Raw genomic sequence first — 230,686 nt, 5'->3', positions numbered from 1 at the left:
TTTGCAGTTTTCGCAGCCAACCGGCCCATAGATCTTGAAGGTGCCGATCTTGTCTTCAGGAAAGCCCTCGCGCAGCAACGCCTCGCGCGGCACGTCGACTTCCTTCTTGCAGGTACTGCAAAGTTTGCGCGCCAGGCGCTGGGCGATGATCAGGTTGACCGAGGTGGCGATGTTGAACGCCGGCACGCCCATGTTGCGCAGGCGCGTCAGGGTTTCCGCCGCGCTGTTGGTGTGCAGGGTCGACATCACCATGTGCCCGGTCTGCGCGGCCTTGATCGCAATCTCGGCCGTTTCAAGGTCACGGATCTCACCGACCATGATGATGTCCGGGTCCTGACGCAAGAAGGCGCGCAGTGCTTGAGAGAAATCCATGCCCTGCTTGGGATTGACGTTGACCTGGTTGATGCCTTCCAGGTTGATCTCGACCGGGTCCTCGGCCGTAGAGATGTTGACGTCGACGGTATTGAGGATGTTGAGGCCGGTATAGAGCGATACGGTCTTGCCCGAACCAGTCGGGCCCGTTACCAGAATCATGCCCTGCGGTTGGCGCAGCGCATTCATATACAGCTCTTTTTGCGATTCCTCGTAGCCCAGCGCATCGATGCCCATTTGCGCACTGGTCGGGTCAAGGATACGCATCACGATCTTTTCGCCCCACAACGTGGGCAGCGTGTTCACACGAAAATCGATGGCTTTGGTCTTGGACAGCTTCATTTTGATTCGACCATCCTGCGGCTTACGCCGCTCGGAGATGTCGAGGCCAGCCATTACTTTCAGGCGTGCTGAAATACGAGGCGCGAGCTGAATAGGCGGGCGCGCGACCTCGTGGAGGATCCCGTCAGTACGGAGCCGGACGCGATACGCCTTTTCATACGGCTCGAAGTGCAAGTCGGACGAGCCGCCACGAATGGCGTCGAGCAGCATCTTGTTAACGAAGCGAACAACCGGTGCGTCGTCCGCAGCATCACCCGTATCGTCATTGGAGGCATCGTCCGATACGGTTTGAACATCGATACCATCGAGGTCCACATCACCTAAGTCGTCCAGCCCCGTCGTCGCGCTTTCGAAAAACTTTTCAATGGCGTTACCGAGCTTGTCGTCCTCGACCAAGATCGCCTCGGTCGTCAGGCCAGTGCTGAACTGGATATCCGTTACCGCCTGATGATTCGTCGGGTCGGATACCGCAACGAACAGCTTGTGGCCACGCTTGATGAGCGGCAGCACCCGATGCTGACGGGCCAGCTTTTCGGACACTACCTCCTTCAGCTGGGCTTCCTTGTCCAGCGCATTGAGGTCCATGTAGGCCACACCGAACTGGTCAGCCGCCAGCTCCGCCACGGCGCGCCCGCTGGCAAGCTTGTTCTGCACCACATAGGTCACCAGCGACAGCTTGTTCCGCACCGCCTGCTGGTGTGCTTGCTGAGCCGTCCGGTCATCGAGCAGGCCGGCCAACACCATTTGTTTAGCCAGGCCGGAGAGGGCAACGTTATCGGTCATGGGCGAGGATTCGTCTGGATTAATGCCCGCCTTATAGCGCAGATAGCCAGGCGTGCCAAACCGCAGCCACCGGGGTGACGCTTTTTGTCAGAAGCGTGCGAAGCGAGGCAGCGTGTGTGGTTCGCATTGTGCCGCAATGCCGCGAAAACAGGGGCGTTTAGAAGTTGGCACGCTGGCTGCTTAGTCCCTTGCAGGCTGAACGCCTTAACATCTCAAGGAGAAGCACATGAAAGCTCAGATGCAGAAAGGTTTTACTTTGATTGAATTGATGATCGTTGTGGCGATTATCGGAATTTTGGCGGCGGTGGCGCTGCCGGCATACCAAGATTACACAGTACGCGCTCGCGTCTCCGAATGTGTAGGGTTAATGGCAGGCGCAAAAACGACCGTTATGGAAAATGCTTCCAACGGAACTGCTTTTGCTTCTGGATTCACCGCAAACACCGCCACCCAAAATTGCGGAGTCACTGCTATCGCTAACGACGGCGTGATTTCCGTTACATCCACAGCTCGCGCAGGTAACGTAGCCCTAACAATGACTCCCGCACCGGCATTGGTAGCTGGCACGCCGCCGGCAGCAGCCGTACAGTGGACCTGCCGCGCTCCTGCTGCAAACCACAACGTAGTTCCGGCAGAATGCCGTAACGCACCGGCTGGTGGTTAACCCGGTAAGGCGGATCAATTCGTAAGATGGATTAGCGAAGCGTAATCCGTCACCCACAAATATCGACCCGCCATTGCAACCCAAACGCCTCGCCTCCGTGCGGGGCGTTTTGCTATTTGGATATGGCATCGCCAGAGGCGCCTCCGTCGGTGACCGCGATACGGGCCGCGTCCGCCCGGCCAAACACCTCGATCACCCGACCCTCCGGAACGTCGGAATACGCCTTCGGCTATTCCAACCTACATTCGCTTGGCACCGGGCCGGTACGGCGTATCGCTTCCCGTAGGATGGAATCGCCAGAGGCGCCTCCGTCGGTGACCGCGAAACGGGCCACGTCGTCCGGCCAAACACCTCGATCACCCGACCCTCCCGAACGTCGGAATACGCCTTCGGCTATTCCAACCTACATTCGCTTGTCACCGGACCGGTACGGCATATCGTTTTCCGTAGGATGGCATCGCCAGAGGCGCCTCCGTCGTGACCGCGAAACGGGCCGCGCCCGCCCGATCAAACACCTCGATCACCCGACCCTCCGGAACGTCGGAATACGCCTTCGGCTATTCCAACCTACATTCGCTTGTCACCGGACCGGTACGGCATATCGTTTTCCGTAGGATGGAATCGCCAGAGGCGCTTCCGTCGATGACCGCGAAACGGGCCGCGTCCGCCCGGCCAAACACCTCGATCACCCGGCCCTCCGGAACGTCGGAATACGCCTTCGGCTATTCCAACCTACATTCGCTTGGCACCGGATCGGTACGGCGTATCGCTTTTCGTAGGATGGAATCGCCAGAGGCGCCTCCGTCGGTGACCGCGAAACGGGCCGCGCCCGCCCGGCCAACCACCTCGATCACCCGACCCTCCGGAACGTCGGAATACGCCTTCGGCTATTCCAACCTACATTCGCTTGGCACCGGATCGGTACGGCGTATCGCTTTTCGTAGGATGGAATCGCCAGAGGCGCTTCCGTCGATGACCGCGAAACGGGCCGCGTCCGCCCAGTCAAACACCTCGATCACCCGCCCCCCCGGAACGTTGGAATACGCCTTCGGCTATTCCAACCTACATTCGCTTGGCACCGGGCCGGTACGGCGGATCGCTTTTCGTCGGATGGAATCGCCGGAGGCGCTTCCGTCGGTGACCGCGAAACGGGTCGCGTCCGCTCGGCCAAACGCGGTAAGGCGGATCAATTCGTAAGATGGATTAGCGAAGCGTAATCCGTCATTCATCGCGAACCTACTGTATCCGCCATTGCAACCCAAACGCCTCGCCTCCGTGCGGGGCGTTTTGCTATTTGGATATGGCATCGCCAGAGGCGCTTCCATCGGTTACCGCGAAACGGGCCGCGTCCGCTCGACCAAACACCTCGATCACCCGCCCCCCCGGAACGTTGGAATACGCCTTCGGCTATTCCAACCTACATTCGCTTGGCACCGGGCCGGTACGGCGGATCGCTTTTCGTCGGATGGAATCGCCGGAGGCGCTTCCGTCGGTGACCGCGAAACGGGCCGCGTCCGCTCGACCAAACACTTCGATCACCCGACCCTCCGGAACGTCGGAATACGCCTTCGGCTATTCCAACCTACATTCGCTTGGCACCGGATCGGTACGGCGTATCGCTTTTCGTAGGATGGAATCGCCGGAGGCGCTTCCGTCGGTGACCGCGAAACGGGCCGCGTCCGCCCGGCCAAACCCGGTAAGGCGGATCAATTCGTAAGATGGATTAGCGAAGCGTAATCCGTCATCCAACGAACCCACTCCACCGTTGCAAACAAAACGCCTTGCCTTCGTGCGAGGCGTTTTGCTGTTTGGGGGATGACCACGGCGGCGGATCGCCTTTCATCCGGTGGGTCGCCAGACACGCTTCCGTCGGTTACCGCGCGCGGGCACAGTGATCAATCAAACACCGCACCCGCACGCATTCACGCGAACGTCGGATTACGCCTTTGGCTAATCCAACCTACGTTGCTTGACTGCGCCGAATGACGGACACCACGGGACGGAGAATCGCTTCGTAGGATGGAATCGCCGGAGGCGCTTCCGTCGTTTACCGCGAACCGGCCATATCGGTTGCCCCACCACCGCACCCGCACGCACCCACACAAACGTAGGATTACGCCTTCGGCTAATCCAACCTTCATCGTCTGCGCATCGGTTTGTGTGCCGGCTTGTCGTTTATCACGAATAGGCCGCACCAACCGCGATTGGTGCCGCCTACACTTCCAGCAATTGCAACGCTGGAGGCAAGGATGCCTAACTACCGTCGCGCCCTCGTCCCGGGGGCGAGCTGGTTTTTCACTGTGAATCTGCTGGAGCGACGCGGCAACGATTTGCTGGTGCGGCATATCGATCTGTTTCGGGCGTCGGTCCGGCGGGTACACCGGCTCCATCCGTTTACCATCGACGCCTGGGTTGTGCTCCCCGAGCACATGCATTGTGTTTGGACGCTACCGCCAGGTGACGCGGACTACGCTCTGCGGTGGCGGCTGATCAAAACGTTCTTCAGCCGCGCCTTGCCTCCTGGCGAATATCGATCGGCGGTGCGCCTGCAACGAGGTGAGCGCGGTATCTGGCAACGTCGCTATTGGGAGCACATGATCCGCAATGAAAGCGACTTCCGCCGGCATGTCGATTACGTTCACGTCAATCCACTCAAGCACGGCCTGGTTCGGCGCGTATGCGACTGGCCCTATTCGAGCTTTCACCGTGATGTGCGTGCGGGACTTTATCCAGTTGACTGGGCGGGCGATCCGTCGCTTCTCGTCCCTGGCGCGGTGCGTGGGCATCGTGACATGTAGCCTCTGTCGGATTACGCCTTCGGCTAATCCAACCTACGTCGTGTGTGCCGCACGGCATCGGCTGTGTGCGGCTTTCGAAGGATGGAATCGCCAGAGGCGCTTGCGTCGTTTACCGAGCATGGGCGCATCGAATCGACCAGACACCGTACCCGCACGCAAGCACGCACGCATCCACGCGACCGTCGGATTACGCCTTCGGCTAATCCAACCTACGTTGCTTAGCTGCGCGGAATGACGGGCAATGCAGCCCAAACAAAAACGCCCTGCATTAGCAGGGCGTTTTCGCGTCAACGAAGGCTCGCTTAGATAGCGCCGCGCTTACGCAGCAAATCAATCACCTGCTTGGCACCCTCTTCCACGCTCAGCGACTCGGTGTCGATGACGAGATCGGCATTGCCCGGGATGTCGTACGGGAAGGACTCGCCCGGGATATTGTCGCTACCGGCAGCGTAAAGCCCCTGCGGGTCGCGCTGTTGGCACGCCTGCGGTGACGCCTGTACGTAGACGGTGACGACCCGATCAGCGCCGATCAGCGCCTTGGCCTGTTCACGGCCCTCGGCATCTGGAGCAACGAACGCAGCCAGGGTGATCAGACCGGCCTCGTTGAACTGGCGCGCCACATGCGCGGCGCGGCGCCAATTTTCGGTGCGACCAGCGCGGTCCTGCGGCAGGCCCTTGTTCAGGTCATGACGCAGGTTCTGCCCGTCCAGCACATAGACCGCGCGCCCCATGTCGAAGAGCTTGCGCTCGACCGCGTAGGCCAGCGTGCTCTTGCCCGCACCCGAAAGACCGGTAAACAGTACGGTCGCGGGCTGCTGGCCAAAACGCGTCGCGCGCTCGTCGGTCGATACGTGCGCGAGCGCGCCATGATGGCCGGACGTACCGTGCGACAAGGGATCGGCGATGATCATACCGGCGCCGACGGTGCCATTGGTCAGGCGATCGATGATGATGAAGGCGCCAGTGGTGCGGTTCTGCGCGTAGCCGTCGAGCGCAATCGGCGCATCAAGGCTGACCTTTACCCGCCCGATCTCGTTGAGCTGCAGGCTGCTGGCCGGGCCATGCTCCAGGGTGTTCACATCCACGCGGTGCGTGATGCTGGCGATGGAACCGGGGACGTAGCTGGTGGCGCGCTTGATGTCATATTTCTTGCCAGGCAGCATCGGCTCCTCGGCCATCCACACCAGCACGGCATCGAACGCGTCGGCGATGCGCGGCTGGTTGTCGGCGTGGACCAGCATGTCACCGCGCGACACATCGATCTCGTCTTCGAGGGTCAGCGTGATGGCTTCGCCCGGGGTCGCCTGCTCCAGCTCGCCGTCAAATGTGACGATGGATTTGACGGTGCTGCGCTTGCCGGACGGCAATACCAACACCTCGTCGCCCTTGCGCACGATGCCGCTGGCCAGTGTGCCAGCGAAACCACGGAAGTTGAGGTTGGGGCGGTTGACGTACTGCACCGGGAAGCGCAGGTCCTCGAAGTTGCGATCGCCAGCGATCTCGACGCTTTCCAAAATCTCCATTAGCGACTGCCCTTCGTACCAAGGCGCACGCTCGGAACGGTTGACCACGTTGTCGCCCTTGAGCGCCGACATCGGCACGAAGTGCAAGGACGTCGGTTGCAGCTCGATACGCTCGGCAAAGGCCAGGTAGTCGGCCTTGATCTTCTCGAAGACCTGCTGGTCGAAGTCCATCAGGTCCATCTTGTTGATGGCGACAACGATGTGTTTGATGCCCAGGAGCGAAGTGATGAAGCTGTGGCGCTTGGTCTGCGTCTGCACGCCGTAGCGCGCGTCGACGAGGATGATTGCCAGGTCGCAGGTCGAGGCACCGGTGGCCATGTTGCGCGTGTACTGCTCATGGCCAGGGGTATCGGCGATGATGAACTTGCGCTTGGCCGTGGAGAAATAACGGTAGGCCACGTCGATGGTGATGCCCTGCTCGCGCTCGGCCTGGAGGCCATCGACCAGCAGCGCCAGGTCGACGTCATCGCCCGTGGTGCCGGATTTTTTCGAGTCGCGCGTGATCGCCTCGAGGTGATCCTCGTAGATCATCTTGGAGTCGTGCAGCAAACGCCCGATCAGGGTGCTCTTGCCGTCGTCGACGTTGCCGCAGGTGAGAAACCGCAGGAGTTCTTTGCGCTCGTGCTGCGCCAGGTACGCGAGGATGTCCTGGCCGATCAAATCTGACTGATGAGACATGGTGCGTAATCCTTAGAAGTAACCCTGGCGTTTCTTTTCTTCCATCGACCCGGTGGCATCGTGGTCGATGACGCGGCCCTGGCGTTCGGAGGTGCGGGTCAGGAGCATCTCCTGGATGATTTCCGGCAAGGTCGTCGCGGTGGATTCAACGGCGCCCGTCAGCGGGTAGCAGCCCAGGGTGCGGAAGCGAACCATACGCTTCTCGATACGCGCCTTTTCCTCGTCGCTGAGGTGCTCGAGGATGCGTTCGTCGTCGATCATGATCAGGGTGCCGTTTTTCTCGATGACTTCGCGCTCGGCGGCGAAGTACAGCGGCACGATCGGGATCTGTTCCAGATAGATGTATTGCCAGATGTCCAGCTCGGTCCAGTTCGACAGTGGGAAGACGCGGATCGACTCGCCCTTCTTCACGTTGCCGTTGTAGACGTTCCACAGCTCCGGGCGCTGGTTCTTCGGATCCCAGCGGTGCTTGCTGTCGCGGAACGAGTAGACGCGCTCTTTGGCTCGCGATTTCTCTTCGTCACGCCGCGCACCGCCGAAGGCCGCATCAAAACCGTGCTTGTCCAGCGCCTGCTTGAGCCCCTCGGTTTTCATGATGTCGGTGTGCTTGGCACTGCCGTGGGTGAACGGGTTGATGTTCTGCGCCACGCCATCGGGATTGATGTGCGTGATCAGGTCCAGGTCCATTTCCGTGACCATCTTTTCGCGGAAGCGGTACATCTCCTGGAACTTCCAGCGCGTATCGACGTGCATCACCGGGAACGGCAGGCGGCCTGGAAAGAACGCCTTGCGCGCCAGATGCAGCATCACGGCCGAGTCCTTGCCGATGGAATAGAGCATCACCGGGTTGTCGAATTCGGCGGCCACCTCACGGATGATGTGGATGCTTTCCGCCTCCAGCTGTTTCAGATGCGTCAGTTTGTCGACCATGGCTACTCACGTATAGGCAGATGGACGGCCGGCAGGCCGGAACGAGGGCGCCACTTTATCACGGCGATAAATTCTAATCAGGCCGCCGGTTAGATCGAAATGCTCTAGGTTTATGCCGCGCCAAAATGGTCGCGAGACCGTGAGCGTCGGCGTATCGGCCAGTGATCACGCAGGGTTCGGGCAGTCAATGAACCGGTGCTCGATGCCGAATTGCCGCGCCAGATGCTCCCCAAGCGCTTGGACGCCATAGCGCTCCGTTGCATGATGGCCCGCAGCGAAGAAACTGATGCCCGTCTCACGCGCGACATGCACCGTCTGCTCGGACACCTCCCCAGTCAAGTACGCATCGGCGCCTGCTGCGACAGCCTGTTCGATGTAACCCTGAGCGCCACCGGTGCACCAGGCGATGCGCTGAATAGGAGCCGTGCCCGCGACCGTTAGCGGCTCACGCCCCAGCTCGCGCTGTATCCGCGCCGCCAATTCAGACGGGAGAAGCGGCTCTGGGAGCGAGCCGACCAGCCCCACCGAGCGCGGATTGTCAGGTTCGAGCGGCCCCTCCTCCAGCAACCCGAGCACACGCGCCAGCTGCACGTTGTTACCGACCTCGGGATGGACGTCTAGCGGCAGATGGTAGGCCAGCAGGCTGATGTCGTTGAGCAGCAACGTCCTGAGCCTCCGTTGCTTCATGCCCAGCACACGTGGATCTTCGTTCTTCCAGAAGTAGCCGTGGTGGACCAATACAACGTCCGCGCCGGCTTCGACGGCTGCATCCAGCAGCGCCTGGCTCGCAGTAACGCCGCTGACGATACGGCTCACCTCGGCGCGGCCCTCGACCTGCAGCCCATTGGGGCAGTAATCGGCAATCTTGCCCGCGTTCAGATAACGATCGGCGTACGCCACCAAAGTCGACAGTGCAACGGCCATCAAGCCTCTCCCAGTTCGATTGACGTGCGAACCTGGGTCGCTCTGCAACGGGGCGAACTAAGCCGTGCGGATGAATACCCAGAATCACATGGACTAAGCTGCATTTCCTCGTCAGCTTCGTATAATGCCGCCACCTTAAAGGGCACCCCTGCCCCGAGCAACCTGTCCGGATTTTCAATCGCGATGATCAATGCCCTGCGTTTTATCGGCTGGCCGTTGCTGGTGGGCTTGCTGCTGGCCCTGCTGATCATTCAGCGCTACCCCCATCTGGTCGGCATGACCGCCGAACCCGAATACACCTTGCAACAGACGTTACCAGCCGGCGCCCCGCGGCAAGGTCCTTATTCCTATGCGAGCGCCGTGAGTGGTGCGGCCCCGGCCGTAGCCAACCTATACACCACCAAGGTAATCGACAGCTCCGCGCAACAGCCGATGCTCAAGGATGATCCGCTGTTCCAGCGCTTCTTTGGCGACAGCCTGCCGCGCCAGCGCCGGATGGAGTCGAGCCTGGGCTCGGCGGTGATCATGAGCCCCGAAGGCTATCTGCTGACCAACTACCACGTGACGGCCAATGCCGAGCAGATCGTCGTGGCGTTGCGTGACGGCCGCGAAACCCTTGCCAGGGTCATCGGTAGCGACCCCGAGACCGATCTCGCCGTGCTCAAGATCGACCTGGCCAATCTGCCCGCCATCACGCTTGGCCATTCGGACAGCATTCGCATCGGCGACGTCACCCTGGCGATTGGGAACCCGTTCGGCGTTGGCCAGACCGTCACTATGGGGATCATCAGTGCCACCGGCCGCAACCAGCTTGGGCTGAATACCTATGAAGACTTCATCCAGACCGACGCGGCGATCAACCGCGGCAACTCAGGCGGCGCGTTGGTCGACACCGCCGGCCACTTGATCGGCATCAACACCGCGATCATTTCGGAGTCGGGCGGCTCGCAGGGCATCGGCTTTGCGATCCCGGTGAAGCTGGCCATGGAGGTGATGAAGTCGATCATCGAGCACGGCCAGGTCATCCGCGGCTGGCTGGGCGTCGAGGTCCAATCGCTGACCCAAGAGCTGGCAGAGTCCTTCGGTCAGGCCGGGCGCCCCGGAATCGTCGTCGCCGGGGTGTATCGCGACGGGCCCGCCGAGCGCGCGGGCCTGCAACCCGGCGACCTGATTCTCAGCATTGATGGAGAGCAGGCGCTGGACGGTCGCACATCGATGAACCAGGTCGCGCGGGCGCGGCCCGGTGATCGCATCGATATCGACATCCTACGTAACGGTAAGCCGCTCACGCTCACGGCCGAGGTGGGCATGCGTCCACTGGTCGAAAAGAGCCCCCAGCAATAAAAGGCCACGAGGCGAACGACGCCGCCGCGCAAGGGCGGCGCCGCTGCGTGACGATCAGCCGATGAGCTGACCCAGCGCGTCGAGCAACGCCTGGTTCTGCTCAGGCGTGCCGATTGTGATGCGCAAGAACTGATCGATCCGCGCCGCCTTGAAGTGACGAACAATAATGCCCTGCTCGCGCAGACGTGCCGCGACCAGAGACGCATCGTGCGCTGGATGACGGGCAAAAATAAAGTTCGTGGCCGATGGCAGCACCTCGAAACCCAGCGCTTTCATCGACGCGGTCACCGCTTCGCGACTGTCGATAACCTGCCGGCGCGTCTGCTCGAAATGGTCGCGATCTTCGAACGCCGCTGCGGCTCCGGCGATGGCGACACGATCGAGCGGATAAGAGTTAAAGCTGTTCTTGATGCGCTCCAGAGCCTCGATCAGGTCCGGATGCCCAACCGCCAGCCCGACCCGCAAACCGGCCAGCGAGCGTGACTTTGATAGGGTCTGGGTGACCAGCAGATTAGGATAACGATCGACCAGCGCGATGGCCGAGTCGCCACCGAAATCGATATAGGCTTCATCGACCAGCACCACCGAATCGGGGCTGCCCGTCAACAACTGCTCAATGGCCGTGAGCCCGAGCAGGCAGCCGGTCGGTGCGTTCGGGTTGGGGAAAATGATTCCACCGTTGGGCCGTGCATAATCGGCCACGTCGATGTTGAAACCGTCGTCGAGCGGTATCGCCTGGTACTCGATGCCGTAGAGTCCGCAATACACCGGGTAGAAGCTGTAGCTGATGTCCGGGAAAAGCAGTGGTTCACGGTGTTGGAACAGGCCGTGGAACGCATGGGCGAGCACCTCGTCCGAACCGTTACCAACGAACACCTGCTCGGGTCGCACGCCGTAGTAGTCCGCCACGGCCCGCTTGAGCCGCTCGCCGTTGGGGTCTGGATACAGGCGCAGGCTATCGCCCAACTCTGCGTGCATCGCCGCCACCGCCTTCGGCGAAGGGCCATATGGGTTCTCATTGGTGTTGAGCTTGACCAGCTTGCTCAGCTTGGGCTGTTCGCCGGGAACATAGGGGACCAGGTCCTTGACGAAAGGGCTCCAGAACTTGCTCATGCCCTTCTCTCCTCGAATTCGTTGGGGGTCTAGGTGGTGCGGAAGCCGGCGTGCTGGCGATGGCTTTGAGCGCGAATCGCCAGGCAGCTGCTCCTACTGGATCACGGCTTGATCCGGTACTCGGCGCTGCGCGCGTGCGCCGTCAGCGACTCGCCGCGGGCAAGCACGGAGGCGATCTTGCCGAGTTCGGAGGCGCCATCAGCCGAGCAATGGATGATCGAGGAACGCTTCTGGAAGTCGTACACACCGAGCGGCGATGAGAAGCGCGCCGTGCCGGACGTCGGCAAGACGTGGTTCGGGCCGGCACAGTAATCGCCCAGCGCCTCGGCGGTGTAACGCCCCATGAAGATCGCACCAGCGTGGCGGATGTGCGGCAGCCACTGTTCAGGCTCGGCGACCGACAACTCCAGGTGTTCCGGCGCGATACGGTTGGCGACTTCGATCGCCTGCTTCATGTCGGCGACCTGAATCAGCGCGCCGCGACCCTGCATCGACGCACGTGCGATGTCAGCGCGCTCCAGCGTTGGCAGCAGCCGCGCAATGCTTTCGGCGACGCGATCGAGGAAGGCGGCGTCGGGGCTGACAAGGATCGACTGGGCGTCTTCGTCGTGCTCGGCTTGGGAGAACAGGTCCATTGCGATCCAGTCAGGATCCGTCTGGCCGTCGCAGACCACGAGGATTTCGGACGGACCGGCAATCATGTCGATGCCAACCTTGCCGAACACGTGGCGCTTGGCGGTCGCCACGTAGATGTTGCCGGGGCCGACAATCTTGTCCACCGGTGGCACGCTCTCCGTGCCGTAGGCCAACGCAGCGACGGCTTGGGCGCCACCGATGGTGAAGACTCGATCGACACCTGCGATACATGCCGCCGCCAGCACGAGCTCGTTGATTTCGCCGCGGGGCGTCGGCACCACCATCACCACCTCCGGTACGCCCGCTACCTTGGCGGGGATGGCGTTCATCAGTACCGATGATGGGTAGGACGCCTTGCCGCCCGGCACGTAGAGGCCGGCGCGGTCGAGCGGAGTCACCTGCTGGCCAAGCACCGTGCCGTCGGCCTCGGTGTATCGCCAGGAGTCTTGCTTCTGACGTTCGTGATAGGTACGAACCCGCTCGGCAGCCGCTTCAAGCGCCTGGCGCTGGGCCGGAGTGATGCGCTCAAGTGCAGCTTCGAGGCGCGCTCGAGGCAGGATGAGGTCAGCCATCGAGGCGACTTGCAACCCGTCGAATCGCTGCGTCAATTCGACCAGCGCGGCGTCGCCGCGCGCGCGCACGGCAGCGATGATGTCCAGTACCCGCTGATTGACGCCCTCGTCGGACACGCTTTCCCAGCTCAGCAGATGATCCAAGTGTCGAGCGAAATCGGGATCAGCGGCGTTGAGTCGGCGAAGGTCGAGGGAAGCGGTCATAACGGGCCTCATGAGGGATGCGTCTTGCAGTTGTCCAGGCGCCGTAGAGTAACAAGCCAACCGCGCCGGCACCCGGGAATTTCGCTATGGCGCGGATAGTGACGGTCCGGCTGACCGCGGCGCTTAGCCGCGCTGATCGACCGCGCGCTGCAAGGTGTCGATCAAGGCCTGGATACGCGCGTGCTGCATCTTCATCGACGCCTTGTTGACCACCAGGCGCGAGCTGATCGGCGCGATCAACTCCTGCGGCTCCAGGCCATTGGCACGTAGCGTATTGCCGGTATCGACCACGTCGATGATCTTGTCCGCGAGGCCCACCAGCGGGGCCAGTTCCATCGAGCCGTAGAGCTTGATGATGTCTACCTGGCGGCCCTGTTCGGCGTAATAACGCTTGGCGACGTTGACGAACTTGGTTGCCACACGTAGCCGGCCCTTTGGCTCCGGTACGCCGACCTTGCCAGCGGTCATCAGCTTGCAGTTGGCGATTTTCAGGTCCAGCGGCTCGTAGAGCCCCTGGCCGCCGAACTCCATGAGCACGTCCTTGCCGGCGACGCCAAGGTCGGCTGCGCCCTGCTCGACGTAGGTTGGGACGTCGGTTGCCCGCACGATCAACAGGCGTACGTCGGCCTGGGTCGTCGGGATGATGAGCTTGCGGCTTTTCTCGGGATTTTCGGTCGGCTCGATACCAGCCGCCGCCAGCAGCGGGAGCGTGTCGTCGAGGATGCGGCCTTTGGACAGGGCGATGGTAAGCATGGGCAGAGCGTTTCCTTGAACCTGATGGAGGCCGGCCAAAGTAGCCGGCGAGCCGGCGTCCTGCCTGGCAGGCGCCGGCGGGCTTCAGCGATCCGTCAGCCGGGAACGCGGCGAATCTTCGCCCCCAACAGCTGCAGTTTTTCCTCGATGCACTCGTAGCCGCGGTCGATGTGGTAGATGCGATCGATCAGCGTATCGCCTTCGGCCACCAGACCGGCGATCACGAGGCTCGCCGAGGCGCGCAGGTCGGTCGCCATCACTGGTGCACCCTTGAGCGTCGGTACGCCCGTGACGATCGCCGTATTGCCTTCGACAAGAATCTGCGCGCCCATGCGGTTCATTTCATAGACGTGCATGAAGCGGTTCTCGAACACCGTCTCGATGACGGTTCCGGTACCCTCGGCCACGGCATTCAGCGAAATGAACTGTGCCTGCATGTCGGTAGGGAACGCCGGATATGGCGCGGTGCGAATGTTGACGGCCTTGGGGCGGTTGCCCTTCATGTCCAGCTCGATCCAGTTGCTGCCGGTATCGATATGAGCACCGGCTTCCTCGAGTTTGTGCAGCACCGCTTCGAGCAGCGTGGCGTCGGTATCTTTCAACCGTACACGCCCGCCGGTCGCAGCTGCAGCGACGAGGTAGGTGCCGGTTTCGATGCGGTCGGGCATGACGCTGAAACGGCCGCCACCCAGACGTTTGACGCCCTCGATGACAATGGTGTCGGTGCCGGCGCCGGTGATCTTCGCGCCCATCGCGTTGAGGAAGTTGGCCAGGTCGACCACTTCCGGCTCACGCGCCGCGTTTTCCAACACCGAACGGCCATTGGCCAGGGCCGCCGCCATCATGATGTTCTCGGTACCGGTCACGCTGACGATATCGAAGAAGAAATGCGCGCCGCGAAGCCCGCCGGCTGGTGCCTTTGCCTTGATGTAGCCGCCTTCGACGTCGATTTGCGCGCCCATCGCCTCGAGGCCCCGAATATGCAAGTCGACGGGACGCGAACCGATCGCACAACCACCAGGCAGCGCCACTTCGGCTTCACCAAAACGCGCGACCATCGGACCGAGCACGAGAATCGACGCGCGCATGGTCTTGACCAGCTCGTAAGGCGCAACGAGCGTCTTGATGCTGCTGGCATCGACCTCGACAGCCAGTTTCTCGTCGATGACAGGCTGCACACCCATGCGGCCGAACAGTTCAATCATCGTGGTGATGTCGTGCAGGTGCGGCAGGTTGCAGACGGTGACAGGCGTATCGGCAAGCAGCGTCGCTGCAAGGATCGGCAGCGCAGAGTTCTTCGCGCCGGAGATACGAATCTCGCCGTCGAGGCGGGCGCCGCCGGTAATGATCAGTTTATCCATGGAAATTCCCGTAGCCCGCAGGCTCGAAGCCCACTCGGAGAAGGGCGCGAACAGACGAGGCGCGCCGCTTGAAATCAGTCTTCACGATCGGAGCCAGGCCCGATCAGTTGCGCCCGGCCCAATCGGCCTGGCTGAAGAACTTCATGGTGACGGCGTGGATGCTGCCGTCTGCGATCCATGGGTTCAGATGGGTGTAGATCTTCTGCTGGCGCTTGACCGGCCCAAGGGCGGCCAACTCGTCGCTGATGATGTTCAACTGGAAGTTGCAGCCTTCGCCTTCAACTTCCACCTGAGCGCCTGGAAGCTTCTCTTCCAGGAATTTCTTAACTTCTGCAGCCTGCATGTTCTACCTCGATCGGCGCCGGACGCGCGCGGCCGGCCATCATACAAAAAACCCCAATAGCTGCGAACCCCGCGGCCTCGCAAGCTGACGAAGCTCGCTCAATCGAGCGTTTCGACCTCGCGGTCGCGCTTTGGCCGGTGACGGTCTTCAGCGACCACCGAGGGAAAACGCGAGGAGGCGTAGCGCACCACGAGGATCGCCAGTGCCAGCAACAGGATCGCACCGGAAATGTAGACCACGCCCATGTCCGGTCGATGGTGGTGCGAGACATCCGAGATCAGCAGCCGGGTCAGCGCGGTGATCGCCACGTAAATAAGGAAGCGGACCGGCATGTGGTTGGTCTTGAAATAGATGCCAACCATGGCACCGAGCTCTAGATAGATGAACAGCAGCAGAATGTCATCGACGCTGATGCTGCCCTTCTCGATCATGCCGAGGAAGGCGACGAGCCCCGCCCACGCCGTCACCGCACCGATGGCGAACAATGACAAGTAGTGAAAGGTCTCGACGAACAGATTACCCAGCGACTCCGCCGCCTTGTGCACTTTCGTCCGTGTCGCTTCCGCCCAACGCAAGATCATCTACGCACTCCCTACGCGTGTTCCTGTAGCGACAGGACTTCCATCAGGCCCGACACCCGGGCGATATCACGCATGTCCTCGGGCATGCCAACGATGACAGCCTCACGGCCAGCCCGCCTGGCGTCGCGAGTGAAGGCCAGCAGCAGGGACAGGCCCACGCTGCTGGATTTTTCGACGCCGGAGCAATCGATCGTCAGCCGCTGCTTATCCCCACTGCCGATCAGGGCGCGCCCTTCACTGCGCAGCGCCGGGCCAGTCTGGTAGTCGAGCACGCCGAAGAGCCTGAGGCTTCCGTCGCCACCTTGCTCGACTCTGGTTTCACTCATCGCCGGCCGCCTTCTGGCCCGCGGCGGTGTCCTTGGCATTCGCCACGACCTGCGCCCAGCCATTGATTGTCTTGTCCAGGTCGCCGCCGTTCTTCTGCATGGCATCGGCGAATTGATCCCGGAACAGCTTGCCGATGTTGATCCCGTTGATGATGACGTTACGTACCAGCCAGTCACCGTCCTGATTGACCATGGTGTAGGAAACCGGATAGATCTCGCCCTGACGCCCGGTCACTTCCATGCCGACACTGGTGCGCTCGGCGTCCTGTTTTCCACTAGCCGGCAGCACGCGAATCTGCTGGTTGTCGTACTCCAGCAAAGCGTTTCCGTAGAACTGCATCAGGCTGCGTTTGAAGTTTTCCTCGAAACGCTTCATCTGTTCCGGTGAAGCGTTACGCGAGTAGCGCACGGTCATGATGCTGCGGGAGATACCCTCGGCATCCACGACAGGGCCGAGTATCTCGTTCAGCGATTCATAGAATGCATTCGGGTCCTGGCGATACTGCTCCTTGTTGGCCTTCAGATCCGCCAGCAGACGATCGGTGGACGACTGGATGACCTCGTGGGCGCTCGGCGCCGCCTGGGCCGAAAGCGGCAGGATGAGCGCGAGCAGGATCAACAGACCACGACGCAAGGCGATAGACATGGAGTAACTCCTCATTCTTTATTTACCGAATTGAGCAGGAATTTGCCGATCAGGTCTTCCAGCACGAGAGAGGATTGAGTGTCGCGAATGGTATCGCCATCACCCAGCGTCTCCTCATCCCCACCAACGCTGATGCCGACATACTTCTCGCCCAGCAGCCCGGCCGTCAGGATCGACGCCGTCGAGTCGGCAGGCAGGATGTTCACATCCTCCTGGATCTCCAGCGTGACACGTCCGGTATAACTCTCGCGATCAAGGTCGATCGCGGTCACCTTGCCGATAGTCACACCAGCCATGGTTACCTTGGATCGGACACTCAGACCGGCAATATTGTCGAAATAGGCATACAACTTATAGGTGTCGGCACCGGCTGCATTGAGGCCACTGACGCGCAGCGACAACAGTAGCAAAGCCAGGATGCCCGCCAGCAGGAACAGGCCAACACCGATTTCCAGGGTGCGGATGCGCATCAAAAGTCTCCAAACATCAACGCGGTCAGAATAAAGTCGAGGCCAAGCACCGCGAGGGAGGCATAGACCACGGTACGGGTCGTGGCGCGGCTGATGCCTTCGGACGTCGGCTCGCAGTCATAGCCCTGGAACACCGCGATCCAGGTTACGACAAGGGCGAACACCAGGCTTTTGATCACGCCGTTGAGCACATCGGAGCTGAAGGTCACGCTGTTCTGCATGTTCGCCCAGAACGACCCCTCGTAAACCCCGAGCCAGTCCACCGCAACCATCGCGCCACCCCAGATGCCGACGACGTTGAAAATCAGCGTCAGCAACGGCAGCGAAATGAAGCCGGCCCACAACCGCGGCGCAATGATGTACTTCAGCGGATCGACGCCGATCACCTCCAGGCTGGACAGCTGCTCGGTGGATTTCATGTTGCCGATCTCGGCGGCCAGCGCCGAACCAGCTCGGCCCGCGAAGAGCAGCGCGGTGACTACAGGGCCCAGCTCGCGCAGCAAGGTCAGCGCGACCATCTGTCCGACTGCCTGCTCGGAGCCATAGCTGCTCAGAATGCTGTAGCCCTGCAGCGCCAGGACCATGCCGATGAAGATGCCGGACACCACGACGATGGCCAGCGACAGCACGCCCACCGAATACAGCTGGCGCACCAGCAGGGAGAAACGATTGTCCAGCCCGCTCGGACCGAACAGCGCATGGAACAGGAACAGCGTCGCACGCCCCTGGGCCGCGACCACGTTCAGGCCGGCCTCGCCCAGCAGCCGGACTCGTTCGATCAATGAACGCCTACGCATCGGAACCTCGCAGCAGATCGTCCGCATAAGCCGGCGCGGGGAAATGAAACGGTACCGGGCCATCTGCCGTACCGCGCATGAATTGCTGGATACGCGGATTGTCCGAGCGCCGCAGCGCGTCGGGTGTTCCCTGAGCGAGTACCTGGCCCTCCCCGACCACATAGATGTAGTCAGCGATGCTTGCCGTTTCGGCAAGGTCATGCGAAACCACGATACTCGTGATGCCGAGGGCATCGTTGAGCAGCCGGATCAACTGGACCAGCACACCCATGGCGATAGGGTCCTGGCCGGCGAACGGCTCGTCGTACATAAGGATCTGCGGATCCAGCGCGATCGCCCTGGCCAGCGCCACGCGGCGCTTCATGCCGCCGGACAACTCGTCAGGCATGAGGTCGATGGCGCCACGCAGGCCGACGGCCTGAAGCTTCATCAGCACGATGTCGCGGATCATCTCTTCAGGCAGCTTGGTGTGCACGCGCAGGGGAAACGCGACGTTCTCGAACACGTCCAGATCAGTGAACAGCGCACCACTTTGGAACAGCACGCCCATCTGCTTGCGCATGTCGAACAGTTCGCGCCGGGACAGCGTCGGCAGGTTGGTGCCTGCGACCCAGACCTCACCCCGATCGGGTTTCAATTGTGCGGCGATCAGACGCAACAGCGTCGTCTTACCGCAGCCGGACGGGCCCATAATGGCCGTCACCTTGCCTCGCGGTATGACGATATCAATGTCACGGAAAATGCTTCGCTCGCCGCGCGTGAAGGTGACGCCCTTCAGCTCGACAGCGTTAGCGTTGGCGACGCTCATCGGTTCTCCTTGGATACAGCCTGCGAGTCAGACGCTCCCAGGCATTCCGGGGATACTTCGCGCGACCGTTTTTCGGCGGCGAACTATAGCACCGCGCCAGGGCCATCCACAGCGTGCGACTGTGTCCGGGCGTGAATCACGTCGCTCGTTCAGCGCCCGTTCAGCCTCCGCAGCGGACACATCAAGCAGACATACGCACTCAGGTTTTTCGATGAGCGACCAGGTGAATGTCGCTATAATCCCGCGCTTTAGCCTAGGTGACGATGCACAGATGAACCAGAGCAGCCATTTGATCGAGACGGCTCAGCGCACCATTCGCATGGAAATCGATGCGGTTGAGCAGCTTAAAGGCCGCATCGGCGCTGAATTCGTCAAGGCTTGCGAACTCATCCTGCAATGCAAGGGCCGGGTCGTAGTGGTCGGCATGGGCAAGTCCGGGCATATCGGCAACAAGATCGCGGCGACCCTGGCGAGCACTGGCACCACCGCGTTCTTCGTTCATCCCGCCGAAGCCAGCCATGGCGACATGGGCATGATCACGCGCGACGACGTGGTGCTGGCCCTCTCCAATTCGGGCAGCACCAGTGAGATCGTGACCTTGCTGCCGTTGATCAAGCGCCTCGGCATCACTTTGATCAGCATGACCGGCAACCCCGAGTCGGTACTGGCCAAAGCGGCTCAGGTCAACCTGGACGCCAGCGTCGCCATCGAGGCCTGCCCGCTCAACCTGGCCCCCACCTCTTCCACCACGGCGAGCCTCGTGCTGGGCGACGCCCTGGCGATCGCGCTGCTCGAGGCGCGTGGTTTCACCGCCGAAGACTTCGCGTTTTCCCACCCCGGGGGTGCATTGGGCCGCCGCCTGCTGCTGAAAGTCGAACACGTGATGCATTCCGGTGAGCGACTGCCTCGCGTGAATCGCGGCACCTCGCTGCGCGAAGCCCTGCTCGAGATGACCCGCAAAGGCCTCGGCATGACGGTCATCGTCGAGAAGGACGGGACCCTCGCCGGAATCTTCACGGATGGCGATCTGCGCCGAACCCTGGACAAAAGCGTTGACGTTCGCGAGGCCATCATCGACCAGGTCATGACGGTCCATGGCAAGACCGCAAACGCCGATATGCTCGCAGCCGAAGCGCTAAAGATCATGGAGGACAACAAGATCAACGCACTGGTCGTGGTCGACGATAGCGACCGTCCCGTCGGCGCACTGAACATGCACGATCTGCTGCGCGCGGGGGTGATGTGAGATGAACGACTTGTTACAACGTGCTCGCGGCGTACGCCTGGCGATCTTCGATGTCGACGGCGTGCTGACGGACGGCAAGCTCTACTTCCTGGTGGACGGCAGCGAGTTCAAGACCTTCAATACGCTCGACGGGCATGGCATCAAAATGCTGATCAACTCTGGCGTACGCGCCGCGATCATCAGCGGCCGCAAGACACCCGTCGTTGAACGTCGTGCGCAGAACCTCGGCATCCAGCATCTCTATCAGGGGCGCGAAGACAAGCTGGTCGTGCTCGACGAGTTGCTCGGCGAACTCGGCCTGGACTATGCCGAAGTCGCCTACCTGGGCGACGACTTGCCGGACTTGCCAGTGATTCGCCGAGTCGGGCTGGGCATGGCGGTCGCGAGCGCCGACGCGTTTGTGCGCGAGCATGCCCACGGCGTCACCGGCGCCCGAGGTGGCGAAGGCGCCGCGCGCGAATTCTGCGAGCTGATCATGCGCGCCCAGGGCACCCTCGAGGCAGCCCAGGCTGCCTATTTGTAGAGGTGACCATGCTGAGCAAGATTCGCCTGCCTGCCGTCCTGTTGCTGATCGCCCTATCGTTGGGCGCCATCGGCTACTGGAATATCCGCCCCGAGAGTTTCATGGAGACGCCAGCCGCCGTTACAGCGCCGGAGTCTCCCATCGATTTCTACGTGATCAACTCGCGCACCGTGCAATACCAGCCCGACGGCAAGCGCAACTACGAACTGGTCGCCGAGAAGGTCGAGCACGTCAAGGCTAGCGACGTCAGCCTGCTTACCCGGCCGGACCTCAAGTCCTACCGCGGCACCGACCTGCCCTGGCACGTCACCAGCGAGCGCGGCGAAGTCGGGCCGCAGGGCGAGGAAGTCGAGCTGATCGACAACGTGCGTATCGAGCGAACCGATGCCAAAGGCCGCCCCACCATCGTGACCAGCAGCCGGATGACCGTGCTGCCGGAGAAGGATTATGCCGAGACCCGGCAACCCGTTAGAATCGTCGCCGCGAACGGCGTGACCACCGCCACGGGCATGAAAGCGTACATGAACGAAGGCAGGATGCTCCTGCTATCCAACGTAAGAGGCCAGCATGAGCTGCGTTAAGACTCTCCCCTTCTTGCTCGGTCTGAGCATTCTTCTGCTCGGTGCCAATGCCCATGCGCTGCCCGAGGATCGCAACCAGCCGATCCGCGTCCAGGCCGACACGGCTGAACTGGATGATCGCCAAGGCGTCGCGGTGTACCGCGGCGATGTGGTCATCACCCAAGGCACCATGAAGATAACTGGCGACACCGTTACCATCACCCAGAACGCAAACGGTGACGTGGAGGTCTTCACGTCCATCGGCAAGCCGGCCTATTACGAGCAGAAGCCCGCCGTCGACAAGGAGATCGTCAAGGCGTACGGCCTGACCATCCAGTATTTCGCGGCAAACGAGCGCATCGTGCTCATCGACCAAGCCAAAGTGGTCCAGGAAGGCAATACCTTCGAAGGCGAGAAAATCGTTTACGACACCCAGCGCCAAATCGTGAACGCCGGGCGCGCCACCAATGCGGATGTCACGACCCCGCGCCCACGGGTCGATATGGTCATCCAGCCGCGCAAGCGCGACCAGCCGGCAACGGAGCAGAGCGAGTAATGGCAACCCTCAAGGCCCAGCACCTCGCTAAGAGCTACAAGAGCCGCCAGGTCGTTCGTGATGTCAGCCTGTCCATCGAAAGCGGCCAGATCGTTGGCTTGCTAGGCCCGAACGGCGCGGGCAAGACGACCTGTTTCTACATGATCGTTGGCCTGGTCAGGGCCGACCAGGGACGAGTCCTCATCGACGATAACGACGTGACGCACCTGCCAATGCACGGCCGGGCACGCGCTGGCATTGGGTATCTGCCGCAGGAGGCCTCGATCTTTCGCAAGCTCTCGGTCGCCGACAACATCATGGCCATCCTCGAGACCCGCAAAGACCTCGATCGCAGTGGGCGCCAACAGGCGCTGGAAGGGCTGCTGCAGGAGTTTCACATCAGCCATATCCGCGACAGCCTGGGCATGAGTCTGTCGGGCGGGGAGCGACGCCGGGTCGAGATCGCACGTGCGCTGGCCACCGCGCCCAAGTTCATCCTGCTCGATGAGCCGTTTGCCGGCGTCGACCCCATATCGGTCGGCGATATCAAGCAGATCATCCATCACCTGAAGGCCAAGGGTATCGGCGTGCTCATCACCGACCACAACGTGCGCGAGACGCTGGATATCTGCGAGACAGCCTATATCGTCAACGATGGCCAGCTGATCGCTGAAGGCGACGCGCAAACCATCCTGGCCAACCAACTCGTCAAGGAAGTGTACTTGGGCCACGAATTCAGGCTCTGACCGGCTTTTTTTTCAGGAGACGTCGCGCCCAAGGGCTAGGCAAAGGCTTCGCCAGCAGGCATATAATTTGCTTCCTCTGGCGCCCAAGCCGCCAACAGTCGGAACAGGCGCGGTTGCGCCGGCAAACAAGGTTCGAAGTCCTCTGCCATGAAACCATCGCTAGTCCTGAAGATGGGCCAGCAGCTGACGATGACACCGCAGCTGCAACAGGCCATACGGTTGCTCCAGTTATCCACGCTCGATCTCCAGCAGGAGATTCAGGAAGCGCTGGATTCCAACCCCATGCTGGAACGCGAAGAGGATGGGGATGATTTCGAGGGCTCGGACGTAATGGCCGAGTCGATCGAGACCCAGACGGACAATGCTTCGACGCCCGAACCGAACGGCGCGGACAGCCGTTATGAAGAAACCGTCAGCACCGCCGAACACGCCGATGAAGGCGATTGGGGCGACCGCATCCCTGACGAATTGCCCGTCGACACCGCTTGGGAAGACATCTACCAGACCAGCGCCAGCAACCTGCCGAGCAGCGATGACGACGACTGGGACTTCACCACCCGCACGTCCGCTGGTGAGAGCTTGCAGAGCCACCTGCTCTGGCAGTTGAACCTTGCGCCCATGAGCGACACCGACCGGCTCATTGCCGCCACCCTGATCGACTGCATCAACCCGCAGGGCTACCTCGAGGAAACGCTCGAAGAAGTCCTGGAGTCGTTCGATCCAGAACTGGAAATCGAGCTCGACGAAATCGAAGTGGTGCTGCGCCGCATCCAGCAGTTCGAGCCCGCCGGGATTGGCGCCCGGGACCTGCGCGAATGCCTGCTTCTGCAGCTGCGCCAGCTGCCTGAGCGCACGCCCTGGCTGACCGAGGCAGTACGCCTGGTGAGCGATCACCTGGATATCCTTGGCAACCGCGACTACGCGCTGCTCATGCGCCGCATGAAGCTCAAGGAGGACGAGCTACGCCAGGTCGTCGACTTGATCCAGACGCTTAATCCGCGCCCCGGTTCGCAGATCGAGGCGAGCGAACCCGAGTACGTCGTGCCGGACGTCATCGTACGCAAGCACAACGACCGCTGGCTGGTCGAACTCAATCAGGAAGCGATGCCTCGTCTGCGAGTCAACGCGCAGTATGCCGGCTTCGTCAAACGCGCCGACTCCAGCGCCGACAACACCTTCATGCGCAACCAGTTGCAAGAGGCGCGCTGGTTCATCAAGAGCCTGCTCAGCCGCAACGAGACGCTGATGAAGGTTGCCACGCAGATTGTCGAACACCAGCGCGGCTTCCTCGACCATGGCGACGAGGCGATGAAGCCGCTGGTCCTGCATGACATCGCCGAAGCGGTGGGCATGCACGAGTCGACGATTTCCCGCGTGACCACTCAGAAATTCATGCATACCCCACGCGGCATCTACGAGCTCAAGTACTTTTTCTCCAGCCACGTCAGCACCGCGGAAGGCGGCGAATGCTCGTCCACCGCGATCCGCGCGATCATCAAGAAGCTGGTCGCCGCGGAAAACCCGAAAAAGCCGTTGAGCGACAGTAAGATCGCTGGTTTACTGGAAGAGCAGGGCATCCAGGTAGCACGCCGTACCGTCGCAAAATACCGTGAGTCACTGGGTATCGCGCCGTCCAGCGAGCGCAAGCGGTTACTGTAGATACCGGGTGATCCGGCCGAATCTCTTACGCTGGCGAACCTCTGGTCCGCCAATCCGCACGTGGCAAAAGGAGATGCAGTATGCAAGTCACTATCACTGGCCTTCACCTTGAAGTTACCGAGCCCCTGCGTGACTACCTCGAGGAAAAGTTCGAACGGCTGGAACGGCATTTCGACCGCATCATCAACGTTCAAGTGATCCTTCAGGTCGAGAAGCTCAAGCAGAAGGCCGAAGCCACCCTTCATGTCGCCGGACGCGAAGTTGTTGCCAACGCCGAGCACGAAGACATGTACGCCGCCATTGACCTGCTTGCCGACAAGCTCGACCGCCAGCTCATCAAGCACAAAGAAAAACAGCTCGACCACAGCCAGGGTGCCCTAGCCCGCTAGCCCATCATGATCCGACTCGAAAATATCCTGACCCCCGCACGTTCCTTGGTGAACGTGCCGGGCGGCAGCAAGAAACGCGTCCTGGAGCAAATCGCCAAGGTGATTGCCCGGGATCTCCCCGACCTCGACCCGCAAGCCATCTTCGAAAGCTTCGTCGCCCGCGAGAAGCTCGGCTCCACCGGATTCGGCAACGGCATCGCCATCCCGCACTGTCGCATGACCGGCTGCACCTCGCCCTTAAGCGCGGTGCTGCACCTGGGCGCACCGGTGGATTTCGATGCGATCGACGGCGCACCGGTTGACCTGCTGTTCGTCCTGCTCGTACCCGAAGCAGCGACAGATGAACACTTGGAGCTACTGCGCCAGATCGCCAGCATGCTTGACCGCGACGACGTCCGCGAGCGCCTGCGCAGCGCCTCGACGTCCGAATCGCTCTACCAGACGGTGGTTGACATCCAGAGCGGCCAATAACGCCGGAGCTGCGCATGCAGGCCAGCGAGAAGTGAGGAACGAGACGTGCCCAAGACCTGCCACCGCTCGCGACACCGACGCCGTTCGGCCCAGGCCGTGCACCAAAGACCCCGCCGGAAGAACGCGCCATGCGCCTGATCATCGTCAGTGGCCGCTCCGGCTCCGGCAAAAGCACGGCGCTCGACGTGCTCGAAGACAACGGTTTCTACTGCATCGATAATCTGCCGGCGGGGCTGCTTCCCGAACTGGCAGAGCGCGCCTTCCTGCACACGGAATTACTGCAACCCCAGGTCGCCGTCTCCATTGACGCTCGCAATCTGCCGAGCCAGCTCAAGCGCTTTCCCGAGCTGCTCGTCGAGGCAAGAGCCCGACACATCCAGTGCGACGTGCTCTACCTGGACGCAGCTGATGAAACGTTGCTCAAACGCTTTTCTGAAACACGCCGCCGTCATCCGTTGACCACCGAGCGACGCTCGCTGGCCGAGGCCATTCGCGACGAAGAAAAGCTGCTCGCCCCGATCATCGACCATGCCGATCTCAAGATCGACACGACGCACCTGAATCTCTACCAGCTGCGCGACACGCTGAAACTGCGCCTACTGAACAAACCTGAGCCGGGGACCGCATTTCTTTTCGAATCCTTTGGATTCAAGCGCGGCATGCCCGTCGATGCCGACGTCGTGTTCGATGTTCGCTGCCTGCCAAATCCTTATTGGAAGGCCGAGCTGCGCGACTATTCCGGACTCGACCAACCCGTGATCGACTACCTCGCGCAGCAGGCCGACGTGGAGGAGATGTTTCAGGATATCCATGCTTATCTCAGCAAATGGCTGCCCCGCTTCGCTGCCAGCAATCGCGCCTATGTCACGGTCGCGATCGGCTGCACCGGCGGGCATCACCGCTCGGTGTATCTGGCTGAGCGACTGTGTCAGGCGCTGCGCGAGCCTCTGAAAAACGTCCAGGTCCGCCATCGCGACCTGGTCTAGGAAGAACCATGCCAGTCTGCGATATCACCATCGTCAACAAACTCGGGCTACATGCCCGGGCCGCCGCCAAGTTCGTCGGGGTCGCCAACCAATTCCCCTGCGACATCCGTATCGGCCGCTGCCCCGACACCGTGGTCGACGGCAAGAGCATCATGGCTGTGATGATGCTGGCGGCGAGCAAGGGCACCACGCTGCACATGCGCACCGAGGGCGACCAGGAACACGAGGCGATGGACGCACTGGTCGCGCTGATCGAAGACTACTTCGAGGAAGGCGAATAGCAGCACCGGAGCTCGTAGCCAGACCGTGGCGTTGCTGCGGCTTGGTCAACGTCCAATTGCCGCTGCACGCCAGAGCATGCAGGGTTTGCCCTCTGGCGTGTCACGCCACCCAAATCGCTTGGTTCGATTAGCTTCCCGCGACCTTCATCCGTTCGATCAGCACCGAACCTGTGTGGATACTGCTTCGGGTTTCGATGTCACGACCCACGGCGACGATCTGCCGGAACATGTCGCGCAAATTGCCGGCGATGGTGACTTCCTGCACTGGGAATTGAATCTCGCCGTTCTCGACCCAGTAGCCACCCGCGCCGCGGGAGTAGTCGCCCGTCACCAGATTCAAACCCTGCCCCATCAGCTCTGTCACTAGCAGGCCGCGGCCCATACGCCGAATCAGTGCTGCCTGATCATCATCGCCGTGAGTCACGAACAGATTGTGCACCCCTCCCGCATTCGCCGTGCTGGGCAGGCCCAGCTTGCGACCCGAATAGGTGCTGAGGACATAGAAAACAAGCTGGCCCTTGTCCACGAACGGCTTGGCATAGGTCGCCAAGCCGTCGCCGTCGTAGCCCGCACTCGCCAGCCCGCGCAACAGATGCGGCCGCTCGTCGAGGCTCAGCCACTCGGGGAACAACGTCTGGCCCAATGCATCCTCCAGATAGGAGGCCTTGCGATAGAGGTTGCCGCCGGAAATAGCGGACAGGAAATGGCCAAACAGCCCGGTCGCCAGCTCCGCAGAGAACAGCACGGGCACATCGCAGGTCGGCACCGGTCGCGCGCCCAGACGCCGCACGGCACGCTCCGCCGCCCGCCGGCCGATGGAGTCAGCCGAGGCCAGCTCGCTGGCGACGCGATTGACGTCATAGTGATAGTCACGCTGCATTTGCCCGTCGGCCTCGGCGATCATCACGCAGCTGAGGCTATGGCGGCTGCTGCAATAGCCGCCGACGAAGCCATTGCTGTTGCCATAGCCGCGGATGCTGCGATGCGTACTCAAGCTGGTGCCGTCGGCGTTATGGATGCGTGGGTCCGTGGCGAACGCTGCAGCCTCGCAAGTGAGCGCCAGCTCGACGGCCTCGTCTGGCGCGATCTGCCAGGGGTGATAGAGGTCCAGGTCCGGCAGGTCGCGGGCCATGCGCTCGGCGTCGGCAAGGCCTGCAAAGCTGTCTTCGGAGGCGTGCCGGGCGATCGCCAGGGCGGCCGAAACGGTCTCCCGAATGGCTGCCTCGCCGCTGCCAGTGGTGCTGGCCGAGCCCTTGCGCTGGCCCAGGTACAGGGTGATGCCGAAGCCCTGGTCACGGTTGAACTCGACGGTCTCGACCTCGCGCTGGCGAACGGTCGTCGACAAGCCCTGCTCCATCGATACCGAGACCTCACACGCCGTGGCGCCCTGCGCCCGAGCCTCATCGAGGATGCGCTGAACCCGCTCGCGCAACGCCGGCAGTGCCTCCGGGCCAATCCCCTCAACGTCTGTCATAACACACTCCAAAACCCTGATACATGGATGTCGCAGCCGCCGCGACCCGCCTGCCACGGGCGGCTGGGGCTGCTGTTATCATGGCGGCATTTCCCATTGGATGCGCCCCATGTCTGATATTTCCGACCTCGACGATTTCGAGGAAAAAAGCAAAAGCCAGGTCAAGCGCGAGATGCACGCGCTGCAGGAGTTGGGTGAGCGCCTGACCGCGCTCAAACCGGATGTGCTTGACCGCCTGCCGTTGACGGATGCGCTGCGCAAGGCGCTCGACGATGCGCCGAAGCACAAGGCCCATATCGCGCGCAAACGTCACCTGCAGTACATCGGCAAGCTCATGCGTGACCAGGACGTCGACGCCATCATGGCGCTGGTCGACCAGCTCGACGCCTCGACCCGGCAGTACAACGAGCGTTTCCATGCCCTGGAGCGCTGGCGCGACCGTTTGATCGCCGGCAATGATGAAACGCTCGAGGCGTTCGTCGCGGAGTACCCCGAAACCGACCGCCAGCATCTGCGCGGGCTGGTGCGTCATGCCCAGCACGAGGCCGCTCGCAACAAACCGCCAGCGGCGAGCCGAAAAATATTCAAGTACATACGCGGGCTGGACGAAACGCAGCGCGGGTTGCGCTAAGCCTGACGCACGGCGCGGCAACAAAACCACGCGCCGGCGGCCGTCAGGCGCCCGTACCCCCTACGGTAATTCCGTCGATCTTGAGCGTCGGCTGGCCGACGCCAACCGGCACCGACTGGCCGTCCTTGCCACAAGTCCCGACCCCGCTGTCCAGGGCCAGGTCGTTGCCGACCATCGATACCTTGTTCATCACATCCGGGCCGTTGCCAATCAACGTGGCGCCTTTGACCGGCGCTGTGATCCGCCCATCCTCAATGAGGTAGGCCTCGCTCGTCGAAAATACGAACTTGCCACTGGTGATGTCCACCTGCCCGCCGCCGAGGTTGGCGCAATAGATGCCCTTCTTCACCGAGCGGATGATTTCTTCGGGGTCGCTCTCGCCAGCCAGCATGTAAGTGTTGGTCATACGCGGCATCGGCAAGTGCGCATAGGATTCGCGCCGCCCATTGCCCGTCGGTGCTACGCCCATCAGTCGTGCGTTGAGCTTGTCTTGCATGTACCCCTTGAGGATGCCGTTTTCGATCAGCGTGGTGCATTGGGTCGGCGTGCCCTCGTCATCGACGCTGAGGGAACCGCGGCGGTCGGCCAGGGTGCCGTCGTCGACGATGGTGCAGAGCGTCGACGCCACTTGCTGACCCATGCGCCCGCTGTAGGCCGAACTGCCCTTGCGGTTGAAGTCGCCCTCCAGCCCATGGCCAACCGCTTCGTGAAGCAGCACGCCTGACCAGCCGGAACCCAGCACCACGGGCAGCGTGCCCGCCGGAGCCGCCACCGCCTCGAGGTTGACCAGCGCCTGGCGCAGGGCCTCGCGTGCGTAACCCATGGCGCGATCTTCCTGAAGGAAGTGATCGTACCCGGTGCGGCCGCCGCCACCCTGGCCGCCGCGCTCGCGCCGGCCGTTCTGCTCGACGATGACACTGACGTTGAAGCGCACCAAAGGGCGAATGTCGGCCGCCAAGGCACCGTCCAGGCCGGCCACTAGCACGTGATCCCAGACGCCAGCCAGGCTGACCGTCACCTGTTTGATCCGTGGGTCGAGCGCGCGCGTGGCGACATCGATGCGCTTAAGGAGCTCGACCTTTTCTGCACGCCCCATGCCGTCGAGCGGGTTGTCCTGGCCATAGAGCGGCGCGAAGGAAGCCCTCGAAAGCACGCCGACCCGCGCCTGCTGGCCGCTACGGGCGATGGACCGGGCAGCCTCGGCAGCCTGGCGCAGCGCATCGGCATTGATGGCGTTGCTGTAGGCGAAGCCCGTCTTCTCACCGGATAACGCGCGCACACCGACGCCCTGTTCGATGTGAAAGCCGCCCTCCTTGACGATGCCATCCTCCAGCACCCAGGACTCGGTCACCTGATCCTGAAAATACAGATCCGCCGCGTCTATACCCGGCCCGGCGAGTTCGCCGAGCAGCCCCGGCAGGTCGTCGAGCCCCAACCCACCAGGGGTTAGCAGGCGTTCGGTAACGGGCAACAGCAATTCACTCATATCTACTCCAATGTGCCAGAAGCCATGCAGGGGGCGCGGAAGCGGCGGTGCTCCATCAGCGGCATACGCCGGCGGGCCGCATGCTGGGCCGAGACGTCGCGCGCGGCAACCAACGCGGCCTCGCCCGTGTCACGCTGAGCGATGACCTGCCCCCAATGGTTCACGATAGCCGAATGACCATGGGTCAGACGACCGCCGGGGTGTTCGCCACCCTGTGCTGCGGCCAGCATATAGCATTGCGTCTCGATGGCTCGCGCTCGAATCAACATGTCCCAGTGCGCCCGACCGGTGACCGAGGTGAACGCCGAGGGTGCGCTGATCAGCTCCGCGCCGGCCAACCGCAACGCGGTGTAGAGCTCTGGAAAGCGCAAGTCGTAGCAGACCGTCATGCCCAGCCGGCCGAAAGGGGTGTCTGCCACCACAATGCTCTCACCCGCCGCGTAGTGGTCGGACTCGCGATAGCAGCCTCGCGCGTCGTTCACTTCGGCATCGAACAGATGCAGCTTGTCATAGCGCGCCACGCGCTGGCCGAGGGCATCGACCAGCAGCGAGCAGGCGCGAACCTTGCCCTGCGGTTGGTCGTCGGGCGGTAGGGGCAGCGTACCGGCGACGAGCCAGATACCGAGCTCGGATGCCGTCTTGGCCAGCCAAGGCAAAATTGGGCCACACCCCAGCGCCTCGTCCCGCCCAACCCGGGCGGGATCGGGGTGGCCCATCGCGGCGAAGTTTTCCGGTAGCACGGCCAGCCGCGCCCCGGCGACCGCGGCCTGCTCCAGCAAGCGGCGCGCCGTGGCGAGGTTGCTAAGGATGTCGGCCTGGCTGGCCATCTGGATCACGGCGAAGGTCATTGGGCACCAGGTTTTAACGTCAACGGCCGGTCAGTTGGGGTTCTCGAAGGGCCGGTCGAAGGAGATATCCGGCGACTGCCAAGGCCCTTCGACGCGATACTGCACGGTGGCAAAGCGAGCCACCTTGTCGCCGAGCAGCTTGTCCGCCACGAACAGCGCGCCACCGATGGCAGGGGCACCGACGATCAGCGCCGCCAGTGGCAGGTTATTGCTCACCGGCAGCGTAACCAGCAGTTTCGCATCGATGCGGTCATTGGCCATGTCCAGCTGCCCTTGCAATTCCAGGTTGCTGGATGGACCGGTGACCTTGAGCGGCTCGCGCGTGGTGAACAGCCCGTCCGTGGCCATCAGGTCGGCGGTGATCGTGTCGTAGCTGAGGCCTTTACTGAAAAGATCGGAGAAATCCAGGCGCAAGCGCCGGCCAATCGAATCGAAATTGAGCAAGCCGAACACCCGCAGTGCCTGCGCACTGCCGTCGACCTCGCGCAATTGCCCCTTGCGCAGCTTGCCCTTCATCTCGCCAGACAGCCGCCCGAATCCGAAAAACGCTGGCGAGCCCGGCCAGGTGCCATCGACGGAGGCGGTAAAGGACTCGCTGGTGGTCGATGGCGCGAAGCCCCATGCCCGGAGCACATCGGCTAGGTTGCCCCCTTCCAGCGTTCCCCGATACCAGCTCCGCTGGCCCGCCCAACCGCCCTGTCCGGACAGCGTGATACCACGAAGCCCTAGGCTCAGGTCGCTGAACGCCACGCCCCCTTCGGCCGGCCGCATTTTCAGCGACCAGGGGCCTAACACGGCATCACCCTGGTAAACCTGGTCGATGGCGATGTCCACCGGTGGCAGGCCGCTCGGATCCACGCCCGCGAGCGGGTCGCGCAGCGGTGACTCCGCCGCGGCGGGATCGGCGGCGGGGAAGCGCAGATGCGACAGGTCAAGCTGGATCGGCTCGCTGCTGGCATCCGCCACACGTACCTCACCCGCAATGGTTTCGCTGCCCAGCCCCAGGGACCAACCTGCCGCGAGTCGCTTCAAATCGATTTCGAGCGCCGCGATCTGTGTGCCGAAGCCCTTGAAGTGGCCAATATCGAGCTGCACGCGTCGCAGCAGCGAGGCGGCGCCCTCGTCCTCCTCGGCCCTGCCGAAGGCGTCGCGCAGCGCCATCCACTGATCGGCGTCGACGCGCTCCAGCCTGCCTCGCACCGCCAGCCCGGGCTCGCTGACCTGGTTCGCCGCACCGCCCCCTAACACCAACTCTCCGCCGCCCTCGAGCAACCGCCCCGTAGGCCCGCTGAATGCCAGCGCCGCCAGATCACCATGCTTGAGGCTCACACGCTGGGTGTCGCCGCCAAGCGACAGGCGCAGCGTGGTGCCCCGTCTCTCTTCCTTCGTTTTGGCAAAGGGCGCCGGCAGGTCAAGCTGCGTGCCGAGCAACGACGAATCCAGTTGCAACCGGTTGTCAGAACCTCCGAGCGACAAGGCCAGTTGCACCGGAATGTCTCCACTGACGGGCAGCGGTCGCACGATCCCTTGCCAGTCCAGGAGCGATTGCACGGCAACGCGGGCGGTCGCCTGGATACGTGTCGCCGGGCTACCGGACGCTCCGGTGGCGCTCGCCGAGCCGGTCCAAGGCGCCCCCAGGGCGCGGGCCTTAATGTCTGTGCCACTGAGGCCTCGCTCGGTGTCGTAGCGGAAGCTTCCGCCGACGCTGTCGAACTGCAGGTCCGCCTGATCGATATAGAGCGAAGCATCCCGCGTGCTGAAATCGACCTTCGCTTTGGGCGGTGTACCCTGGGCAAGCGGTATATCCAGCTGAAGACCGGCAGTCAGCGGGCCGTCACCCGTCCAGCCGCCGAACAACTCGGCGGTGCCGATCGGCGCCTCCTGCAACAGGGTCAGGGCATCCCGAACGCTGCCGTCCACCATGCCGTGGATAGCCAGCCGCGGGGTGCCGCCATCGGACCGGTGCGGAATCTCGGCGAGCGCGTCATGCACGCGACTGTCCAGCATGCGCCCTTCCGCCAGGCGCACCCGCACGCCACTGTCCTCGATGAGCACCTCGCCACGCGCGTCTCGAAGCAGCGGCCAGCCCGGCTGGAACGCCAATTCGGCGTCACGCACCTTGAAGTACAGACCGAGGCTGCGCGCTTCTTCGGGTGCGCCCCGGCTGATCGAGCCCTGATACTCGAAGTAACCTTGCTCGACGGTACCGCCGCGGATGGCTGTTTGCAGCCACTCGGCGAGCGGCGCGCTGAGCGCAGGCGACCGCGTCGGCAGGTATTTGGAGGTAAAAGCCGCATCGCCGTCCCGCATACCGACGCGCAGGTCCATATAGTCGTCGAGCGCCGGGTCGCGCATCAGCCGGATCAGGAAATCGCCGGCGATCTGCCCTTCCTCGCCCTCGACCTGCAAATAGGGCGCGGCCAACGTGAAGGCCCGCTCGTCGAGCGTCCAGCGCAGGCTGCCCCGGCTACTCCGGTAGCGCCAGGGCTCGCCGAACAGCTGAGCCAGGTGCAGGCTGAAATCACGGTTGTCGAAGCGCAACTCACCACCGCCCAGATCACCTTGCACCAGCCCACTCACATTACGCACCGATGGAATCCAGTGGTAATCGGCGATACCCACCGCGTCGAGGTTGCCTGCGAAGCTCAGGCGCTTGTCCCCGGTTTCTCCAGGCCGATAGTCGAGCTGCACATTGCGTAAGGTGCCTTCGGGCGCAAGCGCCTCGAGATAGGTCCCGACCGCTTCCGGAAGAGGGGCGAGGTTTTGCACAAGCGAGGCCAACGGCGCTAACGGAATGTGGTCGACAGAGACCCGCCAGTCGTCACCATCATGGTGAAGCAGCGCCCGGGTTTCGCGCCAACGGCTATCACCCAGGTCGAACGCCAGGCCGTCGACCTGCAACTGGTAGCCCTGGGGCTGGCGGTCAAGGTAGGCATTAACAGCCAGATCCTCGATTCGCAGGGGGTCGTGCTCGGCACGCGCAAGCTCTGCGGCTGGCACGTTCAGGCGCGCCACCGCCCGAGAGACCCCCTGATCGCGCCAGTCGAGCCAGAGTTCGCCACCGCCTTGCAAATGCTCGACGTGCACGCCAGCCAGGCCTGCCGGCAGCCAGGCGGCCCAGTCACTTTGCGGCAGGCTGACATAGAGGCTCGCCCGCGCCTCACGCCAGTGCGCCGGCGCAACCTCAGCATCCGCCCGCAGCGCCAGCGGCTGACCGTCGGGCAAGAGCAGGCGCCCGCCTAGACTGAATTCGTCGCCACGGCTACGCAGTTCGAGGTCGGTATAGCTCAGGGTCAGCGGTGCGGCATCCTGAGCCTGGACGGTAACCTGGCTGTCGAGCAGCGACAGCCTGCGAATCGTCTGCAGTTCGGCCAGGATCCGGTCCGGCGCCATGCCCTGATCACCTTCGCGGGCAGGCATGCCAACCAGGCGCCAACCATCGTCCGCTTCCACCAGGCTCAAGTGAACCCCAACGAAGGTCACCGAAGCCAGCTGCAGCCGGCGAGACCACAGGCTATCGGCGAGGTCGGGCACGACCGCCAGCGAATCCAGCCGGACAGCCCCCTCGCCTTCTCCGAGCTGCACTTCATGCGCGACCAGCCGGGGGGCGAAGCCTTCCCAGCGCCCTTCCAGGCGCCCGAGCGTCACGGGAGTGCCCAACAACGCCTGCGCCTTGCTCTCGGCTTCCGCCCGATACTCGGCGACCAGGGGCACCAGTTGCCGACCCAGGCTGACATAGAGCGCAGCCAGGATCATGCCGACCGCAGCGAGCCACAGGCAGCGCCGCGACAGCGCGAGCAACAGGACGGGGAGCCGGCTCATGCGAATGCGCTCCGATCATCCGGGCCGAGATGGCCTGGCGTGCATCTATTCAGAGCAGCACCACGTCGTACTGTTCCTGCGAATACATCGTCTCGACCTGGAATTTGATCGAGCGGCCGATGAAACTTTCCAGGTCCGCCACGTTGCCGGACTCTTCGTCCAGCAGCCGGTCGATCACCTTCTGGTTGGCCAGCACGCGGTACCCTTCGGCCTGGTAGGCACGTGCCTCGCGCAGAATCTCGCGGAAGATTTCGTAGCACACCGTTTCTGGCGTCTTCAATTTGCCGCGCCCGTGGCAGCACATACAGGGTTCGCAGAGGACCTGCTCGAGGCTTTCGCGGGTGCGCTTGCGCGTCATCTGCACCAGCCCGAGCTCGGTAATGCCGATGATATTGGTCTTGGCATGATCGCGTTCGAGCTGCTTCTCCAACGTGCGCAGGACTTGTCGGCGATGCTCTTCGTCCTCCATGTCGATGAAGTCGATGATGATGATGCCGCCGAGGTTGCGCAGCCGAAGTTGCCGCGCGATGGCGGTCGCCGATTCGAGGTTGGTCTTGAAGATGGTTTCTTCTAGGGTGCGATGGCCGACGAACGCGCCGGTGTTGACGTCGATGGTCGTCATCGCTTCCGCCGGGTCGATGACCAGGTAGCCGCCTGACTTCAGCATGACCTTGCGTTCGAGGGCTTTCTGGATCTCGTCCTCGACGCTGTACAGGTCGAAGATTGGACGCTCGCCAGGATAGTGTTCGAGGCGATCGCCCAGTTCAGGCATCAGCTCGGCGACGAACTGCCGGACCTTCTGGAAATTTTCACGCGAGTCGATGCGGATCTTCTCGATGCGCGGGTTGACCAGATCACGCAGCGTTCGCATCGCCAGTGTCAGGTCTTCGTAGATGACCGACGGCGAGGCGGCGGTCTTCATCTGGCCGTCAATCTGCTCCCAAAGCCGGCGCAGGTACCGGATATCCATCAGGATCTCGTCACTGCCGGCCCCCTCGGCTGCCGTGCGCAGGATAAAGCCGCCGGCCTCCTTGATACCCTCGGTCGCGATGCACTCCATCACCACCTGTTTAAGCCGCTCACGCTCGGCTTCGTCTTCGATTCGCAAAGAGATCCCGACATGACTGGTGCGAGGCATGTAGACGAGGTAGCGCGAGGGTATCGACAACTGGGTGGTCAGGCGCGCGCCCTTGGTGCCGATCGGATCCTTGGTCACCTGCACCACCAACGCCTGCCCCTCGTGAACCAACGCACTGATCGGCTCGACAGCGTTGCCTTCGCGGGAGGAAATCTCCGAGGCATGGATGAACGCAGCGCGCTCTAAACCGATGTCGACAAACGCCGCCTGCATGCCAGGCAACACCCTGACGACCTTGCCTTTGTAGATGTTGCCGACGATGCCGCGGCGCTGCGTGCGCTCGACGTGGACTTCCTGCAGGACGCCGTTTTCGACCACCGCCACCCGCGACTCCATGGGCGTGATGTTCATCAGGATTTCTTCGCTCATTGTTGTTCTCAGCCGATGGCGATGGTCTGGAGCAGCCGAAGCTGACGATATGGGCCCGATTCTAACGGCATACGCGTGCGCACCACACGCTCTAGGCTGAGCTTTTAGTCCAGTACGGCAGGCCGTGCGCCTCGAGCAGCTGCGCCGTTTCACACAACGGCAACCCGACCACGGCGGAATAACTTCCCCGCAGCCCGCTGACGAAAATCGCACCGAGCCCCTGGATTGCGTAGCCGCCCGCCTTGTCCTGCGGCTCGCCGCTGGCCCAGTAGTCCTCGGCCTCGGCCGGCGCGATCGGGCGGAAGCTGACATCACTCGCCACCAGCCGCAGGTCGCAGCGGCTCCCACTGGCCAGCGCCACAGCGGTCAGTACCCGGTGTTCTCGCCCGGAGAGTGTGGCAAGCATCTCCAGCGCATCGGCACGGTCGATCGGCTTGCCAAGGATGCGGTCATCAAGCACTACCGTGGTATCGGCGCCGAGAACGACGGCTTCCGGGTCGTCGAGTGCGGCGAACCCGGCCAGCGCCTTTTCGCGCGCCAGCCGCTGTACGTACTGTTCAGGATGCTCATCGGGATATGGAGTCTCGTCGATGGCGACGGAGACCCGCGAAAAGCGGGCGCCGATCTGGGTCAGCAATTCACGGCGTCGGGGCGACGCGGAGGCGAGAAACAATGCGGGCATGCCTGGTCCTTCAAGAGGGCGGTCGGCGCAGGTTCGCATATCGCGAGGCGCCTCGAAAGCGCTGCTGGCCCGCCCACGAGACGCCCGATCAGTAGACGTTATAGCGGCGACGCGCCCACTGCAGCGCAACGAAGACCCACGGCCACAGCAGCGCGCTGACCGGAACGGGGACGAGAAACAGCAACGTCGGCGGACGATTGCCGGTGAGGGTGTTGAGCCACAGATGAACCAGCTGCCCGAGCCCGAGGATCACCAACAGCACCAAGCTCTGCTGCAACAGCGGGAACATCCGCAGCCGCTGGTTGAGGCTGAGCACCAGGAAGGTGACCAACAGCAGCGGCAATCCGTTCTGCCCGAGCAGCGTGCCGGCCAGCACGTCGAGCATGAGACCGAAGATGAAAGCTGCAGCCATGCCTCCGCGATGCGGAAGGGTGATAGCCCAATAGGCAATGAACATGCCCAGCCAAAGGGGGCGTGCCAGCTCGGTGTTGACCGGCATGGGTGCGACGCTGAGCAGCAGCGCGACGAGTAGCGAAAGCCAAATGACCCAACCGTTGTTCAGGCGCCCGCTGATCACTGTTGGCCCTCAGCAGGCGCTGCGGGCTGGGCCGTTCCTGGTGTCGCAGGCGCCTCGGATGCCTCGTCGGCTTGATCGGCAGGCGCATCTTCAGCATCGGGCGCGACCTGCGCGGCAGCCTCGCGATCGGCTGAGACCTGCGCTTCGGCCGCGGCGTTGGCGCGCTCTTCCGGCGTACGGGAATCACTGAACACCAGCAGTAGATAGCGGCTGCGGTTGAGCATCGCCGTCGGCGTGGCGCGGACGATGGAGAAGGGTTGCCCAGAGCCCCGGACCACCTCGGTGACCTGTGCAACCGGATAACCGCTGGGAAAGCGCTGCCCCAGGCCGGAGCTGACCAAAAGGTCGCCTTCCTTGATATCCGCAGTTTCCGCGACGTGGCGCAGTTCCAGATAGTCCGGACTGCCCGTACCGATAGCGATGGCGCGCAGGCCGTTGCGGTTGACCTGCACCGGGATACTGTGGGTGACGTCGGTGATGAGCAGGACGCGCGCGGCATAGGGCATCACCTCGACGACCTGCCCCATCAGCCCGCTGGCATCGAGCACTGGCTGGCCAACGAAGACGCCGTCACGCTCGCCTTTGTCGATCAGGATGCGGTGGGTGAAGGGGTTGGGATCGAGCCCGATGAGCTCAGCGACCAATACCTTGTCGTCGACCAGGGCCGCTGAGTTGAGCAGCTCGCGCAGCCGCACGTTCTGTTCAGTCAAGGCCGCGAGCTTCTGCAGCCGGCGTTGCATGAGCAGGGCCTCGGCCTTGAGCTTCTCGTTCTCCGCGGCAAGGCTAGTGCTGGTGCTCAGCTGCTCGGTGGCGCGCTGCCAAGTGCGCACCGGCAGGTCGGCCAGCCAGTAGAAAGGCGTCAGCACCATCCCCATCTGGCTGCGCAATGGCTTCAATGTGTCGAAGCGGGCATCCACCACCATCAGCGCGACACACAGCACGGCCAGCACCAGCAGGCGCACGCCGAGAAGAGGTCCTTTGGCAAATAGCGGTTTGATCGGCGAGTCCTCGCAACTGCAGGCTGCAAACTGAACGCGACAGGCCGGACGCGAGGTCCGGCCCTGTTTGGGCTTGTCGTGCGGCGGGCCATCGCGAACCGGCTGAAGAACTACAGTTCAAGCGCCTCGCTCGACGCACGCGCGACAGCCCGAGCGTTGGCGGATCACTCGGTGGAGAGCAGGTCCATGGCGTGACGGTCCATCATTTCCAGCGCTCGACCGCCGCCGCGTGCCACGCAGGTCAGCGGCTCCTCGGCGACAATGACTGGCAGGCCGGTTTCCTGGGCCAGCAGCTTGTCCAGGTCGCGCAGCAGCGCGCCACCGCCGGTCAGCACTAGGCCGCGCTCAGCGATATCGGATGCCAGTTCCGGCGGAGACTGCTCCAGCGCACTCTTGACCGCCTGAACGATGGTCGCCAGCGACTCCTGCAGCGCCTCGAGCACCTCGTTGGAGTTGAGCGTGAAGCTGCGCGGTACGCCCTCGGCGAGGTTGCGGCCACGCACGTCGACTTCGCGCACATCGGTACCCGGGAAGGCGGTGCCGATTTCCTGCTTGATGCGCTCGGCGGTGGATTCGCCGATCAGGCTGCCGTAATTGCGGCGAACATAGGTGACGATGGATTCATCGAAGCGATCACCGCCAACGCGCACGGATTCGGCATAGACGACGCCATTGAGCGAAATCAGGGCGATTTCGGTTGTACCACCGCCGATGTCGACAACCATCGACCCGCGTGCTTCGTCCACCGGCAAACCGGCACCGATGGCGGCCGCCATGGGCTCTTCGATCAGGAAGACTTCGCGGGCACCGGCACCCAACGCCGACTCGCGGATGGCGCGACGCTCGACCTGGGTGGATTTGCACGGCACGCAGATCAGCACGCGCGGGCTGGGCTGCAGGAAGCTGTTTTCGTGAACCTTGTTGATGAAGTACTGCAGCATCTTTTCGCAGACGCTGAAGTCCGCGATCACACCGTCTTTCATCGGGCGGATCGCATTGATGTTGCCTGGGGTACGCCCGAGCATGCGCTTGGCGTCGGTCCCCACGGCGACAACGCTCTTCTGGTTGCCGTGGGAACGAATGGCCACCACGGACGGCTCGTTCAGAACGATGCCGCGGTCGCGCACATAAATGAGGGTATTGGCAGTGCCCAGGTCGATCGACAAATCGCTGGAAAACATGCCACGCAGTTTCTTGAACATGGGAAAAGGGCCCTGGGGCAAACGCGTGGGGAAAAAAGTGCCGCAAACTCTAACAATGGCGGGAAGCAAGGGCAAGGCGAGAGTCCAGGCGGGACGGGCCAGACGTGAGCTATTGCTCGAAAAATAGCCAGGCCCGGAAAATGTCCGCGGCGACCGTGCAAGCCGCAGCCGCGCTACCGACTCGACCGGCAGCCATGTAAGATTGTCGGCTTTTCCGGGCCTGCGCGCCCACCGCTGCCGAACGCCCTGCCGCCCGATCGTTGGCTCTGCCCGACGGAAGGCGCCCAGGATTCGCTTCCCGCTGGAGATTCCCGATGGCGCTTGAACGCTCCGAGGTGGAAAAGATCGCTCACTTGGCCCGCCTGGGCCTTGATGAAGCCGACCTACCCCGCACCACCGAGACCCTGAACACCATCCTCGGCCTCATCGACCGCATGCAGGCCGTCGACACCACCGGCATCGAGCCATTGGCCCACCCGCTGGAAACCAGCCAGCGCTTGCGCGCCGATGTGGTCACCGAAGGCAACCAGCGCGACGCCTACCAGGCCATCGCACCGGCCGTCGAAGAAGGTCTATACCTGGTTCCGCGGGTGATCGAATGAAGGACGCCCACATGCACCAACTGACCCTTGCCGGCATTGCCCGGGCGCTGGCTGGCAAACAGTTCTCCGCCGAGGAACTCACCCGCTCGCTGCTGGCCCGAATCGAGCAGCTCGATCCCGAGCTGAATAGCTTCATCACTGTTACCGAAGAGCAAGCCATCGCCCAGGCGCGGGCTGCCGATGCGCGCCGCGCCAATGGCGAGACCGGCGCCCTGCTCGGTGCGCCAATCGGTCACAAGGACCTGTTCTGCACCAAGGGCGTTCGCACCAGCTGCGGCTCGCGCATGCTCGACGCCTTCACCTCACCGTACGACGCGACGGTCGTCGAACGTCTCGCCAATGCCGGTGCGGTCTCGCTCGGCAAGCTCAACATGGACGAGTTCGCTATGGGTTCGGCCAACGAGTCGAGCCACTATGGCGCGGTGAAGAACCCCTGGGATCGCAGCCTCGTGCCCGGCGGCTCGTCCGGCGGCTCCGCTGCTGCCGTCGCCGCTCGTTTGCTACCGGCCGCCACGGGTAGCGACACCGGCGGGTCAATCCGCCAGCCCGCCGCGCTCACCAACCTCACCGGCCTTAAGCCGACCTACGGGCGCGTGTCGCGCTGGGGCATGATTGCCTACGCCTCCAGCCTGGATCAGGGCGGCCCACTGGCGCGCACTGCCGAGGATTGCGCACTGATGCTCTCGGCCATGGCCGGCTTTGATTCGAAGGACTCGACCAGCGTCGACCAACCCGTTGACGATTACCTCGCCGCGCTCAGCCAACCGCTCGCCGGCCTGCGCATCGGCCTGCCGCGCGAATATTTCACCCCTGGCCTCGACACCCGCATCGCCGACGCGGTGACAGCTGTTGTCGAAGAGTTGAAGAAGCTCGGCGCGACGGTCAAGGACATCAGCCTGCCTAACATGCAGCACGCGATTCCTTCCTATTATGTGATCGCACCGGCGGAAGCCAGCTCCAACCTGTCGCGCTTCGACGGCGTGCGCTTCGGCTATCGCTGCGAAAACCCGGCCGACCTCACCGACCTGTACAAGCGCTCACGCGCAGAAGGCTTCGGCGACGAGGTCAAGCGCCGCATCATGGTCGGCACGTATGCGCTGTCGGCCGGCTACTACGATGCCTATTACCTGAAAGCGCAAAAGATTCGTCGGCTGGTGAAGAACGACTTCGTCAGCGCCTTCGACGAGGTTGACGTCATCCTTGGTCCAACCACGCCGAACCTCGCCTGGAAGCTCGGCGAGAAAAACGCCGACCCGGTGGCTGCCTACCTTGAAGACATCTACACCATCACGGCCAACCTCGCCGGCATTCCCGGCCTGTCGATGCCGGCCGGCTTCATCGATGGCCTACCGGTGGGCGTGCAGTTACTGGCGCCCTACTTCCAGGAAAGCCGCCTGCTCAACGTCGCTCACCAGTACCAGCAGGTGACCGAGTGGCATCAACAAGCACCGAGCGGATTCTGAGGACGAACACATGCAATGGGAAACCGTGATCGGGCTGGAAATCCACGCACAGCTCGCGACTCAATCGAAGATCTTCTCCGGCAGCGCCACCACCTTCGGCGCCGAGCCCAACACCCAGGCCAGCCTGGTTGACCTCGGCATGCCCGGCACCCTGCCGGTGCTCAATGCCGAAGCGGTGCGTATGGCCTGCAAGTTCGGCCTGGCGATCGATGCAGAGATCGCGCCGAAGAACGTCTTCGCACGCAAGAACTACTTCTACCCGGACCTTCCCAAGGGCTACCAGACGAGCCAGATGGATCACCCCATCGTCGGCAAGGGCCATCTGGACATCACCCTGGAAGACGGCACCACGCGGCGTATCGGCATCACCCGTGCGCACCTGGAAGAAGACGCTGGCAAGAGCCTGCACGAAGACTTCCACGGCATGAGCGGCATCGACCTGAACCGCGCCGGCACGCCGCTGCTGGAGATCGTCTCCGAGCCGGACATCCGTAGCGCCAAGGAAGCGGTTGCCTACGTCAAGGCGATCCACGCGCTGGTGCGTTATCTCGGCATCTGCGACGGCAACATGGCCGAAGGCTCGCTGCGTTGCGACTGCAACGTCTCGGTGCGCCCAAAAGGCCAAGCCGCATTCGGCACGCGCGCCGAGATCAAGAACGTCAACTCCTTCCGCTTCATCGAAAAGGCCATCAACCACGAGGTGCAGCGCCAGATCGAACTGATCGAGGATGGCGGCAAGGTGGTGCAGGAAACCCGCCTATACGACCCGAACAAGGACGAGACGCGCTCGATGCGCAGCAAGGAAGAAGCCAATGACTACCGCTACTTCCCCTGCCCCGACCTGCTGCCGGTGGTGATCGAGCAGAGCTTCCTCGACGAGGTACGCGCCAGCCTGCCGGAGCTGCCCGTGCAGAAGCGCGAACGCTTCGAACGTGAGTTCGGCCTCTCCGCCTATGACGCCAGCGTGCTGTCAGCCAGCCGCGAGATGGCCGACTACTTCGAGCAGGTCAACGCCAGCTGCGGTGACGCCAAGCTTGCCGCCAACTGGGTGATGGGCGAACTGTCCAGCTTGCTCAATAAAGAAGGCCTCGACATCGCCGAATCGCCGGTCTCTGCCGAGCAACTGGGCGGCATGATCCTGCGCATCAAGGACAACACCATCAGCGGCAAGATCGCCAAGATGGTGTTCGAAGCCCTGGCCGCCGGCGAAGGCGCCAGTGCCGACGAGGTGATCGAGAAGAAGGGGCTCAAGCAGGTCACCGACACCGGTGCCATCGAGAAGATGCTTGACGAGGTGCTGGCCGCCAACGCCGAACAGGTCGAACAGTACCGCGCCAGCGACGAAGCCAAGCGCGGCAAGATGTTCGGCTTCTTCGTCGGCCAGGCAATGAAGGCGTCCAAGGGCAAGGCCAACCCGGCCCAGGTCAACCAGTTGCTCAAGAGCAAGCTCGACGGTTGATCGCTCTGCCAGCCGTTCCCGGGCGCCAATGATCGGCCACCGGGAACGGTTGCCGGGCTCCGGGCTCAAAACTGGCGACCCTTTAGCCAACGAGCCGGCCTGACCCGTTCAGGAAGGAAGTGAGCCATGCGAAACCGACTGTGGATCATCCCGCTGTTGCTGGTGCTCGTCACCGGCTGCATGGAATCGCCGGACGCAGACGCCACCGAAAGCAGCGTGACCCAACAAGGCAAGGCGTCCTATTACGCGCGCAGCTTCCATGGCGAGGAAACGGCCAGCGGCGAGACGTTCAACCAGAATGAACTGGTCGCGGCACACAAGACGCTGCCCTTCGACACACGGGTGCAGGTCACCAACTTGGAGAACGGCAAGCAAGTGACGGTGCGCATCAACGATCGCGGCCCGTACAAGCCCGGGCGCATCATCGACCTGTCCCGCGTCGCCGCGAACCGCATTGACCTCTTGGAAGACGGCGTAGCGCCGGTGAAGATCGAGACGCTGGACTGACATACCCTAAGGAGCCCCGATGACACTGATGACCCTCGCCTACCTGGTCGCCGGATTGGTGTTGTTGGTGGCTGGTGCCGAAGCCTTGGTGCGCGGGGCATCTCGATTGGCGGCGCGGTTTGGCGTGTCGCCGCTGATCATCGGCCTGACGGTCGTCGCCTTCGGCACCAGCGCGCCGGAAACTGCTGTCAGCATCCAGGCCTCTCTGGAAGGCAGCGGCGACATTGCGGTCGGCAATGTTATCGGCAGCAATATCGCCAATATTCTGCTGATTCTCGGCCTCTCGGCCCTGGTCGCGCCGCTATTGGTGTCCCGCCAACTGGTGCGGCTGGACGTACCAGTGATGATCGGTGCCGGCGTGCTGACCTTCTTGCTTGCCTGGAACGGCAGCGTCAGCCGGCTGGACGGGCTGGTGCTGCTTGGCTTCCTGCTGCTGTACACGGGGTTTCTGATCATCGCGAGCAAGCGTGACCGTGCGCTCGCTGCAACCAATGAGACACCGGACCTGGCAACTGCCGAAACCGATGGCCGCCGCTTTGCCTGGGCCCTGCAGCTATTGATGGTTCTGCTGGGTTTGGCACTGCTAGTGCTGGGCTCGAACCTACTCATCGAGGGGGCCGTGGCACTGGCACGTGCCCTGGGCCTGTCGGAACTGGTGATCGGCCTAACCGTGATCGCGGTCGGCACCTCCATGCCGGAGCTCGCCACCTCGCTGCTCGCCGTCTACCGTGGCGAGCGCGACATCGCCGTCGGTAACGTAGTCGGCAGCTGCATCTTCAACCTCTTGCTGGTGCTGGGCGCGGGTGCGCTGGTGTCGGCCGACGGGCTGTCCATTTCGCCCAACGCGCTGGCGTTCGACCTGCCCGTGATGCTCGCAGTGTTCATCGCCTGCCTGCCGATCTTCTTCTCCGGCTACCGCATCAATCGCTGGGAGGGCCTGCTGTTCTTCGGCTACTACGGTGCGTACACCCTGTATCTGGTGATGTTCTCCACGGGCCTGCCGGCGATCAGTCTGCTGCGCCATGCAATGACTTGGTACGTATTGCCCTTGACCGCCATCACGCTTTTCGTGATCTTTCTGCGCGCCTGGAAGTACCAGCGCTGAGCCGTTTACCCTTCGGAGTGTGTCCTTGTGACCCTAATGACGTTCGTCTATTTGATAGCCGGCCTGGTATTGCTCGTGGCCGGCGCGGAAGTGCTGGTGCGTGGTGCGGCGAAGCTGGCCGCCCAGTTTGGCATCCCACCGCTGGTCATCGGTTTGACCGTGGTCGCCTTCGGCACCAGCGCCCCGGAAACCGCAGTCAGCGTGCAGGCTGCGCTCAATGGCAGCGGCGATATCGCCATCGGTAACGTGCTGGGCAGCAACATTGCCAACGTCCTGCTGATCCTGGGCATGACCGCCCTGGTTGCGCCGCTGGTGGTGTCGCGCCAGCTGATTCGCTTGGACGTGCCGCTGATGATTGGCGCCAGCCTGGTCACCTATGCGCTGGCCTGGGACGGCGCACTGAGCCGCCTCGACGGCGCTCTGCTGTTTGCCGGCGTGCTCGGCTACACCGCGTTTCTGATCGTTAGCAGCCGCCGCGCCGCCGCGGCGGGCGCTGATGCGGATGACGAGTTCGCCAAGGAGTACGGCATGGATGACAAACCCAAGCCGCACGCCGCGTTGATCAACACCGCACTGGTGATCGTCGGGCTGGCGCTGCTGGTGGGTGGCTCGCACTTTCTCGTCGAAGGCGCCGTGTCCCTGGCTCGTGCGCTGGGCCTGTCCGAACTGGTCATCGGCCTGACAGTGATTGCGGTCGGCACCTCGCTGCCGGAGCTCGCGACTTCGATCCTGGCAGCCATTCGCGGCGAACGGGACATCGCGGTCGGCAACATTGTCGGCAGCAACATTTTTAACCTGCTCTGCGTGCTGGGCCTGGCCTCGCTGGTCTCGCCGCAGGCCATCGGCGTGGCGGCCAATGCGCTGGCGTTCGACTTCCCGGTGATGATCGCGGTAGCAGTGGCCTGCCTGCCCATCTTCTTTACTGGCTACGCCATCAATCGCTGGGAAGGCCTGCTGTTCCTCGCGTATTACGTGGCGTACACGGTCTACTTGGTGATGATCAGCACCGGCCGACCCTCGGCCGATGCCTTTGGCGACGCCATGATTGCCTACGCGCTACCGCTGACGGCTGTCACGCTGGCGATCATTGCCGCCCGCTCGTGGAAAGCCCAGCGCCACTGAGCCTGATCAAATCCAGGCCAGCCAGTGCAGCACGAAGAGCCCGGCGTTGATGGTCAGCGCCGCGCTCAGCGTGGTGATCACGATGATGGTCGCCGCCAGCTGATGGTTGGAATTGACGGCACGCGCCATGACGAAGCTCGACGCGGCCGTGGGACAACCAAAATACAGGAACAGGATACCCAGCTCCGCGCCGCGAAAGCCGCATAGCCAGGCCCCGACCGTCGCCACCAGCGGAAACCAGACCATCTTCATCAGGCTCGAGCTCATCGCCAGCCCGCTGCTCTCGCGCAGAACGGACATCGTCAGCGTGCCGCCAATGCAGATCAGCGCCAGCGGCAATGTCAGTTGGGCGAAATACTCACCAGAGGTCATCAGCCATTCCGGCAGCGGGACCTGCCAATAGGCGAACGGAATGGCCGAGGTCACCCCGATCACCAGCGGATTGCGCAGGATGCTGCGGATGATTTCGCCAGGATCAGCCCGGCCGTCCGGGCTGTAGATCGCCAGCACCACCGCTGACAGGCTGTTGTAGAGCAGGATCACCACACCGGCGAGCACACCGCCGAGCGACAGACCGTAATCACCGTACAGGCTGGTCGCCAGTGCCAGCCCCACCACCCCGTTGTTGCCCCGAAACGCACCCTGCACGTAGACGCCCCGCTCCGCCCAGGGGCAGCGCCAGATCGCCCAGGCCCACGCCAGCAGGAACCCCGCCACCGTTGCCAGGATGTAGTAAGCCAACAGTTTGGGCTGCAGCGCCGCGTCCAGGTCGGCCTTGATGACCGAGAGAAACAGCAGCGTCGGCATCGTCGCCTTGAACACCAGCGTGGAAGCGGTATGGATGAAGGTGCCATCGATCCAGCGCAAGCGGACCAGGAGGACGCCAATGAACAGCATGACGAAGACCGGAGCGGTGACGCTCAGGGTCTGCAGAACCAGGGGGAGCATGAGGAAACCACTGAGTAGATAGGCGAAGCGCGGTACCCAAAGTCTTCCCGCCTACCGACGGCACGTCAACACGCGTCACGCCTCCATCGCAATGAAGGACGCACGGGAAGCTGCAGACTGTTGTAAGCAGCTCCCGACGTAAGCCTTGGATCCGCTAGCGTCTGACCGGACGCTTCTGCAGTTTGCGTTGCAGGGTGCGTCGGTGCATGCCGAGCGCCCGGGCGGTCGCGGAGATGTTGCCGTCATGCTCGGCCAGCACGCGCTGGATGTGCTCCCATTGCAGGCGGTCAACGGACATTGGGTTTTCAGGCACCAGGCTATCCAGGTCGGCGTGCTTGGAAAGCAGCGCTGCAAGCACGTCGTCGGCATCGGCCGGCTTGCACAGGTAATTACAGGCACCGCGCTTGATGGCCTCGACAGCAGTCGCGATGCTGGAATAACCGGTGAGGATCAACACCTTCATTTCCGGATCCAGTTCGAGCAGCTTGGGCAGCAGCACGAGACCGGAATCCCCTTCCATCTTCAGGTCCAGCACGGCGTAGTCCGGCAGGTCCTGCTTCGCCATTTCCAGACCTTCTTCGGCCGAGCCGGCGATACTGACATGCAGGCCCCGACGACTCATGGCCCGCGCCATGACGCGGGTAAACGTCGGGTCGTCATCGACCAGCAGCAGATGGGGCTGATCTTCGCCTTCGTGCTGCAATTCTTCGGTCATGTCCGCACTCCTCGCATTGTGGTCACCTCTGGGATCAGGCCCTGACCGAGCCATGCGGCAAGCGCAGCTCGGTCAGGGTCCCGCCATCCTCGTGATTGTAGAGCTTCACCGTACCGCCGGCACGCGTCACGCTGGCCTGGCTGAGGAACAGCCCGAGCCCGAACCCCTTGCCCTTGGTGGTGATGAACGGCCGGCCGATCTGTTCGGCGATGGCCAGGGGAACGCCAGCACCATGGTCGCGAATGGTCAGCTTGATCCATTGCGCGTCCCAATCCAGGCGAATATCCAGGTTGTCCGGGCTGGCATCGGTGGCATTGTTCAACAAGTTCAGCAGCGACTGGCCGAGATCGGCCGGTGGCATCAGCCGGGGCGGCGACCCCTTGCCCAGGCACTGAAAGCGGAAGGTAGCCTCCGGGTGCATCAGGTGCCAGCGCTGCAGCACCGATTCGACCCATTCGCGAGCCGTCTGCTCGACGATGGCCTGGCGTCGGTCGGCCTCGGCCGCACGTACCAATTGACGGAGACTGTCCTTGCACAGCTGGACCTGCGACTGCAGCAGCGCCAGGTCCTCGCTCAACTGCGACGGCTCCTTGTAGTCCTGCCGCAGCTCCTTGAGCAGCACGCTCATGGTCGCCAGCGGCGTGCCCAGTTCATGCGCGGCGCCGGCCGCCTGGGTGGCCACGGCGAGCAGCTGCTGGTCACGCATGCTCTCTTCGCGACGCTGGGACTGAAACTCCTCCTGCCGCCGCAACTGCTCGGCCATCCGCGCGACGAAGAACGTGATCAGCGCGGCCGCGAGCGCAAAGCTCAGCCACATGCCGTAGACAAGCATGGTGGTGCGCTCGACCGGCGGGGCGATGATCGGGTCGTACCAGACCAGCATCAGGGTATAGCCCGCCAGGGCGAGGCCCGACAGAACCACCGAATACAGCCACGGCAACGTCGCCGCGGCGATCGTCAGCGGTACCAGGTAATAGGACACGAAGGGGTTGGTCGAGCCGCCGGAGTAATACAGCAATGCACTGTGGATCAGCAGGTCCGCGCCGAGCTGCACGGCATATTCCAGATGAGTCACCGGCCAAGGGCCACGCAGACGCAACGCGGTGGCCAGGCAGATGCTCGCCGATACGACCAGCGTGATGCCAAGGTTCAGCCACGGCAGCGCAACCATCTGGGTCGCATAAGCGATACCGACCGCCCCGGCCTGGGCGGCGAGCACGACGATACGAATCAGCGTAAGCAGACGAAGGTTCTGGCGACTGGCCGACAGTAGCTGGACGGTAGGGTACATGGGCGCTCCAAAGGTGCGGCGAGTATAACCAAGCGTCCGTGACGGCTGCCTCTGTGCGGCAACGCGACGCACGGAAAAATGCGCACCCGCCGTGGAAAGGATAAAGTCTTCCGCGCCGCATTCCGGTGCCCATGAATACAGGAGCTTTCATGTCTGTCTCGATTCCCCGCAGCCTTGCGCTGCTGGCGTGCGTCGCCTGCCTGCCGGCGGTTGCCGACGAGCCGCGCTACAACCAGATTTCGCTGCGTGCAGAAGCCAGTAGCGAGGTCGCCCAGGACCGCATGCACGTCACGCTCTACACCGAGTCCCAGCACGAGGATCCGGCGCAGCTGGCCGCAAGGACCACCGAAGCGATGAACAAGGCGCTGCAACAGGCACGCCAGGCCAAGAACGTGAAGGTCAGCCAGGGCAGCCGCAGCAGCTATCCGGTGTATGAAGAAAAAGGCCAGCAGATCACCGCCTGGCGCGAACGCGCCGAGCTGCGTCTGGAAAGCACCGACTTCGCCAGCCTGTCGAAGCTGACCGCCACGCTGATGCAGGATCTGAACATGGGCGGCATGTACTTCAGCATCTCCGACCCGATCCGCCAGCAGAACGAAGATGCATTGCTGAAGGATGCCGTTACCGCCTTTCGTGCGCGCGCCCAACTGGCCGCTGAAGCCTTGGGCGGCCGCGACTACAAGATCGTCAGCCTCAACCTGAACAGTGGCGGCGGCTACCAGCCAGAAATGCGCAGCGTCGCGATGAAACAAATGGACGCCATGCCGACCCCGGACGTCGAAGCGGGCACCCGGCAGATCACCATGAGCGCCGACGGGGTCATCGAAGTCCAGATGCCTTGATCCACCTTGGCCGCCGGCTCGGCAATGACGCCGCGGCGGCCATCTCTCCCGCTTGATAGACGTCGCGTTAATGCGAATGTATGTCTTCTGTAAATTCTTAGCATCTTGGCCGGCTCGCCTTTTAGAATCGCCGCCTCTCCTCCGCTAAGTGAACCTCATGCGACTCTGGCTCGGCACGCTCCGCCAATGGCACTGGATCAGCTCTGCCCTATGCCTCGTGGGCATGCTGCTGTTCGCGGTGACCGGGTTCACCCTCAACCATGCCGCCCAGATCGAGGCCCGTCCGAGCGTGATCGAGCGGCAAGCCCAACTACCCGAGCCACTGCAACGGGAGTTGCAGACCCGCCCGCCCCAGGCCGGGCTACCCGAGGAGCTCCAAGGTTGGATCGAAGCCACGCTGGAGATAGACCTTCGTGAACGTGAAGCGGAGTGGAGCGACGGCGAACTCTACGTCGCCCTGCCCCGCCCCGGTGGTGACGCCTGGCTCAGTCTGACCCTGGAAACGGGGGAACTGCTCTACGAATCCACCGACCGTGGCTGGATCTCCTACCTCAACGACCTGCACAAGGGCCGCAACACCGGCACCGCCTGGAGCTGGTTCATCGACCTGTTCGCAGCCACCTGCTTAGTGTTCAGCCTCACAGGCCTTCTGCTGCTCCAACGCCATGCAACGGGCCGACCCATAACATGGCCCGTCGTGGGCGCTGGCCTGGTTATCCCGGTACTGCTCGCCCTGCTCTTCATTCATTAAGGATCCGCCATGCGTAAACCCCTGCTGCTATCGCTCACCTTGCTCAGCTCGCCACTGATGGCGGCGGATCTTCAGGTCACCGTCGAGATCCCGCGGCTGCAGGTCGCCGAATACCATCGCCCTTACGTCGCGATCTGGTTGGAGACGCCCGATCAAAGCCATGTCGCCGACCTTGCCGTCTGGTACGACGTGAAGATGAAGGACAAGGAAGGCGAGAAGTGGCTGAAGGACTTGCGCCAGTGGTGGCGCCGCAGCGGCCGCAGCCTTGAGCTGCCGGTCGATGGGGTCAGCGCGGCCACGCGCGCCGTCGGTAAGCACAGCATCCGCTTCGATGACAAACAAGCGCCGCTCAAGGACCTGACGCCGGGCGACTACCGCCTGGTCGTCGAAGCCGCACGGGAAGTCGGCGGCCGCGAATTGCTGCGCGTTCCATTCACCTGGCCGGTAACGACTGCACAAACGCACGAGGCTCAGGGCGAAAGCGAACTGGGCGCCCTCTCACTGACCCTCACCCCCTGACTCACGCCCAAGCGAGGTAGCTCACGATGAAACCCAAAATCAAATGGACCGTACTGGCACTGGCCATCTGCCTGCCGCTCTCAGCCCAGGCCCACCGCGCCTGGATGTTACCGTCGGCCACAGTGCTGTCCGGCGAAGACCCCTGGGTTACCGTCGATGCGGCAGTGTCCAACGACCTGTTCTACTTCGAACACTTCCCGATGCGCCTGAAGGGCATCGGCGACGACAGCGCGCCGGCTGGCGGCCGTCCGGGCATGCCACCGCGCCCGACACCCGAGCTGCTGGTACTGGCCCCGGACGGCAGCCAGGCGCAGGCTGAAAATGGCAGCCGCGGGCGCTACCGCAGCACCTTCGACGTGCACCTGACGCAGAAGGGGACCTACAAGCTTGCGGTAGTCAACGATGGACTCTTCGCCAGCTGGAAAGCCGGCGGCGAAACCCGTCGCTGGATGGGCACCGCCGAACAGTTCGCCAAAGACGTACCCGCCGATGCCGAGGCGCTGAAAGTCAGTCAGAACAGTAATCGCATGGAAGTGTTCGTCACGTCCGGCAACCCGACCAAGACGGTCCTCGACCCCACGGGCAACGGGCTTGAGCTCTCGCCAGTCACGCACCCCAACGACCTGTTCGCCGGCGAGGCCGCCGAGTTCGTCTTCCTGCTCGATGGCAAGCCCGCCGACGGCGTGGAGATCAGCGTCATCCCCGGCGGCAACCGCTATCGCGACGAACTTGGGGAGATCAAGGCGAAGACGGACGCGCGAGGCAAGGCCAGCATCACCTGGCCAGAGGCCGGCATGTATTGGCTGGAAGCCGAATTGAAGACCGACAAAGGCGTCACAAAGCCCGCCACCGAGCGCCGCGCCAGCTACAGCGCGACGCTTGAAGTCCTGCCGCAGTAAGCCTTCGCGGCCGGGTTTCCGCCTGGCCGCCACCGGCTCCTGACGAGGCGGCCTAGCCGTCGCCTCACGCCCACAGGCCAACCGCAGAAGCGCCTCATCCGGAGACAATGCCTTTGGCCTGCAACCGACTTTTGCACCTGGCACCCTTGCTGGCTTGCCTGCTGCTCGCGGCGGCGCTGCTGTGGTGGCAACCGCCGCGGATGGTCTCAGCGGCGCTGGTCGTCACGGCCTACCTGGCTGTGTGCTCATACCTTTGGTGCCGCCACCGTCTGCAGGCCTCACCGGCCGTACCGATCAGCCAGGACAAACTACTCATCGGCTACGCCAGCCAGGCCGGCCAGGCCCAGGCAATCGCCGAGCGCAGCGCAAGCCAGCTGCATGCGGCTGGGCTAACCGTCGACGTCCGCCCCCTTAACGCTATCGACTTGCCCGCGCTAACACCGCAGCGACGGGCCCTGTTTGTCCTCAGCACCTATGGTGAGGGCGAGGCGCCAGATAACGCGGCACGTTTCGAACGGCGCCTGCTGCACGACGCAGCCGATCTGTCACAGCTGGAGTTCGCCATACTGGCGCTGGGTGACCGCCAGTACACCCATTTCTGCGGTTTCGCCCGGCGTGTCGAGGCGCACCTGCAACGCCTTGGCGCCCAACCGCTGTTCGATCGCCTGGACGCTGACCGCTCAGACCCAGGCGTGCTCCGCCACTGGCAGCACCAGCTTTCACACCTCAGTGGCCAAGGCGACTACATCGACTGGGAGCCAGCGGCTTATGACACCTGGATTCTGCATAGCCGCACGCTGCTCAACCCAGGGAGCCAGGGCGCCCCGGTGTATGAGTTGCGGTTGCGTCCACACCCGTCATCCGCCCACTGGCAGGCAGGCGACATCGCCGAGATCGGCCCGCGCCATTCCAAAACTGGCGTAGCCGAGTGGCTCGAGCGGTACGGCATAGCCCCGACGCTATCCGTCAAAGGCACCATGACCGCTGCAACCGCCCTCGCCTCTCGACGCCTGCCTGAAGGGCCCATGGCAACCCTGGATGCGGCGGCACTGCTTGCCCTGCCACAGTTGCCCCATCGCGAATACTCGATCGCATCGGTCCCAGCCGAGGGCTGCGTTCAGCTGCTGGTGCGCGAAACCCGGCACCCGGACGGCGCTTTAGGCCTCGGGTCCGGCTGGCTCTGCCATCACGTGTCGGTCGGTGAAACCGTAGACCTACGCATCCGATCGAACCCAAGCTTCCATGGCCCGACCACGAGCACTCCGATGATTCTGATCGGCAATGGCACCGGCCTGGCCGGCCTGCGCGCGCACCTGCGCGAGCGCGCCGCGTCGGGTTCACGCAACTGGCTGCTGTATGGCGAGCGCAACGCCGCACATGACTTTCTGCTCGAGGCCGAACTCAAAAGCTGGCGCGCTACCGGTCACCTGGAGCGGCTGGACCTGGCGTTTTCCCGCGACCAGACGGAGAAGATTTACGTCCAGCACCTGCTACGCGATGCGGCAGACGAGGTGCGTCAATGGATGAAAGGCGGAGCCGCCATCTACGTGTGCGGAAGTCTGGAAGGGATGGGCCGAGACGTGCAGCAAATCCTGGTCGGCATACTTGGCGAAGCGCAGCTGCACGCACTGACAGAACAAGGCCGCTATCGACGCGACCTGTATTGATCGAAGCACAACGCAACCTACCCGCATCAGGCGCAGCGCCTTACAGGCATGGAGGAGCGAACGTCCTCGCCTGCCAAGCGCCACCTCTGTCCTCGGCGCACCACTCTCTCAGCTACCCAAACAGAAACGCCGCGAGGATCGCGGCGTTCTGCAGGCTACAGCCCGAAGGCTTATAGGTAGTAGGCTTTCAGCGGCGGGAAGCCGTTGAATTCCACCGCACTGTAGCTGGTGGTGTAGGCGCCGGTTGAGAACCAGTACAGGCGATCACCGCTCGACAGGTTCAGCGGCAGGCCGTACTTGTAATGCTCGTACATGATGTCGGCGCTGTCGCAGGTTGGGCCGGCGATGACCACTTCTTCCATCTCGCCCTTCTTCTCGGTCCAGATCGGGAACTTGATGGATTCGTCCATGGTTTCGATCAGGCCGCTGAACTTGCCCACGTCGGTAAATACCCAGCGCTCGACCGCCGTGCGCGACTTGCGCGACACCAGCACCACTTCGGACACCAGCACACCGGCGTTGGCGATCAGCGAGCGGCCCGGCTCGAGGATGATTTCCGGCAACTCGTCGCCGAAGTCATCCTTCAGGAATCGGATGATTTCGTCGGCATAGGTGGTCAGATCGTTGGTCTTGGCGATGTAGTTCGCCGGGAAGCCACCGCCCATGTTGATCATCTTCAGGACGATGCCGTCTTCTTCTTTCAGGCGCTCGAAGATCACCTTCACCTTGGCGATGGCGGCGTCCCACACGTCGATGTCGCGCTGCTGCGAGCCAACATGGAAGGACACGCCGTAGGGCTCCAGGCCGAGCTGCTTGGCGAGAATCAACAGATCCAGCGCCATGTCGGTCTGGCAGCCGAACTTGCGCGACAGCGGCCAATCGGCGGTATTGGAACCTTCGGTGAGAATCCGTACGTAAACTTTCGAGCCAGGCGCGGCCTTGGCGATGTTGCGCAGGTCCGCTTCCGAGTCGGTGGCGAACATACGCACGCCCTTGTCGTAGAAATAGCGGATGTCGCGGGATTTCTTGATGGTGTTGCCGTAGCTGATGCGCTCCGGCCCGACGCCGGTAGCCATGACCTTATCCAGCTCGTAGATCGAGGCGATATCGAAGTTCGAGCCCTTGTCGCGCAGCAGCTCGGTGATTTCGGTGGCCGGGTTGGCCTTTACCGCGTAGTAGATCTTGGCGAACGGGAAGTTGCTGACCAGCTGGTCGTAGGAATCGCTGATGATCTTCGTGTCGATGACGACAAAGGGGGTTTCGCGTTCATCGGCGAAGTTCTTCATCTTCTGGAAGGTTTCGCGCGGATAGTAGTCTTCGATCTTGATCGACATGCAAGGCTCCAGTTGGCGGAACGGAAGAGTGAGCAGGGGGCGGCGCGAGGCCTCGAACGTCTGACAGTTTCCCCATTTTGGTTCGCCTACTTCCCAAGGCATGTCGCCGAGCATCACCGGTCCCGGTGAACCCGCTGGGCGGGTGCAGAACCGGCAACCTCTCGTCGTCAGTACTTGAGCCGGATGGATCGTTTCCAGCATGGACGTTCGGGCGCGAACTTTAGAACCACCGCTGTTCGAGATCAACGAAAAATCCGTATCGCTCCCTGTTTTCCCTCAGGCGAACCTGACCTATTCAAACCGACCGGCATGACGGCCTGACGTTCCCCGCCGGCGACCGAACGCGTCCGCCTGACCTGTTCTTTCGGGAGGCTAGCACAGCGATCCGCCGCTCGCCGTGCAGCGTCTTTAGCCGGCAAGCTGCTCGGCGGGCGACACGATGCTGGTCTTGCCGCGCGAGCGCCCGGAGCTCAGGTAATCGGCGATCGACTCCTGCGTCACCTCGCCGAGAAAGTCATTCTCCGCGCTGAGCACGGGCAGCCAGGCGCGGTTGAACTGGTACATGCGTGACAGCAGGATGCGTAGGTGTTCATCGAACGCGGCGGTCGCTGCGAACGGATGAACGAAGCCCTCTACCGTGCCGCCCTGCCCGCGCAGCTCGCGGCGGCGTACGTAGCCGAGCGCCTTGTTGCCCGCGTCGGTGACCACCAGATGCCGACGGTCGTGCTCCTCCATCAGCTCCAGCGCTTCACTGACAGGCGTCTGCGGGCGGATCGAGGGAGCGTTGTCGGCCGCGTCTTCGGCGCGAATCAACAGCAGGCGCTTGAGGGTTGCGTCCTGGCCGACGAAGCTGGCGATGAACTCATCCTTGGGGTGTGCCAGCAGCGTGTCGGGATGATCGAACTGCACCAGCTTGCCCGCACGGAATACGGCGATGCGATCGCCCAGCTTGATGGCCTCATCGATGTCATGGCTGACCATGATCACCGTCTTGTTTAGGGCGCGTTGCATCTGAAAAAACTCGTTCTGGATGGCATCGCGGTTAATCGGATCGACCGCACCGAAGGGTTCGTCCATCAACAGCAAGGGCGCGTCGGCAGCGAGCGCTCGGATAACGCCGATGCGCTGCTGCTGGCCGCCGGAAAGTTCGCGCGGGTAGCGTTTGAGGTATTGCTTCGGGTCGAGCTGCACCATGCTCATCAGCTCCATCGCGCGCTCGTGGCACTTCTTCTTGTCCCAACCGAGCAGCTTGGGCACCACCGTGATGTTCTCCTCGACGGTCATGTTCGGAAACAAGCCGATCTGCTGGATCACGTAACCGATGTTGCGTCGCAGGGCCACTTCATCCAGCCCGGTGGTGTCTTCACCGTTGATCAGCACGCGTCCCGAGGTGGGTTGGATCAGCCGATTGATCATCTTCAGCGTGGTGCTCTTGCCGCAGCCGGAGGGGCCCAGAAACACGCAGATTTCGCCTTCGTTGACGGTCAGGCTGATGGCATCCACGGCGGTGACGTCCTTGCCGTCTTTCTGCTTGAAGGTCTTGGTCAGCTTGTCGAGTTCGATCATGTCCGTTCCTCAGCGCTCAGGAGCGCAGCCCCTTGGGCGTCAGTGTTCGTTGCAGCCACTGCAGCAGCAGGTCCGCGATGATCGCCAGGATGCTGACGATAATGGCGCCGACGATCAGCTGGGCCATGTCGCTGCGGCTGATGGCGGTAAGAATCAGCTCGCCAAGCCCGCCGGCACCGATCACGGCGGCAATGGTCATCACGCCGATGTTCATCACGACGGCGGTGCGCACGCCGGCAAGAATCACCGGCACGGCCAGCGGAATGTCGACCATGCGTAGGCGCTGCCAGAACGTCATCCCGATGCCCTTGCCTGCCTCGCGGATGCCCGGCTCGACATTGGTCAGCGCCAGGTAGGTGTTGCGCAGGATTGGCAGCAATGAATAGAGAAACGCTGCCGTGACCGCCGGCAGCGGCCCCAGGCCCTGCCCGATCTTCGCGTAGAGCGGCATCATCAGGCCGAACAGGGCAATCGAGGGAATCGTCAGTACCACCGTGGCGGCGCCCTGCAACGGTCCGGACAGCCACGGAAAACGCGTCATTGCCACCCCGAGCGGCACGCCGGCAACGATGGCCAGACCCACTGCGACGCTCACCAGGGCGATGTGCTGAAGCGTCAGCGCGCCGACCTGCCCCCAGTCCATATACGAAAATGTCGATAACCAGTCCATGCGGGCCTCAGATCAGATCGTGCTGGCGCAAGAAGTCAGCCGCCACGTTGGCAGGCGTCTCATGGCCGATGTCTACGCGGGCGTTGAGCGTGCGCATGGTGTCGTCGTCCAGCAACCGGGCCAGGGGCGCCAGCAGCTCGGCCAGCTCGGGGTTGGCGTCCAGCACATCGCGGCGCACCACGGGTGCGGCGGTGTAGTCAGGAAAATACTGGCGGTCGTCCTCCAGCAGGACGAGGTCGAACTCGTCGAGTCGCCCGTCGGTGGTATAGACAAGGCCAGCGTAGACCTGCGCATTGCGCAACGCGGTATAGACCAGCCCTGGGTCCATTTGCCGAACCTCGTTGCGCGTGAGCTGGAGGTCGTAAAGCTCGACCATCGGTGCCAGCCCATCGGGGCGGTTGGCGAACTCGATATCGAAGGCGATCAAGTGCGGCTCATCGGTCGCATTGACCACACGGGCCAGGTCGCTGATCGTCGCAACCCCGTCGCGCTCGGCAATCTCTCGCGGCACGGCCAGCGCATAGGTATTGCTGAAGCGCGAGGGTTCGAGCCAGACCAGCCCCTTGGCGCCGTCCAGCTCACGGACACGTGCGAGCGACTCGTCCGGTGGCAACACCTCGGTCTGCTTGTTGTAGGCGAACAGCGAGGTGCCGGTGTATTCCCAGTTCAGGTCCAGCTCGCCGTTTTCCTGCGCGCTGCGCGCCACCGTGCTGCCGAGCCCAGCCACCACCCGCGTGCGGTAGCCTTTACTCTGCAGGTACTTGGCCGTCATATGCGCGAGAATGCGCTGCTCGGAAAATACCTTGGCGCCGATGCGAATCAGCGGCTTTTCCTGGGCGACCGCCAGCGCGCTCAGGCTGCCGAGCAGCAGCGCCATCAGGATCGAGACCCATCGGTTCATGCTTTCTCCTCAGCGGGCCAGCCCGCGCTCCAGCCAGGTTCGGCTCGCCAGCGTCACCGCACCGTCCAGCAGCAGCGCGAGAATCGCCGTGGTGCCGGCACCCAGCAGCAAGAGTTCCTGATTGTTCAGGGCGATGGCCGGGAAGATCAGGCTGCCAAGGCTGTTGGCGCCGATCAGGAACGCCAGCGGCGCGGTGCCCACGTTCAGTGCCAGCGCGACCCTCACCCCGCCGACGATGATCGGCACCGCATTGGGCAGCTCGACACGCAGCAGGACCTGACGCGGCCGCATGCCGATACCGGTTGCCGCCTCCTTCAGCGCACCCGGCACGTTTTTCAGCCCCTCGTAGGTGTTACGCACGATGGGCAGCAACGAGGCGACGAACAGGGCGAAAATCGCCGGCCCGTTGCCGATGCCTGCCACGCCGAGCGCGATCGCCAGCACCGCCAGGGGTGGAATGGTGTTGCCAATGTTGAAGACCTGCATGAAGCGCTCGGCGCTGCTCGCCATGAACGGCCGGCTAAGCAGCACGCCGGCCGGGACGCCGATCAACAACGCCAGCAGCATCGAGGCACCGACAAGGTACAGGTGCGCCTGTAGATAGAAGATCAGGTCGCCACGCGATGCGCGTAGCGTGTCCATGCCAATACCGCGAACCAGCAGCACCAGCACCAGCGCCGCTGCGATCGCAATGGCCAGGGCTTTCGCCCAGGATTTCGTCATGTCGGGTTCCCGTCGAGCTAGACGTGATGAACGTGGGCAACGCCAACGCGGCCCCTTCGGTTCTCCGACGCCATCAGTTCGCCAGAGGTTCAATGCCGCGTCCCGATCCGCTCGGCCTCCCGGCCGATACGCCAAGCCAGGCCAATACCTTTGCTTTATAATCGCCGGCTTTTTCTGACACGTTTTCCTACCGGGACCGCCATGACCACCCAGGCCGCCGAAGTCGCGAAGCGCCGCACCTTCGCCATCATTTCCCACCCCGACGCGGGCAAGACCACCATCACCGAAAAGCTCCTGCTGATGGGCAAGGCGATTGCCGTGGCCGGCACCGTGAAGTCGCGTAAATCCGACCGCCACGCGACCTCCGACTGGATGGAAATGGAAAAGCAGCGCGGCATCTCCATCACCACCTCGGTGATGCAGTTCCCCTACCGCGAGCACATGATCAACCTGCTCGACACCCCCGGCCACGAAGACTTCTCGGAAGACACCTACCGCACCCTGACCGCGGTGGATTCGGCCTTGATGGTCCTCGACGGCGGTAAGGGCGTCGAGCCACGCACCATCGCCCTGATGGACGTTTGCCGCCTGCGCGACACGCCCATCGTCAGCTTCATCAACAAGCTCGACCGCGACATTCGCGACCCCATCGAGCTGCTCGACGAGATCGAGGCGGTCCTCAAGATCAAGGCCGCGCCCATCACCTGGCCGATCGGCTGCTACCGCGATTTCAAGGGTGTGTATCACCTCAAGGACGATTACATCATCGTCTACACGCCGGGCCACGGCCATGAGCGCACCGACGTCAAGATCATCCAGAAGCTCGACTCCGACGAAGCGCGCAAGCACATCGGCGACGAGTACGACCGCTTCGTCGAACAGCTGGAGCTGGTTCAGGGCGCCTGCCATGAGTTCGACCAGGACGAATTCATCAAGGGCCAGCTGACCCCGGTGTTCTTCGGCACCGCGCTGGGCAACTTCGGTGTCGACCATGTGCTCGATGCCGTGGTCGACTGGGCGCCGCGCCCGCTGCCGCGTGAAGCCAACGAGCGGGTCGTCGAGCCGACCGAAGACAAGTTCACCGGCTTCGTCTTCAAGATCCAGGCGAACATGGACCCCAAGCACCGCGACCGCATCGCCTTCATGCGCATCTGCTCGGGCAAGTACGAAAAAGGCATGAAGCTGCGCCACGCGCGCATCGGCAAGGACATCCGCATCGCCGACGCCCTGACCTTCTTCTCCAGCGAGCGTGAACAGCTGGAGGAAGCCTGGGCCGGCGACATCATCGGCCTGCACAACCACGGCACCATCCAGATCGGCGACACCTTCACCGAAGGCGAAAACCTCGGCTTCACCGGCATCCCGCACTTCGCGCCGGAACTGTTCCGCCGCGTGCGCCTGAAGGACCCGCTGAAGTCCAAGCAGCTCCGCCAAGGCCTACAGGAACTGGCAGAGGAAGGCGCGACCCAGGTGTTCTTCCCCGAGCGCAACAACGACATCATCCTCGGCGCGGTCGGCGTGCTGCAGTTCGACGTCGTCGCCAGTCGGCTGAAGGAGGAATACAAGGTCGAGTGCGCCTACGAGGCGATCAATGTCTGGTCGGCCCGCTGGATCGAGTGTGATAACGAGAAGAAGCTCAAGGAATTCAGCGACAAGGCCTACGAGAACCTGGCGGTCGATGGTGGCGGCCACCTGACCTATCTGGCGCCGACGCGGGTAAACCTGAGCCTGATGGAAGAGCGCTGGCCGGATGTGAAATTCAGGGCGACGCGGGAGCATCATTGATCTGCGGAGCTGCTTTGTAGGGGCCGGCATCATGCAAGTGCGCTGATCGCCAGCAAGCTGGCTCCTACGAAAAGCCAGCACCGCGCCCCGTAGGAGCCAGCTTGCTGGCGATCCGTGCTACACCGCCGAGCTAAAAGTCGTTGATCCACACGGAGGTGGATATCCCGAGCCAATTCAACCACCGCGGCCACGCATTGCGTCGCGGCAGGCATTCCGAGACGGGTCAGGTTTATCTGGTAACTGCTGTCACAGAGCGACGGAAAGCCGTCTTCAACGACCCGCCGCTGGCCCGAGCGCTGGTGACGGAAATGCGCGCCATACACGACGAGAGACACGTTAACTCGCTGGCCTGGGCCGTCATGCCAGACCATGTGCACTGGCTCATCGAACTGGGCTCAATGCCCCTGCCGGCGGTAATCCAACGCCTCAAGTCTCGCAGCGCAATAGCGATCAATCGCATTACAGGCGAATCGGGTGCACGGGTCTGGCAACGAGGTTTCCACGATCATGCCTTGCGCCAGGAAGACGACCTGCTCGCTACGGCTCGGTATATCGTCGCCAATCCGCTGCGGGCTGGGTTGGTAAACCGCATCGGCGACTATCCGTGGTGGGATGCGGTTTGGCTGTGAGCCGCTGCGTGGTACAGCCCTTGATCGCCAGCAAGCTGGCTCCTACGAAAAGCAAAGACGGCAGCACCGACTTTGTAGGAGCCAGCTTGCTGGCGATCCCTCAACGTCCCGTACAGCCGAGACGTCGAGGATGCTCAGCGTCTAAAGCGCCACTACCGGCCCAAATCCACCCCAATCACCAGCGGATCATGGTCCGACGCCCGATACGGCTCGGCGCTGTACAGCATGCTCTGCTGCCGCGGCGTCTTGAACTCAAGGTTGTAATCCAGCACGCGCGGCTCATCGGCGTTGATATGCCACTCGCTGGCACCCTTCACCTGCGCTGCGAGGCTGGCGCTGGCCAGGCCGTGGTCGAGGTAGCCGGACTGTCCGGAGAATACATAGGAGTAGGCATCCGGGCCGACAAAGCGCGCCAGCAGGTCGGTGTAGCCCGCCGCGCGAATCACGTTGATCGGGTCTTCCTTCGCGTAGGCGTTGAGGTCGCCAATGATCAGGCGGTCCGGATCGTAGGATTGCGTCGGGTCACGCCCCAGCCAATCGACCAGCGCCTGAGCGGCGCGCACGCGGGTCAGGTTGCAGTTGCCCTGCCCGTCGCCCATGTCATTGTCGCCGAGGTCGTCGCAGCTCGATCCCTTGGATTTGAGATGGTTGACCGCCACGGTCAGGCGCTCGCCGGTGCGGCGCTCACGGAAGGTCTGGGCCAGTGCAGGCCGATTTCGGGTGTCGTTGAAGCGTGGGTCGACCGAGCCGTCCAGCACAGCGGCATTTTTATGCGGGGTGACCATATCCTTACGGTAGATCAAACCGACGGCGATCTCATCGGTGCCTAGGCGATTGCGCCGGGGGTCGATGAAGGCGTAGCGATCACCATCAGACGAGGCAGCGTTGAGGGCCGCAACCAGATCGGCGATGGCGCTGTGCTCCCCGTAACCGTCATTCTCGATTTCCATGAGCCCGATGATGTGAGCGTCCGCCCCCAGGATCGCGGCGATGATCTTGTCGCGCTGGCGGTTGAATTCGGTCAGCGAATCGGCGCCGCGCGAGGTCGGGAAGCCCGCGCCGCGGCCGTCGCCGTTGAAGTAGTTGAGCACGTTGAAACTGGCGACCCGCAGGCGCCCTTCGATCGGTTCAGGCGCTGCGGGCCTGGGGTTCTTCGCGACGAATCGCGGCGCCTGCGTGGGCTGCACGCGGTAGCTGCCGGCCAAATAGTGCAGCACGCCACGCACATCGCCCACTTCGTCACCCACGCGTAGCGTGCGATAGGCGTCGAGCTCCGGCGACGGGTAACGGATCGGATCCGGGTTTTGACCACTGCGACCGTCGTCCAGCACGATTCGGTTGAGGTCGTTCTGCGCTTGCAGCTGACGCGCCGGTTCGCCAGGCGAGACCTTGTTGGTCGGGATCCAAAGCCGCCCGCCCGAGGACAGCACCATCTCGCCGTACCGTCCGAGGTCATACACCTCGCTGACGGTGAGGCGTTGAGCGAAGCGCACCTGCATGCCTTCGTAACGCTCCAGCGCATCCGCCGAGGCCAGGGGCAGGCTGATCTGCGCCACGCCGGGTAAAGGCTGGGACTTGGCCAATACCGTGGTCTGCGGCGACGTAATCTCGGTGAGGCCATTGAATTCAGCCACCAGGCCGCGCACCTGCACCCGATCGCCAACCTGCACCTCGACACCGTTGCCGGCACCGTAGATGTACAAGCCCTCGGAGGTCAGCGGGTCGCTGTCGGTCTCGCCGTCCGGCGTCTGGATGAAGAAGCCGCCCAGCTCGCCCTCGGCCTGGAAGCTGGCCACCACGATGCCCTCGACGGTAACCGACTGGTTGACCAGCGGGCTGCTGTCGCCACTGCCCTGCACCTCGGCGATCGCACGCCGGCCGGCATCGCCGCCGCCGGGCTCGCCTTCGCCGCTTTGGCCGAGATGAGCGAAGGTATTGATGGCATAGCCCTGCCACTCGGCCGCCGGGTCGAAGGCATCGCTCGGGTCGCGATCGCCGGTGGTGACGGAGGCCCGGCGCGTCAGGGTGCGGTCGGCCGTCTGCGTCTGCCCAGAGCCCCAGGCGCTACCCGGATCCACACCCACCTGACCGATGCTGTCGAGCACGTCACCGCCAGGCCCGCGCAATACGATCGCGTCGTCGCCGTTGTACCAGCTGCCGCTGCCGCGCTGAGTCGCCAGCGCGAGCAACGCAGGGTCACCGCTTTCATGCGCGACGACATGTACCGCTCCCGGCGCGACTACGCCGCTCAACGGGATGCTGCGGCCGCTGCTGGTCGAGCCGTTGAAGTAGAAGTCGACCCGATAGCCATCCAGAGAGACCGACGCCTCCCCGGTGTTGTAGAACTCGAGCGCCTTGTTGTTCCCGCTCCCCTCCACGTACTCGGAGATCAGCAAATCAGCAGAGGCAACCGCTGGCAGGGCGGACACCAGCAGCGCAGCGGCGAGCGGGTGCGGTCGGAAGAAGGTGCGAGGCATGGGCAAGAAGGCTCCGGAAGTCAGGCGTATTGTCGGTCAGGGTGAAGCGCAAGGCACCCATCGATGTCTCGCTGCACCTGACTTCGCCGGAGCACGAGCGGCCGGCACAGGACGAGCAAGAGGCGAGCACCTCTTGTCGAGGTGATGAGGAAGGGTTTAAGCGAGGCGCTTGACAGTACCGTGACGCCCGGACGAACGGTCACCGGAAAGACCGTCCGCCCGGTATTGCGCTACCGGTCTTCTTTCAAGGTAAAGGCGATCACCGAGTCGCCGATTTTGGTGCCGAACGAGCCATGCCCACCGGCCATCTGCACCACGTACTGCTTGCCGGTTCGCTCGGACACATAAGTGATCGGCGTCGCTTGGCCGCCCGCCGGCAGACGCCCTTTCCATAGCTCCTCGCCGGTCTGCAAGTCATAGGCGCGCAGATAGTAATCCAGCGTACCGCTCATGAAGGCGACACCGCCGGCCGTGACGATCGGGCCGCCCAATGCCGGCGTGCCGACCGGCAGTGGGATAGGCACCGGTGTGCTGTCACGGCTGGTGCCGTTCTTGTGTTGCCAGACTTTCTTCATGGTGCGCAGGTCGAGCGCCGTGACGTAACCCCAAGGCGGCGATTGGCACGGCAGGCCGATAACGGACATGAACGGCTTGAGCGTGACCATGTATGGCGCCCCCAGGTTCGGCTGCAAGCCGGTCTCGCCGCCTCCGGTGCGTTCGTCGGGGTCGACCTCGCTTCGTTTGACCATGGTGGAGACGAACGCCAGGTAATTCGGCGCGCCGAACAGTAACTGCCGGCTGGGATCGACCGCCACCGAAGGCCAATTGAAGGTGCCGACATTGCCTGGGTAAATCAGCGAGCCCTGTTCCGAGGGCGGAGTGAAATCGCCTTCATAACGCAGCTTGCGGAACTGTATGCGGCACATCATCTGGTCCAGCGGCGTACCGCCCCACATGTCACGCTCGCGCAGCGGCTCCTCGGGTGCGTAGCTCACCGCCGAATAAGGCTGGGTGGGCGCGGTGAATTCGCCATAGTCCGTCCCCTGCGGCACGGGCATTTCGTCGACCGGCACGATGGGCTCGCCGGTGCGTCGGTCAAGAATGTACAGGTCGCCGCGCTTGGTGGGCTGGATGATCGCTGGCACCTTGCCCTGCGCGCCGTCCAGCTCGACCAGCGTGGGCTGAGAGGGCAGGTCGCGGTCCCAGAGGTCGTGGTGCACGGTCTGGAATTCCCAACGCACCTCGCCAGTCGCCAGGTCCAGCGCAACGAGCGTGTCGGTGAAGCGTTCGGATTCCGGCGTCCGCGGTTGCGCCCACTGGTCGGGGGTCTGATTGCCGGTGGGGATGAAGACCAACCCGAGCGACTCGTCCGCCACCGACGTGGTCCACCAGTTCGGCGTACTGCGCGTATAGGTTTCGCCTGGCGGCAAGGGTTCGGTGGCATCCGGGTTACCAGGGTCGAAATTCCACACCAGCTCGCCGCTGCGCACGTCATAGGCGCGCACCACCCCGCCGGGCGAGTCCACCGCGCCGTTGTCGGTAATCGAGCCGCCGACGATGACCAGCTTCTCGGTGACCACCGGTGGCGAGGTTGGCAGATAAACGCCAAGTGCATCCTCACCGAGACCAGCCTTGAGGTCGACCACACCCGCATTGCCAAAATCGTCGCACGGCTTGCCATCTTCTGGATCGAGCGCGATCAGGGTGCCGTCGTTGGTCGGCAGAAAGAGGCGGCGCTCGCAGCGCGCTGCAGACTCGTTGCCTCCCGATGGCGGGCCGCTGCGCATGGCGTCATGGAAGGCCAGGCCCCGGCAGGTCATGTGCTGGTAGTACTCGGCATCGCGATTGATGTTCGGGTCGTAGCGCCACAGCTCCTTGCCGGAGTCGGCATCCAGCGCGATGGCGATACTGTGAGGCGTGCAGAGGTAGAGGGTGTTGCCGATCTTCAGCGGCGTGACCTCGTAGGTAAACTCACCCGGATCGTTCGGCCCCGGCAGGTCGCCGGTGTGGTACTCCCAGGCCTTTTCAAGTGTGCCGACGTTCTCCGGCGTGATCAGGTTCGCCGTCGAGTAACGATCACCCTGCTCGGAGCCGCCATAAGCCGGCCATTCACTGTTAGCGCGCCCAGCCTGCCCTTGCGGATCGAGCCCCTGCATCTGTGCGTCGCTGAATTCGCCAGTGATCGAGTGGTAATCCTGCGTCAGCGCATACCCGGCCATCAACGCGCCGGCCAGCAATCCGATCCCGAGCAAACCACTGGCGCCGTCGCGCCAGACGAGCCGGTCGCTCACATAGCGGTTTACGAAAGGCAGGATCAGCCAGAGCCCGAGGATGCACCACAGATCGATCCGCGGCGCCAGCTGCCACCAGTCGAAACGAACCTCGTAAATCGTCCAGGCTAGTGTCGCCAGCAGCAGCAACGCATACAGCCAGATAGCGGCGCGCTTGCGCGCGAGCAGAAGCCCACCAACTACCAGCAGGCCAATGCCGGCCACCAGGTAATACCAGGAGCCACCCAGTGAGGCGAGGTAGCCGCCACCGATCAGCATCGCTGCGCCTAATAACAGGACAACGATGGCCGTAAGGGTGATCCGCAAGGGCCGCGGCCCGTAGTCGATGCTCATGTAACGCTCTCCAGCCATGACAAACGCAAAAAAGCGGATCGAAACCTTTTGTCACAGGTCCGATCCGCCTTCTGTGGATGCACGGCGAAGCGCTTTAGTTCAGCCTTTGTAGCCCGTCTGTCAGGCGGCGGCGCCGATGCTGAGCGGTTGAGCCTCCGGCTTCTTGATCACCGCATAAACGACGCCCGTTACGACGCTGCCGGCGAGGATGGCCGCCAGGTACAGCAGCGCATGGTTGATCGCGTTGGGGATCAGCAGCACGAACAGCCCGCCATGGGGCGCCAGCAGCTTCGCGCCGACCGCCATGGACAGCGCGCCGGTCAGCGCACCGCCGGCGATGCTGGCCGGGATGACCCGCAGCGGGTCCTTCGCGGCGAAGGGAATCGCGCCTTCGGAGATGAAGCAGCAACCGAGCACCAGCGCCGCCTTGCCGGCTTCGCGCTCGGTCTGGGTGAACTTGCGACGGGCGATCAGCGTGGCGATGCCCATGCCGATCGGCGGCACCATCCCGGCGGCCATGGTGGCCGCCATCGGCGCGTAGCTTTGCGAGGCGAGCAGCCCGACCGAGAACGCGTAGGCCGCCTTGTTGACCGGCCCACCCAGGTCGACGCACATCATGGTGCCGAGCAGCAGCCCGAGCAGAATGGCATTGGACGTGCCCATGGTGTCGAGGAACTCGGTGAGTCCGGCCAGCATCTTCGCCACCGGGGCGCCAACGATGTAGATCATCACCAGCCCGGTAAACAGGCTGGCCAACAGCGGGATGATCAGGATCGGCTTGAGCGATTCGACACTGGCCGGCAAGGGAATCCAGCGGCTCACGGCCTTGGCCGCGTAGCCCGCGACGAAGCCTGCGATAATGCCGCCGATGAACCCCGCGCCGAGGGTGCCGGCCAGCAAACCACCGATCATGCCGGGCGCAAGGCCGGGCCGGTCGGCAATGGAATAGGCGATGTAGCCGGCCAACAGCGGCACCATCAGCTTGAAAGCCGTCTCGCCGCCGATCTGCATCAGCGCGGCGGCCAGAGTGCCTTCCTGCTTGAACGCCTCGATACCAAAGACGAACGACAGCGCGATCATCAGGCCGCCGGCAACGACCATCGGCAACATGTAGGACACGCCGGTCAGCAGGTGCTTGTAGACGCCGGTCTTCTCACCCTTCTGCTCCGCGGCGCCAGCGCTGGCCGCCGCGCCGCCACTGAGCACCGCACCTTCAGCCAGTGCACGATCCAACGTCGCCTCGGGCTGCTTCAACGCCACGCCGGTGCCACAACGAAACACCCGCTTGCCGGCGAAGCGGGCCACGTCCACCTCGATGTCGGCGGCGAGCAGCACCACATCGGCCTCCTCGATAGCCTGGGGGTCGAGCACGTTGCGCGCACCCACCGAGCCACGGGTTTCCACCTGCAAGTCATAGCCTTTGCGCACCGCGGCCTGCTGAAGGGCTTCAGCTGCCATGAAGGTGTGCGCGACACCGGTCGGGCAAGCGGTGATCGCCACGACCTTGGGCTTGCCGCCGACAGGCGAGGCGTCTGCCTCATCAGCCTGTTGCAGTTCGGTCGCCGTCTCGTCAGCGCTGCGCAGAAAGCCCTCTGGATCAAGCAAGGCTTCGGAAGGCGTGGACTGCACTACGCGCTTGCCAACGAAACGTTGCAGCGACAGCGGCCCGGTCTTGACCACCACGACCAGGTCGGCGTTGGCGATCTGGGCCGGCGTGAGCGGCGAGCCGATGGCCTTGGGATCGTGGACTTCCACGGCAGTCGACCAGCCCAGACGATGGGCGGCCGCTTCGAGCAGACGTGACGTCAGCACGCTGGTGACCATTCCGTTGGGGCAGGCCGTGACGATGAGCAGATTCATTCCTTCACCTCTTGTTCGATTTATTGGCCCAGCGGCTGGAACTGAACCGCAGTTTCCAGGTCGGCCAGTTGCGCCCGGTCGGTAATCCCGAAGCCCACCTGCCCGACTGCCTGCGCGGCGATCGCGGTGGCATGCGCGAGGGTGCGTTCGGCGGGCCAGCCTTCCAGCAAGCCGTGGAGCATGCCGGCCAGCAACGAGTCGCCGGCACCAACGGTGCTGACCACCTGGACCTTCGGCGGACGCGCGTGCAAAGCCCCGCTCGGCGAGAACCAGTTGACCCCCTCGGCGCCCTGGGAAATCACCACATGCTCGATGCCTTCGCGACGCAACGCCTCGGCCTCGACGGCCAATGCGTTTGAACCCGCGAGCTCGACCCCGCGCGCCTCGCCCAGCTCTTCTTCGTTGGGCTTGATCAGCCAGGGCGTAGCGGCCAACCCTTCGCGCAGCGCCGCACCGCTGGTGTCCAGCGCGACGCGCGCGCCGAGCGCCTTGAGCCGTTGCAACAGCTCGACGAACCACTGCACCTCGATGCCGCGCGGCAGGCTGCCGGCGACGACGACAAGGTCATGGCCGGGCACCAGCCGCTCGAGCCGCGCCAGCAATTCGCTGCGCTGTGCGGCGGCGACGTCGAGCCCCGGGCCGTTGATGTCCGTGACCTGCCCGCCGGCTTCGGCCAACTTGATGTTGCTGCGGGTATCGCCTGCCACGCGGACGAACGCGTCGGCAAAGCCTCGCGCGGCGAACAGCTGCTCGAACGCCTGCGGATTGCCCTCACCGAGAAAGCCGGTGACGGTCAGTTGGTGGCCGAGATCAGCCAACACCTGAGCGACGTTGAGGCCTTTACCGGCGGCGTGCACCTGCAGGCTGTCGCTGCGATTCACCTCGCCCAGGCGCAGCGACGGCAGCCGCACGGTCAGGTCGAGGGCCGGGTTGAGGGTGACGGTCAGGACGCGGGCCATCAGCAATGCTCCCCGACAAAGGCGCGCACCTCATGGGCACCGGGCAGCCTCAGCGCCTGTTGCGCCAACTGCTGACAGGCGGCGAAATCCAGCTCACGCACCCGCGCCTTGACCAGTGCGATGCTGCGCGCCGAGACGCTCAACTCGTCGACCCCCAGCCCCACCAGCATTGGCACGGCCAGCGCATCGGCCGCCAGTTCGCCGCAGACACCGACCCACTTGCCATGGGCGTGCGCCGCCTCGACCGTCATGCCGATCAACCGCAGCACCGCCGGGTGAAGGCCATCGGCCTGGCCGGACAGGCTCGGGTGGCCGCGGTCGATGGCCAGGGTGTACTGCGTCAGGTCGTTGGTGCCGATACTGAAGAAGTCGACTTCCCGGGCCAGCACCGGCGCGATCAGCGCGGCAGACGGGATCTCGATCATGATGCCGACCTGCAGGTCGGCCACCGGCAGTTCGATGCGCAGGCGATCGACCATGGCCTTGGCGGTGCGCCATTCCTCGATATTGCCGACCATGGGAAACATGATGCGCAGCGGACGACCATCGGCCGAGGCGAGCAAGGCGCGCAGCTGGGTTTCCAGAATCTCCGGGCGTTGCAGGCTCAGGCGGATGCCGCGCACGCCGAGAAAGGGATTCTCCTCGGCCGGCATCGGCCAGTACGGCAGCGGCTTGTCACCGCCGACGTCCAGCGTGCGCACCACCAGCGGCCGACCGTCGAGGGCGTCCAGCACGCGGCGGTATTCGGCTTCCTGGGTCGCCTGATCCGGCGCCTGGGCATGGTCCATGAACACCAGCTCGGTGCGCAGCAGGCCGATGCCTTCGGCGCCCATCGCCACGGCGTCTGGCGTTTCGCCGGCAGCACCGATGTTGGCGGCGATCTCCACCGCATGGCCGTCGCGGGTAACCGCCGGCTCCAGCCGTCGCTCATTCGCCAGACGCTTGCGCTCCTCGCGGGTGGCGCGTTCGCTTCGGGCCTGATCGAGCTGCGCGTCGGTCGGCGAAATCAGCAGCTCGCCGCGTTCGCCGTCGAGCAACAACAGGGTATTGGGTGCCAGCCCGAGCACGCCCGGCCCGGCGCCGACGATGGCTGGAATACCCAGCGCCCGCGCGATGATCGCGCTGTGCGAGGTCGCACCGCCGCCCGCGGTGAGGATGCCGGCGACCCGTTGGGCATTGAGCGTGGCGACGTCCGACGGCGCCACTTCATCCATCACCAGAATGTAGGGTTCATCCGGCGCCTGCTCGGCCTCGACGCCGGTCAGACAGGCCAGCACGCGGCGGCCCACATCACGCAGATCAGCTGCGCGCTCGGCCAGCAGCTTGTCGTGCAGCGCCTCCTGTTGCTGCGCCGCGCTTTCGATTTCCTCCATCCAGGCCGCTTCGGCGCTCAGGCCTTTCTGCAAGCGTACCTGGACTTCCTCGCGCAGCGCCGGGTCCTTGAGCATCGCCTGGTGGGTAGTGAAGATGTCGCGGATGCTGGCGACCTGGCTTTCCTGGATCAGCACGCCGATCTCGCCGTGAACCTTCTCCAGCGCCGCATCCAGCCGCTGCAGTTCGACCGCTGGAGACTCGCCGCGCTGGGGGTAATCGATCACCTGGGGTTTGCGCACCAGCACCGGGCCGATGGCGATGCCGGGCGACGCGGCGATGCCGTTCACCTGCTCACCGGCGCGCAACGCGGCCCGCTCGATGACCGACTCAGCCGGCCCCTGCGCCATGACAGGCGGCTCGCTCGCCTCGCCAGGTGCCGGCAATGGCTCAACCTCCTCGCCCAAGCCGTCTTCGACCGCTCGCACCAAGGCCGGCAGTGCATCGCCGGCAATGGCGGGCTCGGCCATGAATTCCAGAATTTGACCGCGCTGCGCGCCCAGTGCCAGCAGCTTGCTCAGGCTCTTGGCCGACACACCGGCGCTCTCGCTGCCGGCCAGGCGCACGCGGATCTCACCCTCGAAGGCCTGGGCAGTTTCGGTCAGGGTTTTCGCCGGGCGCGCGTGCAAGCCATGGGCGTTGGCCAGCGGCACCTGGGCGCTCGGCCAGTCGGCGGGCACCTCACCGCCGAGAGCCTCGAGTACGGTGCGGCTGGATGTCGCCTCGCTCAGTTCCTGCCCGCGCCCTTCGATAAGCAGGTTGCACAGCCGTTCGAGCATGGCCCGGTGCGCTTCGCCGAGGCTGGCCAGGACGAACAGGCCTTTGAGCGGTTGATCATGATGGTGGAGGTCGGACGCCGGCGTGACGAAGGCCAGCCCGGGGCGCTGCACCGACTGCTCGCTGCTCAGCCACCACAAGCCGTCGCCCAGCGGCAGCGCCTGGTTCAGCGGCAGGCTGGCATTGAAACCAGGCTCCACGCACTGCGCACGCTTGAGCAGCTTGACGCCCTGCCATGCCAGCTCATCGAAGTCGTCAGCGGCAACGCCCAGCCCGACCAGTTCGCCATCCAGTGCCAGCGCCTGCGGTGCGCCCTGCAGCAGGTCGATGATCGCCTCGGGGCTCTCGGCCTTCTGCAGCGCCTCGCTCAGATCACCCTCGCCCAACGCTCGGGTCAACAGCTGCAACAGCCGCAAGTGCTCGTCCGAGCGCGCGGCGATGCCGATGGCGAGGTACACCTGCTGGCCGTTGCCCCAGTCCACACCGGCGGGAAAATGCATCAGCCGCACACCGGTGGTGAATACCTGATCGCGCGTCTCCGGCGTGCCATGCGGGATGGCGATGCCCTGCCCTAAAAATGTCGAGCCCTGCGCTTCCCGCGCGCGCAACCCGTCGAGGTAACCGGGCGCCACCAGCCCGTCGGCGACCAGCACCTCGCCCAGCAAGGCCAGCGCCGCGGTTTTGTCCGCCGCGATCTGGTGCATGTGGATGTGCTGTGCATTCAACTCAAGCATGGAGAACTCCTTGCGGGCTCGCGTTTGTCATTGTCGTGGGCGCTACGCCGGTAGGGCCCTTACCCTGGGCCGGCGCTTATGACCGGGCGCTTGCTGAAACGTTTCACCAAAGGCTGGCACATTACTCAACATTGGGTAATTCTAGAAGCCCGAGTTCACACCACCCGTCTCAGGACCATCCGTTGAAACTGACCGACATCGCCCGCCTCGCCAACGTCTCGGTGACCACCGCCAGCTATGTGCTCAATGGCAAAGCGGCGCAGCGGCGCATCAGCCAGGCGACCGTGGAGCGGGTGCTGGCGGTGGCCGATCAGCAAGGTTTCCAGCTTGACCAGCAAGCCGCCGGGCTGCGCCGCGGGCAGTCGCGCACCCTCGGCTTCATCGTTCCGGATCTGGAAAACCCCAGCTACGCACGTCTGGCCAAATTGCTTGAGCAGCGCGCGCGGCAGCGCGGCTACCAGCTGCTGATTGCCGGCACCGACGATGAGCCGGACACCGAGCGTCAGGTCGTCCAGCTGCTGCGCTCGCGCCGCTGCGATGCGCTGATCGTCGCCAGCTGCCTACCAGACGACGACCCGAGCTATCGCAAGGTGCAGGCGGCTGGCACGCCGGTGATCGCCCTCGACCGTGCGCTGGATGCCGAGCACTTCTGCTCGGTGGTCAGCGACGATTGCGAGGCAGCCGCCCTGCTCACCCACTCGCTGGCCGTTCCGGCCAATGCGCATATCGCCTTGATCAGCGCATGCCCGGCATTACCCATTAGCCAGCAGCGCGAGGAAGGTTTTCGCCAGGCACTTTCGCAGCACAGGGGGAAAGTCAGCATCCTGCGTGCCGAACAGTTCAGCCGTGCCTGCGGACGCGAGCAGATGCTCGATCTGCTCGATCAAGGTCCGCTGCCCGAGGCGCTGATCAGCACCGCCTACGTCTTGCTCGAAGGCGTCTTCGATGCGCTGCGCGAGCGCGACCTGCTCTGGCCGGAGCGCCTTCGGCTGGCCACCTTTGGCGATGCGCAGCTGCTGGACTTCCTGCCCATTCGGGTCAACGCGATTTCCCAACAGCACGAGCAGATCGCCGAGCGAACCCTGGAGCAGGCAATCCGCGCCATCGAGCACGGCGACTATCGCCCCGGCGTGATTGCGATCGAACGTGAGCTAAAAGCGCGCCGGCTCTGAAGCGTTTCACCAGTCGTAGGAGCCAGCTTGCTGGCGAAGCTTTGTTCGGATTGCGTCGATGCCCCGAATCGGCACCGAGCTTCTACGTACTTAGCAGGCAAGGCGGTAGGCTTGGATGATTCGCGAGCAAGCTCGCTCCTACAGGTTCTGCCACTATAGGCACACACAACCCCGTCGCCTGGCAGCCCAGCCGCTCTACCAACGAACCCGCCCTTATGAACATCGAACAGATCACCCAACGCCTGCACGCGATCCGTGACCGCAACGACTGGCGGCGCTTTCACAGCCCGAAGAACCTTGCCATGGCCGCCAGTGTTGAAATGGCCGAACTGGTGGAGATCTTCCAGTGGCAGACCGAGGACGAATCGCGCCAACTATCGCCCGACCAACTCGACCACGCCGGTCAGGAAGTCGGCGACATCCTCATGTACCTGCTGCTGATGTGCAGCGAGCTGGGCATCGACATGGAGCAAGCGCTGCTAGCCAAGCTGGCCGACAACGAGCGGCGGTTCGCGCGATGAGCGATCGCCATTTCGACGAGCTGGCGACGCGCTTCGCCGAGAAGATCTACGGCGGCGCCAAGGGCGCGATCCGCCTCGCCGTGCTGCAGGCGGATCTCACCGAGATTCTGCCAGGGCGCCCGCTCCGCGTCCTGGACGTCGGCGCAGGCCTTGGCCACATGAGCCTGTGGCTGGCACAACAGGGCCATCAGGTGACGCTGGCCGAACCTGCCGAACCCATGCTCGAAGGCGCGCGCAAGCAGTTCGCCGAAGCCGGCCAGCAGGCGACGTTCATCCAGGCGCCGTGGCAGGAGGTTGAAGACCATGTTGAAGGCCGTTTCGATCTGGTCATCTGCCATGCGGTGCTGGAGTGGCTGGCCGAACCGCAAGCGATCCTGCCGGTGCTGCATCGCCTGGTTGCAGAGGACGGCTGGCTGTCGCTGGCCTTCTACAACCGCGATGCGCTGATCTACCGCAACCTGCTCAAAGGCCATTTCAAGAAGCTGCGCACCCAGACCTACGCCGGTGAACGCCAGAGCCTGACCCCGCAGCAGCCGCTCGACCCGCGCGAGCTGGCTGCGCAACTCGCGCCGCACTGGCAGGTCGAATCAACCAGTGGCGTGCGCGTATTCCATGACTACATGCCCGCCGATTTCCAGGCCCGTACCGAGCCTGCCGACCTCATCGAGATGGAACTGGCCTACCGCCGCCATCCCAGCTTCGCCGGCCTCGGACGCTACCTGCACTGGTTGTGTCGGCCCCGTTGAGGGTCGGCCCGGAGGTTCCGATGTCGACCCGCGCCCTCTCGTACCCGCTCTGCCTGCCACTGCTCTGCCTGAGCGTGGCTGCCTGCCAGAGCAACAACCCCTACACGGCCGATTCCGCGCCCATTCCGCCCGCGCCGCCGATCGAGCAGATCCAGTCGCCCACCTACCCGGCCGCGCCGCGGGACTTTTCTAGCTACCAGAGTTGGAGCTGGCGCACCCCACCGGCCGCTACCGCCTCAATTTCCAGCGAAGAACTTCAGGAAATGGTGGCAGGCGCTCTCGATCAACGAGGGCTGCGCCCTGCGCGTGTCGGCGCGAAAGGCGACGTCCAGATTAGCGCTCAGGCGCAGCTCGAAACCCGCGTCCGGCAGGTCTACGATGACTACGGCACACGCGTCGGTGCCGGCCGATACGGTGGCTACGGCCCGGGTTACGGATCAGGTATCGGTATTGGCGCCAGCGCGCCGGTTGTACGCAACTATGAACAGCAGGTTGTCACGGTGCGTATCGAGATGGTCGACAGCGCATCCGGGCAGGCCGTCTGGAGCAACCGCGCCGAGGCCCGAACCGGGGGCGATCAGGGAGAACGCAAGGATGCCATGCGCGACGCCGTGAACCAGGCCCTCGCCGATTACCCGCCCCGTTGATCTGAACCCTCAGGAGAACCGACATGTTCCGGCAGTTGATGATGCTTCCCCTGGTATTGCTGCTGGCAGCCTGCCAGAGCACACAGGTGCAACGTGACTTCGACCCGCAGCGCAACTTTTCGGCTTATCGCAGCTGGGCGTGGAAAGAGCCCGCGCTGCAGTACCGCCCCGACGACCCCCGCATCAAGAGCGACCTGACCGAGCAACGCATTCGCAACGCCGTCAGCGAGCAGCTCGACCAGCGCGGCTTGCGCCCGGTGACGGCCGGCAACGCACCGGATGTCATGGTGCAGGCCTGGTTCATCGTCGACGACCGCACCCAGCAGTACACCACTTCCTCTATGGGCGCCTGGGGCAGCCCGTGGCATGGCTTCTGGGGCGGGCCGATGTACACCGACACCCGCACCATCCACTACCAGGTCGGTACGCTGCAGGTGGATTTCTACGACGCCGACGACGGCAAGCTGGTCTGGCGCGGCAGTGCCGAGCAGATCCTGCGAGACGATCCGGGTAGCCCGAGCGAGCGCGCCAATATGTTTCGCGAAACCGTATCCAAGGTGCTTTCGCAGTATCCGCCGCAGTGATGGCAGGCCCGTAGGAGCACCGATCTCCGGACGACAGGCCGAGCAAAGTGCAACCCTCATTCGCCGCGGGGCGCGGCTACCACGGTAAGAGAGGGCAGCGGATTGCACGACCGGATTACTGCGAGCCGCACCAGCCTCCGCAAGCCGTAGGAGCCCCGACCTCAGGGCGAAGCCTTTAAACTCCGCCGCCCGATCTCTTCCCAACCAACCGGAGTATCCATATGCCTGTCGTTGCCTGGTGGCTTCTTGTCCTTCCGCTCATCGCTGGAGCATTCCTGCCGCTCCAGGCAGGCATCAACGGACAGGTCGCCAAGCATTTCGGCAGCGTGATGAGCGCGGCGATGCTGTCGTTTGCGGTGGGCACGGTGGCGCTGCTCTGCATCGTCGTGTTTCAGCGCGAGCTGCCTGGGCTGCAGGCGCTACGCGGCCTGAGTTGGTATCACTGGTGCGCGGGTTTGCTGGGGATGTGCTTCATTGCGACGGCCGCCTTTGCCGGGCCACGGATTGGCGCCCTGCTGTTCATGGCGCTGGTGCTCGCGGGGCAGCTGGGCATGGCGCTGGTGCTCGATCACTTCGGCTGGGCTGGCTTTCGCCAGTCGTCCATCAGCCTGGGCAAGATCGCCGGGCTTGTACTGATCTTCGGTGGCGTGTGGATGATCCGTCGCGGGTAACTGGCCCGGGCGTCAGCGGCGCTCGAATGCGTAGAACAGGTTGGGTTCACTGACCAGATAGAGATTGCCTGCCGCATCGAAGGTCATGCCTTCGGCCTGCGGCACGCTGGCACTCAAGCCGGCGAAGCCGCTCCATAGCGAGCGGAAACTCAGCAGTTCACCGTGCTCATCGAGTTCCAGCATCATCTTCGCCTCGTCGCTGAGCAGCACCAGGTGGCCGGTGCGTTCGTCGAAGTGCACCGACGCCAGGTCGCTGGCCATGTCCTTGTCGGCGATCCAGCTTTCGAGGTCGATGACCTTGAGATTCAGGCGGCCGCCCAGGCTCTGCTTGAGCCCCTGGATTTCGTAGAGTTTGCGGGGCGAATGCTCCTTGACCACGAACAGCCGGTCGCCCGCCCGGTCGTAGCCGAGGCCCTCGAATCCAGCGTTGCCTTCTTCGCCCAGCGCCAGCGAGAACGAGGCGAAGTCTTCACGCTGCAAGGCACCCGGATGATCCGGCACAGGCACGATGACCAGGCTCTGGCTGCGCTCCTCGGCAACGGCGAGCAGGTCGTCACCCAGGTAGGTCACCGCCTCGACGTCAGTGAAACCACGCAACGGATAGCGGGCAATGAAACGCCCGTCGGCGTCCAGCGCAACCAGCTCCTCGGGGTTGTTCACCACCGCCCAGAGATGGTTGCGATGCTCGTCGAAGGTCAGGCCCGACAGGTTGTTGGCGACCGAGGTCACCGGTTTGGCCTCGACCCGCACCCGGTACTCCGGCAACCAAAGGCTGCGCGCCTGGTGGGCCTCCTCTTTCCACGCCGACTGCAGCGAATAAAAGAGCCGTTCCTCCAGGTGGAAAGCCGTGGTGGCATAGAGCAGCGCACAGCCGAGCGCCCCCAGCGCCCACAGGCGCGGGCTAACCTCGGGTAGCCACCAGGGCCGGGCACGGGTCACAGTCGTCATCGTCCACTACTTCTCTGTTCAAGGCGCTGGCGAGACAGACTGCCCGACGCGGATTGCAGTTGGATGACGCCCAAGGCGTCAACCACGACCCCAAGCAGACCGAGCCGGAGCCGCCAGGTTCAACCCGTTTGGGAACTGCCGTGCCGTTTGGCAGCCCAATGCGCCAGGAAAGCGCTGCGCGACAGGCGCGGTGGAACGGTTCCCAACGACGCTCAGCCAAAGCAAAAAGCCCAGGCGAAACGTGCCGGTACGAGCACCTCGCCTGGTTTCAGCGCGGCATGAGCATGTGCAACCGTTCTACGGGGCCGGGCAGCGCCTTAAAAACGGAACAGGAGAACAACATGCGGGTGGAAGGCTTTTTCGAATGGTTGGGCCAGGCGCTCGGCACGGTGATTCGCTACATCGTCGACGCCCTCAGCGGCTTCTTCGCCCTCTTCGCCTCGGCGGGAGCCAATTTTCTCGAAGGGCTATCCCGCACCCTGGGCATGGACCGCTCGCTGGTCAGCCTGATTGCATTGGCAATCGGGCTGATGCTGTTGGTCGGGGCGTTTCGTGCGTTCTTCCGGCGCTCGTTCATCGCCGGCGTGATCTACCTGTTTCTCGGGCTATGGCTACTGAGCTGGCTGATCCACTGACGGCGCGAGCCTAGCCCGTCGCAGGCGGCCCGAAGCCTGAGCCCTGCTGTATCATGCCGGGCCCCTCTGGAGCCCTTCATGTCACGGTTGATGACTGCCTGGCAGCACGCCCCGACGCATCAGCGCGTCTGGGCGCTCGCTGCGCCGATGATCCTCTCCAACCTCTCCGTTCCGCTGGTAGCGCTGGTCGACAGCGCCGTGATCGGCCATCTGCCGCATGCGCACCAACTGGCCTCGGTCGCAGTGGGAGGCAGCCTCTACACGTTGCTGGTCTGGGTCATGGGCTTCCTGCGGATGGGCACCACCGGGTTTGCCGCCCAGGCCGCCGGACGTGACGATGGCGGTGCGCTGCGCCGTATCCTGCTGCAGGGCCTGCTGCTGGCGGTGGGGTTCGCCTTGCTGCTGAGCATGATCGCGCTGCCGCTCAAGGGCGTGGCGTTGCAACTGATGCAACCCTCAGCCGAACTCGATGACCTGACCCAGCATTACTTCCAGACTCGCCTGTTCGGCCTGCCCGCAGCACTTGCCAGCATGGCGCTGATCGGCTGGTTCCTTGGCACCCAGGATGCCCGCGCGCCGCTGGCGATCCTGCTGACCACCAACCTGACCAACGTCGCACTGGACCTGTACTTCGTGATCGGCCTGGAGTGGGGCGTCGCCGGCGCCGCGCGTGCCTCGGTGATCGCCGAATGGAGCGGCGTGCTGGTCGGCCTGGCACTGACACGCGGTGCGCTGCGGCGCTACCCGGGAACGCTGGATCGCCCAGCACTGGCCCGCTGGCATAACTGGCGCCCGCTGCTCGGCGTCAACCGCGACATTTTCCTGCGTTCGCTGGCATTGCAGCTGGTGTTCTTCCTCATCACGGTGCAAGGCACGCGCCTGGGCGACGCCACCGTCGCGGCCAATGCGCTGCTGCTCAATGGCCTGATGTTGACCGCGCATGCCCTCGACGGTCTGGCTCATGCGGTCGAGGCGTTGAGCGGCCACGCCATCGGCGCGCGCAACCGAACCGAATTGCGCCGCGTGCTGACGGTAGCCGGCGGTTGGTCGCTGCTGGCGAGCCTGGCCTTCGGCCTGTTCTTCCTGCTCGGCGGCGACCTGTTCATCGGGCTGCAAACGGACATCCCGGCAGTACGCGAAACCGCCCTCACCTACCTGCCCTATCTCGCCGCGCTGCCGTTGGTGGCGGTCTGGAGTTACCTGCTCGACGGCCTGTTCATCGGCGCGACCCGTGCGCGAGAAATGCGAAACGCCATGCTGCTCGCCGTCGCGATTTCGCTACCATTGGCCCTGCTGATGCGGGGGCTTGGCAACCATGGCTTGTGGCTGGCCTTCCTCGCTTTCATGCTCCTGCGCGGCATTTGCCTCGGCTGGATCGCACGACGTCTGGAGCGTGACGGCCGCTGGTTCGATCCGGCCCACCCGCAGTCCGATGAAACCACCCTCGCCAACAAGGGAACCTGAAATGGTCTACGCCGTCGCCGCCTACCTGCACTTCGTGGCGATCTTCCTGCTCTTTGCGCTGCTGGTCCTCGAGCATCAGCTGTTTCGCCTGCCGCTGAACTTCAAGCGCGCGCGCAGCCTGTTTCGCGTGGATCTCGCCTTCGGCATTGCCGCTGGCCTGGTGCTGATCACGGGCGTTGCCCGGGCAATGCGCTACGGCAAGGGCGCCGACTATTACCTGAACAACAGCTTGTTTCACGCCAAGGTCGGCCTCTTCGTAATCGTGGCGCTGCTGTCGATCTACCCGACCGTGACGTTCCTGCGTTGGCGGCCAGCGCTTAAAGCCGGCACAGTGCCCAGCATCACGCCCGGCACCGCGCGCGGGGTGAAGCTGATCATCCGTCTGGAGTTGGCGGCGCTCCTGGTACTGCCGCTGCTGGCCACACTGATGGCCCGCGGCTATGGGGTGATCCCGCTTTAGCATGCCACGCGCGGCCAAACCAGCAGCGACCGCCCGGGCGAACTGTGTATGCTGCTGACCGAACGACTGAATCGACGAGCAGGACATGATCCAAGGGCACCCTCAACCTCCCAAGCGCCGCGCCGAAGTGCTGGTCGAGCGGCTGTCCCAATACATTCGTGAAGGCATGTTCAAGCCCGGGGAAAAGCTGCCGCGGGAAGTGGAGATTGCCGCCAGCGAAGGCTTCAGCCGCAGCGTGGTGCGCGAAGCGATCATGCGGCTGCAGGCCGCTGGCCTGGTCGAGACGCGGCGCAGCGTCGGCACCTTCGTTATCGACATGCCCCCGCCCCAGGAGCTGCGCCTCGGGCCGGAAAGCATTACCACCCTTGAAGACGTGCTCTATCTGCTGGAACTGCGCATCAGCCTGGAAGTCGAGGCCGCCGCGATGGCCGCGCGCAATCGCAGCGCCGTCCAGCTGGAAGACATTCATCAGGCATTACTGGCGATGCAGCACCCTGACTCGAAAAAGCCCGGTATCGCCATTCACGACGACTTCCAGTTTCACCTTCGCATCGCCCGGGCGTCCGGCAATGGCTACATGTTCGACATCATGAAGCACCTGGGCACCAAGATGATTCCACGCACCCAGATGAACTCCGCCTATGCCTCCAATGAGGAACGGCTCGCTTACCTCGAGCGGGTTCATCACGAGCACGACAGCATCTACGCTGCTATCGCCATGCAGAGCCCCGACTCGGCGCGCGCAGCCATGTATCTGCACTTGAACAACAGCCGGGAGCGCCTGCGCCGCACCCGAGGCAAGGCGCTACCGGGCAGCCACCTGCCTAGCGACATGCAGGCGCACTAGCCCCGCGCAGCGCGGACGGTCATCCGCTGCGCGCCAACCGGCGCAGGGCCACCCCAACCGTTCCGACCGTCAGCGCGATAGCCGCATGCAACCAAAGGCCGCGCGCATCCTCGGCGAGCCAGGGCAGCGCCAAGAGCAGCACGCACAAACCCATCAGCAAGCCACCGAGCAGACGCGCCTGGGTCGGGTCGACCCGCGCCATCTCGGCCGGCTGCAAACCTCGGTACATGTCGGCGAACATTCGCCGCAGTTGCTGACGGCGGCCGCGATCGACCCGAGCGCGATAGAGCAGGCTGGTCGCGAAGAAGTAGCCGCCCGTCAAGAGCAGATGTGCCACCACGGTCGCTGCAAATCGCAGGTCGCCAGCCTCGCGGGCACTGAGGCGTTCGCCACCGAGCCAGGCCGGAAGCACAGAGGGCCCGAAGCCGAAGTACATACCGGCCGACACCAGCCCGCCAACCGCCACGGTGCTCCAACCCGCCCAGTCCGGGGTGCGCCGAACCAACACGGCAAGCATTGCGGGGATCGACATCGGCAACAGCAGCATCGAGCTGATCATCAATACCAAGTCGAAGAAATTCACATCGGTCTGCTGGGACATCCACCAGGCAACCAGCGTGGCCAGCAAGCCATTGCCGAGGGTGAACAAGCGGCCAACCCGCACCAGCCGCGGCTCGCTGTGCTGGCGACGCTGATAGACATTGCGGATAAAGATACCCGCGTTGCGATTCAGCGCCGCGCTCATTGGCGCGATTGTTGCCGCCAGCATCGCTGCCATCGTCAGCCCTAGGGTGCCTACCGGCATCGCCTGCTCGACGAAGAACAGATAGGCCGCGTTCGTCGCCTGCCCCCCCAGCTGCGGGTAGTGCGCCGCCAGGCTCACCTCGCCAGTAGCCGCAGCCCAGGGCGGGATGAACCACATCACCGGCCCGATGACGAACAGCACGCCGGCCAGCAATGCGGCGCGCTGCGCTTCGTGCTCGTTGCGAGTGACCAGAAAGCGGTAGCAGGTGATGGCGTTATTGGTCGAAACCGTCTGTTGCATCAGGATCACAGCCACCCAGAGCACCAGGATGCCGGGCATCGTCATCTCACGGCCCATCCAGAAGTCGCCTGGAAAATCCGTCACAAGCTGCACAGGCCCACCGCTGACATAGAGCGCGTAGGCACCGGTCACCAGCGTGATCGCCAGAATCAGTACCAGCTGAATGACGTTGGTCGCGCTCACCGTCCAGGCGCCGCCGCTGCTGGCGATGAAAGTGATGATCAGCCCGGTGGCGAGCAGCACCGGCACCATGCCCAGCCCCGTCATGGCCGAGATGATGTACGCCAGGCCGTTCAGCCACACGGCCGCGCTGAGGGTCGACAACGGCAGCTGAAGCCAGGTGAACAGGCGCTCGGTAGGCCGCCCGAAACGCAGCGCGATGACTTGCATGGACGTCTCGACGCGCAGCTTGCGGTAACGCGCTGCGAAGAAGCGGCTCGCGACGAAGAAACCCAGGGCGTTGCCCCAGAACAACATCAGTACCGCGAACCCGTCGGTGTAGGCCTTGCCGGCGGCGCCCGTAAACGTCCATGCGCTGAATTGCGTCATGAAGGCGGTCGCGCCGGCCATCCACCACTGCATGGACCCGCCGCCATTGATGTACTGGCTGCTGTCGCTGGCCATCCGGCGAAAACACCAGGCCGCGCCGATGATGAACAGCACGTATCCCGCCAGTACCGCCAAATCCAGTGCCTGCATCGCCGATACGCCACCGCTCGAAAAAAAAAACCAGCATCGGCAAACGGGGCCGATGCTGGCCAACGCAAAAGGTCAGGAAGGTCGCTCGGCCAGCGGCGGTACGGCGGCGGCTAGCGTCTCGACATTGGCGCTGCGCCTGAGTAGGTAACCCACCAACAGAATGGACAACGCACAGCCGGCAAACATCAGCCGCCCCCACGGTGGGTTGGGCAACAGCACCATCAGCATCAGCCCCGCGCCCATCATCAGGCTGATCTGCCCGAGCTTGCTGCGCTGAAGACGGTCGTAAATGTCCTGGTCGTATTCCGCGATCACCGGCGTCTCCACATCACGGAAGAACTCAGCAGTACGTTCGCGCTCGGCACTGGCTGCGGTCTCCGGCTTCCAGAACAGGCTGGTCGCACAGAAAAAGCCACCCGTGAACACCAGATGTGCCGCAACCGTGATGGTCGTGGTCAGCTCCGACAGTTCGCGACCGGTCAGGCTGATACCCACCAAGCCGGCAAACCATTGTGCGGTAAAGACCGTCATCACCAGCCAGGACACCAACATGCCAAAGCAGACGGTGGCCCACGCCGCCCATTGGGGCGTGCGCCGGATGAACATGCCAAAGAACAAGGGCACCAGGATCGGCGACTGCAACAGGGTCGCGACGCGCATCATCAATTCGAACAAGCTCAAGCCTTTGAGCTGAGCAAACAGCTGCGCAATCACGATCACCAGCAGCCCATTGACTACCGTCGCCGCCTGGCTCACGCGCAGCAGCCGGCGCTCGGTGAGCGGCTTGTTGCGTGCTACGACCGGCGCCCAGAAGCTGCGCACGAAGATGCCGGCGTTGCGGCACAGGGCCGAGTCCATCGAGGACATGGTCGCCGCGAACAACCCCGCCACCAGCAGTCCGATGGTCCCGACGGGCATCAGCCGTTCGGCGAAAACCAGATACACCGCATCACTGGCCTTGTTGCCCAACTCGGCATGAGCGCTGAGCGCGTCGGGGTAGAGCACGGCGGTTACCCAGGGCGGGATGAACCAGATCAGCGTGCCGCAGACCATCAGCGCCAGCGCTAACAAGGCGGCCTTGCGGGCGTTGGCAGAATCCTTCGCGTTGAGAAAGCGATAGGAGTCCTGCATGTTGTTGATGCTCTGCAGCTGTTTAACCAGAAAGAAGATGAACGAGCCCACCAGCAGCAGCCCGTAGTTCATGTCCGGCCCCATGAAGAAATCCGACGGAAAGCGCGTGACGATCTCGCCCGGCCCGCCCACGGCGACCAGCGCGACGATGGCACACGCCACCGAGATCACCGCGACTACCAGCGTCTGGACGAAATCACTGGCCACGACACCCCAAGCGCCGCTGAGCAGCGACACCAGCAGCACGGAAATGCCCGTGATCCAGATCGTGGTAGTCATGTCGTAGCCGAACACGGCGCCGACGAAAATTGCCAATCCGTTGAGCCACACGCCGCCATTGAGCACGCTCAGCGGGATGATCGCCCAGGTGAAGAACTGCTCGTTACCCGGCCCGAAGCGACGGCGGATACCCTCAGTCGGCGTATCGACACGCATCTGCCGAAAGCGGTGGCTGAACCACCAATACGAAAACAGGTAGGCAAAGATGTTGCCGAGAAAAACGAAGGTCACCGCGAACCCGTCGGTAAAGGCTTTGCCTGCTGCGCCGGTAAAGGTCCAGGCACTGAACTGGGTCATGAAGGCGGTGGCGCCGACCATCCACCACAGCATCCGCCCATTGCCACGGAAATAGTCACTGGCCGACTGGCTGGCGACCTTGCGGAACGCGGTACTGATGAACACCATCAGCACGAAGTAGCCGGCGACTACCAGAATATCTATGTTCATTGCGCTCTCTCGATGAGTGGGCATTCAGGTCATACCGGGCCACAGCCACAGGCTGGACGGCCCGGCAACTACTCGCCGTGCACGCCTGTTGTTGGCTAGTCGAACTTGTAATGCACACCCACGCGCAGGCGCAGTTGCCTGTCATCGTCACGAGCACTGACCTTGACGTCACCGATCTCGAAGAACGGATGCCAGTTCTTGTCCCACTTGTACTTGAAGGCAAAATTGTTCTCGTAGTCGTACTTTTTGTTATCGAACCGAATGTAATCGGTTTTCAGGTAGACGAAGTTGTATTCATACGTCCAATTGCCGCCAGGCATGTATGTCAGCCAGGCATCGACGCGATTGATGTGCTGGTCCTGGCGAGCCCGCTCGGGAATGGTTTCATCCACCTTGTCGCGATCCAGCTTGCGCGCCTCGTAGCGATAGCGACCGGCGAGGTTGAAGTGCTCGTTCAGGCGATAGTCCACGCGCAAGCCGCCACTGTAGGTGATGGCTTCCTCCACGCTGTCCAGCCGGATGAAGGGCGTCAGCGCCCATTGCGCATCCAGCGGGCGGCGATAATCGACTACCAGCTCGTGGCCACTGCCAACGGTATTGTCGAAGGCCACACCTTCGCGGTCGCCCGCCGTTTTGTATTTGAGTTCGCCGTGAAAACCCAAGCCGTTATCCAGCCGAGTGCCGATAAGGAACCGATCGGAGTGCAGCTTGGCATCGTCCAGGTATTGGTGGCGGTAATTGACGTAACCGTCACTGGCATATGCAGTTTCGGCAAGCGCGATAAGCGCCAGAGGAGTTGCAGCGACGAGGGTGATGATTGTCTTTTTCATGGTTTTATTCTTATTGGCTGAAAGTTTTATAGGCACAGCGAACAATCACCCGGATAACTACTCGGCCCTTCAGGAACACTTCTGTGCAATGTTCGGCACGAGCAAAACCAGCCTGCTTGTCTTATGAACAAGCCGGTGGCCCTCGCAAAATGAAGCGGCGCGTGAATAACCAGGTAAAGCAGTGATGCGTTATCGAGCGAGGCACTCGTGATCAGGGCCGGGGGGTGAGCGGCCGCACGGGGTGCTGGGGTGCGCGACCGGCCGCCAACAGGCCGGGCGTGGTGCTGGATGGGCGGTGGGCTTCATCGATCAGTCCTTTCTTGTAGTTGTTCAAGACGTGATACGTGTCGTTTCAAGGCGAAGCGTCAGTGCCGGCTCAGGGTATTGGCTTCGATGTAGGCGAAATTGATGTCTTCACCGAGCCCTGGACGCTGTGGCAAATGCACATAACCGTCGGTGTCCATCGGGTCGACAATGCTGTTCAGATACGCGGGCACGTCGTCATAGTCGAGGAACGGGTGCAACAGACCCCGCTCGTACCAGCTGCAATTCTTGATGGCCCCTACCACTGCCAGATTGGGCGCGCCATTGCCGTGGATCTCGCAGTCCATGCCGAAGGACTCGGCCAGGTGCGCCACTTTCATCACGGGCCCAATACCGCCCACGCCCGCGACTCCCGCACGAAGGATGTCGCAGGATTTCCCACTGACCCAACCGGCGCGGCTGTGGAATTTACCGCCGAGGCTTTCCGGGCCGAGTACCGGAATACTTAGATTCGCGGCGAGCCAGGCATACGACTCGGCGGACTCCTCGATCATGGGCTCCTCGAACCAGGCGAAGCCGAGCTTCTCGATTTCACGGCCGATGTAGAGCGCATCGGTGCGGTTGTACCAGTGAAAGCCATCGAGCATCAGCGCGATATCCGGCCCGACCGCCTCGCGCACCGCGGCGCAGGCGCGCACATCCATCTTCGGGTCTGGCGCGAATGAGATGGGCGGCATCCAGGTGTGCAACTTGATGCCCTTGTAGCCGCGGCGCACGAGCGTTTCGGCGAACTGCCCATATTCGTCCGGCGTGGACAGACCGCCTGGCATGTCGTCGCCACACATGGTCGAACCGTAGGCCAGCACCTTGTCGCGGTAACCGCCCAGCAATTTATAGACCGGCACCTCGAAGCGGCGCCCGGCCCAGTCCCATAGTGCCTGCTCAACCAACGCGAGGGTGCGGTCGGTCAACTGCCCGGCACTGCCGCGCTGCCAATGGGCAAGGTCCTGCCAGATCCGCTCACGGTCGAGCGCGCTCTGCCCGACCAGCACCTTACGCACGAAGTTATGAATCAGATGGGCTCGGAGCAATTCTGGTGCACCGAAGGCATAGCCCTCGCTGCCATCCTCGGTGGCGATCCGCAGCATCGCCGTATTCGCCTGGGTTTCGGCACCGGGATGAGAGTGGCCGGCGCTGTCGACGGCGCGGCGGGTGGGATAGGAAAAGACTTCGACGCTGACGCGAGTGATTTTCATGGTAGCGAGACTGTCCTGCAGCTTGTTGTCGTCAGGGCAATCTAGCCCTGCATGTCGTCGTACTACAGACGAGTATTTTACGTAAAAGAGGACATGTCAACATGAGGTATGACGACCCGCAACTAGAAAGGTGAGTCTGGAGATAACGTAATTTTCTGATTTAACTACATTTTTTAGGAATTCATTCCTAGGACAAAATTTTATTTTTAGCGATATATTCGAATAAGTAGAATGACAACACATCTAGGACGTCATACCTATCAAACCTACCGAGGCAGGTGCCCGGCCATCATTTGCCGGTAGCCCGGCGAAACGATCCCTGGCAACAAAAGTCGCAACAGGGAATGGCAAGCCCCTATGCCACCGTTCCAACGACCGGAGCCCAACCATGACGCCTGAACTGAAGATCACACCGCTGCCGTTCGACCCTGCCTACGAGCAGGTGCCCGATGACGAAGCGGAGACCATCACCGGCCTCATCCAGGCAATGCGCGACATCGCCGAGACCACCTATGCCGATGGCGGCCACGCCATCCGCAGCGTGCATGCCAAAAGCCACGGGTTGCTGCAGGGCGAGATCGAAATCCTGCCGGGCCTGCCCGAGGCGTTGGCACAGGGGGCTTTTTCCAAGCCAGGGAAGATGCCGGTGGTGATGCGCTATTCGACCAACCCCGGCGACATCCTCGATGACAAGGTGTCGACCCCGCGTGGGCTGGCGATCAAGTTGATCGGCGTGGAAGGCGACCGCCTGCCGAACAGCGATGGCCAGGTCACACAGGATTTCGTGATGGTCAATTCGCCGGCCTTCCTGGCGCCAACGCCGAAGGATTTTCTCAAGTCGGTGAAGTTGATCGCCAAGACCACCGACCGGGCGCCACGGGCCAAGCAAGCATTGTCCGCGGCCTTGCGCGGGGCCGAGAGCCTGGTGGAAAAACTCGGTGGGGAGAGCACGACGCTCAAAGGCATGGGCGGTCACCCCACCACGAACCTGCTCGGGGAAACGTATTACAGTGTCGTTCCGCTGCTCTACGGCCGGTACTTCGCCAAGCTATCGCTGGCGCCCGTTTCGCCGGAACTGAAGGCGCTGACCGACAAGGGCGTCGACCTGGACGGCAAGCCGAACGGCCTGCGCGAAGCGATCAAGGAGCACTTCGCGCACCACGGCGGCACCTGGGAGCTGCGTGTTCAACTGGCCACCGATATCGAGCAAATGCCCATCGAGGACGCCAGCGTGGTATGGCCGGAAGACGCCAGCCCTTACGTCACCGTTGCGCGGATAACGGTACAGCCGCAGTCAGCCTGGAACGAAGCCCGCGCGGTGGTGGTGGATGATCAGATGGCCTTCAGCCCCTGGCATGGCCTCGCCGCGCACCGCCCGCTCGGCGGCATCATGCGCTCGCGCAAGCCGGCTTATGAGATGTCGTCGGCGTTCCGCGCGCGCCACAACGGATGCCCGATGCACGAGCCGAACACGCTGGATCGGCTACCGAGCTGACCTACGCCAACGCGTAAGCGCCCCGGCACGCGTCGGGGCGCCACGGATTCAACGCCAGATGTTGTTGTTGATCTTCGCCTTGAGCTCGGGGTAGTCGGCCGCCTTGAACGTCGGCACAACGCCCTGCTTGATCTGCGCCATGTAGTCCTTGGTGAGCTTCACCACCGTGCCGGACAACAGCACGATCGCAATCAGGTTGATGGTCGCCATCAGGCCCATCGAAGCATCGGCCGCATTGAACACCGTCGTCACCGCCTCGTACGCGCCCCAAACCACCATCCCCAGCGCGGCGACTCGCAGCAGCGTGAGGCCGAGCTTGTTGCCGGCGCCCAGGAAGATCAGCGCATTCTCGGCGTAGGAGTAGTTGGCGACGATCGACGTAAACGCGAAGAACAAGATGGCGATCGCGATGAAATAAGTGCCTGCCGACCCGATGTGGGTCTCCATCGCCTGCTGCGTGAGCTGAGTACCTGTCACACCGGAGCCCGGCTCAAGCACGCCCGAGAGCAGGATCATGATCGCTGTCGCGGTGCAGACGACGAGCGTATCGATAAATACGCCCATGGCCTGAACCAGCCCCTGTGACGAAGGGTGATGCGGTGCGGGTGTTGCGGTTGCCGCCACGTTCGGCGCCGAGCCCATGCCCGCTTCATTGGAGAACAGGCCACGCTTGATGCCGTTGAGCATGGCAGCCGTCACCGAGCCTGCGACGCCACCGGCCGCTTCCTCGAGCCCAAAGGCGCTGCGCACGATGGTCATCAGCACACCCGGCACCTCGGTGATGTTGATCACCACCACGAAGAGCGCCATGAGGATGTAAAGGCCAGCCATCAGCGGTACCACCAGCTCGGCGAAACGGGCGATCGAGCGCAAGCCGCCGAAGATCACGAGCCCCGCCAACACGGCGATGGCAACGCCCACCCAAAGCTTGGAAAAGCCGAACGCACCCTGCATCGCATCGGCGATCGAATTGGCCTGCACGGCATTGAACACAAGCCCGAACGAGATGATCAGTGCCACCGAAAACACGCCGCCGGCCCATGGTGCCTTGAGGCCCTTGGATATATAGAAGGCCGGCCCACCGCGATACTGCCCTTCGCCGTCGCGCACCTTATATAGCTGCGCCAGCGAACTCTCGGCATAAGCCGTCGCCATACCCACGAGCGCCACCAGCCACATCCAGAAAATCGCCCCGGCACCTCCGAGGTAAAGCGCCACCGCAACACCTGCCAGATTGCCTGTGCCGACCCGCGACGCCAGGCTGGTGCACAACGCCTGGAAAGGCGAGATACCGGATGAATCGCTCTGCCGTGCACCGCGGATAGCGCGCACCATCTCGCCGAAATGCAGAAACTGCAGGAAGCCCAGCCGCACGGTGAAGAACACCCCGACGGCCAGCAGGCCGTAGATAAGCACGTAGCCCCAAAAGATGTTGTTGAGGAAATCGATGATCGCGGTCATGCAGGCCTCGTCTCGTAAAAAACCATTGGACTTGGGTTAACGCTAGTCGCTGCACCGCACTTCACCAGCCAGCGCGCGGAGTAAACCCGGAACCCATGGTCCGAACCGCAACGGCCGCGAGGGTTCAATCAAAATGCCATCGTCTGCCTTGGCTATTGGCCGGCGCCGGGTACAGGCGTTATGTTCGGGTCATTTCAACCTCCGGGACGAACCATGGCCGCCAAGCCCAGCAACACCCGCCAGCACACTCATCTCGCCGTGCTTATCGACGCGGACAACGCACCCGCCGCCATCGTCGAAGGCTTGTTCGAGGAGATCGCCAAGTACGGTGTCGCCAGCGTCAAGCGCATCTATGGCGACTGGACCAAACCCAACCTGGGTAGCTGGAAGAAGGTGCTGCTCGACTATTCCATCCAGCCCATCCAGCAGTTCGCCTACACCGCCGGCAAAAACGCGACCGACAGCTCGCTGATCATCGACGCCATGGATTTGCTCTACACACGCCGCTTCGATGGTTTCTGCCTGGTGTCGAGCGACAGCGACTTCACCCGCCTGGCCGCGCGCTTACGTGAGGAAGGCCTGACCGTGTACGGCTTTGGCGAGCAAAAGACACCGTCTCCCTTCGTCTCGGCGTGCGACAAGTTCATCTACACGGAAATCTTGCGCGCCGACGCGCCGAAGACTTCGCCGGAACCACCGGTCAATGGCGACCGGCACCCAGCGCCCGCGCCAAACGAGAAGCCGCAGGACGACACCCGAGCCAGCGACAAGCCCCAGCCCGAGAAACCCGCGCGCGTGCCGGCGGACTTCATCGCCAAGGTGCTCAGCGATATCGCCGACGAGGAGGACGACTGGGTCCAGCTCGGTGAACTCGGCTCGAACATCAGCAAGCTGCGCCCCGCCTTCGATCCGCGCCTGTATGGCTTCAAGAAGCTGAGCGACCTGATCAAATCGCAGAAACGCTTCGAGCTCGAAGCGCGCGGCACCACCCAGACGGGCGGCAAGGCCGTGTACGTTCGCAACGTGAAGGCTTCCAAATAGCCAAGCCAGCCCGGCAGGCTCCGGGATGAACCGAGCAGGCCGACACCCGCCGCGCCTCAACGATCGACAGTTGCTTTGCAACCATCGGACATAAACGGAGCCGAACCCACATCCCTTGAACCCTTCTAAGCAGACATCGACTCCAGGAGGTTTACATGACCAAGCCGCTGCTTCCCGCTCTCGGTTTCGCCCTCTTCGCCCCGACGCTGTTCGCCCAGACGCCGAAGCCAGAGGTCGTCACTCACCTCAACGGTCTGGATGTCGAGGTCAGCGCGATGGGCGTCCCCACCTCGGCCACCGATGCCGGTGTCGAGCTTGTGGGTATTCGGGCGGTACGGGTTGCCAACAAAACGGGCGACACCGTGACCTGTGAATTTCACGTACCCGACGATGCGCGGGCTGACACCTCCGCACCGCCGGTATTTACCGTCAGCCCGAACAGCCAGCGAGTCGAGCGTGTACCGGGCGACTACTCGCCAGACGAACCCTTTGCCGAACTGACCTGCCGCAACGCCGCCGACAGTGTCGGCACGCCAACTGCCGTACCCTCGAGCGAGCCGGGCGCCGAGGCCAGCCAAGACACGCAACCCCACACCGAGTCCTCGACAATGACCGGCACCAGCGTCCCGGCCGACTCGACCCGCTCGCGTGAAGGCGAAAGCCGGGACCGTTAAAGCGCAGCCGGGCTGGAGTCATCAGCCCGCGAAAACGCTCCCCCGCCACGGCTCCCATAGACCGGTGCAAGGCGCTAGACCGAAGAATGGCATTTTGCTAGCGTGAACTGCGTCACGACCGGCTCCTGCCGCTCGCACCGATCTGCACATTCCGGCCGTCAGGACACGCCTGGCCAGCGCTACCCAGCGCCAGCCACGCTGTCGACGTGGTCGGGAGGGCTCCACCATGCTGACCAAACGCCAGCGCTCCTTTGCGGGCTTTATCCTTCTTTCTTTCGTACTGGTTGGCTTTTCCGCGTTATTACTCCTGCTCTCCGAAATCCGCCGCTGGGATGCCCGGTTCGGACAACAGGTGCAGATAGTCGCCAGCGCCGTGCGCAAGAATCTCGACACCAACGAAGCGGTGCTGGCCGGTTTCGCAGCCTTTCTCCAGGCGGTCAACGAGGATGACGAGGCCGCTGCGACACGCTACGCCGCAGCGGTCGTGGCGGCCTATCCGCAGATCTACATGATGGAAGTGGCCCGCGGCATTCCCCGCGCCGAACAGCACGCCTTCGAGGAGCTGCTGCGCCTGAGCTGGCGGGCCGACTTCAAGCTCAAGGACTTCGCCAGCCTCACCCAGCAGCCAACGGCCGCGCCGCAGCAGCAGCTGAGTGAAACCTGGCCGGTGCTCTTCACCTACCCGCAACCCCCGCAGACCAGCGCGATCCTCGGCGTGCGCCTGGAAACGGTCGGGCACCTCGCGCAAGCACTGGCTCAGAGCCGACAGACCACCCGCCCCGTGGCCTCGCCGGTGTTCTCGTTGTATGAAGGCGGTCGGGCCTACATCCTGCTGCAGCCGGTCAACCGTCCTGGCTCGCCGAACCTGAGCGCCGCACCGAATTTCTTCGGCAGCACCATGGTCGCGCTGATATTGCTCAAGACCGATACGCTCCACCTTGGCCTGCAGGAAATGAACCTCGACCCGCTGCTGGGCATCGAGGTATTGCTCGATTCCGCCGTTGGCAGCCCAAGCCGGTTGCTCGCTCATAAGCCACAAGCTGCCAGTGCGCTGGACCACCTCCTGCTGCCAGGCCTGCGCAAGCGCATCGAAATCGACAGCGCCTCGCAACCGACCACGCTGCTGTTCGAGCGCCAGCTGCGCCTGGGCGACGTGCTGACCTTCGATACCCTGGCCATCCTGCTGATCATCATGGCGGCACTGGTCCTGCTTCCGGTTGTGCTGATGCGCCACTTCCGTAGCATCGCCGCCGTCGAGCGCGACCACGCGCGATCGACCTACCTCGCCACGCACGACACCCTGACCGGCCTGCCGAACCGCCAGCTTCTGGCCGACCGTTTCGACGAAGCCCAGGCCTACTGGCAGCGCCACGGCACGCCCTTTGCGCTCATGCTCGTCGACCTCGACCGCTTCAAGGACATCAATGATCGCCACGGTCACGAAGTCGGCGACCAGGTGCTGCGCGCCGTGGCCGCACACCTACGCGGCGCGGTGCGGGCCTATGACACGGCTGCACGCTATGGCGGCGACGAGTTCGTCGTCCTGGTGCGCGACGTCGCCAGCCCGGCCGACGCCGAAACCGCTGCACGCAAGATTTTGCAGGCAGTCAACACACCGACCGCCACCGACGCGGGCGAGCAACGCGTGGCCTGCAGCATCGGCGTGGCGCTATGCCCGCACCAAGGCACCCGCTTCGATGCGCTGCTCAACGCAGCGGACCAGGCCATGTATGGCGTCAAACGCGACGGCAGAGATAATGTCGCGCTCTGCTGCAGCGAGCCCTGAACACTCCCGCTCGGTCGCCCGACGGCCCCACCAGTGAACTAACACCGCAACGACACGATCCCCTCTTAAGCACCGTCAGTGCGAACCGCGCCGCCAACGCATCCCGCGCTGCCAGGCCCGGCCACAAGCGATGAGGAGTCTCCCGTGTCCGTTATCACCCACCGCACCACCGAGACCACGCATAGCGTCTCCCGCCATGTACCGAACCCGCTGCATGGCATCTTCCTGGCCGGCACCGTGCCGCTGTTTCTCGGCGCCCTGCTGAGCGATATCGCCTATTTCCGCAGCTACCAGATCCAGTGGAGCAATTTCGCCTCCTGGCTGATCGCCGGCGGGCTGGTCTTCTGCGGCATCGCAATCCTTTTCGCGCTGGTCAACCTGGGCCGTGCACGGCTGAAGAAAGGGCGACCGCTGGTCTATCTCGTGCTGCTGGTTGCCGCCTGGGTATTGGGCTTCATCAACGCACTGGAGCACGCCAAGGACGCCTGGGCGACCATGCCACTCGGCCTGATTCTGTCGGTGATCGTTACGGTACTGGCTGTCGCGGCAACCTGGGTCGGCCTTAGCAACCTGCGTGCAGGAGGTGAAGCATGAAACAGCGCAACGCCCTGACCGTCCTGACCGTCTCCGTGCTGCTCGCCGCCTGCGGCAGTGAAGACAACGCCCAGCAGTATGGCGCCCAGCCCAAGCTGCCAGAACCCGAACGCGGCCTGTTGCCGAGCATGACGATTGCCGATCCGTCGACCTGGGGCGATCAGAAGCCCACCGTGCCTCAAGGCTTCACTATTACCGCCATCGCCAAAGACCTGAAGATTCCACGGCAGACGCTGATCCTGCCCAACTGCGACATCATCGTGGCCGAGGGCAAAGGCGGTAACGCGCCCAAACTCAAGCCCAAGGACGTGATTGCCGGCTACATCAAGGCCAAGGGCGTCACGTCGGTCAAAAGCGGCAACCGTTTGACCTTGCTGCGCGACGCTGACCGCGACGGCACCTATGAGCTGCAAACGGTCTTTGCCGAGGACTTGAACGCCCCCTACGGGCTGGCCTTCCATGACGGCAACCTCTACGTTGCCAATCAGGATGCGCTGGTTCGCTTCGACTACCAGGACGGCCAGACCAAAGCCAGCGGCCCGCCGACGAAGGTCACCGACCTGCCATCGGAGATCAATCATCACTGGACCAAAGCCATGACCATCAGCCCCGATGGCCGCTTCCTCTACGTTGGCATCGGCTCCAACAGCAACATCACCGAGCGCGGTATGGAAGCCGAGGTCGATCGCGCGATGATCTGGCAAATCGACGCCGAAACCGGCGCCCACAAACCGTATGCGACCGGTTTGCGCAACCCCACGGCGCTGACGATTCAGCCCGGCACGAATCAGCTCTGGTCAGTGGTAAACGAGCGTGATGAACTCGGCCCGAATCTGGTGCCCGACTACCTGACGTCCGTCCAGGAAGGCGGCTTCTATGGCTGGCCCTACAGTTACTGGGGCCAGAACGTCGATGACCGAGTACGGCCCCAAGACCCAGACAAGGTCGCCGCCGCCATCGCACCGGATTACGCCCTAGGCGCCCACGTCGCGGCCTTGGGTGTGGACTTCTCCGATGGTGCCATCGCCGGTGAGTTCGCCAATGGTGCCTTCGTTGGGGAACATGGCAGCTGGAACCGCGAGGAGCCGGTCGGCTACCGGGTTGTGTTCGTACCCTTCCGCGACGGACGCCCTGCCGGCGACCCGGTCGATTTCATGACCGACTTCCGCAAGGACGGCAAAACCCGCGGCCGCCCCGTCGGCGTAACCGTCGACCCGAGCGGCGCCGTTATCGTCGCGGATGACCTTGCGAACGTGGTGTGGCGAGTGACGCGGAGCCAGTAGATACAGAGGCTGATCCGCAACGAAGCAACCAGCGGCTTCCTGGCCGCTGGTTGTCATTAAAGGCGGAAAACGATGGCGCCCACGCGTTAGAACCGATCAAGCGGACTGAGTACAGCCAGGCCACCCCGATTCAATACATGGGTGTAAATCATCGTGGTTTTGACATCAGCATGGCCTAGCAACTCTTGAACGGTGCGAATGTCCTGCCCACTTTCAAGTAGATGGGTCGCGAAACTGTGCCGCAGCGTATGAGGTGTGGCGGGCTTGATTAGGCCAGCAGCCTGTACGGCACGCTTGAAGGCCCGCTGTATCCTCTTTTCGTCAAGATGATGCCTGCGCACCGCCCCGCTACGGGGATCGGTGGATAGCCCGGAGGCTGGGAACACGTACTGCCAACCCCACTCCCGCTGTGCCATTCGGTACTTACGCGCCAACGCCTCAGGCAGATAGACGTCCCCTCTTCCCGCGCCCAGTTCATGCTGGTGAATCGCCCGCATCAGTCCCAGATGTTTTTTTAACGGCTCCACCAGCGAGCCAGGCAGAACGGTGACACGATCCTTCTGGCCTTTTCCGTCCCGGATGATGATTTCGCGCCTGGAGAAATCAATGTCTTTTACCCTCAGCCGAACACCTTCCATCAAACGCATCCCGGCGCCATAGAGCAGACCCGCGACCAGCCCGACATCGCCTTCAAGGCGATCGAGGACGTGCTGAACCTCCTGCTGAGACAACACGACCGGTAACCGGGCCGGCTTCTTGGCACGGACGATCTCGCTCAACCAAGGCAGGTCCTGCTTTAGCACCTGCCGGTAAAGAAACAACAGAGCCGCCAACGCCTGATTTTGTGTAGAAGCCGACACGTCACGGCGAACGGCCAAGTCCGAAAGGAACGCTTCAACCTCAGGCGCCCCCATATCGACGGGGTGACGATACGCGTGAAAACGGATATATCGCTTGACCCACTCGCAATAGACGCGCTCCGTTCTGATCGAGTAGTGTTTGAGCCTAATCTGCTCGCGCACTTGATCAAGCAATCGCGGTTTCCCTTCCATGGTGTATAACTCCCTTATACGGTCACGCTCGTTTGGAAGCGCCCAATCTAGACAAGGAGCACCTCAGTGGCAAGGAATGTTATACACCACGCCCGTCCGGCGTCTTATGCACCAACTGGTGTCTAATTATAGTTAGCAGTCAAAGGAAATTTCATGCTAGACCGCGAGAAATATGAAAACGGAATATTGTCAGTCCGCTTCATCGGAAAGAGGCTCGAAGATAGCGGCGTAAGTATTTACGACCTAAGCGAGTCTCTGCTCGCGATACAAAGGATAATTCACAAAGCTTACCTAGCTCAAAACGGGAAGCTAATTAAAGGTGCGTACCCGAACAAGGAAGAGCGAGAAGCTCTTGCCCTCCAACTAGGCGAGAGAAAAAGAAAGTCCGATGCATTTGCTCTTCTTCCGATACTAGCAGACCCATTAGTGCAAGAATCCATGAAGAAACTCATGGATTATGTCATTTCAGGAGTCATAGGATATTACGTTGGCGATGTCCTCAAGCGCGTAGAAAAAGAGGTAGACCAAAATAAGAAAATATTCATTGGCTCAATATATACTGAAGTTGCAAATATTGTTAACCGCGTCGATACCGTTGGTGGCGTTGAGTCAATTTCTCTAGGTTCACCTGCACTAGACAGAGAAACAGTTGCTGTCTTTTCTGGCCAAACTAAAGACTATCTTGCATCCCTCAAGGACGAGACTTACCTTGGCACCTATCAAGAAATACAAGGGAAGGTATACAAGCTTTATCCAGCCAGCAAGATCGTTGCAATTCGCAGAGCAGGCAGAGCAACCGTTAGCATATTTCTCAAACAAGCAGACTTTGACACCATCAGATACAACCGAGACCCAAATCAGGTGTTTTTATTTAAGGGTCGCCCAATATATAGATTTGGGGTTGAGACAAAATCCGTCTCTGAGTTTGAAGCCGATGAAATTGAACCGGTGGTAAGTGACAGCTAACAACTGGTTCAAATCGCTCGCTACACTCGCTGGGACTGGCTAAAGCCAGCCCCTTAACCAAACGTTAGCTGGCATCCCAAACGTGACCACATGAACTTCTACTTCCCGTTACTAGGCCTCACTCCTTCATTCACTAGCGAGCGCGTAGTAAGCGCTCCGTTCACGCTATCCCGTCGCCTACGGAAGGCCAATCTCCCTGATCTATCTACTTTGGGTGCGCAACACAAACTGCACTTTCCATTTCAGTTTGCTGATGCCCTTCTGTCTGAATGTCGCTTAGAGCTTTGTGTAGATGCGCCTTCGTTAGATGTTGCGAAACTGCATGTCAGCCAGCTTCGAATGTGCCTTTATCTGAATGGTGCATCCCCATTTAGTATTCCTTTTGCCGCCACTCACTCGTCAGACGAATACGCGGGTATAAGCTCTCGCTCCCGTCCCGAGCTAGCCGCAAGGCTGCCGGCAGAGCTTCAGTCTGGCCCTAAGTCAGAAGACATTCAGGTTGAGATGTGGCCGCACGAGCTTTCACTTTCATTCATCTATCTTGAGGAAAAGGCGCAAATCTCTGAGTCAGCATTTCAACAGGCAGCCGAAAGCGCCACATTCTGGAAAGTCATGGAGGGCAGGCAAAAAGAACTTGTAGCATTTCGTGAGGCAGCGGAATCTGCGCCTATGCTGATGTCATCGCCCCAATCATATCTACACATTTGGTGTGGCCTAGAAGCGCTATTTCCAAAGGTCGGGAGTGAACTTTCGTTCCGGTTATCTATTTATCTTGCTCAGCTTGTAGGTGCCGCCGAAGATAGGCGCAGCTACCATTCCCGCTTCAAAAAATCGTATGACATAAGAAGCAAAGTCGCACACGGCTCTCGCAACGATATGACTCATGAAGAATGGGAGGAAGGCTGGATTCTTCTTGTCGAAGCTGGCAAGGCTATTCTTAAACGCAGAGAACTACCCAGTGACAACGCACTTCTCTCTGATCTCTTGCAACCGCCAGGTGTAATGCCTTAATAGTGTCTATCCAGTTGTTGCAGCTAACAAATGGTTCAAACCGTTCGCTTCGCTCACTGGGACGGGCTAAAGCCCGCCCCTTAACCAAACGTTAGAGGTCCGCATGGAAAGCCGGGTCATCATGACAGGTATAATCATTGCAGCAGTCTCGTATGCTGTTTCAATTAGGGCATCGGAGCTGTACAGCTACGCGACTCTGACTCTCTTTCATGACGGAACTGAGTTTCTTGCTCCCTTGGGTGGGTTGCTGAAGAATTCAATCAACAGCATATATTGGTTCATACCTGGATTCTTCATTGGTTTCACAGCCCGATCTATTAAGTCTGCTGCGATGGTCGGTCTTATAGCCGGGGTTTTGTTTTTCCTGATTGGCATGTCCATTCAAGGCAAACAGCTCCATGAGCTTGAATTTGTTTATGCCGCCCTCTCGTTCTATATAGCTCGGATTGTGGAATTAATTTTCCTTTTCACCTTGGCCGCATCTTTTGGCGTTGTGGTTTCCGAACATCGAAGAGTTCTAACTAGACGTTCAAGTCGTTCGCTGCGCTCACTCGGGACGGGCTAAAGCCCGCCCCTTAACCAAACGTTAGAGCAAAACCATGACCTTAGAGCTGCGTCAAATTTTGATCCAGAACGACGTGCAGGGAGAATGGGAGTACCCACCTGGCGCTAATTGGTCAAATGAAATATCCCGCTTAAAGAAACTTACACCAGAGTTAGAAGAAATTCTAGAGTCATCATTAAGGCTAGATGACGGAGTTGTCGTTCGCTTCGCTCACTCGGGACCGGCTAAAGCCGACCCCTTAACCAAACGTTAGCCAGATATAGAAGTATTAAGTGCAAATGAAGATATTTCTTAGCTCCACTGCATATGATCTTTCGGACTTCAGGGCGTTGGTAGTTGATCGTCTTGAGGCAGATGGTCATGAGGTTTTATTTCACGAAAGCCCTACGTTCCCAGCTAGGATTGGTCTTCATTCTCACGACCAATGCTTAGAGGCTATCAAAGAGTCTGATTTAACAATATGTCTGGTAGACAGAAGATATGGTGGTAAATATGTTGGGGCAACATTGGAACCCTTTTCGCCACTGAAATTCAGTGTTCTTGGAGCACAAAAATCAGGCAAAAAAAAGCGGTTCGACCTAGTATACGAACTTAACAAATTATCCATAACATGGTGTGAGGTGCTTGTCGCACACAATGAAGGAATACCGGTCGTAACTTTCGCAAGGCAACGGACTTTAGATGAGAAAGAAACGAGGAGAAGAAATCAATATTTAACTACATTTTCTCCCGCATATTCAGAAAGAAATGAAATATTCGATTTTCTAGATTGGATTACGCAAAGAAAGACAAATAACTGGATTGCTCCATTTATATCAATAGTTGACTTCGAGAAGAAGCTAATTACTTGGATGAATGAGCTTAATAAATCAATTCCTAAACCAGCTAGTATTTCAAATGAAGATGATACTGATACTAGGGGCAGAACACGTATCTGTATTGTAGTCGAGGGTGAAGTTGATAGGCTTGTTGTCTCACATATAGTCCAGCATCTTAATTTGGCTCAGCATTTCGTAATAATTCCTACATATGGGAAATATCAAGTTCTCAATACCTTCAGCGAGGTTGTGGCTCCGTACTCAAAGATATTCGAACATGTAATAGTTCTTTTAGATAGTGACGCTCATACCGAAGATGAGTACCACCAAAATGTTTTGCAGCTTAACCGTATAATTGAATCTAGTCAGTGTGAGAATATTTCCGGGTTCTTCGCTAATCCTTCCATAGAAGCATGGATTGCAGCCGGCTTGAACCAAGAAGTTTATAATGAATACAGCGGTCAGGTTGATAAGCATATCTTCAATAAAAGGATTGGACGCTCTTCGATAAACCATATCAGGAACCTTCTAGTCCATAAATTCTCATTTAATATGGCAATAAGCACAAATGCCGAATTTCATAATTTTGTTGAAAAGTTGATGAGCCTTGGTAATGCAAATAGACCAGGCTAACAAAGCATTGCAGCGGACAATCCGTTGAATGCGGCGTTAGACCTAAAACAAACTAAACCGGTACTCCGTGAATGAGCATAAATTTTCTAGAAAGCGACTTTGAAAAAGTAAGTTACCTGTTAAATTTATTGATCGCTCACGCCACTGGCAAAACCGCAGACTCTAGCGAGTACGAAACACTTCGCCACGAATTACTTAGCAATCACCAAATTTCCAATCAATTACCAGCATGGCTAAAGCTGCATAGGAACCTTGACTCTTTCTGGGGGTTCATACAGCCAAAGTTTTCTACATATGCTGAGCGAAGAACGTACCTTTCCGAGCAATTCACGCCGCTACTAGACTCACTGGAGTTCGGAACAGCAGCACCGGTAAAAACTCAAAGCACGGTGTCAGGCGCGGCAAATAAGCCTGTAGCTAGAAACAAAAGAAATGTCTTTATTGTTCATGGCAGAGATAACCAGGCTAAATATGAGGTTAGTCGCTTCATAGAAAGTTTAGGCCTTAAAGCAATCATACTTCATGAGCAAGCCAGTTCAGGCATGACCATCATTGAGAAAATTGAGCATTATTCAAACGACGCTGACTTTGCTCTAGTCTTATACACGCCCTGCGATCACGGCCGGGGCGTACATGAGTCAAAACTTCCTCCCAAAAACAGAGCTCGACAAAACGTTGTTTTCGAACATGGGTATCTGATGGCAAAGCTAGGCAGGGAGAACGTTTGCGCTTTGGTCAAGGGAGAAATAGAAACTCCGAATGACATCAGCGGGGTGGTCTATGTTGGCTTAGATGACGCTGGCGGCTGGAAAATTGAAGTATCTAAAGAGCTCAAAGCGTGTGGTTATGCAATCACCAATTGATAACCACGTGGCCGATCTAATTAGTGGTTCAAGTCGTTCGCTTCGCTCACTCGGGACCGGCTAAAGCCGGCCCCTTAACCAAGCGTTAGGTTAAACCATGAATCTGGATGATCGAATGTTCTTTCGGTTGGCGGTGGGCTTGTTCATTGCCTCGCTAATTTTGCCAGCAAATGGTCAATTTTTCGCAGGCATGATCATGTTTATCTTTTCGTCATTCGCCTCGACTTCCATAATACTCAATGGAAACCTAGACATATTGAGCGATCCAAAACATATCTTAGGATTATTCGTTTTACTAATGCCTTTCTATAATTTTCTATTCATAATTGCTCTTACTAGGTTCTGGGATAACGGCAAATTCCGATTTTCATTTTTCCGGGTTTTTCTTTATGCATGCACGATTGTGAGCTTGATATGGGGCGTCATGGGTATTTTAAATAACCCTGACGTATTTTATCCATTGGCTCTATGGGCCTTATCTTTTCTTTTTTTATCTTTGGCTGTTGCGGTTCGCACAGAGAAAAACCTAACCAATGGTTCAAACCGTTCGCTTCGCTCACTGGGACGGGCAAAGCCCGCCCCTTAACCAAACGTTATACGAAAAAGGGATATTCATGGATCAACAGTTCTCTTTAAGCGTTCTTATATTTTCCGTAGTTACATCCTTCTTAGGCAGTCTTGCATTTTTTTGGTATCTGCGCGGCAGGGACAGACGGATAAAATCCGCGATCGCAGAGTTAGAATATGAAGAACAATTCATTGAGAAAATCAGCAAGGGCAATGTCGAGCTAATACGCTCTGGCTTTCGGGTTCTATCGCTCACTCTTTTCATCGTCCTGTTGTCAGGCGCTATGGTTATCTCAACAAATCTATTCCCATATCCTGAGCCGTTAGAGAGAACCATTTATTTATTTGCAGTTGGTGCTTGGGCTGCCGCCGCCGCTGGCTGCCTCTCATACTTTAAATCTCTAGCACGGTTGAATAATGTAAAACTGGCCAAAGAGAAACTTGCGGAAAAGCGTCAAAAACTGGAAGCTAAATTATGAGCATCGTATAACAAGTCGCTCAAATCGCTCGCTTCGTTCGCTGGGACGGGCTAAAGCCCGCCCCTTAGCTTATCGTTAGCCTACAGAGGAAAGAGATGTTCGCTATTCACTCTACAGAGTCTGGCAACACACTCATCTTTGATGACGTGCAAGGCGACTACTTATCTGTCTGTTTCAGTTCTTCGGCGCAAAGTGTTAAGCGTGAGATTTGGGGATACCAGCCGCACAGGCACACTCTCGCAGAAAAGCACGTGAACGGTATTTAATTTGAATAGTAATGACTCAAGGCGGACACATCGATGAAATCAAGCATCACTGTAATAACCCTTGGCGTCGATAATTTGGAGAAGGCTGTTCGCTTCTACCGTGACGGCCTAGGCTTCAAAAGCGAAGGTATTATCGGAAAAGAGTTTGAACATGGCGCCGTTGCCTTCTTTGATCTGTAGTCAGGTTTAAAACTTGCACTTTGGCCGCGAAAAAGTCTTGCGCATGATGCTGGCGTCCCGCTAGGCAACTCATGCGCTACGGAATTAAGTCTCGTGCATAACACTTTCTAAAAACCCGAGGTTGATGAAGTAATGGCACAAGCGAGAACGGCAGGTGCTGTTATCGTCAAGCCAGCACATGATACTTTCTGGGGTGGCTACGCGGGCTATTTCCAGGATCCCGATAGACATTTATGGGAGGTTGTATGGAACCCGCAATTACTCCCTCAGGATTGACGCCTGACAATTATAAAAATGGGCAGATTACATCTGTCAGTAAAAACTTGGCATCGTTATCGAGTCTATATAGACAATCCCGAACTCGCCAAGCAATCAACGCTACCCCCCCACACGCCGGAGCCCATCATGAAACAAGACGAACTCAAAGCGCTGTTCGATCAACAAGCGGCGACCTATGACACGCAGTGGGCGAAGACGGCGCCGATTAGGCATTGCTTGCACTTGCTGCTTGGCTCTCAGTTTGCCGGTTTACCGAGTGATGCGCGGGTTCTGTGTGTGGGTGTAGGGACGGGGGATGAGCTGTTCTATCTGGCAGCGCTGCGCCCGGGCTGGCGGTTTACCGCGGTGGAGCCGTCAGGGGCGATGCTCGAGGTCTGTCGACGCAGGGCAGCTGACGAAGGCGTGAGCGATCGCTGCCAGTTTCACGAAGGCTATCTCAGCTCGCTTCCAGCAGGTGACGGGTACGATGCAGCGACCTGTTTTCTGGTTTCTCAGTTCATGTTGGATGAAGGCGAACGGTCGGGCTTCTTCCGGGAAATTGCGCAGCGCCTCAAGCCGAGTGGCCTATTGGCGAGCTCGGATCTGGCTTCGGATGTTGCCTCGCCGGAGTATGAGGTGCTGCTGCGCGGCTGGATGAGCATGATGTCCGCGGCGGATCTTTCGGAGGAAGCATTGGAGAGGATGCGCAAGGCATACGCACAGGATGTCGCCATCCTACCGCCGGGCCGTGTCGCGGCACTTATCGAGGCGGGTGGATTCGAGCACCCCACGCCATTCTTCCAGGCGGGGTTGATCCATGCATGGCTGTCGACACGCGGACAAGACGCTCCCAACTGAGGCGAGATAGCGCCCCGTTTCGAAGCGTTTCGCTCGTCTGGCGTCTAACGAGCCCCCTGCACCGTATCGTCCGATAGCACGTCGTTGGCGTGCCCAGCCCGCTCTGCCAGGCAAACATGGTCACGCCCCATGGCCTTTGCCTGGTACAGCGCCTCGTCGGCTGCCTTGGCAAAGGTCAGTTTCGTGTCTTCGGCTGCCGGTATCCACGCGGCGACACCTATGCTGATGGTGAAGCGGATCGTGGCGTCGGGGACCTGTAACTCCAGTTTCGCTACGGACTCGCGGACCTGCTCGGCGATGGCCGCAGCCTTGGCTGGCGGCATGCCATAGAAGACCGCGGCGAACTCCTCGCCGCCCAGTCGCGCGGCAAATTCGTTGTCCCGACGACTGAAATTGCTCAGGGTCTGGCCGATGAGGGCCAGGCACTCGTCGCCGCAGCCGTGGCCGTAGCGGTCGTTGATGCGCTTGAAGTGATCGATGCCGAGCATCCAAAAGATCAGGTAGGAACGTGCCAGGCGCCAGCCGGTCTTCTATGAAGTTTTAACGGGGCAAGCCGCATGCTGCGATCGATCCATCACGTCGCGATCATCTGTTCCAACTACGCGATCTCGAAACGCTTCTACACCGAGGTGCTGGGCCTGACCGTGATTGCCGAGCATTACCGGGAGGCGCGGCGCTCCTACAAGCTGGACCTCGCGCTGCCGGAAGGCGGTCAGCTAGAGCTGTTCTCCTTTCCCGACGCACCGCCGCGCCCATCCCGCCCTGAAGCGCAGGGGCTCCGGCACCTGGCGTTCCTGGTCGATGACGTCGCTGCGAGCAAGGCGGCGCTCGAGGCGCAAGGCGTGGACGTCGAACCGATCCGCGTGGACGAGTACACCGGCAGGCGCTTCACCTTTCTTGCCGATCCGGACGGGCTGCCGCTGGAGCTCTACGAAGCGGCTCCGGCTTGACGTCTCAGGTAACAAATCCACAGCCCGAAACCTCGGCCCGCCGCAGTAACGTTGAAGCCCACTTTCGAGGAGGACGGTTATGAAGCAGCTTGCCCTTGCCAGCACCCTAGCCCTGGGGGTCGCCTCACTGACGGCTCATGCCGCGACGGAGGCGATCGGTAAAGACGATTGGCCTTTTACCGCGACGCCACGCGCGACCCTGTTCGAGCCGTGGGCGATGACCTTCCTGCCGGATGGCTCGGCCCTCGTCACCGAGAAGCGCGGCGCGCTCAAGCATGTCGACGTGAAGACGGGCAAAGCGCAGTCAGTCAGCGGAGTACCCGAGGTGGCCTATGGCGGCCAGGGCGGGCTCGGCGACGTCATCCTTCATCCAGATTTCGCCAGCAATCACCGTATCTACCTCAGCTATGCCGAAAAAGGCGACGGCGGCGACCGGGGGGCGGCGGTAGCGCGGGCCACGCTAGATATCGACAGCCACGCGCTGACGGACGTGCAGGTGATCTGGCGGCAGTCGCCCAAGGTGTCCGGTGGGGGGCACTACGGGCACCGCTTGGCATTCGGCCCGGACGGGAAACTGTGGATCTCATCCGGCGAGCGGCAGAAATTCACCCCCGCACAGGACATGGAAGCCAACCTTGGCAAGATCCTCCGGCTCAACGACGACGGCAGCGTACCGTCGGACAATCCCTTCGCCGACCGGGGTGGTGTAACGGCGCAGATCTGGTCGTTGGGCCAGCGCAACCCGTTGGGCATCGCCTTCGATGCCGAAGGCCGACTGTGGGAGCACGAGATGGGCCCGCAGGGCGGTGACGAGTTCAACCTGATTCAGAAAGGTGGCAATTATGGCTACCCCGAGGTCTCGAACGGCGACCATTACAGCGGCAAGCCGATCCCGGATCACGACACGCGGCCTGAATTCATCGCGCCGAAAATCAGCTGGACGCCGGTCATTTCCCCGGCAGGGATGATCATCTACAACGGCGACCGATTCGCCGATTGGAAGGGCAACGCGCTCATTGGTGGCCTGTCGGCGCGCGGCCTGGTGCGCGTCACCTTGGATGGCGAGAACGCCAGCGAAGCCGCGCGTTACGACATGGGCGAACGTATTCGCGAAGTCGAGCAGGGGCCGGACGGCAGCCTCTGGCTGCTCGAAGACGGTGACGGTGGTCGCTTGCTGGAGCTGCAGCCCAAGTAAGCAACGCCTTAGGGTCCGCAGGTCGCCGCCCTCATCGGTACGGCCTGCGACCCGACAACAAACCTACCCCGCGTCACACCCTCGTAACACAGCCGCCATAGCGTGTTTTGGCTAACCCACTCATGGATGCCGAGGCCCGCATGACCAGACCGACCCGCCTGACCCGCACTGCGCTCTCCGCCGCGTTGACGCTCGCCCTTCTCCCCGTGGCCTCGCAGGCCGCCTCGTCGCACGCAGCGGAATACTTCGAGCGGATCGCGACCTTCCCGGTGTATCGCAACCTCGGCGCCGATGAAGATCAGGCCAAGCAGACCGTCGCTGAGATCACTACGGTCAGCCGTGACGGTCGCACCCTGATCTACACCGACAGCCCCGGCGAGCGCATCGGTCTGGTGGACATACGCGATCCGAAGTCGCCCAAGCCGGCCGGCTTCGTCCAGCTGGAAGGCGAGCCGACGTCCGTGGCGGTGCACCATCATTACGCGCTGGTCGCGGTGAATACCTCGCTGAGCTACGCCCAGCCGGACGGCGTGCTCGCGGTGTTCGATATTCGCAACCCGGCACAACCCAAACGCGTCGCGACCCTGCCCATGGGCGGCCAGCCGGATTCCATTGCGATCAGCCCAAAGGGGCGCTACGCCGCTGTCGCGATTGAAAACGAGCGCGACGAGGACCTTAACGACGGCCTCATTCCCCAATTGCCAGCCGGCTTTCTGCGCATCGTCGACCTCAAGGGCCAGCCGTCGCGCTGGAGTACTCGCGACGTCGACCTGACCGGCCTCGCCGACACGGCCCCGGGCGATCCCGAGCCTGAGTACGTCAGCATCAACGACCAGGACATCGCTGCCGTCACCCTGCAGGAAAACAATCACATCGTCCTCGTCGACCTGCGTCGCGGCCGGGTGATGCGTCATTTCAGCGCCGGCCAGGTCGATCTCGAAGGCGTAGACGTCGAAGAGAACGACCGCATCGAGCCGGTCGGTGTGCTCAAGGGCAAGCGCCGCGAGCCCGACGCCATCGCCTGGGTCGGCCCCCTGCTGGCGACCGCCAACGAAGGTGATTACGAAGACGCTGACGGTGAAGAAGGCGGCAGCCGCAGCTTCACCCTCTTCGACTACAACGGCCGCGTCTGGCATGACGCCGGCGCCTCGCTGGAACATGCCTTCATCCGCGCCGGGCACTACCCGGACAATCGCTCGGAGAACAAAGGGATCGAGCCCGAAGGCATCGCCGCGGCCAGCTTCCGCAAGCAGGACTTGTTGTTCGTCGGCAGCGAGCGCGGCAATGCGGTGGCCGTCTATGACGTCGCACGCCCCTGGGCCCCGGCCCTACGCCAGCTGTTGCCGGCCGGCATGGGCCCCGAAGGCATCCTGCCGATTCCGTCGCGCAACCTGCTGGTAGTGAGCAGCGAAGAAGATTCGGCCGAGGACGGCTACCGCTCGACGATTTCGATCTACCAATTCGGCGCCAAGCGCGCGGCCTATCCCGAGATCCGTTCGGCCGATGGCGACCTGATTCCCTGGGGCGCGCTCAGCGGTCTGGCCGCTGACCGCACGCAGGCCAATCGCCTGTTCGCGGTGCCGGACAGCTACTACAAGGCGTCACGCATTTTCGGCATCGACTCCAGCAAGACACCCGCCGTCATCGACAAACAGATCGAATTGCATAAAGCAAGCAAGACGGTCGATTACGACCTGGAAGGGATCGCCCAGGCCGCGAATGGCGACTTTTGGCTTGCCTCGGAGGGCAACGGCAAAGCCAAACCGAACCTGCTGATTCGCGCCAATGCCCGGGGCGAAGTGCTCGAAGAATTTGCCCTGCCAGCCAGCGTGGCGGCGCAGCAAACCAGCAATGGTTTCGAAGGCGTGGCGGTAGCGGGTGAAGGTGCGAGCACTCGTGTCTATGTGGCTTTCCAGCGTGAGTGGAAGAACGACCCGGCCGGCCGGGTGCGCATCGGTGTGTTCAACCCGGGCAGCGGCGAGTGGGGCTTCTACCACTACCCGCTCGACGCCGCGCCCGACGGCGCGTGGGTCGGCCTCTCCGAACTCACCTCCCTGGGCAATGGCCAGTTTCTGGTGATCGAGCGGGACAACCAGCAGGGCACTGCCGCGGAGGTCAAGCGCCTGTACCGGATCGACCTCGGCAATGCGCAGCCCGCCAACGAAGGCCAATCCTTTCCGTTGCTGGCCAAGACGCTGGAGCGCGACCTGCTGCCCGACTTGAAAGCCACGAACGGCTGGGTGCTGGACAAGGTCGAAGGCGCTGCGGTGGATGCGCAAGGCCGCCTGTTCGTCGTCACCGACAATGACGGTGTGGAAGACGCCAGCGGTGAGACGCGCTTCATGCGGTTGGGCATGGTGAAGCGCTAAGCAAGAGCCGCTCGGCGCGGCGACCAGGGCGAATGCACTCGTAGGGGCGAACTCATTCGCCCAACTCGCCTCACCGGGCGAATGAATTTGCCCCTACGTGGGCAGCGGGTCGGCTTGGCGGTTGGTGTGGTCGGGGTGCACAACCCACCGGGCGGGCCGGCAACGGCCCTGTAGGGGCGAATTTCATTCGCCCACCCCCGGCCTCCCCGGGCGAATGAATTCGCCCCTACATGGGCAGCGGGTCGGCTTGGCGGTTGGTGTGGTCGGGGTGCACAACCCACCGGGCGGGCCGGCAACGGCCCTGTAGGGGCGAATTTTATTCGCCCACCCCCCCGCCACCCCGGGCGAATTAATTCGTCCCTACATGGGAAACGGGTCGGCTTGGCGGTTGGTGTGGTCGGGGTGCACAACCCACCGGGCGGGCCGGCAACGGCCCTGTAGGGGCGAATTTCATTCGCCCACCCCCTCCACCCCGGGCGAATGAATTCGCTCCTACATCTCGCGGGCGCGCTTGATACGGTGATCCCAACGGCGCTTGGCAAAACGACGCATGTTCGGGATGTCATCGGTCTCGTCCATGATCGGCTGGCCGATGATGGTTTCCATCACATCTTCCAGCGTCACCAGGCCGCGCCAGCTGCCGAACTCATCGTAGACCAGGCTCATGTGCTGGCGTTCGTGCAGCAACTGGGTCATCAGTTGCTCGACGCTGGTCAGTTCCGGCGTCACTTTCACCGGTTTCATCAGGCTCGACACCGGCGCGTCATCATCGGTCGCGGCGAGCGCGTCGTAGCGGAACACCACACCCAGCGGGCTTTCATCGTCGCCAATGACCGGGTAACGAGAGAATTGGCTGTCAGCGACCTTTGCCTTGAACGCGCCAATGGGCATGTCGGGCGAGGTGTAGTCGCAGACGGTCCGAGGCGTCATCACATCGCGCACACGCACTTCGTGCAGGTCGAGAATATTGCTGATGACGCGCAACTCGTCCTCGTCGAGGCTCTTGTTCTCGCGGCCTAGCACCGTCAGCGCCTTGATCTCCTGGCGGATGTCATGCTCCGGCTCCTTGCCGCCGACCGCACGCATGATCAAGTCGGACAGGTAGATGAACGGCTTGAGCAGCAGGATCATGCCGTTGAGCAGCGGCGGCAGGTACGGCGCCAGCGTGCGCCAATAACGCGCACCGATGGTCTTGGGCAAGATCTCGGACAGCACCAGGATCAGCACTGTCATCACCGCCGAGGCAACACCAACGTAGCCATTACCGAAGACGACCGTTACCTGCGCACCCACACCGGTCGCGCCAACGGTATGGGCAACGGTGTTCAGCGTCAGGATCGCCGCAAGCGGCTGGTCGACGTTGTCCTTTAGCTTTTTCAGGCGCTCGTAGAGCTTCGGCTTGGAGGCTTTCAGGTGTGCGACGAAGCTGGGTGTCAGCGATAGCAGGGCAGCTTCAAGAATCGAACAGATGAACGAAACGAGGATGGACAAGACAGCGAACGCTATCAGGAGGGTCATGTGTAAAACGCGTGGCCAAAGGGACGGCCACTGTACAAGGAATGCCGTGGTGCCACGTAATGACCCGCCGACGGGCATGCAACATTTCGTTTCCGCGTTGCGCGCGTGCTCGCCTGCCTGTGAAGGCGGCTTGCCGGTCACCGCTTGTTTCGACATGCCGCCTCGGCTAGGGTGCGCTCCCGACCCAAATGCGCCAAGGAGCATTGCCGTGATCAGAACAGGGATGTGGATACTGGGCACTTTGATGGCTGTCTCGGCGCAAGCGGCCGAACGCCAGGTCTATCTCGTCGCGACCGTTCAGCTGGACGGTTCCAGCCTGGCGCATAGCATCTTTCTTCACGAGCCGGATATCACTGATTTGCAGGGCTGCCTCGACGCTGTACGCGATGGCCAGAGCAAGCGTGACTGGCTGCGCTATCACCACATCTTTCGCAGCGACCGCTTCAAGGGCTTTTCTGGCCACCGTCGCTACCGCTGCGCCTACAGCGAGCAACGCTTCTCCGGTTGGCATGACGGCCCCCGCTACAACAAGCCCTACCTGATCGGCGTCGATGACGATGCCCAGCTCAGCGTTGCACGTATGGCCAGCCAGGCCGAATGCATGGCCGAGCTGCGTTCGCTGCCCGAAGCGCGACAGGCGCAGAGCTTCTGTGCCGTAGGCAACCAAAAGCTCAAGCGCTGAATGTAACCAGCCGCCCAGCCTTCGAGGCCGAGCGGCGGCGACGGGCAGTCAGGCAGGCTGATAGCTGCCCGGCACCGGTGCAAAGGACACCCCGAAGCGATTCCAGGCGTTGATCGTGGCGATGACCAGCGTCAGGTTGGTGAGCTGGGCTTCGGTGAACTGCGTGCGCACCTCGTCGAACAGCGCCTGTGACACGCCTTGCGGTAGCAGCGTGTTGGCTTCCGCCCAGGCCAGCGCGGCACGTTCGCGCTCGCTGAAGAAGGGCGTCTCGTGCCAGGCGCTGAGAGCGTAGATCCGTCGTTCGGTTTCGCCCAGAGCGCGCGCATCCTGGGTATGCATGTCGATGCAGAACGCACAGCCATTGAGCTGTGACACGCGAATCTTCACCAGCTCCATCAGCGGCTTGTCGATGCCATCCTCGCTATGGCTTTGGCGCGCCAGGTAACTTTCTAAGCTCCTCATGGCCTTGACGGCTTCGGGGGCAGCGGCGTGGTAGTTCATACGCATGGTGGTCACTCCTCGGTTCGATGTGAGGCCAAGGCTACGCAGCCGCCGTGCTGCGCTATTGTAGATTTTCGACATCCTGCGAAACCGCCCTCATGCCCAGCTTGCACGAACGTCTGCCCCGCCTCGAAGGCTTCATGACGCGCCACCCGCCGCCGGCGCTCGCGGCCCATGTGCAACGATTCTGGTGGTTGGAAGGCGACGCCGCAGCGATGCGGGACGAGCAGATGTTGCACCCCGACGGGGCCAGTGGCGTGATTTTCAATTTCGCCGACCCCATGGCCTTCGACGGCAGCCTGTATCGGCCCCGTACGCTGGTCGCCGGCCCGCACTTGACCAGTGCTCGGCTACAACTGAGCGGGCGGGTGAACCTTATGGGCGTACGCTTTCGACCAGGCATGGGGGCGCCGTTTCTGGGCGTCGGGCTGGACGAACTGGCCGGCTTTCATGGCGCCGATGGGCCGCGGCCAACCCTGGCCGGGCTGGTTGATCGGCTGGCCGAATTGAGCCGGCCCGCGCAACAGGCGCTGGTCGAAGGCTATCTGCTGCGTCAGTTGAGCGAACATCAGGCAGGTCGCGCCCCGGTACAACAGCTGCTCCAGCAGATCGCCGCCAGCGCCGGCCGAGCGCGACTGGCCGATTTGCTCACGAGCGTGCCGCTTGGCCAGCGACAACTGGAGCGTTTGTTCCGCCAGCAGGTCGGCCTGACGCCCAAGCAATTCAGCCGCATCCAACGCGTGGCCCTGGTCCGCCGGGAGCTTCGCGCCGGCGATCCGCTGCTCGATATCGCCCTGGCCTGCGGCTACAGCGACCAAGCGCATTTCATCCACGACTTTCGCGCCGTGGTCGGCATGACGCCTGGCCAGTACCGCCAACGGGCCAGGCGCGCGGACGTCTGAGCGTATCTGGCAAGATCCGTGGGAACCTTGTCATTGCGACAGGCCGTGCAGCGTCGCAGACTGCAGGCCTCTCTATCGATCGAGGTGCAGCATGGACGTCATCCGCACCATTGCCTGCCTGATCTACCCAGATGTCATGAGCCTGGACGTGACCGGCCCGATGCAGGTCTTCGCCTCGGCCAATGTCGAGCGCCAGCGCCAGGGCTTGCCGGCCAGTTACTCGCTACGGCTGATTGCTGATGCCTGCGGGCCGGTAGCGACGTCCGCCGGTTTGAGGCTGGTGGCTGACGCGGCATGGGCTGACATCAACCCGGCAGCACTCGATACGCTGCTGGTGCCGGGCGGTGCAGGCGTTTCGGAGCAACAGGGCAAGCAGGCGCTGCTCGACTGGCTGCGTCGCGCCGAACCGCAAGTGCGGCGCCTAGGCTCGGTGTGTTCGGGTGCGCTGATCCTGGCCGAAGCCGGGCTGTTCGACGGTCGCAAGGCGACCACCCACTGGGCGGACCTGCACGCGCTTGGCGAGTACGCTGCTGTCGACGTTCAGGGGGACCGCCTGCACACCTATGACCCGAACGATCCCCAGGCGGCGCACCTGTTCAGCTCGGCGGGCGTCACTGCCGGCATCGATCTGGCGCTCGCGTTGGTGGAGGCCGATCTCGGGCGTCCGATTGCCCTGGCTGTGGCACAGCGGTTGGTGATGTTTCTGCGCCGGCCAGGCGGGCAAACGCAATTCAGCCCGATGCTGGCTGCGCCGACTGGAACCGTGGCGCGGCTTGCCGCGCTTCTCGAATGGATTCCAGGACACCTAGGCGATGACCTGTCCATCGAAGCGCTGGCCGCGCAAGCGCACATGACGCCCCGCACCCTGTGCCGCCTGTTCAGTCAGGAGACCGGTATGGCGCCGGGGCAATACATCGAGCGGGTGCGCCTCGAAGCGGCTCGCAGCCTGTTGCTCGACGCCCAGGCCTCCATCGCGACAGTGGCGCGATTGACCGGTTTTGGCCATCCGGAAAACCTCAGGCGCAGCTTCCAGAAGCACCTCTCGGTCAGCCCGCGAGACTTCTACCAACGCTTCGGCTAAGCGGCAACCAGCCCCAGCAATCGATTCAACTTGGCACTGAGCCAGGCATCGCTGTGCCCGTCATTCAGGAGATCTCGCCATGCCGCTACTGCTTCGCAACCCCCAAGTATTGCGCTTATTCATCGCGCAGGCGTTGTTCTGGTCATGTTCGATGACCGGCATCATCCTCACCTCCATCGTCGGCCTGCGCCTGGCTCCATCGCCCGGCCTGGCCACCCTGCCCCTCGCCGTGCTGATGCTTGGTGGCCTGATTGCACTGCAGCCTGTCGCAGGGTTCATGCAGCGGCGCGGCCGCCGGGCCGGTTTCGTCATCGGTGCGCTGGCGGGCGTACTGGGCGGGTTGATCAGCGCAGGGGCCGTCTGGTCGGGTAGCTTCACCCTGCTCTGCCTCGGCGCGCTGCCCATCGGGGCCTACCAAGCCTCGGCGATGTATTACCGCTTCGCCGCGCTCGAGTCAGTCAGCGATGCGTATAAAGGCCGGGCCACCGCCTGCGTGATCGGTGGCGGTGTGGTCGCGGCGCTTGTGGCTCCGTCGCTGGGCAATGCGACACGCGACCTGCTCAGCGTTCCCTTCGTCGGCGCCTATCTGCTGATCGCGGTGCTCGCAGCCTTGGGGCTGGGGGTGCTCATGGGGCTGCGGACTCCTGCCATGGCCGCTGCCACCCAGACAGCACCTTCCGCAGTGCCGTGGCGTGAGCTGCTTGCGCGGCCCACCGTCCGTGCCGCCGTGCTGACCACCGCTGCCGGCCACGGCCTGATGATCCTGGTGATGAACGCCACGCCCCTGGCGATGCACGGCCACGGGCTGGATCTGCAGACCAGCGGGCAAGTCATCCAATGGCACATGCTCGGCATGTTCCTGCCGGCGTTCATAGCCGGCCCGCTTGTCGATCGGTTGGGCAGCCGAATGGTCGCCTGCGTCGGCGGCGGGCTGCTGATTGCCAGTGCGCTGGTCGCGCTGCTCGGCATCAGCCATCTTCATTTCCTGTTCAGTAGCTGCCTGCTCGGCATCGGCTGGAACTTGATGCTCGTCGCCGGCACCACCCAGCTCGGCCAAGGCCACAGCGCCACCGAACGTGCCAGCGCACAAGGCCTGATGGAATTGAGCAACGGTAGCGTCGCAGCGGTGATGTCCTTCGCCTCCGGAGCCCTGATCGCCCAGGCCGGCTGGGCGGCGGTGAACATCGGCCTGCTGCCGATCGTGACACTGGTGGTGCTGGTGCAAGTCGCGCAGGGGTATCGGAGAAGGCAGGTGGCGTGAAGCTAGAAGAGCAGCGCTTGCCGGACTGTCTTAGCGCGAACAAAAGGACTACGTCGGTCAGAGTCTCTCGTTTGATCGCCAGCAAGCTGGCTCCTACCGATGCGAAGGCGCTTGACCTATTGCGTGGTTCAAGCCGTCTACGTTCAGGCCTTACCCGCGCATGCAGTAATGCCAGTGTAGGAGCCAGCTTGCTGGCGATCACGCAGCCCGCATTAGCCGCTCGCCCGCCACGTAATGCCTAGGCAGTCGCTTGGGTAACGTGCGCGTGGTTTGCGATGCAAGGCCCCGCTCACCACGGGCTCAGGACCCTCCGTTAGCCAACGGCCGGTCGATACAGGTTTGCCTCTACACATCTTGAACGCAACGCGTTCTGCTAAAGCGCAGCCATCCGCTCATGTGCGCCTCACAAGCGCCTTTCGATCCTTCTTGGCCAGCGTCTGCGCCCGCAGACACCGTTGTAAAACCAAGTTGCGCCAACAATAAAATTGTTATGTTATAACTATTAAACATCTCAAACGCGCCCATTCGACATGACCGAAGCCGAACTCCTCGCCCAGCCACTCGACGACTACATGAACGCTGCCCAGCAGGCGTTCTTTCGCGACCTGCTGATACGGCAACGTACCGAGTTGCAGGCGCGTATAGCGGAAGAATTCCAGACGCTGCGCGATCAGGAACCAAGTAGCGATCCCTCGGACGTCGGCACAGCCGAGGAGCACCACCAGTGGCAATTGCGGCTACTGGAGCGAGAAAAAAAGCTGCTCGACAAGATTGACGATTCGCTCGACAGCCTTGCCCGCGGCGAGTACGGCTGGTGCGCTGAAACAGGCGAGCGGATTGGCCTGCGGCGCTTGTTGCTGCGTCCGACCACGACCTTGTGCATCGAAGCCAAGGAGCGCCAGGAAGCGCTCGAAAAACACAAGAGAACCGCCTGAGAGACCACCATGAAACGCCTCCCTGTTACCGTGCTGTCCGGCTTCCTCGGCGCCGGCAAAAGCACGCTGCTCAACCACATTCTCAAGAACCGTGAAGGTCGTCGCGTCGCGGTGATCGTCAACGACATGAGTGAAATCAATATTGATGGCGGCGAGGTGCAGCGCGACGTCAGCCTCAACCGTGCGCAGGAAAAACTCGTCGAGATGAGTAATGGCTGCATCTGTTGCACGCTGCGCGAAGATCTGCTCGACGAGGTCGGCCAGCTTGCTCGTGAAGGCCGCTTCGACTATCTGCTGATCGAGTCGACCGGCATCTCCGAGCCGCTACCCGTGGCCGAGACCTTCACCTTTCGCGACGATCAGGGCCAGAGCCTTGCGGACCTGGCGCGGCTGGACACCATGATCACTGTCGTTGACGGCGTAAATTTCCTGCGCGACTTTCAGGAAGCGGAAAGCCTCGCCAGCCGCGGCGAAACCCTGGGCGAGGAGGACGAGCGCTCGATCACAGACCTGCTGATCGAGCAGGTCGAGTTCGCTGACGTCATCTTGATCAGCAAGATCGACCTGATCTCCAGCGCTGAGCGCGAGGAGCTGACCGCCATCCTCGGCCGCCTGAATGCGCATGCTGACATCCTGCCGATGAGCATGGGCCAGGTACCCCTCGCACGCATTCTCGACACCAACCGGTTCGACTTCGAGCGCGCTGCGCAGGCGCCTGGTTGGTTGCAGGAACTTCGCGGTGAACACGTTCCTGAAACCGAGGAGTACGGCATCGCCTCGACGGTTTACCAGGCGCGACGCCCCTTTCACCCTCAACGCTTCCACGCATTTCTCAACCGCGAATGGACCAACGGCCGCCTGCTGCGCTCGAAGGGTTATTTCTGGCTCGCCAGCCGCCCGCAGGAGGCCGGCAGCTGGTCCCAGGCGGGCGGGTTGATGCGCTACGAATATGCCGGCCGCTGGTGGCGTTTCGTACCGGAGGCGCAATGGCCGGCGGATGAGGAATCAAGAGAATCGATCCACCAGAAATGGCACGGCGAATCAGGTGACTGTCGGCAGGAGCTGGTCTTCATCGGCCAACACATCGACTTCAGCCGCCTACGCGGCGAGCTCGACGCCTGCCTGCTCAACGACTACGAATGGAGCCTCGGCCCGGAACACTGGCTGCGCTTGCCCGACCCGTTTACGCCCTGGCATCGGGAGGTGGCGTGATGCTGGCGAGCCAAGCCGTTCGTTCGGCCCCGGAGCAACTGTTCAGTGATACGCCCGACGTGTTGGGCGATGCGCTGATGGACGGTGTCAATCTCACGGTGTGGCAGCGGAAGCTCCCTCTGCATGTCGCGCACTTCGCGCAGACACTGCTGAGGTTAGGCGAGCCGCTAGCCGAGTCGATCACGCTGGAGATTCAAACAGGCGAGGTGCGACTGCCAACGCTTGCTGACGCGTACCGCGACCTGGCCGGCCACGATGGTTTCGTCGCAGACATCGAATGGCTCGCGACGGCCTTCGCCTGCCTGCTAGACGCACGCCGTATCGGCATACGTCTGCGTGCGCTGGACAAGGCCATGTGCCCGCGTTTCCACGTTGACCACGTCCCGTTGCGCCTGATCACGACTTATGCCGGCGCCGGAAGCGAATGGCTGCCTGAACGCGCCATGCCCCGCCATCGCCTCGGTGACCCCACCGCCGAGCCGCAAGACAGGCGGAACATCGAACAACTGCTGGCAGGTGAGGTTGCGCTTTTCAAAGGCGAGAAATGGGCAGGAAACGAAGGCGCCGGCATCATTCACCGGTCCCCGGACGTAGCCGCTGAAAGTCGCCGGCTGATCCTGACACTGGATTGGTTGGCGTAGCCGAAGGGTGCGCGCGTTGCACACCGCTTCGGCGCAACGGCTTTAGGCCGCCATCTTCTCGCACTCTTCGGCGCACCGGCGGCAGGCGTTCGCGCAGGCTTGGCAGTGGTCCATCTGGTGCTGCCCGCACTCCTCTGCGCACTCGCGGCAAATCTGTGCACAGATACGGCACATCTCCTTGGCGAGCTTGCTGTCGCGGGTCATCAGCACGGCGGATAGCGCGCAGAGGTCGGCGCAGTCACGGTCGAGCTCGATGCAGCGCGCCATCATCTTTACGTCGTCCTCACGCAGGCACGATGCGGCGCAGGTCTCGCAGACGATGGCGCAGTTGGAACAAGCCTCGATACAGGATTGGTACTTGGAGTTGAGCATTGTGACCTCCTGGAAGAGATGGTTTGAAGCACGCCCAGATGGCCCTTCAGATGAACGAACCATGGGCCCACCCTTTTTGTGTTCAATCTCGTCCAGGTAAGTTCAGGAAAATGGCTGAGCGGCGTCGACGCGCACAGCGCTCGGCCCGCTAAAATGCCGGTCCGCACCTGTTTACTCGAAGCTGTCCGATGCCCTTCACACTCACGAGCGCCTGCGACTTTCAGGAAGTAATCCGCAAGAGCCGATTCCTGGCCCAGGCCGCCCCCATCGCTACGCCAGACGATGCACAGGCGTTCATTGAGGCGGTAAGCGATTTGAGCGCGACGCACAATTGCTGGGCTTGGAAGATCGGCAATCACTATCGATTCAGCGATGACGGCGAGCCCGGCGGCACTGCCGGACGACCCATGCTCACTGCCATCGAGGGACAAGCCTGCGATCAGGTGGTGGTCGTCGTGACGCGCTGGTATGGCGGTATTCAACTCGGCACCGGTGGGCTGGCGCGCGCCTATGGCGGTACTACAGCGAAATGCCTGCAGGCAGGCGAACAGCTCGAACTCGTCGAGCGCATCCGCTGCCGCTGCCATTGCCGGTTCGCCGAGCTGGCGCTAATCAAGGCGCGCCTGCCTGACCATGAGGCGCTGATTGAATCCGAAACCTTCGATGCTGAGGGTGCCGACCTCATCATCGCCCTGCCCCACGCGCAATTCGAAGCCTTGCGCGACCTCTTCGCCGATGTCAGCCGCGGCCGCTCAATCCTGCAACCGCTGGAACGCTGAAGCGCCGGTAGCGGAACTGAGCCGGCCCGATCTAGTCACCTGTAAGAGCGATACTGCCGTCGAAACGCGCGACGAAGCGCCGACGATGGCTGGAAGCGACACGTTTTCCCGCGAAACAGGAGTTAGACAAATGAAAAGTCGATACAAGTGGCTGATCCCTGGCGCCGTGCTGCTCACCACGCTGGGTATGGCCGGTTGCGATGTTGAAAAAACCGAGGAAGGCGAGATGCCTGAGGTCAACGTCGAGGGCGGAAAAATGCCTGAGTACGACGTAGACACGCCAGATGTCGACGTTGGCACCAAGGAGAAAACCGTTACCGTGCCCGACGTTGATGTCGACATGCCCGACGATGACGAACCGGACGTCGGCGAACCCGTCGAGCCGAACGTGCCGCAGACTCCGCCGCCAACCCAGCAGAACTGACGGGAGCGCGCCGCTTCGGTGCGCCTCTCCTATTCGCCGCATCGGGCTAGCCTGATGCGGCTTTTTATTGCCGCAGGGTTTTCCACCGTTGGTGTGCATGAGTTTGTGGATAACGTTGGGAACGTTGCGCCGGAGCCAGCAACCTCGCCGCCTCGCCAGCATTGCTCATTTTTTAACCGAAACGTCACATATCGCTGCTCACCAACCAAAACCCTTTGTTTTTCAAATATTTTTTCAAGGAAGCGGCAGTTCCGGGCTCGATCTCAAATAGCCATCATGGTGCACAACGGTTATGCGCAGGTTACGTGGACAACCGTGTGGATAACCGTTGGGCTTCCGCCGCTTGGCCGCGCCCGTTCTCGCTTACGCGTCTTTGCTCGTTTTTTGCACAGTGGTGCCTGGTGCGACCACACAGGTCGGCACCGCCGGAGGCTGACCTTGGGGTCAGCTCCGGACGCATGCTTAAATGCGCCTTTTCAAACGGGGGTTCCCATGTACGACTGGCTCAATGCGTTGCCAAAAGCCGAGCTCCACTTGCATCTTGAGGGCTCCCTCGAACCTGAACTGCTGTTCACCCTCGCCGAGCGCAACAAGATCGCCCTGCCGTGGAATGACGTGGACGCCCTCCGCAGCGCGTATAACTTCGGCAATCTGCAGGAATTTCTCGACCTGTATTACGCCGGCGCCAACGTGCTGCGCACCGAGCAGGACTTCTACGACCTGACGTGGGCCTACCTGCAGAAATGCGAAGCGCAAAACGTGGTTCACACCGAGCCGTTCTTCGATCCACAAACCCACACCGACCGCGGCGTTCCCTTCGAAGTGGCGATGCGCGGCATCAGCGAAGCCCTGGCGGACGGCCGCGAACTGCTGGGCATCAGCAGCGGACTGATCCTGAGCTTCCTGCGCCACCTGCCGGAAGAAGCGGCATTCGACACGCTCGCCCAGGCGATGCCGTTCCGCGACGCGTTCTTTGCGGTTGGTCTGGACAGTTCCGAAGTGGGTCATCCGCCGAGCAAGTTCGAGCGTGTGTTCGCCAAGGCTCGTGCTGAAGGCTTCCTCGCGGTTGCGCATGCCGGTGAAGAAGGCCCGCCTGAATACATCTGGCAGGCGCTGGATCTGCTCAAGGTGAGCCGTATCGACCACGGCGTTCGCTCTGCTGAAGATCCCAGGCTGATCGAGCGGCTGATCGACGAGCAGATTCCGCTCACCGTGTGCCCGCTGTCTAACACCAAGCTTTGCGTGTTCGATGACATGAGCCAGCACAACATCCTGCAGATGTTGGAGCAAGGCGTGAAAGTCACGGTGAACTCTGACGATCCGGCCTACTTTGGCGGCTACGTGACAGAGAACTTCATGGCGCTGCACGACAGCCTCGGCATGACCGAGGACCAGGCGCGCCGGCTGGCGCAGAACAGCCTGGACGCGCGCCTGGCCAACTGACCGCTCAAATGGCGAACGGCGCCTGGTCGAGCAGCACACTGCATCGCTCGACCAGGTGCTCGCGCAGCAGCCGCAGGGTTTCGCCCAGGTGCGCGCGATGAGCGCAAATCAGATTCAGCGGCGTCGGCTCGCCGAGCAGCTGCGGTAGCAGGACGACCAAACGCCCCGCCTGTACATCCTGCGCGATATCCAGCCAGGACTTGTACACCACGCCCCGCCCCGCCAGCGCCCAGCGGCGCACCACATCCGCGTCGTCGCTGATGCGATCCCCCGTGACCGGCTGCACCAGCTCGCGTGGGCCATCGCGAAAACACCAGCGCTCGTGCATCCGCCCGGCCAGCATGTAGCGCAGGCAGTTGTGCCCGGCCAGGTCGGCGAGCGCGCGCGGTGTGCCCCGCTCGGCCAGATAGGCAGGCGATGCACAGAGCACGCGGCGATTGGCAGGCGCGACCGGCAGCGCGACGAGGCTCGAATCCTCCGGCTGCCCGTAGCGCAGCGCGATATCCACCGGCTGCCGGAACAGGTCGGCGTTACGATCGGCAAGCAGCACGCGCAGGCTCAGCTGGGGATGCTGCAGCTGAAACTCGTCCAGCCAAGGCAGCAATACGTTGCGCCCGAAATCCGATGGGGCCGACAGTTGCAGCAGCCCGCTGATAGTGGCCTTGCCGCCCGCCAGCAATTGCTGGCCGTCGCGCAGGCTTTGCAGGGCAGCCCGAGCATGCGGCAGGTACTGCTCGCCCTCGCCCGTCAAGCGCAAGCTGCGCGTCGAGCGCACCAGCAGCCGGCAGCCGAGCCCTGTTTCCAACCGCTTCAGCGCAGCGCTGGCGACCGCCGGCGACAGCTCAAGGCGCCGAGCGGCAGCGGACAAGCTGCCCAGCTCGGCGGTCATCACGAATACCTGAAGGTCGTCGGTCCGTAGCATTTTCAAAAATCTGTTGAAAGAGCCTCTGCTGAATATGCGGTTTTTCTACGAAACGAGAAAGCCGAACATGGCGCATCCCGCCACTCCCAGAGGAAGCGCCATGAAAGCCATCGGTTATACCCAGTCCTTGCCTATCGACGATCCCCGCGCCTTGCTCGACATCGAGCTGCCTGAGCCCGTACTCGGCCCGCGCGATCTGCTGGTCGAAGTCCGAGCGATTTCGGTGAACCCCGTCGACACCAAGATCCGCATGCGTGTACAGCCGGAAGCCGGCCAGCATCAGGTGCTCGGCTGGGATGTCGCCGGTGTGGTGCGCGCGGTGGGAAGCGACGTGAGCCTGTTCAAGCCCGGCGACGAAGTGTTCTATGCGGGCGCTCTGGATCGCCCCGGCGCCAACAGCGAGCTGCACCGGGTCGACGAGCGCATCGTCGGGCGCAAGCCGGCCAGCCTGGATTTCGCCGCGGCGGCAGCGTTGCCGCTGACCTCGATCACCGCCTGGGAATTGCTTTTCGAGCGGCTACAAATCGCCGAAGGCAGTGAACGCAGCGAGAGCCTGCTGATCGTCGGCGCGGCAGGCGGCGTAGGCTCGATTCTGACGCAGCTGGCGCGGCAGTTGACCGGGCTGCAGGTGATCGGAACGGCTTCGCGCAGCGAAACCCGGGACTGGGTGCGCGACCTGGGCGCTCACGAGGTGATCGACCACAGCGAACCGCTGGCGGCTGAACTCAAGCGCGTCGGCATCGACGAGGTCAGCCATGTCGCCAGCCTGACGCACACCGACGTGCATCTGCCGCAGATCGTCGAGGCGCTACGCCCGCAAGGTCGCCTGGCGCTGATCGACGACCCGGCGAGCCTCGACATCAGCCTGCTCAAGCGCAAGAGTTTGTCGCTGCACTGGGAGTTCATGTACACCCGCTCGATGTTCCAGACGGCGGACATGATCGAACAGCACCGGCTGCTCAATCGGGTAGCCGAGTTGATCGACCGTGGCGTGCTCAAGACCACCCTGGGCGAACACTACGGCACCATCAACGCGCACAATCTGCGCCGCGCCCATGCCTTTATCGAAAGCGGCAAGGCCAAGGGCAAGATCGTGCTCGAAGGCTTCTGATCCCTAGCGAGGGGCAGCCTCGGCATCTTCCCGGGCGAAACTGTGCTGGCCTGAGTACCAGGCCAGACAGGCCGCCAACAGCGAGCAAACGGTGATCACCAGCGCCATCGGCACCGCGCTACCGTCGTGCAGCCAGCCCACCGATGCCGATGCCAGCGACGCCACGCAGAACTGCAAACTGCCCATCAGGGCCGACGCCAACCCGGCTTGGCGACCCTGCCTCGCCATGGCGCATGCCGTTGCGTTGGGCAGAATGCTGCCAAGGCTCGCCAAGCCGGCGAACAGGGGAATCAACAGCGGCCAGAGCGCATCTGGCCGGCTCAGCGCGATAGCCAGCAGAATCGCGCCGCACGCGAAATAGAACCAGACGAAGCGGCGCAGCCAGAAGCCTGGCCCGCGCAGGCGCAACAAGCGCGCATTGATCTGCGAAACAACGATGAACCCCGCCGCATTACTGCCGAACAGCCAACCGTAATGTTCAGCGGGCACTCCATAGAGTTCGATGAAGACGAACGGCGAGCCGGCGATATAGCCAAACATTCCAGCCATCGCCACGCCGCCAGCCAGTGCATAGGCGATGAACTCACGGTCACGGAACAGGGCGAGATAACGCCCGAGCGTACCGCCGAGCGGCAGCTTGGGCGCATCGGCCGGCAGCGTTTCCGGCAAGCGCAGCGCGACCGCAATGCCGCATAGCGCGCTGAAGATCGTCAGCGAGACGAAGATCGCCTGCCAGCCAAAGGCATTCATCAATACGCCGCCAGCCAGGGGCGCGAGGATCGGTGCCAGGCCCATCACCAGCATCAACTGCGAAAAGACCTTCGCCCCTTGCACCGGATCGCAACTGTCCCGCACCACGGCGCGCGTCACCACGATACCCGCGCAACCGCCCAGCGCCTGGACGAAACGCGCGCCGATCAACCAGTCCAGCGAAGGCGCGAACGCACAGGCGAGCGAGGCCAGCGTGAACAGCGAGACCCCGACCAACAAGGGCCAGCGCCGGCCGTATCGATCGGCCAATGGCCCATAGACCAGCTGGCCGAGCGCAAGCCCGACGAAGTACGCCGCGAGCGACAGTTGCACGTGCTCCACATCCGTGGCAAAAGCGCGCGCCATCGCCGGAAAGGCCGGCAGGTAGAAATCGATGGCCAACGGGCCGAAGGCGCTGAGCGCGCCCAGCATCAAAAGGATCGGAAGGGGCATTGGGGAACGACTCGCGAAGCGAAAAAAGGACCGATTCCGCGGCGAGTGGGCGTCGCGGCGACGGATCGAACGTTTACAGGAAAGCCCGGATGCTGTTACATACAAAGACGATTGTAAACAAGCAAAGTTGCAGAAGTTGAGGGATGAACTCCGCGCTGCCCGCCCGTCAGGGCCTTTTGACTCAGCTTCGAGCTGCCATATCCAGACATGCGAAGAACCAAAGAAGACGCCGAAAAAACCCGTGTAGCGCTGCTCGAATCAGCCGAGCGGCTGTTCCTCGACAAGGGAGTGGCGCACACCAGCCTCGATCAGATTGCGCGTGACGCCGGTGTCACGCGTGGCGCCGTGTACTGGCATTTCCAGAACAAGGCCCATCTGTTTCACGAAATGCTCAACCAGGTCCGCCTGCCGCCAGAGCAGATGGCCGAGCGCCTCTGCAGTTGCACCCAGCAGCAGCCGCTCAAGGCGCTGCGCGACTTGTGCCTTGAAGGCATCGGCTCCCTGGGCCGCGACGAACAAAAACGCCGCGTGATGACCATTCTGCTGCACCGATGCGAATTCACCGAAGAGCTGCGCGAGGCCGAAGAGCGCCATCACGCGTTCATCAACCAGTTCATCGAACTGTGCGAAAAGCTTCTGGAATGCGCCGGCAGCACCTTGCGCCCCGGTGTAACGCCGCGCCTGGCCGCGCGAACCATCCATGCGCTGATCGTCGGCCTGTTCAGCGACTGGACCCGCGACCAAACCCTGTTCGATCCGCAGACCGATGCCGCTGCCCTCGTCGACCCGGTATTCCGCGGTCTCGTACGGGACTGGGACGATCTGGAGACCGCTCCCGCCCCGGCCTGATCACGTCGATGCCAACGGCGGCCGCAACGGCCGCCGCTGGTCAACCGAGCTGATACCCCTCCGCCTCGATGGCTTCACGAATGGCCTGATCGCTCAACTCGCCCTGCACCTCGACTTGGCCTCGCTCAAGATCCACGCGTACCACCGCACCAGGCTCCCGCGCCTGGATCGCCTGGGTCACGGCACGCTCGCAATGAGCACAAGTCATACCGGTTACTTGGAATGTCCGCATGGTGAAGCCTCCGTCTCGATGATTCGCTACAGGCTGAAGCTTGCCACAGCAGCAAGGTCAACCCTCGCCCTGCGGCAATCCGCTGCTGGACTTGACCTTGCCACGAGGTAAAGGTTGATCATCACCGACGACAGGCCATTCGGAGATCCCTTCATGTCCGGCACCTCCTATACCTTGCCCATTACCGGCATGACCTGCGCCAGCTGCGCCGGCCGTGTGGAACGGGCGCTGCTCAAGATGCCCGGCGTCGGTGGCGCAGTGGTCAACCTCGCCGCCGAACAGGTGAGGGTCGAATCGCACGAAGCCGACCTGGCCAGCCTCATCCAAGCTGTGGAAAAGGCCGGCTACGGCGTGCCGGTGCAGAGCTTGGAACTGGCCATCGAGGGGATGACCTGCGCCAGCTGCGTCGGCCGAGCCGAGCGCGCCCTGCTCAAGGTGCCCGGCGTGCGGAGCGCAGCGGTGAACCTCGCCAGTGAGCGAGCCCGGGTCGAGGTATTGAGCACCGTGGAACCGGCGGTGCTGCTCCAGGCCGTCGAAGCGGCTGGCTACAAAGCGCACGCACTGGACGACGCGCAGCCGACGGCGGTGCCGGACAACGAGCAGCGCATGCGACGCGAGCGGTTGGCGGTGATCGCTGCGCTGCTCCTGGCGGCACCGCTGGTCGTACCGATGTTTGGCGACTTGCTGGGCCTGCACTGGATGCTGCCGCCCTGGGTGCAGTTCCTGCTCGCCACGCCTGTGCAATTCATTCTGGGCGCACGCTTCTACGTGGCTGGCTGGAAGGCGGTACGGGCCGGCGCCGGGAACATGGATCTGCTGGTGGCGATTGGCACCAGTGCCGGCTACGGCCTGAGCCTCTACCAATGGTGGGCGGCGCCGGCCGGGCAGATGCCGCACCTGTATTTCGAAGCCTCGGCCGTGGTCATCGCGCTGGTCCTGCTCGGCAAGTACCTGGAGAGCCGCGCCAAGCGCCAGACCAGCGCCGCCATCCGCGCGCTCGAGGCGCTCCGCCCGGACCGCGCCGTGCGCGTGATCGAAGGCCGCGAAGAAACGGTCGCCCTCTCCTCGCTGCGCCTGGGCGACCTGGTGCTGGTCAAGCCGGGCGAGCGAATTCCGGTCGATGGCGAGGTGGTCGAAGGCGAAAGCCAGGCCGACGAAGCGCTGATCAGTGGTGAAAGCCTGCCGGTCCCCAAGGCGCCCGGCGACCCGGTCACCGGCGGTGCGATCAACGGCGAGGGACGCATGCTGGTGCGCACCACGGCGCTCGGCGGTGAGACGGTACTGGCGCGCATCATCCGCCTGGTCGAGGACGCGCAGGCGGCCAAGGCGCCGATCCAAAAGCTGGTGGACAAGGTCAGCCAGGTCTTCGTCCCGGCGGTGCTCGTCATCGCCGTGCTGACGTTGATCGGCTGGCTGCTGGCCGGGGCAGCGGTAGACGTCGCGCTGATCAACGCGGTCGCGGTGCTGGTCATCGCTTGCCCCTGCGCGCTGGGCTTGGCGACACCCGCGGCGATCATGGCCGGCACCGGCGTCGCGGCGCGGTACGGCATCCTGATCAAGGACGCCGAGGCTCTGGAAGTTGCTCACGCTGTCACGGCTGTAGCTTTCGACAAGACGGGCACCCTCACCTCGGGCACGCCACGTATCGTCCACCTGCACGCAATCGATGGCGACGAATCAACGCTGCTGCGACAGGCCGGCGCGTTGCAACGCGGCAGCGAACATCCTTTGGCCCGCGCGGTGCTGGCGCGCTGCGACGAGCATGGCCTGATGCCACCGGAGGTGACGCGCAGTCAGTCGTTGACCGGTCGCGGCATTGCCGGCGAGGTCGATGGACACGCGCTAGCGCTGGGTAATCGCCGCCTGCTCGAAGACAACGGGCTAGAGCCGGGCGACGTGGCGGACCGCGCACGTGAATGGGAGGCTGAAGGCCGCACCCTGTCATGGCTGATCGAAACGGCGCCGCAACCGCGCGTGCTCGGGCTGATCGCCTTCGGGGATACGCTCAAAGAGGGCGCGTCGGATGCCGTGGCTCGCCTGAATGCGCGCCAGATCCGCAGCCACCTGATCACCGGCGACAACCGCGGCAGCGCGCGGGTTGTCGCCGAAGCGCTGCACATCGACAGCGTGCACGCCGAGGTGCTGCCCGCAGACAAGGCCGCCACGGTTGCCGACCTGAAGAAAGGCGGCGCGGTGGTCGCCATGGTCGGCGACGGTATCAATGATGCGCCCGCATTGGCTGCGGCGGACGTCGGTATTGCCATGGGCGGCGGCACCGACGTGGCGATGCATGCAGCGGGCATTACCCTGATGCGTGGCGATCCACGCCTGGTGCCGGCGGCGCTGGAAATCAGCCGCCGCACCTATCGCAAGATCCAGCAGAACCTGTTCTGGGCTTTTATCTACAATCTGGTGGGCATTCCGCTTGCGGCCCTCGGTTTTCTGAGCCCCGTAGTGGCCGGGGCGGCCATGGCACTGTCGAGCGTTAGCGTGGTCAGCAACGCGCTGCTGCTCAAGCGCTGGAAACCACAAGACGAACCGGAAAAACCAAGGCAAGCCGCTGACGTGCAAACAGGCAACAGCTAGATGGGAGCCGGCATGAACATTGGCCAAGCCGCAAAAAAAAGCGGGCTGTCCGCGAAGATGATTCGCTACTACGAATCGATCGACCTCATCTCACCCGCCGGGCGCAGCGCCAACGGCTACCGCCACTACGGCGAAGAAGACCTGCACCGGCTCGCCTTCATCAAGCGCTCACGCGACATGGGCTTCTCGTTGGACGAGGTCAGCAGGCTGCTCACCCTCTGGCAGGACCGTCACCGCGCAAGCGCCGATGTAAAGGCGCTGGCCGGCACGCACATCGAGGAATTGAACCGCAAAATCACCGAGTTGATCGGTTTGCGCGACACCCTGCAGGAGCTGGTCGACAGCTGCCACGGCGACGACCGCCCGGACTGCCCGATTCTCAAGGATCTGGAATCCGGCTGCTGTTTGCGCTCCGGCCCGAAATAGCGATCACTTGCAGCTTTGAGACCGGCTGCCATCAATGAAGCTGAGCGATTGCCATTGCCCTATGCTTAGCTCCCTAATAAACTCCGCGCCCCTCGCAATGGCGGTGGCAACGCTTGTGCCTCTGACCTTACGCCGCGCTTAAGTTCGGTAACGGCTCAGCCGCCTTGCACTCTGGCCTCAGGCCTCCCCTACGCACATTTTGCTCGTATGAATCGATGCTCCCGCTTGCCGTGGTCACGCGGCTCATCGGGCGACTGACGCGTATCCGTAAAAACCCTTACCAGGCAAACAGAACCACCGATGAAAAAACTGACCCTGGCTTTCATGTGCTTCGCACTGATGGCCTGCTCCAAGCCAAACGAACCAGAAAAAACCGTCGACGTCCTGATGATCGGCGGCGGCATCATGAGCGCAACCCTTGCGGCCTACTTGCACGAGCTGGAGCCGAACTGGACCATCGAAGTCCATGAGCGCCTGCCCAACGTTGCTGACGAAAGCTCCAATGCCTGGAACAACGCAGGTACCGGCCACTCGGCCTTTTGCGAGCTGAACTACACACCAGAGAAAGCCGACGGCAGCATCGACATCAGCAAGGCGGTGGCCATTGCCGAGTCTTTCGAAATCTCCAAGCAGTTCTGGGCGCACCAAGTCGAGCGCGGCGTGCTCCAGGAGCCGCGTCGGTTCATTAACGCAGTCCCGCACATGAGCTTCGTCTGGGGCGATGACAACATTGAGTTCCTGCGCAAGCGCCACGCCGCGCTGCAACAAAGCCCCCTGTTCCAGGGCATGGAATATTCCGAACAACCCCAGCAGATCGGCGAATGGGCGCCGCTGATCATGAACGGCCGCAGCGAGAGCCAGGCTGTAGCGGCGACCCGTATGCCCATCGGGACCGACGTCAACTTTGGTGAGATCACCCGTCAGTTGTTCGCAGCGCTAGGCGAGAGCAAGCAGGTCAAGCTGCAGCTGGAGCATGAAGTGCGTGACATCACGCGCAACGAGGACGGAACCTGGACAGTGGTCTCGACCAATCTTGCTGACGGCGAAGCGACGACCAGCGTCAAGGCGCGTTTCGTCTTTATCGGTGCAGGCGGCGGCGCTCTCAAATTGCTGCAGATGGCCGACATTCCTGAAGCGAAGGGCTACGCCGGCTTCCCGGTGGGCGGTCAGTTTCTGATGACCCGCAACCAGGACGTCGTCGCGCAGCATCAGGCCAAGGTGTACGGCCTGGCCTCGGTCGGCTCGCCGCCGATGTCGGTTCCGCATCTGGACACCCGCGTCATCGACGGTGAAAAAGTGTTGCTGTTCGGACCCTTCGCCACTTTCTCGAGTAAGTTCCTGAAGAACGGCTCATTGATGGATCTACCCGGCTCCATGAGCACCGATAACGCGCTGCCGATGGTGCAGGCCGGCCTGGATAATCTCGATCTGAGCCAGTATCTGATCGGCCAGTTGATGCTGAGCCAGGAAGACCGCATCGCAGAACTGAAGGAATACTTTCCCGAGGCCGATGCCACGGATTGGGAGCTGATCACTGCGGGGCAGCGCGTCCAGATCATCAAGAACGACCCGGAGAAAGGCGGCGTGCTGCAGTTCGGCACTGAAATCGTTAGTTCGGCGGACGGTTCCATCGCCGCGCTGCTGGGCGCCTCACCAGGTGCGTCCACTGCCGCCCCGATCATGCTGAAGCTGCTGAAAGCCAACTTCAAAGAACAGGTTTCGTCACCGCAATGGCAGACGAAGCTGATGAATATTTTCCCGGCCTACGATCAATCGCTGAATGACGATGCGGCATTGACCGCGCAGGTTCGAGCCATAACCAGCGAACGACTTCAGCTAGCTCCGATCAGCAACTGACAGGTATTCAGCTACCCATTGTCTGAAAAACCCGTTTCGGCGGGTTTTTCTGTGACTCGAAACCTCGGGCCCCGCGTCGTAAAGCCTTCAATCATCCGTCGTGTTTATGGCGCCATATTATTAGCGCATTAAAAACGATGATGTCGCCGCCGATAGCTCGGCGCTTCTAGCTGACGACGGACCGTCTCAGCCCTCACGATCGTCCTTTTCAAGTGGTATCTGAATGAACAACTGGTTTGGCAACATTGGCGTCAGCCGCAAGCTGTCCTTGGGCTTTGGCGCTGTTCTGGTACTGACCCTGATCCTCGCCTGGAACGGCTGGGGCAGCCTTGGCAGCGTTATCCAGCGCAGCGGCTGGATGACCGAGATATCTCATCTGAACAACACGCTGACAGGGCTGCGCATTGCGCGCCTGCAGTTCATGCTCGCCAACGGCGATACCGAGTCGACCGAGCGCCTAGAGAAGAATTTGGGCATCTATCTGGACCAGCAGACCAAGCTGCTCGGCACCTTCAAGAACCCTATCAACGTCGCCATGCTCAAGGAGCAGGCCGATTACAACAAGCAATATCAGCACTCGCTTGGCGGCATGCGGGCGGCCTATGGCGTCGCCAACAACGCGCAGCAGACCATCGACGCCGCCGTGTTAAAGCTGAGCGAGCTGACGAGCGCTATCAATGGCCGCGTCTTGCAGCTGTCCGAATACGACGAGAGCCGCTTTGAGCAGTTCCAGGCCATCACACGTATCCGTGAAGAGATAAAGCAGGCCCAGTACTTGCTGCGCATCTACCTGGCCTCCGCCAGCCCGGAAAACATAAAAGCCGTCTACAGCCAGCTCGATGCTGCCGTGGCGACGCTCGGCCAATACGGCAACCTGCTCGATGCAGGCAACCGCGATACCGTCAACCAGATCCGCACGGAGCTGGGTCAATACCGCACGGCTATCGAAGCGCTGGTCACCGCCACCCAGGCGATTGCCAGGACGCGCCAGGAGATGACCGACCAGCAAAAGGAAATCGTGCGTATCAGCGACGAGCTATACCAGTTCCAGCTGGATCGCATGGAGATCGAAAGTGGCGAAGCGCGCAATCGTCTGGTCATCAGCACCGCCCTGGCGTTGCTGCTTGGCATCCTTGCGGCCTGGCTGATCACCCGTCAGATCATACTTCCGCTGCGCACCACCATGGCCGATGTGGATCGCATCGCCTCCGGCGACCTGACCGCAGCAGCCAAGATCACTCGACGCGACGAGTTGGGCGTTCTGCAGCAAGGCATCCAGCAGATGGGCACTACGCTGCGCGAATTGATTGGCGGCATCCGGGACGGCGTCAGCCAGATCAGCAGTGCAGCCGAGGAGCTTTCGGCGGTCACCACGCAGACCAGCGCGGGTGTGAATAGCCAGAAAGAAGAAACCGACCAGGTCGCCACCGCGATGCACGAGATGTCGGCTACTGTTCAAGAAGTGGCGCGCAACGCCGAGCAGGCCGCGCAAGCCGCGACTGAAGCAGATGAGGAAGCACGCGAAGGTGATCGCGTCGTCGCTGAAGTGGTCGCGCAGATCGAGCGCATGGCGGGCGAAGTGGTCCGTTCTTCCGACGCGATGACAGTTCTGCAAAGCGACAGCGACAAGATTGGCAGCGTGATGAATGTGATCCGGGCAGTGGCTGAACAGACCAATCTGCTGGCGCTCAACGCCGCCATCGAGGCAGCCCGTGCTGGCGAAGCTGGTCGCGGATTTGCCGTGGTCGCAGACGAAGTCCGCGGGCTGGCTCAGCGCACGCAGAAATCCACCGAGGAGATCGAAGGGCTGATCAGTGCCTTGCAGGGCGGGACTCAGCAGGTCTCGGCAATCATGCGGAACAGCCGCAACCTCACAGAAAGCAGTGTCGAATTGACTCGCCGCGCCGGCACATCGTTGGCGCGCATCACCAGCACGGTATCGAACATCCAGGCTATGAATCAGCAGATCGCCACGGCTGCTGAAGAGCAGAGCGCAGTTGCCGAAGAAATCAGCCGAAGCGTGGTGAATGTGCGGGATCTGTCTGAGCAGGCCGCGGCAGCCAGCGAGGAAACCGCTGCATCAAGCGTTGAGCTTGCACGCCTGGGTACTCAGCTGCAGGCAATGGTGAGCCGTTTCCGGATCTGATTGCTGTCGCCGAAACCATGAAGGCCAGGCATCGCGCCTGGCCTTTTTGTATCTGGTTAGCTTGCCTGGGATTGCAGGTAATTCTGCAGGCCGATGCGGTCGATCATCGCCAGTTGCTGTTCCAGCCAATAAGCGTGGTCTTCTTCGGTATCCAGCAATTGAAGTTCCAGAATTTCACGCGTCTGGTAGTCGCCGTGCTGCTCCGCCAGGGTGATGCCCTTGGCCAGGGCTTCGCGCACCTTGTATTCCAATGCCAGGTCGCTGCGCAGCATATCGGGCACCGTATGGCCTGGATGCATCGGTTCGGGCGTCATGTCCGGGGTGCCTTCAAGGAACAGGATGCGCTTGAGCAGGGCGTCGGCGTGCTCGGTTTCCTCTTCCATCTCGTGGTTGATCCGCTCGTACAGCTTGGTGAATCCCCAGTCAGCGTACATGCGTGAGTGCAGGAAATATTGGTCTCGAGCAGCCAACTCCCCGCGCAGCAGTTCTTTCAAATATTCGATGACTTGTGGCTGACCTTGCATAGCGACTCTCTCCGGCACTGACTGGGTTACGCCGGGCCATGATACGCCCAAACCACCCACCGCCAAGTGCCGTCGATTTGCCGCAGGCAGCACTGACCAGCCGGTCATGCGTATTCGCCGCGAACTCCCGGGCTAGACCGGCGCTCTACTAAGTCTGTCGTACCGGCTCGGCCCGGTATCGAGCCCGCTCAGTCAGCGCAGGAGTCCGGATGCCATCGCTACAGCCCAGAAGCCTTCTACATCCCCTGTGCTGGCTTGCGCTGGCCTGTGCGCCCTTGGTGCTCAGTGGCTGTTCGGAAGACGAAGAGCCTGCCGAAGTTCCGCCGCGCATCGCTATCGTCGAGCCGCTAAAACCCGTAGACCCTGCACCTGAGGCGTTGCGCTTCCCCGGCGTGGTGGAAAGCGTGACCACCACGCAACTGGCGTTCCAGGTTGCCGGGCGTATCGAACGCATCCTCGTGGACGAGGGCACGCGGGTCGAGGCCGGCCAGCCGTTGGCACAGCTCGATCGCACCGACTACGAACTGCAACTGCGCGAAGCCACTGCACGGCTGCGCCAGCTCGAAGCGGACCTGACCCGCAAGCGCGCCCTGCTGGCCGAAGGCATTCTTGCACCCGCTGCAATCGAACCGTTGCAGGCCAACGTAGTGGCAGCGCGCGTGGCCCGCGACAGTGCCCAGCGCGACGTCGGCCATACGACGCTGACCGCCCCCTTCGACGGCGTCGTCGCGCGGCGCCTGGCCGAGCCTGACATGGTGGTCAGCACCGGCACGCCGATCATCGAACTGCAGAACAATCAGCACATCGAGGTAGGTGTCGACCTTCCGGAAACTGCGGCGCTGAGCATTCCACTGAACGAGGCGCTGGAAGCCGAAGGCGAACTGGTGATCGCCGACGTGACACTGCCGCTGCGCTACAAGGAACACAGCACCCAGCCCCGTGAGGGCTCGCGGACCTATCGGCTCGTCCTGCGCGGCCAGCCGCCAGCCGACTACAACCTGCTGCCCGGTATGGCGATGCGCGTCAGGCTGCAACGCCCTGTTGCGCCCGAACCTGACGGGCCGCCGCGTTTCCATGTGCCACTCACGGCCGTGCAAACGGCGCCTAACGATCGCCATTTCATCTGGGTAGCAAAGGATGGCCATGCGCACCGGCGCGACGTCCGGCTTGAGCGCATCGAGAGCGACCAGGCGATCATCAGCGGCGAGCTGGAACATGACCTCGAGGTAATCGTCGCCGGCGGCAGCAAGCTGTCCGAGGATCAGCCCGTCAAGGCCGAGCGGCGGAACTGAACCGATGGATCTAGCTCGCTACGCTATTTGCAAACCGGTCAATATCTGGCTGCTGGTGCTCATCTGCCTGGTAGGAGGCGTGCTCGCCTACTTCGAAATGGGGCGGCTCGAAGATCCAGAGTTCACCATCAAGGAAGCCATCGTCACGGTTCAGTATCCCGGCGCGACCGCACTTGAGGTTGAGCAGGAGGTGACCGAGCCACTGGAAACGGCAATCCAGGAGCTGGCCGAGGTCAAGGAAATCCGCTCGCGCTCGATGATCGGCCAGGCCGAGATCCGCGTCGAGATTCAGGATAGTTATGCCGGCGACGAGCTGGACCAGATCTGGGACAAGTTGCGCAACAAGGTCAGCGACGCTCAACAAGAGCTGCCGCCAGGTATCGACCCTCCGCTGGTCAATGACGACTTCGGTGATGTTTACGGCATCTTCTTTGCGCTGACCGGCGACGGCCTGACGATGCAGGAGCTGCACGACGTTGCGAAGGACTTGCGTCGAGGCCTGATCACCGCCAATGGTGTTGGCCAGGTGGAAATCGCCGGTGTGCGCGAGGAACGCATTCTGGTGGAGGTTGACCAGGCTAGGCTTGCAGCCTTGCGGCTCTCACCCGAGGAGTTCATCGCGGCGTTGGGCGATGCCGACGCGGCCGTCGATGCTGGCGGCGTGCGTGCCGGCGAATATTTCGTGACCATCCGCCCGACCGGCGCATTCGATTCGCTCGATGCATTGCGCGCTCTGCCCGTGGGCCAAGGGCAGTCGAGCGTCGACCTCGGCTCTATCGCAGACATTCGCCGGGATTACGCCGAGCGGCCGCGCCAGCTCATCCGGCACAATGGCGCGCCAGCGCTGACGCTGGGTATCAGCGGCGTGTCGGGCAGCAACATCGTCGAAGTCGGCAAGAGCGTCGAGGCACAGCTGGCTTCGATGCAGCCGCGCATGCCGCTCGGGGCGGAACTGCACCCGCTGTACCAGCAGCACAGCATCGTCGACGAGTCGGTCAACAGCTTTGCACTGAACGTCTTTCTCTCGGTCGCCATCGTGGTAGGCGTGCTGTGCGTGGCGATGGGCCTGCGCGCCGGGATCATCATTGGCGCGGTGCTTTTTCTCACAGTGCTCGGCACCTTGCTGATCATGTGGCTCGCCGGTATCGAGCTCGAACGCATTTCGCTCGGTGCGCTGATCATCGCCATGGGCATGCTGGTGGACAACGCGGTAGTGGTCTGCGACGGCATGCTGATCGAGAAACAGCGCGGCCGCAGCATTCTCGACGCCTCGCGCAAGACGCTGCAGCAGACGCAGTGGTCGCTGCTGGGCGCCACCATCATCGGCATACTCGCCTTCGCCGGTATCGGGCTGTCACAGGACACCACTGGCGAATTCCTGTTTTCGCTGTTCTTCGTCATTGCCACCTCGCTGCTGCTGAGCTGGTTGCTGGCGCTGCTGGTCGTGCCGCTGTTCGGCCATTATCTGCTTGAACGCAAGGACGACGGGCAGCGCGAAGAGGACAGCGCCGACGACGCCTACAGCGGTCCGATCTATGACCATTACCGGCGCATCGCCGGCCGGGTGCTGGCGCGCCCCTGGCTGACCGTCGCGGTGCTGGTGATCTTCACGGTGCTCAGTGTGCTGGGCTTCGGCCGGGTGCCGCAGAGCTTCTTCCCACCGTCCAGCACGCCGATCTTCTACGTCAACCTGTTCCTTCCGCAGGGCACCCATATCCGCGACACCAGCCGCACGGCCGAAGACGTCGAGAGCTACCTGCACGGCCTCGAAGGCGTGACGGACGTGTCGACATTCGTGGGTGCCGGTGCCTCTCGCTTCATGCTCACCTACGCGCCAGAGCAGCCGAACCCGTCGCTGATGCATTTCCTGGTGCGCACCAAAGAACCGGGCGTGATCGCGGACCTGGTGCGGGAGGTCAACCAGACGCTGCCGACCCGCTATCCCTCGGCAGACGTCAGCGCTGCGCAATTCATGTTCGGCCCCAACGCCGAAGCCAAGCTGGAAGCGCGAATCAGCGGGCCAGACCTCAATCAGCTGCGCGCCCTCTCGGCCGAAGGGCAACGCCTGCTTCACGAACAGGGCCACGTCTTCAACATCCGTGACGATTGGCGAGCACCCGTGCCGGTGCTGCGGCCCAAGCTGGACCTGGATCGCCTGGCCGATGCCGGACTGACACGCCAGGCGGTCGCGCGCGCCCTGGCAGTGGCCAGCGAGGGGCAGCGTGTCAGCGTGTATCGCGAGCGCGATGAGCTGATTCCGATCCTGCTGCGCGCCAGTGAGGAGGATCGCGCCGAGCCTGGCGACCTGATGCAGCGCCGGATCTGGAGCCCGGCCACGAATCGCTACGTGCCGCTAGCGCAGGTCGCCGACGGCGTCGAGGTGACCACCGAGGATGCGGTGATCCGCCGCCACGGCCGTGAGCGCACCATCGCCATCCGCGCCGAGCCACGTGATGGCGAAAATACCAACGAAGCCTTTCAGCGGATTCGCCCATTGATCGAGGGCATCGAACTGCCTCCGGGCTACTCGCTGGAATGGGGTGGCGACCATGAGCAGTCTTCCGATGCGCAGGCGGCGCTGGCCGCAACCCTCGCCGTGCCCTACCTCGCGATGGTCCTGGTCACCGTGCTGCTGTTTGCGAAGGTGCGGCAACCGCTAATGATTTGGCTGGTCGTCCCCATGGCGCTGTGCGGCGTTACCGTGGGGCTGTTGGTCACGGGCCAGCCGTTCGGCTTCATGGCCCTGCTCGGTCTGCTCAGCCTGACCGGCATGCTGATCAAGAATGCCGTGGTGCTGGTGGATGAAATCGATCGGCAGATCGCCGACGAAGTGCCACGCCTGACCGCCATCATCGAAGCCTCGGCCTCGCGCCTGCGGCCGGTGATGATGGCGGCCGGCACCACGGTGCTGGGCATGGTCCCGCTGCTGTTCGATCCTTTTTTCGCCAACATGGCCGTGACCATCATGGGCGGGCTGGGCTTCGCCACCCTGCTCACCCTACTGGCGGTGCCGTGCCTGTACCTGCTGTTCATGCGCGTCAAACCGGAGGAAACCCGATGACGGGCCGACTGCCTCTCAAGCCGCTCGCCGGGGTGTTCGCGCTGATGCTGGCAGCTTGCTCCAGCGTGCCCGACCGCCCTGATCCCGAAGTGCCTGATGCCTGGTTTCATGCGGTGCGCGAACAACCGGCCGATACCGAAGCGCTTGCCAGCTGGTGGCGGCAGTTCGAGGATCCGGCCCTGACGCGCGTGGTACGCCAAGCACTCGAGCAGAACCGTGACATCCGCCAGGCCATGTTGCGCGTCGACAGCGCACGCGCACAGCTTCGCCAGGCACGCGCCGGCCTGTTTCCGACCCTCGACCTGCCGGGATCGGCCAGCCGCCAGTGGATCGAGAACGACAACGAGCCGGACCCGAACAGCCCGATCGGGCAATTCATCCCGGAGGATGACTGGATCACCTTCGACAACTGGGAGTTGGCGCTGCAGGCCAGTTGGGAGCTGGACATTTTTGGCGCCACCCGGGCACGAACGGACAGTGCGCGTCAGCAGATCAGGTCCGCACAAGCCCAGGCGATAGCCGCACGGCTGGCGGTCGCGTCCAATGCCGCGCAGGGCTACGTCCAGTTGCGCGCTCTGGAGGGTCAGCGTGCCTTGCTGGTCGAAGGCATCGAACTCGCCCAGGAGCTTGAGCGTATCGCCAGCCGGCTGTTCGACGCCGGTGAGGTCACCCGTCTGGACGTGGAAGCCAGCGCCGCCGAACGGGCGTCGTTGCAAGCCGACCTCCAGGATCTGGACATCAATCTCGCCGAGGCGCGCCTGGCATTGGACACCCTGCTGGCCGAACCGCCCGGCAGCACCGCGCGCGGGCTCGCCACGACAGCACAGGTCCCGCTGGCCGAGCGTCCCATCCCGTCGGGCCAGCCGCTGGACCTGCTCCGACGGCGGCCGGATCTGATCGCCGAAGCCGCGCAGCTTGAGGCCGCTCAATTGCAATCGCTCGCCGCGCGCCGAGATCTGTTCCCCACCCTCGCCGTGCAGGCCGCAGTGGGGCGCTCGGGCCTGGCGCTGGGTGACGCCATCTCCAGCGCATCGAATTTTGCCCGCCTCGGCGCGACCTTCGGCCTGCCGTTTCTTGACTACCGTCGGCGCGGCGCAGCCATCGATCTCGCGGATGTCGAGGGCGAAGGCGCTTACCTCAACTTTCAGCAGGCCCTGGCCGAGGCGCTGGAGGAGGTCGAGCGTTCGCTGGTTCGTATCGACGGGCAACAGCGCCGGCTGGACGCGCTGCGCACGACGCTGCGACACCGCGAAGCGGCCTACACACTGGCGCAGAAGAGCTACCGGCTGGGCGAAGCCAACCTCAACGAGGTGCTGGACGCTCAGCGTGGCTCGCTACAGGCCCGGCAACAGACCTTGCAGGGCCGCACTGCGTTGGCGACTGCACAGGTCGCGTTGTTCGTGGCGCTGGGCGGCGGGTGGCAAGTCGAGGGGGATGGACCGGTCAAGAGGGCGGCTTCCGGCGCGCCGGAGTAGCGGCCTGCCCGTCCGAATCGCGCCTGGCGCCAAAGCCAACGGGATGACTATTGGCGCCGCCCTGCCAGACAACCTGCACGGCTAGCTGAACGCCAAACCCGTGGAGCAGGCGCGGCGCTTCGTCAGCCGAACCGACAGGTTACGCCGCGCCTCGCGCGTCACTGTCTTGCTGGTGAACGCCGCTGCGCCAGGCGAAGACCTTGCCGAAGCCGCAGGACCGCCGCAGCGCCCTGGTCTAATCGCCGCGAATCGGCCCCGCTCAGCCCTTCATCCACGGCGGCTCAGGCGCTTCGTCCCCCGGTTGATCGACCGCATCCCGAGCCGCCTCCTTGCGCGCCTGTTCAGCCAGGGCGGCCTTGATCTCGCGCATCACGGCGTCCAGATCGGCTACGTCCTCCGGTTCGGCGAATTCGCCGGTCAGCACTGTTTCGGGGGTCAATTTGCCCTCTTCATACAGCGCCCACATTTCCTTGGCGTAGCGCGTGTACCGCAGCTCCGGCGCGAAGCGGCCGAAGTAGGCAGCCATGTTGCCGACGTCGCGCTCGAGCATCTCGAACGCATGGTTGTTGCCGGCCGCATCCACCGCCTGAGGCAGGTCGATGATCACCGGGCCTTGCTCGTCGAGCAGTACGTTGAATTCGGACAGGTCGCCATGCACCAATCCCGCGCAGAGCATCTTCACGACCTCACCGATCATGAAGGCGTGGAACTCGCGTGCGTCGTCTGGGTGCAGGTCGACGTCGTTGAGACGCGGCGCAGCATCGCCGTGCCCGTCGTTGACCATTTCCATCAGAAGCACACCGTCGAGGAAATCGTACGGCTTGGGCACGCGCACGCCAGCTTGAGCCAAGCGATAAAGGGCCGCGACTTCAGCGTTCTGCCAATGCTCTTCTCGCTCCTTGCGCCCGTGCTTGGTGCCTTTGGCCATGGCGCGCGCGTCGCGGCTGCTGCGCACTTTGCGGCCTTCCTGGTATTTGACGGCCTGGCGGAAGCTGCGGTTGTTGGCTTCCTTGTAGACCTTGGCGCATCGCAGCTCATCGCCGCACCGCACCACATAGACTGCCGCTTCCTTTCCGCTCATCAGCGGGCGAAGCACTTCGTCAATCAGCCCATCCTCGACCAACGGCTCGAGTCGTTTTGGCGTTTTCATCAGCGGCTCACGGACCCTTCGTTGCCTGTGCAGGCCTGCAGGTTACGGCAATCGTCGGCGGGCTACCATGCCACCCATGCAGTTTGAAAGCGCGCTTCGGATTGGCGTGAGCGCACGCAGGGCGGACAATCCGCTCAGCCACCACAGGAGCATCGTCATGTTCGACCCGGACCGCTGCTGGCAAGCCTTGTGCGACCGAGACGAAACGTTCGACGGGCAGTTCGTCTTTGCCGTGCATTCGACCCGTATCTACTGCCGCCCCAGTTGCCCGGCGCGCCGACCGCGCCGCGACGGGGTGAGCTTTTTTACCGGCACCCGTGAGGCAGAAGCCGCTGGCTACCGGCCCTGCAAACGTTGTTCGCCGCACGGGCAGAGCCCGGCCGAGCAAATGGACGAGCTGGTCGTCGCGGCCTGCCGGCTGCTCGATGAACAGGACGGAGCCTTGCCGCTCGCGCAACTGGCCGCGCGCATCGGCCTATCCCCTTCCCATCTGGCCCGGGCCTTCAAGGCGCGCACCGGGATGACGCCGCGTGCGTGGTCAGCGGCCCGCCGGCAGGCACGGCTGGAGGCCGGCTTGGCCGGCGCCGACTCGGTACTCGACGCCGCGCTAGAGGCCGGCTTCGGCAGCACCCGCGGCGCCTATCAGCACAGCGCCGCGCTGAGCCCGGCGCAACGCCGGCGGATGGCCTCGGGCGAGGTGCTGCGCTACGCCATCGGCACATGTCCATTGGGGTTGCTGGCGATCGCCGCGAGTACCCGCGGCATCTGCGCATTGCTGTTTGGTGATCACGACAGCGAATTGCTCGCAGAACTGCGGTCCCGCTTCGCGGCAGCCGAACTGGTCCGCGACGATCAGGGCCTGGGTGCCTGGCTTGAGGCGGTAATCGCCCAGCTCGAAGAACCCGAACGCGCCGCCAGGCTGCCGCTCGACCTTCGCGGCAGTGCCTTTCAGCAGCGTGTCTGGCAGGCGCTGCGCGACATTCCGCCGGGCGAAACCCGGCGCTACGGTGAGCTGGCCGAGCGCCTCGGCACCCATCCCCGCGCAGTCGCCCGCGCCTGCGCCAGCAATCCGATCGGCCTGCTCGTTCCCTGCCATCGGGTGGTGGGCGCGAACCAGGCGCTAACCGGTTACCGATGGGGCGTCGCACGCAAGGCCGCCTTGCTCGATTCGGAGCAAGACAAACCGGGAGCCTGAGCAGGAATTGGCGGTCGGATGCTACACAGCCCGACGATCCGAGAGCCGACATGACCGAACTCAAACGCTACCGCATTCATTACCTGATCAACGGCAACCCGACCTCGCTGACGCTCAGCTCGTTCGAAGCACCCAACATGGAGCAGGCCGAGCTGGAAATCCTGCTGCATCATGTGCCCGAACCGCGCGCTGCTGTCGACGCACCCTGGGAAATCCCAGAGCGAGAAAGCGAGCACAGCCGCATGGCCGAACTGGGTGTGAGCGACATTCAGATCGAGGAAGACCAGACCCCTTGAGCTCAGGCCCTTGAACCTCCGGAGACCCTGCAGTGCCCCTGATCGACACCCACACACACCTCGATTTCGACCCGTTCGACCATGACCGGCAGGCCGTCATCGCGCGCTGCCAGGCGGTCGGCGTCGAGCGCATCCTGGTGCTAGGTGTGCATCAGGCCAATTGGGAGCGTGTCTGGCAGATGGCGTGCAACGAGCCCGCCGTCTACGCCGCGCTCGGCCTGCATCCGGTGTTTCTGCACGACCACCGGCCAGAGCACATCGACGAATTGCGTGACTGGCTGCAACGCCTGCGCGGCACCGACAAGCTCTGCGCCATCGGCGAAATCGGGTTGGACTACTACATCGAAGACCCGGCCAAGGAACGTCAGCAGGCGCTACTCGAGGCGCAACTCGAACTGGCCGACGCGTTCGAACTGCCGGTGCTGCTCCATGTGCGTCGCGCCCATGCGGCGATGATCGCCACGCTCAAGCGGCACAAGCTCAAGCGCACCGGCATCGCGCACGCCTTTAGCGGCAGCTGGGAGGAAGCGCGGGAATACATCCGGCTGGGCTACAAGCTCGGCCTCGGCGGCGCCGGCACCTGGCCGCAGGCGCACCGCATGCACCGCGTCCTGAAACAACTGCCGCTCGACAGCATCGTGCTGGAAACCGACGCCCCGGACATTACGCCGCACAGCCACGCTGGCGAGCGCAATAGCCCGGAATTTCTGCCTGACATCTGCCGCGAGCTGGCCGAACTGCGCGGCATCAGCCCCGAAGAGCTGGCCGAAGCGAGCTATCGCAACAGTTGCGAGTTGTTCGGCTGGGCGTAGAGGCGGCTCAGTCTTCGAGCGGGTCGTGGCCCCAGTTCATCAGGGATTGGCGCCAGCGGCTATCGCGCACCTCACCCCTGGGCCGCTGCGCCAGGTGCCGATGCACATAGCCGATGACCTTGCGCATCGCCTGGTAGTCATCCTCGGACAGATCAGCCTGGCGGATGCCCTTGAGCTCAAGGATGCGCTCGCCCATGTGGTGCCCCACGGCCTCGCCATCGGAGGGCGAGGAGACTTTCTCACCCTCGGCTGTCATGCCGACGCTGCGGCTCTGGTCACTGTCGAGCCAGCGGCGCAACGCCGAGGGCGTCATGTTCACGACCCGCTGGAATTCCTCACGGGTTTCGCGGTGGGCCTGCTCGTTCGATGCGCTCATCGTTCCCCCTCGCGTTGCAGGGCCGCGACCAGTTCATCCTTCTTCATCGTCGAGCGGCCGCGAATGTCATGCTGGGCGGCGCGGCGCATCAGCTCGGTCTTGTTCAGCCCGCTGAGCGCCGGTTCGCGCTCGCGGCCGGCCTTGCGGGCGACGTCCTCAGGCTGAGGCGAATGTTGGTGACCACGTCGTGAGTCCGCGCGTTTCTTGCGCGTGGTGCGGGCGTACTCCTTATCGCTCAACGACTCACGCGCATGCTTGGGCAGGTAGCGCTCGCCCGTCTCGCCGGAGGGCTTGCCCGACGCAGTGCCCCAGTCCTCCCGCGTCCACTCGCGCAGATGGTTGTCCGGGGTCTTGCGGCCTTCGTAACCACCGCCGCGCTTCTTGTACTCCTGCACGGCGTACTGCGCCTTGCGCGCCGACCACTGGCCGGCCTTGCCGCCCTTGTCGCCAGCGGTGACGGATTGCTTGACCTCGTCCCACAGGGCAGGGTCGGTCTTTTTCGCGGTACTGGCCATGAACGGCTCCCGGGTTGCTGCCTGTTCGGCAGACCCGGAGGCGTGCGGCGCCGTTCCAGGCGCCTGATGAATGGCCGACGCAGCGTCAGACGCGGAACGCACCGATCAGCTGTTGCAGGTGCCCAACCAGCGCGCTGAGTTCGCGGCTCGCCTGCTCGGTATGACTGGCACCCTGCGCAGTGAGCTGACCCGCCTCGTTGATCGCCACGATGTTTTGATCGATGTCGTGGGCCACGGCGGTCTGCTCCTCCGCGGCAGCTGCGATCTGCTGGTTCTGGTCGACGATGGTGCCGACGGCCTCGAGGATGTTCTCCAGCGCCTGACGCACCTGCCCGGACTGGCCCACCGTCTGGTCGGCCAACGCGTGGCTGGCATGCATCGTCTTGACAGCCGCGCCCACGCCGCCTTGCAGGCGCGCAATCATCTGCTCGATTTCCTCAGTGGATTGCCGGGTGCGCCGGGCCAGGTTGCGCACTTCGTCCGCGACCACGGCGAACCCACGGCCCTGCTCGCCCGCACGTGCTGCTTCGATCGCAGCATTGAGCGCCAGCAGGTTGGTCTGCTCGGCTACGCCCTTGATGACGTCCAGTACCTGGCTGATCGCCGCGCTGTCGTCGGCCAGCTGGTTGATCACGCCGACCGAGCGTTCAATCTCGGCGGCCAGACGTTCGATGCCGCCGACTTGTGCCTCGACCAGCCCGCGGCCGGTGGCCGTCTCCTGATCAACGCCCTGCGCGCTGCCTACAGCGGCCTCGGCGCTGCTGGCCACGCCCTGCGCCGTCGCTGACATCTGGTTCATGGCGGTCGCGACCTGCTCGATCTGCGCACGCTGCTCGGACACGGTTTGGTTGCTCTGCGCCGAAATGCGCTCGACGCTGGCGGCTTGGCGCTCGACGTCGCCTACGGTCTGGCCGACCCGCTCGATCAGCTCGCGTATCCGCTGCACGGTCTGGTTGAACACCTGGCCCAACTCGCCCAGTTCGTCGCGGCTCTGCACCTCGAAGCGGGCCGTCATGTCACCGGCAGCGACACGCTCCATCGTCGCGCCGAGGCTGCGCAGCGACGCGCGGGTAGACATGTAGAAGGCGCTGTAGAGGTACACGACGAGGAGGAACACCAGGGCCAACGCGACCAGCAAAAGGGTCATGGTCAGCTGTTTCTCGTCCAGTCGCAGCGTCAGCTCATCATCGAGCAACGCCAGAACGGCATCGTTGAGCGCGTGGGTCTTGGCCATTTCCACGCTGACCTGCTCGAAAAAGGCTTCCCACGGGCCGTCGAGCGATTCGGCCATGATCACCTGATCCTGGAACAGCTCGTTGCTCAACTGCAGCGACTCACGGCTGGCACGCGCCAACCCGTCGAGCCGCTGCGCGGCGGCACCGCTGCTGCCGAGTACATCCTGCAGTTGCGCGCCGTATTGCACGTCCTGCTTTTCCAGCTCGAGCAACAGGTCGTCGAGCTTGTTGCTGGCGTCCGAATTCAGATAGCCCTGCCCAAACGTGTAGGCACCCACCGCACGCCCCTCGCCGAGCATCGCAGTGATCCCGGGCGTGACGGAGCTGATCAGCTCCGTCAGCAAGCGCACGTCCCGGTGAGCATCCTGGCTCAAGCCGGCCTGGCTGGCGATCAGCTTGATCATGACCTGTGTCTTGCCAAGTAGCGCCCGTGCCATGGCGGCCTTGGCCTGCAGCGATTGCTGGCTGCTAGCCGCGTCCAGCGCCGTGGCAAGCTCGTCACGCCGGGCAATGAACTCGGCTACCTGCTCCGGGTGCTCGCTGACCGGCTCGAGCGCCTCGACCTGCCCCCTCAGCTCGGCTTGAACCTTGTCCAGCCGCGCCTTCAGCGCCTGGTCCTCGCCTGTCTGGCCAATGATGGCTTCAATCTCGACCAGGTCTTTCCAGTCCTGCGCGGCGCGGCGAAGCTGCATGGCCGTACCGAGCAGCGACAGGCTCTGCAGCTCGGTGCGAGTGCCGACGAACTGGCGGTATGAATCACGCACCAAATAAAAGTTGGTCAGCAGCATGGGCACGAAGAACAGCACGCTGATCAGGCTGAACTTCATGCCGAAGCTGAGCCGGTTCATGAAAGCGATGGCGGGATGCAACAGGATATTCAAGGACGCTCTCCCCATGTTCTTGTTCTGGCGCGCCGCTCGGGCTGCGGTCGGGCTCGAGGGGAGCCCTTGGTGACCCGAGGGCTATCGGTCCTGGATACCGCAACTTAAGGTAGTGGCACCATGATGGCGCCACAACTGGCAGAAGGCGCGTCGATTCCGGCCTATCCAGCGTGCTTATCGGACGGTCGGAAGTGGGGATTTATAGGGCAGATCAGGCCAGCAGCGTCCAGCCGGCGATAACGGCGTACCAGAGCATACGCGTGCGCACCAGCATGGCCGCCAGACTATCGAGGCGCGCCAGACCGGCTTCGCCGGTGGCTGCCGATTCTAGATCCGCGGCCGCCGGCCCGGCTTCGGCAAGCAGCTGCCGGGCGGGGATATCCCAGTGCAACAGGTCGCTGAGCAACGCCCGGTGCATGGCGACGAAGTTGCCTACCAAACCGAAGCTCGCCAGCAACACGCGCACCGGCAGCCAGTCGAAGGCATGCAGCAACTGCCCGGCTCGCTCGCGCATGGCCTCGTTGCGAACATGCTCAACACTGAGCACGAGCAAGCGATAGGCCAGCGCAGCCATAGGCCCCAGGAGCAGGTACCAGAAGATCACCGCGAAGAACCCCTGGTGGCTACGCCAGAGCAGCTGCGCCTCGACTTTGCGCAGCAGGCTGGGGGCATCGTCGGTGACGAGACCAAGGTCACGCTCAGCCACCAGCGCGGCCGCCTCTTCGTCGCCACGATGCCAAGCATCACGAAACGGCCCGAGCTCGCGTTTGAAGTCGCCGCGGCCGAGGCTGTACAGCATGACCAGCAGATGCAGCGGCAATGCGAGCCAACCATAGGCCAGGGGCTGCAGCATGGCCAGCAGGACGCCAAGCAGCAGCACGGGCCCGAGGATTAACACCAGCAGCCCGACCCAGGGCCGAGCGTTCAGCCCCCGGCGGGCTTCGACGCGCTCGCGCAGACGCAGCCAGGGGCCGTCCTGCTGCACCTCACGGCGCCAGTCGGTGAGCTTTTCGATGACCAGAACCAGCAATACCACTAGAAAAACCATCTTTCGTGTCCTTGTGTCGGTCAGGCGACAATCGACGCGTCCCGCAGGCGCTGCCAGTCGAATGCGGGGCCGGGGTCGGTCTTGCGGCCAGGGGCAATGTCGCTGTGCCCGCAGACCCGCTCCGGGGTGATCGCCGGATAGGCTTGCTGCAGCAGACGACACAGGCTGATCAAGCAGTCGTACTGCGCATCGCTGAACGGCGTTTCGTCGGTGCCTTCGAGCTCAATGCCAATGGAGAAGTCATTACAACCTTCGCGCGTGCAGAAGTTCGACACGCCGGCGTGCCAGGCGCGGTCCAGGCAGGACACGAACTGGGTGACAGCGCCATCACGCTCGATGAGGAAATGCGCTGATACCTGAAGGCTCGCGATTTCCTGAAAAAACGGATGCTCTTCCACCGGCAGCCGGTTCTGAAAGAACTCCTGCACCTTGCCCGTACCGAAGCAGCCGGGCGGCAGGCTGATGTTGTGGATAACGAGCAGGGAAATCTCACCGTCAGGCCGCCCATTGAAGTTGGGCGATGGGCAATGACGTACACCTCGGCACCAGCCTGTGGCCTGGTCCAGCTGCATGACGGCGATCCTGCGATTGGGCGGCGTAGCAGGCTAGCGCCGCCGGGCTTGGCGAGCAAGCACCGCGGGGCCTAGCCGGCGGGTGCTGCCCCGCGCTTTTCGTCACGCCGCGATGCCAGGCGGTCGGCCAAACGCGTCGGTTCCGGCAGGCGATAACGGGTCACGTAGCGCATCACCAGCGCCGGCGCGGTATTCAGGCTGACGCGATGGCCCGGCGATACGATCAGCGGGCGTACCCGGTCCTTGCTGCGCAGCACCGTGCCGATCACCCGGCCCTGCTTGTCGCGCAGGTCGGTCCGCTCGCCTCGCGTTTCACCCAGATCATCATGCACGCCGGTGAGGATCTTTTTCGCCACGCCGATGGTGGGCAGGCCGGTGATCACGCCCAGGTGCGCCGCGATCCCGAGGCCGCGCGGGTGGGCGATGCCGTGTCCATCCGAGAACACCAGATCGGGAATGTCGCCCAGCCCTTCTAGTGCCTGCAGCACGGCTGGCAACTCACGAAACGACAGCAACCCGGGAATGTAGGGCATGCGGGTGGGAATACGCGCCAGCGCCTGGGCCTGTACCTCCAGCGTTTCGGCATCCAGCAACACGGCCGCGGCGCGCGTGATACGCCCTCCCTCCTCGAAGCCGACATCGACACCGGCAACCAAGCGCAGCGGTTCGAAGTCGTCTTCAAGGGTCACCTGCGCCGCCAGCCGGACCTGTGTTTGTCGCGCGGCGGCAGTATCGCCATCCCAGTCGGCAAAGGTGGGCCGTACGAAGCGGCGTGTGGCTGGCATCGTGGCAATTCTCCGAAAAGTGTTTACGTTCGAAAGCGGGACTGCGCGCGCGGTTCAACGTGCTAACGACCTTAGGCGACTGGACAGCCGCGCAAAAAAATAAGACGCTCCCGCCGGTTCGCGGCAGATTCACCCTGCTTCGCTTCATAACAATAAACAGAACAGCCAGATCTTCAGCCATGCCTATCGCACAACCTTTGAAGCGCGTCAGCATCCTAGCCACCGAGGGTGTCTTCGCCTCGACGCTCATGCAGGCGAAGGATTTCTTTCACATGGCCGCCCTACGCTCCGGCAAACAACGCGGGCTCGGCCTTGCGCCGGCCTTCGAGACGCGATTGGTCAGTCCGGACGGACAGCCAGTCGCAACCTTCAGCGGCACCCGGATCGAAGTGGACGGCGCGCTGGAAGCGACCGACGCGGTCATCCTGCCGGCGTTCTGGGGCGATTTCGATGCGTTGAGCCAGCGCTATCCCGAGGTCACGCCCTGGCTGAAATCCCGCCACCAGGCTGGCAGTGCCATTTGCGGCGAGGCCACCGGGGTGTTCTGGATGGCTCATGCCGGGCTGCTCGATGATCGCGAGGCAACGACGCACTGGCGCTTCGCCAACGAATTCACTGCGCGCTTCCCGCAGGTTCAGTTCACGCCAGAGCGTCACCTGACCGACAGCGACAATCTCTACACGGCCGGCGGCACGACGTCGGCCTGCGACCTTTACATGCATCTGGTGGAGCGCTACTGCGGGGCCAGCATTGCCCAAGGGATGGCGCGCGACATCCTGTTCGAAGTGCAGCGCAGCTATAGCCCCGGCCGCATCGGCTTCGGCGGGCAGAAACTGCACCTGGATACACGCGTGCTGCAGATCCAGGAATGGCTAGAGGAACATTTCGCGGAGAAATTCCGCTTCGAGGACGTTGCGAGAGAGCACGGCATGAGCATCCGCAACTTCATGCGGCGCTTTCAGAGCGCGACAGGCGACAAGCCGCTGCATTATCTGCAACGGCTGAGGATCGAGACGGCGAAGAGCCTGCTCTCCACCACGCGCAAGAGCATCAAGACCGTCAGTTATGAAGTTGGCTACGACGATGCGAGCTTCTTCGCTCGCCTGTTCCGCCAGCACACCGAGCTGTCGCCGAACCAATATCGGCAGCAGTACCGGTTGAAGAATGGCTGAGGCATCGAGGCTGGACGAGCGCTGTCCAGCCTTTGCCCATCGCATTTAGCCGTGAGGACTGGAGGGCCTGAAGAAGGTGCGACTCGCGGCGTCCGGCCCTCAAGCCCCAGCACCAGTCAGGGCTTGTGTGGCCGCGACAAGTACTCGTGCGACTGCATTTCCAAAAGGCGGCTCAACGTGCGTTGGAATTCGAATTCCAGCCGCCCGCCGGCATAGAGGTCTTTCAGCTCTACTTCAGCCGAGAGAATCAGCTTGACGTTACGGTCGTAGAACTCGTCGACCATGTTGATGAAGCGACGCGCCATGTCGTCCTTGGCCACGTTCATCTGTTCGATATTCGAAACCAGCACGGCATCGAAGATCTTGCCCAGTTCGATGTAATCGTTCTGGCTGCGCGGGCCGTCGCACAGGGCACGGAACTCGAACCACGCCACGCCGCAGGCGACCTTGCGCGCCATGATCTCGCGGTTCTCGATCATCAGTGCTTCGTTTTCCTGAATCTTGCACTTCTCCGGCAACAGGCTGCGGAAGCTCTTTTCCAGGCTCTGCTCGGCCTCGGCGTCGAGCGGGAAGTGATAGAGCTCGGCCTGCTCCAACGCGCGCAGGCGGTAGTCGATGCCGCTGTCGACGTTGACGATTTCGGTGTGCTTCTTCAGCAACTCGATTGCTGGCAGGAAGCGCGCCCGCTGAAGGCCATCCTTGTACAGGCCGTCCGGCACGATGTTGGACGTCGCCACAAGGCTCACGCCGTTTTTGAACAGCTCCTCGAGCAACGTCGCGAGGATCATCGCGTCGGTGATATCGGAGACGAAGAACTCATCGAAGCAGATCACCCTCGACTCGTCGGCGAACCGTTTGCCAATGATGGTCAGCGGGTTCTTTTCGCCTTTAAGCGTCTTCATTTCTTCGTGGACGCGCTTCATGAAGCGGTGGAAGTGCGTTCGAGTCTTCTGCTCGAAAGGCAACGCATCGAAGAAGGTATCGACCAGGTAGGTCTTGCCGCGCCCGACGCCACCCCAGAAATACAAACCCTTGATCGGCTCCTGTTTCTTGCCGAACAGCTTGCCGAGCAGGCCTGATTTACCGCGCTCATCGGCGACCAAGTCGTCGTAGAGACGCTGTAAGTGGCGGACGGCATTTTCCTGCGCAGCATCATGGAAGAAATCAGGACGTTTCAGGTCAGCCTGATAGCGCTCGAGAGGGGTCATGGCGGGGTCTGGGTAGTGAAACGGGGCCGACACTGTAGCCGCGCCCTCGGTCGTTGGCAATTTACGCAGATCGTTCAATCACAGCGCCTCGGTAGTCCTTCGATGCACGCGATCCACCGCTGGACTGGGTGGACCGCGCTCCGGGTATCACTCGGCCAGCGTCGCCAAAGCCTGGCGCAAGCGCAACATGGCTGCCTCAAGCGCCACTTCATCGCGGTAGGCCGGGCTGTCGGCGATGCAGGTGCCGTCGAGCCACAACGTGAATTGATCGTTTTCGTCAGCACGGAGTTCCAACGCATCGACACGTTGCGCTACCAGCGTCTGGGTGACCTGGCCGATAGCCTTGGGGTCATCGAACGGGCGTGACAGCAGCAGCTGCTCGCCATCGGCCGCGAAGAAGCGGAAGCGGAAGCGGCCGTCGTCGTCGCGGAAGCTGGCAAAACGGGCAGTCTTGCCGGCTTTCTTCTTGATGGGCGCGGCGCTCTGTACTGCGCTGCGGAAGTTACGCAGCCCCACCGCCTCGCGCAGCTCAGCCAGGAAAGGTGTCGCCACCTTGCGCGCCTTGGCGGCACCGGCCTGAAGAATATCCTCCAGGTCACCCGGCCTGCTCATCAGCGCGTGATAACGCTCACGTGGCGCGCTCAACTCGGCATCGAGCAGCTCGAACAAGCGTTGCTTGGCCTCGCCCCAGGCGAGCCCGCCCAGCAGATCGGCACGGAACTCGGCCAGCTGCGTTGGTGTAGCGAACGCCTGGTAGAGGGTGAACAGGTGGGCGTCGTCCGGGTCTTTCGGCTCGCCGGGCAGCCGCGAGTCGGTAACGATGCGCGCAATCGTACTCTTCAGCTCTTTGGCACTGGCGAACAGCGGGATGGTGTTGTCGTAGCTCTTGGACATCTTGCGTCCGTCGAGCCCCGGAAGCGTCGCCACGCTTTCCTCGATCAACGCCTCGGGCGCGGCGAACAACTCCTTGCCATTACCGAACAAGTGGTTGAAACGCTGGCCGATGTCCCGGGCCATCTCGACGTGCTGGATCTGGTCGCGTCCGACCGGCACCTTGTGCGCGTTGAACATGAGGATGTCCGCAGCCATCAGCACCGGATAGCTGAACAGCCCCATGGTGACGCCGGCATCGGGGTCTTCGCCAAGCTCGAGGTTACGATCGACGGACGCCTTGTAGGCGTGAGCGCGGTTCAGCAGCCCCTTGGCCGCGACGCAGGTCAGCAGCCAGGTCAACTCTGGAATCTCGGGGATGTCGGACTGCCGATAGAAGGTCACGCGCTCGGCATCGAGGCCACTGGCCAGCCAGGTCGCTGCAATCTCGAGCCGTGACTGCTGGATACGCCGAGGATCGTCGCACTTGATCAGCGCATGGTAATCGGCAAGGAAATAGAACGAATCGGCATTGGCATCGCGACTGGCGACGATCGCCGGGCGGATAGCTCCTGCGTAGTTGCCCAGGTGCGGGGTGCCGGTGGTGGTGATACCGGTCAGAATTCGGGTTTTCATATCAAAGTCTCGTGTCTTGGGTGGCCAGCCGGATCAATCCAGGCGCGGCGCAACCAACTCCTTGAGGTCCACCAGCTTGCCGTGAAAAAAGTGGCCGCATTCTGCCACCTTCAGCAACTCGTGGGGGCGCGCGATCGCTGCAGAAAATGCATGCACCGAGGCCGGATCGACGACCTCGTCGTCATCCGGCTGAATGATGGTCAGCGCGCAGCGCTCGGCCAGCGGCAGCCCGTCGAGACGCGACACGGCCGGCGCGACCATGAACAACCGGTCCAACGATTCCCCCCGTGCTTCCATCCGCCCCGCCAACGCTGCGGCAACGAATCCGCCGAAGGAAAAGCCGAGCAGAGTCACCGGCAAGCCTGGCTGCTGTGCCCGAAGCCACGCCAGCGCTGCTTCGGCATCTTCGACCTCGCCCATCTGCATGTCGTGGCTGCCGGCGCTGGCACCAACGCCGCGGAAATTGAAGCGCAGCGTGTCATAGCCAGCATCGCGTGCCGTGCGCTGCAACGTGCTAACGACCTTGTTGAGCATGGTGCCACCCTTGACCGGATTGGGATGGCAAATCAGCGCAAGGCCTCGTGCTTGAGGCTGCTCGAAATGAAGAGCTTCCAGCGCCCCGGCCGGGCCCTCGAGGGTGATGGGGTTTTCGCGTTTCAACAGGAATGGCTCCGTGACCTTGGGAGGGATAGGCTCGTCTCGCTAGGGCTGCCTGGGACCGCAAAACACGCGTCACGGTATACAGGGCAGGTACGAGACGTTAACGTATCAAGCCGTGGAAAGACCACCGCAAAGACGATGGCACAGCGGGCCCAGGCGCTCTACAGCGCCGGTCGCCTTGTTCGCCTGACAGCGTTTGCGCTTTCCATGGCCTGATCAGCACAGCCGTTTATATAGAGGAAGGACTCGTGGAACAGACCCTCGCGACCTGGTTGCTCCCCATCGTCGGCGTGATTGCCGGCATCGCTATCGGTTACCTGATAGCCCGTAACAGTGCGCCGAACAGCACGCAGCGTCAGGTGGATGAACTGCAGGAACGGCTGGACACCTACCAGAGCGAAGTGGTGAGCCATTTCAATACGACGGCCAGCCTGCTACGAAAACTCACCAATAGTTATCAAGATATGCAGGACCATCTGTCCGAAGGCGCTGACAAGCTCGCGCTCGACGAACAGACCCGCCAGCGCCTGCTTGCCGCCCTGCACAGCCAAGACACCCACACGCACCGTGAGCGCCTGAACTCACCCGCCTTCACCGAGCCGCCCAAGGACTACGCCCCGAAGGACGCCGACGCACCGGGCATGCTCAACGAGAACTTTGGCCTCAAGAGCCGCCACTGAAAACCTCGCCGGCGCGCGCTCGCCGCGTGCCGCACGCGTCTACTGCTTCAACCGCATGGACAGGTCGATGGCCTGCACATGCTTGGTCAGCGCCCCGATCGAAATGTAATCGACACCCGTTTCGGCCACGGCTCGCAAGGTCTCGTCACTGATCCCACCCGAAGCTTCGAGCTTGGCCTGTGCTCCGGTCATCTGCACGGCACGGCGCATGTCGTCGAGGCTGAGCTCGTCAAGCATGACGATATCCGCGCCGGCTTGCAGCGCCTGCGCCAGCTCATCGAGGCTTTCTACTTCCACCTCGACTGGCTTGCCTGGGGCGATCCGGCGCGCAGCCTCGACCGCAGCGGCAATGCCACCGCAGGCAGCGATGTGGTTCTCCTTGATCAGGAAGGCGTCGTATAGGCCGATTCTGTGGTTGTGGCAGCCCCCACAAGTCACGGCGTACTTCAAAGCCATACGCAACCCCGGGATGGTCTTGCGGGTATCGAGCAAGCGCACGCCGGTGCCCTCGACCAAATCCGCGTAATGCTGGCAGCGCGTCGCCACACCGGATAGCGTCTGCAGGAAGTTCAGCGCTGTACGCTCGCCACTCAGCAATGCGCGAGCCGGCCCCTCCAAGTGGAACAGTACGCTGTTCGCGGCGACCCGCTGCCCGTCGGCGACTTGCCAGTGCACCGCAACTCTTGGGTCGAGCTGGCGAAAGACTGCGTCGACCCACGCCGTACCGCTGATGACAGCCGCTTCCCGCGTAATGACCGAAGCATGGGCAAGCCGCTCCGCCGGTATCAATAGCGCAGTGATATCACCGGTTCCAACATCCTCGGCCAGGGCACGACGAACATTGCTTTCGACCTCGGCACCGAGATCCGCAAGAGTGAGATTGGTCACGACAGGCTCCCTTCAAATTGGGCGAAAGTATACGGCGTAGCCAGGCGATAAAGCAGACCGGAGCACGTGCTGCAGCCGCTCGGTAACGGCGGGACGACCGCCCGTAGGAAAAGCCGGGAGTATCTGTGAGCTGGGTCATGTCCAAGAGAAATCCGGGCTAGGCTACCGAACAGGATGCATATAATGCCGTCATAAATTGACGCCACGAAAATGGCGATTAACGCCAGACGCTCGCAGCCGTTGCCCTACCTTCATATCAACGGCATGCTACGCGATGGAAGCGCCCCAGCAGGCGACCGGAGAGTTTCGATGCGAACCGATGCGAAAGTGGTGCACCTGAAGGCTGCCCCTGAGCAAAAGCCGACCTCACCGGCAGGTCGATTACCTGTCGCACTCATCAGTGTGCGCGACAAGGCTGCCCAGCAGCTACGCCTGGCGCTGCAAACCCTGTTCGACAACGCTGACGATTCACTCTTCGAAATAGCCGACCGCGCCACCAGCAACGCGGAGCAGAACGCTTTCTTCGAGGCCATGCGCGAGTTGCGCATGAAGCGCCGCAGTATCGAGCGCGGCTTTCTCCAGCAGATCTTCGAGTCCTTTTCCAAGCTCAACCAGTACGAAATCGGCAAGCCCACTGAACCGGAGGCTTCGTTTGAAAGCCTGGCTCTGGTGCAAAACGACGAACTGGAAGAGTCGGTCGCCGTCGACACCATGGTCACCAAGGTGATGAATCGTGCGACGCAACCACTGAGCCACCTGACTACGCGCATGAATGCACTGGTCAGTCGCAAGCTCGACGACAAGAGCAACCCGCTCGGGCCACAACAGCTCTGCGAGTTCTTTCTCGAGGCGTGCCGCTGCCTGAGCGTCGACATCAAGGTCAAGCTGATCATCCTCAAGCTGTTCGAGCGTTACGTGCTCACCGACCTCGACCAGCTATACGCCGAGTCCAACCAGACGCTGGTCGCAGCCGGCGTACTTCCCGAACTGCAATCGGCACAGCCCCGTCGTACTCAGACGCGCACCGGCCATGCCCCGGCAAGCTCCGCTGCCCCTGCACCGCAGGCGGGTACCGCGACAGGCCATGCCGACGAAGGCTACCAGGAAGCCTTCAGCACGTTACACGCGCTGCTCTCCGAACTTCGCGGCAGCGCCCTACCCGCGCGCAACGTACCAAGCGATGCGATTCCGATTTCCAGCAATGACCTGATGCGGCTGCTGTCGCATATGCAGGCCCGCGCACCTCAGCAGATCGACGATTTCGACCTGCAGGCTCAGCTCGAACAACTGCTCCATCGCGTCAGCGCCAAGAGTGGCAAGTCGCGCGTGGTTGGAGAAGTCGACGAGGATGTCATCAACCTCGTGTCGATGCTGTTCGAATTCATCCTTGATGATCGGACCCTACCTGACTCGCTGAAGGCACTCATTGGGCGCCTGCAGATTCCCGTGCTGAAAGTTGCGGTGCTGGACAAGACGTTTTTCAGCCGCGGCAGCCACCCAGCCAGACGCCTGCTCAACGAAATCGCGTCGGCCTCGATGGGTTGGGGTGATCAGGACGAAGCCCAGCGCGACAGCCTTTACCAGAAGATCGAACAGGTGGTCTCGCGCCTGCTCAATGACTTCGTCGATGACCCTTCGATTTTTTCCGAGCTGCTCGCCGACTTCCTCGCCTTTACCGGCGATGAACGCCGCCGCAGCGAATTGCTCGAGCAACGCACCCGCGATGCCGAAGAAGGCCGCGCCAAGGCCGAGATGGCTCGCCAGGAAGTCGAGCACGCCCTAAACCAGCGCTTGCTCGGCAAGACCCTACCGGAAGTGGTTGTCCGGCTGCTGCAGGAAGCCTGGAGCAAAGTCCTGCTATTGACCTGCCTGAAGTACGGGACCGGGTCGCAGCAGTGGCAGGACGCCTTGGCGACGATGGATGACTTGATTTGGAGCGTGACCCCGCATGACGATCCCGCCTCCCGGGCTCGACTGCTGGAGGTTGTACCCAGCCTGCTGAAGAACCTTCGCGAAGGCCTGGTCAGCGCTGCTTTTGACCCCTTTTCAACAAGCGACTTCTTTACCCAACTCGAAGCCCTACACGTACAGACGCTCCAGCAGTTTGCACCAAAGCCCGTCGAGGCCCTGGCACCGGAGCAAAGCGAGCCCGCCAAGAACGAGCAGTTCGTCGAGCCCACTAACGATCCCACGCCAGCCATGGTCGAGGTCGTTGACGAAATTGTCCTGCTGGCACCGGGCGAGAGCCGTGAGGAAGAGCCTGAGGTCAACCTGGAGGCCAATGACGACGCACTGAGTCAGGTCGACAACCTGCGCGTCGGTAGCTGGGTCGAGTTCCAGGAAGATGAGGAGCACAAGCTGCGCTGCAAGCTGGCCGCGATCATCAAGCCCACCGGCAAATACATCTTCGTCAACCGCACCGGCATGAAGGTGCTGGAGAAGACACGCATGGGCCTGGCTATCGAGTTTCGCCGGGGCGCCATCCGCCTCCTCAACGACGCACTCCTTTTTGATCGTGCGCTCGAATCGGTGATCGGCAATCTGCGCAGCCTTAAAAACAGCAACCGCTGAGCCTACCGGAGCGAGCGCTCCGGCAACACCGTAGATGTTCCAACCTATCGCGGCCCTTGGCTTTTGCCGAAGCACCGCTAGAATGCCTGCATCTCCTTTCGAGGTGCCCATGCCCAGCCGCCTGTCACCAGAAGACCAGAAGCGCGTTGAACATTATCTCAGCGCCCCGCAACACCAGGTCGAGCGAAAACCATTTCGCCCTTGGCTTTTGCTTCTGCTGGTCCTGTTCGTCGTGATCGGCCTAGGCCTGTTGAGCCGCCTCCTTAGCCGCCTGGTGGTCTGAGCCGATCTACGCTCCCACCCGCCCGCCCGGATTCCGTAGCCTTATGAGTTCACCCCATGACACATCGCATCGTTATCGTTGGCGGCGGCGCCGGCGGCCTGGAACTGGCCACCCGCCTTGGCAAGACGCTCGGTAAGCGCGGCAAGGCCCGCGTAACGCTGATCGACGCCAACCTTACCCATATCTGGAAACCGCTGCTGCATGAAGTCGCAGCCGGCTCCCTGAATTCGTCCGCCGACGAACTCAATTATGTCGCCCAGGCCAAGTGGAATCACTTCGAATTCCAGATGGGCCGGATGTGCGGCCTGGACCGCGCCGAGAGGTGCGTCCACCTGGCAGCTTCCTATGACGACCATGGCGTGGAGCTGGTACCGGCTCGCTCGCTGAATTACGACACCCTGGTGATCGCTGTCGGCAGTACGACTAACGACTTCGGCACGCAAGGCGCCGCCGAGCATTGCATCTTTCTCGACACACGGGACCAGGCCGAGCGATTCCACCGCAACCTGCTGAGCCACTACATGCGCGCGCACGCCAGCGAAGGGCGCAACGGCACGATCAACATGGCGATCGTCGGGGCTGGCGCGACCGGGGTGGAGCTGGCGGCAGAGCTCCATCACGCGGCTCGCGAGCTGGCCGCGTACGGGCTGGATGGAATCAAACCGGAAGACGTGCACATCACCCTGATCGAAGCGGGCCCACGGGTATTGCCGGCGTTACCGGAGCGCATCAGCCAGCCGGTTCACCAGACGCTGCGCAACCTGGGCGTGACTGTACTGACCGATGCTGCCGTCAGCGAAGTGACAGGCGACGGTCTCCACACCAAGGACGGCAACTTCGTCCCCGCCAGCCTCAAGGTGTGGGCAGCCGGCATTCGCGCGCCCTCGTTCCTTCGCGACATCGACGGACTGGAAACCAACCGTATAAATCAACTGGTGGTGCAGCCCACCCTGCAAACGACACGCGACGAAAACATCTTCGCCTTTGGAGACTGCGCGGCCTGCCCGCAGCCGGGCAGCGATCGCAACGTCCCCCCGCGGGCCCAAGCGGCGCACCAGCAAGCATCGCTGCTGGCCAAATCCATCGCGCTACGCCTGCAAGGCAAGAACCTGCCTAGTTACCGCTACAAGGACTACGGCTCGCTCATCTCGCTGTCGAGTTTCTCAGCGGTGGGCAACCTGATGGGCAACCTTACCGGCAACGTCATGCTGGAAGGCTGGCTGGCTCGAATGTTCTACATATCGCTGTACCGCATGCACCAAATCGCCCTGTACGGCATGGCTCGTACGGCACTGATGATGGTCGGCGATAAGCTGAGCACCAGCACAGTTCCACGCCTGAAGCTTCACTAGCGAGCACTCGTTGCGAGGCTGATGCACCATCCAAGCGATGGCTGCGCCAGCCAACCAACGAGGCCTTAACAAAAATCAGGGCAATAAAAAAGCTGGAAGACCGATAGGTCTTCCAGCTTCATAGCCTCTCTGAGGCAATTTGGTGGGTCGTGTAGGATTCGAACCTACGACCAATTGGTTAAAAGCCAACTGCTCTACCAACTGAGCTAACGACCCAAAAATGGTCGGGGTAGGGGGATTCGAACTCCCGACATCCTGCTCCCAAAGCAGGCGCGCTACCGGACTGCGCTATACCCCGACAGGGAAGTTGGCTCCGCGACCTGGACTCGAACCAGGGACCCAATGATTAACAGTCATTTGCTCTACCGACTGAGCTATCGCGGAACTGAGTCTTCCATCTCATCCGGGCCGAGCTACTGCAAACGCCCTTCAGAGGCGCGCCATTTTACGGTTATCGAAGCGCCTGTCAACAGAAAAAATGCGATTCGTGACAATGCCTTGCGGCGACCTGGGCACTGGGCAGACGCCCAGCGCCGCGCACACTGGCTGATCGGAGATCGAATGCGGTCGCCTTCAGCCAAACACCAGTTCACCCGCCTCGACCCTGCCTGAGATTGTCGTACCCGGCTCAAAGGCGCCCGAGAGGATCCGTTGCGCCAATGGGTTCTCAATCCAGCGTTGGATAGCTCGCTTGAGCGGCCGCGCGCCGTACACCGGGTCGTAGCCAACGGCAACCAGCTTGTCCATGGCCTCATCCGACAGTTCCAAGCTTAGGTCCCGCTCGGCCAGCCGCTGACGCAACCGGGCGAGCTGGATCTTTGCAATCCCGGCAATCTGATCGCGGGCGAGCGGATCGAACACCACCACCTCGTCGATCCGGTTGATGAACTCGGGACGGAAGTGGCTACTCACCGCATCCATGACAGCCGCGCGCTGGGCGTCCGGGTCGCCGACCAGCTCCTGAATTTGTGAGGAGCCGAGGTTGGAGGTCATCACCACGACGGTATTGCGGAAATCCACGGTGCGCCCGTGGCTGTCCGTCAGGCGGCCGTCCTCGAGTACTTGCAGCAGTATGTTGAACACGTCCGGGTGAGCTTTTTCCACTTCGTCGAGCAGCACCACTGAATAGGGCTTGCGACGCACGGCCTCGGTCAGGTAGCCACCCTCCTCGAAACCGACGTAGCCGGGCGGAGCACCGATCAGGCGGGCCACGGAATGCTTTTCCATGAACTCGGACATGTCGATGCGAATCATCGCCTCCTCAGTATCGAAGAGGAATTCGGCGAGGGCCTTGCACAGCTCGGTCTTGCCTACGCCGGTGGGGCCAAGGAACAGGAAGGAGCCGCTTGGCCGGTTCGGGTCGGCCAGGCCTGCGCGAGAGCGGCGCACCGCGTTGGCGACGGACACGACCGCCTCGTGCTGACCGATCACCCGCTGATGCAGCAGGTCCTCCATTTTCAGCAACTTCTCGCGCTCGCCTTCGAGCATTTTCGAGACTGGGATGCCAGTCCACTTGGAGACGACCTCGGCGATTTCTTCATCCGTCACTCGGTTGCGCAGCAGCTGATTCTCAGACTTACCGTGCTGGTCGACCATTTGCAGGCTGCGCTCCAGGTCGGGAATGATGCCGTACTGCAGTTCGGCCATGCGCGCCAGGTCGCCCTTGCGGCGCGCTGCCTCGAGATCGGCCTTGGCCTGCTCGATCTTCTGCTGCATCTGCGCTGAGCCCTGTACTTCGGCCTTTTCCGACTTCCAGATTTCCTCCAGGTCAGCGTAGTCACGCTCGAGCTTGGCAATGTCGTCGTCCAGCTTGGCCAAGCGCTTGCGGGTCGCCTCGTCATCTTCGTTCTTTAGCGCCTCGCGCTCGATCTTCAGCTGGATCAGCCGTCGCTCGAGGCGGTCGAGCTCCTCGGGCTTGGAGTCGATTTCCATACGAATGCGGCTGGCGGCCTCATCAATCAGATCGATCGCCTTATCCGGGAGCTGGCGATCGGTGATGTAGCGGTGCGACAGCTTAGCGGCCGCAATGATCGCGCCGTCGGTGATGCTGACTCCGTGGTGCACTTCGTAGCGCTCTTTCAAGCCCCGCAGGATGGCAATGGTGTCTTCTTCACTGGGCTCGTCGACCTGCACCCGCTGGAAGCGGCGCTCAAGGGCGGCGTCCTTCTCGATGTACTGGCGGTACTCGTCGAGCGTGGTGGCGCCAACACAGTGCAGCTCGCCGCGAGCCAGCGCGGGCTTGAGCATATTGCCCGCGTCCATGGCACCCTCAGCCTTGCCGGCTCCGACCATGGTGTGGAGCTCGTCGATGAACAGGATCACACGGCCCTCCTGCTTCGACAGCTCGTTGAGCACGGCCTTGAGTCGCTCTTCGAATTCGCCTCGGAACTTGGCGCCGGCGATCAGCGCGCCCATGTCCAGCGCCAGTAAGCGCTTGTCCTTGAGCCCGTCTGGCACTTCACCATTAACGATGCGCTGCGCCAGCCCTTCGACGATGGCGGTCTTGCCCACGCCCGGCTCGCCGATCAGCACGGGGTTGTTCTTGGTCCGCCGCTGCAGGACCTGGATAGTCCGGCGAATCTCGTCGTCACGCCCGATCACCGGATCGAGCTTGCCCTCTTCGGCACGACGCGTCATGTCGACGGTGTATTTATCCAGCGCCTGACGCGACTCTTCGGCGTTGGGGTCATTGACGGCGGCCCCGCCGCGCAAGTTGTTGATGGCATTCTCCAGCGCCTTCTTGCTCACGCCCTGTGCGAGCAGGAGCTTGCCCAGACGGGTGTTGCCGTCAAGCGAAGCGAGCAGGACGAGCTCGCTGGAGATGTACTGGTCGCCCTTCTGCTGGGCAAGGCGATCAGCCTGATTGAGCAATCGCGCCAGCTCCTGGGACATGTTCATGTCGCCGGTGGGGTTCTGCAGCTTCGGCAGCTGGTCCAGTTCCTTGGTCAGCGCCTGGCGCAGGCCGTTGATGTCGAAGCCGACTTGCATCAGCAGCGGTTTGATCGAACCACCCTGCTGATCGAGCAGGGCCTGCATCAAATGAAGCGGCTCGATCGAGGCATGGTCGAGGCCGACGGCAATGGACTGGGCGTCGGAAAGCGCAAGTTGCAACTTGCTGGTCAGACGGTCGATACGCATGGGGTCACCTTTACGAGTAAAACAGGCCGGCGCACTGAACCGCACCTCGAAAGAAAGCCTGCGAGATGGGAAGTTAGATGAGGTTGATTGTTGGAGATTCAAGTCGCGCCGCATTGACGCACGTCATCGGCACAGCATTGCGGCAAGCAGCGTAGGACGCCGCCGATTCAGTCGAGCCAGATCAAGCTGGCGAAGCGCCCGGTATGCGATTCACGGCGGTAGGAGTAGAAGCGCGGATCCTGAAAGGTGCAGAAACCGCCGCCATAGACGTCGGTCACGCCACAGGCAGCCAGGCGGATGCGTGCCAGATGATAGAGGTCGGCCATGTAGCGGCCAGGGTTGCGGCTGGGCACGAAAGCCTTCGAGGCTGCAGCATGGCTCGTCACGAAGGCCTCGCGCACCTCGCCCCCCACCTCGAAAGAAGCCGGCCCGATGGCAGGCCCGAGCCAGGCCATCAGGCGATCCGGTGCGACGTCCAACTCGGCCACAGTGTGTTCCAGGATGCCACCCGCCAACCCACGCCAGCCAGCATGAGCCGCAGCCACGCGATGTCCATCGCGATCGCAGAACAGTACCGGCAGGCAATCGGCAGTGAGCACTGCACAGGCGAGCCCCGCGACATCGGTCCAGCTTGCGTCAGCCTGCGGACGACCCGCCTCACTCGCCAGCGTCACGATCGTCGAATGGGTCTGCTTGAGCCAAGCGGGCAGGCAGCCCAATGTGACATGCAGACGCTGCCGGTTGGCGGCAACGGCCAGCGGATCATCCCCGACGTGATCGCCCAGATTGAACGCATCGAACGGCGCGAGACTGACCCCACCCTGGCGAGTGGTCACGCAGGCGCGAACATTTCGAGGCGCAGGCCACTTGGGGACAAGCCACTCTTGCGGCCAATGCGTCATCCGACGAACGCCTCACGGTCCTGCTGCAACAGGCTCAACAGCCAGACGAAATCATCGGAGAGCGGCGACTCCCATTTCATGCGCTGCCCGGTCACAGGGTGGTCGAGCTCAAGGAAGCGCGCATGCAGCGCCTGCCGGGGAAAATCACGCAGGGTCTGCACCATCGTCGGGTTGGCCGCCGGCGGTATGCGGAACCGCCCGCTGTAGAGCGGATCGCCCACGAGCGGAAAGCCGATGTGGGACATGTGCACGCGAATCTGGTGAGTCCGCCCGGTTTCCAGCTTGACGCGCACATGTGTGTGCGAACGAAAGCGTTCAAGGACTCGGTAATGGCTGACCGCCGGCTTGCCGCTGTCGGTCACGGCCATACGCTGCCGCTGCTGCCCATGGCGACCAATCGGCGCATCGACGGTGCCGCCACTGATAACCACGCCGATCACGATGGCCTCATAAATGCGGCTGACACTGCGCGCTTGCAACTGCTCGACCAGGCGAGTCTGCGCTTGCAGCGTCTTCGCCACGACCATCAGCCCGGTGGTGTCCTTGTCCAGCCGGTGTACGATGCCGGCCCGCGGTACGTTGACCAATTCGGGGACATGGTGCAGCAGCGCATTGAGCAACGTGCCATCGGCATGCCCTGCAGCGGGATGAACGACAAGGCCTGCCGGCTTGTTCAGCACCAGGATTTGCTCGTCTTCGAAGACGATATCGAGGGGGATGTCCTGCGCTACCCATTCACCCTGCGCCTGCTGTTCGGCAGAAAGCTCGAGTACGGCACCCGCATGTACCGGATCACGCGGGCGCAGCGAGGCGCCGTCGACGGTCAACATCCCGTCTTTGATCCAGGCTGCAAGTCTTGACCGCGAATGCTCGGAGAAGAGTTGCGCAGCCACTTGGTCGAGACGCTGCCCCCCCAGCTCGAAAGGTACTTCGGCACGGAGATGGATGGCCTGGCTGGAAATCGTCGACATAACTTGAGCGCTTCGTGAAGAGTTGAGCGGCCGGGACGGCGCGCGTATCGCCTGCACACGGTACTCGCAAGGTGCGGCAGCGGTTAGGCAAACGAGGTTGGCGGCTTTCGGATCCGCCTCAGGCGGCAGAGGGCGAGCCTTTGGTTTCGGCAACACGCTTGTGTTTAAATACGGCGTCTTTGCCCTGGCCCGCCGGGGCGCCCATCATAACAGGACGGCTCCGCGCGAGACAGCCAGCCGTCACAGGGACGCAAGCCGCCATGCAAGTGAAACACCTGCTGCTGATCGCCATATTTGCCCTTACCGCTGCCTGCTCCTCCAAGGAAACCATCAGCGAGAACCTCGGCGAAGCGGAACTGTACCAGCAGGCACAGGCTGACCTGGACGACCGCAGTTTCACCAGTGCCATCAACAAGCTGAAGGCGCTCGAATCCCGATACCCCTTCGGCCGGTTCGCCGAACAGGCTCAGCTGGAACTGATCTACGCCTACTACCGCAACAGCGAGCCGGAAGCGGCCCGATCATCGGCCGAACGCTTCATCCGCCTGCATCCGCAACACCCCAATGTCGACTATGCCTACTACCTCAAGGGCCTCGCCTCGTTCGACCAGGACCGCGGCCTGCTGGCGCGCTTCCTGCCGCTGGACATGACCAAGCGCGACCCGGGTGCCGCCCGCGATTCCTTCAACGAATTCGCCCAGCTGACCAGCCGCTACCCGAACAGCCGCTACGCACCCGACGCCAAGGCACGCATGGTCTACCTGCGCAACCTGCTCGCCGCTAATGAAATACACGTTGCCGATTACTACTTGCGTCGCCAGGCATACGTCGCGGCCGCCAATCGCGGACGGTACGTGGTGGAGAACTTCCAGGGCACACCGGCCGTCGGCGATGGCCTGGCTGTCATGACCGAGGCCTATCAGCATCTCGATCTCGACGAGCTGGCCAACACCAGCCTCGAAACGCTCAAGCTCAATTACCCGGACCACCCCAGCCTGGAAGAGGGGCAGTTCGTGCCGCGCGAGCAAGAATCGGATAACCGCAGCTGGCTGTCACGTGCCACCCTGGGCCTGATCGAGACGGAGAATGCCTCGCCCGATACCACACAGTCGAACCTCGACGTGGTGCGCCAATACGAAGCCGCCGCCAAGGATCTGCCGGACGAACTGCGGCCGGTGTTGCGCGAGGCCGAAGCGGAAGCCGAGGCCGGCGAGGAGCGCGACGACGGCCGCTCCTGGTGGAGCTACCTGACCTTCGGCCTGTTCGATTGAATTTCGGCCCGAAACCGCTACCCGGGCTGTCCGGATGACAGCCCTGCCCACGGCCTAGCCAGGAAGTACCGATATGGGTCTGTTCCGCCTGTTGTTCTGGATCATCCTGATCGCCGCAGCGTTCTGGCTATGGCGGCGTCTGAAGAAAAGCGCCAGCACGCGTTCCGCCAAGCAGCCCAGGCAGGCCGGTTTGATGGTCCGTTGCGCGAACTGTGGCGTGCACGTGCCTCAGGATCAGGCCCTGCAGAACAATGACCAATGGTTCTGCAGCCAGGCCCACCTACAACAGAGCGGCAAGCCCGGTGGGAACTGAACGCCTGACGTTCCTGAGCTCGCAAGGCCGCCGCATTCTGCGTCTCTACCATCTTTATCGCGTCACGATCGGGCTGGTGCTGGTTCTGCTCGTCAGCAGCGACCTGCACAACGACCTGATGCGCATGAGCAATCCACAGGCTTTTACCCAGGGGGCCTGGATCTACCTGATCCTGAATATCCTGGCTGCGGTGTTGCTACAGAACCCCAAGCGGGAAATGGCCGTGCTGGCACTGGCTGTGCTGGACGTCAGCCTGTTGTCCGCCCTGTTTTATTTCGCGGGCGGCACACCCAGCGGCATCGGCAACCTATTGATCGTGGCGGTTGCGATTGCCAACGTCCTGCTGCGCGGGCGACTAGGTTTCCTCATTGCAGCAGTGGCTGCGACCGGACTCATCTACCTGACGTTCTATCTCAGCCTGGCCAACCCCGAGGCCAGCAGCCAATACGTCCAGGCCGCCGCGCTTGGCACCTTGTGCTTTGCCGCCGCCCTGCTAGTCCAAGGGCTGACTCGGCGCCTGCAGGATAGTGAAAGCCTGGCCCGCCAGCGCGCCGAGGAGGTCGCCAACCTCGAGGCACTCAATGCCCAGATTCTGCAGCGCATGCGAACCGGCATCATCGTGCTGGGACCACAAGACCGCGTCCTGCTGGCCAACCAGGGCGCGCTCGAGCTGTTAGGCCAGACCGAGCTGACTGGCGAGCGTCTGGCACCGCGCTGCCCTGAACTACTCAAGGCACTCCAGCGCTGGCGTGACAATCCAACCCTGCGCCCGAGTAACTTCAAGGCCACCCCCAACGGCGTGACCCTGCAGCCCAGCTTCGCGAGCCTGCAACACGGCGTCACGCAAGACACCCTCGTCTTCCTGGAAGACATCTCCCAGATTGCGCAAAAGGCGCAGCAGCTCAAGCTCGCCTCGTTGGGCCGGCTCACGGCAAGCATCGCGCACGAAATCCGCAACCCACTCGGCGCAATCAGCCACGCGGCGCAGCTGCTGCAAGAATCCGATGCGCTGGACGGGCCGGACATGCGTCTCGCCCAGATCATTCAGGACCACTCGAGGCGGATGAACCTGGTCATCGAAAACGTCTTGCAACTGTCGCGACGACGCCAGGCCGAACCACAACTACTCGATCTGAAATACTGGACGCACCGGTTCGCAAGCGAATTTCGCACCAGCTTGCCACCGCGCCAGAGCGTCCATGTGGAAACCCAGGGTAGCTCCCTGCAAACCCGCATGGATCCCAACCAGCTGGTTCAGGTGCTCACTAACCTGGTCCAGAATGGCCTGCGCTACAGCGCACAGCGGCACGACGAGGCCCAGGTCTGGCTGCGCCTGTTCCGTGACGAGGCCAGCGACCTGCCCGTACTGGAAGTGCTCGACGATGGCCCGGGCGTCCCGGCCGAGCAGGTCCAGAACATTTTCGAACCCTTCTTCACCACCGAAAGCAAGGGCACCGGTCTCGGCCTCTACATTTCGCGGGAGCTGTGCGAGAGCAATCAGGCGCGCCTGGACTATCGTGAACGGGAGGAAGGCGGCAGCTGCTTCCGGATCGTGTTCGCGCACCCGCGCAAGCTGGCCTGATCCAGCTGGAGCTGGCAGCAAGTCACACAACGATCAGGGGCGGGGTACAAAGCGCCAGCTAGGGCGTTACCATTGCAAGCCGCCCTACCCGTCGCAGAAGAAAGAACGAGACCATGACCGCCCGGCAGAAAGCCCTGATCATCGACGACGAACCAGACATCCGGGAGCTGCTGGAAATCACCCTCGGACGCATGAAGCTCGATACCCGCAGCGCACGCAATCTCAAGGAAGCACGCGAATGCCTGGCGCGCGAGCACTATGACCTCTGCCTGACCGACATGCGGCTGCCTGATGGCAGCGGCCTGGAGCTGGTGCAACACATTCAGCAGAAATACCCGCAGTTACCAGTGGCCATGATCACGGCCTATGGCAGCCTGGACACTGCCATAGGCGCGCTCAAGGCAGGCGCGTTCGACTTTCTCACCAAGCCGGTGGACCTCGGTCGGCTGCGCGAATTGGTCAACACCGCCCTGCGCCTGCGCGCACCCAACCCCAACGACCTGACCGTCGACAGCCGCTTACTCGGTTCCTCACCGCCGATGAACCAGCTGCGCAAGCAGATCGGCAAGTTGGCACGCAGCCAGGCGCCGGTCTACATCAGCGGCGAGTCAGGCAGCGGCAAGGAGCTGGTGGCACGCCTGATCCACGAACAGGGCCCGCGCAACGAGCAGCCCTTCGTGCCGGTCAACTGTGGCGCAATCCCATCTGAGCTCATGGAAAGCGAGTTCTTCGGGCACAAGAAAGGCAGTTTCACCGGCGCCATAGAGGACAAGCTCGGCTTGTTCCAGGCAGCCAATGGCGGCACGCTGTTTCTCGACGAGGTGGCGGACCTGCCGCTCCCCATGCAGGTCAAGCTGCTGCGCGCTATCCAGGAAAAAGCGGTGCGCGCCGTGGGGGGAGCAAAGGAAGTGGTGGTGGACGTACGTATCCTGTGCGCCACTCACAAAGACCTGGCGGCTGAAGTCAGCGCTGGCCGCTTTCGCCAGGATCTGTATTACCGCCTCAATGTCATCGAACTACGCGTGCCACCGCTACGTGAACGCCGCGAAGACATTGCGCAGCTGGCCGATACCATGCTGAAGCGGCTCGCGCAGGAATGTGGCGACACGCCAGCGCGGCTGCATCCCGACGCCCTGGCCAAACTGCAGAGCTACCGGTTCCCCGGCAATGTGCGCGAGCTGGAGAACATGCTCGAACGCGCCTATACGCTGTGCGAAGACGACCAGATCAAAGCCGCCGACCTGCGCCTGGCCGACGCGCCCGGGATGGGCGACGGTGGTGAGGCGAGCCTTGCCCAGATCGATAACCTCGAAGATCACCTGGAAGAGGTCGAGCGCAAGCTGATCATGCAAGCACTCGAGGAGACGCGCTGGAACCGGACGGCCGCAGCGCAGCGCCTCGGGCTGTCGTTCCGCTCGATGCGCTATCGTTTGAAAAAGCTTGGGCTGGATTGACGGAAACTGGAGGCGGACTTGAGCGCCCGGAGACGCCCTGCCCCCTCCAGCTGCGCAACCAGCAACGTTACCCTTGGGACAGCAGGTTGCGCAGATCGATGATCGCCGCGTTCGCCCGCGAAATGTAGTTGGCCATTACCAACGAATGATTCGCCAGCACGCCGTAACCGCTGCCGTTTAGGACCATCGGACTCCACAGCGGCTCCTGCGCCGCTTCGAGCTCACGAATGATTTGGCGGACGCTGACCGTAGCATTCTTCTTCGCCAGCACGTCGGCGAAATCGACCTCCACCGCCCGCAGCAGATGCGACAGCGCCCACGCCTGGCCACGAGCCTCGTAGAACACGTTGTCGATCTGCAACCAGGCCGTTTCAACGCGCTCCTCTTCTACTTCCGGCGCTACGCCTTGTGCCTGTAGTTCGGGCGCCAGCTTCGCGTCCAGGCGCACCCGGCCAACACTGGCGGATAGCCGCTGCGACAACGACCCCAGCCGTGTTCCCACGTCGCCCAGCCAATTGTTCAAATTATCCGCGCGGGCATAGAACTGGGCTTTCGGCGCTGGGTCGCTGAGGCGCGCCAGATAGCGGTCGAGAAACCGGATGCCATTGCGGTATTCAGCTTCGCTGGCCGGCAACGCCCAACTGCGGTTATCGAAGTTGAACAGCGGCTCGGCCTTCGACAGATCGGAGTCCTCAGTGGACTGCGACTGCGAGCGCGCAAAGTCCTTGCGCAACGCGCGGCTAAGATCGCGCACCTGCACCAGCACGCCATATTCCCAGGCCGGCATGTTGTCCAGCCAGAGGCCGGGCGGGGCGATATCGTTGGTCAGGTAGCCGCCCGGTTTATCGAGCAAAGTGCTGGCGACCTGCTTGAGCGTTTCGACCGTCGTGTAACCATTGGCAATCTGTCGCTGTGCCGCGTCCGCGGCCTGTCGAACGTGCTGCTGAACCGGGAAACGATCCGGCTCGCGACTCCAGTACCAACCGAGAATCAGCGAAACCAGCAGATAGACACCAACCACCGCGGCCAGGGCCAGCCACAGCGAATTGCGCCCCGCCCTGTCCGCCGTCGCGCTGTTTCCCGACGAGCCGGAGCGGCCAAGACGGTTTTTCCAATCCAACATGAGCAATGTCCTTCTCTCGTTTTCAGAGGTTCGACCGCCGGTCTGCGTGAAGCGTTGCGATCGGCGAGCCACTATAACGCAGGGAGCCAGGCACTAACGCACAATGAGAACCAGCGCGCCAAAGCGGCATCATCGTCACGCGGACGAGGTGGTAGCATGCAGCCACCATCGCGCCTCGACAGGTCAGTCGCATCGGCCAGGAAAAACCGGGAATGTCGGACCAGGAAAATCTCAAGCAACATTTCGCGCAACGGGTGATCCATCAAGCCCGTGAAGTGCTGGAAGTCTGGCAACAACTGCAGCGTGGTGAATGGAACGAGGCCTATCGCAGCGCCCTGAGCGAAGCCAATCAGCGGCTGCGACGCTTCGCCGAACGCTTCGACCAGAACGAACATCGACTGCTCGCCCTGAGCATCGAGGAGTGCCTAGGCGACATTCGCGACAACCGCGGCCGGCTGTCGAGCGACACCATTTCGACCCTCAGCCAATTGGTCTACCGCCTGGCCCGCACCGGCCTGCGCCATGGCGACCCGCGCGGGCAGTCAGCCTACGTGCCGCCGCTGAGCAAGCCCGTCTATATCGCGTTGGACAACCATGAACGCGCCCTGCATGTGGTTCGTCAGCTGGAGTTCTTCAGCATGACGGCACAGGCATTCGTCGACGACCGTCAGTTCCTCGCCGCCATGCATGAGCGCCACCCCGCCGCGATCGTCATGGATGTCGACTTTAACGGGACGGGTGAGGGGTTGAAGATGGTCGAGCGCATTCAGCAAGGCCTCGAGGAAAAGCTACCGATCCTATTCTTCAGCCACAGCGACACCGATACACCGATGCGCCTTGCCGCGGTTCGCGCGGGCGGGCTGGACTTCTTCACCGGCAGCCTGGATGCCTCGAGCCTGCTCGAGCGGATCGAGATTTTCACCCGCACGGCGCACTACGAGCCCTTTCGCGTCCTCATCATCGATGACTCCCGTGCCCAGGCCACCCACACCGAGCGCGTGCTGAACAACGCCGGCATCATTACCCGAACCCTCAATGACCCCATCCAGGCGATCAACCATCTCGCCGAGTTCCAGCCGGACCTGATCATTCTCGACATGTACATGCCCGACTGCATGGGTACCGAGCTAGCCAAGGTGATCCGCCAGCACGAGCGGTATGTCAGCGTGCCGATCATCTACCTCTCGGCCGAGGATGACCTGGACAAGCAGCTCGACGCTATGAACGAGGGCGGCGATGACTTCCTTACTAAGCCGATCAAGCCCAGCCACTTGATCGCTACGGTACGCACCCGCGCCGAGCGGGCACGCAACCTCAAGGCCCGGATCGTACGCGACAGCCTCACCGGTCTTTACAACCACACCCACAGCCTGCAGCTGCTGGAGGACGCTTGTGCCCGCTCGCGGCGCGACGGCCAATCGCTGTGCTTTGCCATGATCGACATCGATCACTTCAAGCGGGTCAACGACACCTACGGGCATCCGATGGGCGACCGGGTCATCAAGAGCCTGGCTTTGTTCCTCAAGCAGCGCCTGCGCAAGACCGACCACATCGGTCGCTACGGTGGTGAGGAGTTCGCCGTCGTGCTGCCCGACACGGCGATCGGCGACGCCTGGAAAGTACTCGACGACATTCGCCAGCGCTTTGCCGAGATACGCTTCCCTGCCCAACCGGCAGACCTTACGTGTACATTCAGCTGCGGCATTACCGAACTGAGCAGCGGCGCAGACACCAAGGCCATGACGCAGCAAGCGGACGAAGCGCTGTACCGCGCCAAGAAGAGTGGACGAAATTGCGTCGAACGGTTCGACGCTGTCACATGAGTGACATCATTTAGCCATACCGTCCTAGCCTCCCCGCCAGCTGGAGGCCAGGAATGCGCCTTAAATCGCTCACCACCATCAATACTCTGCTGCTCGTGGCGATCTGCCTGGCGCTCGGCCTCACCCTGTGGTGGTCGGAACGCGCGCTCAGCCGTCCTTATCAGCTCATGGCGCAGTACCTCAACCTGTCGCAGCAATTTCAGACCGACGTGGCGCGCAACATCAGCGGTTACCTGGCCTCTGGCGATACGCTGCGTCATAACGCGGCTGTTCAATCACTGGACGCCCTGGCCAGCGAAATCGAAGGGCTACCGCCCGCGTTCGCCGAGCAAGTGCGGCCAAGCCTCGAGGCGCTGCGCCAGTTCACCGCAGGCGAACTGCTGGCCGCCGGTAAGCTCGCAGGCGATCCTCAGGGCCTGCTACTACAGGCCGAGCGCGAGCTGGCAGGCAATCTCGAGCAGCTCCAACGGTATGTCGGCAAAAGCTCAGCGCTGGCTGCTTCGAGTTATCAACTCCCGCTGTTCGAAGCCAGCCGCCACCTGCTACGCCTAAGCCATGCCCGCGCCAAGCTGGTATCCAGCGGCCGCGATGAATTGGCATCGGAAGTCGAACAAGCCCTGGCAGGGCTTACCCAGGAAGTGGAGCGAATTGGATCGCTGCCGCTGCTAGGCGTGGTCACCGAACAGCGTTCCGGTGCAAGCGCGTTTGCCGCAATACTCGACTTGGACAGCGAGGCGGCAGACAGCAGCGAGGACGAGGGGGTCGCCTTCAAACGGGAACTGTCGAGCTTGCTCAAGCGATACCCCGCCGAGCTTCAGCGCACCCGGGACCTGATTCGCCAACGCAGCGAACTGGCAGCCAGCAGTGCCGAGCGCATCGCCGGTTTGCAGGATTCGCTGGGCAAGCTGGAGCCGGAAATCCGCGACCAGTATGGGCAGATCCAGTTCGAGGTGCGTTTGATCCAGGGGACCATCATCGCGTTGATCCTGCTGATCGCCCTGGCCATCGACCAACTGCAGCGGCGTCTCACGCAGGCGCTCGGCCAATTGGTCCCGGCGCTCTCATCCTGGGCAAAGGGCGACTTCAGTCAACACGTCGCGCTTCGCTCGAACACACCGGAACTGATCGATATCGCGACCTCGCTCAACCAGTTGCGCGGCTACCTGCTGGGGCTGGTCGGCACGCTGCGCGAACACGCCGAAGAAGTCAGCCAGAGCAGCCACAACCTGGCGTTGATGAGCAGCAACCTGCATCAGGGCGCGAGTCGCCAGACCGAAGACACGGCACAGATTCGAGATTCACTGGCCGAACTCGAAGCGACTATCCAGGACGTAGCCAACGGCGCTGGACAAACCGCGGAAGCCGGGCAGGCGGCAAGCAGCGCCGTCGCGCATGGACAGCAGGTGATCAGCCAGAGCCTGGCCGGCCTGCGTGGGCTGGTCGATGAGGTAGAGGACAACGCCGTCGCCATTGAACGCCTGGCCAACGAGACCAGCTCGATCGGCAGCGTGCTGACCGTTATCCGGGCCATTGCCGAGCAGACGAACCTGCTTGCGTTAAACGCGGCCATCGAGGCAGCCCGGGCCGGCGAACAGGGCCGCGGATTTGCCGTGGTAGCGGACGAGGTGCGAACACTGGCACAGCGCACCAGCGGCGCGACCGAAGAGATTCAACAGCTGATTGGCACGTTGCAGAAGGCGGCCCACCAGTCGCTAGCAGCCATGCGCGTCCAGGTCGATCATGCACGCGGCACCGCCGAGCTCGCCGAGACTGCCGACCAGGCCTTGCTGCGAATCGTCGAGACCATCGGCAGCATCGAACACATGGCCGCGCAGATCGCGCAAGCCACCGCCCAGCAGGGCGACGCCGTGAGCGAGATTCGCGGGCATAGCGAGCGCATCCATCAGTTAGGCGACACTAACCTGGAACACATCAGCCAAGGTCGGGAGCAGAGCGAGCAGATGCTGCGCCTGGCGGGCGACCTCAACCGGGCGACTCAGACGTTCCGCTGCTGACCGAAGCGGAACGCTAGCGCCCGGATGCGCCAATCAGCGCGGTACGGCCGGCCGCTGGGACGGCTTGCGGCTCTTTGGCGGTTTGCCGTTGCCGGCCGCCGCCTTGCGGCGTGCTTCGGCGGCAGCCTTGGCCTGCTCGCGCTTGTCCCAGGCATTGCCGTCATGGCTGCGTGGTGGCAAGCCATTGTGCTGGGTAAGGATCTGTCCGCCCTGCCCCGCCTTCTTGCTGCCGGCCGGCGTCGAGTTCTTTCGACGCGCGCTGTGGTAACCCTCGGTCGCCGGCTGATGCGCCGGGATGAGCTGGTGCTTGCCGCTGCCGATCAGATCGCCGCGCCCCATGCGCAATAGCGCCTCGCGCAGCATCGGCCAGCCCTTGGGGTCGTGATAGCGCAGGAAAGCCTTGTGCAGGCGGCGCTGCTCCTCGCTCTTGACGATGGCGACCTCTTCGCTTTTGTACGTCACCTTGCGCAGCGGGTTCTTGCCGCTGTGGTACATGGCCGTGGCGCTGGCCATCGGCGAGGGGTAGAAGGCCTGAACCTGATCGGCGCGGAAGCCATTGGCCTTTAGCCACAGCGCGAGATTCATCATGTCCTCGTCAGTGGTGCCGGGATGCGCCGCGATGAAGTACGGGATCAGGTACTGCTCCTTGCCCGCCTCCTTGGAAAACTTGTCGAACATGCGCTTGAACCGGTCATAGGAGCCGATTCCAGGTTTCATCATCTTGTCCAACGGCCCGCGCTCGGTGTGCTCGGGCGCGATTTTCAGATAGCCGCCGACGTGATGGGTGACCAGTTCCTTGACGTATTCGGGCGATTCCACGGCGAGGTCATAACGCAGCCCCGAGGCGATCAGGATCTTCTTCACGCCTGGCAGCGCGCGCGCTTTGCGGTACAGCTCGATCAACGAGCTATGGTCGGTGTTCAGGTTTTCACAAATGCCGGGATACACGCACGACGGCTTGCGGCAGTGCTTCTCGATCTCCGTGCTCTTGCAGGCGATGCGATACATGTTGGCGGTAGGCCCGCCGAGGTCGGACACCACGCCAGTGAACCCCGGCAGCTTCTTCATCTCCTCGATCTCATGCAGGATCGATTCGTGCGAGCGGTTCTGGATGATTCGGCCTTCATGCTCGGTGATCGAACAGAAGGTGCAGCCGCCGAAGCAGCCGCGCATGATGTTCACCGAGAAGCGGATCATCTCGTAGGCTGGAATCTTGCTGCCGCCATACGCCGGATGCGGGACCCGCGCGAACGGCGAGGCGAACACATAGTCCATCTCCTCGGTGCTCAACGGAATGGGCGGCGGGTTCAGCCAAATGTCATGGTCGCCGTGCCGTTGCACCAGCGCACGCGCATTGCCCGGATTGGTCTCCAGATGCAGGACGCGGTTGGCATGGGCGTAAAGCGCAGGGTCGTTGCGCACTTTCTCGAAAGACGGCAACCGGATGACGGTCCTGTCGCGCTCGATCTTCGGGTTCGGCAGCAACTGGACGACCTTCGCCTCGTTCGGGTCATCCGCCAGGCCACTCCCGCCTTTTTCCTGCTCGATGGCGCACGACTGCAGGTCTTGGGTACTGACGTAAGGATTGATGATCTTGTCGACCTTGCCCGGACGGTCGATCCGGGTGGAGTCGATCTCGAACCAGCCCTGAGGCGAATCCTTGCGCAGGAAGGCGGTGCCGCGTACGTCGGTGATCTCTTCGACCCGTTCACCACGAGCCAGGCGCTGCGCCACCTCGACCACAGCGCGCTCAGCGTTGCCGTACAGCAGGATGTCGGCCGTGGCGTCCATCAGGATCGAGCGGCGGACCTTGTCCTGCCAGTAATCGTAGTGGGCGATGCGGCGTAGCGATGCCTCGATGCCACCAAGGATCACTGGCGTGTCCTTGTAGGCCTCCTTGCAACGCTGGCTGTAGACCAGGCTGGCGCGATCCGGGCGCTTGCCGGCCTGCCCGCCAGCGGTATAGGCGTCATCCGAGCGCACCTTCCGGTCGGCGGTGTAGCGGTTGATCATCGAATCCATGTTGCCCGCCGCGATGCCGAAGAACAGATTCGGCTGGCCGAGCTTCATGAAATCGTCTTTGCTCTGCCAGTTGGGCTGGCTGATGATGCCAACGCGAAAGCCCTGCGCTTCGAGCAGGCGGCCAATGATCGCCATGCCGAACGACGGATGGTCGACGTAGGCGTCCCCGGTGACGATGATCACGTCGCACGAATCCCAGCCGAGCTGATCCATCTCCTCTCTGCTCATCGGCAGGAAAGGCGCTGGACCGAAACACTCGGCCCAGTACTTGGGATAGTCGAACAATGGCTTGGCTGCGTGCATGGCGGAGCACCGGGGCAACGAAAACGGGCGCGGAATATAGCACAAAAAATGATCAAGCCCGACCATTGCGCAGGGTCTTTCTCACGCGGGGCGACAGGCGCACCCGCCGCCCCTGCGCGCCGTTATACTCGCGCGACCCAGCCCCTGCTTCGAGTTCCGGATATCCCGGTGCGCACCCTTCTCATCGCGTTGCTCATGACCCTCTCAAGCCTGGGCATCGCTCGGGCCGACACCCTCGTTCTCGACCCGACCGACAGTGGCCGCGGGCTCAACACCCAGGTCGACCTGCTGGAAGGCCGGGACGCAGCTGGACATCCAACAGCTTCAAGCCCCCGAGATACAGGCCCGCTTCCAGCCCGCCCACGGCAAGGCCAGCGTAGGGCAGAGCCCGAACCCCTGGTGGATCCGGGTCAAACTCCAGCGCACCCACGACGCGCCGGCGTCCTGGTGGCTGGAAGTCGGCTCGGTCACGCTGAAGGATCTGCGCCTCTACCTGCCGGACGGCAATGGGGGCTGGCAAGAGCGGCAATCCGGAGAGCGGGTCGGCTTCAACGAAGGGCGCGACTACCCCTATCGACGCATGCTGTTCCGGCTGCCGCCGCTGGACGACCAACAGGCGGCGACTGTTTACCTGCGCAGCTATGACCCGGCCGGCAATTCCTTTCCGCTCAAGGTTTGGCAACTCGACGCGCTGCAGGAGCAGGCCGTTGGCGAGAACCTGTTTCTCGGCCTCGTCTACGGCGTGATCCTGGCGATGCTGCTCTACAACCTGTTCATTTTTCTCAGCCTGCACGACACCGCCTATTTCTGGTACGTCATGACCACCAGCGGCGCCCTGCTGATGATCCTGGCGATGACCGGCCACGGTTTCCAGTACCTCTGGCCTGGCGGGCCGGTCCCGTTCTGGCTGGATCGCATCAGCATCCCGGCACTGTGGGGCTTCAGCGCCTGTCGCTTCACACAAACCTTGTTGCAAACGCGCCGCTTCGTACCCTGGGCGCATCGGCTGCTGACCTTCGCCTGCGTGCTCTACGGGCTCGCTGTGCTGCTCAATGCCTTCGGCTGGCGCGCATTCGGCGCCTGGGTCTTCGTGGCGTTGGCGTTCACTGCGATACCGGCCTCGCTCTGGGCCTCGTTTGGCCGCTGGCGCCAAGGCTACTTTCCAGCGGTGCTCTACCTGCTCGGTTTCGGCGTGATTCTCGGCAGCGTCAACCTGCTGCTCTTGCGTGCGACCGGCGTCGTCCAGCCCGCCGCCTGGAATGCATTCGCCTTTCCGCTGGCCGTTGCTGCCGAATCCATCCTGTTCTCCTTTGCCCTGGCCTACCGCATCCAGATTCTCAAACAGGAGCGCGCCGCGGCGCTGGAGCATGCCGACCGCGAAAAGAGCGAGCGGCTGCGACACATTCAAGCCAGCGCCGAACAGCTCAGCCTTGCCGTTGAGGCACGCACCGCGGAACTCGCCGAAGCCAACCGGCACCTCAGCGCCCAGGAAGTCGAGCTCAAGCAGGCAGCCTTCCACGACCCGCTGACCGAGCTGCCGAACCGCCGCTTCCTAATCGAGCGCATCGAGCAGGCCATGGGCGAGGCTCGCCAGCGGGGCGAGTCCGTTGCGCTGCTGTTGATCGATCTGGATCACTTCAAGCCGATCAATGACGGGTACGGCCACGATGCTGGCGACCTACTGTTGCGCACCCTTGGCCAGCGTTTGCGCAGCCTGGTGCGCAGCAGCGACATGGCTGCCCGGCTGGGCGGCGACGAATTCGCGGTACTGCTGACCGGGCCGGATGCTGAGCAGGACGCCGCGCCGATTGCCGAACGCCTGCTTGATGAACTGTCGCGGCCGGTGCCTTATCGAGGTGTTGGGCTGGCCGTGACTGTCAGCGTCGGCGCGGCATTCTTTCCCCGTCATGCCGGTGAGTTCTCACAGCTCCACAAAGCGGCGGACGAAGCGCTCTATCAAGCCAAGCAGCGGGGCCGGGCGAACTGGGTGCAACAGGACGGACAGGCCGCGGCCGATCAGCCGATATAACGACGCGGCACCCGGCCGGTCACTTTGGTCAGCAATTCATAGCCAATGGTGCCGCATGCCTGGGCCAGCTCGTCGATCGGCATCTGCGCGCCCCACAGCTCTACCGCATCACCAGGATGAGCCTGCGGCAAGTCGGTAAGGTCCACCGCAAGCATGTCCATCGATACCCGACCAGCCAAGGGCACACGCTGCCCGTGGATGACCACTGACGTGCCGGCCGGCGCGCTGCGCGGATAACCATCGGCATAACCGCAGCTCACCGTTCCGATTCGCGAGGGTCGCTGCGCCACCCAGCTGGCACCGTAGCCGACGCTGTCACCGGCCGGCACCTCACGCACCGCGATCAGCGCCCCGGTCAGCGTCATTGCCGGCTTGAGCCCCAGCTCCCTGGCGCTCAGTTCGGCGAATGGCGTGGCGCCGTAGAGCATGATGCCGGGCCGGATCCAGGCCATATGTGCCTGTGGCAAGGTCAGCACCGCAGCGGAATTAGCTAGCGAGCACTGATCGAACGCCAACGGCAGCAGCTCCGCATAGCGTTCAAGCTGCAGTTCGTTCAGCGGATGGCCGCGCTCGTCGGCGCAGGCAAAATGGCTGATCAGGTTCAGTTCGCTGACCTGAGCCGCTCCCGTCAGCAGCGCATGGCATTCCCTCAGCTCAGCCAGGCTGAAGCCCAGCCGGTGCATACCCGAGTCCAGTTTAAGCCACACGTTCAGCGGCCGCGCCAACTCAGCGCGCAACAGCCATTCAGCCTGGCGCCGGTCCTGAATTGCGACGTCCAGCCCCAGCTCGGCAGCGCGCAGATATTCCGCGGGTTCGAAGCAACCTTCGAGCAGCAGGATTCGCGTCTCGGGGGCCTCAGCACGAATCGTTTCGGCTTCTTCGAGGCAGGCTACAGCGAAGCCATCGGCAAGATCGTGCAACGCCGCCACGATTTCAGGCGCGCCGTGGCCGTAGGCGTTGGCCTTGACGACGGCGAACGCCTTGCGCTGGGGCGCGCATTGCTTGGCGAGCTGGTAGTTGTGGCGTATCGCGGTCAGATCGACCGTGGCGACCAACGGGCGCATGGGTGTGATTCCTGTACAGCGGCGGGCGAGGCGGGAATCTTACTCTGCGCACACTCGGTCGTGCAGGCCGACCCGCTATGCAAAGGCACGGCTCGCACCGAAGTACGGAACATGCCGACAGCGGCTACTCGTCGTCGAACTGATAGCTACCCGGCGCCAGGTTCTCGAACCGTGAATACTTGCCAAGAAAGGCCAGGCGGGTCGTGCCAATCGGGCCGTTCCGTTGTTTCCCGATGATGATTTCGGCGACGCCCTTGTACTCGGTCTCCGGGTGATAGACCTCGTCCCGGTAGACGAACATGATGATGTCAGCGTCCTGCTCGATCGCCCCCGATTCGCGCAAGTCGGAGTTCACCGGGCGCTTGTTGGGGCGTTGCTCCAGGGAGCGGTTGAGCTGCGACAAGGCGATCACCGGGCAATTGAACTCCTTCGCCAGGCCTTTGAGGGACCGGGAGATTTCGGAAATTTCGTTGGTCCGGTTGTCGCCGCTGGAGCCGGGAATCTGCATCAGCTGCAAGTAGTCGACCATGATCATGCCGATCTCGCCGTGCTCGCGCGCCAAACGCCGGGTGCGCGCGCGCATTTCCGACGGGCTGATACCCGCGGTATCGTCGATGAACAGCTTGCGGTCGTTGAGCAGATTGACGGCCGAGGTGAGTCGCGGCCAATCGTCATCGCTGAGCTTGCCGGTACGCACCTTGGTTTGGTCGATGCGACCGAGCGAGGCCAGCATACGGATCACGATGGAGTCGGCAGGCATTTCCAGCGAGTAGACCAAGATCGCCTTGTCGGAGCGAAGCACGGCGTTTTCGACCAGGTTCATGGCGAAGGTGGTCTTACCCATGGAGGGGCGGCCCGCCACGATGATGAGATCCGCTGGCTGCAGGCCGCTGGTCGCTTCGTCGAGATCGGTAAAACCAGTGGACAGGCCCGTGATCGCTTCGCCTGCATTGAACAGCGTATCGATTCGATCGATCGCCTTGACCAGGATGTCGTTGATGCCGATTGGGCCGCCGGTCTTTGGCCGCGCTTCGGCAATCTGGAAGATTAGCCGCTCTGCCTCGTCGAGAATTTCCTCGCCGGTGCGGCCTTGCGGTGCGTAGGCGCTGTCGGCGATCTCGTTGCTGATGCCGATCAACTGCCGCAGCGTAGCGCGCTCGCGAATGATCTGCGCATAGGCCTTGATGTTCGCGACCGAGGGTGTGTTTTTCGCCAGCTCACCGAGATAGGCCAACCCGCCGACTTGAGCCAGATGGCCTTCCTTGTCCAGTTGCTCGGAAAGCGTCACCACATCGAACGGCGAGTTGCGTTCGGCGAGGGCGAAGATCGCGCGGAAGATCAGCCGGTGGTCATGGCGATAGAAATCGCCATCGGACACCTGATCGAGCACGCGCTCCCAGGAATTGTTGTCGAGCATCAGGCCACCCAGCACGGCTTGTTCGGCCTCGATCGAATGCGGCGGCACCTTGAGCGCGGCGGTTTCCAGATCGTATTGCTGTGGGATGCTGATGTCGTTCATGGCACTCGTGAATCAATGGGTTCAGAAAGACAAAGGGCACGTTCCACCTGGGTGGAAACGTGCCCGATGTTACGCGTCAGGCACCGGTGGTGCCAGACAACGACTGGCTTCAGCCAGCGACCACGATCAGCTTGACGGTCGCTTCGACGTCAGTGTGCAGGTGCACCGCGACGTCGTATTCGCCGACCTGACGGATAGTACCGTTAGGCAGACGGATTTCGCTCTTGGCCACTTCGACGCCGGAGGCGGTCAGCGCATCGGCGATGTCGTGGGTACCGATGGAACCGAACAGCTTGCCCTCATCGCCCGCGGTCGCGGTGATGGTGACTTCCAGCTCAGCCAATTGCGCAGCACGCGCTTCGGCGGACGCCTTGCGCTCGGCAGCGGCCTTTTCCAGCTCGGCACGGCGTGCTTCGAACTCGGCGATGTTCGCCGGGGTCGCAGCAGTGGCCTTGCGCTGTGGCAGCAGGTAGTTACGGCCGTAGCCGGCCTTGACGTTTACCTTGTCGCCCAGGTTGCCCAGGTTTGCGACTTTTTCCAGCAGGATGACTTCCATTTGAGCCTTACCTCTTAACTTTTAACCTTCACCGTCCGCAGGTCCCACATCGTCATCACGAGATGCGCGCCCGCGAAAATCAAACAAACTGTCGACAACGGCCAAAACGGCCAGTAACGGATAAATCAACTGCATGAACAACACCAGCGTGACATAAAGCCCAACCAGCCAGAACCGGGCCATACGCCCTTGCCTGACCAGCCCGTGGAGCAATGCGATGCCAGCAAAAACCAGCGGAACACTGCACAACGGCGCCATCATCGCCATCTGTACGCCTAGGCTCGGCCCTAGCAGGATGCCCATCAACAGCAACATCGCCGGCAGCGGGGTGAACCGCAGTGCCCTGAACTCCAGACCGAACCCACCTGGGTTGTAGAGCGATGCTTGCCAGTAACGCCCCAGCATCAGGCTGAGTAGCGTGGCAATTTGCAGCAAGGCCGCCAACAGACCGGTCAGAACCGGTGTCAGCAGCGAACCCAATCGCGCCTGCTCATCTGCCGAGAGTTGCTGGTAGGCGTCCGACAACATCTCGGGCAGCACTTTTTGCAACTCTGTGGCGAGTGCCGCAATCGGCTCACCGAAAACCACTCCGAGCGCCCAGGCGTACAACAGCCCAAGCCCTACGCTACACAGCATCACGCGGGACCAGGACGCCTGGTCGCGCAACAACCACGCAAGACCGAACGAACCCAGCAAGACCAGCAACGTGCGTGGATCACCGAAGAACCACCAGGCACAGGCGGGCACTATGGCCCAGACCAACACGCCCAACGCATCCCGAAACCCACGACGCAACAACACCAGGCTTCCGGCAGCCGCAGATAGCCAGAACAACATCGGCAATGCCGCGGAGCCTGCCACCACCACGATGGCTTGCACACGGCCGCGCATGATGAAATCAGCCAGGGCGCGCATGCGATCTATCCTTTACTTCTGTCGAACAGCTCGATCAACGACCGTGGCTGTCGGTGTAGGGCAGCAGGGCCAGGAAACGGGCGCGCTTGATAGCGGTGGCCAGCTGGCGCTGATAACGTGCCTTGGTTCCGGTGATACGGCTGGGAACGATCTTGCCGGTTTCGGAAATGTAGGCCTTCAGGGTGTTGAGATCCTTGTAGTCGATCTCTTTGACGTTTTCTGCGGTGAAACGGCAGAACTTACGACGACGGAAAAAACGTGCCATGAAATAGGCTCCTCAATAGGTCCGTGGATTACTCGTCCGCGTTGTTGTCGCGGCTGTCGCTGTCATTGTCGTTTTCGTTGACATTGTCAGTTTCAGGGCGATCACGACGCTCACGGCGCTCGCTACGGTTTTCCTCGGCCTTGAGCATTTCAGACTGCTCGGTCACGGCTTCGTCGCGACGGATGACCAGGTTGCGGATGACGGCATCGTTGTAGCGGAAGTTGTCTTCCAGCTCGGCCAGGGCCTTGCCGCTGCACTCGACGTTCAGCATCACGTAGTGAGCCTTGTGAACGTTGTCGATGGCATAGGCCAGCTGACGACGACCCCAGTCTTCCAAGCGATGGATCTTGCCGCCGTCTTCTTCGATCAGCTTGGTGTAACGCTCCACCATGCCGCCGACCTGCTCGCTCTGATCCGGGTGGACCAGGAAGATGATTTCGTAATGACGCATTGTTGCTCCTTACGGGTTGCAGCCTGCCGCTGTGCGCGGATCAGGCAAGGAGTGAATCTGGATATTGTCTTGCCGGCAGTGAGGCGCGCAAACGCCTGCCGCTCGGGCAAGGGGCGCAATTCTAGAGAAGCGCGCCCGCCCGCGCAAGGCGATCTGGTGAAGTTTTAACCAGCTCGACGAGCGTCCGGTCAGCCCCCACGCTCGTCACGAATGCCATCGAGCAGCGCACGCACCTGCTGGATGTCGTAAGGCTTGAGCATGGATTTCAACCCCTCCAGGCCTTCCTCGCGTGCATCTACCGGATAGCCCGAGGCGATGACGATGCTGAGCGACGGATGCCGCGCCTTTGCCTGGCGGGCCAGCTCGGTACCGCTCATGCCGGCCAGGCCCACGTCGGTCAGCAATACATCGAAGCTGCTCCGCTCCAACTGCTCCAACGCCTCTTCGGCGGAGTCGCACGGTGTCACCCGGTGCCCGAGCTCTTCCATTACTTCGCCGGTGAGCATGCGCAAGGTTGGATCGTCCTCGACGAAAAGAATCGCCAGGGCGCCGGAGCGCGTCGAGGCGGGGTCGCTAGCGACCACAGACGCTGCATTCCCCCTCGCCTCCAAGGTTGCACCCTCATCCATATGGGAAGCATCTCGGGGTAAGCAAATGCGCACCACCGTGCCCGCACCCGCCTCGCTCTCAAGCTCAACGAAACCGCCGCTCTGCCTGACGAATCCATACACCATGCTCAGGCCAAGGCCCGAGGCATTGCTGGCCTGGCGAGTCGTGAAGAAGGGCTCGAAGGCGCGTGACAGCACTTCGGGTCGCATTCCCTCACCGCGGTCGACCACGCTCAGTTCCACATAGTCGCCCGGCGCTGCGTCTGGATGGGCGGCTAGCGCCGATGCGTCGAAGCTTCGATTACGCAGGAGCAGCCTGAGCTCGCCCCCACTCGTCATCGCATCGCGTGCATTGACCGCCAGATTGAGAATCGCTGCCTGCAGATTGCCGGTGTCCGCCGAAACAGGCCACAGCCCAACCTGACCATCAATCGTTAATTGAACGGCGCGCCCCAGCGCCCCGTTGAGCAGCTCGCTCATCTGCTCGAGCAGCGCGCCGAGGTCCACTGCTTGCGGCAACAACGGCTGACGGCTGGCGAACGCCAGCAGTTGCGAGGCCAGTCGAGCACCCTTCTCAACACCGCCAACCGCCGAATCGAGTCGCCTGAGTGCCGTTTCGTCACCGCCCAAACTACGCCGCAGCAACTGCAGATTGCCGCCGATGATCTGCAGCATGTTATTGAAATCGTGGGCGATGCCCCCGGTAAGCTTGCCCACAGCTTCGAGCTTTTGCGCCTGCATCAGCGCCGCTTCTGCAACACGACGCTCGGACTCGCTGTGCGACAGCTCCTGGGTACGCTCGCGAACCAATTCCTCCAGATGATCACGATGGGCCTGCAATTCCTGCTGGCTGCGGTACTGCTCCGTCACATCGCTGCCCAGCACAAATATTCCAGAGGCCTTACCGTCACGCTCAATGATCGGTTGGAACACGAAGTCGACGTAGACTTCCTCGGGCTCGGCTTCGGGCTGCCGCCGCAGCATGGCTCGCATACCTCGCCCAATGTACGGCTGACCGTTGTGGTAGACATCGTCCAGCAAATCGATAAACACCTGCCCTTCCAGCTCGGGAAGCGCCTCGCGTACAGTCCGCCCGATCAGCGGCCGGTGCCCGGTCAGCGACTCGTAGGCGGCATTGGCCAGTTCGAATACATGTTCTGGGCCGCGCAAGAAGCAGGCGAACCCCGGCGCCTGAGCGAACAACTGACGCAATTGTTTGCCCTCATCCTGCATCAGCCTCGCGCGGGACATGATGCCAGCCTCGATCTGCTGCGGCGGCTGCGCGCCCGCCTCAGCCGAGCGCAGCGACGCCTTTAACGACTGCAGTTCGGTGATATCGACGGTGTGCTGCAGAATCATGGCAACCTCCCCGCTCTCGTCGAGCAGGGGTGTATGCGTCGCACTCCAGTACCGATCCTGGTAGACGGCCGAGTCGCCTTCGCCGACCAATATCGAATAACGGATCACCGGCAGGCTGTCGACCGCACGTGTCCGCAGGACTTGCGCGAAAGATTCGAGCAGCTCATCCACATGCGTTGTTTCAGGCGCATCGGGATCTGCGGTAAAAGCATCATGGATGCGCTTGCCGACTATTTCTTCGAGCGCGCGGGCAGTCAGTTTCAGATAGGCATCGTTGGCATCGAGGATCACCAGATCCCGATCCAGCAGCAGGTAAGCGTTTGGTGAAACCCTGAACAATGCCTCGAAAGGCGGGCGTTGCGGCATACAACCTCCATGGTGCTAGCCTGACGCGGCCGGACTCGGCTCAGCGCCAGGCTAAAGCCGGGCACGTGCAGCAGAGCGACATTGAGCACCAAGGCGGCACGGGATCGACAATGGACCGCACGAGGCGCGATCTGGTTCGGAAGGGGGCGCCCATATGAGCGCCACCCATTGTTTCAGGCGACGGGCTGGCCGCGCCGGCGCTGACGCCGTGCTTCGAACAGGCAGACACCCGTCGCGACCGAGACGTTGAGACTGCTGACGCTGCCGGCCATCGGCAACCGCACCAGGAAATCGCAGTGCTCTCGGGTCAAGCGCCGCATCCCCTTGCCCTCGGCCCCCATGACCAGCACGATCGGCCCGCTCAGGTCCTGGTCATAGAGCTCCTGCTCAGCTTCACCGGCTGTGCCGACGATCCACAGGCCGCGCTGCTGCAGCTTTTCCAAGGTCCGGGCGAGGTTGGTTACCGCGACGAGCGGTATGACCTCAGCCGCACCACAAGCCACCTTGCGTACCGTTGCGTTGAGCGTTGCGGACTTGTCCTTGGGGATGATGACGGCCAGCGCACCGGCCGCATCAGCCGTGCGCAGGCAAGCGCCGAGGTTATGCGGGTCGGTCACCCCGTCCAGCACGAGTAGCAGCGGAGCCTGCTCGGTGCGGTCGAGCAGCTCGTCGAGCATCGCATCACCCCAGACCTGGCTGGGGCTGACTTCGGCAATGACACCCTGGTGGACGCCCTCAACCCAGGCATCCATCTCGCGGCGTTCGCATTGCCCGACACGAACCTTTTCCTGGCCGGCGAGCTGCAGCAGCGCCTGAATGCGGGGGTCGCCCCGCCCCTCGGCTAGCCACACCTGCTTTACGCGCCGGGGGTGATGACGAAGCATGGCCTCTACAGCGTGCAGGCCATAGATCTTTTCCAGGTCGCTCATGACTTCGCCTTACGCTTACGCGGCGCGCCACCGTCCGACTTGGTGCGAGAACCCTCGGTCTTTGCTTTGCCAGTACTGCGCTTGGCCTTGCCCGCCCCGGTCTTTTTCTCTTTAGCCTCGGACAGCAGCGCCTTCTTCATCTCGCGGCTCTTCATCACGTCGGCACTGACGCTTTCCTTGTCTTTCCCCGTCGTCTTCCGGCTACGCGAACGCTCGGCCTTGCCTTCGCGCTCGCCGGTCGCCTTGCGCTCGCCAGCGCCGACCCGGCTACCGCCGCCGATCAGCTCGAAATCGATCTTGCGCTCATCCAGGTCGACGCGCATGACACGCACCTCGACGCTGTCGCCCAATCGGAAACTGCGGCCGCTACGCTCGCCCGACAGGCGATGATGAAGCGGATCGAAATGGTAATAGTCGCCCGGCATGGCCGTGACATGCACCAGCCCCTCGACATAGATATCAGTCAGTTCGACGAACAGGCCGAATCCCGTCACCGCGGTGATCACGCCCGGGAACGTCTCGCCGACCCGGTCCTTCATGAACTCGCACTTGAGCCAGTTCACCACGTCGCGAGTCGCCTCGTCCGCACGGCGCTCAGTCATGGAGCACTGCTCGCCGAGCTGCTCGAGCGTCGCTTCGTCGTATGGATAGATACGCGCCTTCGGCATGCTGGTCGCGCCCGCACGGCGAACGTGCGACGTATCGCGCCGGGAGCGAATCACGCTGCGGATCGCGCGATGGATTAGCAAGTCCGGGTAGCGACGAATCGGCGAGGTGAAATGCGCGTAGGCCTCGTAGTTCAGCCCGAAGTGACCGTTATTGTCCGGGCTGTAGACCGCCTGGCTCAGCGAGCGCAGCATGACCGTCTGGATAACGTTGAAGTCCGGCCGATCCTGGATACGCTCCAGCAAGGCCTGATAATCCTTCGGCGTCGGCCCTTCCTTACCTCTGTGCAAGGCCAGACCCAGCTCGCCAAGGAAGGCACGCAGCTTCTCCTGACGCTCAAGCGGTGGCCCTTCATGCACCCGGTACAGGCCAGGGATGTCGTGGTCCTGCAGGAAGTGAGCGGTGGCGACGTTGGCACACAGCATGCACTCCTCGATGAGCTTGTGCGCATCGTTACGCTCGGTCGGCCGGATTTCGGCGATCTTGCGCCCCGCACCGAAGATGATCCGGGTCTCCTGGGTCTCGAAATCGATCGCGCCACGCGCATGACGCGCCTTGAGCAATACCTTGAAAAGTGCGTAGAGCTGCTTTAGATGCGGTAGCACTTGCCCATATTCGCCAATCAGTCGCTTGCCCTCGGTTGACGAAGGCTGCTCGAGCATGCTGCTGACCTTGTTGTAGGTCAGCCGGGCATGGGAATGAATGACCGCCTCGTAGAACTGATAGTCGGTCATCTTGCCGGACTTGCTCAGTGTGATCTCACAAACCATGGCTAGGCGATCGACATGCGGATTCAGCGAGCAGAGCCCGTTGGAAAGCGCTTCGGGCAGCATCGGCACAACGCGCTCTGGGAAATACACCGAGGTGCCGCGCAGCTCGGCCTCCTTGTCCAGCGCCGAGCCGACTTTCACGTAATGCGAGACATCAGCGATCGCCACATAGAGACGATAGCCCCCGGAGAACAGCTTCCACCCGCTAAGCTTTTCGCAATACACCGCATCATCGAAGTCGCGGGCATCCTCCCCATCGATCGTGACGAACGGAAGGTGGCGGAGGTCGACACGCTTCTGCTTGTCCTTTTCTTCGACCTCCGGCTTGAGCTTCGCCGCTTCGCGCTGAACGGCATCAGGCCATACATAGGGAATATCGAAGCTGCGCAGCGCGACGTCGATTTCCATGCCTGGCGCCATGTAATTGCCGATCACCTCAACGACGTCACCCTGCGGCTGAAAGCGCTGCGTAGGCCAGTGGGTGATGCGAATCTCGACGAACTGCCCAGGCTTGGCACCTAGCGAACGCCCGTCTGTCACAAGCACTTCCTGCTGGATCTTCGGGTTGTCAGCCAGGACGAACCCAATGCCGCTTTCCTCCTGATACCGGCCGACGATGGTTTCGTGGGCGCGGCTGATGACTTCGACGATAGCCCCTTCACGCCGCCCGCGGCGATCCAGGCCGGCGACCCGCGCGAGGCAGCGGTCTCCATCGAAAACCAGGCGCATCTGCGCGGGGCTCAGAAACAGGTCGTCGCTGCCGTCATCTGGGATCAGGAAGCCGAAACCGTCACGGTGGCCGCTCACGCGACCGCATACCAAGTCAAGCTTGTCCACCGGGGCATACGTGCCGCGCCGGGTGTAGATCAGTTGACCATCGCGCTCCATCGCGCGCAGGCGGCGACGCAGTGCCTCGATATCATCTTCGGACACCATTCCGAATTCTTCGACCAATTGCTCCCTGGTCGCTGGTGAGCCGCGTTCGCTCAGATGCTGGAGAATCAGCTCGCGGCTGGGGATGGGGTTTTCATATTTTTCCGCTTCACGTGCGGCCTCGGGGTCGAGGGATTGCCAATCGGCCATTAAGAGATGTCACCTTTCATTCATTTATTGAGGCAGAACGCCCTGTATCTATTGAAGCGCGAAACGCCTGCGCGCGGCAGGTTTAAGGCGAATTATTTTTCCCAAGCGGGGGTTTACAACCTATAACCTCGCCCGTATAGTTCGCGCCCACAGTGTCTGGTTGACGTTGTAACACGTAAGCGGTGAAGTATCATCGTTTGTGCCCAGGTGGCGGAATTGGTAGACGCACTAGGTTCAGGTCCTAGCGGTGGCAACACCGTGGAAGTTCGAGTCTTCTCCTGGGCACCACTCCTCTCTTGATGCAACGGTTTCCGATGCAGCCAGAAACGAAGCAAGTCGGCTTCGACCAGCAAACGACAAATTAAGTCGATGAGCAATCATCGCAATGTGCCCAGGTGGCGGAATTGGTAGACGCACTAGGTTCAGGTCCTAGCGGTGGCAACACCGTGGAAGTTCGAGTCTTCTCCTGGGCACCACTCTTCAGAAAAAAACCGAGCCATTGGCTCGGTTTTTTCGTTTCGGCGAACTGAACGCCTTATCAGCTTCTTGCTTTCTCATTTCGTACGCTCATTTGCCGCTCTGCCCAGCGCAACAGCACCTGGCAGAGCGGCCTGCATCAGGCGTAAGGATGACGCAGCACAATGGTCTCGTTGCGATCAGGCCCAGTGGAAATGATATCGATCGGCGCCTCGACCAGCTTCTCAAGGCGCTTGATGTACGCTCGCGCATTGGCCGGCAGCGCATCGAGCGACTTGGCGCCGACGGTAGACTCGCTCCAGCCCGGCATGTCTTCGTACACCGGCTGTAGACCTTGATAACTATCGGCGTCAGTCGGCGCGTCTACCAGCACCTCGCCATTGCGATCCTTGTAGGCGACGCAGATGCGGATGGTTTCCAAGCCATCGAGCACGTCCAGCTTGGTCAGGCAGAGACCCGAGACGCTGTTGATCTCGATCGCGCGGCGCAAGACCACGGCATCGAACCAGCCACAGCGGCGCGCGCGGCCAGTGGTTGAACCAAACTCATGCCCGCGCTCAGCCAGGCGAGCCCCGGTTTCGTCGAACAGTTCGGTTGGGAAAGGACCAGAACCCACACGGGTGGTGTAGGCCTTGGTGATACCCAGGATATAGTCCAGATAAAGCGGACCGAAGCCCGAGCCAGTTGCGGTTCCGCCGGCCGTGGTGCTGGAGCTGGTCACGTACGGATAGGTGCCATGATCGATATCGAGCAGCGAGCCCTGGGCACCTTCGAACATGATCCGCGCGCCCTGCTTGCGAAGATTGTGTAGGCAGGCGGATACGTCGGTCATCATCGGCTTGAGAATCTCGGCATAGCCTAGCGCCTCATCGAGTGTCTTTTGAAAATCGACCGGCTCGACCTTGTAGAAATTCTGCAGGATGAAGTTGTGATACTCGAGCAATTCGCGCAGCTTCACGGCGAAACGCTCAGGGTTGAACAAGTCGCCGATTCGCAGACCGCGACGGGCTACCTTGTCCTCATACGCCGGCCCGATACCGCGACCCGTCGTACCGATTTTGCCTTCGGAGCGAGACGCCTCGCGCGCTTGGTCCAGCGCAACGTGGTACGGCAGGATCAGCGTACAAGCGGGACTGATGCGCAGGCGCTCGCGCACCGGGACGCCCTTATCTTCCAGCTTGGTAATTTCGCGCATTAGCGCGTCGGGCGCGACCACCACGCCGTTGCCAATCAGGCACTGCACGTTCGCTCGCAGAATGCCGGACGGAATGAGGTGAAGGACCGTCTTTTCGCCATCGATGACGAGCGTGTGTCCGGCATTATGGCCACCCTGGAAGCGGACAACGGCCGCCGCCTGATCAGTGAGCAGATCGACGATCTTGCCCTTGCCCTCATCACCCCACTGGGTGCCCAGGACCACGACATTCTTACCCATAAACCCTTGTCCTCTCGGCGAAGCATGCCGGCCCAAGCCGGCAAAGAAACAGAATCAGCCTAGCGCATCCAACCGCACCGCTCAGCGGTACAGCGGCGCCACCACCCACGCATCATCGTGCAATATCAACTGACGGTCGCATCCGGCGCCCGCCGCCGAAACACCACCCTGCCCATCCAACGCCTGCACCACGCGCTCGCCCTGCTGGCGAAGCTGGCGGATCGCCTGCCATAAGCCAGCCGCACCTTCGCTCGGTGCCCAGACACCGCCAGCACTGACAGACAGCTCGGCATTGCCCAGACTGACCAGCGTCTTCAGGTCGGTGGAAAAGCCAGTCGCCGGACGCGCACGACCGAAATCGGCACCGATGTCGTCATAGCGGCCGCCCTGAGCGATCGATTGCCCTACGCCGGGCACAAACACAGCGAACACGACGCCGGTGTGATAGTGGTAGCCGCGAAGCTCGCCAAGATCGAAATACAGGGGCAGCTGCGGATAGCGCGCGGCGACCTGATCAGCGATACGAATCAGCCCTTCGAGCGACTCGAGCACCGCGACAGGCGCACCGGCAAGCACGGAACGCGCGACCTCGAGCGTCTCTCGCCCGCCACACAGGCGCGCCAAAGCCCGCACCATGCGAGCAAGATCAGGCTCGACGGCAGCCGTAAGCACTTCGATCTCATCCATCGCCTTACGTTGCATCGCATCGAACAGTTGCTGCTCGGCGTTACCGGAAAGCCCCGCTGCGCGAGCAAGCCCTCGATAGATACCAACATGCCCGAGATCCATATGTACATGCGGCACGTCGGCCAGCTCGAGCATCTCGAGCATCAGACTAATCACCTCAAGATCACTCGAGGTGCTGCTGTCGCCGTAGAGTTCAGCGCCAAGCTGAATGGGGCTGCGTGAGGTCGCCAAAGCCTGTGGCTTGGCGTGCAACACACTGCCGGCGTAGCACAGACGACTCGGCCCTTCACGGCGCAAGGTATGCGCATCCAGTCGAGCGACCTGAGGCGTGATGTCAGCCCGCAATCCCATCTGGCGACCGGACAGCGGGTCGATCACTTTGAAGGTTTTGAGGTCGAGGTCCTGACCGGCACCGGTCAGCAGGGACTCCAGAAACTCGATATGCGGAGTGATGACCAGCTCGTAACCCCAACGCTGAAACAAGTCCAGTACGCGGCGCCGTGCGGTTTCGATACGCGCCGCCTCGGCAGGCAGCACCTCCTCGATGCCATCTGGCAAGAGCCAGCGGTCTAACGTTGCCATTTCGCCATCACTCCTCGATACGGCAAACCCATTCAAGCAGACGAGAACCGGGCTACAGCAACTGCCGGCCTTCTATCGCGTGCAATTTCGTTTTGAACCGTGGCCTCTGCGCCGCGCGCCGTACAGGCACAACTTGGCGGGGCCATGTGCGGATCGGCCTGGCTTCGACCGGAAGCACAGGCGTAAAAAAGCCGGGAGTGACCCGGCTCGGCGATCATAACAACCTTTTGCCGTCGGGTCACCCGCAGGACGGACCGCCCCGCCGGATGACCCGCCACCGCTTCATTGCGCCGTGGACGACTCCAAATAGCGGAAGAAATCGCTGTTCGGATCGAGTACCAGCACATCATCTTTGCTGGCGAAGCTATCGCGATAAGCCTGCAAGCTGCGGTAGAACGAATAGAACTCCCGATCCAGGCCATAGGCTGCCGCATAGATAGCCGCGGACTGCGCATCACCGTCGCCTCGCAGTTCCTCCGCTTCACGGAAGGCCTCGGCAAGCAGCACGCGACGCTGACGATCAGCGTCGGCGCGAATACCCTCAGCCAGCTCCTTACCCTTGGCGCGATGCTCGCGCGCTTCACGCTCACGTTCCGAGCTCATGCGCTCGAATACGCTGCGATTGACCTCGCGCGGCAGGTCGATCCCCTTGACGCGGACATCCACCACCTCGATGCCGAGCTCCTGCTGTGCGGCGCGGTTCAAGCTGTTGGTGACCAACGCCATCAGCTCGTCACGCTGGCCGGAGACGGACTCGTGCAAGGTGCGCTTACCGAACTGGTCGCGAAGTGCAGCCTCAAGACGACGAGCCAGGCGCTCATCGGCGATCTGCTTCATGCCCGACGTCGCCGTGTAGAAACGCTCGGCATCGTCCACACGCCACTTGGCGTAGGAGTCGACCATCAGCGCCTTCTTCTCGAGCGTCAGGAAGCGCGACGTGGTTGTATCCAGCGTCATGAGGCGACCATCGAACTTGCGCACGCTGTTCACGTAAGGAATCTTCACGTGAATACCGGGCTTCACGTCGGGCTCGACGATACGACCGAAACGCAGCAACACGGCCCGCTCGGTCTGCGACACGATATAGAAACTATTCCAGGCCACGATTGCCAGCACGACGCCGACGATCAGGGCAGTCAACGACTTGTTGCTCATCAGCGAACCTCCCTTGTACGCACTTCACGCGGGTCGAGCTCCGGCGGAATCCGGGTCGACTGGGTCGAAGCGCCCGAGGAGGAGGGGCTGGACGAACGATCAGCATTGTCGCTGCGGCTGTTGATCATCTTGTCCAGCGGGAGATAGAGCAGATTGTTTTGCCCCTTATCACCTGTCACGAGCACCTTGCTGGTGTTACTCATCACTTCCTGCATGGTCTCCAGATAGAGACGTTCGCGTGTAACCTCCGGCGCCTTGCGGTACTCGGCAACCAGCTTGCTGAAGCGATCCGCCTCACCCTGGGCCCGCGAGATGACCGAGTCGCGATAACCACTGGCCTCTTCCAACATGCGCTGCGCCTGGCCGCGCGCCTCAGGAATGACGCCATTGGCATAAGATTCGGCCTGGTTCTTCTCGCGCTGCTCGTCTTCACGCGCGCGAATCACATCGTCGAACGCTTCCTGGACCTCACGCGGCGCCGCCGCGCTCTGCAGGTTGACCTGCGTCACGATGATCCCGGTGCCATAGTTGTCGAGGAAGCGCTGAAGGCGCTCCTTGACCTCACCTGCCATCGCCTCGCGGCCTTCGGTCAGCACCTGATCCATTGCCGTGGAACCGACCACGTGACGCACCGCACTGTCGGTTGCATGCTGCAGCGACGCCTCCGGGTCCTCGACATTGAGTACGAAGGCCTGAAGATTGCTGATCTTGTACTGAACGGTGAGCGGCACCTCGATGATGTTCTCATCCTCGGTGAGCATCTGGCCCTGCTTGCTATATGAACGCTCACGGGTAACGTTCGCCTGGAACTTGCGATCGAAAGGCGGGAAATAGATGTTCAAACCCGGACCGACCGTTTCATGGTATTTGCCAAAGCGCAGCACGACGGCCTGTTCCTGCTCATCGACGATGTAGATCGCATTGAACAGCCAGACGGCGAGCAATAACACAAGGCCAACCCAAAGGAGCCCGAAGCCGCCACGGCGACCGCTGCCACCGCCTGACGAAGATCCGCCACCACGCTTCTTGTTACCGAACATTCCGTTCAGGCTGTCTTGCAACTTGCGGAAGGCCTCATCCAGATCCGGCGGCCCTTTCTGATCGCCGCCACCACGACGACCGCCACCACCGCCACCCCAGGGATCCTGGTTGTTCGAGTTGCCACCCGGCTCATTCCAAGCCATAGCGCTCTCCATTCAGATAAAGCAAAAGACGCGCAACGGCGCGTCCGCCAATGCTACCGAAAGCCCGTAACGATAGGCTTAAAACCCTCGCTAGCCTTTATTGCAAAGTATGTTGCTCAATGAACTGCTGCATCTCGATGCCTGCCTGGCTAACGAGCCGATTGAGCTCGACTCGCTGAAGCCTGACATCCAGAAGGCTTCCGCCTTCTTCATCATGCGATTCCGATTGCACTGCACCGAGCTCGAAGAGCTTGGCCCTCAGGCGCCCCAGCCGCTGCGGCAGCCTCAACGTGCCAACGAACAGATCGTCCCCAAGCAGTTCGGCAATTGCCTGCTGCAACAGCTCGAGCCCAAGGCCCTGCTGCGCGGATACCCAGACACGCTGTGGTACGCCGTCCGCATTGCGCTGGATCTGCGGTTCGATGCCTTCGAGCAGATCGACCTTGTTGTAGACCTCAAGCAACGGCAGCTCGTTAGCGCCGATCTCGGTCAGCACAGCCAATACCTGCTCGATCTGCTGGTCACGCTCTGGCTCATGGGCATCGATGACGTGCAGCAGCAGGTCGGCATTACTTGATTCTTCGAGCGTGGCGCGAAAGGATTCGACGAGTTTATGCGGCAGGTGTCGAATGAAGCCGACCGTGTCAGCCAGGACGACAGGCCCAAGGTCGTTCAGCTCGAGCCGACGCAGCGTTGGATCGAGCGTGGCGAACAACTGATTAGCTGCGTAGACCTCGGAGGACGTCAACGCGTTGAAGAGCGTCGACTTGCCGGCATTGGTGTATCCCACCAGCGAGACGAGAGGAACATCGGCACGCCGGCGACCCCGTCGCGCCTGCTCACGCTGCCCACGCACCTTCTCAAGTCGCTGCTTGATCTGGCGAATGCGCACGCGCAGTAGGCGGCGGTCGGTTTCCAGCTGGGTTTCACCCGGCCCCCTGAGTCCGATACCGCCCTTTTGGCGCTCAAGGTGAGTCCAGCCGCGAACCAGCCGGGTGCTCATATGCTCGAGCTGGGCCAGTTCAACCTGCAGCTTGCCTTCGTGCGTGCGGGCGCGCTGGGCGAAAATATCCAGAATCAAACCCGTTCGGTCGAGCACACGACACTCGAGCGCACGCTCAAGGTTGCGCTCCTGGCTGGGGCTTAGCGTGTGGTTGAAAATCACCAACTCGACTTCGCTATCCCGCACCAAGTCATGCAACTCTTCGACCTTGCCGCTGCCGATCAGGAATTTGGCGGAGGGCTGGTGACGGGCGACGTTGACGAAACCAACGGTCTCAGCCCCAGCCGAACGTGCCAGCTCCTGGAATTCCTGGGGGTCTTCACGTGCCGCCGGATCCTGGCCATCCAAGTGGACAAGGATGGCCCGCTCCCCGCCACCGGGACGCTCGAAGAACAAAGATCGACCCCTTTATTCGTTACCCGATTCGGCCTGATCAGCCTCGCCAGTCGCAGGAAGGCGGACCGGACGCCCTGGCACCACCGTAGAAATGGCGTGCTTGTAAACCATTTGACTGACGGTGTTCTTCAGGAGAATTACGAATTGGTCGAACGATTCAATCTGACCCTGCAACTTAATACCGTTGACCAGATAGATGGAAACTGGGACGCGTTCCTTACGCAAAGTGTTCAGGTAAGGGTCTTGTAGCGAATGCCCTTTTGACATGTGCCGCACTCCTTAGAGGATCTTTTTCATTAGTTTTTAGAATCAAACACAGCGATCCAATCTGAGGATAGCCGGTCAAATTGCAGTGTCAGCTCAATATGGAGAGCGAATCCAAGTATTTCAATGCGCGCGGCAGATTGTCGCGTGCCGACGTTTCCAACCGGTGAATCCCATCCCACCCCCGCAACCAGGTCAGCTGGCGCTTGGCCAACTGGCGCGTAGCAGCCACGCCCTTTTGCAGCATTTCGTCCCTCGAGCAAGCGCCGTCCAGATAACTCCAGACCTGCCGATACCCGACGGCACGCATCGAAGGCAATTCGGGATTCAGATCGCGGCGCCTACGAAGTGATTCGACCTCTTCGACAAAGCCCTGTTCAACCATCTGCACGAAGCGCTGCTCGATTCGATGATGCAAGACCTGCCGTTGCGCCGGCGCGATTGACAACTGCGCGACAGTATAAGGCAAGACGGAGCGCTCTGGCTCGCCTGCCCCGGCTTTTTGCTCGCGCTGTCGGAGGCGATGCTCGGTCATGCTCAGCCCGCTGACACGGTAGACCTCAAGAGCTCGCACCAGCCGCTGCGGATCGTTCGGATGAATCCTTGATGCCGACTCGGGATCGACCTCAGCGAGCTCGCGGTGCAGCGCAGCCAGGCCGACTTTCTGCGCCTGCGCTTCCAGCTCCGCACGCACCTGCGCATCGGCTGGCGGCATGTCCGCCAGACCATCGAGCAAGGCGCGAAAGTAAAGCATGGTCCCCCCGACCAGCAGTGGAATCCGACCCGCGGCAGAGATCTGGGCCATCGATGCACGCGCATCGCTGACAAAGTCAGCCGCCGAATAGCTTTGAGCCGGGTCGCGGATATCGATGAGGCGGTGCGGGAACGCTTCGAGTAGCGCGGTCGAAGGCTTGGCCGTACCGATATCCATGCCGCGGTAAACAAGCGCCGAGTCGACGCTAATCAGCTCGCAGGGCAAGGCCTGCGCAAGCTCGATGGCCAAGTCGGTCTTTCCCGCCGCGGTCGGACCCATGAGAAAAATCGCTGGCGGTAATGGGGGCATCATCGACTCGCAAGAAGGCAACTGCCCATGGCGGGCGAATAGAGCGCAGGCTAGCGGCCGCGCAGGAAGAGCTTGTCCAGGTCAGTCATGCCCATCTGCGTCCAGGTCGGGCGCCCATGGTTGCACTGGCCGCTGCGCTCGGTCTGCTCCATGTCTCGCAGCAATCCGTTCATCTCTGGCACGGTAAGGCGTCGATTCGCCCGAACTGCACCGTGGCAGGCCATGGTGCCGAGCAGCTCGTTGAGATGCGCCTGAATACGGTCGCTGGTGCCATACTCGAGCAAGTCGGCCAGCACGTCCTGGACGAGCCGGGTGGCCTCGGCCTGCTTCAGCAAGGACGGCACCTGGCGGATCGCAAGGCTCTCGGGACCGAGCCGCTGAAGTTCGAAGCCTAGCCGCTGGAACCAGTTCGCGTGCTCTTCCGCGCAATCGGCCTCGCGCTGACTGACCGCAATGGACTCAGGCACCAGCAACGGCTGGCCACGCAGACCCTCACTGGCCATCGCCGTTTTCAGACGCTCGTACATGATCCGCTCATGCGCCGCATGCATATCGACCAAGACCAGGCCATGGGCGTTTTCAGACAGAATGTAGACCCCTTTGAGCTGGGCGAGCGCGTAGCCCAGCGGTGGCACATCATCCTGGGCTTCCGGCAAGGCCGAAGGAACCGCGGAAGCTGGCAGCGGCGAAAAGAATTCGCGGTAGGCGCCTTGCGCTTCGGCGACAGTGCCGGTTGGAAGCGGACGTGGCGCTTGGTAACCCGCCCCTGGTCCACGCCAGGCTGGCTCGGGTGCCTTGGGAGACTCCAGCACGCTAGCGGCGAGGCTCATTTCGTTCTGGCCAGCGAACTCACCCGCCGCCAGCCCGCTGGCCACGGGTGTCGGAGCCGCCGTCACAGGCGCCATCTGATCCTCAGGGCGAACATCAGCCAATGCGCGATGCAGCGTGCCGTAGAGGAAGTCATGAACCATACGGTTATCGCGGAACCGGACCTCGTGCTTGGTCGGATGGACATTGACATCCACCACGCCGGGGTCGACATCGAGGAACAGCACGAAGGTCGGGTGCCGGCCGTTGAACAGAACGTCCCGGTAAGCCTGTCGCACGGCGTGCGCAACCAGCTTGTCGCGCACCATGCGGCCGTTGACATAGAAATACTGCAGGTCCGCCTGACTGCGCGAATAGGTTGGCAGACCGACCCACCCCCAAAGATGCAGGCCGTTGCGCTCGATCTCCACCGGCATCGCCTGCTCAAGAAACGCAGGCCCACAGACCGACGCCACGCGTCGGGCACGCGAGGGCGCATCCGGCGCCTGGTGCAGCGCCAGCACGGGCTTGCCGTTGTGACGCAAGTGGAAGGCGACGTCGAATCGGGCCAGGGCCAGCCGCTTGATCACTTCCTGGAGATGATCGAATTCGGTCTTCTCGGTTCGCAGGAACTTGCGCCGCGCCGGTGTGTTGAAGAACAGGTCACGCACTTCCACCGAGGTGCCCACCGGATGGGCTGCCGGCTGGACGCGCGCCTGCATGTCCCGGCCTTCGGTTTCCACCTGCCAGGCCTCGCTCGCATCGGCCGTGCGCGAGGTGAGCGTCAGCCTTGATACCGAGCTGATGGAGGCGAGCGCCTCACCCCGAAAGCCCAGGCTGACGACACGCTCCAGGTCTTCCAGGTCACGGATCTTGCTGGTCGCGTGGCGGGCAAGCGCCAACGGCAAATCGTCCGCCGGGATGCCGCAGCCATCATCGCGCACCCGCAACAGCTTGACGCCGCCTTGCTCGACCTCGACTTCAATGCGCGTCGCGCCCGAATCCAGACTGTTCTCGAGCAGCTCCTTGATCACCGATGCAGGGCGTTCGACCACCTCGCCCGCCGCGATCTGGTTGGCCAGCCGCGGACTGAGCAGCTGGATGCGTGCCGCTCCGATCATGGCTGCGCAGCCAAGGTCGTTGCGGGAATATTCAGCGTCTGCCCGACCTTGATCACGTCGCTCTTGAGGCTATTGGCGTCACGCAGCTGTGGCAAGGTGACCTGATAACGCTCGGCCAGCAGTGCCAGGCTCTCACCGGATCGCACGACGTGCTCGCGCGGCCCGGCAGCAATCTTGCCGGAATCACGCAGCCAGGCGACATAGGTGCCTGGCGGTGGGTTCTCATGGAAGAATTGCCGCACACCGCTGTGAATCGAACGCGCCAGCGACTGTTGATGCGAGGCGGTCTGCAGCTTGCGCGCCTCGGAAGGGTTAGAGATGAACCCCGTCTCGACCAGGATCGACGGAATGTCCGGCGACTTGAGCACCATGAAGCCCGCCTGTTCGACTCGCCGTTTGTGCAGCGGCGTGATGCGCCCCATATTGCTCAGGACCTTCTGCCCCACATTCAGGCTGGACGAGAGCGAAGCCGTCATCGACAGGTCCAGTAACACGCCGGCGAGCATTTGGTCCTTGTCGCCGAGGGTGACGTTGCCGGCTCCGCCGATGAGGTCGGAGCGGTTTTCGCTATCGGCTAGCCAACGCGCCGTTTCGGACGTAGCGCCGCGGTCCGACAGGGCGAACACCGATGCCCCATAAGCAGCCGAGCGCGGTGCGGCATCGGCGTGGATGGAGACGAACAAGTCAGCGCCTTTCTTACGTGCAATCTCGGTACGTTTGCGCAGCGGAATGAAGTAATCGCCGGTGCGGACGAGCTCGGCACGGAAGCCCTTGTCGGCATTTATCTGCCGCTGCAGCTCCTTGGCGATGGAGAGTACAACCGTTTTCTCATACACCTTGCCCGGCCCGATGGCGCCCGGATCCTCTCCGCCATGCCCGGCATCGATGGCGATCACAATGTCGCGCTTGCCGCCTGGCACTGCCGGCAGCGTGACCGACGGCAGCGCTGGAGACACGGGCGCGGCCGGCTTGCCCGGAGTCGTCGTCGCCGGCACGCTGGCGGTGCTGCTGGCCGCATCGGCGGGATCATCGAACAGATCCACGACGAGGCGGTGGCCATACTGCTGATTCGGTGGAAGCGTGAAGCTCTTGGGCGACACCTGGGTCGACAGGTCAATCACCACACGCAGCGTGTCGGCGTCGTACTTGGCTGCGCGCAAGCCCGAAATGGGTGTGTTCTGCAGAGGCAACTGATCGAACGGCTTGGGTAACTCGCCGCCATCGACATCGATCACGATGCGATCCGGCGCGGTCAGCGTGAACACCTTGTGCTCGACCGGGCCCGACAGATCAAAGACCAGGCGGGTGTTGTCCGGCGCCCGCCATAGACGCACGCTCTGTACGTCGGACGCGGCGAAGACCTGCACGGCCGCGAGCATGAATGCCAAACCACTTGCCAGCGCGCGTATGCGCATACCCAACCTCATGATGTTCATTGATTGCCGTCGGTCAGGATGGAACACCAGCCGTCGCCCCGCGCGCCCCGCGGCGTCAGGCTCAGCGCACGCCCGGTCCCTTGCGGCGTAATGGTAATGTCCAGGTCGGCCTTTGGCAAAATGCCTGCTCCACGCTCCGGCCATTCCACCAGACATAGCGCGTCACCCTCGAAATAATCGCGGATCCCGAGAAACTCCAGCTCTTCCGGATCGGCCAGACGATAAAGATCGAAGTGGAACACGCGTACGCCAGCCAACTCGTACGGTTCGACCAAGGTAAAGGTCGGGCTCTTGACGTTGCCCTGGTGGCCTAAACCCTGGATCAACCCGCGCGACAGCGTCGTCTTGCCTGCACCCAGATCACCGTGCAGGTAGATAACGCCGCGCCCTGCCGTCGCGCTCGCGATACGAGCGCCCAGCGCCAGCATCGCCGCTTCGTCGGCGGCGTAGAGGGTCAAGTTCTGCATGGCGAATGCTCCTCGAGCAACTGGCGGATGGTGTCTATCAGGTCAGCCGCTGCCAGCCCGCGTCCTGTACGTCCCTGACGCTCACCTGCCGATGCGTGCAGCCAGACGGCCAGACAACCCGCCTCGAAAGGCGCGAGCCCCTGTGCCATCAGCGCCGCCGCGACACCCGCCAGGACATCCCCAAGCCCGGCGCTTGCCATGGCCGGGTGGCCTCGATCACAGAGCGCGAGGCGGCCGTCACGGGCAGCAACCAGCGTGCCGGCACCCTTGAGGACGACCGCACAACGGTAGCGCTCGGCCAATGCACGCGCCGCGCCGGGCCGATCGGCCTCGACCTCGGCGACACTGCTGCCGAGCAAGCGCGCGGCCTCGCCGGGGTGCGGGGTCAACAGGCAATCCGCAGGCGCGTCGACCACACCGTTAGCCAGCAGGTTCAGCGCATCGGCATCCCAGACCTGTGGCTTCCCGCAGTCTGGCGCCAGCGACAGCAGGCTGCGTCCCCAAGGCGCCTGGCCAAGTCCCGGCCCAACGACCAGTACGTCGGCACGCTGCGTGAGCGCCGTCAGCGCATAGGTCGACTCGACTCCGCTGCACATGATCTCAGGACGACGTACCAGGGCGGCCGTAACATGTTCAGGCCGGGTCGCCAGGCTGACCATCCCAGCGCCGCAACGCAGCGCGGCCTCTGCACTGAGCAGCGCCGCCCCGCCCGTTCCGAGATCACCGCCAATTACCAGAACCTGCCCATAGCGACCTTTGTGCGCCGTTGCGGGCCGTGCCGCGAGCCTCGGAAGGCTATCTGGGCAGAGTCGGCGCGCGGCCGGCTCGCACGTTTGTACCAACGCGACATCGGCTTGCAGGTCGTCGAACACCAGCTCACCCACAAGATCAGGCGCCTGCCCGGTAAACAGCCCGAGCTTGAGACCGATGAAGGTCACCGTCAGGTCGGCGCGCACGGCGTGGCCTAGCGCCCTACCGGTGTCGGCACACAGCCCGGACGGCATGTCCACGGCCAGGACCGGCAAACCGCTGGCGTTAATGCTGGAAATGGCGCCGGCATAGGGTTCGCGCACGTCACCGGATAAGCCTGTTCCCAGCAGAGCGTCGACAATGATGCCCTCTACCAGTGCATCTGGCCGCCAAGGCTGGACGAGCACGCCAGCCTTGAGTGCGTCCTGCCAGGCGGTGGCGGCATCGCCTTGAAGCTGCTGCGGATCACCGACGGCGAATACGGTGACACGACGGCCGGCACGTTGCGCAAGGAGTGCGATGAGGTAACCGTCACCGGCATTGTTGCCACGGCCGGCCAGCACGCTGATTGGCCGTTCCTCTGGCCAACGCCGGCGCAAGACGCGCCAGGCAGCATGCGCGGCGCGTTGCATTAGTTCGTAACCGGAGGTGCCGGCAGCGATCAGGCGAGCGTCGAGGTCACGTACCTGAGCGGCACGGTAAAGAGCATTAGGCAAAGCAGCGGCGGTCTGGGACATGAATCACCCGGGGGAATATCTGGCAGAATTATACGCATCCACCCGGCAGCCCGCCCCTGGCGTGACACGATCGCGCCAGCCCACCGCATCATCGCCTCTCGCCAAGTCTTGCCTCATGACCAGCACCTCCCTCGACCCTACCGTTCTCGCCGATACCATCAAGGCCTGGGGTCGCGAACTCGGCTTCCAACAGGTCGGCATAACCGGCGTCGAGCTCGGTGAGCATGAAGCCCATCTCGACCGCTGGTTGGCAGCGGGCTACCACGGTGAGATGGACTATATGGCTGCGCACGGCAGCAAACGTTCCCACCCCGACGAGCTGGTCCCGGGCACCCTGCGCGTCATCTCGCTGCGCATGGATTACCTGCCTGGCGATACGCGGATGGCCGAGCAGTTGGCAAGGCCAGAGCAGGCCTATGTGTCGCGCTATGCGTTGGGGCGGGATTACCACAAGCTGATTCGAAAACGCCTGCAGCAGTTGGCCGAGCGTATCCAACAGGTCATCGGCCCGTTTGGCTATCGCGCCTTCGTCGACAGCGCACCGGTACTGGAAAAGGCAGTGGCGCAGCAGGCCGGGCTCGGCTGGATCGGCAAGAACACACTCGTGCTGAACCGCAAGGCAGGTAGCTGGTTCTTTCTCGGCGAGCTCTTCGTCGACTTCGAACTGCCGGTCGACGAGCCCACCGCACGCGACCATTGCGGCAGCTGCCATGCCTGCCTGGACATCTGCCCGACCGAAGCCTTTATCGGAGAGCGCGTTCTGGATGCGCGACGCTGCATTTCCTACCTGACCATCGAGCTGAAGGGCCCAATCCCAGAGGAGCTCCGCTCGAAGATCGGAAACCGCGTCTTCGGCTGCGATGACTGCCAGATCGTCTGCCCCTGGAACCGGTTCGCGCGCCCCACCGAGCAGAGCGATTTCCAGCCCCGCCACAGCCTGGACAACGCCGAGCTGGCTACGCTGTTTCGCTGGAGCGAGGACGAGTTCCTCAGCCGCACCGAAGGCTCGCCACTGCGGCGTACCGGGTATCTGAACTGGCTGCGCAACCTGGCCGTCGGCCTAGGTAACGCGCCTTCCAGCATCCCCGTGCTTGAAGCACTGCGGGCCCGCCGCGACGATCCGTCTGAACTAGTACGCGAGCACGTCGAGTGGGCATTGGCGCAACATGCGGCTCGCGAGCCGAGCTGAACGAGCCCCGCGGACTGACGCTACAAACCGCCCTGAACATTCAGGCCCAGCCCGAGCACCGTGGCGAGCGAGAGCGGCAGCAAGAGCGTATCGAGCAAGGCGCTGGCCGGAAGATCGAGCGCCGCATACCGGGGCGCCTCGGCACCGAATCGGTCCCGTGGGCAACAACCGCCGTTGAGGCTGTACCAGTCCAGCCGAGTACCGGAGTAGATGATGGGCGCGCCGGGTTTGGCGGCGTCGAGGGTACGCACCGTGGCGCACCCGGACAGCAGCAGAACAAAGAGCAGCGCTGAGCAAAGCCGTATGACGGGTCGTTTCATAAAGCGTCCACCCTTGCAGTCATAGGGCTTGCTCTCGCCACCCTCAATCATCCGTGACGATATGGTGCTCACCCCAACGCGGCAGCATGTCCTGCGGGATGTTGAGCAGGTTGAGGATACGCGCGACGACGAAGTCGACCAGGTCATCGATGGTCTGCGGCTGATGATAGAAGCCGGGCGACGCCGGCAGGATGATCACGCCGAGGTTGGACAGCTTGAGCATGTTCTCCAGATGGATGCTCGAATACGGCGCTTCACGTGGCACCAGGATCAGTTGACGGCGCTCTTTCAAGGCGACGTCCGCGGCACGCTCGATCAGGTTGTTGCAGGCCCCGGTGGCGATGGCCGACAGGGTGCCGGTCGAACATGGCACCACCACCATCGCTGTCGGCGCGCCGGAGCCGGACGCGGGCGGCGCCATCCAGTCTTCCTTGGCGAACACGCGGATCTGCCCCGCCGCCGCGCCGGTGTATTCGGACAGGAACGCCTGCATGGCCTGCGGCTTGGCCGGCAGCACCACGTCGGTCTCGGTGGACATCACCAGCTGTGCTGCCTTGGAGATCAGAAAGTGCACCTCGCGGTCTTCCTGTATCAGGCAGTCGAGCAGGCGCAGGCCATATTGGGCGCCAGAAGCGCCGGTCATGGCCAGGGTGATGCGTTCCGGTCCGCTCATGAATTTGCTCCCAAAGCTGCTGCGCTTGCTTATGCCGCGTTGAAACCTTACTCGAAATGCTCACTTGCACCAGCAAGCTCCGCCTTCTCGCAAGGTTTCGCCTTGCCCAAGCTTCGCTCGCGACGCGTTGGAAGCAAATTCGCCCTATCCCAATCTCGTAGGGTGGAAAACCGCGAAGCGTTTTCCACCGTTACATGGTGTTGGCGCTTCGGCCGTAACCTTACGCATGGAAAAGCCTTCGGCGTTTTCCACCCTACGCCAGTGCGGCGGCCAATTGGCCGTGCAACCCACCGAAACCGCCATTGCTCATCACCACCACCTGCGTGCCCGGCACGGCATCGGCTTTCACTTTGGCAATGATCGCCTCCAGCGAATCGCAGACCGTGGTCGGCACCGGCGAGCCGGCGACGGTCGCGGCGAGATCCCAGCCAAGGTTGGCCGGTGCGTACCAGATCGCCTGATCGGCCAGCGCCACCGACTCGGCCAGGCCCTCGCGGTGCGCGCCGAGCTTCATCGAGTTCGAACGCGGCTCGACCACCGCGATGATCGGCGTATCGCCGACGCGCTTGCGCAGGCCGTCGAGGGTGGTGGCGATGGCGGTCGGGTGATGGGCGAAGTCGTCATAGATGGTTACGCCATTGACCTCGGCGACCTTCTCCATGCGCCGCTTGACGCTACGGAACTCGCTCAGCGCCTCGGCGCCCTGCTTCGGCAGCACGCCGACATGCCGTGCCGCCGCCAGCGTCGCCAGTGCATTGTTGACGTTGTGCCGGCCGGTCAGCTCCCACTCCACCACGCCCTGCACCTCGCCGTCGAAGATCACTTCGAAGCGCGAGCCGTCGGCGCTGAGCAGCTTCGCCTGCCACTGGCCACCCTCGCCGGTGGTCTGCACCGGCGTCCAGCAGCCCATGCCGATGACGCGCTTGAGCGCCGTTTCCGACTCGGGATGGATGATCAGCCCCTCGCCTGGCACGGTGCGCACCAAGTGATGGAACTGCCGCTCGATGGCGGCTAGATCCGGGAAGATATCCGCGTGATCGAACTCCAGATTATTCAGGATCGCGGTGCGCGGGCGGTAGTGGACGAATTTGCTGCGCTTGTCGAAGAAGGCGCTGTCGTACTCGTCGGCCTCCACCACGAAGAACGGCGTACCGCCCAGGCGCGCGGAAATGCCGAAGTTCTGCGGCACGCCACCGATGAGGAATCCCGGGCTCATGCCGGCATGTTCCAGCACCCAGGCCAGCATGCTGCTGGTGGTGGTCTTGCCATGGGTGCCGGCCGCCGCCAGTACCCAGCGACCCTGCAGCACGTGATCGGCCAGCCATTGCGGGCCGGAGACATAGGGCAGCCCCTTGTTCAGCACGTATTCCACTGCCGGGTTGCCACGCGACATGGCATTGCCCACGACCACCAGATCGGGTGCCGGCTCCAGATGCGCCGGCTCGTAGCCCTGCATCAGCTCGATACCCTGAGCCTCGAGCTGGGTGCTCATCGGCGGATAGACGTTGGCATCTGAGCCGGTGACGCGATGGCCGAGTTCCTTGGCCAACACCGCGAGCGAACCCATGAAGGTGCCGCAGATGCCGAGAATATGGATATGCATTGATGACCTCTGAAAGACGCCGCGCCAGACGGCATGGCCGCACATTCGACGCTGGAAAACTGCGGCGCAGATTAGCACAGGGTCCGCTGCGGGGCGGTCGCACCGCACGTCGCCTCGCCTGCCGACGAACGGAGCCTGTTCTACGCTGAAAGACAGCAGTCATCACAATTACAAGACCGGAGACTCATCATGCGTTACGCCCATCCCGGCAGCGAAGGCGCTGTCGTTTCCTTCAAATCCCGCTACGGCAACTACATCAACGGCCAGTTCGTCGAGCCGGCCGGCGGTCAGTACTTCACCAACCTTTCCCCGGTCAACGGTCAGCCCATCGCCGAGTTTCCGCGCTCCGACGCCGCCGACATCGAGAAGGCCCTGGACGCCGCCCATGCCGCCGCCGATGCCTGGGGCAAAACCAGCGTGCAGGCGCGTTCGCTGATCCTGTTGCAGATCGCCGACCGCATCGAGCAGAACCTGGAGATGCTCGCCATCACCGAGACCTGGGACAACGGCAAGGCCGTGCGCGAGACGCTGAACGCCGACATTCCGCTCGCCGCCGACCACTTCCGCTACTTCGCCGGTTGCATCCGCGCCCAGGAAGGCACCAGCGCGGAAATCGACGAGCACACCGCGGCTTACCACTTCCACGAGCCGCTGGGCGTGGTCGGGCAGATCATCCCGTGGAATTTCCCGATCCTGATGGCCGCCTGGAAGCTCGCCCCGGCACTGGCTGCCGGCAACTGCGTGGTATTGAAGCCCGCCGAGCAGACCCCGCTGGGCATCAACGTGCTGCTCGAATGCATTGGCGACCTGCTGCCGCCGGGCGTGCTCAACGTGGTGCACGGCTACGGACGCGAGGCCGGCGAAGCGCTGGCTTCCAGCAAGCGCATCGCCAAGATCGCCTTCACCGGCTCCACCCCGGTGGGCTCGCACATCATGAAGCGCGCCGCCGAAAGCATTATCCCGAGCACCGTCGAGCTGGGCGGCAAGAGCCCGAACATCTACTTCGAAGACATCATGCAGGCCGAGCCGGCCTTCATCGAGAAGGCTGCCGAAGGGCTGGTACTGGGCTTCTTCAACCAGGGCGAAGTGTGCACCTGCCCGTCACGAGCGCTGGTGCAGGAGTCGATCTACGCGCCCTTCATGGAAGCGGTGATGAAGAAGGTCGCTCAGATCAAGCGCGGCGATCCGCTGGATACCGACACCATGGTCGGCGCCCAGGCCAGCCAGCAGCAGTTCGACAAGATCATGTCCTACCTGGAAATCGCCAAGGGCGAAGGCGCGGAGGTGCTCACCGGCGGCGCAGCGGAGAAACTCGAAGGCTCGCTTGCCACCGGCTATTACATCCAGCCAACCCTGCTCAAGGGCACCAACAGGATGCGCGTGTTCCAGGAGGAGATCTTCGGCCCGGTGATCGGCGTCACCACCTTCAAGGACGAGGCCGAGGCGCTCGCCATCGCCAACGACACCGAGTACGGCCTCGGCGCCGGCGTCTGGACCCGCGACATCAACCGCGCCTACCGCATGGGCCGGGCGATCAAGGCCGGTCGTGTCTGGACCAATTGCTACCACCTCTACCCGGCGCACGCGGCGTTCGGTGGATACAAGAAGTCGGGCGTCGGTCGCGAGACGCACAAGATGATCCTCGACAGCTATCAGCAGACCAAGAACCTGCTGGTGAGCTACGACATCAATCCGCTGGGCTTCTTCTAGCGAGGTAAACCACGCGCGCCGAAAGGGTGCCCGCCCGCGCCAACTGGCGTCGGGCTGGTGCGCCCCGGGGCCGTCTTTGCACCCCTGAATGCCCCCCACGCCCCGCAATGAAGTCGAAGGCACAGCGCTTGCTTTAAAGACCCTGCCGTACCCGAACCCATCAGAGGATGATTCCCATGGCTCTCGAACACAGCAGTGCGACACCCCCAACCCACGCCATCGATTTCGAAGCAGTTGGCAGTACCTATTTCCAGGAACGCGAACTGAAGAAAGGCGCCGCCGGCTGGGTGCTGCTGGTCGGCCTCGGCGTCGCCTATGTGATCTCCGGCGACTATGCCGGCTGGAACTTCGGCCTCGCCCAGGGCGGTTGGGGTGGGCTGTTCATCGCCACACTGCTGATGGCGACCATGTACCTGTGCATGTGTTTCTCGCTGGCCGAGCTGTCCTCGATGGTCCCGACCGCGGGCGGCGGCTACGGTTTTGCCCGCACCGCCTTCGGCCCATTGGGCGGCTTTCTCACCGGCACGGCGATCCTCATCGAATACGCCATCGCGCCAGCGGCGATCGCCGTGTTCATCGGCGCCTATTGCGAGTCGCTGTTCGGCATCGGCGGCTGGATGATCTATCTGGCCTTCTACATCGTCTTCATCGGCATCCATATCTTCGGCGTCGGCGAGGCGCTGAAGCTGATGTTCATCATCACCGCCGTCGCCGCCCTGGCCCTGGCGGTGTTCATCGTCGCCATGGTGCCGCACTTCTCGGTCGACAAGTTGCTCGATATCGCGCCGACCACCGCTGCCGGCGCCAGCAACTTCCTGCCCTACGGCTATGTCGGCATCTGGGCGGCGATCCCCTACGCGATCTGGTTCTTCCTTGCTGTAGAAGGCGTGCCGCTGGCCGCCGAGGAAACCAAGAACCCGCAGCGCGACATGCCCCGCGGGCTGATCGGCGCCATGCTGATTCTGGTCGCCTTCGCCGGGCTGATCCTCCTGGTCGGCCCAGGCGGCGCCGGCTCCAGCACCCTGGTGGCATCCGGCAACCCGCTGGTGGAAGCGCTGACCACGGCCTACGGTTCGTCCACCTGGATGAGCGGCTTCGTCAACCTGGTCGGCCTGGCCGGGCTGATTGCCAGCTTCTTCTCGATCATCTTCGCCTACTCGCGGCAGATCTTTGCCCTGTCGCGGGCCGGCTACCTGCCGCGCAACCTCTCGCTGACCAACAAGAACAAGGCGCCGGTGCTGGCCCTGGTAATCCCCGGTGTGATCGGCTTCCTGCTGTCGCTGACCGGCCAGGGCGACCTGCTGATCCTCGTCGCGGTGTTCGGCGCGACCATTTCCTACGTGTTGATGATGGCCTCGCACATCGTGCTGCGCCTGCGCCGGCCGGATCTGCATCGCCCGTACAGGACACCCGGTGGCATCGTCACCTCGGGCGTGGCGCTGGTACTGGCCTGCATCGCGGTCATCGCAGGCTTCCTGGTCGACCCGCGGGTGGTGATCGGCGCCGCGATCATCTACGGGATCTTCATCGCCTATTTCGCGATCTACAGTCGGCACCACCTGGTGGCCGGTACGCCGGAAGAAGAGTTCGCGGCGATCGAGCAGGCCGAGGCGACACTCAAGTAGGGAGAGCAGCCATGACGTACTCGCACAGCGTGGGCGGCACCACCTGGCGCTTCGACGATCTGCGCGAGGTGATGGCCAAGGCCAGCCCGGCGCGCTCCGGCGACCTGCTCGCCGGGGTCGCGGCGGGCAGCGACGCCGAGCGAGTGGCGGCGCAGATGTGCCTGGCCGATGTGCCGCTCAGGCGTTTTCTCGAAGAAGCACTGATCCCCTACGAAAGCGATGAAGTCACCCGGCTGATCATCGACAGCCATGACGCCGCCGCCTTCGCGCCGATCAGCCACCTGACCGTGGGCGATTTCCGCAACTGGCTGCTCGGCGAGGAGGCGGACGAGTCGTCGCTGAAAGCCCTCGCACCGGGGCTGACGCCGGAAATGGTCGCCGCGGTGTCGAAGATCATGCGCGTGCAGGACCTGATCCTGGTCGCGCAGAAGGTCCGCGTCGTCACCCGCTTTCGCAACAGCATCGGCCTGGCCGGACGCATGTCCACCCGGCTGCAGCCGAACCATCCCACCGACGACGGCGCCGGCATCGCCGCGAGCATTCTCGACGGCCTGCTCTACGGCAACGGCGACGCGGTGATCGGCATCAACCCGGCCACCGACAGCACCGCCGGCATCTGCGAGCTGCTGAAGATGCTCGACGCCGTGATCAGCCGCTACGAGATCCCGACCCAGGGTTGCATCCTCACCCATGTCACCACCTCCATCGAGGCGATCAACCGCGGCGCGCCGCTGGACCTGGTGTTCCAGTCCATCGCCGGCACCGAGGCGGCCAACGCCAGCTTCGGCATCAGCCTGGCAACGCTGCAGGAAGGTTACGAGGCCGGCCTGTCGCAGAAGCGCGGCACACTCGGCGACAACCTCATGTATTTCGAGACCGGCCAGGGAAGCGCGCTTTCGGCCAACGCCCATCACGGCGTCGATCAGCAAACCTGCGAAGCGCGCGCCTATGCCGTGGCCCGTAAATTCAAACCCCTACTGGTGAACACCGTGGTCGGCTTCATCGGCCCGGAGTACCTCTACAACGGCAAGCAGATCATGCGCGCAGGGTTGGAAGATCACTTCTGCGGCAAGCTGCTTGGCGTGCCCATGGGTTGCGACATCTGCTACACCAACCACGCCGAAGCCGATCAGGACGACATGGACATGCTGCTGACGCTGCTGGGCACTGCCGGCATCAACTTCATCATGGGCATTCCAGGCTCGGACGACGTGATGCTCAACTACCAGACCACCTCCTTTCACGATGCCCTCTATCTGCGTCAGAGCATGGGCCTGCGCCCCGCGCCGGAATTCGAGGCGTGGCTGGCGAAGATGGAAATCCTGCACCAGGACGGCGGACGATTGCAGCTGGGCGAGCAACTCCCGCCCGCCTTTCGCCGGGCATTGGAGCGCATGGCATGACGCCTTTGAGCCCTGGCGTCCCCCTGCACCTACAGGTGCTGCACGGCCTGTGTCTCGTAGGAGCCAGCTTGCTGGCGATCAAAAAGCTGTGAGCGCGAACTGAGTTCGCCTACCTCGGAGGCGCCCATGCCTGACAAGCCCACCACCATCACCAACCCCTGGAATCACCTGCGCCAGCTCACCCCCGCGCGCATTGCCCTGGGTCGCGCCGGCGCCAGCCTGCCCACCGAGGCCCAGCTGGATTTCCAATTCGCCCATGCCCAGGCCCGCGACGCCGTGCACCTCTCGCTCGATACCCATGACCTGGCTTCGCAACTAGAGCAGCGCGGTTATCGCTGCCTGCAGCTGCACAGCGCCGCCCCGGATCGCCACACTTATCTTCAACGCCCCGACCTGGGCCGCCAGTTGGATGAAGAATCGGCCCAACGGCTGAGTGACCACGCGCAGCAACATCAGGCGGGCTATGACCTGGCTATCGTGATCGCCGATGGCCTTTCCGCGTTGGCGGTGCAGCGCCACGCCCTGCCGCTGCTCCAACGTATCGAAGAGCAGATCGAAAAGGATGGCTGGAGCCTGGCGCCGATCAGCCTGGTGCAGCAGGGCCGCGTCGCGCTCGGCGACGAGGTGGGTGAGCGTCTCAAGGCGAAAATGGTGGTCATGCTCGTTGGTGAACGCCCCGGTCTGAGTTCTCCGGACAGCCTCGGCCTGTACTTCACCTACGACCCGAAAGTCGGCCGCACCGATGCCGACCGCAACTGCATCTCCAACATCCGCCTGGAAGGCCTGAGCTACAACCTCGCCGCGCACCGCCTGATCCACTTGATGCGTGAGGCCTGCCGCCGGAAGCTCTCTGGCGTGAGCCTCAAGGACGAAGCGGAAATGCTCAGCCTCGATGGTGGTTCGCTAAAAACCGGTAACTTCTTGCTTGGTTAAACCGATGCCCGAGCTTGCCGGCCATGATCACGCCCCTTTAAGGTTGACGCCCTCCCGGCTGGAAGCTCCTCCATGTGGTCGTTCCGCGACTGGCGCCGCAAGCGCATCCTCGCCCGTCTCGCCATCGAACCTGAGCTCTGGCAAAGCGTGCTGGACAGCCTGCCGATGCTCGACGGGCTGAGCACGGACGAGACCGAACGCCTGCGCGAGCGCAGCCTTCTGTTCCTGCATGCCAAGCGCCTTACTGCATTGCCCGGCGTAGAGCTGGATTTAGCCGATCGCCTGCGCCTCGCCGCCCAGGCGCAGCTGCCGTTACTTCATCTGCCCGCGCTGGATTGGTATCAGGGCTTTCACGAAATCGTTATCTACCCCGACGACTTTCTCAGCCCGCAAAAGCATCGCGACGCCGCCGGCATCGAGCATGAGTGGGACGCCGAACACAGCGGCGAGGCCTGGCTGCAAGGGCCGGTCATCATGGCCCTGCCCGGTATCCGGGAGAGCGGCGGCTGGGAGGGCTACAACCTGGTCATCCACGAGCTGGCGCACAAGCTCGACATGCTCAACGGTGACGCCAACGGCCTGCCGCCGCTGCATCGCGACATGCGTATCGACCGCTGGGCCAGCGTCATGCAGGCTGCGTACGACACGCTCAACGCACAGTTGGATGCCGACCCAGACGCCGAGACGCCGATCGACCCCTACGCCGCCGAAAATCCTGCCGAGTTCTTCGCGGTGACCAGCGAATACTTTTTCAGCGCACCGGATGTGTTGCAGCCGGCTCTCCCCCAGGTCTATGAACAGCTGGCGGCCTTCTACCGTCAGGACCCGCTGGCGCGCCTACGCCACTTGCAGGAAAGCGACCCGCAGTATGCGGAACCTCACTAACCCAGGACCGTCGAATGCGCGCGTTGCGGCAGCCGGCAATGGCCACGTCCCCGGCATGGCAAAGCGCCCGACAGTGCGCCTATAATCGCGCCCACTTTTTTCGCCCCAGGCCGCCTCGGCCGACCACGGAGCAATGTTCATGAGCTACAGCAAAGTCCCGGCCGGCAAAGACCTGCCAAACGACATCTACGTCGCCATCGAAATCCCGGCCAACCACGCGCCGATCAAGTACGAAATCGATCACGACACCGATTGCCTGTTCGTCGACCGCTTCATGGCTACCCCGATGTTCTACCCGGCCAACTACGGTTTCATTCCGCACACCCTGGCCGATGACGGCGACCCGCTCGACGTACTGGTCGTGACGCCCTATCCGGTTGCGCCGGGTTCGGTCATCCGCTGCCGCCCGGTCGGCGTGCTGAACATGACCGACGAAGCCGGCGGTGACGCCAAGCTGATCGCCGTCCCACACGACAAGCTGACCCAGCTGTACAAGGACGTGAAGGAATACACCGACCTGCCGCCGCTGCTGATCGAGCAGATCAAGCACTTCTTCGAGAACTACAAGGATCTCGAGAAGGGCAAGTGGGTCAAGGTCGAAGGCTGGGAAGGCGCTGACGCCGCCCGCGCCGCCATCATCAAAGCTGCCGAGGCTTATCAGAAGTAAGCCGAGGCACTGAAGAAAAGCCGGCCACAAGCCGGCTTTTTAGTATCTGGTCGTTATGTAGCTGTCCGACCTCGAGCGCCTCCCTTGGCCTGGTGATCGATCCTAGAAGCGCCCATCCAGCGCAACGGTCACGTCAGATACCGGTTGAACCAGGCGATCGTGCGGTCCCATGCCAGCTTTGCGGCCTCTTCGTCATAGCGAGGTGTCGAATCGTTGTGAAACCCGTGGTTGGCGTCCGGGTAGATGTACGCCTCGTATGTTTTTCCTGCAGCCTTCAGCGCGCGTTCGTATTCAGGCCAGCCTTCGTTGATCCGGGTATCGAGCTCACCGAAGTGAAGCAGCAATGGCGCCTGGATTTTCGCGACATCCTTCGCGTCGGCGTGGCGGCCATAGAACGGGACCGCAGCCGCCAGTTCGGGGAAGGCCACCGCGGCCGCATTGGCTACGCCGCCGCCGTAGCAGAAGCCGGTAATACCCACCTTTCCGGTCGTCATCTCGTGGCTCATCAACCATTCAATAGCGGCGAAAAAATCGTTCATGAGTTTTTCGGGATCGACGGTCTGCTGCAGCTCGCGGCCCTTGTCGTCGTTGCCCGGGTAGCCACCCACTGAACTCAGGCCGTCCGGCGCGAGCGCAATGAAGCCCGCTTTCGCGACCCGGCGGGCAACGTCCTCGATGTAGGGATTCAGCCCACGGTTTTCATGCGCCACGACCACTGCAGGCAACTTGCCCTCGGCCTTGGCCGGGCGAACCAGGTAGCCGCGTACGCTGCCGTGCCCATTCGGCGAAGGATAGGTGATGTATTCGGGGACGATGTCCGGATCGGTGAAATCCACCTGATGGGCCAATGCGTAATTGGGACTCAACGCCGACAGGATGCCGGTCGCTGACAGCCCACAAACGGCCGTGAACGCGCCTGCTCGCTCGAGGAAGTCGCGCCGGCTGATCTTGCCGTGGGCGTAGTAGTCGTACAGTTCAAGCAACTGCGGTGAGAAATCTTTTGCGGTCAGACGTGCCATCTCTGCTCTCCTCTCTTGGGTCAAATAGATTCCGTACAACATTCCTGGCGGCGTAGCGCAGAGGTCTTCCACGAAACGCGACTAGCGATGCTGCGGGGCCAGCGACGTGCGGATATCAACACCAGTCGGCTGGGCGCTTGGGTGAACAGGGAAAGGCTCGTCAGTCACCCGCACCGGCAGCTTCAAACCAAAGGTATTGAAGCCATCGACACTGCGGACGTAGACGTCACCGCCATGCATGAGCGCAATGGCCTTGACGATCGCCAAGCCCAGCCCATGGTTCGCGCCGCTATTGCTTCGCGATGGGTCAATCCTGAAAAACCGTTCGAACAGACGGGGCAGATGCTCTTCAGCGATCGGCTCCCCAGGGTTGCCAATACCGATGTCGACCCACTCGTTCTGCTGCGTGATGACGATCTGTACGGTCTGCCCCGCCGGGGTGTGCTGAACCGCATTGTTGATCAGGTTGATCAGGGCGCGGCGCATGTGGGATTTGTCGATCTGCACCAGAGCGTCGCCGGTGACCTCGACCTTGACCGCAGCCTCATCAAGGATGAAATCCAGATAATCAAGGGTGGTCGCGACCTCGTCGGCCAGCGAGACGGTCACCAGGGCCGTTGCCTTGCTGCCCTGGTCGGCACACGCCAGAAACAGCATGTCGATGATGATCGAGCGTAGCCGCTCAAGCTCCTCGAGGTTCGATTGCAGAACCTCGAAATAGTCCTCGGCCGAGCGACCTCTGGTCAGGGCCACCTGGGTCTGCCCAATGAGGTTGGTCAGAGGTGAACGCAGTTCGTGAGCCACATCGGCGTTGAAGGATTCGAGCCGTTCGTAGGCCTTTTCAACCCGCTCGAGTGTGGCGTTGAACGCCGTGGCGAACTGCTTCAGCTCTGGCGGCAGTGCGGAAAGCTGCAGCCGGCCGGAAAGCCGTGGCGGCGTCAGCTTCAACGCTTCCTCGGACAACCTGATCAAAGGCTTGAGGCCGATGCGCGCGACCCAATAGCCCAGCGTTGCTGCCAGCAGGATACCGGCGATGGCCAACCCGACGAGCACGACCAGCAGATGCCGCTGCGTTTGCCAGAAGGCTTCGGTATCGATGCCGATGAGAAACCTGACCGCCGGCCGCTCGTCTTTCGCGGGCAATTCGTGCAGCAACACCTTGGTCGGGTAGCGTTCGCCTTCGAGCGTCAGGTCGTGAATGCCTTGAGCGCCCCTGGCAAAACGCCGGAGCTGGTTACTCGGTTCGCCGAACTCGAAGCTCGGGTCCTCACTGACCACCCAGAATCGGATGCGGCTGTCCTCTTCGCTCAGTAGCGTGAGCTTGTCGCGCATCTTCACCCAATGCTCGGGCGTTCCGAACCGATTCAGCGGCGCCTCGAGTACGCTATAGCGCGCTTCGAGTTCGGCCTCGGGAAGCAGACCCAGTCCTTTGTCCACCTGGTGATAGAGCGTCCAGCCGATCAGCAGGAAGATCACTGCCGCCACCAGCGTGAACAACCCGCTCAGCCGCAGCGCGATTGAATCAGTAGGCACGGCGGTCTTCCAGCACATAGCCCATGCCCCGGATCGTGTGCAGCAGCTTGTGTTCGAACGGGCCGTCGAGTTTGGCGCGCAGCCGCTTGATGGCGACCTCCACCACGTTCGCATCGCTGTCGAAATTGATGTCCCAGACCATCTCGGCAATGGCGGTCTTGGAGAGGATCTGGCCATGCTGTCGCGCCAGCACGCTGAGCAGCGAAAACTCCTTCGCGGTGAGATCGAGCCGTGTGTCGGCGCGGGTCGCCTTGCGGCTGATCAGATCAACCCAGAGGTCAGCGACGGTGATCTGCACCGGCTCATGCCCGCCGCCCCTGCGCGTCAACGCCTGCAGCCGTGCCACCAACTCAAGGAAAGAGAAGGGCTTTCCCAGGTAGTCGTCAGCCCCTTCTCGCAGCCCACGGACCCGATCTTCCACGCGCTCGCGAGCGCTCAGCATGATCACCGGCGTCTGCTTGCGGGCTCGCAGGCTGCGCAGTACGGCGAACCCGTCCAACCCCGGCAGCATCACATCGAGAATGATCACGGCGAACTCGTGCTCGAGTGCCAGGTGCAGCCCTTCGATGCCATCTCCCGAGCGGTCGACCGCGTAACCCTGTTCGGTCAGCCCCCGATGCAGGTAGTCGGCCGTCTTCACCTCGTCTTCGATTACCAGAACGCGCATGGCCGCCTCAGTGCTCGGTTGCAGGTTCGTAGGCCGGAGCGCGGCGATGCAAGACACGCTCCAGCAGCAAGTATATGACCGGTGTGGTGAACAGGGTCAGCGCCTGGCTAACCAGCAACCCACCCACCACGGCAATCCCCAGAGGCTGGCGCAGCTCGGCGCCAGGCCCGGATCCGATGATCAGTGGCACTGCGCCAAGCATGGCTGCGATGGTCGTCATCATGATCGGGCGAAAGCGCGTGATGCACGCCTCGTAGATGGCATCCTGCGGCGACAGGCCTCGGCTGCGCTGAGCCTCCAGCGCGAAATCGATCATCAGGATGCCGTTCTTCTTGACGATGCCGATCAGTAGCACCAGCCCGATCAGCGCCATGATGGAGAAGTCCTGGCCGAACAGCCAGAGCATCACCAGAGCCCCCAGCCCGGCCGATGGCAGCGTGGAGATAATGGTCAAGGGATGAACCAGGCTTTCATACAAGACGCCAAGGATGATGTAGACCGCGACCAGGGCCGCAAGAATCAGCCAGGGCTGGCTGGCAAGCGAACTTTGAAAAGCCTGCGCGGCACCCTGGTAGCTTCCAGAGATTTCGGCAGGCATGCCAATTTCGGCTCTGGCCCGCTCGAGCGCCGTAACCGCATCTCCTAGCGCAACCCCAGGGGCAAGGTTGAACGACAGATTGGCTGCCGGCGACATGCCGTCATGCGCGATAGACAAGGGACCACTGATGGGCGCGCCCACGCGGGCCACTGCCGATAGCGGCACCATTTCGCCAGTGAGCGGCGAACGCAGATAGAAGTAATCGAGGCTTCGAGACGTTCCTCGCTGCTGCTCGCCGAGCTCCAGAATGATGTTGTACTGATTCGTTTCGGTCTGGTATTCGCTGATCTGGCGTTGCCCGAAGGCATCGTAAAGTGCGTTATCGATATCACGGGTGGTCAACCCGAAGCGACCAGCGGCTGCGCGATCGATCGTGATCGGCGTGGTACTGCCGCCCAGTTGCAGATCGTTGGAAATGTCCCTGAACGCCTGATTCTGGCGCAGGTGCTCGGTCAACCGCTCGGTCCAGGCGTTCAGCATGGGGCCGTCGTTGCCTTTGAGGACGTACTGATATTGGCTGCGACTGGCACCCGCGCTGAGGTTGATGTCCTGCCCGGCGCGCAGATAGAGGACGATGCCTGGCACGGCTCCGAGTTTGGCACGAACACGATCAATAAAAGCGCTGGCTGACACGTCACGTTGGTCACGGTCTTTCAGGGAAATCCAGAAGCGCCCGTTGGCGACGGTCTGGTTGCTGCCAGTCGCCCCAACCGCATGGGAAAACGCCCTGACGGCAGGGTCGTCCGACAGGATGCGGGCAAGTTCCAGGTGCTTTTCCACCATGTCCTGATAGGAAACGTCTGCAGCGGCTTCGGTGGTTCCGAGCACGAAGCCGGTGTCCTGCACCGGAAAGAACCCCTTGGGGATGTACACATAGCCGGCGACGGCCAGTGCGAGCGTCAGGCTGAACAGCGCGAGCATGGCGCGCTGATGGGCCAGCGCCCCACGCAGCCCTTTGGCGTAATGGCCGAGCAGGCGTTCGCTTATGCCCGGCTGCTCAACCACGTCATGCCGCGGAGGACGCATGAACAAGGCCGCCAGCGTAGGCGCGAGGGTCAGCGACACCACGACCGAGACCAGAATCGTCGAGGTGGCCGTCAACGCGAATTCCTTGAACAAGCGCCCTACCACGCCCCCCATGAACAGGAGCGGGATGAACGCGGCAACCAGCGAAACACTGATCGAAATGACGGTGAACCCGATCTCGCTGGCACCTTTTATCGCGGCGTCGCGGCTGCTTTCCCCCGCCTCGAGATGACGGTGGATGTTTTCCACCACGACGATCGCATCATCCACGACAAAACCTACCGCGATCACGATCGCGACCAGCGTCAGGTTGTTGAGACTGAAGCCAAACAGGTACATGAGTGAAAACGATGCCACCAGCGACACGCCGAGAACGCTCGAGACGATCAGGGTGGCGGACCACTGTCGCAGGAATAGCGCCATCACCCCAACGACCAGCACAACGGCGATCATCAAGGTGATTTCAACCTCGTGCAGGGAGGCGCGGATGGTACCGGTACGGTCGTTGAGCACTGCCACGTCCACCGACGCCGGCAATAGCGACCGAAGCTGCGGCAATGCGGCCTGAATACGGTCGACCGTATCGACGATATTGGCGCCAGGCTGGCGCCTGATAACCAGGTTCAGACTCGGTTCCAGTCCAGCCCAGGCCTGGGCGTAATCGTTTTCCGAGCCGGCCACCACCCGCGCGACGTCGGCGAGGTGGACCGGCGCCCCATCCACGTACGAGACAATGAGCCGTCCGTATTCTTCGGCCTGGAACAGCTGGTCATTGGTTGAGATCGTCGAGATGCTTGACTCGCCATAAAGCGCACCCTTGGCGAGGTTGAGGTTGGTGTTCTGGATCGCCTGGCGCACATCGGCGAGCGTCAGGCCCACCGCCGCGAGCTTGTCCGCCGACGCCTGCACACGAATGGCCGGACGTCGCTGACCGGTGATGTTGATCAGCCCCACGCCTTCGATCTGGCTGATCTGTCGAGCAAGCACGGTTTCGACCAAGTCGCTGAGCTCGGTAGCGGGCATCAGCGTGGAACGAACCGTCAGCACCAACACCGGACTGTCCGCTGGGTTGACCTTGCGCCAGGTCGGGAGACTGGGCATGTCCTGCGGCAATTTGCCGGCGGCACTGCTGATGGCGGCCTGCACTTCCTGCGCCGCAGTGTCGATGCTCTTATCGAGGCTGAACTGCAGCACCAGGGTGGTCGAGCCCAGCGCGCTGCTGGAGGTCATCTGGCTGAGGCCGGAAATCGAGCTGAACTGCACCTCCAGCGGCGTGGCGACCGCCGACGCCATGGTCTCCGGGCTGGCACCGGGTAGCTGTGCGGTGACCTCGATCGTGGGAAATTCCGCTTCGGGAAGCGGCGCGACTGCCAGCCGTGGATAAGCGATCACCCCCAGCAGCAACAACGCGAACGTCAGCAGCAACGATGCAACCGGATGATTGACGCACCAGGTGGAAACCGAGCCGCGACCGTTCATGGTTGCGCCTGCGTAACCATCGCCGGATCGGCGTGTTGGCCTTCAAGCACCTCGACTTCCACACCCGGTTTCAGTCTCGACTGCCCATCGCTGACCAGTCTGTCGCCAGCGCTGACGCCCTCGACGATAAACAGCCGTTCGCTCTGATGCTTGACGGTAACCGGCTGCAGTTCGGCAACGTTGCCGTCGAGGCGGTACACGAAGTGACCTTCCAGCCCACGCGATACGGCACGAGGCGGGACGGTCAGCGCCGCCGGGAACTGCCCGGTCCGCACCCTGACGTTCACCAGCTGGCCTGGCCAGAGCGCGTGATCATCGTTGGCAAATTCGGCTTTGACTCGCAGCGTGCCGGTGCTGGCGGAAACCTGATTGTCTATCAGGCGCAGACGCCCCTCAGCGAGGAGTACATCATCGCTCCCCTCGCCAGTGAGGTAGGCAGAAACCGGCGCCGCCTCTGGGACCTCCAGCAAGCGCTGCAAGGTGGGCAACATGACCTGCGGCAGCGAAAATTCAACCGAGATAGGGGCGATCTGCGTGACCGAGAACAGGCCATCGGCATCGCTGGCACGCAGAAAGTTACCCTCGTCCACGCTGCGAATGCCCACCCTGCCGGTCACTGGCGAAAGTATGCGGGTATGCGACAGCTGGACTTCGGCGGCGACAATGGCGGCCTTGTTCCCAGCGAGCGTGGCCCTGAGCTGATTCACCAGGGCCTCTTGCTGATCGAACGTCTGGCGAGACACGCCCTTTTCGGCGACCAGTTCACGGTAGCGCTTGAGATCGATTTCCGCGCCGGTCAGCTGAGCCTGGCTCTGGTCGAGCTGCGCCTTGGCCTGTTGCAGGCTGGCACGAGCGGACCGGTCATCGATGGTGGCCAGCAGATCGCCTGCCTTCACCCACTGCCCTTCGTCCACATGGAGCCTAGTCAGCACCCCGTCGATCTGCGTGCGGATCACCACGCTTTGCATGGAGGCGACACGACCGATGCCGATCGCGAAGTCCTCTACGTCCTTGCGTTCAACCGTTACCACTCGAACCGGCACTGCCCGCGGCTTTGCGGGCGTGGCGGTCTCGGGCTCGGCCAAAAGCCAACGTCCCGCGGCCCCTGTTAGCACCAGCGCGCCCAAAATCCATATCGCCTTGCTTCGGTTATGCATCAGTCATACACCGGGAATGGCCGAAGAATGTCCAGCCGCTCTTATAACCCGCTACGCCGGTCAGTAGGGTGACCGCAACCTGACAGGACCGTCAGCAAGCAGCGCGGTGGCCAAAAAAAAAAATCCGCCGGACCAGAGCCCGGCGGAGTAAGGGTCAACCAATAAGTCAACCAAAGGAGCGGATCAGAACGAAGTCGTGATCGAGGCGTAGAAGGATCGACCTGGCTCGTTGTAGGTGCTCGCGCCGGCGGTGGTCCCTGCGCCTTCGCGATAGATACGCTTGTCGAACAGGTTGTTGATACCGGCGCCCAGCGTCAGGTTTTTGCTCACCTCGTAAGTCCCGCCCAGACTCCAGATGTGGTAGGGATCGAGCGTCTGAAGCTGGTTTTCGGCAGTCACTTCAGTGTCGGTGGTCGGGTTGTAAACCCGCGGTTCCTGCTTGCCATAGAAGGTGGCGGTCAGGCTGAGCGCGAGCTGTTGGGTCGCCTGCCAGTCGAGCATGCTGTTGATGGTGTACTCGGGCACGACCGACAAGGGGTTTCCGTCACTGTCCGTGTTGTCCTGCATGTAGGTGAAGTTGGTGTTCCAGCTCAACAGGTCACCTTCTACCCCCAGCAGCGGAACCCCAATGCTGCCCTCCCAGCCCTTGACCACCGCATCCTTGGCGTTATCCCACTGCAGAATGCCCGCGTACTGCGTCGGGTTGGATGGGTTGGTGACGGTTCCGAGCAGCACGTTCGACGAGACGATCTTGCTGTCGTAGTCGTTGCGGAAGTACGTCACCCCCGCGTGCCAGCCGCCGCTCGCGAAGTTGATGCCGATTTCCTTGTTGATACTGATCTCGGGGTCGAGGTTTTCGTTACCCAGGATGTAGCAGCCGCCGCTGGAGGTCGTGCCCTCGGCACAACCATTGCCGTTGCTGCGATACAGGTAGTTGGGGTTGGACTGATAAAGGTTCGGTGCCTTGAACGCACGCGCGACACCACCCTTGATGGAGATGCTGTCGGTCAGCTGGTAGGCACTGTTCAGGCTCGGGCTCCAATTGAAGCCGAATTGGTCATGGTGGTCGAGACGCAAGCCTGGCGTGAGGATCCAGCCCGGCGTCAGCTCGATGTTGTCCTCGACGAACAACGCCATCATGGTCGCGTCCATCTCGCTGGAGCGAGCATCAGCGGCGGAGTTAGACAGCTCATACCAGCTTCCCGTACCGATATCTCGGGCGAAGGTCGACGGGTCGTCGAGCTCCTGGCGATTCCATTCCGCGCCGACCGTAAGCGTCTGGTAGCGCAGGGCTTGTAGCGGAATATCCAACTGCCCCTGGACCAGATAGCTCTGATAGATGCTGGTCTGCTTGTCGGAACCGGCACTGATGTCACCATCGACACTCCCGGTCTGGCCTTCGAGCAGACGGCGGTTGTCGGTACGCTCGTATTGCGCGGTCAGGCGAGAAGTGCCGAACCCCCAGTTGCCGTGATGGCTGACCGAGTAGTTCTGGCGGTACATGGTGTTGGTCTCGCGACCCAGCCAGGGGCTGATGTTGCTAGTTGGGTCCAGGGATTCGGTACCGCCCGTGCCGACGTCACCGGCGTAGATGTTGCCCTGTCGGCTATAGCCGGCCTCGAAGTCCAGCGTTTGTTGGTCGTCGAGGGCCCAGCTCAGCAAGCCGTTGATGTCCTTGTTACGAACCCCTTCCCGACCGGCCGCCAGGGACGCGCCGGACGCCGTGTCGGTGTGGGCCAGGTTGATGTCGGCGTCGTCCGCGTCGGTCTTGTTGAGGTTGCCATACACGCGGAAGGTAAGTGCATCGGTCAACGGACCGGCGAGGCTGAAGTTGGTGCGCTTGGTCACGCCTTCCGCGTCGTCTTCGGGAATGTTGGTGTAAGCGGTGATCGATCCGGTGAGCTTGTCGGTCGGGCGCTTGGTGATGATGTTCACCACCCCGCCCATGGAGCCGGAGCCGTAGCGGGCTGCCGCCGGGCCGCGCAGCACTTCGATGCGCTCGATCTGTTCGGCCGGTACCCAGTTGCTGTCACCGCGCGTGTCCCGCTCACCGGCACGGGTGTAACGGACCGAGTTGCGGGACGTGACCGGCTTGCCGTCGATGAGAATCAGGGTGTTTTCCGGGCCCATGCCACGTAGGTCGATCTGGCGGTTGTTTCCACGCGAGCCAGTGGTACCGTTGCCGGTCAGGTTGACACCGGGCATCTTGCGTACCAGATCGGAGATGTCATTCACCGGCGGACGCTTCTTCAAGTCCTCCTCGGTGATTATCGAGACCCCGGGGGCCTGCTTGAGCTCTTGCTCGGCCGTGCCCATTACCCAGATATCCTGAAGTTCGACCACGGGGTCCGCAGTCGCCTCCTGCGCCGATGAAAACGGCGAAACGGCAATGATGATGGCAAAGGTAAGGGCGCTGATTCTGAAGTCCGGTCGCATTTGGGTCTCCTTGTTTGGGGCCGGCATGGCGGCGTCCAGACGCTGCGGACGGAGCGGCAACGTTCGGTATGCCCTGCACGGAAGCGCCACGAATGGTATTTATTCGTATTTGTGAGTAAATATTATTTACAAAATATACATTTCCAGACGCACGAGCCATTCGATTCGTCTGCAGGCATTCGTTTGATTGAAGCGAGCGGAGCGACCGCACTTGCACGCCCCTTGTGCAAGGTAGGTTTTGGCAGCGATATAGCGCTGGTGTCAGGTGGAGCGAAGCACAACGCGTCCGGCCTGTTCGACGGCGTGATGCGTCCCCCTCGCTTCGTGAAAGTTAACGCTCAGGCAGAAGACCTCAGCCAAACATTCATGCGAGAATGTAAAGACGACGTAAACGAGAGTGATTGCCATTAAGCGAGAGAGTAAGGTCGCGACTCTCTTTTTCGCCGCGCCAACCAGGCGCACGCTTTGTATCAGGAGCCCCCAATGTCCCGACATCCGCTACGCTCATTGACCTGTCTGCTCATCACCACCCTGCTGGCCTGTAGCCAACTACACGCCGCCGATCGAATCGTTGACAGCCTCTACGGCCCGATCAAGCTCGATGGTGTTCCGCAACGCGTAGTCGCGCTAAGCGACAACGCGCTGGATGCGGCGCTGTCAGTTGGCGTCCAACCGGTTGGCACCCTGGCCAGCCGTGGCGGCACCGATGTACCGGATTATCTCAAGGAGCAGGCGGGCAAGATCGCCCTGGTCGGCACGGTTCGCGAGCCCAACCTCGAGGCAGTACTGGCGCAGCAGCCCGACCTTATCCTGGCGTCGGGTGAGCTGCCGAAGGCGCAGTACGACCGGCTCAGCCTGATCGCCCCAACCGTGGTGCCCAAGGGCGGCTCCTTCGAGGACTGGCGGCAGGTCTACGCTGTGTATACCGAGGCGCTTGGTAAGCAGGACGAGGGCAAGCGCCGCCTTGATGAAATCGACAAGCGCCTTGCTTCGATGCGCGAACGCCTGTCCGGCAGCCCACAGGTCAGCGTGGTCCGCTGGAATCCCCAGGGGCCCTTCATCATGTCCAGCCAGTTGTTCGTCGGCCAGTTGCTGGACTCGATCGGCTTCAAGCCGAACGAACTGGCTACGCAAACGAAGAAGCCGCACACCGACATCCTCAGCTTGGAGAATCTCGACAAGGCCGATGCCGACTGGATCTTCCTCGCCACGCTCAACACCGATGGTCGCAAGGCGCTCGAGGAAGCGCGCCAGCAGCCCGCCTTCACGCGGCTGGATGCGGTAAAGAACAATCATGTGGTCACGGTCGATGGCCAGGTCTGGAGCAGCAGCTCCGGCTACCTCGCCGCGCAACGTGTACTGGATGATGTGGAGAAGGTTCTGCTCGACTGATGCTCGCGTCTCGCCTTTCCCTGGCGCCTGCGCTGACCTGCGTGGGCGCGTGCCTCTTGTTGCTATGCCTGACGAGCCTGATGTTAGGCGCGGGCGATGTCGGCATCGCACGCAGCCTGCTTGCGCTTTTCGGCGCGGCGGACGAACAGGCGCGCTTCGTCGTCTATGACCTGCGCTGGCCACGCACCGAACTCGGCGTGCTAGTGGGTGTTGCGCTCGGTGCCGCCGGCCTGCTGTTGCAATCGGTCACCCGCAATCCGCTGGCCGAGCCAGGACTGATGGGCGTAAGTGCCGGGGCGTCGTTTGCGGTGGTGCTCGCCATAGCGCTGGGCGCGAGTGCCGCATCGCTCAATCTGATGGTAGCGGTCGGCGGCGCGCTGGCCGGTTGCCTTCTGGTGCTTCTGGTCACCCAGATGCGCGGCGTGGGCAACGATCCGGTGAGGCTCGTGCTTGCTGGCGCCGCGTTTTCCGGGTTGCTGACGGCCATGAGCAGCATGCTGCTGCTACAAGACCAGCGCACCGCTGACGAGATGCGCTTCTGGGTGATTGGCGCTCTTGCGGGCCGCCCCCTCGATACGCTTGTCTGGAGCCTGCCGGGCCTGATAGCCGGACTGGTATTGACGCTGCCCCTCATCCCTGCGCTGGCAGCGCTGTCGCTGGGTGAGCGAGTCGCCAGCGGTCTTGGCCATCACCCGCAGGTCACGCGGCTGGTCACGTTATTGGCCGTAGCCCTGCTGGTTGGCACTGCGACGGCCGCCGCCGGCCCGATCGGTTTCGTCGGGCTGGTGGTGCCCTACATCGCGCGCCGCCTGGTCGGTACCGATATACGCCGCACCTTCGGCCTGGCGATCCTGCTCGGCCCCTGCATTGTCCTGTTTGCCGACATCCTGTCCCGGCTGGCGGTACGCCCTTATGAGTTGCCAGTCGGGGTAATCACGGCCCTGGTCGGCGCGCCCATTCTGATCGCCGTGGTACGCAGCCACCGGTTGCCAACCTTATGAATGCCCTGGTCCACACTCCGCATGTCCATACGCCGCACGGTTACTGGCTGTTGCGTATCGGCGCGCTGTCGCTGCTGTTGCACCGCCGCAGCCTGCTGGTCGGCATCGCGCTGTGCCTGATTCTGCTACTCGCGGCTAGCTGGTTGCTCGCTGTAGGCACGCCGGGGCTGAGCCAGTGGCAAGCCCTTCTCGCCGCCTTCGGCGACGGCGAGCCGATGCATCTGCTGTTGGTCCGTGAGCTGCGAATGCCACGGATCATGGCTGGCTTGCTGAGCGGCGCAGCACTAGGTGCTGCGGGCTGTCTGCTGCAAACGCTGGCGCGCAACCGCCTCGCTACTCCGGGCGTGATCGGCATCGACAATGGCGCGACCGCATTCGCCGTCGCCTCCATCGTGGCGATCCCGACCAGCATTGCGCCGTCGCTGCTGGCGCTGTCCGGCGCGACCACCGCAGCGGTACTCACCTTTGCCCTGGCCGCTGGGGCCGGCGCGCGGGGCTACCGTTTCATCGTCGTAGGCATCGCGATCGGAGTGATCTTCGGTGCGCTGACCAATCTGATGCTGGCCCGCACTAACATTGATGCTGCCAACGCCGCCTATCCGTGGACGGTGGGCAGCCTCAACGCACGCCCGACGCAATCGGTGCTGCTGCTGGGCATCGGCCTGGCGCTCGGCCTGCCCGTGGCTAAGATGCTGGTACGCCCATTGGCGCTGATGCGCTTTTCTGACAACGTCGCGATCGGCCTGGGCACGCGTCTCGGGCTGATGCGTGTACTGACCTTGTTACTGACCGTCTGGTTGACCGCCCTGGCAGTCGCGGTTGTCGGTCCGGTGGGGCTGATTGCGCTGGTCGCGCCGGAGATGGCCCGTTTCCTCTGCCGCCAGCACGGCGTGCCGGTGCTCAGCTCAGCCTTGAGCGGTGCGCTGCTGATGATCCTCGCCGACTGGGTGGGCCGCACCCTGCTGGCCCCGGTCGAGATACCGGTCGGCATCATCATGGCGATTGTCGGCGGGCCTTACCTGATATGGATTCTGTTACGCCAACCCTCCCGGACCCTAGCATGAGCACACTTCCCGAGATTCTCATCGAACGTCACGCGGCCGATGTCCGCCTCGAAGCGCGCGAGCTGTGCATGGGCTATGGGGATTCAAGCGTGATCGAGGGGCTGGACCTCGATTTCCCCCGCGGCAAAGTGACCGCCATCGTCGGCCCCAATGGCTGTGGCAAGTCCACCCTGCTGGCCGGCCTGTCGCGCCTGCACAAGCCTAGCGCCGGAGCGGTGTTGCTCGACGGCAAGGCCATCAGTCAGCTGCCGACGCGGGCTGTCGCGCAAAAACTTGCCCTGCTGCCGCAAGAAGCCAGCGCGCCGGATGGCCTCACCGTCACCGAGCTGATCCGCTTCGGCAGACAACCGCACCAGCGGCTGCTGCAGCAATGGAGCGAGCACGACCAGGCCATCGTCGATGCTGCCCTGCAGGCCGCCGACCTCGTCGCGCTGGCCGACCGGCCACTGCAATCGATGTCGGGGGGCCAGCGCCAGCGGGCCTGGATTGCCATGGCCATTGCGCAAGACACGCCGCTGCTGCTGCTGGACGAACCCACCTCAGCGCTGGATCTCGGCCACCAGATCGAAGTCTTCGACTTGATTCGCCAGCTCGCCGCCGCCGGCAAGACCATCGTTATGGTGGTGCATGATCTCAGCAGTGCCTGCCGTTACGCCGATCATCTGGTCGCCATGCACGGCGGTCGTGTTGTCGCCGAGGGCGCGCCGGAGCAGGTCGTCACCCCCGAACTGGTGCAAACGCTCTATGGCATTCACTGCACCCTGTTGCGCGACCCGCTGCATGGCACCCCGATCATCGCGGCGATCAGCCGCGCGGCCGGCGCCAGCAGCTGACAACCGCTGCGTCCTTGACCCTGATCCATCCCTCGGAACCAATCATAAGAAAAATAGATACCTGCTTAAGCAATTTCGCTGCGCGCCTCGCTTCGCCTCGCCCACACTTGGTCAACCACACAAGAATAAGAGGTGTAGACGATGCTCAAACTGTCCCTGTTAATCGGTGCGCTGATGAACGCCCTGGCCGGCTCGGCGCTGGCCGGTGGCAAGCAGCCGCATCAGGACCTGGCACAACTGCCGGTGGTCCGGCCTGCCGGTAGCTGCGCGGCGCTATCGACGTTCGATCTCACGCCCATCGGCGGCTCGGGCAGCCGCGTGGTCACAGCCGAGCAGGTGGTCAACGACAACGACGTGACGGTCTGCGCCGTGGAGGGCGTGCTCGCACCGAGCATCGGCTTTCGCGTAGAGCTGCCGACCCAGACCTGGACCCAGCGCTACCTGCAGATCGGTTGTGGCGGGCTTTGCGGGCGCATCTCGCTCGAGCCGGCGGCCGCCGATGGCTGCGTGCCTTACGACCGTGGGCGCTTCGTCGTCGCCAGTACGGACATGGGTCATCAGGGCAATGGCGGCGCCTTCGGTGCCGACCCGCAGAAGCGCGCCGACTTCGCCCATCGCGGCGTACACCTCACGGCCTTAGCCTCGAAAGCATTGATCGAAGCCTTCTACGGGCAGCAACCAGCCTATTCCTACTTCACCGGCTGCTCGGATGGTGGGCGCGAGGCACTGGTCGAGGCACAGCGGTATCCGGATGACTTCGACGGCATCGTTGCCGGCGCGCCGGCGATGAACTTCCAGGTGCAGAACTCCCTTCTGCACGGCTGGCAGGCCCGGGTGAATACCGGCGCGGATGGCCGTGCCGTATTGGTCGCCTCGCGACTGCCGCTGTTGCACCAGGCAGTGATCGCTCAATGCGACGGACTCGACGGCCAGCTCGACGGCCTGCTGACGGACCCCAGGGCATGCCAGTTCGATCCCGCGACCATCCAGTGCAGCGATGGACAGGACGGCAGCCAATGCCTGACCGCCGCCGAGGTCGATACCGTACGCAAGCTCTACGACGGCCCTCGCGATGTCGAGACCGGCGAGCGCCTGGCCATCGCCGGCCCTCAGCCGGGCTCGGAACTGGCCTGGGCAGGTGTATTCGTACCACAATCAGCCGACGCACCCATATTCAGCGAGACCATTGCGCTGGACGCGCTGCGCTACCTGGTCTTCGAGGGGGCGGCGCAACCCGGATTCACTCTCGATCAGCTCCAGTTCAACGCGCAGACGTTCGACCGCCTGCGCGCCCGCCACCCGCTGTTCGACTCGACCAACCCGGACCTCTCGGCCTTTGCCGGCAAGGGCGGAAAGCTGATTCTCTGGCACGGCTGGTCCGATCAACACATCTCGCCAATCAACACCATCGCCTACCACGAAGCGCTGCAGAACTACATGGGCCGTCGCCAGGCCGAGCGTTTCGAACGGCTCTTCCTCGTCCCCGGCATGTATCACTGCAGCGACGGAGAAGGCCCGCATCTGCTCGACCTCTTGACGCCCGTCATGCGCTGGGTCGAATCGGGGCAGGCACCCGAGGCGATCCTCGTACGCGCGCCAGGCGACGACACCTCTACCCGCATTGCCGCAGGCACGCAGCACCACAGCAAGCCGGTCGCGGCAAGCGAGGGACGCCCGGTCTACCCCTATCCGTACGTAGCGCGTTATGTGGGTCGCGGCCAGTCCGGCAAGGACGGTCACTACACGCGCGGCGCGCCTTTGACCCATGCACCAACGCCTGCTTGGAGGGGCTCGGACTTCTACAGCCCGTACACGCCTCGGGAGCTGTGAAACACACCTCCGGCCTTTTGGATAAACAAAACCGATATCTGGTTAACGATTTACCAGACGCTTATTCGGTTGGGTGCGCTTAGAGTCAGGCCACCCGAAAAGTGGGCGATGCCGGTCATGTCGGCATCGCCCTTTTTACAAAAACAAAAGGTGAATGCTATGGGTAACGCCACAGTCGATGTGAAGACGTGGATCGATGATCGTCCCATTTCCCGCTATCAATGGCTGATTCTCGGCCTGTGCTTTCTGGTAGTGGTATTCGACGGCTTCGATGTCGCTGTCATGGGCTTTATCGCCCCTTCTCTAATGCAGGAATGGGGCTTGTCCCGGTCCGCCTTTGGCCCGGTGATGAGCGCAGGTATGGTCGGCCTGGCCATCGGCGCCCTGGCGGCCGGCCCCTACGCCGACAGATTCGGCCGCAAGACCGTTCTCTTAACTGCTGTCACCATTTTCAGCATCCTCAGCGTCGCCTGCGCCTTCGCACGTAATCCGTACGAGCTGGCGGGCCTGCGCCTGGTCATCGGTATCGCACTTGGCGCCGCTCTGCCCAATACCACGACGCTGGTCTCGGAGTATCTGCCCCAGGGTAAACGCGCGCTGCTGATCACCCTGATGTTCACCGGCTTCAATCTGGGCTCGGGCTGCGGTGGCTTTCTCGCCGCCTACCTAATTCCCCACTATGGTTGGGAATCGGTACTGGCCGCTGGCGGCATCCTGCCGCTGCTGCTGTTGCCGTTCCTGTGGGTGTACCTGCCAGAATCGGCGAGCTTCCTCGCCGCGCGCAAGGCACCCGCGCACAAGATCGCCGTCGTGCTGAACAGGATCGGTGGTCGCTTCGACGGCAACACCCGTTTCATCACGGCCGACTCCAGCGAGCCAACCAAGACGCCGGTGCGCATGCTGTTCAGCGACAAGTACCGTTTCGGCACCCTGGCCCTTTGGCTCACTTACTTCATGGGGCTGCTGGTCATCTATCTCATGATGGGCTGGCTGCCGACCCTGCTACGTGACGGTGGCGTTTCCATCGAGCGCGCCGCGACGATTACCGGGCTCTTCCAGGTCGGCGGTACGGTTGGTGCGCTGGTGGTCGGCTGGCTGATGGACCGCCGCAACCCCAACCGGGTCATTGCCGGGTCTTACGCGCTCGGCGGTGCCGCGATTCTGCTGCTGGGTGCCTTCAGCCTCGAATCCAGCCTGCTGACGCTCGGCGTGATCGCTGCCGGATTCTGCATGAGCGGCGCGCAGACTGGCCTCAACGCGTTCGCACCGGCTTATTATCCGACCGAATTCCGCGCGACAGGCGTGAGCTGGATGCTCGGGATAGGCCGCTTCGGCGCGATTTTCGGATCACTGATCGGCGGCGTGGTGCTAAGCCTCGGCTTGGGCCTGCCAACCCTGTTCGCCCTGCTGGGCCTGCCGGCGTTCATCGCGGCCCTGGCGATCCTCGCCAACGGCTATGCCGCTCGCCAAGCCAACCGCGCCGTCGCGGCGCACTGACATAAAGGACTGACCTCATGGCACGCATCATTGGTGGCCTCGCTGTTTCCCACACCCCGACCATCGGCTTCGCCGTCGACCACGACAAGCAAGAAGAAGCGGCCTGGGCGCCGATCTTCGAAAGCTTCGAACCGGTCAAGGCCTGGCTGGGCGAGCAACAGCCGGACGTACTGCTGTACATCTTCAACGACCACGTCACCTCGTTCTTCTTCGACCACTACAGCGCCTTCGCGCTGGGCGTTGACGATCGCTACGAGGTCGCCGACGAGGGCGGTCAACCGCGCGACCTGCCGGCCATTGGCGGGCATGCCGAGCTGTCGCGTCACATCGCCACGAGCCTTGTTGCCGACGAGTTCGACATGAGCTTCTTTCGCGACAAGCCGCTGGATCACGGCTTCTTCTCCCCAATGTCGGCACTGCTGCCCTACCAGGACGGCTGGCCGCTGAAAATCGTCCCGCTGCAAATCGGCGTGCTGCAATTTCCGATCCCCTCGGCGGCGCGCTTCTACAAACTCGGCCGCGCCCTGCGCAAAGCCATCGAAAGCTTCCCGCAGGACATCAAGGTCGCACTGGTCGCCACCGGCGGCCTGTCGCATCAGGTGCACGGCGAGCGCTGCGGATTCAACAACACCCAGTGGGACGAGGAGTTCATCGAGCTGCTGGTCAACGACCCCGAGCGTTTGACCGAGATGACCATCGCCGAGTACGCGGCGCTTGGCGGCGTCGAGGGTGCAGAAGTGGTCGGCCATCTCATCATGCGCGGCGCGCTGTCGAACAACGTGAAGAAGCTGCACTCAGCCTATTACCTGCCGTCCATGACGGGCATCTCCACGCTGTTATTGGAGAACCTGGACAAGCCATTGCCAGTGGACGTCAACGCTCGCCACCGCGAGCACATGGCGCATCAGCTGGCTGGTGCCGAGAAGCTCGAAGGCAGCTATCCCTTCACGCTGGAGCGCAGCGCCAAGGGCTACCGCCTCAACAAATTCCTGCGCCGCATGATCGAGCCGGCCTGGCGTGAGCGCTTTCTGGCCGAGCCCGAGGCGCTGTTCGAGGAAGCGGCCCTCAGCGAAGAGGAACGCGACCTGCTGCGCCGGCGCGACTGGCGCGGCCTAATGCAGTACGGCGCTATCTTCTTTGGCCTGGAGAAACTTGGCGCGGTGCTCGGTATTTCCAACCTCGACATTTATGCCGGCATGCGCGGCGAAGACGTCGAGACCTTTCTCAAGACGCGCAACCAGCAGGTGCGCTACGGCGTGGCGCGCAAGAGCTGAGCGCGGCAGAGCGATCCAGCGTTCTCCGGCACCGGAACCCTGCCATGCCCGCGTCGAGGCTCTCACCTCATGCAGGCGAAGGCAGGGACTCGGTGACCTCACGGATCGCGTCCATCAACGCCCGCGCTGCGGGCGTATGCAGGCTGGCGGTACGGTAGGTCAGGCCTATCGCGCGGGTCGTCTGCTTCAGCGGCCACGCGAGGATGCGCAGGTCTCCCGCCCGGATTTCCTCGTCGAGCTGGTGCGCCGACACCGCCGCCAGCATGTCCGAGCGCAGCAGCAGACCGCGGATGATCGCCAGGTCACCGCTCTCCACCACCGGCCAGGGCGCAGCCATGCCGGCACCCGCAAAGCATGTCTCGAGCAGTTGCCGCGCCGGCGTGTTGGCCCGCGGCAGCACCCAACGCGCATGTAGCAGGTCGCTCGGCTGCACCACGGCCCCTAGAAGCGGATGGCCAGCACGCGCCAGAATCACCATTTCCTCGGTCAACAGCGCCTCACCATGCAGATCGCTTGCATAGGCGGCCGGGCGGAGCGCGCCAAAGATGAAGTCCAGGTCGCCCGCGCGCAGCTCAGTCGCCAATAGGTCGAACGGACTCTCGTTGGTCGCGACCTGCACACCGGGGTGGGCCGAGGTGAGCCGTACGATCGCTTCGGGCAGGATGCGCGTGCGCCCCAGCGGTAGCGAACCGATGTTGACCAGCCCGCGCAGGGCGCCCTGTAGCGCCGCAAGGTCGCCATCGATGTGCCGCAGCTCGTTCAGCGCGCGACGGATCGGGAAGAGGATGTCGAGGCTCGCGCGCGTTGGCTGCAGACCCCGTGGCGTTCGTTCGAACAGACGCGCACCACAGCCATCCTCGAGCACCTTGAGCGCCGCGCTGACCGCCGGCTGGCTAAGCCCGAACAGGCTCGCCACCGTTTGCATGTGGTGAGTTTCGCAGAGCTTGACGAACAGCTGCAGGCGTCGCGCCTGGTAGAGGTACAGCGGCTCGGTGAGCCGTGCGGTCTCGATGCCGAGGTGCAGCGGCACGCTTTCGAGCTCGGTCAGTACCCGATGGGCGCGTGGCAGCACACGACTGCCTGGGTCGGTCAGGCGCATACCGTTGGCGTGCCGCTCGAACAAGGTGACGCCCAGCCGTGCTTCAAGATCGGCGATGGCGCGGGTCACCACCGATTGCGCGCGATAGAGCGCTCCAGAGGCCTTCGACACGCTGCCATGTTCGGCTACTCGGACGAATGCGCGCACCTGCATCAGGTTCGGAAGTTCATGAATCATAGGGCTCGAGATCC

The 230,686-nt window shown here is 62.7% G+C and carries 198 protein-coding genes, 5 tRNA genes and 4 pseudogenes (1 of these 207 cut by a window edge); 106 read left to right on the top strand and 101 right to left on the bottom strand.

Annotated features, from left to right (window positions below):
• Window positions 1-1,497 carry the 5' portion of a type IV-A pilus assembly ATPase PilB gene (gene pilB / locus M1D78_RS04395; protein ID WP_437422935.1) on the bottom strand. The gene continues 207 nt to the left of window position 1, outside the view, so 1,497 of the gene's 1,704 nt are visible here — the first part of the coding sequence; its start codon is at window positions 1,495-1,497; its stop codon lies beyond the left edge, outside the window.
• A gap of 226 nt (window positions 1,498-1,723) precedes the next feature.
• Here pilB and M1D78_RS04390 point away from each other — a divergent pair, with 226 nt between their 5' ends.
• Together M1D78_RS04390 and M1D78_RS04385 are read left to right on the top strand one after the other, a co-directional pair.
• A complete protein-coding gene (locus M1D78_RS04390) occupies window positions 1,724-2,161 on the top strand; it encodes a pilin (protein WP_437422934.1) in 438 nt (145 codons plus the stop codon).
• A 2,249-nt stretch (window positions 2,162-4,410) separates the two neighbouring features.
• A complete protein-coding gene (locus M1D78_RS04385) occupies window positions 4,411-4,959 on the top strand; it encodes an REP-associated tyrosine transposase (protein ID WP_437422717.1) in 549 nt (182 codons plus the stop codon).
• 302 nt (window positions 4,960-5,261) lie between these two features.
• Here the strand turns inward: M1D78_RS04385 and cysN are convergent, their stop codons facing one another.
• The 3 genes from cysN to M1D78_RS04370 form a co-directional block, all read right to left on the bottom strand.
• On the bottom strand, window positions 5,262-7,160 hold the full coding sequence (gene cysN, locus M1D78_RS04380) for a sulfate adenylyltransferase subunit CysN (RefSeq protein WP_437422716.1): 1,899 nt from the start codon (window positions 7,158-7,160) through the stop codon (window positions 5,262-5,264).
• A gap of 12 nt (window positions 7,161-7,172) precedes the next feature.
• Window positions 7,173-8,090, bottom strand: a complete 918-nt coding sequence (gene cysD, locus M1D78_RS04375) for a sulfate adenylyltransferase subunit CysD (RefSeq protein ID WP_437422715.1) — start codon at window positions 8,088-8,090, stop codon at window positions 7,173-7,175.
• A gap of 165 nt (window positions 8,091-8,255) precedes the next feature.
• The gene (locus tag M1D78_RS04370) at window positions 8,256-9,014 is read right to left on the bottom strand and encodes a Nif3-like dinuclear metal center hexameric protein (protein ID WP_437422714.1); all 759 of its coding nucleotides are present in this window, start codon (window positions 9,012-9,014) and stop codon (window positions 8,256-8,258) included.
• 183 nt (window positions 9,015-9,197) lie between these two features.
• Here M1D78_RS04370 and algW point away from each other — a divergent pair, with 183 nt between their 5' ends.
• The gene (gene algW, locus M1D78_RS04365; protein ID WP_437422713.1) at window positions 9,198-10,358 is read left to right on the top strand and encodes a Do family serine endopeptidase AlgW; all 1,161 of its coding nucleotides are present in this window, start codon (window positions 9,198-9,200) and stop codon (window positions 10,356-10,358) included.
• A gap of 54 nt (window positions 10,359-10,412) precedes the next feature.
• Here the strand turns inward: algW and hisC are convergent, their stop codons facing one another.
• From hisC to M1D78_RS04310, 11 genes are all read right to left on the bottom strand, one after another.
• Window positions 10,413-11,471: a histidinol-phosphate transaminase gene (gene hisC / locus M1D78_RS04360; RefSeq protein ID WP_437422712.1), complete on the bottom strand. Its 1,059-nt coding sequence runs from the start codon at window positions 11,469-11,471 to the stop codon at window positions 10,413-10,415.
• A gap of 101 nt (window positions 11,472-11,572) precedes the next feature.
• The gene (gene hisD, locus M1D78_RS04355) at window positions 11,573-12,883 is read right to left on the bottom strand and encodes a histidinol dehydrogenase (protein WP_437422711.1); all 1,311 of its coding nucleotides are present in this window, start codon (window positions 12,881-12,883) and stop codon (window positions 11,573-11,575) included.
• 123 nt (window positions 12,884-13,006) lie between these two features.
• Window positions 13,007-13,636 carry an ATP phosphoribosyltransferase gene (gene hisG / locus M1D78_RS04350; protein ID WP_437422710.1) on the bottom strand — a complete coding sequence of 210 codons (630 nt, stop codon included), beginning with the start codon at window positions 13,634-13,636 and terminating at the stop codon, window positions 13,007-13,009.
• 95 nt (window positions 13,637-13,731) lie between these two features.
• The gene (gene murA, locus M1D78_RS04345; protein ID WP_437422709.1) at window positions 13,732-14,997 is read right to left on the bottom strand and encodes a UDP-N-acetylglucosamine 1-carboxyvinyltransferase; all 1,266 of its coding nucleotides are present in this window, start codon (window positions 14,995-14,997) and stop codon (window positions 13,732-13,734) included.
• 103 nt (window positions 14,998-15,100) lie between these two features.
• Window positions 15,101-15,340, bottom strand: a complete 240-nt coding sequence (locus tag M1D78_RS04340) for a BolA family protein (RefSeq protein ID WP_437422708.1) — start codon at window positions 15,338-15,340, stop codon at window positions 15,101-15,103.
• Window positions 15,341-15,438: 98 nt separating this feature from the next.
• Window positions 15,439-15,921 (bottom strand): phosphate-starvation-inducible protein PsiE, encoded by a 483-nt coding sequence (locus M1D78_RS04335; RefSeq protein WP_437422707.1) that lies wholly within the window; start codon window positions 15,919-15,921, stop codon window positions 15,439-15,441.
• A gap of 11 nt (window positions 15,922-15,932) precedes the next feature.
• Complete coding sequence (locus M1D78_RS04330; RefSeq protein ID WP_437422706.1) at window positions 15,933-16,247, bottom strand: STAS domain-containing protein; 315 nt, start codon at window positions 16,245-16,247, stop codon at window positions 15,933-15,935.
• The gene (locus tag M1D78_RS04325) at window positions 16,240-16,893 is read right to left on the bottom strand and encodes an MlaC/ttg2D family ABC transporter substrate-binding protein (protein ID WP_437422705.1); all 654 of its coding nucleotides are present in this window, start codon (window positions 16,891-16,893) and stop codon (window positions 16,240-16,242) included. Before M1D78_RS04325 ends, M1D78_RS04330 begins: the two co-directional genes overlap by 8 nt.
• Window positions 16,894-16,904: 11 nt before the next feature.
• Window positions 16,905-17,363, bottom strand: a complete 459-nt coding sequence (mlaD, locus tag M1D78_RS04320; protein ID WP_437422704.1) for an outer membrane lipid asymmetry maintenance protein MlaD — start codon at window positions 17,361-17,363, stop codon at window positions 16,905-16,907.
• On the bottom strand, window positions 17,363-18,160 hold the full coding sequence (mlaE, locus tag M1D78_RS04315; RefSeq protein WP_437422703.1) for a lipid asymmetry maintenance ABC transporter permease subunit MlaE: 798 nt from the start codon (window positions 18,158-18,160) through the stop codon (window positions 17,363-17,365). Before mlaE ends, mlaD begins: the two co-directional genes overlap by 1 nt.
• Window positions 18,153-18,968, bottom strand: a complete 816-nt coding sequence (locus M1D78_RS04310; RefSeq protein WP_437422702.1) for an ATP-binding cassette domain-containing protein — start codon at window positions 18,966-18,968, stop codon at window positions 18,153-18,155. Before M1D78_RS04310 ends, mlaE begins: the two co-directional genes overlap by 8 nt.
• Before the next feature lie 271 nt (window positions 18,969-19,239).
• Here M1D78_RS04310 and M1D78_RS04305 point away from each other — a divergent pair, with 271 nt between their 5' ends.
• The 10 genes from M1D78_RS04305 (at window position 19,240) to M1D78_RS04260 (ending at window position 26,364) form a co-directional block, all read left to right on the top strand.
• The gene (locus M1D78_RS04305; RefSeq protein WP_437422723.1) at window positions 19,240-20,214 is read left to right on the top strand and encodes a KpsF/GutQ family sugar-phosphate isomerase; all 975 of its coding nucleotides are present in this window, start codon (window positions 19,240-19,242) and stop codon (window positions 20,212-20,214) included.
• A 1-nt stretch (window position 20,215) separates the two neighbouring features.
• Window positions 20,216-20,737, top strand: a complete 522-nt coding sequence (locus M1D78_RS04300) for a KdsC family phosphatase (protein WP_437422701.1) — start codon at window positions 20,216-20,218, stop codon at window positions 20,735-20,737.
• 8 nt (window positions 20,738-20,745) lie between these two features.
• Window positions 20,746-21,318 carry an LPS export ABC transporter periplasmic protein LptC gene (gene lptC / locus M1D78_RS04295; protein ID WP_437422700.1) on the top strand — a complete coding sequence of 191 codons (573 nt, stop codon included), beginning with the start codon at window positions 20,746-20,748 and terminating at the stop codon, window positions 21,316-21,318.
• On the top strand, window positions 21,305-21,853 hold the full coding sequence (lptA, locus tag M1D78_RS04290; RefSeq protein WP_437422699.1) for a lipopolysaccharide transport periplasmic protein LptA: 549 nt from the start codon (window positions 21,305-21,307) through the stop codon (window positions 21,851-21,853). Before lptC ends, lptA begins: the two co-directional genes overlap by 14 nt.
• A complete protein-coding gene (gene lptB, locus M1D78_RS04285) occupies window positions 21,853-22,578 on the top strand; it encodes an LPS export ABC transporter ATP-binding protein (protein WP_437422698.1) in 726 nt (241 codons plus the stop codon). Before lptA ends, lptB begins: the two co-directional genes overlap by 1 nt.
• A 147-nt stretch (window positions 22,579-22,725) precedes the next feature.
• Window positions 22,726-24,237 carry an RNA polymerase factor sigma-54 gene (locus M1D78_RS04280; protein WP_437422697.1) on the top strand — a complete coding sequence of 504 codons (1,512 nt, stop codon included), beginning with the start codon at window positions 22,726-22,728 and terminating at the stop codon, window positions 24,235-24,237.
• Window positions 24,238-24,317: 80 nt separating this feature from the next.
• Window positions 24,318-24,626 carry a ribosome hibernation-promoting factor, HPF/YfiA family gene (gene hpf / locus M1D78_RS04275; RefSeq protein WP_437422696.1) on the top strand — a complete coding sequence of 103 codons (309 nt, stop codon included), beginning with the start codon at window positions 24,318-24,320 and terminating at the stop codon, window positions 24,624-24,626.
• Window positions 24,627-24,632: 6 nt separating this feature from the next.
• Window positions 24,633-25,097, top strand: a complete 465-nt coding sequence (gene ptsN / locus M1D78_RS04270; RefSeq protein ID WP_437422695.1) for a PTS IIA-like nitrogen regulatory protein PtsN — start codon at window positions 24,633-24,635, stop codon at window positions 25,095-25,097.
• 128 nt (window positions 25,098-25,225) lie between these two features.
• Window positions 25,226-26,083, top strand: coding sequence for an RNase adapter RapZ (rapZ, locus tag M1D78_RS04265; RefSeq protein WP_437422694.1), 858 nt, complete (start codon window positions 25,226-25,228; stop codon window positions 26,081-26,083).
• A gap of 8 nt (window positions 26,084-26,091) precedes the next feature.
• Window positions 26,092-26,364 (top strand): HPr family phosphocarrier protein, encoded by a 273-nt coding sequence (locus M1D78_RS04260; RefSeq protein ID WP_437422693.1) that lies wholly within the window; start codon window positions 26,092-26,094, stop codon window positions 26,362-26,364.
• A 127-nt stretch (window positions 26,365-26,491) separates the two neighbouring features.
• Here M1D78_RS04260 and pmbA read toward each other — a convergent pair whose 3' ends face one another.
• Entirely contained in the window at window positions 26,492-27,838 is a 1,347-nt protein-coding gene (gene pmbA / locus M1D78_RS04255) for a metalloprotease PmbA (protein WP_437422692.1), read from the bottom strand.
• Window positions 27,839-27,947: 109 nt separating this feature from the next.
• Here pmbA and yjgA point away from each other — a divergent pair, with 109 nt between their 5' ends.
• On the top strand, window positions 27,948-28,469 hold the full coding sequence (yjgA, locus tag M1D78_RS04250; protein ID WP_437422691.1) for a ribosome biogenesis factor YjgA: 522 nt from the start codon (window positions 27,948-27,950) through the stop codon (window positions 28,467-28,469).
• 43 nt (window positions 28,470-28,512) lie between these two features.
• Here the strand turns inward: yjgA and tldD are convergent, their stop codons facing one another.
• From tldD to mreB, 8 genes are all read right to left on the bottom strand, one after another.
• Window positions 28,513-29,955: a metalloprotease TldD gene (tldD, locus tag M1D78_RS04245; protein WP_437422690.1), complete on the bottom strand. Its 1,443-nt coding sequence runs from the start codon at window positions 29,953-29,955 to the stop codon at window positions 28,513-28,515.
• Window positions 29,956-29,957: 2 nt separating this feature from the next.
• The gene (locus M1D78_RS04240; protein WP_437422689.1) at window positions 29,958-30,803 is read right to left on the bottom strand and encodes a carbon-nitrogen hydrolase family protein; all 846 of its coding nucleotides are present in this window, start codon (window positions 30,801-30,803) and stop codon (window positions 29,958-29,960) included.
• A 30-nt stretch (window positions 30,804-30,833) separates the two neighbouring features.
• Entirely contained in the window at window positions 30,834-34,625 is a 3,792-nt protein-coding gene (locus tag M1D78_RS04235) for a YhdP family protein (RefSeq protein ID WP_437422688.1), read from the bottom strand.
• Between the two features lie 49 nt (window positions 34,626-34,674).
• Window positions 34,675-36,132, bottom strand: a complete 1,458-nt coding sequence (gene rng, locus M1D78_RS04230) for a ribonuclease G (protein ID WP_437422687.1) — start codon at window positions 36,130-36,132, stop codon at window positions 34,675-34,677.
• A 91-nt stretch (window positions 36,133-36,223) separates the two neighbouring features.
• Window positions 36,224-36,814, bottom strand: a complete 591-nt coding sequence (locus tag M1D78_RS04225) for a Maf family protein (RefSeq protein ID WP_437422686.1) — start codon at window positions 36,812-36,814, stop codon at window positions 36,224-36,226.
• An 88-nt stretch (window positions 36,815-36,902) separates the two neighbouring features.
• Window positions 36,903-37,391, bottom strand: a complete 489-nt coding sequence (gene mreD / locus M1D78_RS04220) for a rod shape-determining protein MreD (RefSeq protein ID WP_437422685.1) — start codon at window positions 37,389-37,391, stop codon at window positions 36,903-36,905.
• Window positions 37,388-38,341, bottom strand: a complete 954-nt coding sequence (mreC, locus tag M1D78_RS04215; RefSeq protein WP_457933575.1) for a rod shape-determining protein MreC — start codon at window positions 38,339-38,341, stop codon at window positions 37,388-37,390. Before mreC ends, mreD begins: the two co-directional genes overlap by 4 nt.
• 212 nt (window positions 38,342-38,553) lie before the next feature.
• Complete coding sequence (gene mreB / locus M1D78_RS04210) at window positions 38,554-39,591, bottom strand: rod shape-determining protein MreB (protein ID WP_437422683.1); 1,038 nt, start codon at window positions 39,589-39,591, stop codon at window positions 38,554-38,556.
• A 314-nt stretch (window positions 39,592-39,905) separates the two neighbouring features.
• Here mreB and gatC point away from each other — a divergent pair, with 314 nt between their 5' ends.
• The 6 genes from gatC (at window position 39,906) to M1D78_RS04180 (ending at window position 45,849) form a co-directional block, all read left to right on the top strand.
• Window positions 39,906-40,193 carry an Asp-tRNA(Asn)/Glu-tRNA(Gln) amidotransferase subunit GatC gene (gatC, locus tag M1D78_RS04205; RefSeq protein ID WP_437422682.1) on the top strand — a complete coding sequence of 96 codons (288 nt, stop codon included), beginning with the start codon at window positions 39,906-39,908 and terminating at the stop codon, window positions 40,191-40,193.
• An 11-nt stretch (window positions 40,194-40,204) separates the two neighbouring features.
• A complete protein-coding gene (gene gatA / locus M1D78_RS04200) occupies window positions 40,205-41,656 on the top strand; it encodes an Asp-tRNA(Asn)/Glu-tRNA(Gln) amidotransferase subunit GatA (RefSeq protein WP_437422681.1) in 1,452 nt (483 codons plus the stop codon).
• A gap of 10 nt (window positions 41,657-41,666) precedes the next feature.
• Window positions 41,667-43,115, top strand: a complete 1,449-nt coding sequence (gene gatB / locus M1D78_RS04195) for an Asp-tRNA(Asn)/Glu-tRNA(Gln) amidotransferase subunit GatB (protein WP_437422680.1) — start codon at window positions 41,667-41,669, stop codon at window positions 43,113-43,115.
• Window positions 43,116-43,241: 126 nt separating this feature from the next.
• Window positions 43,242-43,622: a septal ring lytic transglycosylase RlpA family protein gene (locus M1D78_RS04190; protein WP_437422679.1), complete on the top strand. Its 381-nt coding sequence runs from the start codon at window positions 43,242-43,244 to the stop codon at window positions 43,620-43,622.
• Between the two features lie 19 nt (window positions 43,623-43,641).
• Window positions 43,642-44,727: a calcium/sodium antiporter gene (locus tag M1D78_RS04185; protein WP_437422678.1), complete on the top strand. Its 1,086-nt coding sequence runs from the start codon at window positions 43,642-43,644 to the stop codon at window positions 44,725-44,727.
• Between the two features lie 27 nt (window positions 44,728-44,754).
• Window positions 44,755-45,849, top strand: a complete 1,095-nt coding sequence (locus M1D78_RS04180; RefSeq protein WP_437422677.1) for a calcium/sodium antiporter — start codon at window positions 44,755-44,757, stop codon at window positions 45,847-45,849.
• A 6-nt stretch (window positions 45,850-45,855) separates the two neighbouring features.
• Here the strand turns inward: M1D78_RS04180 and M1D78_RS04175 are convergent, their stop codons facing one another.
• The 3 genes from M1D78_RS04175 to M1D78_RS04165 all read right to left on the bottom strand — a co-directional run bounded on the left by M1D78_RS04175 (window position 45,856) and on the right by M1D78_RS04165 (window position 48,803).
• The gene (locus M1D78_RS04175; RefSeq protein WP_437422676.1) at window positions 45,856-46,797 is read right to left on the bottom strand and encodes an AEC family transporter; all 942 of its coding nucleotides are present in this window, start codon (window positions 46,795-46,797) and stop codon (window positions 45,856-45,858) included.
• A 154-nt stretch (window positions 46,798-46,951) separates the two neighbouring features.
• A complete protein-coding gene (locus M1D78_RS04170; protein WP_437422675.1) occupies window positions 46,952-47,512 on the bottom strand; it encodes a response regulator transcription factor in 561 nt (186 codons plus the stop codon).
• A 34-nt stretch (window positions 47,513-47,546) separates the two neighbouring features.
• Window positions 47,547-48,803: an ATP-binding protein gene (locus tag M1D78_RS04165; protein WP_437422674.1), complete on the bottom strand. Its 1,257-nt coding sequence runs from the start codon at window positions 48,801-48,803 to the stop codon at window positions 47,547-47,549.
• A 149-nt stretch (window positions 48,804-48,952) separates the two neighbouring features.
• Here M1D78_RS04165 and M1D78_RS04160 point away from each other — a divergent pair, with 149 nt between their 5' ends.
• The 5 genes from M1D78_RS04160 (at window position 48,953) to M1D78_RS04140 (ending at window position 53,481) form a co-directional block, all read left to right on the top strand.
• A complete protein-coding gene (locus M1D78_RS04160; RefSeq protein ID WP_437422673.1) occupies window positions 48,953-49,645 on the top strand; it encodes an SIMPL domain-containing protein in 693 nt (230 codons plus the stop codon).
• 157 nt (window positions 49,646-49,802) lie between these two features.
• On the top strand, window positions 49,803-50,396 hold the full coding sequence (locus M1D78_RS04155) for a PepSY-associated TM helix domain-containing protein (protein ID WP_437422672.1): 594 nt from the start codon (window positions 49,803-49,805) through the stop codon (window positions 50,394-50,396).
• Between the two features lie 9 nt (window positions 50,397-50,405).
• The gene (locus M1D78_RS04150) at window positions 50,406-50,915 is read left to right on the top strand and encodes a DUF2271 domain-containing protein (protein WP_437422671.1); all 510 of its coding nucleotides are present in this window, start codon (window positions 50,406-50,408) and stop codon (window positions 50,913-50,915) included.
• A gap of 26 nt (window positions 50,916-50,941) precedes the next feature.
• Window positions 50,942-51,814, top strand: a complete 873-nt coding sequence (locus M1D78_RS04145) for a DUF4198 domain-containing protein (RefSeq protein WP_437422670.1) — start codon at window positions 50,942-50,944, stop codon at window positions 51,812-51,814.
• Window positions 51,815-51,921: 107 nt separating this feature from the next.
• Window positions 51,922-53,481, top strand: a complete 1,560-nt coding sequence (locus M1D78_RS04140) for a sulfite reductase subunit alpha (protein WP_437422669.1) — start codon at window positions 51,922-51,924, stop codon at window positions 53,479-53,481.
• Between the two features lie 170 nt (window positions 53,482-53,651).
• On the opposite strand, the gene M1D78_RS04135 is transcribed toward M1D78_RS04140, so the two are convergent.
• From M1D78_RS04135 to M1D78_RS04115, 5 genes are all read right to left on the bottom strand, one after another.
• On the bottom strand, window positions 53,652-54,815 hold the full coding sequence (locus M1D78_RS04135; RefSeq protein ID WP_437422668.1) for a type III PLP-dependent enzyme: 1,164 nt from the start codon (window positions 54,813-54,815) through the stop codon (window positions 53,652-53,654).
• Between the two features lie 408 nt (window positions 54,816-55,223).
• Complete coding sequence (locus M1D78_RS04130) at window positions 55,224-56,381, bottom strand: osmoprotectant ABC transporter ATP-binding protein OsmV (protein WP_437422667.1); 1,158 nt, start codon at window positions 56,379-56,381, stop codon at window positions 55,224-55,226.
• 16 nt (window positions 56,382-56,397) lie between these two features.
• Window positions 56,398-57,051 (bottom strand): ABC transporter permease, encoded by a 654-nt coding sequence (locus tag M1D78_RS04125; RefSeq protein ID WP_437422666.1) that lies wholly within the window; start codon window positions 57,049-57,051, stop codon window positions 56,398-56,400.
• Between the two features lie 7 nt (window positions 57,052-57,058).
• On the bottom strand, window positions 57,059-57,952 hold the full coding sequence (locus tag M1D78_RS04120) for a glycine betaine ABC transporter substrate-binding protein (protein WP_437422665.1): 894 nt from the start codon (window positions 57,950-57,952) through the stop codon (window positions 57,059-57,061).
• 9 nt (window positions 57,953-57,961) lie between these two features.
• Entirely contained in the window at window positions 57,962-58,675 is a 714-nt protein-coding gene (locus M1D78_RS04115) for an ABC transporter permease (protein WP_437422664.1), read from the bottom strand.
• Window positions 58,676-58,876: 201 nt separating this feature from the next.
• On the opposite strand from M1D78_RS04115, the gene M1D78_RS04110 reads away from it, so the two are divergent.
• Both M1D78_RS04110 and M1D78_RS04105 read left to right on the top strand, forming a co-directional pair.
• Window positions 58,877-60,460, top strand: coding sequence for a peptide chain release factor 3 (locus M1D78_RS04110; RefSeq protein WP_437422663.1), 1,584 nt, complete (start codon window positions 58,877-58,879; stop codon window positions 60,458-60,460).
• A 161-nt stretch (window positions 60,461-60,621) separates the two neighbouring features.
• Window positions 60,622-61,089 (top strand): REP-associated tyrosine transposase, encoded by a 468-nt coding sequence (locus M1D78_RS04105; RefSeq protein WP_437422722.1) that lies wholly within the window; start codon window positions 60,622-60,624, stop codon window positions 61,087-61,089.
• A 152-nt stretch (window positions 61,090-61,241) separates the two neighbouring features.
• On the opposite strand, the gene M1D78_RS04100 is transcribed toward M1D78_RS04105, so the two are convergent.
• From M1D78_RS04100 to ptsP, 5 genes are all read right to left on the bottom strand, one after another.
• A complete protein-coding gene (locus tag M1D78_RS04100) occupies window positions 61,242-63,566 on the bottom strand; it encodes an ExeM/NucH family extracellular endonuclease (protein WP_437422662.1) in 2,325 nt (774 codons plus the stop codon).
• A gap of 230 nt (window positions 63,567-63,796) precedes the next feature.
• Window positions 63,797-66,190 (bottom strand): membrane-bound PQQ-dependent dehydrogenase, glucose/quinate/shikimate family, encoded by a 2,394-nt coding sequence (locus M1D78_RS04095; RefSeq protein ID WP_437422661.1) that lies wholly within the window; start codon window positions 66,188-66,190, stop codon window positions 63,797-63,799.
• Window positions 66,191-66,310: 120 nt separating this feature from the next.
• Window positions 66,311-68,050 (bottom strand): PTS fructose-like transporter subunit IIB, encoded by a 1,740-nt coding sequence (locus tag M1D78_RS04090; RefSeq protein ID WP_437422660.1) that lies wholly within the window; start codon window positions 68,048-68,050, stop codon window positions 66,311-66,313.
• A gap of 20 nt (window positions 68,051-68,070) precedes the next feature.
• Entirely contained in the window at window positions 68,071-69,009 is a 939-nt protein-coding gene (pfkB, locus tag M1D78_RS04085) for a 1-phosphofructokinase (RefSeq protein ID WP_437422659.1), read from the bottom strand.
• A complete protein-coding gene (gene ptsP, locus M1D78_RS04080; protein ID WP_437422658.1) occupies window positions 69,009-71,891 on the bottom strand; it encodes a phosphoenolpyruvate--protein phosphotransferase in 2,883 nt (960 codons plus the stop codon). Before ptsP ends, pfkB begins: the two co-directional genes overlap by 1 nt.
• 182 nt (window positions 71,892-72,073) lie before the next feature.
• Here ptsP and cra point away from each other — a divergent pair, with 182 nt between their 5' ends.
• From cra to M1D78_RS04050, 6 genes are all read left to right on the top strand, one after another.
• Entirely contained in the window at window positions 72,074-73,063 is a 990-nt protein-coding gene (gene cra / locus M1D78_RS04075) for a catabolite repressor/activator (RefSeq protein WP_437422657.1), read from the top strand.
• 215 nt (window positions 73,064-73,278) lie between these two features.
• Window positions 73,279-73,584, top strand: coding sequence for a nucleotide pyrophosphohydrolase (locus M1D78_RS04070; RefSeq protein WP_437422656.1), 306 nt, complete (start codon window positions 73,279-73,281; stop codon window positions 73,582-73,584).
• On the top strand, window positions 73,581-74,330 hold the full coding sequence (locus tag M1D78_RS04065) for a methyltransferase domain-containing protein (RefSeq protein ID WP_437422655.1): 750 nt from the start codon (window positions 73,581-73,583) through the stop codon (window positions 74,328-74,330). The genes M1D78_RS04070 and M1D78_RS04065 overlap by 4 nt, the downstream gene beginning before the upstream one ends.
• 20 nt (window positions 74,331-74,350) lie before the next feature.
• Window positions 74,351-74,977, top strand: coding sequence for a DUF4136 domain-containing protein (locus M1D78_RS04060; protein ID WP_437422654.1), 627 nt, complete (start codon window positions 74,351-74,353; stop codon window positions 74,975-74,977).
• Between the two features lie 23 nt (window positions 74,978-75,000).
• The gene (locus M1D78_RS04055; RefSeq protein WP_437422653.1) at window positions 75,001-75,561 is read left to right on the top strand and encodes a DUF4136 domain-containing protein; all 561 of its coding nucleotides are present in this window, start codon (window positions 75,001-75,003) and stop codon (window positions 75,559-75,561) included.
• Window positions 75,562-75,782: 221 nt separating this feature from the next.
• A complete protein-coding gene (locus tag M1D78_RS04050) occupies window positions 75,783-76,232 on the top strand; it encodes a DMT family transporter (protein WP_437422652.1) in 450 nt (149 codons plus the stop codon).
• Between the two features lie 12 nt (window positions 76,233-76,244).
• Here M1D78_RS04050 and M1D78_RS04045 read toward each other — a convergent pair whose 3' ends face one another.
• Complete coding sequence (locus tag M1D78_RS04045) at window positions 76,245-77,180, bottom strand: SdiA-regulated domain-containing protein (protein WP_437422651.1); 936 nt, start codon at window positions 77,178-77,180, stop codon at window positions 76,245-76,247.
• Window positions 77,181-77,521: 341 nt separating this feature from the next.
• On the opposite strand from M1D78_RS04045, the gene M1D78_RS04040 reads away from it, so the two are divergent.
• From M1D78_RS04040 to M1D78_RS04025, 4 genes are all read left to right on the top strand, one after another.
• Window positions 77,522-77,815 (top strand): hypothetical protein, encoded by a 294-nt coding sequence (locus M1D78_RS04040; RefSeq protein ID WP_437422650.1) that lies wholly within the window; start codon window positions 77,522-77,524, stop codon window positions 77,813-77,815.
• Between the two features lie 78 nt (window positions 77,816-77,893).
• Window positions 77,894-79,279, top strand: a complete 1,386-nt coding sequence (locus M1D78_RS04035; protein WP_437422649.1) for an MATE family efflux transporter — start codon at window positions 77,894-77,896, stop codon at window positions 79,277-79,279.
• Window position 79,280: 1 nt separating this feature from the next.
• A complete protein-coding gene (locus tag M1D78_RS04030) occupies window positions 79,281-79,739 on the top strand; it encodes a DUF2214 family protein (RefSeq protein WP_437422648.1) in 459 nt (152 codons plus the stop codon).
• Between the two features lie 85 nt (window positions 79,740-79,824).
• Window positions 79,825-80,586 carry a FadR/GntR family transcriptional regulator gene (locus tag M1D78_RS04025; protein WP_437422647.1) on the top strand — a complete coding sequence of 254 codons (762 nt, stop codon included), beginning with the start codon at window positions 79,825-79,827 and terminating at the stop codon, window positions 80,584-80,586.
• 19 nt (window positions 80,587-80,605) lie between these two features.
• On the opposite strand, the gene M1D78_RS04020 is transcribed toward M1D78_RS04025, so the two are convergent.
• From M1D78_RS04020 to M1D78_RS04005, 4 genes are all read right to left on the bottom strand, one after another.
• The gene (locus M1D78_RS04020; RefSeq protein WP_437422646.1) at window positions 80,606-82,330 is read right to left on the bottom strand and encodes a sodium:solute symporter family transporter; all 1,725 of its coding nucleotides are present in this window, start codon (window positions 82,328-82,330) and stop codon (window positions 80,606-80,608) included.
• A gap of 72 nt (window positions 82,331-82,402) precedes the next feature.
• Complete coding sequence (locus tag M1D78_RS04015; protein ID WP_437422645.1) at window positions 82,403-84,187, bottom strand: sodium:solute symporter family transporter; 1,785 nt, start codon at window positions 84,185-84,187, stop codon at window positions 82,403-82,405.
• Between the two features lie 95 nt (window positions 84,188-84,282).
• Complete coding sequence (locus M1D78_RS04010) at window positions 84,283-85,017, bottom strand: oligogalacturonate-specific porin KdgM family protein (protein WP_437422644.1); 735 nt, start codon at window positions 85,015-85,017, stop codon at window positions 84,283-84,285.
• Between the two features lie 365 nt (window positions 85,018-85,382).
• Window positions 85,383-86,537, bottom strand: a complete 1,155-nt coding sequence (locus M1D78_RS04005; protein ID WP_437422643.1) for a mandelate racemase family protein — start codon at window positions 86,535-86,537, stop codon at window positions 85,383-85,385.
• A 388-nt stretch (window positions 86,538-86,925) separates the two neighbouring features.
• Here M1D78_RS04005 and M1D78_RS04000 point away from each other — a divergent pair, with 388 nt between their 5' ends.
• Window positions 86,926-88,032 (top strand): catalase family protein, encoded by a 1,107-nt coding sequence (locus tag M1D78_RS04000; RefSeq protein WP_437422642.1) that lies wholly within the window; start codon window positions 86,926-86,928, stop codon window positions 88,030-88,032.
• A gap of 48 nt (window positions 88,033-88,080) precedes the next feature.
• Here M1D78_RS04000 and M1D78_RS03995 read toward each other — a convergent pair whose 3' ends face one another.
• Entirely contained in the window at window positions 88,081-89,493 is a 1,413-nt protein-coding gene (locus M1D78_RS03995; RefSeq protein WP_437422641.1) for an alanine/glycine:cation symporter family protein, read from the bottom strand.
• A 213-nt stretch (window positions 89,494-89,706) separates the two neighbouring features.
• Here M1D78_RS03995 and M1D78_RS03990 point away from each other — a divergent pair, with 213 nt between their 5' ends.
• From M1D78_RS03990 to M1D78_RS03970, 5 genes are all read left to right on the top strand, one after another.
• Window positions 89,707-90,534: an NYN domain-containing protein gene (locus M1D78_RS03990; protein WP_437422640.1), complete on the top strand. Its 828-nt coding sequence runs from the start codon at window positions 89,707-89,709 to the stop codon at window positions 90,532-90,534.
• Window positions 90,535-90,689: 155 nt separating this feature from the next.
• A complete protein-coding gene (locus M1D78_RS03985; RefSeq protein WP_437422639.1) occupies window positions 90,690-91,208 on the top strand; it encodes a hypothetical protein in 519 nt (172 codons plus the stop codon).
• Window positions 91,209-91,434: 226 nt separating this feature from the next.
• On the top strand, window positions 91,435-92,994 hold the full coding sequence (locus tag M1D78_RS03980) for a sensor domain-containing diguanylate cyclase (protein WP_437422638.1): 1,560 nt from the start codon (window positions 91,435-91,437) through the stop codon (window positions 92,992-92,994).
• 144 nt (window positions 92,995-93,138) lie between these two features.
• Window positions 93,139-93,588 carry a DUF2231 domain-containing protein gene (locus M1D78_RS03975; protein WP_437422637.1) on the top strand — a complete coding sequence of 150 codons (450 nt, stop codon included), beginning with the start codon at window positions 93,139-93,141 and terminating at the stop codon, window positions 93,586-93,588.
• Window positions 93,585-94,871 (top strand): PQQ-dependent sugar dehydrogenase, encoded by a 1,287-nt coding sequence (locus tag M1D78_RS03970; protein ID WP_437422636.1) that lies wholly within the window; start codon window positions 93,585-93,587, stop codon window positions 94,869-94,871. The genes M1D78_RS03975 and M1D78_RS03970 overlap by 4 nt, the downstream gene beginning before the upstream one ends.
• An 86-nt stretch (window positions 94,872-94,957) precedes the next feature.
• Here M1D78_RS03970 and M1D78_RS03965 read toward each other — a convergent pair whose 3' ends face one another.
• On the bottom strand, window positions 94,958-95,923 hold the full coding sequence (locus tag M1D78_RS03965; protein WP_437422635.1) for an integron integrase: 966 nt from the start codon (window positions 95,921-95,923) through the stop codon (window positions 94,958-94,960).
• A 153-nt stretch (window positions 95,924-96,076) separates the two neighbouring features.
• On the opposite strand from M1D78_RS03965, the gene M1D78_RS03960 reads away from it, so the two are divergent.
• The 9 genes and pseudogenes from M1D78_RS03960 to M1D78_RS03920 all read left to right on the top strand — a co-directional run bounded on the left by M1D78_RS03960 (window position 96,077) and on the right by M1D78_RS03920 (window position 103,387).
• A complete protein-coding gene (locus tag M1D78_RS03960) occupies window positions 96,077-96,889 on the top strand; it encodes a hypothetical protein (RefSeq protein WP_437422634.1) in 813 nt (270 codons plus the stop codon).
• Between the two features lie 90 nt (window positions 96,890-96,979).
• Window positions 96,980-97,900 (top strand): hypothetical protein, encoded by a 921-nt coding sequence (locus M1D78_RS03955; RefSeq protein ID WP_437422633.1) that lies wholly within the window; start codon window positions 96,980-96,982, stop codon window positions 97,898-97,900.
• A gap of 103 nt (window positions 97,901-98,003) precedes the next feature.
• Window positions 98,004-98,465: a hypothetical protein gene (locus M1D78_RS03950; RefSeq protein ID WP_437422632.1), complete on the top strand. Its 462-nt coding sequence runs from the start codon at window positions 98,004-98,006 to the stop codon at window positions 98,463-98,465.
• A gap of 278 nt (window positions 98,466-98,743) precedes the next feature.
• Window positions 98,744-99,916, top strand: coding sequence for a DUF4062 domain-containing protein (locus M1D78_RS03945; RefSeq protein ID WP_437422631.1), 1,173 nt, complete (start codon window positions 98,744-98,746; stop codon window positions 99,914-99,916).
• A gap of 71 nt (window positions 99,917-99,987) precedes the next feature.
• A complete protein-coding gene (locus tag M1D78_RS03940) occupies window positions 99,988-100,779 on the top strand; it encodes a TIR domain-containing protein (protein ID WP_437422630.1) in 792 nt (263 codons plus the stop codon).
• A gap of 97 nt (window positions 100,780-100,876) precedes the next feature.
• Window positions 100,877-101,365: a hypothetical protein gene (locus M1D78_RS03935; RefSeq protein ID WP_437422629.1), complete on the top strand. Its 489-nt coding sequence runs from the start codon at window positions 100,877-100,879 to the stop codon at window positions 101,363-101,365.
• Between the two features lie 28 nt (window positions 101,366-101,393).
• Window positions 101,394-101,825 (top strand): hypothetical protein, encoded by a 432-nt coding sequence (locus M1D78_RS03930; RefSeq protein WP_437422628.1) that lies wholly within the window; start codon window positions 101,394-101,396, stop codon window positions 101,823-101,825.
• Between the two features lie 299 nt (window positions 101,826-102,124).
• A pseudogene (locus tag M1D78_RS03925) lies at window positions 102,125-102,547 on the top strand (VOC family protein).
• A gap of 129 nt (window positions 102,548-102,676) precedes the next feature.
• The gene (locus M1D78_RS03920) at window positions 102,677-103,387 is read left to right on the top strand and encodes a class I SAM-dependent methyltransferase (RefSeq protein WP_437422627.1); all 711 of its coding nucleotides are present in this window, start codon (window positions 102,677-102,679) and stop codon (window positions 103,385-103,387) included.
• 44 nt (window positions 103,388-103,431) lie between these two features.
• Here the strand turns inward: M1D78_RS03920 and M1D78_RS03915 are convergent, their stop codons facing one another.
• Complete coding sequence (locus M1D78_RS03915; protein WP_457933430.1) at window positions 103,432-103,875, bottom strand: GGDEF domain-containing protein; 444 nt, start codon at window positions 103,873-103,875, stop codon at window positions 103,432-103,434.
• A gap of 69 nt (window positions 103,876-103,944) precedes the next feature.
• On the opposite strand from M1D78_RS03915, the gene gloA2 reads away from it, so the two are divergent.
• The 3 genes from gloA2 (at window position 103,945) to M1D78_RS03900 (ending at window position 107,901) form a co-directional block, all read left to right on the top strand.
• Entirely contained in the window at window positions 103,945-104,337 is a 393-nt protein-coding gene (gene gloA2 / locus M1D78_RS03910) for an SMU1112c/YaeR family gloxylase I-like metalloprotein (protein ID WP_437422626.1), read from the top strand.
• 79 nt (window positions 104,338-104,416) lie between these two features.
• On the top strand, window positions 104,417-105,532 hold the full coding sequence (locus M1D78_RS03905; RefSeq protein ID WP_437422625.1) for a PQQ-dependent sugar dehydrogenase: 1,116 nt from the start codon (window positions 104,417-104,419) through the stop codon (window positions 105,530-105,532).
• A 140-nt stretch (window positions 105,533-105,672) separates the two neighbouring features.
• Window positions 105,673-107,901 (top strand): esterase-like activity of phytase family protein, encoded by a 2,229-nt coding sequence (locus M1D78_RS03900; RefSeq protein WP_437422624.1) that lies wholly within the window; start codon window positions 105,673-105,675, stop codon window positions 107,899-107,901.
• A gap of 492 nt (window positions 107,902-108,393) precedes the next feature.
• On the opposite strand, the gene M1D78_RS03895 is transcribed toward M1D78_RS03900, so the two are convergent.
• A complete protein-coding gene (locus M1D78_RS03895; protein ID WP_437422623.1) occupies window positions 108,394-109,419 on the bottom strand; it encodes a CNNM domain-containing protein in 1,026 nt (341 codons plus the stop codon).
• A gap of 223 nt (window positions 109,420-109,642) precedes the next feature.
• Here M1D78_RS03895 and M1D78_RS03890 point away from each other — a divergent pair, with 223 nt between their 5' ends.
• Window positions 109,643-110,101: a hypothetical protein gene (locus M1D78_RS03890; protein ID WP_437422720.1), complete on the top strand. Its 459-nt coding sequence runs from the start codon at window positions 109,643-109,645 to the stop codon at window positions 110,099-110,101.
• Between the two features lie 48 nt (window positions 110,102-110,149).
• Here M1D78_RS03890 and M1D78_RS03885 read toward each other — a convergent pair whose 3' ends face one another.
• Window positions 110,150-110,608: a carboxymuconolactone decarboxylase family protein gene (locus M1D78_RS03885; RefSeq protein WP_437422622.1), complete on the bottom strand. Its 459-nt coding sequence runs from the start codon at window positions 110,606-110,608 to the stop codon at window positions 110,150-110,152.
• A 92-nt stretch (window positions 110,609-110,700) separates the two neighbouring features.
• Between M1D78_RS03885 and M1D78_RS03880 the strand changes: the two genes are divergently transcribed.
• The 6 genes from M1D78_RS03880 (at window position 110,701) to M1D78_RS03855 (ending at window position 116,634) form a co-directional block, all read left to right on the top strand.
• On the top strand, window positions 110,701-111,504 hold the full coding sequence (locus M1D78_RS03880) for a helix-turn-helix domain-containing protein (protein WP_437422621.1): 804 nt from the start codon (window positions 110,701-110,703) through the stop codon (window positions 111,502-111,504).
• Between the two features lie 91 nt (window positions 111,505-111,595).
• On the top strand, window positions 111,596-112,585 hold the full coding sequence (locus M1D78_RS03875) for a GlxA family transcriptional regulator (protein WP_437422620.1): 990 nt from the start codon (window positions 111,596-111,598) through the stop codon (window positions 112,583-112,585).
• Between the two features lie 79 nt (window positions 112,586-112,664).
• Window positions 112,665-113,846, top strand: a complete 1,182-nt coding sequence (locus tag M1D78_RS03870; protein ID WP_437422619.1) for an MFS transporter — start codon at window positions 112,665-112,667, stop codon at window positions 113,844-113,846.
• Window positions 113,847-114,376: 530 nt separating this feature from the next.
• A complete protein-coding gene (gene dksA, locus M1D78_RS03865; RefSeq protein WP_437422618.1) occupies window positions 114,377-114,781 on the top strand; it encodes an RNA polymerase-binding protein DksA in 405 nt (134 codons plus the stop codon).
• Window positions 114,782-114,790: 9 nt separating this feature from the next.
• Window positions 114,791-115,993 (top strand): zinc metallochaperone GTPase ZigA, encoded by a 1,203-nt coding sequence (gene zigA, locus M1D78_RS03860; protein ID WP_437422617.1) that lies wholly within the window; start codon window positions 114,791-114,793, stop codon window positions 115,991-115,993.
• Window positions 115,993-116,634, top strand: coding sequence for a DUF1826 domain-containing protein (locus tag M1D78_RS03855; RefSeq protein WP_437422616.1), 642 nt, complete (start codon window positions 115,993-115,995; stop codon window positions 116,632-116,634). The genes zigA and M1D78_RS03855 overlap by 1 nt, the downstream gene beginning before the upstream one ends.
• A 42-nt stretch (window positions 116,635-116,676) precedes the next feature.
• On the opposite strand, the gene M1D78_RS03850 is transcribed toward M1D78_RS03855, so the two are convergent.
• Complete coding sequence (locus M1D78_RS03850) at window positions 116,677-117,006, bottom strand: four-helix bundle copper-binding protein (RefSeq protein ID WP_437422615.1); 330 nt, start codon at window positions 117,004-117,006, stop codon at window positions 116,677-116,679.
• 188 nt (window positions 117,007-117,194) lie between these two features.
• Here M1D78_RS03850 and M1D78_RS03845 point away from each other — a divergent pair, with 188 nt between their 5' ends.
• The 3 genes from M1D78_RS03845 to M1D78_RS03835 all read left to right on the top strand — a co-directional run bounded on the left by M1D78_RS03845 (window position 117,195) and on the right by M1D78_RS03835 (window position 119,652).
• A complete protein-coding gene (locus tag M1D78_RS03845) occupies window positions 117,195-117,785 on the top strand; it encodes an IMPACT family protein (RefSeq protein ID WP_437422614.1) in 591 nt (196 codons plus the stop codon).
• Between the two features lie 130 nt (window positions 117,786-117,915).
• Entirely contained in the window at window positions 117,916-118,209 is a 294-nt protein-coding gene (locus tag M1D78_RS03840; RefSeq protein ID WP_437422613.1) for a hypothetical protein, read from the top strand.
• Between the two features lie 492 nt (window positions 118,210-118,701).
• Complete coding sequence (locus tag M1D78_RS03835; protein ID WP_437422612.1) at window positions 118,702-119,652, top strand: adenosine deaminase; 951 nt, start codon at window positions 118,702-118,704, stop codon at window positions 119,650-119,652.
• 4 nt (window positions 119,653-119,656) lie between these two features.
• Here M1D78_RS03835 and M1D78_RS03830 read toward each other — a convergent pair whose 3' ends face one another.
• Window positions 119,657-120,574: a LysR family transcriptional regulator gene (locus tag M1D78_RS03830; RefSeq protein ID WP_437422611.1), complete on the bottom strand. Its 918-nt coding sequence runs from the start codon at window positions 120,572-120,574 to the stop codon at window positions 119,657-119,659.
• A gap of 100 nt (window positions 120,575-120,674) precedes the next feature.
• Here M1D78_RS03830 and M1D78_RS03825 point away from each other — a divergent pair, with 100 nt between their 5' ends.
• The gene (locus M1D78_RS03825; protein WP_437422610.1) at window positions 120,675-121,685 is read left to right on the top strand and encodes a zinc-binding alcohol dehydrogenase family protein; all 1,011 of its coding nucleotides are present in this window, start codon (window positions 120,675-120,677) and stop codon (window positions 121,683-121,685) included.
• 3 nt (window positions 121,686-121,688) lie between these two features.
• On the opposite strand, the gene M1D78_RS03820 is transcribed toward M1D78_RS03825, so the two are convergent.
• Window positions 121,689-122,888: a multidrug effflux MFS transporter gene (locus M1D78_RS03820; RefSeq protein WP_437422609.1), complete on the bottom strand. Its 1,200-nt coding sequence runs from the start codon at window positions 122,886-122,888 to the stop codon at window positions 121,689-121,691.
• Between the two features lie 207 nt (window positions 122,889-123,095).
• Here M1D78_RS03820 and M1D78_RS03815 point away from each other — a divergent pair, with 207 nt between their 5' ends.
• Window positions 123,096-123,737, top strand: a complete 642-nt coding sequence (locus M1D78_RS03815; protein WP_437422608.1) for a TetR family transcriptional regulator — start codon at window positions 123,096-123,098, stop codon at window positions 123,735-123,737.
• A 40-nt stretch (window positions 123,738-123,777) separates the two neighbouring features.
• Here M1D78_RS03815 and M1D78_RS03810 read toward each other — a convergent pair whose 3' ends face one another.
• Window positions 123,778-123,969, bottom strand: coding sequence for a heavy-metal-associated domain-containing protein (locus tag M1D78_RS03810; RefSeq protein ID WP_437422607.1), 192 nt, complete (start codon window positions 123,967-123,969; stop codon window positions 123,778-123,780).
• 153 nt (window positions 123,970-124,122) lie between these two features.
• Here M1D78_RS03810 and M1D78_RS03805 point away from each other — a divergent pair, with 153 nt between their 5' ends.
• From M1D78_RS03805 to M1D78_RS03785, 5 genes and pseudogenes are all read left to right on the top strand, one after another.
• Window positions 124,123-126,555 (top strand): heavy metal translocating P-type ATPase, encoded by a 2,433-nt coding sequence (locus M1D78_RS03805; protein ID WP_437422606.1) that lies wholly within the window; start codon window positions 124,123-124,125, stop codon window positions 126,553-126,555.
• A gap of 12 nt (window positions 126,556-126,567) precedes the next feature.
• The gene (gene cueR / locus M1D78_RS03800) at window positions 126,568-126,981 is read left to right on the top strand and encodes a Cu(I)-responsive transcriptional regulator (protein WP_437422605.1); all 414 of its coding nucleotides are present in this window, start codon (window positions 126,568-126,570) and stop codon (window positions 126,979-126,981) included.
• A gap of 300 nt (window positions 126,982-127,281) precedes the next feature.
• Window positions 127,282-128,838, top strand: a complete 1,557-nt coding sequence (gene mqo / locus M1D78_RS03795; RefSeq protein WP_437422604.1) for a malate dehydrogenase (quinone) — start codon at window positions 127,282-127,284, stop codon at window positions 128,836-128,838.
• Window positions 128,839-129,061: 223 nt separating this feature from the next.
• Window positions 129,062-130,081 (top strand): annotated as a pseudogene (locus M1D78_RS03790) (methyl-accepting chemotaxis protein); the annotation flags it as partial.
• Between the two features lie 39 nt (window positions 130,082-130,120).
• Window positions 130,121-130,984, top strand: a complete 864-nt coding sequence (locus M1D78_RS03785; protein ID WP_457933574.1) for a methyl-accepting chemotaxis protein — start codon at window positions 130,121-130,123, stop codon at window positions 130,982-130,984.
• Window positions 130,985-131,040: 56 nt separating this feature from the next.
• Here the strand turns inward: M1D78_RS03785 and bfr are convergent, their stop codons facing one another.
• Window positions 131,041-131,508: a bacterioferritin gene (bfr, locus tag M1D78_RS03780; protein ID WP_437422602.1), complete on the bottom strand. Its 468-nt coding sequence runs from the start codon at window positions 131,506-131,508 to the stop codon at window positions 131,041-131,043.
• A 209-nt stretch (window positions 131,509-131,717) separates the two neighbouring features.
• Here bfr and M1D78_RS03775 point away from each other — a divergent pair, with 209 nt between their 5' ends.
• The 3 genes from M1D78_RS03775 to M1D78_RS03765 are packed head-to-tail and all read left to right on the top strand — an operon-like array spanning window position 131,718 to window position 137,336.
• Entirely contained in the window at window positions 131,718-132,800 is a 1,083-nt protein-coding gene (locus tag M1D78_RS03775; protein WP_437422601.1) for an efflux RND transporter periplasmic adaptor subunit, read from the top strand.
• 4 nt (window positions 132,801-132,804) lie between these two features.
• On the top strand, window positions 132,805-135,861 hold the full coding sequence (locus tag M1D78_RS03770; protein ID WP_437422600.1) for an efflux RND transporter permease subunit: 3,057 nt from the start codon (window positions 132,805-132,807) through the stop codon (window positions 135,859-135,861).
• A complete protein-coding gene (locus M1D78_RS03765; protein WP_437422599.1) occupies window positions 135,858-137,336 on the top strand; it encodes an efflux transporter outer membrane subunit in 1,479 nt (492 codons plus the stop codon). Before M1D78_RS03770 ends, M1D78_RS03765 begins: the two co-directional genes overlap by 4 nt.
• A 259-nt stretch (window positions 137,337-137,595) precedes the next feature.
• On the opposite strand, the gene M1D78_RS03760 is transcribed toward M1D78_RS03765, so the two are convergent.
• Window positions 137,596-138,486, bottom strand: coding sequence for a PA4780 family RIO1-like protein kinase (locus M1D78_RS03760; RefSeq protein WP_437422598.1), 891 nt, complete (start codon window positions 138,484-138,486; stop codon window positions 137,596-137,598).
• Window positions 138,487-138,643: 157 nt separating this feature from the next.
• Here M1D78_RS03760 and ada point away from each other — a divergent pair, with 157 nt between their 5' ends.
• From ada to M1D78_RS03745, 3 genes are read left to right on the top strand one after another with little or no spacing between them, the layout of a single operon-like run.
• Window positions 138,644-139,681 (top strand): bifunctional DNA-binding transcriptional regulator/O6-methylguanine-DNA methyltransferase Ada, encoded by a 1,038-nt coding sequence (ada, locus tag M1D78_RS03755; protein WP_437422597.1) that lies wholly within the window; start codon window positions 138,644-138,646, stop codon window positions 139,679-139,681.
• A 50-nt stretch (window positions 139,682-139,731) separates the two neighbouring features.
• Entirely contained in the window at window positions 139,732-139,977 is a 246-nt protein-coding gene (locus M1D78_RS03750; RefSeq protein ID WP_437422596.1) for a hypothetical protein, read from the top strand.
• A 32-nt stretch (window positions 139,978-140,009) separates the two neighbouring features.
• Entirely contained in the window at window positions 140,010-140,789 is a 780-nt protein-coding gene (locus M1D78_RS03745) for a TatD family hydrolase (protein WP_437422595.1), read from the top strand.
• A 7-nt stretch (window positions 140,790-140,796) separates the two neighbouring features.
• Here M1D78_RS03745 and M1D78_RS03740 read toward each other — a convergent pair whose 3' ends face one another.
• The 6 genes from M1D78_RS03740 to nfi all read right to left on the bottom strand — a co-directional run bounded on the left by M1D78_RS03740 (window position 140,797) and on the right by nfi (window position 146,201).
• Window positions 140,797-141,165 (bottom strand): DUF3140 domain-containing protein, encoded by a 369-nt coding sequence (locus M1D78_RS03740; protein ID WP_437422594.1) that lies wholly within the window; start codon window positions 141,163-141,165, stop codon window positions 140,797-140,799.
• A complete protein-coding gene (locus M1D78_RS03735) occupies window positions 141,162-141,680 on the bottom strand; it encodes a hypothetical protein (RefSeq protein WP_437422593.1) in 519 nt (172 codons plus the stop codon). Before M1D78_RS03735 ends, M1D78_RS03740 begins: the two co-directional genes overlap by 4 nt.
• Window positions 141,681-141,765: 85 nt before the next feature.
• Window positions 141,766-143,796 carry a methyl-accepting chemotaxis protein gene (locus M1D78_RS03730; RefSeq protein ID WP_437422592.1) on the bottom strand — a complete coding sequence of 677 codons (2,031 nt, stop codon included), beginning with the start codon at window positions 143,794-143,796 and terminating at the stop codon, window positions 141,766-141,768.
• A gap of 211 nt (window positions 143,797-144,007) precedes the next feature.
• Complete coding sequence (gene ampE, locus M1D78_RS03725) at window positions 144,008-144,844, bottom strand: regulatory signaling modulator protein AmpE (protein ID WP_437422591.1); 837 nt, start codon at window positions 144,842-144,844, stop codon at window positions 144,008-144,010.
• Between the two features lie 20 nt (window positions 144,845-144,864).
• Window positions 144,865-145,416, bottom strand: coding sequence for a 1,6-anhydro-N-acetylmuramyl-L-alanine amidase AmpD (gene ampD, locus M1D78_RS03720; protein WP_437422590.1), 552 nt, complete (start codon window positions 145,414-145,416; stop codon window positions 144,865-144,867).
• A gap of 71 nt (window positions 145,417-145,487) precedes the next feature.
• Window positions 145,488-146,201: a deoxyribonuclease V gene (gene nfi, locus M1D78_RS03715; protein WP_437422589.1), complete on the bottom strand. Its 714-nt coding sequence runs from the start codon at window positions 146,199-146,201 to the stop codon at window positions 145,488-145,490.
• 179 nt (window positions 146,202-146,380) lie between these two features.
• Here nfi and M1D78_RS03710 point away from each other — a divergent pair, with 179 nt between their 5' ends.
• Window positions 146,381-147,373: a GlxA family transcriptional regulator gene (locus M1D78_RS03710; protein WP_437422588.1), complete on the top strand. Its 993-nt coding sequence runs from the start codon at window positions 146,381-146,383 to the stop codon at window positions 147,371-147,373.
• 116 nt (window positions 147,374-147,489) lie between these two features.
• Here M1D78_RS03710 and zapE read toward each other — a convergent pair whose 3' ends face one another.
• The 3 genes from zapE to M1D78_RS03695 form a co-directional block, all read right to left on the bottom strand.
• Window positions 147,490-148,581: a cell division protein ZapE gene (zapE, locus tag M1D78_RS03705; RefSeq protein ID WP_437422587.1), complete on the bottom strand. Its 1,092-nt coding sequence runs from the start codon at window positions 148,579-148,581 to the stop codon at window positions 147,490-147,492.
• A 147-nt stretch (window positions 148,582-148,728) separates the two neighbouring features.
• On the bottom strand, window positions 148,729-150,087 hold the full coding sequence (locus tag M1D78_RS03700; RefSeq protein WP_437422586.1) for a tryptophan--tRNA ligase: 1,359 nt from the start codon (window positions 150,085-150,087) through the stop codon (window positions 148,729-148,731).
• Window positions 150,088-150,120: 33 nt separating this feature from the next.
• Complete coding sequence (locus tag M1D78_RS03695; protein ID WP_437422719.1) at window positions 150,121-150,750, bottom strand: alpha/beta hydrolase; 630 nt, start codon at window positions 150,748-150,750, stop codon at window positions 150,121-150,123.
• Window positions 150,751-150,995: 245 nt separating this feature from the next.
• Here M1D78_RS03695 and M1D78_RS03690 point away from each other — a divergent pair, with 245 nt between their 5' ends.
• Window positions 150,996-151,427, top strand: coding sequence for a Z-ring associated ZapG family protein (locus M1D78_RS03690; RefSeq protein ID WP_437422585.1), 432 nt, complete (start codon window positions 150,996-150,998; stop codon window positions 151,425-151,427).
• Between the two features lie 39 nt (window positions 151,428-151,466).
• Here the strand turns inward: M1D78_RS03690 and nadC are convergent, their stop codons facing one another.
• Window positions 151,467-152,315, bottom strand: a complete 849-nt coding sequence (gene nadC, locus M1D78_RS03685) for a carboxylating nicotinate-nucleotide diphosphorylase (protein WP_437422584.1) — start codon at window positions 152,313-152,315, stop codon at window positions 151,467-151,469.
• Window positions 152,316-152,624: 309 nt separating this feature from the next.
• Between nadC and M1D78_RS03680 the strand changes: the two genes are divergently transcribed.
• The 3 genes from M1D78_RS03680 (at window position 152,625) to M1D78_RS03670 (ending at window position 156,521) form a co-directional block, all read left to right on the top strand.
• Complete coding sequence (locus M1D78_RS03680) at window positions 152,625-154,886, top strand: DUF1631 domain-containing protein (protein WP_437422583.1); 2,262 nt, start codon at window positions 152,625-152,627, stop codon at window positions 154,884-154,886.
• A 109-nt stretch (window positions 154,887-154,995) separates the two neighbouring features.
• Window positions 154,996-155,169, top strand: coding sequence for a DUF3094 family protein (locus tag M1D78_RS03675; RefSeq protein WP_437422582.1), 174 nt, complete (start codon window positions 154,996-154,998; stop codon window positions 155,167-155,169).
• A gap of 56 nt (window positions 155,170-155,225) precedes the next feature.
• Window positions 155,226-156,521, top strand: coding sequence for an NAD(P)/FAD-dependent oxidoreductase (locus M1D78_RS03670; RefSeq protein WP_437422581.1), 1,296 nt, complete (start codon window positions 155,226-155,228; stop codon window positions 156,519-156,521).
• Window positions 156,522-156,661: 140 nt separating this feature from the next.
• Here the strand turns inward: M1D78_RS03670 and M1D78_RS03665 are convergent.
• The 6 genes from M1D78_RS03665 to rluD form a co-directional block, all read right to left on the bottom strand.
• Window positions 156,662-156,737 (bottom strand) — tRNA-Lys (locus tag M1D78_RS03665).
• 5 nt (window positions 156,738-156,742) lie between these two features.
• Window positions 156,743-156,819: transfer RNA gene (locus M1D78_RS03660), tRNA-Pro, on the bottom strand.
• 10 nt (window positions 156,820-156,829) lie between these two features.
• Window positions 156,830-156,905: transfer RNA gene (locus tag M1D78_RS03655), tRNA-Asn, on the bottom strand.
• A 189-nt stretch (window positions 156,906-157,094) separates the two neighbouring features.
• Entirely contained in the window at window positions 157,095-159,659 is a 2,565-nt protein-coding gene (gene clpB, locus M1D78_RS03650) for an ATP-dependent chaperone ClpB (RefSeq protein ID WP_437422580.1), read from the bottom strand.
• Between the two features lie 167 nt (window positions 159,660-159,826).
• The gene (gene pgeF / locus M1D78_RS03645; RefSeq protein WP_437422579.1) at window positions 159,827-160,561 is read right to left on the bottom strand and encodes a peptidoglycan editing factor PgeF; all 735 of its coding nucleotides are present in this window, start codon (window positions 160,559-160,561) and stop codon (window positions 159,827-159,829) included.
• On the bottom strand, window positions 160,558-161,532 hold the full coding sequence (rluD, locus tag M1D78_RS03640; protein WP_437422578.1) for a 23S rRNA pseudouridine(1911/1915/1917) synthase RluD: 975 nt from the start codon (window positions 161,530-161,532) through the stop codon (window positions 160,558-160,560). Before rluD ends, pgeF begins: the two co-directional genes overlap by 4 nt.
• Before the next feature lie 260 nt (window positions 161,533-161,792).
• On the opposite strand from rluD, the gene M1D78_RS03635 reads away from it, so the two are divergent.
• From M1D78_RS03635 to M1D78_RS03620, 4 genes are all read left to right on the top strand, one after another.
• Window positions 161,793-162,803: an outer membrane protein assembly factor BamD gene (locus M1D78_RS03635; RefSeq protein WP_437422577.1), complete on the top strand. Its 1,011-nt coding sequence runs from the start codon at window positions 161,793-161,795 to the stop codon at window positions 162,801-162,803.
• Window positions 162,804-162,876: 73 nt separating this feature from the next.
• Complete coding sequence (locus tag M1D78_RS03630) at window positions 162,877-163,116, top strand: PP0621 family protein (protein WP_437422576.1); 240 nt, start codon at window positions 162,877-162,879, stop codon at window positions 163,114-163,116.
• On the top strand, window positions 163,106-164,698 hold the full coding sequence (locus tag M1D78_RS03625) for a sensor histidine kinase (protein ID WP_437422575.1): 1,593 nt from the start codon (window positions 163,106-163,108) through the stop codon (window positions 164,696-164,698). The genes M1D78_RS03630 and M1D78_RS03625 overlap by 11 nt, the downstream gene beginning before the upstream one ends.
• A 113-nt stretch (window positions 164,699-164,811) precedes the next feature.
• The gene (locus M1D78_RS03620; RefSeq protein WP_437422574.1) at window positions 164,812-166,152 is read left to right on the top strand and encodes a sigma-54-dependent transcriptional regulator; all 1,341 of its coding nucleotides are present in this window, start codon (window positions 164,812-164,814) and stop codon (window positions 166,150-166,152) included.
• A gap of 67 nt (window positions 166,153-166,219) precedes the next feature.
• Here M1D78_RS03620 and M1D78_RS03615 read toward each other — a convergent pair whose 3' ends face one another.
• Entirely contained in the window at window positions 166,220-167,275 is a 1,056-nt protein-coding gene (locus M1D78_RS03615) for a DUF2333 family protein (protein ID WP_437422573.1), read from the bottom strand.
• Window positions 167,276-167,487: 212 nt separating this feature from the next.
• Between M1D78_RS03615 and M1D78_RS03610 the strand changes: the two genes are divergently transcribed.
• Both M1D78_RS03610 and M1D78_RS03605 read left to right on the top strand, forming a co-directional pair.
• Window positions 167,488-169,098 (top strand): diguanylate cyclase, encoded by a 1,611-nt coding sequence (locus M1D78_RS03610; RefSeq protein ID WP_437422572.1) that lies wholly within the window; start codon window positions 167,488-167,490, stop codon window positions 169,096-169,098.
• A gap of 53 nt (window positions 169,099-169,151) precedes the next feature.
• Complete coding sequence (locus tag M1D78_RS03605) at window positions 169,152-171,113, top strand: methyl-accepting chemotaxis protein (RefSeq protein ID WP_437422571.1); 1,962 nt, start codon at window positions 169,152-169,154, stop codon at window positions 171,111-171,113.
• 33 nt (window positions 171,114-171,146) lie between these two features.
• Here M1D78_RS03605 and M1D78_RS03600 read toward each other — a convergent pair whose 3' ends face one another.
• Window positions 171,147-173,438: a YgiQ family radical SAM protein gene (locus tag M1D78_RS03600; RefSeq protein ID WP_437422570.1), complete on the bottom strand. Its 2,292-nt coding sequence runs from the start codon at window positions 173,436-173,438 to the stop codon at window positions 171,147-171,149.
• 195 nt (window positions 173,439-173,633) lie between these two features.
• Between M1D78_RS03600 and M1D78_RS03595 the strand changes: the two are divergent.
• A pseudogene (locus tag M1D78_RS03595) lies at window positions 173,634-175,467 on the top strand (diguanylate cyclase domain-containing protein).
• Here the strand turns inward: M1D78_RS03595 and alr are convergent.
• The 9 genes from alr to rnr form a co-directional block, all read right to left on the bottom strand.
• The gene (gene alr, locus M1D78_RS03590) at window positions 175,455-176,531 is read right to left on the bottom strand and encodes an alanine racemase (RefSeq protein ID WP_437422569.1); all 1,077 of its coding nucleotides are present in this window, start codon (window positions 176,529-176,531) and stop codon (window positions 175,455-175,457) included. The pseudogene M1D78_RS03595 and the gene alr sit on opposite strands and share 13 nt — an antisense overlap.
• A gap of 124 nt (window positions 176,532-176,655) precedes the next feature.
• Window positions 176,656-178,050 (bottom strand): replicative DNA helicase, encoded by a 1,395-nt coding sequence (dnaB, locus tag M1D78_RS03585; protein WP_437422568.1) that lies wholly within the window; start codon window positions 178,048-178,050, stop codon window positions 176,656-176,658.
• 109 nt (window positions 178,051-178,159) lie between these two features.
• On the bottom strand, window positions 178,160-178,606 hold the full coding sequence (rplI, locus tag M1D78_RS03580; RefSeq protein WP_243607451.1) for a 50S ribosomal protein L9: 447 nt from the start codon (window positions 178,604-178,606) through the stop codon (window positions 178,160-178,162).
• A gap of 21 nt (window positions 178,607-178,627) precedes the next feature.
• Entirely contained in the window at window positions 178,628-179,521 is an 894-nt protein-coding gene (locus tag M1D78_RS03575) for a hypothetical protein (protein ID WP_437422567.1), read from the bottom strand.
• A gap of 34 nt (window positions 179,522-179,555) precedes the next feature.
• Complete coding sequence (gene rpsR / locus M1D78_RS03570) at window positions 179,556-179,786, bottom strand: 30S ribosomal protein S18 (RefSeq protein WP_019340128.1); 231 nt, start codon at window positions 179,784-179,786, stop codon at window positions 179,556-179,558.
• Between the two features lie 28 nt (window positions 179,787-179,814).
• Window positions 179,815-180,237, bottom strand: coding sequence for a 30S ribosomal protein S6 (gene rpsF, locus M1D78_RS03565; RefSeq protein ID WP_243607453.1), 423 nt, complete (start codon window positions 180,235-180,237; stop codon window positions 179,815-179,817).
• A gap of 188 nt (window positions 180,238-180,425) precedes the next feature.
• A complete protein-coding gene (locus M1D78_RS03560) occupies window positions 180,426-182,570 on the bottom strand; it encodes a PAS domain-containing protein (RefSeq protein ID WP_437422566.1) in 2,145 nt (714 codons plus the stop codon).
• A 173-nt stretch (window positions 182,571-182,743) separates the two neighbouring features.
• On the bottom strand, window positions 182,744-183,499 hold the full coding sequence (rlmB, locus tag M1D78_RS03555; protein WP_437422565.1) for a 23S rRNA (guanosine(2251)-2'-O)-methyltransferase RlmB: 756 nt from the start codon (window positions 183,497-183,499) through the stop codon (window positions 182,744-182,746).
• Window positions 183,496-186,018 carry a ribonuclease R gene (gene rnr, locus M1D78_RS03550; protein WP_437422564.1) on the bottom strand — a complete coding sequence of 841 codons (2,523 nt, stop codon included), beginning with the start codon at window positions 186,016-186,018 and terminating at the stop codon, window positions 183,496-183,498. The genes rlmB and rnr overlap by 4 nt, the downstream gene beginning before the upstream one ends.
• A gap of 201 nt (window positions 186,019-186,219) precedes the next feature.
• On the opposite strand from rnr, the gene M1D78_RS03545 reads away from it, so the two are divergent.
• Together M1D78_RS03545 and M1D78_RS03540 are read left to right on the top strand one after the other, a co-directional pair.
• Window positions 186,220-186,306 (top strand) — tRNA-Leu (locus M1D78_RS03545).
• 101 nt (window positions 186,307-186,407) lie between these two features.
• Window positions 186,408-186,494, top strand: a tRNA-Leu gene (locus M1D78_RS03540).
• Window positions 186,495-186,634: 140 nt separating this feature from the next.
• Here M1D78_RS03540 and M1D78_RS03535 read toward each other — a convergent pair.
• The 11 genes from M1D78_RS03535 to M1D78_RS03485 form a co-directional block, all read right to left on the bottom strand.
• Window positions 186,635-187,930, bottom strand: coding sequence for an adenylosuccinate synthase (locus M1D78_RS03535; RefSeq protein ID WP_437422563.1), 1,296 nt, complete (start codon window positions 187,928-187,930; stop codon window positions 186,635-186,637).
• A gap of 81 nt (window positions 187,931-188,011) precedes the next feature.
• On the bottom strand, window positions 188,012-189,199 hold the full coding sequence (locus tag M1D78_RS03530; protein ID WP_437422562.1) for an ATP phosphoribosyltransferase regulatory subunit: 1,188 nt from the start codon (window positions 189,197-189,199) through the stop codon (window positions 188,012-188,014).
• 282 nt (window positions 189,200-189,481) lie between these two features.
• Window positions 189,482-190,354 carry a protease modulator HflC gene (gene hflC / locus M1D78_RS03525; RefSeq protein ID WP_437422561.1) on the bottom strand — a complete coding sequence of 291 codons (873 nt, stop codon included), beginning with the start codon at window positions 190,352-190,354 and terminating at the stop codon, window positions 189,482-189,484.
• Window positions 190,354-191,538, bottom strand: a complete 1,185-nt coding sequence (hflK, locus tag M1D78_RS03520) for an FtsH protease activity modulator HflK (protein WP_437422560.1) — start codon at window positions 191,536-191,538, stop codon at window positions 190,354-190,356. The genes hflC and hflK overlap by 1 nt, the downstream gene beginning before the upstream one ends.
• A 97-nt stretch (window positions 191,539-191,635) precedes the next feature.
• Entirely contained in the window at window positions 191,636-192,937 is a 1,302-nt protein-coding gene (gene hflX, locus M1D78_RS03515) for a ribosome rescue GTPase HflX (RefSeq protein ID WP_437422559.1), read from the bottom strand.
• A 12-nt stretch (window positions 192,938-192,949) separates the two neighbouring features.
• Window positions 192,950-193,204 carry an RNA chaperone Hfq gene (hfq, locus tag M1D78_RS03510; RefSeq protein ID WP_437422558.1) on the bottom strand — a complete coding sequence of 85 codons (255 nt, stop codon included), beginning with the start codon at window positions 193,202-193,204 and terminating at the stop codon, window positions 192,950-192,952.
• A gap of 88 nt (window positions 193,205-193,292) precedes the next feature.
• The gene (gene miaA / locus M1D78_RS03505) at window positions 193,293-194,264 is read right to left on the bottom strand and encodes a tRNA (adenosine(37)-N6)-dimethylallyltransferase MiaA (protein ID WP_437422557.1); all 972 of its coding nucleotides are present in this window, start codon (window positions 194,262-194,264) and stop codon (window positions 193,293-193,295) included.
• Between the two features lie 50 nt (window positions 194,265-194,314).
• Window positions 194,315-196,192, bottom strand: coding sequence for a DNA mismatch repair endonuclease MutL (mutL, locus tag M1D78_RS03500; protein ID WP_437422556.1), 1,878 nt, complete (start codon window positions 196,190-196,192; stop codon window positions 194,315-194,317).
• Window positions 196,189-197,607, bottom strand: a complete 1,419-nt coding sequence (locus tag M1D78_RS03495) for an N-acetylmuramoyl-L-alanine amidase (RefSeq protein WP_437422555.1) — start codon at window positions 197,605-197,607, stop codon at window positions 196,189-196,191. The genes mutL and M1D78_RS03495 overlap by 4 nt, the downstream gene beginning before the upstream one ends.
• A 17-nt stretch (window positions 197,608-197,624) precedes the next feature.
• The gene (gene tsaE / locus M1D78_RS03490; protein WP_437422554.1) at window positions 197,625-198,095 is read right to left on the bottom strand and encodes a tRNA (adenosine(37)-N6)-threonylcarbamoyltransferase complex ATPase subunit type 1 TsaE; all 471 of its coding nucleotides are present in this window, start codon (window positions 198,093-198,095) and stop codon (window positions 197,625-197,627) included.
• A complete protein-coding gene (locus M1D78_RS03485) occupies window positions 198,083-199,582 on the bottom strand; it encodes an NAD(P)H-hydrate dehydratase (RefSeq protein WP_437422553.1) in 1,500 nt (499 codons plus the stop codon). Before M1D78_RS03485 ends, tsaE begins: the two co-directional genes overlap by 13 nt.
• A gap of 115 nt (window positions 199,583-199,697) precedes the next feature.
• On the opposite strand from M1D78_RS03485, the gene queG reads away from it, so the two are divergent.
• Window positions 199,698-200,771: a tRNA epoxyqueuosine(34) reductase QueG gene (queG, locus tag M1D78_RS03480; RefSeq protein WP_437422552.1), complete on the top strand. Its 1,074-nt coding sequence runs from the start codon at window positions 199,698-199,700 to the stop codon at window positions 200,769-200,771.
• A gap of 20 nt (window positions 200,772-200,791) precedes the next feature.
• Here the strand turns inward: queG and M1D78_RS03475 are convergent, their stop codons facing one another.
• From M1D78_RS03475 to mpl, 3 genes are all read right to left on the bottom strand, one after another.
• On the bottom strand, window positions 200,792-201,091 hold the full coding sequence (locus tag M1D78_RS03475; RefSeq protein ID WP_437422551.1) for a YceK/YidQ family lipoprotein: 300 nt from the start codon (window positions 201,089-201,091) through the stop codon (window positions 200,792-200,794).
• Between the two features lie 43 nt (window positions 201,092-201,134).
• On the bottom strand, window positions 201,135-201,764 hold the full coding sequence (gene ubiX / locus M1D78_RS03470) for a flavin prenyltransferase UbiX (protein WP_437422550.1): 630 nt from the start codon (window positions 201,762-201,764) through the stop codon (window positions 201,135-201,137).
• A gap of 253 nt (window positions 201,765-202,017) precedes the next feature.
• Window positions 202,018-203,367 (bottom strand): UDP-N-acetylmuramate:L-alanyl-gamma-D-glutamyl-meso-diaminopimelate ligase, encoded by a 1,350-nt coding sequence (gene mpl, locus M1D78_RS03465; protein WP_437422549.1) that lies wholly within the window; start codon window positions 203,365-203,367, stop codon window positions 202,018-202,020.
• Window positions 203,368-203,556: 189 nt separating this feature from the next.
• On the opposite strand from mpl, the gene exaC reads away from it, so the two are divergent.
• The 6 genes from exaC (at window position 203,557) to ppa (ending at window position 210,590) form a co-directional block, all read left to right on the top strand.
• Window positions 203,557-205,077 carry an acetaldehyde dehydrogenase ExaC gene (gene exaC, locus M1D78_RS03460; RefSeq protein WP_437422548.1) on the top strand — a complete coding sequence of 507 codons (1,521 nt, stop codon included), beginning with the start codon at window positions 203,557-203,559 and terminating at the stop codon, window positions 205,075-205,077.
• Window positions 205,078-205,253: 176 nt separating this feature from the next.
• Window positions 205,254-206,702, top strand: a complete 1,449-nt coding sequence (gene eat / locus M1D78_RS03455) for an ethanolamine permease (RefSeq protein WP_437422547.1) — start codon at window positions 205,254-205,256, stop codon at window positions 206,700-206,702.
• Window positions 206,703-206,713: 11 nt separating this feature from the next.
• A complete protein-coding gene (locus tag M1D78_RS03450) occupies window positions 206,714-208,105 on the top strand; it encodes an ethanolamine ammonia-lyase subunit EutB (RefSeq protein WP_437422546.1) in 1,392 nt (463 codons plus the stop codon).
• A 126-nt stretch (window positions 208,106-208,231) separates the two neighbouring features.
• Window positions 208,232-209,038, top strand: a complete 807-nt coding sequence (gene eutC, locus M1D78_RS03445; RefSeq protein WP_437422545.1) for an ethanolamine ammonia-lyase subunit EutC — start codon at window positions 208,232-208,234, stop codon at window positions 209,036-209,038.
• A gap of 72 nt (window positions 209,039-209,110) precedes the next feature.
• A complete protein-coding gene (locus tag M1D78_RS03440) occupies window positions 209,111-209,923 on the top strand; it encodes a M90 family metallopeptidase (protein ID WP_437422544.1) in 813 nt (270 codons plus the stop codon).
• 139 nt (window positions 209,924-210,062) lie between these two features.
• On the top strand, window positions 210,063-210,590 hold the full coding sequence (ppa, locus tag M1D78_RS03435) for an inorganic diphosphatase (protein WP_003290517.1): 528 nt from the start codon (window positions 210,063-210,065) through the stop codon (window positions 210,588-210,590).
• 128 nt (window positions 210,591-210,718) lie between these two features.
• Here the strand turns inward: ppa and yghX are convergent, their stop codons facing one another.
• The 6 genes and pseudogenes from yghX to M1D78_RS03405 all read right to left on the bottom strand — a co-directional run bounded on the left by yghX (window position 210,719) and on the right by M1D78_RS03405 (window position 220,505).
• On the bottom strand, window positions 210,719-211,609 hold the full coding sequence (gene yghX / locus M1D78_RS03430) for a YghX family hydrolase (protein WP_437422543.1): 891 nt from the start codon (window positions 211,607-211,609) through the stop codon (window positions 210,719-210,721).
• Window positions 211,610-211,780: 171 nt separating this feature from the next.
• Window positions 211,781-213,142: pseudogene (locus M1D78_RS03425) on the bottom strand (heavy metal sensor histidine kinase); the annotation flags it as partial.
• Window positions 213,132-213,809 (bottom strand): heavy metal response regulator transcription factor, encoded by a 678-nt coding sequence (locus M1D78_RS03420; RefSeq protein WP_437422542.1) that lies wholly within the window; start codon window positions 213,807-213,809, stop codon window positions 213,132-213,134. The gene M1D78_RS03420 and the pseudogene M1D78_RS03425, both read right to left, overlap by 11 nt.
• 7 nt (window positions 213,810-213,816) lie before the next feature.
• Entirely contained in the window at window positions 213,817-216,912 is a 3,096-nt protein-coding gene (locus tag M1D78_RS03415; RefSeq protein ID WP_437422541.1) for a multidrug efflux RND transporter permease subunit, read from the bottom strand.
• Entirely contained in the window at window positions 216,909-218,069 is a 1,161-nt protein-coding gene (locus M1D78_RS03410; protein WP_437422540.1) for an efflux RND transporter periplasmic adaptor subunit, read from the bottom strand. Before M1D78_RS03410 ends, M1D78_RS03415 begins: the two co-directional genes overlap by 4 nt.
• Before the next feature lie 183 nt (window positions 218,070-218,252).
• Window positions 218,253-220,505: a FepA family TonB-dependent siderophore receptor gene (locus M1D78_RS03405; protein WP_437422539.1), complete on the bottom strand. Its 2,253-nt coding sequence runs from the start codon at window positions 220,503-220,505 to the stop codon at window positions 218,253-218,255.
• 483 nt (window positions 220,506-220,988) lie between these two features.
• Here M1D78_RS03405 and M1D78_RS03400 point away from each other — a divergent pair, with 483 nt between their 5' ends.
• The 7 genes from M1D78_RS03400 to M1D78_RS03370 all read left to right on the top strand — a co-directional run bounded on the left by M1D78_RS03400 (window position 220,989) and on the right by M1D78_RS03370 (window position 229,396).
• Window positions 220,989-221,897: an ABC transporter substrate-binding protein gene (locus M1D78_RS03400; protein ID WP_437422538.1), complete on the top strand. Its 909-nt coding sequence runs from the start codon at window positions 220,989-220,991 to the stop codon at window positions 221,895-221,897.
• A complete protein-coding gene (locus M1D78_RS03395; RefSeq protein ID WP_437422537.1) occupies window positions 221,897-222,898 on the top strand; it encodes a FecCD family ABC transporter permease in 1,002 nt (333 codons plus the stop codon). Before M1D78_RS03400 ends, M1D78_RS03395 begins: the two co-directional genes overlap by 1 nt.
• The gene (locus tag M1D78_RS03390) at window positions 222,895-223,962 is read left to right on the top strand and encodes a FecCD family ABC transporter permease (RefSeq protein WP_437422536.1); all 1,068 of its coding nucleotides are present in this window, start codon (window positions 222,895-222,897) and stop codon (window positions 223,960-223,962) included. Before M1D78_RS03395 ends, M1D78_RS03390 begins: the two co-directional genes overlap by 4 nt.
• The gene (locus tag M1D78_RS03385; RefSeq protein ID WP_437422535.1) at window positions 223,959-224,795 is read left to right on the top strand and encodes an ABC transporter ATP-binding protein; all 837 of its coding nucleotides are present in this window, start codon (window positions 223,959-223,961) and stop codon (window positions 224,793-224,795) included. The genes M1D78_RS03390 and M1D78_RS03385 overlap by 4 nt, the downstream gene beginning before the upstream one ends.
• Before the next feature lie 141 nt (window positions 224,796-224,936).
• On the top strand, window positions 224,937-226,625 hold the full coding sequence (locus tag M1D78_RS03380) for a tannase/feruloyl esterase family alpha/beta hydrolase (protein ID WP_437422534.1): 1,689 nt from the start codon (window positions 224,937-224,939) through the stop codon (window positions 226,623-226,625).
• A 159-nt stretch (window positions 226,626-226,784) separates the two neighbouring features.
• A complete protein-coding gene (locus M1D78_RS03375) occupies window positions 226,785-228,122 on the top strand; it encodes an MFS transporter (RefSeq protein WP_437422533.1) in 1,338 nt (445 codons plus the stop codon).
• A gap of 17 nt (window positions 228,123-228,139) precedes the next feature.
• Complete coding sequence (locus M1D78_RS03370; protein ID WP_437422532.1) at window positions 228,140-229,396, top strand: gallate dioxygenase; 1,257 nt, start codon at window positions 228,140-228,142, stop codon at window positions 229,394-229,396.
• Window positions 229,397-229,463: 67 nt separating this feature from the next.
• Here M1D78_RS03370 and M1D78_RS03365 read toward each other — a convergent pair whose 3' ends face one another.
• Window positions 229,464-230,672 carry a LysR family transcriptional regulator gene (locus tag M1D78_RS03365; protein WP_437422531.1) on the bottom strand — a complete coding sequence of 403 codons (1,209 nt, stop codon included), beginning with the start codon at window positions 230,670-230,672 and terminating at the stop codon, window positions 229,464-229,466.
• Window positions 230,673-230,686 lie beyond the last annotated feature (14 nt).

Source organism: Pseudomonas sp. SA195, assembly GCF_054131565.1.
This window is presented reverse-complemented; position numbering and strand designations above follow the sequence as displayed.

Coding starts and splice junctions, on each gene's coding strand:
- M1D78_RS03850 (WP_437422615.1), bottom strand. CDS start 117,006: ATGCTCAACTCCAAGTACCAATCCTGTATCGAGGCTTGTTCCAACTGC.
- cysD (WP_437422715.1), bottom strand. CDS start 8,090: ATGGTCGACAAACTGACGCATCTGAAACAGCTGGAGGCGGAAAGCATC.
- rlmB (WP_437422565.1), bottom strand. CDS start 183,499: ATGAGCGACCTGGAAAAGATCTATGGCCTGCACGCTGTAGAGGCCATG.
- M1D78_RS04125 (WP_437422666.1), bottom strand. CDS start 57,051: ATGGACTGGTTATCGACATTTTCGTATATGGACTGGGGGCAGGTCGGC.
- exaC (WP_437422548.1), top strand. CDS start 203,557: ATGCGTTACGCCCATCCCGGCAGCGAAGGCGCTGTCGTTTCCTTCAAA.
- M1D78_RS03785 (WP_457933574.1), top strand. CDS start 130,121: ATGGGCACTACGCTGCGCGAATTGATTGGCGGCATCCGGGACGGCGTC.
- M1D78_RS04000 (WP_437422642.1), top strand. CDS start 86,926: ATGACGCCTGAACTGAAGATCACACCGCTGCCGTTCGACCCTGCCTAC.
- rpsR (WP_019340128.1), bottom strand. CDS start 179,786: ATGGCACGTTTTTTCCGTCGTCGTAAGTTCTGCCGTTTCACCGCAGAA.
- M1D78_RS03830 (WP_437422611.1), bottom strand. CDS start 120,574: ATGCTACGGACCGACGACCTTCAGGTATTCGTGATGACCGCCGAGCTG.
- M1D78_RS03615 (WP_437422573.1), bottom strand. CDS start 167,275: ATGTTGGATTGGAAAAACCGTCTTGGCCGCTCCGGCTCGTCGGGAAAC.
- M1D78_RS03920 (WP_437422627.1), top strand. CDS start 102,677: ATGAAACAAGACGAACTCAAAGCGCTGTTCGATCAACAAGCGGCGACC.
- M1D78_RS04260 (WP_437422693.1), top strand. CDS start 26,092: ATGCCAGTCTGCGATATCACCATCGTCAACAAACTCGGGCTACATGCC.
- gloA2 (WP_437422626.1), top strand. CDS start 103,945: ATGCTGCGATCGATCCATCACGTCGCGATCATCTGTTCCAACTACGCG.
- pmbA (WP_437422692.1), bottom strand. CDS start 27,838: ATGACAGACGTTGAGGGGATTGGCCCGGAGGCACTGCCGGCGTTGCGC.
- M1D78_RS04390 (WP_437422934.1), top strand. CDS start 1,724: ATGAAAGCTCAGATGCAGAAAGGTTTTACTTTGATTGAATTGATGATC.
- nfi (WP_437422589.1), bottom strand. CDS start 146,201: ATGCCAGCCACACGCCGCTTCGTACGGCCCACCTTTGCCGACTGGGAT.
- cysN (WP_437422716.1), bottom strand. CDS start 7,160: ATGTCTCATCAGTCAGATTTGATCGGCCAGGACATCCTCGCGTACCTG.
- M1D78_RS04190 (WP_437422679.1), top strand. CDS start 43,242: ATGCGAAACCGACTGTGGATCATCCCGCTGTTGCTGGTGCTCGTCACC.
- M1D78_RS03885 (WP_437422622.1), bottom strand. CDS start 110,608: ATGCGTATGAACTACCACGCCGCTGCCCCCGAAGCCGTCAAGGCCATG.
- M1D78_RS03905 (WP_437422625.1), top strand. CDS start 104,417: ATGAAGCAGCTTGCCCTTGCCAGCACCCTAGCCCTGGGGGTCGCCTCA.
- mlaE (WP_437422703.1), bottom strand. CDS start 18,160: ATGCGTAGGCGTTCATTGATCGAACGAGTCCGGCTGCTGGGCGAGGCC.
- M1D78_RS04160 (WP_437422673.1), top strand. CDS start 48,953: ATGTCTGTCTCGATTCCCCGCAGCCTTGCGCTGCTGGCGTGCGTCGCC.
- ampD (WP_437422590.1), bottom strand. CDS start 145,416: ATGCAGCTGGACCAGGCCACAGGCTGGTGCCGAGGTGTACGTCATTGC.
- M1D78_RS03930 (WP_437422628.1), top strand. CDS start 101,394: ATGGATCAACAGTTCTCTTTAAGCGTTCTTATATTTTCCGTAGTTACA.
- M1D78_RS04015 (WP_437422645.1), bottom strand. CDS start 84,187: ATGAACATAGATATTCTGGTAGTCGCCGGCTACTTCGTGCTGATGGTG.
- M1D78_RS03610 (WP_437422572.1), top strand. CDS start 167,488: ATGTCGGACCAGGAAAATCTCAAGCAACATTTCGCGCAACGGGTGATC.
- murA (WP_437422709.1), bottom strand. CDS start 14,997: ATGGATAAACTGATCATTACCGGCGGCGCCCGCCTCGACGGCGAGATT.
- M1D78_RS04065 (WP_437422655.1), top strand. CDS start 73,581: ATGAGCGATCGCCATTTCGACGAGCTGGCGACGCGCTTCGCCGAGAAG.
- M1D78_RS03620 (WP_437422574.1), top strand. CDS start 164,812: ATGACCGCCCGGCAGAAAGCCCTGATCATCGACGACGAACCAGACATC.
- M1D78_RS03980 (WP_437422638.1), top strand. CDS start 91,435: ATGCTGACCAAACGCCAGCGCTCCTTTGCGGGCTTTATCCTTCTTTCT.
- rng (WP_437422687.1), bottom strand. CDS start 36,132: ATGAGCGAAGAAATCCTGATGAACATCACGCCCATGGAGTCGCGGGTG.
- hisD (WP_437422711.1), bottom strand. CDS start 12,883: ATGACCGCTTCCCTCGACCTTCGCCGACTCAACGCCGCTGATCCCGAT.
- M1D78_RS04340 (WP_437422708.1), bottom strand. CDS start 15,340: ATGCAGGCTGCAGAAGTTAAGAAATTCCTGGAAGAGAAGCTTCCAGGC.
- M1D78_RS04025 (WP_437422647.1), top strand. CDS start 79,825: ATGATCCAAGGGCACCCTCAACCTCCCAAGCGCCGCGCCGAAGTGCTG.
- M1D78_RS04170 (WP_437422675.1), bottom strand. CDS start 47,512: ATGACCGAAGAATTGCAGCACGAAGGCGAAGATCAGCCCCATCTGCTG.
- M1D78_RS04050 (WP_437422652.1), top strand. CDS start 75,783: ATGCCTGTCGTTGCCTGGTGGCTTCTTGTCCTTCCGCTCATCGCTGGA.
- M1D78_RS03825 (WP_437422610.1), top strand. CDS start 120,675: ATGAAAGCCATCGGTTATACCCAGTCCTTGCCTATCGACGATCCCCGC.
- M1D78_RS03710 (WP_437422588.1), top strand. CDS start 146,381: ATGCCTATCGCACAACCTTTGAAGCGCGTCAGCATCCTAGCCACCGAG.
- hflC (WP_437422561.1), bottom strand. CDS start 190,354: ATGAGCAACAAGTCGTTGACTGCCCTGATCGTCGGCGTCGTGCTGGCA.
- lptC (WP_437422700.1), top strand. CDS start 20,746: ATGCTGAGCAAGATTCGCCTGCCTGCCGTCCTGTTGCTGATCGCCCTA.
- M1D78_RS03400 (WP_437422538.1), top strand. CDS start 220,989: ATGTCCCGACATCCGCTACGCTCATTGACCTGTCTGCTCATCACCACC.
- M1D78_RS03935 (WP_437422629.1), top strand. CDS start 100,877: ATGAATCTGGATGATCGAATGTTCTTTCGGTTGGCGGTGGGCTTGTTC.
- M1D78_RS03990 (WP_437422640.1), top strand. CDS start 89,707: ATGGCCGCCAAGCCCAGCAACACCCGCCAGCACACTCATCTCGCCGTG.
- M1D78_RS04330 (WP_437422706.1), bottom strand. CDS start 16,247: ATGAGTGAAACCAGAGTCGAGCAAGGTGGCGACGGAAGCCTCAGGCTC.
- M1D78_RS03700 (WP_437422586.1), bottom strand. CDS start 150,087: ATGAAAACCCGAATTCTGACCGGTATCACCACCACCGGCACCCCGCAC.
- M1D78_RS04045 (WP_437422651.1), bottom strand. CDS start 77,180: ATGACGACTGTGACCCGTGCCCGGCCCTGGTGGCTACCCGAGGTTAGC.
- M1D78_RS03405 (WP_437422539.1), bottom strand. CDS start 220,505: ATGCGACCGGACTTCAGAATCAGCGCCCTTACCTTTGCCATCATCATT.
- M1D78_RS03820 (WP_437422609.1), bottom strand. CDS start 122,888: ATGCCCCTTCCGATCCTTTTGATGCTGGGCGCGCTCAGCGCCTTCGGC.
- pgeF (WP_437422579.1), bottom strand. CDS start 160,561: ATGACGCATTGGCCGCAAGAGTGGCTTGTCCCCAAGTGGCCTGCGCCT.
- M1D78_RS03810 (WP_437422607.1), bottom strand. CDS start 123,969: ATGCGGACATTCCAAGTAACCGGTATGACTTGTGCTCATTGCGAGCGT.
- M1D78_RS04115 (WP_437422664.1), bottom strand. CDS start 58,675: ATGACGAAATCCTGGGCGAAAGCCCTGGCCATTGCGATCGCAGCGGCG.
- hisG (WP_437422710.1), bottom strand. CDS start 13,636: ATGCTTACCATCGCCCTGTCCAAAGGCCGCATCCTCGACGACACGCTC.
- M1D78_RS03845 (WP_437422614.1), top strand. CDS start 117,195: ATGCCCTTCACACTCACGAGCGCCTGCGACTTTCAGGAAGTAATCCGC.
- M1D78_RS04030 (WP_437422648.1), top strand. CDS start 79,281: ATGGTCTACGCCGTCGCCGCCTACCTGCACTTCGTGGCGATCTTCCTG.
- M1D78_RS03840 (WP_437422613.1), top strand. CDS start 117,916: ATGAAAAGTCGATACAAGTGGCTGATCCCTGGCGCCGTGCTGCTCACC.
- dksA (WP_437422618.1), top strand. CDS start 114,377: ATGACCGAAGCCGAACTCCTCGCCCAGCCACTCGACGACTACATGAAC.
- M1D78_RS03680 (WP_437422583.1), top strand. CDS start 152,625: ATGCGAACCGATGCGAAAGTGGTGCACCTGAAGGCTGCCCCTGAGCAA.
- rplI (WP_243607451.1), bottom strand. CDS start 178,606: ATGGAAGTCATCCTGCTGGAAAAAGTCGCAAACCTGGGCAACCTGGGC.
- mpl (WP_437422549.1), bottom strand. CDS start 203,367: ATGCATATCCATATTCTCGGCATCTGCGGCACCTTCATGGGTTCGCTC.
- M1D78_RS04020 (WP_437422646.1), bottom strand. CDS start 82,330: ATGCAGGCACTGGATTTGGCGGTACTGGCGGGATACGTGCTGTTCATC.
- rluD (WP_437422578.1), bottom strand. CDS start 161,532: ATGTCGACGATTTCCAGCCAGGCCATCCATCTCCGTGCCGAAGTACCT.
- M1D78_RS04165 (WP_437422674.1), bottom strand. CDS start 48,803: ATGTACCCTACCGTCCAGCTACTGTCGGCCAGTCGCCAGAACCTTCGT.
- gatC (WP_437422682.1), top strand. CDS start 39,906: ATGGCGCTTGAACGCTCCGAGGTGGAAAAGATCGCTCACTTGGCCCGC.
- M1D78_RS03765 (WP_437422599.1), top strand. CDS start 135,858: ATGACGGGCCGACTGCCTCTCAAGCCGCTCGCCGGGGTGTTCGCGCTG.
- M1D78_RS04150 (WP_437422671.1), top strand. CDS start 50,406: ATGCGTAAACCCCTGCTGCTATCGCTCACCTTGCTCAGCTCGCCACTG.
- M1D78_RS03940 (WP_437422630.1), top strand. CDS start 99,988: ATGAGCATAAATTTTCTAGAAAGCGACTTTGAAAAAGTAAGTTACCTG.
- M1D78_RS03530 (WP_437422562.1), bottom strand. CDS start 189,199: ATGGCAACGTTAGACCGCTGGCTCTTGCCAGATGGCATCGAGGAGGTG.
- M1D78_RS04185 (WP_437422678.1), top strand. CDS start 43,642: ATGACACTGATGACCCTCGCCTACCTGGTCGCCGGATTGGTGTTGTTG.
- M1D78_RS03365 (WP_437422531.1), bottom strand. CDS start 230,672: ATGATTCATGAACTTCCGAACCTGATGCAGGTGCGCGCATTCGTCCGA.
- mqo (WP_437422604.1), top strand. CDS start 127,282: ATGAAAAAACTGACCCTGGCTTTCATGTGCTTCGCACTGATGGCCTGC.
- M1D78_RS03635 (WP_437422577.1), top strand. CDS start 161,793: ATGCAAGTGAAACACCTGCTGCTGATCGCCATATTTGCCCTTACCGCT.
- M1D78_RS04055 (WP_437422653.1), top strand. CDS start 75,001: ATGTTCCGGCAGTTGATGATGCTTCCCCTGGTATTGCTGCTGGCAGCC.
- M1D78_RS03945 (WP_437422631.1), top strand. CDS start 98,744: ATGAAGATATTTCTTAGCTCCACTGCATATGATCTTTCGGACTTCAGG.
- hfq (WP_437422558.1), bottom strand. CDS start 193,204: ATGTCAAAAGGGCATTCGCTACAAGACCCTTACCTGAACACTTTGCGT.
- M1D78_RS03950 (WP_437422632.1), top strand. CDS start 98,004: ATGGAAAGCCGGGTCATCATGACAGGTATAATCATTGCAGCAGTCTCG.
- M1D78_RS04175 (WP_437422676.1), bottom strand. CDS start 46,797: ATGCTCCCCCTGGTTCTGCAGACCCTGAGCGTCACCGCTCCGGTCTTC.
- M1D78_RS03410 (WP_437422540.1), bottom strand. CDS start 218,069: ATGCATAACCGAAGCAAGGCGATATGGATTTTGGGCGCGCTGGTGCTA.
- M1D78_RS03675 (WP_437422582.1), top strand. CDS start 154,996: ATGCCCAGCCGCCTGTCACCAGAAGACCAGAAGCGCGTTGAACATTAT.
- M1D78_RS04310 (WP_437422702.1), bottom strand. CDS start 18,968: ATGAGCGTCGCCAACGCTAACGCTGTCGAGCTGAAGGGCGTCACCTTC.
- M1D78_RS03440 (WP_437422544.1), top strand. CDS start 209,111: ATGTGGTCGTTCCGCGACTGGCGCCGCAAGCGCATCCTCGCCCGTCTC.
- M1D78_RS03965 (WP_437422635.1), bottom strand. CDS start 95,923: ATGGAAGGGAAACCGCGATTGCTTGATCAAGTGCGCGAGCAGATTAGG.
- tldD (WP_437422690.1), bottom strand. CDS start 29,955: ATGAGTGAATTGCTGTTGCCCGTTACCGAACGCCTGCTAACCCCTGGT.
- M1D78_RS03735 (WP_437422593.1), bottom strand. CDS start 141,680: ATGGCCAGTACCGCGAAAAAGACCGACCCTGCCCTGTGGGACGAGGTC.
- M1D78_RS04110 (WP_437422663.1), top strand. CDS start 58,877: ATGACCACCCAGGCCGCCGAAGTCGCGAAGCGCCGCACCTTCGCCATC.
- M1D78_RS03385 (WP_437422535.1), top strand. CDS start 223,959: ATGAGCACACTTCCCGAGATTCTCATCGAACGTCACGCGGCCGATGTC.
- M1D78_RS04095 (WP_437422661.1), bottom strand. CDS start 66,190: ATGAGCATCGACTACGGGCCGCGGCCCTTGCGGATCACCCTTACGGCC.
- clpB (WP_437422580.1), bottom strand. CDS start 159,659: ATGCGTATCGACCGTCTGACCAGCAAGTTGCAACTTGCGCTTTCCGAC.
- hisC (WP_437422712.1), bottom strand. CDS start 11,471: ATGAGCAAGTTCTGGAGCCCTTTCGTCAAGGACCTGGTCCCCTATGTT.
- rpsF (WP_243607453.1), bottom strand. CDS start 180,237: ATGCGTCATTACGAAATCATCTTCCTGGTCCACCCGGATCAGAGCGAG.
- algW (WP_437422713.1), top strand. CDS start 9,198: ATGATCAATGCCCTGCGTTTTATCGGCTGGCCGTTGCTGGTGGGCTTG.
- M1D78_RS03875 (WP_437422620.1), top strand. CDS start 111,596: ATGGACGTCATCCGCACCATTGCCTGCCTGATCTACCCAGATGTCATG.
- M1D78_RS03630 (WP_437422576.1), top strand. CDS start 162,877: ATGGGTCTGTTCCGCCTGTTGTTCTGGATCATCCTGATCGCCGCAGCG.
- gatA (WP_437422681.1), top strand. CDS start 40,205: ATGCACCAACTGACCCTTGCCGGCATTGCCCGGGCGCTGGCTGGCAAA.
- M1D78_RS04335 (WP_437422707.1), bottom strand. CDS start 15,921: ATGATCTTGCGTTGGGCGGAAGCGACACGGACGAAAGTGCACAAGGCG.
- M1D78_RS03880 (WP_437422621.1), top strand. CDS start 110,701: ATGCCCAGCTTGCACGAACGTCTGCCCCGCCTCGAAGGCTTCATGACG.
- eat (WP_437422547.1), top strand. CDS start 205,254: ATGGCTCTCGAACACAGCAGTGCGACACCCCCAACCCACGCCATCGAT.
- zigA (WP_437422617.1), top strand. CDS start 114,791: ATGAAACGCCTCCCTGTTACCGTGCTGTCCGGCTTCCTCGGCGCCGGC.
- mlaD (WP_437422704.1), bottom strand. CDS start 17,363: ATGCGCATCCGCACCCTGGAAATCGGTGTTGGCCTGTTCCTGCTGGCG.
- M1D78_RS04305 (WP_437422723.1), top strand. CDS start 19,240: ATGAACCAGAGCAGCCATTTGATCGAGACGGCTCAGCGCACCATTCGC.
- M1D78_RS03750 (WP_437422596.1), top strand. CDS start 139,732: ATGACCGAACTCAAACGCTACCGCATTCATTACCTGATCAACGGCAAC.
- M1D78_RS03955 (WP_437422633.1), top strand. CDS start 96,980: ATGAACTTCTACTTCCCGTTACTAGGCCTCACTCCTTCATTCACTAGC.
- M1D78_RS03380 (WP_437422534.1), top strand. CDS start 224,937: ATGCTCAAACTGTCCCTGTTAATCGGTGCGCTGATGAACGCCCTGGCC.
- M1D78_RS03395 (WP_437422537.1), top strand. CDS start 221,897: ATGCTCGCGTCTCGCCTTTCCCTGGCGCCTGCGCTGACCTGCGTGGGC.
- ptsP (WP_437422658.1), bottom strand. CDS start 71,891: ATGCTTGAGTTGAATGCACAGCACATCCACATGCACCAGATCGCGGCG.
- M1D78_RS03560 (WP_437422566.1), bottom strand. CDS start 182,570: ATGCCGCAACGCCCGCCTTTCGAGGCATTGTTCAGGGTTTCACCAAAC.
- M1D78_RS03535 (WP_437422563.1), bottom strand. CDS start 187,930: ATGGGTAAGAATGTCGTGGTCCTGGGCACCCAGTGGGGTGATGAGGGC.
- M1D78_RS03915 (WP_457933430.1), bottom strand. CDS start 103,875: ATGCTCGGCATCGATCACTTCAAGCGCATCAACGACCGCTACGGCCAC.
- M1D78_RS04280 (WP_437422697.1), top strand. CDS start 22,726: ATGAAACCATCGCTAGTCCTGAAGATGGGCCAGCAGCTGACGATGACA.
- M1D78_RS04035 (WP_437422649.1), top strand. CDS start 77,894: ATGTCACGGTTGATGACTGCCTGGCAGCACGCCCCGACGCATCAGCGC.
- M1D78_RS03415 (WP_437422541.1), bottom strand. CDS start 216,912: ATGAACGGTCGCGGCTCGGTTTCCACCTGGTGCGTCAATCATCCGGTT.
- M1D78_RS03900 (WP_437422624.1), top strand. CDS start 105,673: ATGACCAGACCGACCCGCCTGACCCGCACTGCGCTCTCCGCCGCGTTG.
- M1D78_RS04385 (WP_437422717.1), top strand. CDS start 4,411: ATGCCTAACTACCGTCGCGCCCTCGTCCCGGGGGCGAGCTGGTTTTTC.
- queG (WP_437422552.1), top strand. CDS start 199,698: ATGACCAGCACCTCCCTCGACCCTACCGTTCTCGCCGATACCATCAAG.
- tsaE (WP_437422554.1), bottom strand. CDS start 198,095: ATGCAGAACTTGACCCTCTACGCCGCCGACGAAGCGGCGATGCTGGCG.
- rapZ (WP_437422694.1), top strand. CDS start 25,226: ATGCGCCTGATCATCGTCAGTGGCCGCTCCGGCTCCGGCAAAAGCACG.
- M1D78_RS04155 (WP_437422672.1), top strand. CDS start 49,803: ATGCGACTCTGGCTCGGCACGCTCCGCCAATGGCACTGGATCAGCTCT.
- M1D78_RS04145 (WP_437422670.1), top strand. CDS start 50,942: ATGAAACCCAAAATCAAATGGACCGTACTGGCACTGGCCATCTGCCTG.
- M1D78_RS04090 (WP_437422660.1), bottom strand. CDS start 68,050: ATGAATCTGCTCATCGTCACGGCCTGCCCCAACGGAATGGTCACCAGC.
- M1D78_RS03495 (WP_437422555.1), bottom strand. CDS start 197,607: ATGCGCATACGCGCGCTGGCAAGTGGTTTGGCATTCATGCTCGCGGCC.
- M1D78_RS03995 (WP_437422641.1), bottom strand. CDS start 89,493: ATGACCGCGATCATCGATTTCCTCAACAACATCTTTTGGGGCTACGTG.
- pfkB (WP_437422659.1), bottom strand. CDS start 69,009: ATGGCCCGCGTCCTGACCGTCACCCTCAACCCGGCCCTCGACCTGACC.
- M1D78_RS03670 (WP_437422581.1), top strand. CDS start 155,226: ATGACACATCGCATCGTTATCGTTGGCGGCGGCGCCGGCGGCCTGGAA.
- ptsN (WP_437422695.1), top strand. CDS start 24,633: ATGATCCGACTCGAAAATATCCTGACCCCCGCACGTTCCTTGGTGAAC.
- M1D78_RS03760 (WP_437422598.1), bottom strand. CDS start 138,486: ATGAAAACGCCAAAACGACTCGAGCCGTTGGTCGAGGATGGGCTGATT.
- bfr (WP_437422602.1), bottom strand. CDS start 131,508: ATGCAAGGTCAGCCACAAGTCATCGAATATTTGAAAGAACTGCTGCGC.
- rnr (WP_437422564.1), bottom strand. CDS start 186,018: ATGGCCGATTGGCAATCCCTCGACCCCGAGGCCGCACGTGAAGCGGAA.
- M1D78_RS03895 (WP_437422623.1), bottom strand. CDS start 109,419: ATGACCCTCCTGATAGCGTTCGCTGTCTTGTCCATCCTCGTTTCGTTC.
- cueR (WP_437422605.1), top strand. CDS start 126,568: ATGAACATTGGCCAAGCCGCAAAAAAAAGCGGGCTGTCCGCGAAGATG.
- M1D78_RS03605 (WP_437422571.1), top strand. CDS start 169,152: ATGCGCCTTAAATCGCTCACCACCATCAATACTCTGCTGCTCGTGGCG.
- M1D78_RS04070 (WP_437422656.1), top strand. CDS start 73,279: ATGAACATCGAACAGATCACCCAACGCCTGCACGCGATCCGTGACCGC.
- ampE (WP_437422591.1), bottom strand. CDS start 144,844: ATGGTTTTTCTAGTGGTATTGCTGGTTCTGGTCATCGAAAAGCTCACC.
- M1D78_RS04010 (WP_437422644.1), bottom strand. CDS start 85,017: ATGAAAAAGACAATCATCACCCTCGTCGCTGCAACTCCTCTGGCGCTT.
- eutC (WP_437422545.1), top strand. CDS start 208,232: ATGCCTGACAAGCCCACCACCATCACCAACCCCTGGAATCACCTGCGC.
- M1D78_RS04370 (WP_437422714.1), bottom strand. CDS start 9,014: ATGGCCGTTGCACTGTCGACTTTGGTGGCGTACGCCGATCGTTATCTG.
- M1D78_RS03375 (WP_437422533.1), top strand. CDS start 226,785: ATGGGTAACGCCACAGTCGATGTGAAGACGTGGATCGATGATCGTCCC.
- yjgA (WP_437422691.1), top strand. CDS start 27,948: ATGTCTGATATTTCCGACCTCGACGATTTCGAGGAAAAAAGCAAAAGC.
- M1D78_RS03870 (WP_437422619.1), top strand. CDS start 112,665: ATGCCGCTACTGCTTCGCAACCCCCAAGTATTGCGCTTATTCATCGCG.
- M1D78_RS03740 (WP_437422594.1), bottom strand. CDS start 141,165: ATGAGCGCATCGAACGAGCAGGCCCACCGCGAAACCCGTGAGGAATTC.
- yghX (WP_437422543.1), bottom strand. CDS start 211,609: ATGGCACGTCTGACCGCAAAAGATTTCTCACCGCAGTTGCTTGAACTG.
- M1D78_RS03575 (WP_437422567.1), bottom strand. CDS start 179,521: ATGCGCGCCCTGGCTGATTTCATCATGCGCGGCCGTGTGCAAGCCATC.
- M1D78_RS03835 (WP_437422612.1), top strand. CDS start 118,702: ATGTACGACTGGCTCAATGCGTTGCCAAAAGCCGAGCTCCACTTGCAT.
- M1D78_RS03450 (WP_437422546.1), top strand. CDS start 206,714: ATGACGTACTCGCACAGCGTGGGCGGCACCACCTGGCGCTTCGACGAT.
- M1D78_RS04235 (WP_437422688.1), bottom strand. CDS start 34,625: ATGAGCCGGCTCCCCGTCCTGTTGCTCGCGCTGTCGCGGCGCTGCCTG.
- M1D78_RS04325 (WP_437422705.1), bottom strand. CDS start 16,893: ATGTCTATCGCCTTGCGTCGTGGTCTGTTGATCCTGCTCGCGCTCATC.
- dnaB (WP_437422568.1), bottom strand. CDS start 178,050: ATGAACGACATCAGCATCCCACAGCAATACGATCTGGAAACCGCCGCG.
- M1D78_RS03475 (WP_437422551.1), bottom strand. CDS start 201,091: ATGAAACGACCCGTCATACGGCTTTGCTCAGCGCTGCTCTTTGTTCTG.
- M1D78_RS04300 (WP_437422701.1), top strand. CDS start 20,216: ATGAACGACTTGTTACAACGTGCTCGCGGCGTACGCCTGGCGATCTTC.
- M1D78_RS03770 (WP_437422600.1), top strand. CDS start 132,805: ATGGATCTAGCTCGCTACGCTATTTGCAAACCGGTCAATATCTGGCTG.
- M1D78_RS04140 (WP_437422669.1), top strand. CDS start 51,922: ATGCCTTTGGCCTGCAACCGACTTTTGCACCTGGCACCCTTGCTGGCT.
- hflK (WP_437422560.1), bottom strand. CDS start 191,538: ATGGCTTGGAATGAGCCGGGTGGCAACTCGAACAACCAGGATCCCTGG.
- hpf (WP_437422696.1), top strand. CDS start 24,318: ATGCAAGTCACTATCACTGGCCTTCACCTTGAAGTTACCGAGCCCCTG.
- M1D78_RS04060 (WP_437422654.1), top strand. CDS start 74,351: ATGTCGACCCGCGCCCTCTCGTACCCGCTCTGCCTGCCACTGCTCTGC.
- M1D78_RS04130 (WP_437422667.1), bottom strand. CDS start 56,381: ATGATCGAACTCGACAAGCTGACCAAGACCTTCAAGCAGAAAGACGGC.
- M1D78_RS04040 (WP_437422650.1), top strand. CDS start 77,522: ATGCGGGTGGAAGGCTTTTTCGAATGGTTGGGCCAGGCGCTCGGCACG.
- mutL (WP_437422556.1), bottom strand. CDS start 196,192: ATGATCGGAGCGGCACGCATCCAGCTGCTCAGTCCGCGGCTGGCCAAC.
- ppa (WP_003290517.1), top strand. CDS start 210,063: ATGAGCTACAGCAAAGTCCCGGCCGGCAAAGACCTGCCAAACGACATC.
- M1D78_RS03985 (WP_437422639.1), top strand. CDS start 90,690: ATGACCAAGCCGCTGCTTCCCGCTCTCGGTTTCGCCCTCTTCGCCCCG.
- ubiX (WP_437422550.1), bottom strand. CDS start 201,764: ATGAGCGGACCGGAACGCATCACCCTGGCCATGACCGGCGCTTCTGGC.
- M1D78_RS03775 (WP_437422601.1), top strand. CDS start 131,718: ATGCCATCGCTACAGCCCAGAAGCCTTCTACATCCCCTGTGCTGGCTT.
- M1D78_RS03805 (WP_437422606.1), top strand. CDS start 124,123: ATGTCCGGCACCTCCTATACCTTGCCCATTACCGGCATGACCTGCGCC.
- M1D78_RS03960 (WP_437422634.1), top strand. CDS start 96,077: ATGCTAGACCGCGAGAAATATGAAAACGGAATATTGTCAGTCCGCTTC.
- M1D78_RS03420 (WP_437422542.1), bottom strand. CDS start 213,809: ATGCGCGTTCTGGTAATCGAAGACGAGGTGAAGACGGCCGACTACCTG.
- M1D78_RS03855 (WP_437422616.1), top strand. CDS start 115,993: ATGCTGGCGAGCCAAGCCGTTCGTTCGGCCCCGGAGCAACTGTTCAGT.
- ada (WP_437422597.1), top strand. CDS start 138,644: ATGTTCGACCCGGACCGCTGCTGGCAAGCCTTGTGCGACCGAGACGAA.
- lptB (WP_437422698.1), top strand. CDS start 21,853: ATGGCAACCCTCAAGGCCCAGCACCTCGCTAAGAGCTACAAGAGCCGC.
- M1D78_RS03485 (WP_437422553.1), bottom strand. CDS start 199,582: ATGTCCCAGACCGCCGCTGCTTTGCCTAATGCTCTTTACCGTGCCGCT.
- M1D78_RS04240 (WP_437422689.1), bottom strand. CDS start 30,803: ATGACCTTCGCCGTGATCCAGATGGCCAGCCAGGCCGACATCCTTAGC.
- M1D78_RS03890 (WP_437422720.1), top strand. CDS start 109,643: ATGTGGATACTGGGCACTTTGATGGCTGTCTCGGCGCAAGCGGCCGAA.
- M1D78_RS04120 (WP_437422665.1), bottom strand. CDS start 57,952: ATGAACCGATGGGTCTCGATCCTGATGGCGCTGCTGCTCGGCAGCCTG.
- mreB (WP_437422683.1), bottom strand. CDS start 39,591: ATGTTCAAGAAACTGCGTGGCATGTTTTCCAGCGATTTGTCGATCGAC.
- M1D78_RS04225 (WP_437422686.1), bottom strand. CDS start 36,814: ATGCCCGCATTGTTTCTCGCCTCCGCGTCGCCCCGACGCCGTGAATTG.
- M1D78_RS03815 (WP_437422608.1), top strand. CDS start 123,096: ATGCGAAGAACCAAAGAAGACGCCGAAAAAACCCGTGTAGCGCTGCTC.
- M1D78_RS04135 (WP_437422668.1), bottom strand. CDS start 54,815: ATGTCGATCAAGATCGAAGACTACTATCCGCGCGAAACCTTCCAGAAG.
- M1D78_RS03370 (WP_437422532.1), top strand. CDS start 228,140: ATGGCACGCATCATTGGTGGCCTCGCTGTTTCCCACACCCCGACCATC.
- M1D78_RS03390 (WP_437422536.1), top strand. CDS start 222,895: ATGAATGCCCTGGTCCACACTCCGCATGTCCATACGCCGCACGGTTAC.
- M1D78_RS04100 (WP_437422662.1), bottom strand. CDS start 63,566: ATGCCTCGCACCTTCTTCCGACCGCACCCGCTCGCCGCTGCGCTGCTG.
- miaA (WP_437422557.1), bottom strand. CDS start 194,264: ATGCCCCCATTACCGCCAGCGATTTTTCTCATGGGTCCGACCGCGGCG.
- M1D78_RS04005 (WP_437422643.1), bottom strand. CDS start 86,537: ATGAAAATCACTCGCGTCAGCGTCGAAGTCTTTTCCTATCCCACCCGC.
- M1D78_RS03600 (WP_437422570.1), bottom strand. CDS start 173,438: ATGCACGCAGCCAAGCCATTGTTCGACTATCCCAAGTACTGGGCCGAG.
- gatB (WP_437422680.1), top strand. CDS start 41,667: ATGCAATGGGAAACCGTGATCGGGCTGGAAATCCACGCACAGCTCGCG.
- M1D78_RS03970 (WP_437422636.1), top strand. CDS start 93,585: ATGAAACAGCGCAACGCCCTGACCGTCCTGACCGTCTCCGTGCTGCTC.
- zapE (WP_437422587.1), bottom strand. CDS start 148,581: ATGACCCCTCTCGAGCGCTATCAGGCTGACCTGAAACGTCCTGATTTC.
- lptA (WP_437422699.1), top strand. CDS start 21,305: ATGAGCTGCGTTAAGACTCTCCCCTTCTTGCTCGGTCTGAGCATTCTT.
- alr (WP_437422569.1), bottom strand. CDS start 176,531: ATGCGCCCGTTGGTCGCCACGGTCGATCTGACCGCGATACGCCACAAC.